Source organism: Pseudoalteromonas sp. JC3, assembly GCF_030291895.1.
In the GTDB taxonomy this organism is placed as follows: domain Bacteria; phylum Pseudomonadota; class Gammaproteobacteria; order Enterobacterales; family Alteromonadaceae; genus Pseudoalteromonas.
The window spans coordinates 288,358-519,043 of sequence record NZ_CP127856.1 but is presented as its reverse complement, the minus strand read 5'-3'; the positions used below and the strand labels follow the sequence as shown (position 1 = coordinate 519,043).

Annotated in this window: 188 protein-coding genes (2 of these 188 running past the window's edge); 102 read left to right on the top strand and 86 right to left on the bottom strand. The window is 42.4% G+C overall.

All coding sequences use genetic code 11. The annotated features are described in order from the left end of the window. The 5 genes from QSH61_RS21020 to QSH61_RS21000 all read left to right on the top strand — a co-directional run. Positions 1–1,236, top strand: the 3' portion of a protein-coding gene (locus tag QSH61_RS21020; RefSeq protein ID WP_174169160.1) for a lytic polysaccharide monooxygenase. It extends 192 nt beyond the left edge of the window; only the last 1,236 of its 1,428 coding nucleotides appear in the window; its start codon lies off the left edge, out of view; the stop codon is at positions 1,234–1,236. A gap of 52 nt (positions 1,237–1,288) precedes the next feature. Beyond that, positions 1,289–3,757: a glycosyl hydrolase family 18 protein gene (locus QSH61_RS21015; protein ID WP_010605519.1), complete on the top strand. Its 2,469-nt coding sequence runs from the start codon at positions 1,289–1,291 to the stop codon at positions 3,755–3,757. Between the two features lie 166 nt (positions 3,758–3,923). Next, a complete protein-coding gene (locus QSH61_RS21010) occupies positions 3,924–4,685 on the top strand; it encodes a substrate-binding periplasmic protein (RefSeq protein ID WP_010605518.1) in 762 nt (253 codons plus the stop codon). Next, on the top strand, positions 4,682–6,616 hold the full coding sequence (locus QSH61_RS21005) for a RecQ family ATP-dependent DNA helicase (RefSeq protein ID WP_174169162.1): 1,935 nt from the start codon (positions 4,682–4,684) through the stop codon (positions 6,614–6,616). Before QSH61_RS21010 ends, QSH61_RS21005 begins: the two co-directional genes overlap by 4 nt. Beyond that, positions 6,617–7,780 (top strand): anhydro-N-acetylmuramic acid kinase, encoded by a 1,164-nt coding sequence (locus tag QSH61_RS21000; RefSeq protein WP_174169163.1) that lies wholly within the window; start codon positions 6,617–6,619, stop codon positions 7,778–7,780. Between the two features lie 3 nt (positions 7,781–7,783). Here QSH61_RS21000 and QSH61_RS20995 read toward each other — a convergent pair whose 3' ends face one another. Beyond that, the gene (locus tag QSH61_RS20995; RefSeq protein WP_174169164.1) at positions 7,784–8,263 is read right to left on the bottom strand and encodes a hypothetical protein; all 480 of its coding nucleotides are present in this window, start codon (positions 8,261–8,263) and stop codon (positions 7,784–7,786) included. Between the two features lie 161 nt (positions 8,264–8,424). Next, complete coding sequence (locus QSH61_RS20990) at positions 8,425–9,564, bottom strand: Na/Pi symporter (RefSeq protein WP_069019181.1); 1,140 nt, start codon at positions 9,562–9,564, stop codon at positions 8,425–8,427. A gap of 329 nt (positions 9,565–9,893) precedes the next feature. Here QSH61_RS20990 and QSH61_RS20985 point away from each other — a divergent pair, with 329 nt between their 5' ends. Then, a complete protein-coding gene (locus QSH61_RS20985) occupies positions 9,894–11,804 on the top strand; it encodes a sensor histidine kinase (RefSeq protein WP_249122651.1) in 1,911 nt (636 codons plus the stop codon). Positions 11,805–11,827: 23 nt separating this feature from the next. Here QSH61_RS20985 and QSH61_RS20980 read toward each other — a convergent pair whose 3' ends face one another. Further along, complete coding sequence (locus QSH61_RS20980; protein ID WP_171040270.1) at positions 11,828–11,995, bottom strand: hypothetical protein; 168 nt, start codon at positions 11,993–11,995, stop codon at positions 11,828–11,830. Positions 11,996–12,050: 55 nt separating this feature from the next. Next, the gene (locus tag QSH61_RS20975; RefSeq protein ID WP_206471346.1) at positions 12,051–13,787 is read right to left on the bottom strand and encodes a sensor domain-containing diguanylate cyclase; all 1,737 of its coding nucleotides are present in this window, start codon (positions 13,785–13,787) and stop codon (positions 12,051–12,053) included. A gap of 242 nt (positions 13,788–14,029) precedes the next feature. Between QSH61_RS20975 and QSH61_RS20970 the strand changes: the two genes are divergently transcribed. Then, positions 14,030–14,524 carry a YcgN family cysteine cluster protein gene (locus QSH61_RS20970; RefSeq protein WP_102058122.1) on the top strand — a complete coding sequence of 165 codons (495 nt, stop codon included), beginning with the start codon at positions 14,030–14,032 and terminating at the stop codon, positions 14,522–14,524. Positions 14,525–14,586: 62 nt separating this feature from the next. Here QSH61_RS20970 and QSH61_RS20965 read toward each other — a convergent pair whose 3' ends face one another. Continuing rightward, positions 14,587–15,540, bottom strand: a complete 954-nt coding sequence (locus QSH61_RS20965; RefSeq protein ID WP_206471345.1) for a carbohydrate kinase family protein — start codon at positions 15,538–15,540, stop codon at positions 14,587–14,589. 1 nt (position 15,541) lies between these two features. Further along, on the bottom strand, positions 15,542–16,723 hold the full coding sequence (locus QSH61_RS20960) for an AGE family epimerase/isomerase (protein WP_206471344.1): 1,182 nt from the start codon (positions 16,721–16,723) through the stop codon (positions 15,542–15,544). 131 nt (positions 16,724–16,854) lie between these two features. Between QSH61_RS20960 and QSH61_RS20955 the strand changes: the two genes are divergently transcribed. The 13 genes from QSH61_RS20955 (at position 16,855) to asd (ending at position 34,962) form a co-directional block, all read left to right on the top strand. Further along, a complete protein-coding gene (locus QSH61_RS20955; RefSeq protein ID WP_010605507.1) occupies positions 16,855–18,129 on the top strand; it encodes a sugar MFS transporter in 1,275 nt (424 codons plus the stop codon). Positions 18,130–18,274: 145 nt separating this feature from the next. Continuing rightward, positions 18,275–20,629 carry a GH92 family glycosyl hydrolase gene (locus QSH61_RS20950; protein ID WP_206471343.1) on the top strand — a complete coding sequence of 785 codons (2,355 nt, stop codon included), beginning with the start codon at positions 18,275–18,277 and terminating at the stop codon, positions 20,627–20,629. After that, positions 20,629–21,396 (top strand): basic secretory protein-like protein, encoded by a 768-nt coding sequence (locus QSH61_RS20945; protein WP_206471342.1) that lies wholly within the window; start codon positions 20,629–20,631, stop codon positions 21,394–21,396. The genes QSH61_RS20950 and QSH61_RS20945 overlap by 1 nt, the downstream gene beginning before the upstream one ends. Positions 21,397–21,593: 197 nt before the next feature. After that, on the top strand, positions 21,594–23,483 hold the full coding sequence (locus QSH61_RS20940) for a methyl-accepting chemotaxis protein (RefSeq protein ID WP_102058117.1): 1,890 nt from the start codon (positions 21,594–21,596) through the stop codon (positions 23,481–23,483). A gap of 249 nt (positions 23,484–23,732) precedes the next feature. Next, the gene (locus tag QSH61_RS20935; RefSeq protein ID WP_010605503.1) at positions 23,733–24,482 is read left to right on the top strand and encodes a DUF3450 domain-containing protein; all 750 of its coding nucleotides are present in this window, start codon (positions 23,733–23,735) and stop codon (positions 24,480–24,482) included. Positions 24,483–24,496: 14 nt separating this feature from the next. Next, positions 24,497–25,864, top strand: a complete 1,368-nt coding sequence (locus QSH61_RS20930; protein WP_010605502.1) for a MotA/TolQ/ExbB proton channel family protein — start codon at positions 24,497–24,499, stop codon at positions 25,862–25,864. Between the two features lie 2 nt (positions 25,865–25,866). After that, positions 25,867–26,394 carry a MotA/TolQ/ExbB proton channel family protein gene (locus QSH61_RS20925; RefSeq protein ID WP_010378705.1) on the top strand — a complete coding sequence of 176 codons (528 nt, stop codon included), beginning with the start codon at positions 25,867–25,869 and terminating at the stop codon, positions 26,392–26,394. 22 nt (positions 26,395–26,416) lie between these two features. Continuing rightward, a complete protein-coding gene (locus tag QSH61_RS20920) occupies positions 26,417–26,827 on the top strand; it encodes an ExbD/TolR family protein (protein WP_010378708.1) in 411 nt (136 codons plus the stop codon). Between the two features lie 9 nt (positions 26,828–26,836). Continuing rightward, positions 26,837–27,442, top strand: coding sequence for an energy transducer TonB (locus QSH61_RS20915; protein WP_010605501.1), 606 nt, complete (start codon positions 26,837–26,839; stop codon positions 27,440–27,442). A 21-nt stretch (positions 27,443–27,463) separates the two neighbouring features. Further along, a complete protein-coding gene (locus QSH61_RS20910) occupies positions 27,464–28,774 on the top strand; it encodes a tetratricopeptide repeat protein (protein WP_010605500.1) in 1,311 nt (436 codons plus the stop codon). 192 nt (positions 28,775–28,966) lie between these two features. After that, positions 28,967–30,637, top strand: a complete 1,671-nt coding sequence (locus tag QSH61_RS20905) for a beta-helix domain-containing protein (RefSeq protein WP_010605499.1) — start codon at positions 28,967–28,969, stop codon at positions 30,635–30,637. Between the two features lie 77 nt (positions 30,638–30,714). Beyond that, entirely contained in the window at positions 30,715–33,402 is a 2,688-nt protein-coding gene (locus tag QSH61_RS20900; RefSeq protein ID WP_174169174.1) for a TonB-dependent receptor domain-containing protein, read from the top strand. 444 nt (positions 33,403–33,846) lie between these two features. Continuing rightward, positions 33,847–34,962: an aspartate-semialdehyde dehydrogenase gene (asd, locus tag QSH61_RS20895; RefSeq protein WP_102058111.1), complete on the top strand. Its 1,116-nt coding sequence runs from the start codon at positions 33,847–33,849 to the stop codon at positions 34,960–34,962. A 33-nt stretch (positions 34,963–34,995) separates the two neighbouring features. On the opposite strand, the gene QSH61_RS20890 is transcribed toward asd, so the two are convergent. Beyond that, positions 34,996–35,340, bottom strand: a complete 345-nt coding sequence (locus tag QSH61_RS20890) for a hypothetical protein (protein WP_174169175.1) — start codon at positions 35,338–35,340, stop codon at positions 34,996–34,998. A gap of 233 nt (positions 35,341–35,573) precedes the next feature. Between QSH61_RS20890 and QSH61_RS20885 the strand changes: the two genes are divergently transcribed. The 3 genes from QSH61_RS20885 to QSH61_RS20875 all read left to right on the top strand — a co-directional run bounded on the left by QSH61_RS20885 (position 35,574) and on the right by QSH61_RS20875 (position 38,669). Continuing rightward, entirely contained in the window at positions 35,574–37,568 is a 1,995-nt protein-coding gene (locus tag QSH61_RS20885) for a methyl-accepting chemotaxis protein (protein WP_206471341.1), read from the top strand. A gap of 6 nt (positions 37,569–37,574) precedes the next feature. Further along, entirely contained in the window at positions 37,575–38,024 is a 450-nt protein-coding gene (locus QSH61_RS20880; protein ID WP_174169177.1) for a GNAT family N-acetyltransferase, read from the top strand. Between the two features lie 390 nt (positions 38,025–38,414). Further along, the gene (locus tag QSH61_RS20875) at positions 38,415–38,669 is read left to right on the top strand and encodes a hypothetical protein (protein ID WP_069019196.1); all 255 of its coding nucleotides are present in this window, start codon (positions 38,415–38,417) and stop codon (positions 38,667–38,669) included. Positions 38,670–39,041: 372 nt separating this feature from the next. Here QSH61_RS20875 and QSH61_RS20870 read toward each other — a convergent pair whose 3' ends face one another. The 3 genes from QSH61_RS20870 to QSH61_RS20860 all read right to left on the bottom strand — a co-directional run bounded on the left by QSH61_RS20870 (position 39,042) and on the right by QSH61_RS20860 (position 41,915). Beyond that, the gene (locus QSH61_RS20870) at positions 39,042–39,542 is read right to left on the bottom strand and encodes a DUF4240 domain-containing protein (RefSeq protein ID WP_206471340.1); all 501 of its coding nucleotides are present in this window, start codon (positions 39,540–39,542) and stop codon (positions 39,042–39,044) included. Positions 39,543–39,696: 154 nt separating this feature from the next. After that, on the bottom strand, positions 39,697–40,194 hold the full coding sequence (gene ilvN / locus QSH61_RS20865) for an acetolactate synthase small subunit (protein ID WP_010377111.1): 498 nt from the start codon (positions 40,192–40,194) through the stop codon (positions 39,697–39,699). Beyond that, entirely contained in the window at positions 40,194–41,915 is a 1,722-nt protein-coding gene (locus QSH61_RS20860; RefSeq protein WP_010605491.1) for an acetolactate synthase 3 large subunit, read from the bottom strand. Before QSH61_RS20860 ends, ilvN begins: the two co-directional genes overlap by 1 nt. 366 nt (positions 41,916–42,281) lie before the next feature. On the opposite strand from QSH61_RS20860, the gene QSH61_RS20855 reads away from it, so the two are divergent. Continuing rightward, a complete protein-coding gene (locus QSH61_RS20855) occupies positions 42,282–45,254 on the top strand; it encodes an immune inhibitor A domain-containing protein (RefSeq protein WP_206471339.1) in 2,973 nt (990 codons plus the stop codon). A gap of 34 nt (positions 45,255–45,288) precedes the next feature. Here QSH61_RS20855 and QSH61_RS20850 read toward each other — a convergent pair whose 3' ends face one another. The 6 genes from QSH61_RS20850 to QSH61_RS20825 form a co-directional block, all read right to left on the bottom strand. After that, entirely contained in the window at positions 45,289–46,296 is a 1,008-nt protein-coding gene (locus QSH61_RS20850) for an isocitrate dehydrogenase (RefSeq protein WP_010377116.1), read from the bottom strand. A 196-nt stretch (positions 46,297–46,492) separates the two neighbouring features. Continuing rightward, on the bottom strand, positions 46,493–48,184 hold the full coding sequence (locus QSH61_RS20845; RefSeq protein ID WP_206471338.1) for a hypothetical protein: 1,692 nt from the start codon (positions 48,182–48,184) through the stop codon (positions 46,493–46,495). A gap of 167 nt (positions 48,185–48,351) precedes the next feature. Next, positions 48,352–48,735, bottom strand: a complete 384-nt coding sequence (locus tag QSH61_RS20840) for a DUF3192 domain-containing protein (protein ID WP_010605488.1) — start codon at positions 48,733–48,735, stop codon at positions 48,352–48,354. A gap of 139 nt (positions 48,736–48,874) precedes the next feature. Next, a complete protein-coding gene (xni, locus tag QSH61_RS20835) occupies positions 48,875–49,645 on the bottom strand; it encodes a flap endonuclease Xni (protein ID WP_206471337.1) in 771 nt (256 codons plus the stop codon). A gap of 5 nt (positions 49,646–49,650) precedes the next feature. Beyond that, positions 49,651–50,994: a nucleotide 5'-monophosphate nucleosidase PpnN gene (gene ppnN, locus QSH61_RS20830; RefSeq protein ID WP_206471336.1), complete on the bottom strand. Its 1,344-nt coding sequence runs from the start codon at positions 50,992–50,994 to the stop codon at positions 49,651–49,653. A gap of 103 nt (positions 50,995–51,097) precedes the next feature. Further along, positions 51,098–52,630 (bottom strand): GGDEF domain-containing protein, encoded by a 1,533-nt coding sequence (locus QSH61_RS20825; protein WP_102058101.1) that lies wholly within the window; start codon positions 52,628–52,630, stop codon positions 51,098–51,100. Positions 52,631–52,808: 178 nt separating this feature from the next. Here QSH61_RS20825 and QSH61_RS20820 point away from each other — a divergent pair, with 178 nt between their 5' ends. After that, positions 52,809–54,587: a M61 family metallopeptidase gene (locus tag QSH61_RS20820; protein WP_206471335.1), complete on the top strand. Its 1,779-nt coding sequence runs from the start codon at positions 52,809–52,811 to the stop codon at positions 54,585–54,587. A 91-nt stretch (positions 54,588–54,678) separates the two neighbouring features. Here QSH61_RS20820 and QSH61_RS20815 read toward each other — a convergent pair whose 3' ends face one another. The 12 genes from QSH61_RS20815 to hisG all read right to left on the bottom strand — a co-directional run bounded on the left by QSH61_RS20815 (position 54,679) and on the right by hisG (position 65,219). Beyond that, on the bottom strand, positions 54,679–55,227 hold the full coding sequence (locus tag QSH61_RS20815) for a YkvA family protein (protein WP_010605483.1): 549 nt from the start codon (positions 55,225–55,227) through the stop codon (positions 54,679–54,681). A 195-nt stretch (positions 55,228–55,422) separates the two neighbouring features. Further along, a complete protein-coding gene (locus tag QSH61_RS20810) occupies positions 55,423–56,184 on the bottom strand; it encodes a glycosyltransferase family 25 protein (RefSeq protein WP_206471334.1) in 762 nt (253 codons plus the stop codon). Between the two features lie 116 nt (positions 56,185–56,300). Beyond that, on the bottom strand, positions 56,301–57,092 hold the full coding sequence (locus tag QSH61_RS20805; protein ID WP_206471333.1) for a dermatopontin-like protein: 792 nt from the start codon (positions 57,090–57,092) through the stop codon (positions 56,301–56,303). A gap of 393 nt (positions 57,093–57,485) precedes the next feature. Then, positions 57,486–57,986 carry a hypothetical protein gene (locus QSH61_RS20800; RefSeq protein ID WP_206471332.1) on the bottom strand — a complete coding sequence of 167 codons (501 nt, stop codon included), beginning with the start codon at positions 57,984–57,986 and terminating at the stop codon, positions 57,486–57,488. Between the two features lie 219 nt (positions 57,987–58,205). Further along, positions 58,206–58,817, bottom strand: a complete 612-nt coding sequence (gene hisIE, locus QSH61_RS20795; RefSeq protein WP_174169182.1) for a bifunctional phosphoribosyl-AMP cyclohydrolase/phosphoribosyl-ATP diphosphatase HisIE — start codon at positions 58,815–58,817, stop codon at positions 58,206–58,208. After that, complete coding sequence (hisF, locus tag QSH61_RS20790) at positions 58,814–59,587, bottom strand: imidazole glycerol phosphate synthase subunit HisF (RefSeq protein ID WP_102058097.1); 774 nt, start codon at positions 59,585–59,587, stop codon at positions 58,814–58,816. Before hisF ends, hisIE begins: the two co-directional genes overlap by 4 nt. After that, complete coding sequence (locus QSH61_RS20785; protein ID WP_206471331.1) at positions 59,569–60,303, bottom strand: 1-(5-phosphoribosyl)-5-[(5-phosphoribosylamino)methylideneamino] imidazole-4-carboxamide isomerase; 735 nt, start codon at positions 60,301–60,303, stop codon at positions 59,569–59,571. The genes hisF and QSH61_RS20785 overlap by 19 nt, the downstream gene beginning before the upstream one ends. A gap of 11 nt (positions 60,304–60,314) precedes the next feature. After that, positions 60,315–60,905 carry an imidazole glycerol phosphate synthase subunit HisH gene (gene hisH / locus QSH61_RS20780; RefSeq protein WP_174169184.1) on the bottom strand — a complete coding sequence of 197 codons (591 nt, stop codon included), beginning with the start codon at positions 60,903–60,905 and terminating at the stop codon, positions 60,315–60,317. Beyond that, on the bottom strand, positions 60,902–61,963 hold the full coding sequence (hisB, locus tag QSH61_RS20775; protein ID WP_174169185.1) for a bifunctional histidinol-phosphatase/imidazoleglycerol-phosphate dehydratase HisB: 1,062 nt from the start codon (positions 61,961–61,963) through the stop codon (positions 60,902–60,904). Before hisB ends, hisH begins: the two co-directional genes overlap by 4 nt. Further along, positions 61,960–63,027 carry a histidinol-phosphate transaminase gene (gene hisC / locus QSH61_RS20770; RefSeq protein WP_206471330.1) on the bottom strand — a complete coding sequence of 356 codons (1,068 nt, stop codon included), beginning with the start codon at positions 63,025–63,027 and terminating at the stop codon, positions 61,960–61,962. Before hisC ends, hisB begins: the two co-directional genes overlap by 4 nt. Next, positions 63,020–64,315: a histidinol dehydrogenase gene (hisD, locus tag QSH61_RS20765; RefSeq protein WP_206471329.1), complete on the bottom strand. Its 1,296-nt coding sequence runs from the start codon at positions 64,313–64,315 to the stop codon at positions 63,020–63,022. The genes hisC and hisD overlap by 8 nt, the downstream gene beginning before the upstream one ends. 4 nt (positions 64,316–64,319) lie before the next feature. Beyond that, positions 64,320–65,219, bottom strand: a complete 900-nt coding sequence (gene hisG, locus QSH61_RS20760) for an ATP phosphoribosyltransferase (protein WP_206471328.1) — start codon at positions 65,217–65,219, stop codon at positions 64,320–64,322. Positions 65,220–65,555: 336 nt separating this feature from the next. Here hisG and QSH61_RS20755 point away from each other — a divergent pair, with 336 nt between their 5' ends. The 5 genes from QSH61_RS20755 to QSH61_RS20735 all read left to right on the top strand — a co-directional run bounded on the left by QSH61_RS20755 (position 65,556) and on the right by QSH61_RS20735 (position 70,152). Beyond that, complete coding sequence (locus tag QSH61_RS20755) at positions 65,556–65,801, top strand: hypothetical protein (RefSeq protein ID WP_010605471.1); 246 nt, start codon at positions 65,556–65,558, stop codon at positions 65,799–65,801. Positions 65,802–66,197: 396 nt separating this feature from the next. Continuing rightward, positions 66,198–66,749 (top strand): inclusion body family protein, encoded by a 552-nt coding sequence (locus QSH61_RS20750; protein ID WP_206471327.1) that lies wholly within the window; start codon positions 66,198–66,200, stop codon positions 66,747–66,749. A gap of 463 nt (positions 66,750–67,212) precedes the next feature. Next, the gene (gene yoaA, locus QSH61_RS20745) at positions 67,213–69,135 is read left to right on the top strand and encodes a DNA repair helicase YoaA (protein ID WP_206471326.1); all 1,923 of its coding nucleotides are present in this window, start codon (positions 67,213–67,215) and stop codon (positions 69,133–69,135) included. Further along, complete coding sequence (gene tsaB, locus QSH61_RS20740; RefSeq protein ID WP_174169192.1) at positions 69,125–69,811, top strand: tRNA (adenosine(37)-N6)-threonylcarbamoyltransferase complex dimerization subunit type 1 TsaB; 687 nt, start codon at positions 69,125–69,127, stop codon at positions 69,809–69,811. The genes yoaA and tsaB overlap by 11 nt, the downstream gene beginning before the upstream one ends. 44 nt (positions 69,812–69,855) lie before the next feature. Continuing rightward, complete coding sequence (locus QSH61_RS20735) at positions 69,856–70,152, top strand: hypothetical protein (RefSeq protein ID WP_174169193.1); 297 nt, start codon at positions 69,856–69,858, stop codon at positions 70,150–70,152. 288 nt (positions 70,153–70,440) lie between these two features. Here the strand turns inward: QSH61_RS20735 and QSH61_RS20730 are convergent, their stop codons facing one another. After that, on the bottom strand, positions 70,441–71,733 hold the full coding sequence (locus QSH61_RS20730; protein ID WP_174169194.1) for an alkaline phosphatase: 1,293 nt from the start codon (positions 71,731–71,733) through the stop codon (positions 70,441–70,443). A 187-nt stretch (positions 71,734–71,920) separates the two neighbouring features. Here QSH61_RS20730 and QSH61_RS20725 point away from each other — a divergent pair, with 187 nt between their 5' ends. The 3 genes from QSH61_RS20725 (at position 71,921) to rnd (ending at position 75,846) form a co-directional block, all read left to right on the top strand. Further along, positions 71,921–72,793 (top strand): alpha/beta fold hydrolase, encoded by an 873-nt coding sequence (locus tag QSH61_RS20725; RefSeq protein ID WP_174169195.1) that lies wholly within the window; start codon positions 71,921–71,923, stop codon positions 72,791–72,793. A gap of 192 nt (positions 72,794–72,985) precedes the next feature. Beyond that, complete coding sequence (fadD, locus tag QSH61_RS20720; protein WP_010605463.1) at positions 72,986–74,638, top strand: long-chain-fatty-acid--CoA ligase FadD; 1,653 nt, start codon at positions 72,986–72,988, stop codon at positions 74,636–74,638. 77 nt (positions 74,639–74,715) lie between these two features. Continuing rightward, the gene (gene rnd, locus QSH61_RS20715; RefSeq protein ID WP_102058084.1) at positions 74,716–75,846 is read left to right on the top strand and encodes a ribonuclease D; all 1,131 of its coding nucleotides are present in this window, start codon (positions 74,716–74,718) and stop codon (positions 75,844–75,846) included. 83 nt (positions 75,847–75,929) lie between these two features. Here the strand turns inward: rnd and QSH61_RS20710 are convergent, their stop codons facing one another. Together QSH61_RS20710 and QSH61_RS20705 are read right to left on the bottom strand one after the other, a co-directional pair. Beyond that, positions 75,930–78,995 (bottom strand): efflux RND transporter permease subunit, encoded by a 3,066-nt coding sequence (locus QSH61_RS20710; RefSeq protein ID WP_174169196.1) that lies wholly within the window; start codon positions 78,993–78,995, stop codon positions 75,930–75,932. Between the two features lies 1 nt (position 78,996). Beyond that, a complete protein-coding gene (locus QSH61_RS20705) occupies positions 78,997–80,076 on the bottom strand; it encodes an efflux RND transporter periplasmic adaptor subunit (RefSeq protein WP_174169197.1) in 1,080 nt (359 codons plus the stop codon). Positions 80,077–80,176: 100 nt separating this feature from the next. Between QSH61_RS20705 and QSH61_RS20700 the strand changes: the two genes are divergently transcribed. The 18 genes from QSH61_RS20700 to QSH61_RS20615 all read left to right on the top strand — a co-directional run bounded on the left by QSH61_RS20700 (position 80,177) and on the right by QSH61_RS20615 (position 95,038). Then, the gene (locus tag QSH61_RS20700; protein ID WP_010605459.1) at positions 80,177–81,091 is read left to right on the top strand and encodes a LysR family transcriptional regulator; all 915 of its coding nucleotides are present in this window, start codon (positions 80,177–80,179) and stop codon (positions 81,089–81,091) included. Continuing rightward, positions 81,057–81,377, top strand: coding sequence for an MGMT family protein (locus QSH61_RS20695; RefSeq protein WP_206472031.1), 321 nt, complete (start codon positions 81,057–81,059; stop codon positions 81,375–81,377). The genes QSH61_RS20700 and QSH61_RS20695 overlap by 35 nt, the downstream gene beginning before the upstream one ends. A gap of 80 nt (positions 81,378–81,457) precedes the next feature. Continuing rightward, a complete protein-coding gene (locus QSH61_RS20690) occupies positions 81,458–82,030 on the top strand; it encodes an LON peptidase substrate-binding domain-containing protein (protein ID WP_010605457.1) in 573 nt (190 codons plus the stop codon). 60 nt (positions 82,031–82,090) lie between these two features. Further along, entirely contained in the window at positions 82,091–82,711 is a 621-nt protein-coding gene (locus QSH61_RS20685; RefSeq protein ID WP_039495233.1) for a sigma-70 family RNA polymerase sigma factor, read from the top strand. After that, complete coding sequence (locus QSH61_RS20680) at positions 82,708–83,358, top strand: ChrR family anti-sigma-E factor (protein WP_206472029.1); 651 nt, start codon at positions 82,708–82,710, stop codon at positions 83,356–83,358. Before QSH61_RS20685 ends, QSH61_RS20680 begins: the two co-directional genes overlap by 4 nt. 15 nt (positions 83,359–83,373) lie before the next feature. Beyond that, a complete protein-coding gene (locus QSH61_RS20675; protein WP_206472027.1) occupies positions 83,374–84,333 on the top strand; it encodes a YbgA family protein in 960 nt (319 codons plus the stop codon). Between the two features lie 2 nt (positions 84,334–84,335). Continuing rightward, positions 84,336–85,715 (top strand): deoxyribodipyrimidine photo-lyase, encoded by a 1,380-nt coding sequence (gene phrB, locus QSH61_RS20670; protein WP_206472025.1) that lies wholly within the window; start codon positions 84,336–84,338, stop codon positions 85,713–85,715. Between the two features lie 18 nt (positions 85,716–85,733). Beyond that, positions 85,734–86,147 (top strand): nuclear transport factor 2 family protein, encoded by a 414-nt coding sequence (locus QSH61_RS20665; RefSeq protein WP_010605452.1) that lies wholly within the window; start codon positions 85,734–85,736, stop codon positions 86,145–86,147. Continuing rightward, positions 86,144–86,860: an SDR family NAD(P)-dependent oxidoreductase gene (locus tag QSH61_RS20660; protein ID WP_010605451.1), complete on the top strand. Its 717-nt coding sequence runs from the start codon at positions 86,144–86,146 to the stop codon at positions 86,858–86,860. The genes QSH61_RS20665 and QSH61_RS20660 overlap by 4 nt, the downstream gene beginning before the upstream one ends. Beyond that, a complete protein-coding gene (locus QSH61_RS20655; protein WP_174169202.1) occupies positions 86,853–88,106 on the top strand; it encodes an NAD(P)/FAD-dependent oxidoreductase in 1,254 nt (417 codons plus the stop codon). The genes QSH61_RS20660 and QSH61_RS20655 overlap by 8 nt, the downstream gene beginning before the upstream one ends. Next, positions 88,103–88,834: a DUF1365 domain-containing protein gene (locus QSH61_RS20650; RefSeq protein ID WP_102058073.1), complete on the top strand. Its 732-nt coding sequence runs from the start codon at positions 88,103–88,105 to the stop codon at positions 88,832–88,834. Before QSH61_RS20655 ends, QSH61_RS20650 begins: the two co-directional genes overlap by 4 nt. 1 nt (position 88,835) lies before the next feature. Next, on the top strand, positions 88,836–90,098 hold the full coding sequence (locus QSH61_RS20645; RefSeq protein ID WP_010605448.1) for an SAM-dependent methyltransferase: 1,263 nt from the start codon (positions 88,836–88,838) through the stop codon (positions 90,096–90,098). Further along, positions 90,070–90,594: a DUF2878 domain-containing protein gene (locus QSH61_RS20640; RefSeq protein WP_206472022.1), complete on the top strand. Its 525-nt coding sequence runs from the start codon at positions 90,070–90,072 to the stop codon at positions 90,592–90,594. Before QSH61_RS20645 ends, QSH61_RS20640 begins: the two co-directional genes overlap by 29 nt. 154 nt (positions 90,595–90,748) lie before the next feature. Next, complete coding sequence (locus QSH61_RS20635) at positions 90,749–91,024, top strand: HU family DNA-binding protein (RefSeq protein WP_010377204.1); 276 nt, start codon at positions 90,749–90,751, stop codon at positions 91,022–91,024. A gap of 144 nt (positions 91,025–91,168) precedes the next feature. Further along, a complete protein-coding gene (locus QSH61_RS20630; protein WP_206472020.1) occupies positions 91,169–91,645 on the top strand; it encodes a hypothetical protein in 477 nt (158 codons plus the stop codon). A gap of 117 nt (positions 91,646–91,762) precedes the next feature. Further along, on the top strand, positions 91,763–93,595 hold the full coding sequence (gene secD, locus QSH61_RS20625; RefSeq protein ID WP_174169206.1) for a protein translocase subunit SecD: 1,833 nt from the start codon (positions 91,763–91,765) through the stop codon (positions 93,593–93,595). Position 93,596: 1 nt separating this feature from the next. Next, positions 93,597–94,508: a protein translocase subunit SecF gene (secF, locus tag QSH61_RS20620; protein ID WP_206472019.1), complete on the top strand. Its 912-nt coding sequence runs from the start codon at positions 93,597–93,599 to the stop codon at positions 94,506–94,508. A gap of 101 nt (positions 94,509–94,609) precedes the next feature. Then, positions 94,610–95,038, top strand: coding sequence for a hypothetical protein (locus QSH61_RS20615; RefSeq protein WP_102058068.1), 429 nt, complete (start codon positions 94,610–94,612; stop codon positions 95,036–95,038). 52 nt (positions 95,039–95,090) lie between these two features. Here the strand turns inward: QSH61_RS20615 and QSH61_RS20610 are convergent, their stop codons facing one another. The 3 genes from QSH61_RS20610 to QSH61_RS20600 all read right to left on the bottom strand — a co-directional run bounded on the left by QSH61_RS20610 (position 95,091) and on the right by QSH61_RS20600 (position 99,958). Next, a complete protein-coding gene (locus QSH61_RS20610) occupies positions 95,091–95,459 on the bottom strand; it encodes an MliC family protein (RefSeq protein WP_010605442.1) in 369 nt (122 codons plus the stop codon). A gap of 147 nt (positions 95,460–95,606) precedes the next feature. After that, entirely contained in the window at positions 95,607–98,780 is a 3,174-nt protein-coding gene (locus QSH61_RS20605) for an efflux RND transporter permease subunit (protein WP_206472017.1), read from the bottom strand. Positions 98,781–98,782: 2 nt separating this feature from the next. Continuing rightward, positions 98,783–99,958 carry an efflux RND transporter periplasmic adaptor subunit gene (locus tag QSH61_RS20600; protein ID WP_174169209.1) on the bottom strand — a complete coding sequence of 392 codons (1,176 nt, stop codon included), beginning with the start codon at positions 99,956–99,958 and terminating at the stop codon, positions 98,783–98,785. A gap of 203 nt (positions 99,959–100,161) precedes the next feature. On the opposite strand from QSH61_RS20600, the gene QSH61_RS20595 reads away from it, so the two are divergent. Together QSH61_RS20595 and QSH61_RS20590 are read left to right on the top strand one after the other, a co-directional pair. Further along, the gene (locus QSH61_RS20595) at positions 100,162–101,085 is read left to right on the top strand and encodes a sensor domain-containing diguanylate cyclase (RefSeq protein ID WP_174169210.1); all 924 of its coding nucleotides are present in this window, start codon (positions 100,162–100,164) and stop codon (positions 101,083–101,085) included. A gap of 106 nt (positions 101,086–101,191) precedes the next feature. Continuing rightward, the gene (locus tag QSH61_RS20590; RefSeq protein WP_206472016.1) at positions 101,192–102,898 is read left to right on the top strand and encodes an alkaline phosphatase D family protein; all 1,707 of its coding nucleotides are present in this window, start codon (positions 101,192–101,194) and stop codon (positions 102,896–102,898) included. 62 nt (positions 102,899–102,960) lie between these two features. Here the strand turns inward: QSH61_RS20590 and QSH61_RS20585 are convergent, their stop codons facing one another. The 4 genes from QSH61_RS20585 to QSH61_RS20570 all read right to left on the bottom strand — a co-directional run bounded on the left by QSH61_RS20585 (position 102,961) and on the right by QSH61_RS20570 (position 108,465). Beyond that, a complete protein-coding gene (locus QSH61_RS20585) occupies positions 102,961–103,905 on the bottom strand; it encodes a hypothetical protein (RefSeq protein ID WP_206472015.1) in 945 nt (314 codons plus the stop codon). Positions 103,906–104,248: 343 nt separating this feature from the next. Beyond that, positions 104,249–106,144: an alpha/beta hydrolase family protein gene (locus QSH61_RS20580; protein ID WP_206472014.1), complete on the bottom strand. Its 1,896-nt coding sequence runs from the start codon at positions 106,142–106,144 to the stop codon at positions 104,249–104,251. 221 nt (positions 106,145–106,365) lie between these two features. Then, positions 106,366–107,475 carry an alkene reductase gene (locus QSH61_RS20575; protein WP_206472013.1) on the bottom strand — a complete coding sequence of 370 codons (1,110 nt, stop codon included), beginning with the start codon at positions 107,473–107,475 and terminating at the stop codon, positions 106,366–106,368. Positions 107,476–107,577: 102 nt separating this feature from the next. Then, positions 107,578–108,465 carry a LysR substrate-binding domain-containing protein gene (locus QSH61_RS20570; protein WP_010605434.1) on the bottom strand — a complete coding sequence of 296 codons (888 nt, stop codon included), beginning with the start codon at positions 108,463–108,465 and terminating at the stop codon, positions 107,578–107,580. A 114-nt stretch (positions 108,466–108,579) separates the two neighbouring features. On the opposite strand from QSH61_RS20570, the gene QSH61_RS20565 reads away from it, so the two are divergent. Beyond that, the gene (locus QSH61_RS20565; RefSeq protein ID WP_206472012.1) at positions 108,580–109,764 is read left to right on the top strand and encodes an MFS transporter; all 1,185 of its coding nucleotides are present in this window, start codon (positions 108,580–108,582) and stop codon (positions 109,762–109,764) included. Between the two features lie 595 nt (positions 109,765–110,359). Here QSH61_RS20565 and QSH61_RS20560 read toward each other — a convergent pair. Beyond that, positions 110,360–112,708, bottom strand: coding sequence for a hypothetical protein (locus QSH61_RS20560; RefSeq protein WP_206472010.1), 2,349 nt, complete (start codon positions 112,706–112,708; stop codon positions 110,360–110,362). Positions 112,709–112,816: 108 nt separating this feature from the next. Beyond that, positions 112,817–114,040 carry an alpha-xenorhabdolysin family binary toxin subunit A gene (locus QSH61_RS20555; RefSeq protein WP_206472007.1) on the bottom strand — a complete coding sequence of 408 codons (1,224 nt, stop codon included), beginning with the start codon at positions 114,038–114,040 and terminating at the stop codon, positions 112,817–112,819. Between the two features lie 759 nt (positions 114,041–114,799). On the opposite strand from QSH61_RS20555, the gene QSH61_RS20550 reads away from it, so the two are divergent. The 7 genes from QSH61_RS20550 (at position 114,800) to QSH61_RS20520 (ending at position 123,224) form a co-directional block, all read left to right on the top strand. After that, the gene (locus tag QSH61_RS20550; protein WP_010605430.1) at positions 114,800–115,687 is read left to right on the top strand and encodes a LysR family transcriptional regulator; all 888 of its coding nucleotides are present in this window, start codon (positions 114,800–114,802) and stop codon (positions 115,685–115,687) included. A gap of 126 nt (positions 115,688–115,813) precedes the next feature. Then, positions 115,814–116,800 carry a substrate-binding domain-containing protein gene (locus QSH61_RS20545; RefSeq protein WP_206472063.1) on the top strand — a complete coding sequence of 329 codons (987 nt, stop codon included), beginning with the start codon at positions 115,814–115,816 and terminating at the stop codon, positions 116,798–116,800. Between the two features lie 253 nt (positions 116,801–117,053). After that, positions 117,054–118,286, top strand: a complete 1,233-nt coding sequence (locus tag QSH61_RS20540) for a DUF642 domain-containing protein (protein WP_174169215.1) — start codon at positions 117,054–117,056, stop codon at positions 118,284–118,286. Positions 118,287–118,466: 180 nt separating this feature from the next. Next, positions 118,467–119,675, top strand: coding sequence for a tyrosine-type recombinase/integrase (locus QSH61_RS20535; protein ID WP_102058052.1), 1,209 nt, complete (start codon positions 118,467–118,469; stop codon positions 119,673–119,675). A 36-nt stretch (positions 119,676–119,711) separates the two neighbouring features. Continuing rightward, positions 119,712–120,416 carry a response regulator transcription factor gene (locus QSH61_RS20530; protein WP_174169221.1) on the top strand — a complete coding sequence of 235 codons (705 nt, stop codon included), beginning with the start codon at positions 119,712–119,714 and terminating at the stop codon, positions 120,414–120,416. Beyond that, positions 120,413–121,672, top strand: a complete 1,260-nt coding sequence (locus QSH61_RS20525; protein ID WP_206472002.1) for a sensor histidine kinase — start codon at positions 120,413–120,415, stop codon at positions 121,670–121,672. Before QSH61_RS20530 ends, QSH61_RS20525 begins: the two co-directional genes overlap by 4 nt. 85 nt (positions 121,673–121,757) lie before the next feature. After that, entirely contained in the window at positions 121,758–123,224 is a 1,467-nt protein-coding gene (locus QSH61_RS20520; RefSeq protein ID WP_286124306.1) for a S41 family peptidase, read from the top strand. Positions 123,225–123,324: 100 nt separating this feature from the next. Here the strand turns inward: QSH61_RS20520 and QSH61_RS20515 are convergent, their stop codons facing one another. Continuing rightward, the gene (locus QSH61_RS20515) at positions 123,325–124,878 is read right to left on the bottom strand and encodes a methyl-accepting chemotaxis protein (RefSeq protein WP_174169224.1); all 1,554 of its coding nucleotides are present in this window, start codon (positions 124,876–124,878) and stop codon (positions 123,325–123,327) included. A 236-nt stretch (positions 124,879–125,114) separates the two neighbouring features. Here QSH61_RS20515 and hemH point away from each other — a divergent pair, with 236 nt between their 5' ends. Continuing rightward, positions 125,115–126,134: a ferrochelatase gene (gene hemH, locus QSH61_RS20510; protein WP_174169225.1), complete on the top strand. Its 1,020-nt coding sequence runs from the start codon at positions 125,115–125,117 to the stop codon at positions 126,132–126,134. A gap of 55 nt (positions 126,135–126,189) precedes the next feature. On the opposite strand, the gene QSH61_RS20505 is transcribed toward hemH, so the two are convergent. From QSH61_RS20505 to QSH61_RS20490, 4 genes are all read right to left on the bottom strand, one after another. Beyond that, entirely contained in the window at positions 126,190–128,736 is a 2,547-nt protein-coding gene (locus QSH61_RS20505; RefSeq protein ID WP_102058048.1) for a putative bifunctional diguanylate cyclase/phosphodiesterase, read from the bottom strand. Positions 128,737–128,910: 174 nt separating this feature from the next. After that, positions 128,911–130,314, bottom strand: coding sequence for a YfcC family protein (locus tag QSH61_RS20500; protein ID WP_102058047.1), 1,404 nt, complete (start codon positions 130,312–130,314; stop codon positions 128,911–128,913). Between the two features lie 93 nt (positions 130,315–130,407). Beyond that, entirely contained in the window at positions 130,408–131,997 is a 1,590-nt protein-coding gene (locus QSH61_RS20495; RefSeq protein ID WP_206472001.1) for a sensor domain-containing diguanylate cyclase, read from the bottom strand. A 475-nt stretch (positions 131,998–132,472) separates the two neighbouring features. Then, positions 132,473–133,657, bottom strand: coding sequence for an alkaline phosphatase family protein (locus QSH61_RS20490; protein ID WP_010605405.1), 1,185 nt, complete (start codon positions 133,655–133,657; stop codon positions 132,473–132,475). Between the two features lie 249 nt (positions 133,658–133,906). Between QSH61_RS20490 and QSH61_RS20485 the strand changes: the two genes are divergently transcribed. Genes QSH61_RS20485 through QSH61_RS20475 form a run of 3 tightly spaced genes read left to right on the top strand, consistent with a single transcriptional unit; the run spans position 133,907 to position 136,805 of the window. Continuing rightward, positions 133,907–134,452 (top strand): GbsR/MarR family transcriptional regulator, encoded by a 546-nt coding sequence (locus QSH61_RS20485; RefSeq protein ID WP_010605404.1) that lies wholly within the window; start codon positions 133,907–133,909, stop codon positions 134,450–134,452. A 15-nt stretch (positions 134,453–134,467) separates the two neighbouring features. After that, complete coding sequence (locus QSH61_RS20480; protein ID WP_039495168.1) at positions 134,468–135,814, top strand: cytochrome ubiquinol oxidase subunit I; 1,347 nt, start codon at positions 134,468–134,470, stop codon at positions 135,812–135,814. Continuing rightward, on the top strand, positions 135,807–136,805 hold the full coding sequence (locus QSH61_RS20475; protein WP_010372949.1) for a cytochrome d ubiquinol oxidase subunit II: 999 nt from the start codon (positions 135,807–135,809) through the stop codon (positions 136,803–136,805). The genes QSH61_RS20480 and QSH61_RS20475 overlap by 8 nt, the downstream gene beginning before the upstream one ends. Positions 136,806–137,000: 195 nt before the next feature. On the opposite strand, the gene QSH61_RS20470 is transcribed toward QSH61_RS20475, so the two are convergent. Beyond that, entirely contained in the window at positions 137,001–138,017 is a 1,017-nt protein-coding gene (locus QSH61_RS20470; protein WP_206472000.1) for a lytic murein transglycosylase, read from the bottom strand. After that, positions 138,014–138,295 carry a YcgL domain-containing protein gene (locus QSH61_RS20465; RefSeq protein WP_010605401.1) on the bottom strand — a complete coding sequence of 94 codons (282 nt, stop codon included), beginning with the start codon at positions 138,293–138,295 and terminating at the stop codon, positions 138,014–138,016. The genes QSH61_RS20470 and QSH61_RS20465 overlap by 4 nt, the downstream gene beginning before the upstream one ends. Positions 138,296–138,430: 135 nt before the next feature. Here QSH61_RS20465 and minC point away from each other — a divergent pair, with 135 nt between their 5' ends. The 3 genes from minC to minE are packed head-to-tail and all read left to right on the top strand — an operon-like array spanning position 138,431 to position 140,212. Further along, on the top strand, positions 138,431–139,135 hold the full coding sequence (gene minC / locus QSH61_RS20460; RefSeq protein ID WP_010372958.1) for a septum site-determining protein MinC: 705 nt from the start codon (positions 138,431–138,433) through the stop codon (positions 139,133–139,135). A 5-nt stretch (positions 139,136–139,140) separates the two neighbouring features. Beyond that, positions 139,141–139,950, top strand: a complete 810-nt coding sequence (minD, locus tag QSH61_RS20455) for a septum site-determining protein MinD (RefSeq protein ID WP_010372960.1) — start codon at positions 139,141–139,143, stop codon at positions 139,948–139,950. A 1-nt stretch (position 139,951) separates the two neighbouring features. Beyond that, positions 139,952–140,212: a cell division topological specificity factor MinE gene (gene minE / locus QSH61_RS20450; protein ID WP_010372964.1), complete on the top strand. Its 261-nt coding sequence runs from the start codon at positions 139,952–139,954 to the stop codon at positions 140,210–140,212. Between the two features lie 124 nt (positions 140,213–140,336). Here minE and rluF read toward each other — a convergent pair whose 3' ends face one another. The 11 genes from rluF to QSH61_RS20395 form a co-directional block, all read right to left on the bottom strand. Beyond that, positions 140,337–141,323, bottom strand: coding sequence for a 23S rRNA pseudouridine(2604) synthase RluF (gene rluF / locus QSH61_RS20445; RefSeq protein WP_206472062.1), 987 nt, complete (start codon positions 141,321–141,323; stop codon positions 140,337–140,339). Between the two features lie 65 nt (positions 141,324–141,388). Beyond that, positions 141,389–142,462 carry an ABC transporter substrate-binding protein gene (locus QSH61_RS20440; RefSeq protein ID WP_174169229.1) on the bottom strand — a complete coding sequence of 358 codons (1,074 nt, stop codon included), beginning with the start codon at positions 142,460–142,462 and terminating at the stop codon, positions 141,389–141,391. After that, the gene (locus tag QSH61_RS20435; protein WP_227387912.1) at positions 142,455–143,552 is read right to left on the bottom strand and encodes a DUF418 domain-containing protein; all 1,098 of its coding nucleotides are present in this window, start codon (positions 143,550–143,552) and stop codon (positions 142,455–142,457) included. The genes QSH61_RS20440 and QSH61_RS20435 overlap by 8 nt, the downstream gene beginning before the upstream one ends. Then, positions 143,552–144,769 carry an EAL and HDOD domain-containing protein gene (locus tag QSH61_RS20430; RefSeq protein WP_174169230.1) on the bottom strand — a complete coding sequence of 406 codons (1,218 nt, stop codon included), beginning with the start codon at positions 144,767–144,769 and terminating at the stop codon, positions 143,552–143,554. Before QSH61_RS20430 ends, QSH61_RS20435 begins: the two co-directional genes overlap by 1 nt. A gap of 258 nt (positions 144,770–145,027) precedes the next feature. After that, positions 145,028–146,563: a glycogen synthase gene (locus QSH61_RS20425; RefSeq protein ID WP_206471999.1), complete on the bottom strand. Its 1,536-nt coding sequence runs from the start codon at positions 146,561–146,563 to the stop codon at positions 145,028–145,030. A 16-nt stretch (positions 146,564–146,579) separates the two neighbouring features. Beyond that, on the bottom strand, positions 146,580–147,854 hold the full coding sequence (gene glgC, locus QSH61_RS20420; RefSeq protein ID WP_010372983.1) for a glucose-1-phosphate adenylyltransferase: 1,275 nt from the start codon (positions 147,852–147,854) through the stop codon (positions 146,580–146,582). 32 nt (positions 147,855–147,886) lie between these two features. Continuing rightward, the gene (locus QSH61_RS20415; protein ID WP_010605395.1) at positions 147,887–150,370 is read right to left on the bottom strand and encodes a glycogen/starch/alpha-glucan phosphorylase; all 2,484 of its coding nucleotides are present in this window, start codon (positions 150,368–150,370) and stop codon (positions 147,887–147,889) included. Then, the gene (glgX, locus tag QSH61_RS20410; RefSeq protein WP_174169233.1) at positions 150,363–152,414 is read right to left on the bottom strand and encodes a glycogen debranching protein GlgX; all 2,052 of its coding nucleotides are present in this window, start codon (positions 152,412–152,414) and stop codon (positions 150,363–150,365) included. The genes QSH61_RS20415 and glgX overlap by 8 nt, the downstream gene beginning before the upstream one ends. Then, positions 152,408–154,648 carry a 1,4-alpha-glucan branching protein GlgB gene (glgB, locus tag QSH61_RS20405; protein WP_206471997.1) on the bottom strand — a complete coding sequence of 747 codons (2,241 nt, stop codon included), beginning with the start codon at positions 154,646–154,648 and terminating at the stop codon, positions 152,408–152,410. Before glgB ends, glgX begins: the two co-directional genes overlap by 7 nt. Beyond that, positions 154,649–156,628: a 4-alpha-glucanotransferase gene (gene malQ, locus QSH61_RS20400; protein ID WP_206471995.1), complete on the bottom strand. Its 1,980-nt coding sequence runs from the start codon at positions 156,626–156,628 to the stop codon at positions 154,649–154,651. Positions 156,629–156,636: 8 nt separating this feature from the next. Then, on the bottom strand, positions 156,637–156,936 hold the full coding sequence (locus QSH61_RS20395) for an isoamylase early set domain-containing protein (protein WP_010372991.1): 300 nt from the start codon (positions 156,934–156,936) through the stop codon (positions 156,637–156,639). Positions 156,937–157,492: 556 nt separating this feature from the next. Here QSH61_RS20395 and QSH61_RS20390 point away from each other — a divergent pair. Beyond that, positions 157,493–159,394: a putative bifunctional diguanylate cyclase/phosphodiesterase gene (locus QSH61_RS20390; protein ID WP_206471994.1), complete on the top strand. Its 1,902-nt coding sequence runs from the start codon at positions 157,493–157,495 to the stop codon at positions 159,392–159,394. 139 nt (positions 159,395–159,533) lie between these two features. Here the strand turns inward: QSH61_RS20390 and QSH61_RS20385 are convergent, their stop codons facing one another. Beyond that, positions 159,534–159,962, bottom strand: a complete 429-nt coding sequence (locus QSH61_RS20385; RefSeq protein ID WP_010372995.1) for an Lrp/AsnC family transcriptional regulator — start codon at positions 159,960–159,962, stop codon at positions 159,534–159,536. A gap of 184 nt (positions 159,963–160,146) precedes the next feature. Between QSH61_RS20385 and QSH61_RS20380 the strand changes: the two genes are divergently transcribed. The 3 genes from QSH61_RS20380 (at position 160,147) to QSH61_RS20370 (ending at position 163,288) form a co-directional block, all read left to right on the top strand. Continuing rightward, a complete protein-coding gene (locus tag QSH61_RS20380; RefSeq protein WP_174169237.1) occupies positions 160,147–161,352 on the top strand; it encodes an aspartate aminotransferase family protein in 1,206 nt (401 codons plus the stop codon). Between the two features lie 30 nt (positions 161,353–161,382). After that, positions 161,383–162,408, top strand: coding sequence for an arginine N-succinyltransferase (gene astA, locus QSH61_RS20375; protein ID WP_010605388.1), 1,026 nt, complete (start codon positions 161,383–161,385; stop codon positions 162,406–162,408). A gap of 76 nt (positions 162,409–162,484) precedes the next feature. Then, positions 162,485–163,288 carry a DUF1338 domain-containing protein gene (locus QSH61_RS20370; protein ID WP_206471991.1) on the top strand — a complete coding sequence of 268 codons (804 nt, stop codon included), beginning with the start codon at positions 162,485–162,487 and terminating at the stop codon, positions 163,286–163,288. Positions 163,289–163,367: 79 nt separating this feature from the next. Here the strand turns inward: QSH61_RS20370 and QSH61_RS20365 are convergent, their stop codons facing one another. Next, positions 163,368–164,258: a hypothetical protein gene (locus QSH61_RS20365; protein ID WP_206471989.1), complete on the bottom strand. Its 891-nt coding sequence runs from the start codon at positions 164,256–164,258 to the stop codon at positions 163,368–163,370. A 234-nt stretch (positions 164,259–164,492) separates the two neighbouring features. Between QSH61_RS20365 and QSH61_RS20360 the strand changes: the two genes are divergently transcribed. Continuing rightward, a complete protein-coding gene (locus tag QSH61_RS20360; RefSeq protein ID WP_206471988.1) occupies positions 164,493–164,852 on the top strand; it encodes a hypothetical protein in 360 nt (119 codons plus the stop codon). A 161-nt stretch (positions 164,853–165,013) separates the two neighbouring features. Here QSH61_RS20360 and QSH61_RS20355 read toward each other — a convergent pair whose 3' ends face one another. Beyond that, positions 165,014–165,556 carry a cysteine hydrolase family protein gene (locus QSH61_RS20355; protein ID WP_010605386.1) on the bottom strand — a complete coding sequence of 181 codons (543 nt, stop codon included), beginning with the start codon at positions 165,554–165,556 and terminating at the stop codon, positions 165,014–165,016. 228 nt (positions 165,557–165,784) lie between these two features. Between QSH61_RS20355 and QSH61_RS20350 the strand changes: the two genes are divergently transcribed. From QSH61_RS20350 to QSH61_RS20340, 3 genes are all read left to right on the top strand, one after another. Beyond that, entirely contained in the window at positions 165,785–166,675 is an 891-nt protein-coding gene (locus QSH61_RS20350; protein ID WP_211200886.1) for a formylglycine-generating enzyme family protein, read from the top strand. Positions 166,676–166,820: 145 nt separating this feature from the next. Then, entirely contained in the window at positions 166,821–167,762 is a 942-nt protein-coding gene (locus QSH61_RS20345) for a formylglycine-generating enzyme family protein (protein WP_206471978.1), read from the top strand. Positions 167,763–167,894: 132 nt separating this feature from the next. Beyond that, complete coding sequence (locus QSH61_RS20340; protein ID WP_206471969.1) at positions 167,895–168,833, top strand: formylglycine-generating enzyme family protein; 939 nt, start codon at positions 167,895–167,897, stop codon at positions 168,831–168,833. Between the two features lie 24 nt (positions 168,834–168,857). Here QSH61_RS20340 and QSH61_RS20335 read toward each other — a convergent pair whose 3' ends face one another. Beyond that, positions 168,858–171,761, bottom strand: a complete 2,904-nt coding sequence (locus QSH61_RS20335) for a hypothetical protein (RefSeq protein ID WP_206471964.1) — start codon at positions 171,759–171,761, stop codon at positions 168,858–168,860. Between the two features lie 371 nt (positions 171,762–172,132). On the opposite strand from QSH61_RS20335, the gene QSH61_RS20330 reads away from it, so the two are divergent. Next, on the top strand, positions 172,133–172,963 hold the full coding sequence (locus tag QSH61_RS20330; RefSeq protein WP_206471963.1) for a polyphosphate kinase 2 family protein: 831 nt from the start codon (positions 172,133–172,135) through the stop codon (positions 172,961–172,963). Between the two features lie 3 nt (positions 172,964–172,966). Beyond that, positions 172,967–174,280, top strand: coding sequence for a DUF2252 family protein (locus tag QSH61_RS20325; RefSeq protein ID WP_206471962.1), 1,314 nt, complete (start codon positions 172,967–172,969; stop codon positions 174,278–174,280). Here QSH61_RS20325 and QSH61_RS20320 read toward each other — a convergent pair. Beyond that, a complete protein-coding gene (locus QSH61_RS20320) occupies positions 174,277–175,230 on the bottom strand; it encodes a ribonuclease Z (RefSeq protein WP_206471961.1) in 954 nt (317 codons plus the stop codon). The genes QSH61_RS20325 and QSH61_RS20320 overlap by 4 nt on opposite strands. 103 nt (positions 175,231–175,333) lie before the next feature. On the opposite strand from QSH61_RS20320, the gene QSH61_RS20315 reads away from it, so the two are divergent. The 6 genes from QSH61_RS20315 to QSH61_RS20290 all read left to right on the top strand — a co-directional run bounded on the left by QSH61_RS20315 (position 175,334) and on the right by QSH61_RS20290 (position 180,543). Beyond that, positions 175,334–175,873 carry an isochorismatase family protein gene (locus QSH61_RS20315; RefSeq protein ID WP_226899315.1) on the top strand — a complete coding sequence of 180 codons (540 nt, stop codon included), beginning with the start codon at positions 175,334–175,336 and terminating at the stop codon, positions 175,871–175,873. Positions 175,874–175,917: 44 nt separating this feature from the next. Continuing rightward, complete coding sequence (locus QSH61_RS20310) at positions 175,918–176,181, top strand: DUF3081 family protein (protein WP_010373027.1); 264 nt, start codon at positions 175,918–175,920, stop codon at positions 176,179–176,181. Next, positions 176,174–176,503, top strand: coding sequence for a hypothetical protein (locus QSH61_RS20305; RefSeq protein ID WP_206471960.1), 330 nt, complete (start codon positions 176,174–176,176; stop codon positions 176,501–176,503). The genes QSH61_RS20310 and QSH61_RS20305 overlap by 8 nt, the downstream gene beginning before the upstream one ends. Beyond that, positions 176,496–177,974, top strand: coding sequence for an FAD-binding domain-containing protein (locus tag QSH61_RS20300; protein ID WP_206471959.1), 1,479 nt, complete (start codon positions 176,496–176,498; stop codon positions 177,972–177,974). The genes QSH61_RS20305 and QSH61_RS20300 overlap by 8 nt, the downstream gene beginning before the upstream one ends. Positions 177,975–178,098: 124 nt before the next feature. Further along, positions 178,099–179,703 carry an AbgT family transporter gene (locus QSH61_RS20295; RefSeq protein ID WP_248298689.1) on the top strand — a complete coding sequence of 535 codons (1,605 nt, stop codon included), beginning with the start codon at positions 178,099–178,101 and terminating at the stop codon, positions 179,701–179,703. A gap of 222 nt (positions 179,704–179,925) precedes the next feature. Further along, complete coding sequence (locus QSH61_RS20290) at positions 179,926–180,543, top strand: glutathione S-transferase family protein (protein ID WP_206471958.1); 618 nt, start codon at positions 179,926–179,928, stop codon at positions 180,541–180,543. On the opposite strand, the gene QSH61_RS20285 is transcribed toward QSH61_RS20290, so the two are convergent. From QSH61_RS20285 to QSH61_RS20275, 3 genes are all read right to left on the bottom strand, one after another. Further along, entirely contained in the window at positions 180,540–180,989 is a 450-nt protein-coding gene (locus QSH61_RS20285) for a DMT family transporter (protein ID WP_017216748.1), read from the bottom strand. The two genes, QSH61_RS20290 and QSH61_RS20285, sit on opposite strands and share 4 nt — an antisense overlap. A gap of 2 nt (positions 180,990–180,991) precedes the next feature. After that, positions 180,992–181,627 (bottom strand): nitroreductase family protein, encoded by a 636-nt coding sequence (locus QSH61_RS20280; protein WP_206471957.1) that lies wholly within the window; start codon positions 181,625–181,627, stop codon positions 180,992–180,994. Positions 181,628–181,688: 61 nt separating this feature from the next. Beyond that, on the bottom strand, positions 181,689–182,288 hold the full coding sequence (locus tag QSH61_RS20275; protein ID WP_206471956.1) for a Crp/Fnr family transcriptional regulator: 600 nt from the start codon (positions 182,286–182,288) through the stop codon (positions 181,689–181,691). 53 nt (positions 182,289–182,341) lie between these two features. On the opposite strand from QSH61_RS20275, the gene zapE reads away from it, so the two are divergent. The 3 genes from zapE to QSH61_RS20260 all read left to right on the top strand — a co-directional run bounded on the left by zapE (position 182,342) and on the right by QSH61_RS20260 (position 184,484). Beyond that, on the top strand, positions 182,342–183,424 hold the full coding sequence (gene zapE / locus QSH61_RS20270; protein ID WP_206471955.1) for a cell division protein ZapE: 1,083 nt from the start codon (positions 182,342–182,344) through the stop codon (positions 183,422–183,424). Positions 183,425–183,537: 113 nt separating this feature from the next. Then, the gene (locus QSH61_RS20265) at positions 183,538–184,026 is read left to right on the top strand and encodes a hypothetical protein (protein ID WP_174169251.1); all 489 of its coding nucleotides are present in this window, start codon (positions 183,538–183,540) and stop codon (positions 184,024–184,026) included. Between the two features lie 26 nt (positions 184,027–184,052). Then, positions 184,053–184,484: a nuclear transport factor 2 family protein gene (locus QSH61_RS20260; protein ID WP_206471954.1), complete on the top strand. Its 432-nt coding sequence runs from the start codon at positions 184,053–184,055 to the stop codon at positions 184,482–184,484. Positions 184,485–184,552: 68 nt separating this feature from the next. Here QSH61_RS20260 and QSH61_RS20255 read toward each other — a convergent pair whose 3' ends face one another. The 5 genes from QSH61_RS20255 to QSH61_RS20235 form a co-directional block, all read right to left on the bottom strand. Continuing rightward, a complete protein-coding gene (locus QSH61_RS20255) occupies positions 184,553–185,749 on the bottom strand; it encodes an alpha/beta hydrolase-fold protein (protein WP_206471953.1) in 1,197 nt (398 codons plus the stop codon). A gap of 238 nt (positions 185,750–185,987) precedes the next feature. Continuing rightward, positions 185,988–187,775, bottom strand: coding sequence for a CDC27 family protein (locus QSH61_RS20250; RefSeq protein WP_248298688.1), 1,788 nt, complete (start codon positions 187,773–187,775; stop codon positions 185,988–185,990). Between the two features lie 131 nt (positions 187,776–187,906). After that, positions 187,907–188,803 carry a helix-turn-helix domain-containing protein gene (locus QSH61_RS20245; RefSeq protein WP_206471952.1) on the bottom strand — a complete coding sequence of 299 codons (897 nt, stop codon included), beginning with the start codon at positions 188,801–188,803 and terminating at the stop codon, positions 187,907–187,909. 245 nt (positions 188,804–189,048) lie between these two features. Then, positions 189,049–190,332, bottom strand: coding sequence for a DEAD/DEAH box helicase (locus QSH61_RS20240; protein ID WP_010605367.1), 1,284 nt, complete (start codon positions 190,330–190,332; stop codon positions 189,049–189,051). A gap of 55 nt (positions 190,333–190,387) precedes the next feature. Further along, positions 190,388–191,302 carry a dihydrodipicolinate synthase family protein gene (locus QSH61_RS20235; RefSeq protein ID WP_174169255.1) on the bottom strand — a complete coding sequence of 305 codons (915 nt, stop codon included), beginning with the start codon at positions 191,300–191,302 and terminating at the stop codon, positions 190,388–190,390. A gap of 174 nt (positions 191,303–191,476) precedes the next feature. On the opposite strand from QSH61_RS20235, the gene QSH61_RS20230 reads away from it, so the two are divergent. Next, on the top strand, positions 191,477–192,130 hold the full coding sequence (locus QSH61_RS20230) for a DUF6058 family natural product biosynthesis protein (protein ID WP_029215798.1): 654 nt from the start codon (positions 191,477–191,479) through the stop codon (positions 192,128–192,130). 46 nt (positions 192,131–192,176) lie between these two features. On the opposite strand, the gene QSH61_RS20225 is transcribed toward QSH61_RS20230, so the two are convergent. Then, positions 192,177–192,431 (bottom strand): hypothetical protein, encoded by a 255-nt coding sequence (locus tag QSH61_RS20225; protein ID WP_010373062.1) that lies wholly within the window; start codon positions 192,429–192,431, stop codon positions 192,177–192,179. A 457-nt stretch (positions 192,432–192,888) separates the two neighbouring features. Here QSH61_RS20225 and QSH61_RS20220 point away from each other — a divergent pair, with 457 nt between their 5' ends. Together QSH61_RS20220 and ykgO are read left to right on the top strand one after the other, a co-directional pair. Then, positions 192,889–193,146: a type B 50S ribosomal protein L31 gene (locus QSH61_RS20220; protein ID WP_010373063.1), complete on the top strand. Its 258-nt coding sequence runs from the start codon at positions 192,889–192,891 to the stop codon at positions 193,144–193,146. Between the two features lie 5 nt (positions 193,147–193,151). Beyond that, entirely contained in the window at positions 193,152–193,292 is a 141-nt protein-coding gene (ykgO, locus tag QSH61_RS20215; RefSeq protein ID WP_010373066.1) for a type B 50S ribosomal protein L36, read from the top strand. A gap of 55 nt (positions 193,293–193,347) precedes the next feature. Here the strand turns inward: ykgO and QSH61_RS20210 are convergent, their stop codons facing one another. From QSH61_RS20210 to QSH61_RS20195, 4 genes are all read right to left on the bottom strand, one after another. Then, entirely contained in the window at positions 193,348–195,423 is a 2,076-nt protein-coding gene (locus QSH61_RS20210) for a basic secretory protein-like protein (protein ID WP_174169256.1), read from the bottom strand. A 17-nt stretch (positions 195,424–195,440) separates the two neighbouring features. After that, positions 195,441–198,269 carry a TonB-dependent receptor domain-containing protein gene (locus tag QSH61_RS20205; protein WP_174169257.1) on the bottom strand — a complete coding sequence of 943 codons (2,829 nt, stop codon included), beginning with the start codon at positions 198,267–198,269 and terminating at the stop codon, positions 195,441–195,443. Positions 198,270–198,463: 194 nt separating this feature from the next. Beyond that, positions 198,464–199,912, bottom strand: coding sequence for a basic secretory protein-like protein (locus tag QSH61_RS20200; protein WP_174169258.1), 1,449 nt, complete (start codon positions 199,910–199,912; stop codon positions 198,464–198,466). A gap of 281 nt (positions 199,913–200,193) precedes the next feature. Continuing rightward, entirely contained in the window at positions 200,194–200,586 is a 393-nt protein-coding gene (locus QSH61_RS20195) for a cytochrome b562 (protein WP_174169259.1), read from the bottom strand. A gap of 200 nt (positions 200,587–200,786) precedes the next feature. Between QSH61_RS20195 and QSH61_RS20190 the strand changes: the two genes are divergently transcribed. Both QSH61_RS20190 and QSH61_RS20185 read left to right on the top strand, forming a co-directional pair. Beyond that, positions 200,787–201,848: an ABC transporter substrate-binding protein gene (locus tag QSH61_RS20190; RefSeq protein WP_206471951.1), complete on the top strand. Its 1,062-nt coding sequence runs from the start codon at positions 200,787–200,789 to the stop codon at positions 201,846–201,848. Between the two features lie 142 nt (positions 201,849–201,990). Continuing rightward, positions 201,991–203,634, top strand: coding sequence for a S8 family serine peptidase (locus tag QSH61_RS20185; protein ID WP_206471950.1), 1,644 nt, complete (start codon positions 201,991–201,993; stop codon positions 203,632–203,634). 25 nt (positions 203,635–203,659) lie between these two features. Here QSH61_RS20185 and QSH61_RS20180 read toward each other — a convergent pair whose 3' ends face one another. The 6 genes from QSH61_RS20180 to dnaK form a co-directional block, all read right to left on the bottom strand. After that, complete coding sequence (locus QSH61_RS20180; RefSeq protein WP_206471949.1) at positions 203,660–204,490, bottom strand: EamA family transporter; 831 nt, start codon at positions 204,488–204,490, stop codon at positions 203,660–203,662. Between the two features lie 3 nt (positions 204,491–204,493). After that, positions 204,494–205,432, bottom strand: a complete 939-nt coding sequence (locus tag QSH61_RS20175) for a phosphotransferase (protein WP_174169263.1) — start codon at positions 205,430–205,432, stop codon at positions 204,494–204,496. Between the two features lie 448 nt (positions 205,433–205,880). Continuing rightward, positions 205,881–208,136, bottom strand: coding sequence for an acyl-CoA dehydrogenase (locus QSH61_RS20170; protein ID WP_206471948.1), 2,256 nt, complete (start codon positions 208,134–208,136; stop codon positions 205,881–205,883). 276 nt (positions 208,137–208,412) lie between these two features. After that, positions 208,413–208,871 carry a Cys-tRNA(Pro) deacylase gene (gene ybaK / locus QSH61_RS20165; RefSeq protein ID WP_102058007.1) on the bottom strand — a complete coding sequence of 153 codons (459 nt, stop codon included), beginning with the start codon at positions 208,869–208,871 and terminating at the stop codon, positions 208,413–208,415. Positions 208,872–209,009: 138 nt separating this feature from the next. Then, positions 209,010–210,146 (bottom strand): molecular chaperone DnaJ, encoded by a 1,137-nt coding sequence (dnaJ, locus tag QSH61_RS20160; RefSeq protein ID WP_138580617.1) that lies wholly within the window; start codon positions 210,144–210,146, stop codon positions 209,010–209,012. A gap of 153 nt (positions 210,147–210,299) precedes the next feature. Next, the gene (dnaK, locus tag QSH61_RS20155) at positions 210,300–212,222 is read right to left on the bottom strand and encodes a molecular chaperone DnaK (protein ID WP_102058005.1); all 1,923 of its coding nucleotides are present in this window, start codon (positions 212,220–212,222) and stop codon (positions 210,300–210,302) included. Between the two features lie 262 nt (positions 212,223–212,484). Between dnaK and QSH61_RS20150 the strand changes: the two genes are divergently transcribed. From QSH61_RS20150 to QSH61_RS20135, 4 genes are read left to right on the top strand one after another with little or no spacing between them, the layout of a single operon-like run. After that, on the top strand, positions 212,485–213,279 hold the full coding sequence (locus tag QSH61_RS20150) for an acyl-CoA thioesterase (protein WP_206471947.1): 795 nt from the start codon (positions 212,485–212,487) through the stop codon (positions 213,277–213,279). A gap of 60 nt (positions 213,280–213,339) precedes the next feature. Next, complete coding sequence (locus QSH61_RS20145; RefSeq protein WP_206471946.1) at positions 213,340–214,533, top strand: PqiA/YebS family transporter subunit; 1,194 nt, start codon at positions 213,340–213,342, stop codon at positions 214,531–214,533. Continuing rightward, complete coding sequence (gene pqiB / locus QSH61_RS20140; RefSeq protein ID WP_102058004.1) at positions 214,530–216,185, top strand: intermembrane transport protein PqiB; 1,656 nt, start codon at positions 214,530–214,532, stop codon at positions 216,183–216,185. The genes QSH61_RS20145 and pqiB overlap by 4 nt, the downstream gene beginning before the upstream one ends. Beyond that, a complete protein-coding gene (locus QSH61_RS20135; RefSeq protein ID WP_174169266.1) occupies positions 216,186–216,764 on the top strand; it encodes a PqiC family protein in 579 nt (192 codons plus the stop codon). It abuts the gene before it with no gap. On the opposite strand, the gene QSH61_RS20130 is transcribed toward QSH61_RS20135, so the two are convergent. Both QSH61_RS20130 and QSH61_RS20125 read right to left on the bottom strand, forming a co-directional pair. Continuing rightward, positions 216,759–217,268 (bottom strand): GNAT family N-acetyltransferase, encoded by a 510-nt coding sequence (locus tag QSH61_RS20130; RefSeq protein ID WP_206471945.1) that lies wholly within the window; start codon positions 217,266–217,268, stop codon positions 216,759–216,761. The two genes, QSH61_RS20135 and QSH61_RS20130, sit on opposite strands and share 6 nt — an antisense overlap. A 118-nt stretch (positions 217,269–217,386) precedes the next feature. Continuing rightward, positions 217,387–220,272 (bottom strand): insulinase family protein, encoded by a 2,886-nt coding sequence (locus QSH61_RS20125; RefSeq protein ID WP_174169268.1) that lies wholly within the window; start codon positions 220,270–220,272, stop codon positions 217,387–217,389. A gap of 117 nt (positions 220,273–220,389) precedes the next feature. On the opposite strand from QSH61_RS20125, the gene QSH61_RS20120 reads away from it, so the two are divergent. From QSH61_RS20120 to ushA, 3 genes are all read left to right on the top strand, one after another. After that, complete coding sequence (locus QSH61_RS20120) at positions 220,390–220,812, top strand: MAPEG family protein (protein ID WP_206471944.1); 423 nt, start codon at positions 220,390–220,392, stop codon at positions 220,810–220,812. Positions 220,813–220,914: 102 nt separating this feature from the next. Continuing rightward, the gene (locus tag QSH61_RS20115; protein ID WP_010605345.1) at positions 220,915–221,106 is read left to right on the top strand and encodes a hypothetical protein; all 192 of its coding nucleotides are present in this window, start codon (positions 220,915–220,917) and stop codon (positions 221,104–221,106) included. Between the two features lie 63 nt (positions 221,107–221,169). Continuing rightward, positions 221,170–222,759 carry a bifunctional UDP-sugar hydrolase/5'-nucleotidase UshA gene (ushA, locus tag QSH61_RS20110; protein WP_206471943.1) on the top strand — a complete coding sequence of 530 codons (1,590 nt, stop codon included), beginning with the start codon at positions 221,170–221,172 and terminating at the stop codon, positions 222,757–222,759. Positions 222,760–222,809: 50 nt separating this feature from the next. Here ushA and QSH61_RS20105 read toward each other — a convergent pair whose 3' ends face one another. Both QSH61_RS20105 and QSH61_RS20100 read right to left on the bottom strand, forming a co-directional pair. After that, the gene (locus QSH61_RS20105) at positions 222,810–223,736 is read right to left on the bottom strand and encodes a hypothetical protein (protein WP_206471942.1); all 927 of its coding nucleotides are present in this window, start codon (positions 223,734–223,736) and stop codon (positions 222,810–222,812) included. Continuing rightward, positions 223,726–224,463, bottom strand: coding sequence for a PhnD/SsuA/transferrin family substrate-binding protein (locus QSH61_RS20100; RefSeq protein WP_010605342.1), 738 nt, complete (start codon positions 224,461–224,463; stop codon positions 223,726–223,728). Before QSH61_RS20100 ends, QSH61_RS20105 begins: the two co-directional genes overlap by 11 nt. Positions 224,464–224,841: 378 nt before the next feature. Here QSH61_RS20100 and QSH61_RS20095 point away from each other — a divergent pair, with 378 nt between their 5' ends. From QSH61_RS20095 to QSH61_RS20085, 3 genes are all read left to right on the top strand, one after another. Beyond that, the gene (locus QSH61_RS20095) at positions 224,842–225,702 is read left to right on the top strand and encodes a S1/P1 nuclease (protein ID WP_010605341.1); all 861 of its coding nucleotides are present in this window, start codon (positions 224,842–224,844) and stop codon (positions 225,700–225,702) included. Positions 225,703–225,738: 36 nt separating this feature from the next. Further along, on the top strand, positions 225,739–228,861 hold the full coding sequence (locus QSH61_RS20090; protein ID WP_206471941.1) for a TonB-dependent receptor: 3,123 nt from the start codon (positions 225,739–225,741) through the stop codon (positions 228,859–228,861). 197 nt (positions 228,862–229,058) lie between these two features. Then, positions 229,059–230,686 carry the start of a TonB-dependent receptor gene (locus tag QSH61_RS20085; protein ID WP_206471940.1) on the top strand. The gene runs 1,651 nt beyond the window's last position, so 1,628 of the gene's 3,279 nt are visible here — the first part of the coding sequence; the start codon lies at positions 229,059–229,061; its stop codon lies beyond the right edge, outside the window.

Here is a 230,686-nt window from a genome sequence, read left to right as displayed (position 1 = left end):
CTAGACTCAGGCCATTTTCAGTTTGTGCAAGAGCATGAATTTTCGACCAATACCGCTGACTACAATAACTTAGAGGCAGTAAAAGCGAATATCCCCAATGGTACGCTTTGCTCAGCTGGTGACCCAAACAAAAGTGGCATGAGTGTTGTCTCACCACACTGGCAGCGTACAGTTGTAGAGCCAAACGCTCAAAATAAACTTGCCATTAGCTTTAGGGCGACAACACCTCATAATCCCAGTTTTTGGCAGTTTTTCCTGTCAAAGCCAAACTACGATGGCGATACATCTCCTCTAACTTGGAATGATTTAGAGCTTATTAATGAATTTGGCAATATTGATTTCGTTGTGGATCCAGAAGGTAAACGCTTCTATAAAATGGAAATAGATATACCGCAAGGCCGTGAGGGCGATGCAGTTTTATATACCCGTTGGCAGCGGTTTGATGTAGCAGGAGAGGGATTTTACAATTGCTCTGATATCACAATAACCTCAACAGGCACGCCACCAGAATGGGTGAGCAGCGGCTATTTCTTAAAGCAAGGGCAAGATGCTAAAGCCGGTGATAGCGTGTGGTTTAGGACGTTTGACCAATCTGGGAATGAATTAATTAGCCATAACTTGAATGTAACCTCCACTAATGCATCAACATGGCAAGCTGAGTTGGCTCTTTATCTTAATAGCAATTACGGAAATCAGGTCAACATTGGTGTTAAGCAACCGGATGGTTCAATTGCGTTTGATGCAAACGCCTTATTAGCAAACGAAGTCTTTTTGCCACATGCCGCTTACACCAGCAATCTTAGCGTTGTAAAAGGGGGTGACAACACCGCTCCTACGGTGAATCCAATTTCTAACCAAAGCATCGCAGAAAATAGCCAAGCGACAGTGCATGCTCATGCGTTTGACGACCAAAATGACCCACTGACATTCATTTGGAGTATTCCTGCACCGCTTAGCTTTAGTGGCGAAGGTGACACGATTTCCATCTCAACACCAGAAGTGACGGCTGATCAAACCTTTCAGGCTGAACTTAATGTCACCGATGGCAAAGCAAGCACGACCGTAAGTTTCTCAATTACCGTTCAAGATAGCACCAATAACCAATACCCAGCTTGGAATAGTACAACTACCTATGTTGCAGGCGACAGAGTTACGCATCAACAGAAAGTGTATGAAGCCAAGTGGTGGACGCAGGGAGAAGAGCCCGGCGCATCCGATGTTTGGAAAGCAATTTAAAGAAAACCCAAATTAATTGGGTACAACATGTAACTACAATAAGGTTGAAGATATGAAACTTAATAAAATAACCAGCTATATAGGACTTGCCTTACTGAGTGGCGGGGCACTTGCAGCCCCTTCTACACCAACATTAGATTGGCAGCCACAACAGTATTCGTTCGTTGAAGTTAACGTTGATGGGCTAGGTTCTTACAAGCAACTGGTAAAAGCCAAAGATGTTGTCGATATTAGCATCAAATGGAATGCTTGGAGTGGCTCTGGCGGTGACAACTATAAAGTATATTTTGATGATCTACTCGTAAACCAAGGTACGCTTGCAGCTGGTACTAAAAGCGGAGTAGTACAATTCCCCTACACTAAATCGGGTCGCCATCAGCTTTATTTAGAACTGTGTGAAGGTACCGTATGTGCAAGAAGCGCAGGGAAAGAAATCGTCATTGCCGACACTGACGGTGCACATCTAGCGCCACTTCCTATGAATGTAGATCCGAACAACCGTAATAACGGTACAATACCAGGCCGTGTAACCGGTGCATATTTCGTCGAATGGGGCATATATGGCCGTAATTACGACGTAACTAAGATCCCAGCTCATAACCTATCGCACATTTTATATGGCTTTATTCCGATTTGCGGACCTAACGAGTCGCTAAAATCCATCGAAAATGGTAATAGTTGGAGAGCGCTTCAAACTGCATGTGCTGACTCTCAAGATTATGAAGTCGTCATTCACGACCCTTGGGCTGCAGTGCAAAAGTCTATGCCAGGGGTGGATGCAAAAGATCCTATTCGCGGTGTATATTCTCAATTAATGGCGCTAAAACAACGTTATCCAGACCTTAAAATTCTGCCTTCAGTGGGTGGTTGGACGCTATCTGATCCATTCCATGGCTTTACAAATAAAGCAAACCGCGACACTTTCGTCGCGTCTGTAAAACAATTTCTTAAAACGTGGAAGTTTTATGACGGTGTAGATATCGACTGGGAATTCCCGGGTGGTGATGGTCCAAACCCAGACTTAGGCGACCCAATTAACGACGGTCCAGCCTATGTGGCGCTAATGCAAGAGCTGCGTGCAATGCTAGATGAGTTAGAAGCTGAAACCGGACGCCAATATGAACTCACTTCTGCAATAGGTGCAGGTTATGACAAGATTGAAGATGTAGATTACCAAGCTGCTCAGCAGTATATGGATTATATCTTTGCGATGACCTATGACTTCTATGGCGCTTGGAACAATGAAACGGGTCATCAAACCGGCATCTACTGTGGCTCTCATCTCAGCACAGACGAATGTAACGGTACAGGCGTTGACGACAATGGAGTGCCACGTAAAGGCCCGGCATATACTGGCGACCATGCAATTCAATTGTTACTTCAACAAGGTGTGCAGCCCTCTAAGCTCGTTATGGGCGTTGCAATGTACGGCCGCGGCTGGGAAGGAGTGCTAGATGCAAATGCCACAATCCCAGGTAACCCGATGACGGCGCCGGGCAATGGCCCGTTGACTGGCTCTACAAGTGAAGGTGTTTGGGAGCCTGGCATTATGGATTACAAGGCTATTGCAGCAAACGCTGTAGGCCAAGGTGGTTCAGGTGTTAATGGTTATGAAGTAGGCTACGATGAGCAAGCACAAGCAGCATATGTTTGGAACAGAAGTAACGGTAAACTCATCACTTACGATAGCCCACGCAGCGTTATCGCAAAAGGTCAGTATGCAAACACTCATCAACTGGCTGGTTTATTTGGTTGGGAAATTGACGCTGATAATGGCGACATTCTAAATGCAATGTATGATGGCCTTACAGCAGGTGAGATCCCTAATCGTGCCCCTTCTATCGGAGTTTCTGGACCAATCAATGTAACCTCAGGTCAGGTTGTGAATGTCGATGCGCAAGCAAGCGATTTAGACAATGATCCATTAACTTATTCATGGGTTGCTGCGCCTGGTTTGGCTTTATCTGCTAACAACACTTCAGCTGTGGCTGTAACTGCTCCTTCAGTCAGTCAACAGACAAGTTACGACTTGACTGTAACGGTCGATGACGGCGCGTTATCAACAACCAAAACAATCGTTGTTGTTGTAAACCCAGAAGGTGCAAATGCAGCGCCTGTCGTTACACCGGTTTCAGATATTGTGGTTAATGAAGGGGCCTCGGCTACAGTCAATGTGTCAGCAACTGACCCTGAAGGCGAAGCGCTTAGCTATAGCTGGAGTGCACCAGCCGAGCTAAGCGTAGCAGCAAATGGTAGCTCGGCGACTATTACTGCTGCAAATGTCACTGCCGACACAACCGTCCCAGTAACTGTTACCGTATCAGACGGGGTGAACGCTGTTGATACAACATTTAATGTTACGATTAAAGACGGTGGCGCCCAATACCCCACTTGGGATCGCTCAACAGTATATGTCGGTGGTGACCGAGTAATTCATAACGGTAATGTCTTTGAAGCAAAATGGTGGACTCAAGGTGAAGAACCAGGAACCGCTGATGTATGGAAGGCAGTAACTAACTAATCTAACCATCCCCAATTAATGAGCTTGCCAGTCAAGCTCATTTTTTATTCACATAAACATAAAGTTACCCATTATATGACTTTTATCACCAATTTCTTCTTTCTTTTTCTGCTTGGTCTTTCATAATGACATAATGAACTTCATAAAAGAGTCATAAGTTCTGGCAGTGCTTATTCGTCTATCCGTTTTATTATTCGTTTTAGTTTTTCCAAAAAGCTACGCTTCCGATTGCGCGGATCAATCATCGCTAAAAATCGGCATTGGCTCTAGCTGGCCGCCTTTTGTTATGTATGGCACTCGTCCTTATGGCATAGATGTAGATATCACTAGAGCAGTTTTTGAACGAGCAGGGTTTTGTATCGAGTTCATTCAACTTCCTTCATCGGCACGTGGGATCACCGAGCTTGAGAAGGGCTTAATTGATGTATTGCCATCGGCAAGTTTTAGCGTCGATAGAGCAAAAATCGCTTACTTCTCCTCGCCATATCGGCGTGAAAAAATGCGCTTGTTTGCTAACAAGGAAATAGATCTCGATAGCAACTTAATCGAGTTGTTTTCTGCAGGTTATACATTCACGGCTAATCCCGGAGCCTATTACGGTGAGGAAGTGAAACAAATAAAAAAAATCGATTGGTACGACAAGCGGCTGTTTGAAATCGCGAGCTTAGACAGACGAATAGAAATGGTGGCTAAAAACCGCGTCGATTTTCTGATTGAAGATGAAGACGCAGGCTACTACTATATCAACAAGCTAGGCTATCAAAGCATTCAGCTACACCCTTATGTAGTTAACGATAACGCTATACATTTTATGCTTGGACGTCATGCATTTAAGCGTAGTGACATTGAGCGCGTCAATGAAGCAATCACCAATTTAAATGGCACAATAGCGAATATCTCAGAAAAATATAGAAAAGATTCAGGATGACTCAACAGCAGCAACTCTTTCAAACACTACAAAGTACATTTGGACATACGACACTACGCCCGGGGCAATCGGAAGTCATTGAATCTATACTGCAAGGTCAAAGTGCAATCGCTATTTTTGCAACTGGTGCAGGCAAGTCGTTGTGTTATCAGTTACCAGCAATATTGAAGCAAGGGATGTGCTTAGTCGTTTCACCACTATTGGCACTAATGCACGAGCAACGAGATTACCTACAAAGTAAAGGCGTTGCGACTGCGTGTCTTGACAGTACTCAAAGCAAAGAGGAAACGTTGCGCATAGAAAATGCGGTGCGAGACAATGCACTTAAAGTCCTCTTTATATCAGTCGAGCGGCTTAATAGCCAAAAAGCACGTACCTTGTTATCACAAAGCAATATCTCTTTTCTTGTCATTGATGAGGCGCATTGTATTTCTGAATGGGGACATAATTTCAGGCCAGATTACCTAAAAGTGGCCAAATATCGCCATGAACTTGGTATCAACCAAGTGCTATTACTCACCGCGACAGCAACAAATAAAGTTGCACGCGATATGGCGGGTAAATTCGATGTATCCGATCAAAATATCATTAGAACGGGCTTTTACAGGAAGAATCTATTCTTAAGTGCGGCGCATATTAGCGAATCTCAAAAAGACGAATATTTACTCGCCTTTTTAAAAAAGGCAAAAGGCGCTGGTATCGTTTATGTCACGCAGCAAAAGCAAGCAGAAGAAGTAGCAAAAATGATAACTGCTTGTGGCTTTCCTGCAGAAGCTTTTCACGCATCATTGCAGAGCGAAAAAAAGGCGCAAATTCAAGCAGATTTTCTAGCGAAAGAAAATCTTATCGTTGTAGCTACCATTGCATTTGGTATGGGTGTAGACAAACCCGATGTTCGCTGGGTACTACATTATGATATGCCAAAATCTATTGAGGGATATAGCCAAGAAGTGGGTAGGGCAGGCAGAGATGGCGAGAATGCACATTGCGTTGCTTTAATTAATAATGAAAAAATTGCCACATTAGAGAACTTCGTTTACGCCAGTGCATTAGAGCGAGAGTCGTTAACGCTGCTTTTTGATGAACTTTTCGGTGATCCAGCTACAGATTATCACCTCAATGAATACGATCTTGCCTATAAAACCAATATTAATCAATTGGTGCTAAAAACACTTATTGTCCAGCTCGAACTGCAAGGATACTTACAAGTAAACTACAGCTATTTTGCGGAGCTAAGCATCGCATTCAGCCAAGACAAAGATAAAATATTAGCCAAGTACTCGCCTGAGCGGCAACTGTTTTTGACTCAGCTATTCTCGTGTTTTGAATTCAAAAAGAAGTGGGGATTACTTTCACATCAAGCATTAAGCGAGCAAAACATCCCACAGGCTAAAGCCCAAGAAGTCGTTGAGTATTTGCAAAACCAACAACTGATTGACGTAAAAGTCGCTAAATATACGTCGGTTTATTCAAAGCCTATCCAACAAGTTAACATTAATGAACTGGTTGAGTCTTTCTACCAGCAATCACAAATTAAAGAGCAAGGCGAACTTGCACGGCTAAGACATTTACTCAAATTTTTCCAGCTAACTTCATGCTATCACAAAGCGCTTGCCAGCTACTTCGGCGATATGCACGCACCAGAACAATGCGGTCACTGCGGGGTCTGCAGCGGTAAGCATTTGATCGTCAATGCACAAGAGAGCCGGGAATTAGATATTGAAACAACACGAAATATTTTAAGAGACGCTTCGCAATTTGCATCGCAACGCGGCGTAAATTTTTCTACTCACCTCAAAACGTTGTTTTTACTAGGCTTAAATTGCCCCTATTTTACTATATATAAATTCAGACAACTTGAAGGATTTGGCAGCTTGTCCGGCGTAAAGTATGAACAGGCAAAAGCATTGATCATGGAGCGCGCATTATAAATGAAAACAGATATTATTAAACTCGCCACGATCGCGGAAAAAAAGACCAAATATATACTCGGACTTATGAGCGGTACCTCATTGGATGGATTAGATATTGCGTTATGTAAAATTGAAGGTGCCGGGAAAAGAACACAGCTAACAGTCGAACAATTTACCACGATAGAATACGACTCTTCGCAAAAGCAGCTTCTCAGTGATCATGCGTCTAAATCACAGGTAAGTCTTAAGACGTTATGTCAATTAAATGCGTGGCTCGGCGAGTTGTACGCAAGTCTAATCAATAATGCTTTGAAAGAATGGCAAGTCGCAGCCGACACTGTTGATTTAATAGCGAGTCATGGACAAACACTTTACCATTGTCCAAAACAAGCCTTTGCAGACGTTGAAAAATTAAATAGCACATTGCAGATCGTTGACGGCGATATTATTGCGGCAAAAACGAACATCATCACCATCTCAGACTTTAGACAAAAGCATATCGCCAAAGGATATGAGGGAGCCCCTCTCGTGCAATATGGTGACTATTTGTTATATTCGGACACAAGTATCGATAGGGTTTTGCTCAATATTGGCGGTATTTCAAACCTTACTTATTTACCAAAAAATTGTGCACTAGCGCAGAGTATGAGTAGTGACATCGGTCCAGGAAACACATTAGTAGACCAATATTGTCGCCACGTATTAGGGCTACCATTCGATGAAAATGGTGAGATTGCGTCTAGTGGAAAAATTCAATTGCCTTTTCTCGAAGCATTACTGTCACACCAATTCTTTGATAAGCCACTTCCAAAATCAACTGGACAAGAGTTATTTAATCAAGCCTTCGTGCATCATGCGTTGGATGGAAAAGATTATAATCATGAAGATATCATCACGACACTGACCGAATTCACAGCTATCGCTGTCGCAAATGCGGTGAACGAGCTTGGTGCAACTGAATTAGAGCTATATGTTAGCGGAGGTGGAATTCATAATGTGTTTTTAATGGCGCGAATTGAAAGCCACTTGAATAACCGTGTTTTAATCAAGGATTTCTCACAACTGGGTATCAACCCTGATGCCAAAGAGGCCGCTTTATTTGCGCTACTTGCGAATGAAACCGTATCAGGTGGTAGCGATGTGCTGCCTTTTTCTATGGGTAAGATTTCATTACCAACATAGTCGCTAAAAAACGGATAATACAGCGCTGACCGCCGAGTTAAAAATACGTTTGAAGCCAGTAGTCTGAGTTGTAATCGCTTCAGATACTGGTTCGCTTACGATAATTCGCTCATTCAAAATGATATCAAACTCAGCCGCGTTCTTTAGGTAATCGTGGAGTCCCACTAGGTTCAATTGCATAAAGTAAGGACCTGCATCAAGCGATTGCTTTACTTTAATTTCGACAATCTTAGTGAGATACGACTCCGGATCAACCACCAAAGAGACCTCGCACTTCGCATTTCGCTCGCCGTGCTTTGTTAGTACAACGTTAACTCGGTCATCAATACGCGCATCCATTGGCAACTCTATCACCAAAGAAAGTCCTTGCTCACCTGGTTGCAGACTAAGTTTCTCATAGGGTTGAACAGCACGGTACTGTCCCCTCATAGAACTTGCGATCTGTGCTGCATTAAAACTAAAAATACCAGGTTTGCTACTCATTACTTTCTTTCGTTATTTACAAGACAATGTTAATTATCTCAAAGCTAGATTACAGAATTATGACTTACCAACCAAAGGCTAAAAAAGTCAAAGCTCGGCAATACCGAGCTTTAAATGCATTCTTTGTTCGTTTTATTTATCGTACTGCGAGCATGTTTTATTTATCGTACTGCGAGCATAATGAGTCCCGGAAATACAAAGAACGAACCTAATACGTAAGCCAAAGCTGCTGGTTTATTCTGCGCACCAATCTCAGCTAACTTCTCAGCTAGACGAAGCGGGATTTCTCTCAGCAGTGGTAACCCGTAAATAAGTGCTACCGCAAAAACGTTAAACATAACATGTACAAGTGCAATCGTTAATGCGACTTCTGCAGCAGGACCTGTAATAGATGTTGCAGCTAACAAAGCGGTAATTGTAGTGCCTATATTTGCACCTAAAGTGAACGGATATATCTGACGAGTGGTAAATACACCGCTGCCAGCAAGTGGGATCATCAAGCTTGTTGTTGTCGAAGACGATTGTACCATTACCGTAACTAAAGCGCCTGAGCTTATACCTACAACAGGGCCTCTGCCTATCGCACTATGTAATAACTCTTTCGCTTTACCTACCAACGCCTTTTTGAGTAATTTACCTAAGTAAGTCACAGCGAACAGGATCATCATGATACCGATAACAACCATGGCAATACCTGCTGCTGTAGAATCTAAAAAGCTAACACCATCTTTTACCACGCTAACCGCTGGTTTCACTAGTGGTTTGATAAAGTTGTAACTTTTTAACGATAAGTCAGCATCACCAACAAATACATGGGCAAGTCCTGACGCAAGTTTTTCTAACATGCCAAACATGATTTCCAAAGGCAGGAAAATAGCAACGGCTAATAAATTAAAGAAGTCATGTACGGTGGATGCGGCAAACGCTCTTCTAAACTCTTCTTTACTACGAATGTGGCCGATAGAAACGAGCGTGTTGGTAATAGTCGTACCAATATTTGCGCCCATCACCATAGGAATTGCGATACTAATAGGTAATCCGCCAGCAACGAGGCCAACAATAACAGAAGTCACCGTTGATGAGGACTGCACCAATGCAGTTGCCAAAGCCCCTAAGAGTAGGGCGACGATTGGATTGGTTGCGAATGCGAAGATTTCCTTCGCCCCTTCACTTCCACCTGAGGCCAACTTAAAACCGCCACTCACAGTGCCAACTGCGACTAAGACTAAGTAAACAAGTAATACGATTGACAGCCAGTTAAAAAGTTTAGCTGATGCTGAAGTCTGAGATTGATTAACCATAGTTTCGCTCTTAGAGTAAGTAATGTTCATTCATTACACTTTTATTTCAGCCGCGCATTTAACCACCCAATTGTTACAGTTATATTTCAGTTTTATGTAACTCGACACGTATGCTCATTTTCTCATCGCATTTTTTGAAACAGTGGTAACTAATAGTAGTAATATGCTGTTTTTACTGATTATTAGTTATGTGATTGCATTTACATTTGTTTACTTCTGCAAATTTGATCCACATTTGCTTCACTATTTAAAAGTAGGATTTAGCTATAATTATTGTGCCTTATATCACTATGTTAAGACTTTTCTCGTTAATTTTTATGCTTTTTTCTATGGCGGCTGGTGCAGTTGACTTTACGCCTAGTGCCGAGCATAGAGTAAGTGAACCATTAACAATCCACTTTGGAGAAGTCGATGCTGCGCAATTATCTTCAGTGCTCGGCATAGATGAGCGCGACAGCCAATCTATTGTTGAGGTACTTTCAAGCAAAGTGCCTGAGCTAAAGAATGAGCCTTATCAGTGGGCGTTGATCACCCCAAATATGCTTATATCCGAGGACAGAAATTACATCGCATTTGGCTTTGCCAGATTGCCTTGGCTAAGTGTTGCTTTGATTAACAACGGCGAGGTCTCATTTTTAACGCAGCACACCCTGAATACCGCGTTTAATATTAGGGAAGTAGAAGCACCGCAATTATATCTACCAATATCAAAAGAACACTTAGCAGGGGCAAGTCTTATTGTCCGCTATCAGACTTTTGCGAATGCCCCCGCTGACCTTAGGTTAATAAATGATAATGAGCTAAACAGTAATGTTCTTACCAGTACGGTTACCAATGCTGCACTAAGCGGGATCATAGCAGCCGTGTTTGTTATTGTATTGGTTAACTTCTACTTTAATGCCAATGCGACCAACGCTTACTATTGTCTTTGGACGCTATTGTTTTTGCTTATTGTGTTGGATATGTCAGGGTTCACATTTCAATATTTTTGGCCTTTACAAGGCAAATTTGCCGCCTTATTTTCAGCTTGTTTGATGACTTTTGTACCAGTGTTTCACCTTCTTTTCATCAAACAATTTCTGCAATTAAAGCATCGAAACGAAACCTTACATCTTTTATATAATGGATTTTTAGCGGCTTACCTACTACTTATCCCAGTGGCAATCTATTCAAAATCGGTTCACTACAATCTAGTATTAAGCTTGAGTATCATCCCGCTATTTCTTTATACCAGCTATTGGTCTTTGAAACAGAGTGCTCCTGGTTCTGTTACTTTTTCCCTCAGCCTGCTAAACCATGTCATTTTTGTAAATTTCATTGCTATTGGTGGGACTATGTATGCGGGTTTTATCAACGTTCATCATATATCAAGCGCGATTAAATTTGGCTACTTAATTGAGGTCATGTTATTTACGCTGGCACTTGCGCAACAAAATAAGTCAGCCCAAAATAATCTGCTATCAACGCTACAAACTCAGGTGAATGCACTCTCGAATACAGTACAAACAGAAAAGCAGTTCAACCGTCAAAATCAGCAGGCGTTAGAAAAGAAAGAACAACGTTTATTTACCGATCTCTCTCATGAGCTGCGTACACCACTTACCGTTATGAAGGTACAGGTTGAATCTCTACAATACAATATCGTTGAGAATGTTCAGGAGAGCTACGGCAAGCTCATGGATAAAATTGACGAGCTAAATCACTTTATTAATCAATTGATGCTAGTCACTGACAATGAAAAGTTAGCAACTATGCTTAATCTAAGAGACTTCACGATCTGCAAGCTGGTAAATCAAGTACATACTCAGGCCGCGGGCTTATTTAAGGATAATAAGGAGCAATTAGAGGTTAACTATCAAATATCTGGTACAGAAAAGATAACCATCGACCTAGATGCAATAACTAACTGCGTCCTTGAGATCTTAGGTAATGCGATTAAGCATGGTGGAGATAAGGTCCAAGTAAAGATGAGCTTCTTTAGCGTCGACAGCAATCTAATCATTCGCATTGAAGACTCTGGCACTCCCCTATCCTATGAGGCGCACCAACAGCTATTTGACCCGCTTTACAAATCACAATCAGCAAGAACCAATTCGGGAAAATCCAAGGGTATGGGCCTTGCGATGTGCAAAAAAGTGGTAGAAGCTCACAGTGGACAAATTGAATCCTTTAATAGCCTATTAGGCGGGTTGAACATGGAGATCAAGCTTCCGTTAACTAAAGTGCCTGCTTTTAGTTGATATACAACAGTATGTTTTCGCGCTTACGTTTTAATTTTTCGTCGCGGTATTAACTTAAGCCAAAATGCAATTTCAAGTGCCACACCCAATATCACAAAAATGAACATCCCAGTTTGGCTGCTATAGCTATAAGCTGCTATTGCACCAATGAGGAGCGCCAATAAAATAGCGATTCTGTAAAGTGTCTTCATTTTATATCCTTTTCTATGGTGACTTAGCTAATTCATTTACAGCCGAATACCAAATTTACAGCGCACCTGAGATTGCCACTTGATTACGACCATTACGCTTAGCAAAATAAAGTGCCTGATCTGCCGAGGCGAGCAATTCTTTACCGCTGTATGGTGGCTTAGTCTGAGTATGTAATCCTGCACTTAATGTCATCTCTATACAATAGCTTTCGCTTATCAATGGGCTAGTCTCACATGTCATTCTGATCTTCTCTGCAAGGTCAAAAGCCTGCGAGCTATCGGTTTGTGCAAGTACAATACAAAACTCTTCGCCGCCATACCGTGCGACAAAGTCTCCCGCTCTCGTAGCACAATTGGAAAGTATACGTCCGATGTGAATCAGACAATCGTCTCCCGCTTCGTGACCATAGGTATCGTTAACCTGCTTAAAAAAATCGATATCGATCATTATAACACTAAGAGCGTGTTCAAAACGCTTTGCTCTTAAGCATTCACTATGCAAGGCTTCGTCTAGCGCTCGCCTATTGGCAACACCAGTAAGCGCATCGGTGCGACTCGCAAGCTCCAGTCTATCGTTAGCTTCCTGTAGCGCTTGAGTTCGGATGGCGACAGTCTTCTCTAATTGAGAGTTTACTTTTTGGATTTCATTGAATGCCGTTAATTGCGCTTGAAAGCGCTTGTTTTTCTCGGTATTGAGTTTTTCACCTATTGCTATCGATAAACAGGCCACCTCAATGGCAGTACCTATTAATAGCGCATTTTCGGTAAACCAAGTTTGGCTGATTAAATCTAATTTATTTAGCGCAAGAATGATCCCGCCAATGAGCACTGAGCTCCAAGCAATCGAATAGAATGTCGCTAAGCGGCTTTTCCCAGCCAAACGTAAAATACGGCAGAATACGCCCCAGATACAAGCTGATACGGCATACGCTATGGTAAGTTTTATCATCACTGCATAGTCAAAAAACACAGAAGAAAATAAGAGTACCAACCCTAATCCCAAAATTAAGCGACAACCTAGATAAAGCCACTTGTCCGAAATACCAATCTCGAGCAATGTCATAACAAAGTAAGTGCCGGTTAACACCGAGCTGATAAGAAAAAATAAGATTGCTTGATCGTTCCACCAAAGACTATTTGGCCAAAGATATCGAAAGGCAAAACCTGACAAACAAGCAGAAAATAGCGCTAAACAAATAACGTATAAAACATAGTAAAATAATGTGGATTCGCGAATGGTAAAATAGAGGAGCACATTATAAGCTGCCATTATCCCCATCAAACCAAAGTAGATCCCCATCACGATACGAAAAACTTGGTCGTTTATCAAAAAGTCATGGTTTGTCCAAAGTACCACGGGAAGTTGCAGCGCACTGGATGAGCGTACTTTAATGTATAGTGCTACCTTACCATGCGTGCCGTTTGGGAGTGGTATAATAAAATGTTCATGCGCAAAAGGGCGGTCAACGAAAGGTTGTTTATCACCTAATTGCTGATGAACAAATATATTGCCTTCTTGTAGCATGTAAACATCAAGCTGATCCAGCACCGGATAGGCTATCTCAAGTAAATAAGGCCCTTCTTTTTCGTCAATATTTAACGACGTACGTACCCAGTAACTTAGGTTGGAATAACCTAAGTTCAACACTTTATCATCGGTAGTTTGCCAAAGGATACTTGGGTTATTTATGACGTCGACAATTTTAGCATTTGAAGCCACATACTCTAGTTGCAACGTCTCTTTGTCAGCAGCTACCACTTGACTACACAGAGACAACAGGAGTACAAACAATAAAAAGACGTACCTTTGCCTCAATCACCCACCCTCGCTACGTCCCATAATCACAGACAAATAGCGCTCTCGCCAAAGATTATGAAATAAAAATAGTACTTTAATCATAGTCAGCCATAAATAGTTCGCCAATTTTGAATTACGTTCAACTATCCTATAGAATGCGCCGCTTGTTTGATGTGATCGATTCCAACATCACAAATCAAATATGATGCAAAAAAGCGTAATGAAGGGGCAAAGTAATGAGCTTTTGGCAAGAAAAAACACTCGAAGAAATGACTAGAGATGAGTGGGAAGCGATTTGTGATGGCTGTGGCAAATGCTGTTTACACTCTTTTATCGACAGCGATGAGGAAGATGAATCATTTGAGAGCACCGACTTTTTACGCGAAGGTGAAGAGTTACTCTACACCGACGTTGTTTGCCAATATAACGATAAAAATAGCTGTGGTTGTAGCCGCTACAGCGAAAGGCAAGTTCTAGTTCCGTCTTGCGTACAGTTAACCAAAGAAAACCTCAAAGATATCTTTTTTATGCCAAACAGTTGTAGTTATCGACGACTTCATGAGGGCAGGGGACTGGCAAGCTGGCATCCTCTTAGAAATAATGGTTCCAAACAAGCCATGATAGATGCGGGGATCAGTATTTTTGGTAAGGCAACCTCAGAACTGGAAGTAGATTTAGAATCTGATTTTGAAGCGCATATAGTAGAGTGGCCCCACAAAGACTGCGAGTAAAAAACAGGGACTAGGATAAATGTTTTGCGGTAGAGCATGCACCTATCCTAGAAAAAAGACTACTATTCGCCAATATCAGCCTTTGACGGCAAAGCGGCAAATGCACCGTAGTGTTGAACGGCGAACGCACCACATTTTGCGGCATATGCGACTAAGCCTTTTGCCTCATTTAGTGTGATGGCAAACTCAGTATCTCGGGTAGGTTTAAACTTTCGAATGATCTCAGCAAGTAACCCCCCGACAAACGCATCTCCCGCAGCCGTGGTATCCACCGCGACAACAATTGGCGCAGCGACTTTAGCACTATCATTTTGTAGATAAATCTCAACGGGGTTTGCGCCGTCGGTTATTAATAACAATTGAGTTTGCTTATCCATAATTGCGGCTATGGTTTGCGCTTCGGTTTTACCCGCATGACTATTCGCGTTCAGGTATTCCAATTCTTCGCGTGAGAGTTTAACGACATCACTTAGCGCGATACAATGCCAAATTCTATCAAGAATATGCGCTGTCGAACTCCATAGGTTCAATCTCAGGTTCATATCAAAACTAACAAGCATGTTGTTTGCTCGTGCACGCTCAAGCGCATAAACCGTGGTTTTATAGATATTCTCTTCAGTAAGACTGTTACTGCATATATGTAATACAGAATGCTCTGTAAACATATCCTCAGAAAAATGTGTTTGCCTGAACAACAAATCCGCCGCTGGTGGCCGATAAAAACTAAAGCTTCTTTCACCTTGTTTATCTAAAGAGACAAATGCCAATGCCGTTTTGGCTTTATCTGTATACTCAAGGTAACAGGTATTTACGCCATTAGCCTGTAGCTCTTCAGCTAAAAACTGGCCGAACATGTCATTGCCTAACATGCCGCAAAAATACGCGTCAACGCCTTGCTTTGCCGCAGCTACTGCCACGTTTGCAGGCGCGCCGCCTGCATATTTAGTAAATGATTCTGGTGTTTTGCCATCCGATAAAAAATCAATCAACGCCTCACCAAAACAAACAAGTGCCATGTTATTCGCCTTTTAACTTCATTGAACGCAGGACTTCGTAACACGCGCCCATAGTGTGATAATCGGTCTTGCCCGCCGGGCTTTTTTCATCGCTGTACTTTTCGTTCTTGTTATTCAAAATACGATACCAAGCACCGTATTCATGGTCGACGAAGTTATCCCAAGCATATTGCCAAATTCTGTCGTACCACTGCCAATATTTTTCATCACCGGTTTCAAGTGCTAGTAGCGCAGCCGCAGCGAATGACTCAGCCTGAACCCAAAAGTACTTGTCATCATCACAAATCGACTTATCCGGCGCAAAACCGTAGCAAATTCCGCCGAATTCATTATCCCAAGCAGCTTTTAATGACTCATCAAACAAGTGCACGGCTTTTTCCACAAGCCATGACTTTGGCATATAGCGGTTAATCAGCAATAATAATTTTGACCACTCAGTTTGATGACCAGGCTGAACCCCCCAAGGTCTGAATAAGTGTTTGGGATCGTCTTTGTTATACTCAAGGTCGACTTGCCATTGACTATCATAGTGCTCCCAAATCAGCCCTTCTGCCTTAGCCGCTTGACGATTTACCATATTGTCAGCAAGCAAATATGCACGCTGTAAAAATTTTTCTTCCTGCGTTACTTCAAAGCAAGCAATTAGCGCTTCGCAGGTATGCATATTGGCATTTTGACCTCGGTACTTATCTGCCTGATTAAAGTCTGCATCGAATTCGTCTTTATAGAGTCCGAACTCAGGCTCAAAATATTTCTCTTCTAACAGCTGCCATACTCGCTCGATTGCAAACTTGCTGTCCGACAAACCAACCTTAAGCGCGCAGGCATGAGCCAATAAAACAAAGGCGAGGCCATAACAATGGTTAGTGCCATCTACAACATTTTCGCCTTCAAGCAACCACGCATAGCCGCCATTTTCCTGCCTATGGACAGTTTCTAAATATTCGATACCATGCTTAACCTTATCTAAGTCAGCTGGCTCTTTAAAATAGTCATAAGCCATAGCATAGTTAAAGACAAAACGGGTACTTGATACTAAGTGACGCGTGTTCGCATCATAAATCTCGCCATTATCCTTGAAGAAGTGATTAAAGCCACCACGCTCATCCACGCAATTTGGTGCGTAAAAGCTGAGCGTCTTTTTAATGTGTGCTTCTAAAAATTGCGTTGTTCTAAAATTCATCTAACTTTTAACCTACTGCTGAACATTTCCGTTACTTTAGCAGATAAAACATGGAACGATCCAACAAAACATTTGTGATTTTCATGTAACAGTGTGTAGAATCAAGGTGAAAACAGATTGGAGTATCACTTGTGAGCGAAATAAATACAAATCAAACCTTCGTCACAAGCGGGAATACCGAGAATAATAATTATCGACTTCCGCTTATTGCAATGACAACGCTTTTTTTCCTTTGGGGATTTATTACCGTTTTAAACGATGTCCTCATCCCACGTCTAAAAGGCGTATTTGACCTTAACTACACCGAAGCAATGCTGATCCAGTTTTGCTTTTTTAGTGCCTACTTTATTATTTCTTTACCTGCTGGGTATTTAGTTAAACGCTTTGGCTATAAAAATGGCGTACTAACGGGCTTAATCGTGGCATCCATTGGCTGCATCATGTTTTATCCCGCCGTTGTTGTTCACGAATATTGGATTTTTCTCTCAGCGCTTTTTGTGCTTGCATCTGGCATCACTGTTTTGCAAGTATCAGCGAATCCTTATGTAGCAGCACTCGGGCATCCTCGCACTGCGTCAAGTCGTTTAAACCTTGCGCAAGCGCTTAATTCACTGGGTACCACTATTGGTCCTATCGTGGGTGGCTTTTTATTGTTTGGTTCAGCCGGTACGCTAACCGTTGAAGCTGCGGCAAGCGCAGAGGGGGTAAAGGTACCTTATCTTATTTTGGCAGCTGCGCTACTAACAATCGCCGTTGTATTCGCGTTTTTAAAGTTACCCATTATTGCTGAGCATACTGAAGCCGTCGATTGTAAAGCGAAACACCATAACCTAATTGAAGCCCCACACTTAGTAATGGGTGTAGTAGCTATTTTCTGCTATGTCGGTGCAGAAGTTGCGATTGGGAGTTTCCTTGTAAATTACTTTGCAGAACCTGAAATCGCAGGACTTGAAGAGCACGCTGCAGCAAAACTTATCGGGTACTACTGGGGTGGTGCTATGGTAGGGCGCTTTATCGGCTCTGCTGCCTTAAAGACCATTGCACCTTCAAAAGCAGTGGCTTTCAACGCTGTCGTTATTATTTTATTACTGGCATTGACCATGAGTACCAGTGGCAACATTGCGATGATTGCCGTACTCGCGATTGGCTTGTTTAACTCCATTATGTTTCCGACAATCTTCTCAATGGCAATTGAAGGCTTGAGCTCACTAACCAGTAAAGGTTCTGGCTGGCTGTGTTTAGCCATTGTCGGTGGTGCTATTGTGCCGCTCATTCAAGGTGTGGTTGCGGATAAATTCCATATTCAGATCAGCTTTATTGTGCCATTGCTTTGTTATGTCTACATCGCATGGTACGGATTAAACGTGGTTAAGCTGTCGCAAAAGTGGCAAGCAAAACTGAATTAAGTTAACGAAAGTTTACAAGGCGAGCATAGCTCGCCTTTTTTATTGCATAATTTTTTCGTCGCAGAGTATTGAATACGTATTCATAAAGGGTATTATAAAATAAAATTGGAACGCTCCAATTCAAAACAAAAACTAGGAGAGAGTAATGCGAGCTAAAACTTGGGCGTTGGCAATCACACAAAGTGTGTTGTTAAGCGCAACAGTTCACGCCACTGAATCAAATACACAGTGGGTCGATACCTTCATTGGTACTGGCGGTGATGGCCACACCTTCCCTGGCGCAGTCGTGCCATTTGGTATGGTGCAATTAAGCCCAGATACAGATAACCCCATGCGCGGTGTTTCCCCTCAATCAGAAATCTATAAGCGCTGCGCAGGTTATCACTATGATGACCATACTATTGTTGGTTTCTCCCACACGCATTTCTCTGGTACTGGTCACTCAGATCTTGGCGACTTGCTGATCATGCCAATGACAGGCGAAGTAAAACTCGATGCTGGTACCGCTGAAAATCCAGACATAGGGTATCGCTCGCGCTTTTCTCACGACCAAGAATGGTCTGAACCTGGCTATTACGGTGTTGACTTACTCGACTATGGTGTGAAAGCCGAAGTCACCGCAACCACGCGAGTGGGTATGCATAAATACAGCTTCAATAAAGCAAAACAAGGTCATGTATTGCTTGATTTGACCTCAGCAATCTATAACTTTGAGAATAAAGTGATTTGGAGCGACATCCGCAAAATAAACGACACCACATTGGTTGCTTACCGCGCAACTAATGGCTGGGCGCGTAACCGCCAAATGTATTTTGCCATCGAGTTATCAAAACCTATCGCTGACTATCAGTTTTATAATCTAGACAACAACCGTTATCGTTGTATGAATTGCTTAGGAAAAGACAGCAAACACTCTACGATTGAGAATACCGCAGTAAAAATGACAGCAGGTAAAGCCGTTAAGTTTGTTGCAAGCTTTGATAATTTAGACGAAACGCCACTGTTGGTGAAAGTCGGACTTTCTGCAGTTAGCCGCAAAAACGCATTAGAGAATCTTAAAACTGAAGTACCAAGTTGGGATTTTGATAACGTTCGCGAAAATGCCAAGTCTCAGTGGGCAAATTATTTAGATAAAGTCGACGTTGAAGGCACCAAAGCGCAAAAACGTCAGTTTTACACTGCGCTTTACCATGCGCTACAAGCGCCTAATATCTACCAAGATGTCAATGGACAGTATCGAGGCGTTGACGGTGAAATTCATGACGGCAAAGGTTTCGAGCACTATACCTTATTCTCGTTGTGGGATACCTATCGTGCATTACATCCATTGCTCACTTATATCGACCCAGACCGCGTATCCGGCATGATCCAATCTATGCTGGTACATTATCAGCAAAGCTATGAAAAAATGTTACCTATTTGGTCGTTCCATGCCCACGAGACATGGACCATGATTGGTTATCATGCGGTTTCAGTCATTGCTGATGCATATCTAAAAGGGATCAGAGATTACGATATTGATTTAGCAGTAGAAGCAATTGAAAACACGGCTAACAACCCAGTGTACGATGCCATCCCTGAATACAAGAAATTTGGCTATGTACCAATGGACGTACTTCCTGAGTCTATTTCTATCACTCTTGAATATGCTTACGATGATTTTGCCATCGCAAGAATGTATGAAGCGATGGGCAATACCAGTAAAGCGAAAGACTATTACCAACGTGCGATGAGCTATAAAAATGTGTTCAATAAAGAAACCGGTTACATGCAAGGGTTAGATTCAAAAGGAAACTGGGATCCCGAATTTGACCCTTTTGAAGCAAAATACATGGGCCCATACACCGAAGGTAACGCGAAGCAATATAGCTTCTATGTACCGCATGATGTAGCTGGCCTGATTGAATTAATGGGTGGTGATGATGCATTTGAAGCGCGTCTAGATGCACTGTTTGATACCCACCTTTCTGAAGAGATGATCAAAGAGCACGAAGATATTGCAGGCCTGATTGGTAACTATGCCCATGGTAATGAGCCTAGCCATCATATTGCCTATTTATATAACTACGCGGGTAAACCGTGGAGAACCCAAGAGCGTATTCGTCAGATCATGGATACCTTAAGCTCAGACAAACCGGATGGCCTTGCAGGTAATGACGATGTAGGTCAGATGTCTGCTTGGTATATATTCTCTGCGATGGGCTTCTATCCTGTTGCGCCAGGCGACCTAAGCTACGCGATTGGTGCGCCTCAAGTGCCAGAAGTTACGTTGAAACTTGCAAACGGCAAAGCATTTAGAACTGTTGCGAAAGGTTTCAGTGACAAAAACAAATATATCAAGTCCATTAAATTAAATGGAAAACCGCTTAAGCGCAGCTACATCACACATAATGACATTATGAATGGTGGTACATTGGAGTATCAAATGTCTAGCAAGCCGAATAAAGCATGGGGTCAATCCAAGACGCAGAGACCGCCTTCGTTGTCGGAGTATAAGTAATGGTTAAAGCAGGAATATTTCTTGCGGCTATGACCACATTTGCAAGTGCGCCGTTCGCACTTGCAAATGACATCGATAATGCCGCAGCGCGATTAAAACCGATCGCGTTTCAGTCAGACTTAGCATGGCGTCAATTTCCTCTACCAGCCGTCTCGCTAAGCAAAACGACTAAAATTAACCATTTCGCATGGCAAGAAATTGATAACAAAGTAATAGAGCAGATAAGTTATAACGTGGCTAGATTACTTTATAAAGATATGACTAGCGCGCCTAAGCTACCAACCCTCCATATCGTCTTTGAAGACCTAAAAGGGGTTGCATATAAAGAGGGCGATTTTAACGGCGCAACAATCCATATCAGCGCAAACTACATGGAAAACTTTTCTACATCGCACAGTGAAAAAGAATCAGTCGACGAACTTATCGGTATTCTCTATCATGAAATTGCCCATGCTTATCAGCTAGATGATCATAACTACAAGGAAATAGGGCCAATCATTGAGGGAATAGCAGATGTTGTTAGACTAAAAGCTGGGTATATTCCTGATGATACCCAAAAGCCTGGTGGCAACTATAAAGACGGCTATAAAAATACAGCATTCTTTATCGATTGGTTATCGAAGCAAAGTAACCGAGACCTACTTCAGGAGATCAATGCTCAATTGGACCCACATGACGACATAAAGTGGGACTGGCAATACTTTGAGCAATCAGCAGGTGTTAAATTAGATACTGCTTGGCGACATTATCAAGCGTCGTTACTGTAACGCAAGGTGAGCGAAGTCTCACCTTTATTTAACATTCACTCTAAACCTCTCTCATTTCCTGCCGATAATCAAAGACAAACCTTTGAGTTTTTGATAAAAATAGTTACAAAGGAATCCAATTCCTAAATCTATTAATAATAATCGGCCAACAAGTGTATTGTTTGGCTGAAGAAAAGAACAAGTTCAACAGGATCATGATGTTTAAAGCGCTAAAGTTCACCACCAAAGTAACCGTAGCAGCCTCCCTTGTGTTAGTGATTGTGCTCGGCTTATTTACCGTAAACAACTTTCTTGTTATGCGAGACCAAACTCAAGCTCGACTTACCTTGGTTTTACAAGAGATTTCAAGCTCGGTTTCACAGAATATCGCCAATTGGCTCAATGACAGACTTGAAATCGTGGTCTCGATTGCTGATGGACATAGAGCTGATGACTCCACTGAACAGATAAGAAGACGGTTAAAAACCGCAGACACTGCGGGGGATTTCAAAAACGTTTTCATTGGCACGCCAGATGGAACATTTGTGTTGGACGATCCAAGTATCCAACTTCCTGCTGATTTTGATGCGACTAGCCGCCCTTGGTACAAGCTCGCTGAGCAAAAACAAGATACCGCATTTACCGCACCTTATATCGACGTTACCACCAACGAATTCACTATCTCAGCCGTTGTACCTGTAAAACAAGGAGGCCGTTTCGCAGGTGTGGCAGGGGGGGACATCGACATGTCAACCATCACAGAAATTATCAATGAAATTGACTTCTTAGGGTTTGGTTACGGTTTTTTACTTGATGAAAGCGGTAAAATACTCAGTCATCCAGATACTAAACTGAATGACAAGCCGATGTCAGAGCTGTTTGGTAAACGCCTGTCATTAAATCGGGATTTCACGGAGCTTGAAATTGATGGCACAGAAAAGCTCGTTTCATTTGTAAAAATGAAAGGCATTAAAAATGTCGACTGGTATCTTGGCGTTGTCATTAATAAAGAAATTGCCTATTCGTCCGTATCTTCTTTTAGAAATATGGCAGCTATCTATATGCTACTTGGCGTGATTGCGATTGTGGTGATGCTACAACTATTGCTCAAGTATCTGATGCGCCCGATGTACAATCTCAATGCAGCCATCAAAGACATCGCCCAAGGTGAAGGTGACCTTACTCGTAGGTTAATCGTAGAAAATCAAGATGAATTTGGCGAGTTATCCGATTATTTCAACCAATTTATCGACAAAATTCATGCTTCTATTACGCAGGTAAAAAATACTACAGTAACACTTGAAAACGTCGTAAATAGTTTGGTTGCGCAAACGCAAGATACCTTATCTATGTATACAGATCAGTCAAAGCGCACCGATAGCGTCGCGACAGCGATCAACGAGCTTTCTTCAAGTGCACAAGAGATCTCAAACAATGCAACCCATGCTTCAGAACTTGCCAGTAACGCCAACAAGCTTTCTGTTGAAAGCCAACATTCACTCACTCAAAATATCGAAGAAATCGCTTCACTGACACAAAAAATGTCTCAGGCACAAGACACGCTGGATGGATTGGATAAACTCTCAGGCAGCATAGGGCAAGTGCTTGAAGTGATCAAAGGAGTTAGCGAGCAGACCAATTTACTGGCGTTAAATGCTGCCATTGAAGCGGCTAGGGCAGGTGAGGCCGGACGTGGATTTGCCGTCGTTGCCGATGAAGTAAGGCAATTAGCACAGCGCACGCAAGAGTCAACGCAAGAAATCGAAAGCACTATTGCACAACTACAACAAGGTTCTGCTTCAGCTGTGGCCGTAATGAAAGCGAGTTTAGAAGACTCAGCAAGAAGCGCCGATAGAGCCAATGCTTCAGGTACTAAAATGCAAGAAGTGAGCAATTCGATTGATGCCATAGACGGCGTTAACCATGCAGTTGCCAGCGCCACCCACCAGCAAAACACCGTTATCCAAACATTAGATAGCGACATTCATCATATTAGTGACCTCAGCCTGCAAGGCAGCAATAACCTAACCGCAACCCTTGAAGAGTGTAAGTCATTGAAACTACAGTTCGACGAATTAGAACAAATGGTGCTCAAGTTTAGAGTCTAACGCCATCTCACTAGAGCTTAAAAGCCGCTTAACAAAAGCGGCTTTTTTGTGATCCTTTTATGACACAAAACACCTGCAACATCTCATTAACCAACAAAATCTCCTTAAAAACAATAAGTTAATTGATTAATGTAATTTCAATGACAGCTGTCATATTTGTGTATTAGTTGCGCAACATGGTTGTCATTTTTCGTAATTAGACTGCACCCAGTTTTTTAGCAACTAGCAATAATTTATAAGGTGTATGCGATGAAGTGCGTTAACCACTTGCTTATAGCAGGTATGCTAGCAACGGCCTCTGCCGGAGCAACAGAATTAAATCAAGCGATGGACAAAAGTGCAGCTATCAATGAATCTGCATTAAAGTCTCAAGGGAAAATCGATGGTATTGCAGACGATATGCAGTCTCGTTTGCAAAAGTTCAAGACGTTGAACAAAGAAATCGACGGCCTATCTGTTTACAACGCTCAATTAGAAAAACAAATCAAAAACCAACTTGAAGAAATGGCAGCCATTAACACCTCTATGGATCAGGTTTCGGTGATCGAGCGTCAAATCACACCTCTCATGATGCGCATGATCACAGGTCTGAAACAGTTTGTTGAATTAGATGTGCCTTTCCTTCCTAAAGAGCGTGCTGAGCGTATTACTCAGTTAACTAACTTGATGGACCGTGCTGATATTTCATCAAGCGAAAAGTTCCGCCGCGTACTTGAGGCTTACCAAGTCGAAGTTGACTACGGACGTACTATCGAAGCTTACACCTCATTACTTGACGTGAATGGACAAGAACGTGAAGTAGATTTCCTACGAATTGGTCGTCTTGAGCTGCTTTATGTTACAAAAGATGGCAGCCAAGCTGGTTTTTGGAACAAAGACAGTAATGCTTTTAACGCATTACCAGATACCAACATCAGCCAAATCAATAAAGGCATTCGCATCGCACGTAAGCAGTTAGCACCTGACATGTTAACGCTTCCAGTTCAGGCTGCAGAGTAATAGGTGAGACCACTATGAAATTCGTACAAAAATTCACTAAACACGCTATTTTCGCAACAACACTTGCGTTAACCGCATCTGCGCATGCTGAACAAGCATTAGATTTAGATTCACTACTTAAAACCTTAGAACAAGGGCAAACCGCACAAACAGCGCAAAACAAACAACGTGAAGCCGAGTTCAAAGCGCAGCAAAACAACCAAATCCAAATGTTGAATGCGTTAACGGGTGAACGTAACCAAGCGTTGGCTAAATCTGAACGTCTAGAAACTAATTTCGAAGAAAATGAAATTAAACTGGCCAACCTAAGTGACACGCTTAGCAAGCGTATGGGTACATTAAAAGAGCTATTCGGTGTGCTTCAACAAGTAGCTGGCGATAGTTCAAATAAGTTCGCAACGTCAGTTGTATCAGCTGAAATTAAAGGTCGTGATGATTACATGACTGAGCTTGCGAAAAAGATGGGCTCAACATCGCGTCTAGCATCAATCGAAGACATTGAAAAAGTCTGGTTTGAGATGCAACGTGAAATGACGGAACAAGGTAAAGTGTCACGCTTTAATACCGAAGTTATCGTAGCCGGTGGTGCCAAGCAAAACAAAGAAGTGCTTCGCGTCGGTGCGTTTAACTTAATCGCTGATGGTAAATACCTGACTTACAACAATGATACACAAACGCTTTCTGAACTGACTCGTCAGCCAGCGTCTCGTTTCACCTCAACAGCGGGTGAATTACAAAATGCGAAGACCGGTTCTGTCGATTTTGCCCTTGACCCAACAGGCGGCTCAATTCTCGGTCTACTAGTACAAGCGCCAAATACCGAAGAACAAGTACACCAAGGTGGCGCGGTAGGTTATGTGATCCTAGGTGTTGGTTTACTGGCACTACTTATTGCAATTGAGCGTTTTGTATCACTCATGTTGATGGGTTCTAAAATCAACCGTCAGCTTAAAGATAGTGTTGCCCGTGACGACAACCCGCTAGGTCGAGTGATGAAAGTGAAAGAGCAATACCCAGATGTGGCTTACGATACGCTAGAACTTAAGTTAAGCGAAGCAATCCTTCGTGAGATGCCAAAGATCACTCGTAACCTGACTTTAATCAAAATTATTTCAGTCGTAGCACCGCTACTTGGTCTACTTGGTACAGTGACCGGTATGATCAACACCTTCCAAGCAATTACTTTGTTTGGTACGGGAGACCCTAAACTGATGGCTGGTGGTATTTCTCAGGCCCTCGTAACCACCGTACTTGGTCTGGTTGTCGCTATCCCAACCGTATTCCTTTACACACTACTAAACACACGTTCTCGTAACTTGCTCCTTATTCTTCAAGAGCAGAGCGCGGGGATCATTGCTGAGCGTAGCGAGAAAGGAGCGTAATCGTGGTTTTATTGCTTGATGCAATTAACGCTTTACGTGAATTCCTTGATACAGGTGGCCAGGTTCTCCTGGTCATCGGCTTCGTAACCTTCGCCATGTGGCTACTTATTCTCGAGCGCTTCATGTTTGTGTTCGGTAAATACAGAGGCTACAAAAACGAAGTCCTACAAGCTTGGAACTCGCGAAATGAGCGTAACAGTTGGAACGCAGAGCAGATAAGACAAGCAACTATCTCTCGCGTGGGGATCAAACTCAACGCCAACTTACCATATATCAATGTCATGGTGGCACTGTGTCCTTTACTAGGACTCCTAGGCACGGTAACTGGCATGATTGAAGTATTTGATGTAATGGCGATCACCGGATCAGGCAGTGCACGCTCTATGGCATCTGGGGTATCAAAAGCAACTATCCCGACAATGGCAGGCATGGTTGGCGCGCTTTCGGGTGTATTTGCATCGACCTACCTTCAGCGTAAAGCCAAGCGTGAAGTTGAGTTGTTAGAAGATAAAATGCTACTAGACCATTAAGCGGTCGTGTGAGGAAAGAATTATGAGAGCACCACTTGCAAAAGTATTCCAAGAAGAAGAAGCAGAAGAAATCAACATGACGCCAATGCTGGACGTTGTATTTATCATGCTTATCTTCTTTATTGTAACGGCCTCTTTCGTTAAAGAAGCGGGTATTGATGTTAACCGCCCAGAAGCGGCCACTGCAGTTAAAAAGCAAAGAGCCAATATCCTGGTTGCAATTTCAGATACTGGTGAAATTTGGATTAACAAACGCCAAGTAGACATCCGTGCAGTTCAAGCAAATATTGAGCGTCTTAAAGCGGAGAATCCGCAGGGTAGTGTGGTTATTCAGGCTGATAAAAAGGCAACTACTGACACGCTAATTAAAGTAATGGATGCATCACGCGCAGCTGGCGCATTTGATGTTTCGATTGCAGCACAGGAGTCATAGGAACATACCATGCGTTACTTAATTGCTTTAGTAATTGCAGGCATAGTTACCTTTTTCCTTTTCTTGGGTATGCAAGCGCTTATCCAAGGAGGGGAAGGAGCAATGACAGATCCTGTAAAAGGACAAGTACTAGATTTCGTCCGTCTTAAAAAAGAAGAGACGGTGGAGAAAAAAGAGCGTAAGCCACAAAAGCCACCAACACCTAAAGAGCCGCCTCCACCAATGGATGCACCACAAACCCAGAACAACAATCTTGACGCAACAGGCGGCAACTTTGACTTTAGTGCCAATGTGGACGCTGACGTAGATTTGGCGAGTGGTTTAGCACTTGAGTCCAGTGATGGTGAATATCTGCCAATCGTTAAAGTTGCGCCGGTATATCCAAGACGTGCTTTATCACGCGGAATTGAGGGGTATGTGATTGTTGAGTTCATTGTAACTAAACAAGGCACTGTGAGAAACCCTGTTGTAGTAAGCGCCGAACCGGAATCAATCTTTGACCAAGCAGCGCTTGATGCGGCATTGAAATTTAAATACAAACCTCGCGTAGTAAACGGTGAACCGGTTGAAGTTGCGGGTGTTCAAAATAAGATTTCATTTCAAATTAATGGCTAACTGCCATTAAGGATTGCGATTATGAAAATGTTTAAAAAAATTACGTTAGTAAGTGCGTTATTTAGCACAGGTTTAATAGCGCCGAGTCTCATTTCAGTCATACCAAATGTTAATTTGGCAACGGCTTATGCTGACTCAGAAACTAAAACCAAGCGTGTGCCCGCGCTACGCGAAAAAGTGTATAGTCAACTGGCCCGCGCGCAAAAACTTGCAGACGACGGGCAAGTTGCAGAAGGCCTCGCCGCATTAGATTCGGTGAAAGAACGCGTTTCGAGTATGAATAGCTACGAAGTGGCAATGATGTATAACTTCTATGGCTTTATTTATTACAACGAAAACAAGCTCGACAAGGCCATCGAATCTTTCAAAGCAGTTATTGCGGAAGAATCTATTCCTGAGTCCCTGCGTCTTTCTACGACATTTAGCTTGGCTCAATTGGCCATGGCAAACAATGATTTTGAAAGTACATTATCATTCCTTGATCAGTGGAAAGAAGCTAATACCCAGGCCCCAAAAAGCAACTTTTATATTTTAAAAGCGCAAGCGCAATATCAACTAAAAAAATATAATGACGCGATAAGCAATATAAATACTGCGATTAATTTAGTTGAAGCCGAAGGTGAACTACCAAAAGAAAACTGGTTAGTTCTTCAACGAGCGATATATTACTCATTAAATCAGCCGAAAAAAGTGGCGGATGTTTTAGAGAAAATGGTTACCCTTTATGACAAACCACAATACTGGATCCAGCTTGGCGGTATGTACGGTGAAATAGGAGCCGAGAAAAAACAGCTTGCAACATTTGAAACTGCGAAGCAAAGGGGCTTTATAAAATCAAAATCTGATTATATGCAACTTGCTCAAGTCTATTTAATGAACGCCCTGCCTTTTAAAGCAGCGCAAGCACTCGATAACGGAATAAAAGCAGGTGTCGTTGAAGACAGCGCCAAAAACCTAACTTTTATCGCAGAAGCTTTCGTTCAAGCAAGAGAAGATAAAAAGTCACTACCTTTCTTCCTAGCAGCAACTGAAAAAGTTGAACATGGCAATTTAGATCAGAGACTTGCAGAGATCTACTTAAATCTTGAACAATATGATGAAGCCGCAGATCACGCCCGACTTGCTCTCAATAAAGGCGATTTAACGTTTGAGTCTAACGCCTATGTTGCACTTGGAATGGCACAGTTTAACCTGCAAAACTTTGATGCTTCTATATTGGCCTTCGAACAAGCTGAAAAGCACAAAAAATCAGCAAACCTCGCTAAGCAATGGATTAAATATGTGAAGCGGGAAAAAGTTCATGCTGAAACATTAAAACAAGCTTTATTATAATATTTTATAATCGCAACACCAAAGCCGCCTTCGGGCGGTTTTTTTTATTTTTAAAAGTTCCAATTTTTATTATGAAGATTTAATTACAATCATTTTGTGTAATCTTCGTGTAATAAAACCCCATTAATTTAGTCACATCATTTAAACACAGTAAAAAAATAATTTTTTAAAAGTCTACTATTGGAGTTAGCAATGGAACTAAAAAACCTCTTCAGAGTCTCTGCAATCGTCGCTGCTATGGCACTTACTGGTTGTGGTGGTGACATCGAAGTTACACCTACTGTAAACGATAACAGCACTAACAATTCAAACAATACAACAAACAATAGCGATTCAGGCGGTGATACAGGTGGCGATACTGGCACAACTAACCCCTGTACAACTCGCGCTGTAGGAAGCACTGAAGTTCAAGGTACGTTCCAAGCACCACACTGTGTATACGGCACTGACTTTGCTTCTAAATCGCTAGAAGTACAAGGTGATGTTACATTCAAAAAGCTTGAGAATGGCGGCGCTCACGTATTCAAAGGTGCACTTTTAATCGGTAAAGATTGTAACACATCAACAGGTTGTACAATCGAGGCGAACGGTCCAACACTAACTGTAGAGCCAGGTGCTGTAATGGCATTCACTTCTGGTGAGTCAGTGGTTCGTATCGCGCGTGGCGCGAAGATCAACGCAGTTGGTACTGCAGCCGAGCCAATTCGTTTCACTTCAGCAGCAGAATTTGACGCATTTAACCTAGCAGGTATCGGTCCACAGTTTGCTGACTGGGGTGGTATCATGGTTAACGGTTTTGGTATCACAAACGAATGTACCGATGCAGAGCGTGATGGCGACCTATGTAATGCAGATTCTGAAGGTGTAACAAGCTACTATGGCGGTAAAAACAACGCAGATAGCAGCGGTCAAATCAAATATGCGCACATTTGGTATGCAGGTTCTGGTCCTCGTGATGGCGGCCCTGGGGACGACTTAAATTCACTAACACTGAATGCTGTGGGTTCTGGTTCAAGCTTCGAATTCCTTCACATTCACCAAGGTTTTGACGATGGTATCGAATTCTTCGGTGGTGCTGCAAACATCAAAAATATCGTAGTAACGGATACTCAAGATGATGCTGTTGACGTTGATGCAGGATGGCAAGGTAAAGGCCAGTTTATCCTTGTTAAGCACGGTACAATTCAAACTAAGCGTGACGTTACTTATGCTGATGACAACGGCGACGCGGTACTAATTCCTGCGGGCACAGAAGGCTTCATGGGTAACAATGGTTTTGAAACCGATGGTGAAAAAGCAGCAGGCCCTGATTACAGCCAAGCACCAGCATCTACGCTTAATTTTGCAAACGTAACTGTGTTAACGACTGATGGTAACTCAATTCGTGATGATGACGAATCACAAGGTATGAAGTTTGACGATGCAATCCGTGGTATGTATTACAACGCATTAGTAGTTAAATCATCAGCTGCGAATGGCACTGAATGTTTAGAATTTAAAGATGATAAGGCTGCTGCAAACGCTGAAGCTGATACGCTTAACTATGTAAGCTCTGTACTTGCTTGTGCTGCAAACTTTAAAAATGGTTCTGACCCATTACCTGCAGGTGAAGGTAAAGAAGACTGGTTTGTTAACGCAGGCTCTAACCAAATTCTAAACGGTGCAGCTGACGTAATTGCAGCTGACGGCTTCTCAACAAATTCAAGCTCTACCGCTATCACTGTTGAAGCAAACGACCTAAGCAGCCTAAATGACAACTTCTTCACGACCGTTGATTACATTGGTGCGGTATCTGATAAAGATACATCTTCTGAATGGTATCAGTGGGTTAAGAAAGCAATTGAGGCTTCAAACGCTGACTAATTATCCGTAATGACCTTAGTTATTACAATTAAGGCGCAGTCATTGCGCCTTTTTTATGATTTTTGGCAGGATTGCATATGGATACTCAAATGAAATTTAAAAAAGTTGCTTTAGCCATCAGTACGGCACTCACAGTCGCAACTTCTCTACCAAGCGTTGCAGAAGAAGAACAGGCAATCGAAGAAGTTGTTGCGGTAGGTACTCGTTTGCAAGGTAGTGCTGCGGCGGTAATTGAAGAACGTAAAAACCAAGCCTTCGTTGCGGATATCTTAGGCGCAGAGCAGCTATCTAGAACAGGTGATAGTGATGCAGCATCCGCGCTACGTCGTGTTACCGGTCTCACGTTAGTTGACGGCAAGTTTATCTATGTTCGTGGCCTAGGTGAGCGTTACTCAAGTGCTCGCCTGAATGGTGCCGCAGTACCGAGCCCGGACTTAACTAGAAACGTTATTCCACTCGATATTTTTCCAGCAAGCATTATTGAAAGTCTAGCGGTACAAAAAGCTTATTCTCCATCAATGCCTGCTGCATTCGGTGGTGGTAACATCGATATCCGTACTAAGTCTGTACCATCGGAGTTCACCGCAGGTATTGAGGTAGGTATTGGCCAAAACTTTAATTCTGATAAAGGCTTTACCTACAGCGGTACCACGGAAGGTATACCTCAAGTACTACAAGATGCAGTTGTAAGATATCGTGGTAACTTTGACATCGGCGAAGTTGTAGACAAAAACGGTTTCAAAGATAAAGACGGGCTAACACGTGCGGATCAAGCAATTGACGTGATCAAAGGTTTTGTGTCATCACTTCCTCGCGATATTCAAGTCAAAGAAGAGTCCCTAGATCCAAACTTTGATGTAAAAGCCAACATTGGCAATAGTTTCCAAGAAGATTGGTTAGGCGGCACGGTAGGCTTTATGCTTGCGGGTTCCTATGACAACGATTGGAATTATAGCGACCGCACAACAGGTGTTATTGACGACACATTAGGTGAAAACTGTACTTCAAAACTAGAAACCGCAGAAGACACAGCCAATTCCTGTTATGTGACACTTAAAGAATCTAAAGTAACGACTGAAACTGAACGCCTAAATGGTGTATTCAATATCGGTTACCGCTTAGATCAGCATAGCATTACTTATTCTAAGATTTATCTAGAAGATAACGAAACCGAATCAGAGTTTTCCGTGTTACAAAGCCCTAACGGCAGTACCGTTAGAACAATTGCGGGAACGGGCGCGGCACAGCGTTCACATCAGTTTGATTACGAAGAACGCACGTTGGATATCGACCAAGTGATTGGTCAACACACGTTCCTCGATTACTGGGGGGTAGGCTTTGACTGGCAGTATACAGAGTCAAAAGCGCAAACCGATATTCCAACAGAAATCGACTTTAAGTTTATTGATAACTATAACGAAGACGGCTCTTATAAAAACTCCATCGTTACCGGTGATGATAACCGTATAACGTACGCCTTTACCGACATGGAAGACAACGTAAAGTCTTACAGCGGCAATGTCACCTTACCGTTAACCTTCGAGGGCATAGAAATTACCCTCAAAGGTGGTTATGACTTTATGGACAGAGCGCGTGTTTACAATACCAGTAACTTCGTTGTAAACAACAAAAGTGGTATATCCATCCCAGTAAACTTTGATGAGTCTGAGATCTATGGATTATCGGGTTATCTTGACGATGAGTTTTTGAACAACAACACTTTCTTGTTGACCTTCAACGAACCTCAGGCACCAGCGGCGGACGATTATATCGCAGCTCAAAAGATTGATGCGGGCTATGGTGAATTTGATATCTTCTTCGACAATACCTGGCGTATTAGTGGTGGTATTCGTTACGAAGACTTTAAACAAGTGTCACTTGCAACATCGAGTCTGATCTTCGACCGCATAACGATGGAAACGATTTACGATGAAGAGCGTATTTTAGCCGGTACAGTTAACGAAGATAACTTCTTTAACGCACTATCGCTAACGTATCTTTCAGACGGTAACTATCAAGTACGTTTTGGTTATGGTGAAACCACAGTACGCCCTGACTTACGTGAGTTAGTACCGGTTGCCTACTATGATCCACTAACCGATATCCGCACCTTCGGCGTAGCTGGCCTAAAGAGTAGCGACCTGAAAAACTATGACGCGCGCTTTGAGTACTATATGGATAATGGCGACAACTTCTCAGTTGCGGCATTCTATAAAGACATCACGGCACCAATAGAAACCATCTTACGGGTTGGTGATGAAGACTATACAGCAACCTTCGTAAATGGTGAGGAAGGCGAAGTATACGGTATCGAAGCCGAGTGGTTATATGACTTATCGAGTCTTGCGAGCGGCTTCTTTACGTCAGGTAACATCACCTTAAGTGATTCTGAAGTATCGATAGATCCTGCTCGTGCAGGTAACTTAACCAATCCAACAAAGCGTATGACGGGTCACTCAGAGTACGTAGTTAATATGCAATTAAACTATGATTCGGCTGATGGTCAACACAGTGGTTCATTAGTGTATAACGTCTTTGGAGAGCGTATTTTGGCTTCTGGGATTGGTGGTAGAGATGATGCTTATGAGCAACCATTTCATTCGCTTGACCTAGTATATACTTGGTATCCAGACTTTAACTCTAAAGTTAAATTTAAAGTCAAGAACTTGCTAAATGAAGATCAAGAAGTAACTCAATCTGACGTGGTAGTAAGACAAAAAGATGTTGGCACCTCAGTTAGCCTGAGCTACAGCTACGAGTTCTAAGGAACAACTAAGCTTAAACCAAAGCCAAGGCCCGCCTTGGCTTTTTTGATCTTTATCAATCTTTCTAAATTTTTTTATTTGTTATTCGTTATTTCATAGACTAAGTTCTGTAACTTTGTGTATAGTTGGTCTATATATAAAAATATATCTAAATACTTCAGTAAGTTACTAGCTTGTTAATATACTTGTCATATTTAACTAGTAACATTATTTAAGAGCTTTAAAAACAAAACCATAGCTCGTTTCGTACCGAGTTCTTGTTGACGCAAATGCGTTAAATTAGGACAACCTTTACATGTTGTATCCAAACCCCGCCATGCGGGGTTTTTTATTTTTTAAAATCCTGATTTCTAGCTAGTCCACTGCGTATTCTTTTGCTATGGTAGCCATCTAGACATACGACTCACGCAATGATCCGTATAATCAAGAATTAAGGCACATAACATGAAAAAAGTAGGACTCGTCGGCTGGCGTGGAATGGTTGGCTCCGTGCTGATGGAGCGTATGCAACAAGAAAATGACTTTGAGGTCATTGATGCACACTTCTTTACTACCTCGCAAGCGGGCCAACTTGGCCCCGTTGTGAAAGGCGGTGGAGAGCCAAAGCCGCTAAAAGATGCAAGCGAAATTCTATCGCTTAGCGAAATGGATATTATCATCTCTTGCCAAGGCGGAGATTACACCAAATCTGTATATCCTTCATTGCGTGAACAGGGCTGGGAAGGCTATTGGATAGATGCAGCTTCAGCACTGAGAATGGAAAAAGACAGTATTATTGTGCTTGATCCGGTCAACAAAGATGTCATCCAACAAGGTCTTGAGCAAGGTGTAAAAACCTTTGTTGGTGGTAACTGCACGGTTTCTCTTATGCTACTAGCGCTTGGTGGTTTATTCGAGCAAGACTTAATAGAGTGGGTGAGCCCAATGACCTATCAAGCGGCATCAGGTGCAGGCGCAAGAAATATGCGTGAACTCATCACTCAAATGGGTGAGATCCACAGCTCGGTTAAAGCACAACTCAACGACCCAAGTTCAGCCATCTTAGAAATCGATAAGCTAGTGGCAGAAAAAATCAAAGATGAATCTTTACCACAAGATCAATTTGGTGTGCCGTTAGCCGGCAGCTTAATTCCATGGATTGACGTTCCAATGCCGTCTGGGCAAAGTAAAGAAGAGTGGAAAGCACAAGTAGAAGCAAACAAAATCCTTGGCTCGTCAAAGCAGCCCATTCCTATTGACGGATTGTGTGTACGAATTGGCGCGATGCGCTGTCATTCACAAGCGCTCACCATCAAGTTACGTGAAAATCGAAGTGTCGAAGAAATAGAAGCGATTCTCGCTGCACATAATGAATGGGTTCGCGTCATTCCAAATGAGCGTGATATTACCGCAAAAGAGCTAACTCCGGTTAATGTTACCGGCACACTGAATATTCCGATAGGCAGGATAAGAAAGCTCACTATGGGTGAAAAATATATCAGTGCATTTACTGTTGGTGATCAACTTTTATGGGGGGCGGCAGAACCACTTCGTAGAATGTTAAGGATCATTACAGGTTAGTTTCTAAAGGCGCCGTCGGCGCCTTTTGTTTTTTTAATCGATGACTTTAGTAAGACCGATTAAGGCGTTTTCACTCTCACCATCGTGGCATCGAGTATCAGCACTATCTCTATTTTCAATGACTAAGCGATATACAGTGCGGTATTTTTCACCTTCACGGATAGCATCCAGTACAGGCCCTAACAGATAGTGCTGTTCTGGATAAATGATAACAGGCTCAAGGTCAACTCCGGACTCACGCTCAAACCTAACTTCGTAGCTATTATTACCATTTGAATAAAGGTCGTACACGATACCTTTACACGTAAATACAACCGCATATGACTTCAAAGAGATAAGCGCAAGGCTCACTAACATTAGTTTGATAAATCCTTTCATACATTCCTCTATTTAATTTTGACGCCAATACCATTATTAGCAACAAGAAGGTAGCAACACTGCATTACCATTTGTTTTCAGAAAAATTACTTTAAGTAACATTTATCATATCCTTACAGCCTCGAAACGCTAATTCAATTACGATGTTTGTTACAAAATATCTCACCTTAATTTTGTTGGGCTATAGTTACCTTGATTAAACAATAATCTACGCTCGCGCTACGGAGAGACGAATGGGTATTTTGAAAAAATTTTCGATTATGCAGCTCACGATGATAAGTTCTTTCTCACTGCTTGCATTTTTACTATTTTTAGTTGGCAAAAACGTTTTGAATAACTGGAGACAGTACAATGCGGCCGATCAAAATATCAACTATGTCGTTTTGCTCGACGCCATTGAGAAAGTAGCGCATCATCATGCGGTAGAGCGCGGCTTAACGGCTGGGTTCCTTGGTAATCCAAGTAGTGATAACAAACGAAAGGTCGACGCGCAACGTGAAATTGCCGACCAAACAATATCAACGCTTAAGAGTATTCACTCTTCACTGTTTCTTAAAGATAAAAATGTGCAAAAATGGTTACCTTATATTTTTGAAGTGGAAGCCAATAAGAACCGCGTAAGAGGTGAGGTCGACAGGAAAAATAGCAGTAATGCTTTTGCTTACTACAGCAAACTTAATCAAGTTTCATTAAACACAGCAGCAAAAATTCAAGCCTACGTATCAGATAGAACCTTGTCTTCTGAACTTTCTATTGCTTTCCTTATTGCCCAAAGCAAAGAGCGCCTTGGACAGATCCGTGGCAAAGTGAATGGTGTGCTTGCGAAAAAAGCAATGTCAGACACCCTCAAAGACGATATCAAGTACTATCGCCAACAGCTAGAGATGTCATTACATCAATTAGAAACCGCACTCGAAGGTACGGGCCAAAGCAACGTACAAACTATTTTATCTTCAAGCGAGGCAAAAGCATTCAATCAAATTCTTGATACTCTTGAAAGCCAAGGGCAAGTTGACTTTAGTCGCTTACCTTCAAGTGCCGAGTGGTTTTCTGCGGCGACAAGTCTAATAGGTAAGTTCAAGACCAAACTCGATTCAGTGTGGGAAATGACAATTAAAGATAGCCAAAAGCACAAATCAGATATCGCATTTGAAAGTATCTTAATGTTTGTGCTTTTTGTCGTCGTTCTCAGCTTTATCGCGCTCGTCAACTTTCATCTGATTCGCTCGTTACGCTCGGAGCTTTCACAATTAACGAGTATATTAAAACGCGTAGCTGAAGAGGGCGACTTAACTTTAGATATGCGCTTAAACACGCGCGATGAGCTTGGGCAAATCTCCGAGTCAATTTACAATACGATTTATGCGTTTAAAGACCTAATGGTTGGCTTAGCTAAGTCCGTTCAGGTAGGTACGAAACTAGGCGAAAAAATGCATTTAGCAGCCTCTAACGTCAATGAGGATGCACAAAAAACCCAAGGCATGGCATCTTCCATTGCGGTTGCAATAGAAGAAATGGCCGCAACCAGCCAAGAAATTGCAAAACTCGCGCAAGATACGCTGGATGCCAGCGACCAACTTAACATCGAATCACAGCAGTTACTTGCAGACAACCAAAAAAACTTAGACACCATGAAAACCCTCTCGACGAGTATGAACGCCGTCGACGAGATGGCCGCGAGTATGGAAAAGCAGGTATCTGAAATAAACACTATCTTGGATTCAATTCGCAGTGTTGCCGAACAAACTAACCTGCTAGCACTCAATGCCGCAATTGAAGCAGCCCGTGCAGGCGAGCATGGCCGCGGCTTTGCTGTTGTAGCCGACGAAGTGCGAGGACTTGCAAACAACAGTAAACAATCTTCAGAGCAAATTTCCACGCTGTTACTTAGCCTGTCAGAGATAAGCCAAAGCGTTGTGAAATCAATCAGAGAAAACACACTGCTCACACAAAATACCATGAACGAAGTAGAAGAAACGCGTAAAGTATCGCTCAGAGTAAACGAACACAGTTCGAATGTTGAAAAACTCACGACTTCGGTTGCCACAGCAGCTTGCGAACAGTCTGAAGTGGCCGCCGATATATCACAAAATACCGCTGCTGTACTTGACGCTGCAAACCATGAATTAGATACATCGAAAGCGTTAAATGAATTGTTTAAAGATATGAAACTAAATAGCGATACGCTACAACGCACAATGGATATATTTAAAATTGATAAGAGCTAGCACCCTATGAATATTCGAGAGTTCAGCGAGAACGATTATCCAAGAGTTTTGGAGATCTATTCAAAATCTAAGCTGGATGAGCTTCGTTTTGAGAAAAAGACATTTAAGCTCTTACCTCTAGAAGATGATGAAAAGAGACTATCTGCACTAAAGGAATCAAAGATATACGTTTTTGATGATGGGAATGTTCTTGGTTTTGGAGCAATATTTGGGTCAGAGATTAGAGCACTATTTGTTTGCCCTAGTGCTAGAGGAAACGGAATCGGAAGAAAAATACTTGAATTCCTTTTGTCACAAATATGCGGCAAGGCGAACCTTTTTGTCGCCAAGACAAATGAGCCTGCTAAGGAGTTATACAAGGCATACGGATTCGAAGTGTCTGATGAATTTCTCACTGAATATAATGGCGAGTCAGTGTATGCGAATGAAATGGTTCGTATAAAAGGGCAGTACTAGCAAGACGAAGTAATATGAACTTCAGATAGCTAGAACGTGTACTTGGCGTTTTTATCTGCCAAAGAATACCTGAGCCTATAGCTGTAATTTCATTCAGCCGTTAACGGGAATTGGTGACGCCTAGCACCATTTGCATCAATGCTGGGGGACTTTTGAAAGTGCGAATTATTGGTGTAAATATTTGATCTGTTTTTTGCGTGATTACCAAGGGATACTGACGGTATAAGTATCAGCTAATTTTTACCAGCGCATAAATGAGCTTACGATCAGTATCACTTATTGGGTTTAGAATTCACCTGCCAGACAGTTATAAGAGGACGGTGATGGTTTCAGCATTACAAGGTATATTAGTACCAATAACCTATGATACTCCAATAGAGAGCGGAAAATATGAAAACTTTAATCTACGTCGTAGGGTTAGCATTATTCTCATTTTTCACTGACTTTTCTTCTTCATCAGGGTTTGAAGGGATCTTTAGTCCCATTTTATCAGGCCTATTGCTAATCTTGTTGGTTGGTAAAGTTACTTCTTCCTTTGGAGGCTCTGGCAACTATACGGGCAGAACGAATGGTGATGGCGGAGGCTTTTTCGGCAATTCAGGAGGGGATGGTGGCTGCAATGGTGGAGATGGCGGAAGTTGTTAATGCCAGCAATCATATATGGCTATCAGCCAAGGAATTCATGTATAAGCTTTTTATTAATCGAAATACGGGCATAAAATCGCAACTTCAACTTAGGTGTTTTTCACTCAAAAAAATTAAGAAATGGACAGAGAGGCAGAAAAGAATCAATGTTTAAGTTCACTTTTCTTTTTATTCCCGAAATGGGTAATAAGCATAGTATTCCACTGCTTAAGGCTTAACAAGAGGTTGTGTTTTTAGCAAAGTCATTTTGGTTGGTTAGCGGGAAGGATTGGTAGGCATCTGGAGCGGCGACATCTTGCGATGGTAATAGTGAGTCTCAGCGTCTAACTCTAGAACAACTAAAACCCATCACATAAAACAATAAACTAAACCTTATCCAAGCCAATATTGACCAAAAAGTTGAGGTAGTTCAGCCTTTAACTGTTTTGGTTTATTTTTAAACTTTTTGCCTTGCGGCGGAAAGTTCACAACACTGTGATACGGGAGTTCGTCTTGATTTTTTTCTTCAAAAAGCAACCCTGCAACTAAATCTAATTCGTCAATAAATGGGTAGGGCAAGTCGTCTTTATTCGGAATAGCAAACTTATTAGCTAATTCGTCTGGTTCCGCTGTAAGTACACTTACCGCTTCAGGGCCGCGACTGATGATCCAATTACAAAAATCTAAGAAGTCATATTCGCTATTACAGCCTGCAATCACGTAGGCCACTTTCCAGTTATCCCAATGCCACAGTGCTCTTAGTTCTTTGGTATATAATGCATCGAACTGAGCAATTTCTTCTGAACTTAGCGGTGATAAACGCTTTTTTAAATAGTCATTATCGTTTGAATGATCGGGGGCGGTGACAAGCTGCCAGAAGCGTTCGAGTTCCATGTGCATAATCTAACTTGATAAAAACGAGATTATAGCCAGTAACCTAATGAGAGTAAATCGAAGCCGCCATGCAAATAACTGAAGCGGGTTGTACGTAATACTACGTGCTTACCCGCGCAAAAAGATAACAGTGACAGCTAAAAGGTAGGTGGTTTTATCCTTTCAGTGCTTTGTCACCTCGGCCAATACCTACCGCGCCAGAACGCACAAGTTCAATTATGTCGCTTTCGTGACGTAATAGATCCAAGAAAGACTCAAGACGGTCGGCTGAGCTTACCATCTGTAATATATAACTTTGCTTGCCCATATCTATAATGCTGGCTTGGAACACCTCAGCAACACGATTGATAGCAGCTCGTGTTACTTCATCTCTGGCATAGACTTTTACCAGTAGCAGCTCTCTTTCAATGTGCTGCATATCAGTTAGATCAATAACCTTAAGCACATCCACCAACTTATTAACTTGCTTGGTGATTTGTTCAACAATGCGGTCATCGCCTTGGGTCGTGATGGTAATACGAGATAGCGTTTTGTCTGCGGTTGTACCCACTGTTAAGCTGTCAATGTTGTACGCACGTTGAGAAAATAAACCCACAATACGAGAAAGAGAGCCAGGTTCATTCTCTAATAAAATCGATAGTATTCTTCTCATTATGCTTTTACTCCTTTTTTCAACCACATCTCGTCTATCGCACCTTGCTTAATTTGCATTGGATACACATGTTCAGACTCATCAACCAAAATATCTAAAAATACAAGTCGGTCTTTAATCGACATTGCTTTTTCCAGCGCCGCATCAAGTTGCTCAGGCTTATCAACCCGAATACCGATATGACCATAACTCTCGGCAAGCGCAACAAAATCAGGCAGTGATTCCATATAGGAGCTTGCGTGACGTCCCTCATACATCATGTCTTGCCATTGACGCACCATACCAAGCGAGCGGTTGTTTAACGAGATAACCTTGACAGCAAGGCCGTATTGCAAACAGGTTGAAAGCTCCTGAATATTCATTTGGATAGAGCCATCCCCAGTTACGCACAATACTTCACTTTGCGGGAATGCCATTTTTACGCCCATCGCCGCGGGCAAGCCAAACCCCATGGTGCCAAGTCCGCCTGAATTGATCCATTGACGAGGTGATTTGAACGGATAGTACTGCGCTGCAAACATCTGGTGTTGTCCTACGTCTGAGCAAACATACGCGTCACCACTGGTCATTTGGTATAGCTTTTCGATAACCGTTTGTGGTTTGATTTTTTCTACACCCGCAGTAAACGACAAGCATTTCTGAGCACGCCATGTGGTAATTGCTTGCCACCAATCTTCTTGTGCGGCTCGGTCGATGCGCTTCTCGCTTTTTTCGATACCGCGTAGCAATTGCTCCATCACCGTATCTAAGCAGCCCACAACTGGGATATGCGCTTGAATGGTCTTAGAAATTGAAGTTGGATCCACATCAACGTGAACAATTTTGGCATCCGGACAAAATTTCTTGACGTTATTGGTTACACGGTCATCAAAACGTGCACCTAACGCTAAGATAACATCGGCATTCGCCATCGCCTTATTCGCTTCAAGACTACCGTGCATCCCTAACATGCCAATAAAATTAGGATGTGTGCCGCTGATCCCGCCAAGACCCATTAGGGTATTGGTGATAGGCGCGTTTAGTTTCTCAACCAGCTCAGTTAGTTTTTCTGAGGTATTCGAAAGAATAATGCCACCGCCAGAATAGATAACCAAACGCTTCGCTTCAATAATGGCTTCAACCGCTTTGCGGATCTGCTTGGAATGCCCCTTTACACTCGGGTTGTAAGTACGCATATCAATTTGTTCAGGCATCTGATAATCGAATTTAAGCGCAGGATTCAAAATATCTTTTGGCAGCTCAACCACAACCGGTCCCGGTCTACCAGAGTTGGCTAGATAAAATGCCTTAGCTAACACTTCTGGGATTTTTGTCGCGTCGCGGCAGTTAAAACTGTGTTTAACGATAGGGCGAGAGCAACCAACTATATCCGTTTCTTGAAACGCATCATCGCCGATTAGGTTTGAAGGCACTTGCCCCGAGAGTACAACCATTGGGATTGAATCCATATAAGCCGTCGCGATCCCTGTAATGCAATTTGTAGCGCCTGGGCCACTGGTCGCAAGAACGACACCGACATCTCCCGTTGCTCTGGCATAACCGTCGGCCATGTGGGTCGCTGCTTGCTCATGTCTAACCAAGATATGCTCAATATCTGATTGCTGAAACAAGGCATCATATAGATCAAGAACCGATCCGCCAGGATAGCCAAATATGTATTTTACTTTTAATGCGCTCAATGCTTTTACTACTAGCTCGGAGCCGTTGTATTGCTCTGCCATTACCTCATTCCTCGTTGACTGTGCGTGCCTGTTATATTTATAAAATCAAAAAAAAACCCCGCTGGTTGCGGGGTTTGAGTATTTCTTTCAAGTAATAGCTCCCCGCTGAACTCTATGAAGAGACCAGTACCACCACGAGAACGATTAGTTGAAAGAAATTTGTCATTATTTTGCCTTTAAGTTGATGTCAAAGTTAGCCTACACAGTATTAGATATAAATTCCACCTTTCCACCTTTCAATTGTTGAAATATTACATTTCAATTTAAAATTCACCACCAATTGGATTTTTTATTTAGTAGAACTTATACGGGAACAAAACGATAAAAATGCTAAACTTAAAGCTCAATTGTACTAGGGAATCTTAGATGAATATTTTTAAACTAAGCGTATTGGTATCGGCCACACTGCTATCAAATGCAGCGTCAGCGCAGGTGCTCTATAAAGATCAAGTTATCTATTGGCAGGAGAAAAAGCTCGGCCGCACGCTGAGTGAATACGAGCGGAAAATTGCGCTTGAGCAATTCACCAAAACAAAGCCTATTGCCAGCCAAATAAAAACACCTTATGCAATTAAAAATGTGCACCTTGGCAATACTAAGTTAGGTAAACAATTTGCGGTGGGCACGGCGCAAACACTTAATGAAGCTAAAATCCTTGCTATTCTGGTCGATTTTCCCGACTTACCTAACGACCAGAACCGACTAAACCCGGGTGATACAGATATGTACTACTCGAGCTATCCCGCGTCTCACTACCAATCACTACTGTACTCAGATAGCGGATATAACGGCCCTAACAATGAATCGTTGCAATCCGCTACCCAGTTTTATCAAGCGGCCTCAGGGGGCAGCTTCAAGGTATCTGGCAATGCATTTGGTTGGGTAAGAGCCGCTCAAAATGCAGCCTACTATGGCGAACAAGAAGGCGATACCCGAGACTTAAGACCGGAAGAGTTGGTGTTCGAAGCAGTAAGCAAAGCTGTGACCCAATTTAATATCGACTTATCTGAGTACGATAAAACAGATTTGAACGACATAGATGGTGATGGCAACCGCCTTGAACCTGACGGCATAATTGACCATGTCATGTTATTTCATTCAAGTATTGGTCAAGAAGCAGGTGGCGGCGTATTAGATACTGACGCAATTTGGTCACATCGCTTCTTCGTATTTGATGAAAACAACCAACCTAAGGCAATTCCAGATACCAACTACAAGATTTATAACTACACCATTAATCCTATTGATGCTGCAATCGGTGTGGTTGTTCATGAGTTTGGTCATGACCTTGGGTTACCCGACGAATATGATTTAAATTCCAATGACATAGGCGAACCCGTTGCGCTGTGGTCAGTTATGTCTTCAGGCAGTTACTTAGGCCAATTAAGTGGCTCGCAGCCCACCCAGTTCTCCCCTAAAAGCCTTGAGTTTTTACAACAAAATTATGCAGGAAATTGGTTAAACCAAACAGAGTACACATTAGATGATTTGAGTACAGAACAAACGGTAACGCTCACGGATATTGGAATAAACAATGGTACTACGAATCAAATAAAGATCAATTTGCCTGCACAACTAGAGGAATTCATTACGCCTCTGGATGGAAATTACCACTATTACTCCGGACAAGACGACAAACTCAATAATCAAGCAAGTTTTACCTTAAGCTTACCTAACGCAAGCCAAATTTCATTATCCATGCTTGCAAATTATAGTATCGAGCTTAACTACGATATTTTCCAAGTGGCGGTAAATGGGCAGCCAATAGCAGGAAATACAACAAAATCAAACCATCCAAATTATGCCAATGTCACTCACTACATGGATGGCGAGTCATCTTCTTTTGGGGCTAACCCAATTACGCTAGATTTTGATATCTCAGCGTACCGAGGACAAACTGTCACCGTGACATTCGTTTATCAAACTGACGATTTTGAAACGCTTAAAGGTGTATTACTAGACAACATTAAGGTGACAGCGGATGGTTCGCAAATTTATACAAATACCGCAGAGCCAACTAACGACTTAGTCTACAGTGGATTTCGTAAGATTTCTGGCTATAGAGCTAAATCAGGTAACGCTTACTACGCCCATTTACGCTCATTTAGAGGGTTAGATGCTGGTTTGTCTTTGTCTGGTTATAATTCTGGTGTGCTGATGTGGTACAGCAACAATGAAGAGAGTAATAACTCGACTTCGCTACACCCCGGCTCTGGAGATATGTTAGTCATCGACCAAGATCAAAACCCTATTTTCAAAGCCGACGACACCACACCCGCAACGAGTATTATTCAGGTCAAAGATGCGACGCTTCGTTTGGATACGCAGAAAGCAGGTCTTGGCGATCAACATCTCACGCCAATCAGTACGTTTGATGATACTCAGGATTACACCTTCCCAATCCAAAAGGAGTCAGGTGTTAGTTTGCCGGGTTTTGGTGTTCAACTTAGATTGAATACCATAGAGGAAGATGCAAGTAGTGCGCAAGTCGGTATAATTTACCTCAGCGACCCTAAAATCACTCAAGTACAATCGCAAAACACCGTTAAGTTTAATGTCAAAGGCTTAGCATTAAACGAATCAGATAGCTTTTTGTGGAACTTTGGCGATGGTCAAACAAGTAACGCGCTTTCACCTACTCATAGCTATCAAGATATTGGCAACTATACGGTAATGTTCACACGAACCAAAGCTGACGGGAGCAGTTCAGCGTTGAGTTCAAATGTCAGCGTAGGCAACGTCGAGCCAATCCCGCTTACAGTCGGTGATATCAAAGCGACCTCAGTAGGGCAAGGCTTTGTCTTCAATGCTGAAATCATTGGTGGCAAAGCGCCTTATGAACTTGACTGGAACTTTGGTGATGGAGCAACAGCATCATCTAACTCAGTTGAACATATCTATGAGCTAAGCGGCACGTACACGGTAACGCTTAATGTGAAAGATGCCGAAGGTGAGGCGGTAACTAAATCAACCTCAGTGACTGTCGTAGTACCACTAAGCATTGAAGCCACAGCGACCACATCTAACTTACAGGCAAGCTTTGTCGCAACTGCTGCTGGTGGTGATGGTAACTATCAAGCTAGTTGGGATTTCGGTGATGGTACGCAAGGTTCTGGTTTGACTACAACGCATAGTTACGGTCAAGCGGGTACATATAATGTCGTGTTAACGCTATCGGATGGTGCAGATCAAAGCGCGAAAGGCACTGTTGAGATCACAGTGACGACCCCAACAACAACGCCGACGGACTCTGGTGATAGCGGATCGTCTGGCGGCAGTATCGGATGGTTTACGTTAATCTCTGGAATGCTAGTGGGATTAAGAAGAAGGTGGTGCTAACGCACCACCCAAGGATTAAATTGAGCGTTAAGAATTAAAGACGCTCAATTACCGCCTGTGTGAAATCGGTAGTGCCGTGGCTACCACCAAGATCGCGCGTAGTACGGTCACCGCTCTTAATAACGTCAGCTACTGCACTGCGGATTTTTTCCGCTTTATCAGCTTCGCCTAAATACTCAAGCATTTGAATTGAAGCTAAAATAACAGAAGTTGGGTTTGCAAGGTTTTTGCCTGCGATATCTGGTGCGCTACCGTGAACTGCTTCAAAGATTGCAGCATCAGTACCAATGTTTGCACCTGGTGCCATACCAAGACCACCGACAAGACCTGCACAAAGATCAGAAAGGATGTCACCGAATAGGTTTGTTGTTACGATCACATCAAACTCTTCAGGTGTCATTACTAGTTTCATACAAGTCGCATCAACGATCATTTCTGCTGATTCAATTTCAGGGTAACGCTCACCAACCTCACGAGCAACTTTAAGGAATAGACCTGAAGTTGATTTTAGGATGTTCGCTTTGTGAACCGCAGTTACTTTCTTACGACCTTCACGCTGTGCTAACTCATATGCGAAAGTTACGATCTTTTCAGCACCTTCGCGAGTGATCTTTGACATTGCTTCCGCTTCATTACCATCTTCAGAAACAACTTGACCAAGACCTGAGTACATACCTTGCGTGTTTTCACGTACGGTAATGATATCAATATCATCGTAACGTGCTTTAGTACCTTCAAATGACTTAACTGGACGAACGTTTGCGTAAAGGCCAAAATGCTTACGCAATGTCACGTTGATTGAAGTGAAACCTTCGCCAACAGGTGTAGTTAGTGGGCCCTTTAGCGTGATTTTGTTACGCTCAATTGCTTCTAGCGTTGCTGCTGGAAGTAATTCACCTGTTTTTTCTAAAGCAGCCAAACCTGCGTCTACGTACTCGTATTCATAGTCGCAACCTACGGCTTTTAAGATCTCGATTGCTGAATCGATGATGCTAGGGCCAATGCCGTCGCCACGGATAACTGTGATGGTTTGCTGTGCCATGTTTTTTCCTTTATCAAAAGTTGGAATACACCCAAGAAGAATTGCAGACTAAGTTTAGTAGAAATTAACAAAGGTGTACGTTCGCTTGTTTAAGCCGCGTTTTATAGCAATTAATTTGGTCTTATTCCAGTATGGAATGAAAAAATGACATACATATGATTTATGCTTGTTATTGATAGTATTTATAGAATAAATATCAGGCAATAGATGAGTAAAATCCGGCCTCTAGTAGCGCTACATCAAACTTTTGTGCGGTAACAAAACGACTTTCAGCTAATACGTCATCGACTAATTGTTTTTGCCATGCAGTTAACACGAAGGTGGGTGATATCACTTTAAGTGCAATAAGTTTAATAAAAATGAACAGTTTACACTGCGCATTGGTCTGAGACTTTTTTAACGTTTCGCTATCTAGCATTGCCTTATGAAGAATACTTTTTTCAAAGTACTGCAGATTAAAGTCTAGGTATTTATCTTTTGCTATCGCTCGGATCCCAAATAGGTTGGCAATTGATACTAGTTCCTCCGAATACTCACGAGAGTGGAGTGCAGTGGCATGTTGGATCTCTACCCCTTGTTTAGTCACTAAAAATACAATAACCGCTGCAAATGGCGACAATAAACGCTCAAATTGCTCACCATAACTTTCACCAACATATAAGGCGATAATTTGACTAATTACGCCATATTTGTGCACGATATCTTCTGTGAAAGGAAGCTTATGATTGGCTATGATCTGCTCAAGCAACACTCGCTGCGCCAGTAATCCAGCAGCATCAAGTCCTACCATGGCGAGAGAGTGCCTAACCGATGCGGCTTTTAGATTTTCACGGTTATACTGCTTTGCTGCGATCTGCAATGCACTTGACACTGAATCGAACTCGCAAATCAGCTTTTCAAGTGCACGAATACTTTGAAATTGACTGTGAGATAAGGCTTTTACTGTTTCTAGTAGATGTAAATGTTCAGAACCAAAAGGAAGTACTGCTGGTTCAGCAGCTCGGTCCCAAATATTGTAAAGTAACTTTGCATCTGTGGTTGCAGTCAAACCACAGTGAAACTGGAATTTACGGTTGGCCTTCGCCAGCTTTTTGGTTTGCCCATGTTCAACAACAGCAATTATTTTTTCACTGTTGCTTTGTATCACCAAAAAGCCCTCTTCGCCTTTAATCTCGCACAGCAACCCCGCAGGATGATTAACAAATGCCCCTGCAATTGCACTCAGCACTTTTAATGCAAAAGCATAACTGAGTTTGCAATAAAGAAGCTTAATCGCTCTGTCTAAAGCCACGCAATTTTGCTTGTGTGTTGGCGTTATTAAGCTTGCTAGTCGGTGAGCAATTGCAACAATCAAAGAAGCATGGTCATTAAAGCGCTGAGGGGTAGGAGCCACTAGCTTGCTGTCATAGTTTGAAAGGCGAGATAAAATTCGCAAACATTGCAAGTTAGGTGTTTGCCCATCACTCAGTATTTGTACAGCCAATTGATGGCGAACTTTCCAAAGCTTATCTTGCTGTGCGTCTAACTTTTTACCTGCTGCGAGTTGATCGCTTTCTCTCGCTACGCATAAATAGTCCGCAAAGCTTGCGAGCAATAGCTCTTCGGTTACTGCACGAGAAAACTTTAAGTGATGGCAAGCCATACAAACCAACACATTTTGATTCATGACCAGATTAGTGTTGTAACCCAAGTTTTGTGAATACAGTCCAAGCTGCCCATGCATGCTACTTGGCGAGGACTCATAACAGTCCATGTAAAGCTGTGCAAGTTTAACTAGGGTAGGGTAAATAGAGGACCACTTCTCTTTGTGATAATAAAGACGTAATACTTTGTGTGTACCTTGGGCTATCGCGAACAGCGTTTTACTAGTAACTATCCTTGCATCCATCTATCTTTACCAATTTTATTAAGTAAACGGTCTATTTTAAAACGGTAAAATAGCTTTCTTAGCAAGGCAAAAACATTGCTATTTAGTTGTTCTAAATGAGGCGTTGTTAACGAAGCTAATATGGTATTTTACCCTTCAAATTGGTTGGAAGATTAATCTAATTGGTATCACACTTTATCAAATGTGACCCGAGCACCTGGTCCCCAAAGCTTTAATATGCCATTTTCAAACAATAATCCGGTGCATTCATCTTCCGTAGTAATACCATCTGGTTTTACAAGCTGAGTGCGATAAAACACAATTTGTACAACCGTATTGTCTTGTTTTTTCTTTACATACGTTAGATCCGGGCTGCCCAAGGTATCCAATACTGTGTCTAACTCAGTCGGCTTTTCAAGGCTAAGATTACGAATGAAACGATTGTTAAACGCTTCTCGGTCCTGCCAAATCATCGCTTGCGGGTCATCTTTATAATAATTGATCACGAGAAACACCACAGTAACGTAAACCGCAAGGCCAAGAAATATGTACTGTAGTATTTTCCTAATCATCTAACTGCTCAATAAAGAATGGGTAAAACGGACCTTGTACCTGCAAAAACTGAGATACGCTTGTATGCAATATATCAAAGTCATCTACATTCGCCTAGCGCTTAGCGACGATGTAATACATTGCCAATCAAAAGTCCCTTCAAACCACTCGTATATCCTTCAAACTAAAGCCAATTTCAATATCTCTTCTTAGAGTCACTAGCGCAAGGCTGGTAACATAGTCGCTTGCTCCGGCCTCTAATTTTGCTTTTGCAGCAAGCTTTACTGTCTCATCTTTTAGCATACTTTCAAAGTCGTCATGCTTTGCGAGTAGCTCTTGCGCCGTCTTGATACCAACCCCAACAACACCTGGAATATCGTTCGTCTTGTCGCCACTTAACGCCCAAAACATTTCGAGCTTGCTTTGGGTGACAGAAAATCGACTTTTGATATCTTCGAGCGAAATTATCGACTTTTTAAAGTAGTCGTACACAGAGATAGCATCATTTATCAGGGGTAAGAAGCCTTTATCAGTCGATACTATCGTGCAGTTAACATTGGCAGCTGCGGCTTTACAGGCAAGCGTCGCTATCACATCGTCAGCTTCATCATGTTCGGGATTAAATGATTTAACACCAACACTTGCGAACGCTTGTGAAAACTTGTCGAGGTTCTGATTTAGAAATTCGGGCATAGGTTGACGGCTTATTTTATATTTTGGGTAAAAGTGATAACGCCAACTTTTATCACCATCAAAGACAGCAACTGCGTGTGTCGCCCCCGTTTTGCGTAACAAGCTACGAGTCGCTTGTTCTACACGAAGACAAGAGGCCTTTATATGGGCCTCTTGTTCTTTAGTACCTTTTGGTTCATTAACAGCATAGATGCGTCTGATAAGGTTAAGCGCATCTATTAGCAACAAATTATTCATTCACTCTAAGCTTTAATTTTATAACACGGTATATATTTGCTCCCAGGTAGCTTCATTCTCCCCTGAGCTACAAATGCACCCAACAGCTTATCCATATCGGCCATCAGTGATTTATCACCACTTAATTCATACGGACCATGCTGTTTAATTGCTGTAATACCTTCATCCTTCACGTTACCGGCAACAATACCAGAAAAAGCACGTCTTAAGTTAGCAGCCAGTAATTGTTTTGGTTGCTCTAGGTGTAAGTCTAAGCCCGACATATTTTCATGCGTTGGTGCAAATGGGTGCTGAAAATCATTTTCAATCTTTAAAGTCCAATTAAAGTAATAGGCATCACCTTCAGACTTACGATACTCGCGCACCGTTGCCATCGACTGTTTGAGCTTTTTGGCTACTAGCTCTGGATTGTCTACGATAATTTCAAACTTAGACAGAGCTTCTTTCCCGAGTGTTTTTTCAATGAAAGCACTGAGTTCTTCAAAATATGCCGCTGACTCTTTAGGGCCAGTTAAGATCACAGGTAAGCATTGCTTTTCATTTTCTGGATGTAACAAAATACCCAGTAAATAAAGCAGCTCTTCAGCTGTTCCAGCACCACCTGGGAAAATAATGATGCCATGCGCAATACGGATAAAAGCTTCAAGACGCTTTTCAATATCAGGCAAAATCACTAATTCATTAACAATTGGGTTAGGCGGTTCAGCGGCTATAATACTGGGTTCGGTAAGGCCTAAATAACGGTTATTCGAGATCCGTTGCTTAGCATGGCCAATTGTTGCCCCCTTCATCGGGCCTTTCATTGCACCCGGTCCACAACCAGTACAAATGTTTAGGCCGCGAAGACCGAGTTGATAACCCACTTCCTTGGTGTATTTGTATTCAACTTCATTAATTGAATGGCCGCCCCAACAGACAATCATGTTAGGGTCTTTATTCACTTCAAGCGCATCAGCGTTACGCAGCATGTCAAAAACCATATGGGTAATTTCTACCGGCGATTTATTTTCACCGTGATATTTTTGACAAATAAAAAGTATGTCGCGGATCACGGAAAATATGTGCTCATGGATACCGGTAATTATTTGACCATCAACAAAAGCTGACTCGGGGGGATTGCTTAACGCAATTTTTATTCCTCGCTCGCGTGCGAGTAGCTGAATATCAAAATCTTCGTATTTATCGTAGATTTCAGAGCTGGAATCGGTATGACTACCTACATTCAATACCGCCAATGCACAATTTCTAAAAAGCCTATATCTCTCACTTGTGGTTGACTGCTGAAGTAAATCGACTTCCAATCTTGATAATAAGTTAAGAACCCCAGTTGGGTTTAGCTCTACTTGCATAGGCTTACTCCTTGTTTGTAATGCGCAGCGAATTGGTATAACTGAACAAAGCAGGGACGAGTATAATGTCTCGCAACTCAGCTTTTACCCAAGTTAACTCTATTTACTTAAAACACAATCTATCTCGCCCGCTATTCTTCGCTTCATAAAGCGCTGCATCAGCTCGGTCAAAAGCACTCAACGCAGTGTCCCCTTTGACAAACTGAGTAGCACCGAGAGAAATCGTAATTTCGACTTCTTTTTCTTTAAATTTGAATGGTATAGATTTAATGACTTGCCTTACTTTTTCAAGCGGTTTTTGCGCATGAGTCAGCGGCATACCTGGCATTAGCAAAACAAATTCCTCACCGCCGTAGCGTGCGATAAAATCGCTTTTCCTAATAGACTTTTTAAGGGCTCGTGCGATCACTTGCAATGTTTTGTCGCCCGCACTATGACCATAACGGTCGTTGATAGATTTAAAGTGATCAACGTCGATAACAACCAGCGTCACATCTGAGTCGTTTATCTCAAATAGGTGCATTTCATGGGTTAGACGCTCATCGAAAGCAGCTCTATTTGGTAACTTAGTTAAGCTATCCAATAGGCTTTTGAACTTTTGTTCGCTGAGTCGTTTTTTATAATTTGAAACTTTGGACTCTAAGGTGTTAATACGATTATTAATTGCATCAAACGAGTCAAGCAGCGCCTCTCGTTCATTTTTTTCGAGCTTTTCACGCTCTATCAAATCAGCACTCAGTAGTTTCAACTCGTTGTCGACCAAGGCTTTAAGCTCAGTTATTGAGCTGGCGTTTTGGGTTTGCTGATTTAAGTTTTGAATTTTTAGTTCTATTTTATTGTTTAACGACTGTAGTTCTTTAGATGTTGATTTTGAACGCGCCGTTGTTTCAACAATAGAGCGATGTAGCTCTTCCAGTGTTTGATTCAGTGAAACCAAAAAACCTTGTGCGGATTGGCGCTCTTTGGCAATCGTTTGCGCAATAATTTTAATGATTTCTGTCGCTGCTGAATATAGATTATCTAAACTGTTGTTTTCCGCAACGCTTGCGCGGATCTCTTTAACCTTTTCTATTACTTCATCTTCGAAAATTAATTCGTTGATCAAAGCTTGAAGTTCAGCAGCTAGTTCTGGGTGGTGGCTATGAGATGTTTCTTCTGTAATTTCTACTTTTGATTGTAAAACCGTATGGTAGATAGAAACCAAAGACTCTAACGCGGGGATGTAAGCATTAGTAGAGTTGATATCTTCAAGTTCTACATCCAATAAATGACGCAACTTTCTGCGCGACTCATCTGGTAATCCCTTGAGCTTCTGCAGTAACTTTCCGCTTTGCTGAATTGCCGTTTGCAATGCTTTTTGATTATTTGAATTGGTCACTTCTTGTGACTTTAGCGGCTCGGAAATTCCATCGATAAAAGGCACAAGCAGCTCAAAATCGACGCCTTTATTAAGTGCAATACGAAATTTAGCTAACTGATTATCAAGTGAAACATCTTGCCCTTTGCAGGCTAAGGATAACTTTGCAGCAAACTGAGTAAGGAGTTCTACTTGTTGTTTTCTTGCATCCTCAAGCGTTTTTCTAGCCTCTATGGCTTGCTTTAATTTCTGCTCGAGCATTAAGGCATTGTCAGTCACAGATTTCCAATCATAAAATAATCTCTTAGTTACCAAGTCTACAACAAATTACGCTGTTATGCGCGGAAATTTAACGTGGTAATGTATCGGAGTTTGCTGTTTACTCATCGATATTACTTAGCGTGTAAGTCGCTGATTTGGTAAATTGATTTTATCTCGAATTACCGATACAAAAATAATGAAAAAAAGCCTTATTGCCTTAGCATGTGCAGCAACATTTAGTGCTTATGCTGACGTTGACTACCGTATTTCAATTACACAACCGCAGCATCACCTTGCGGAAGTAGAAGTTAAATTTCCAAAATCCTCACAATCAAGCATTGATGTACAACTTCCAGATTGGCGTACAGGTCGCTACGAGATATTGGATTTAGCCAACGGCGTACGCTTTTTTGACGCCAAATCTCAAAGCGGGCAATCACAAAAATGGGAAAAAATTGATAAAAACACATGGCGCGTACACCTTAGCGAGCCTACCGAGCTGACGGTTAACTATCAGGTTTATGCCAATGAGTTAGGTCTTCGAGCCAGACACATAGATGACACCCACGCGTTTATCGATGCATCTGGCTTTTTGATGTTTAGTGAATCTTTCAGATCACAGCCTGTTTCTGTTGAACTCAATGTACCTAAAGGCTGGCGCTCTGTCTCTGGTATGGACTTTGCCGATTCAAAACACAGTTTCAAAGCCGATAACTATGACATATTGTTAGATTCTCCTATTGAAACTGGTTTTAATCAGCTGCATAAATTTGAGGTAGATGGCCGCAAATATGAATTAGTTATTTGGGGCGAGGGCAACTATGACGTTGACCAAATGCTAGCCGATCTTAAAAAACTCGTTCAAACCGGCACGCTCATTTGGCACGATTATCCTTATGACCGTTATGTCTTTATGGTGCATGCAACCAGCGGTGCACGAGGGGCAACAGAGCACTTAAACTCGACGATTATTCAAAGACATAGAGACAGTTTTAAAGAAAGAGATGACTACATTGGTTTTATCTCTACAGCCGCACATGAATTCATCCACACGTGGAATGTCAAAAACTATCGTCCAGCAGGCATGGTTCCTTATGATTACGTCGCACCAAATTACACGGATTTGTTGTGGCTAGCTGAAGGCTCAACCAGCTACTTTGAGGATTATTTGCTGCTAAGTGCAGGGATCACCACCAATGACGAATATCTGAAAATGCTGACTAAGCGTGTTAATCGTCATTTGAAAACTCCTGGTCGTCATGTTCAGTCGGTTGCTGCAACGAGCTTTGATAAATGGATCAATCAAGGTGGCGATCATGGGATAAATTACAGCACCAATATCTATTCAGAAGGTGCGTTGGTGTCCATGGCACTTGATATCGATTTACTCGAGAAGTCAAACGGAAAAATTAGCTACCGTGACGTTCATAAAGCGCTTTACCAACAGCATAAATTGCCAAATAGCTTCACCAGTGAAGATGTTAAAAACATCCTAAAAGCGCTTACCGGTCAAGACTACAATACTTGGTGGAATGAATATGTTGATACACCAGCGAACATAGACTTTGACAAGTTATTCGACAAAGTCGGACTTGTTTATGATTATCCAGAGTCGGCTAAAATGATCGCAGGCTTAGATGGTATGGCAAGACAAAAGGGTGAATTACTGGAGCTGACGCATGTAGCTCGAGATGGAAATGCATGGCAAGCGGGGCTAACAGCAGGCGACCTTATCGTTGCATTTGATAAGCACCATGTTCGTAAAGATTTAAAAGCGAGCTTAGAAAACTTCAAGCCAGGTCAAACAATCACGGTAGATTTTATCCGTCGTGATAAGTTGATGAATACGAAAATCAAGCTTGACCGCGACCATGATAAGCCTAAAAAGATAACATTTACACCTAACCCATCAAGCGAGCAAGCGTTACTTTATAAAGCGTGGATGGGGGTTTCTCACCCAAATGAAATAAAATAATGGCAATCAAAAAGGGCTGATGATTATCAGCCCTTTTATAGTCCACAGCCCTAAGCTAAAAAGCAATTAGCTAAGCTTAGAGCTACTTAACTTACATAATGCGAGAAAAGAAGCGTGAACGGTTTTTAGAACGACTTCTACGCATAGAAGAACGGATCTGAGAGCGTGTGCCCGCAAGCCAGCTTTCACGATCGACCTTAGCATTATCACCACGTCTTGCTTCTTCAGTAGCTCTAAAGCCACAGAATTCACGGTATGCTTTTAAATCTAGCGACAGTTCTTGTAACACAAGTTCAATCATAATCGCATCATCGACATAGCCCAATACTGGGATATGATCTGGAACGATGTCTTCAGGCTCACTGAAGTAAGCAAGAGAAGCCATGATCTCACGCTTTTCATCTTCAGGCATTTGCCATTCTTCGTCTAACACTGCGTCAATTAGCGTTTGTAACGAAATTAGACGAGTGCTTACAAATTCAGGAAGGTTGGATTTTTCCATCGTTGCCACTAAATTACGCGCTTTAGCTATAATTTCGGCATCACTCACATCGCCACTTTTCTCAATAGCAGCTTTCATCATTCCACGGAAGTGTTCAAGATCTGAATCAGAGAGTTCAAAGTTGATTTCTATAGACACGTCTGTGCTCCCTCAACGTTGTTATTATTAATGGTTTAAGCAAAAAGTTAAACTTATTGCAATAATCTTAGATACTAGCACATCTTTTTCAGAAGTCTTCCCATAAATTACACTTTTAACACGAATTTTTCTCTATTCCGTACAAGTATAAAACCCATTGTTCAAAAGGCGTACAGCGGCTTTCGCATCATATAACTAGAAGTGTTGCTGATAGCGTTTGAGAACCAGCCCGCGATAAAACTTGTTTTTTATAAACTTATTTATCTGAAGCAATTGTTTACGCCAAAAATACCGCTTTGCTCCTGTAACACTTGGAGCTCTATCTATGGTACTCGCAAACTTTTCACCATGGCTAACAGGACAAGGGCTCATTACAAAAACACTGAGCTGTTTTTCCCAAAAATGTTGATAATCAATATCAATCGGTCTGCCGAAAGGAGTTGACTTAGATAATATTTTCTTCGCCCCCTCAAAACTTACAAGCTGAGCGACGGTTCCCGCGGGCACTTTATTTTGCATAAATAGCGATAACGATTTATTTAGCGGAAAGCTTGCAATCGGAGTGCGTTTGTTCTTCGGAGATTGGAATAGCTTGATCATATCCCAACCAAATGGCAATGAAGCAATCTGTTGGTCAATATGTGCTAAGTCGTCGTGGAGCTGAAAATCATCTTCAAAAATAAAGGCGTAGGGTAGTTTTAACTCAACAATTTTTTCAAGTGCTTTGATATGACTTAGATAACAACCTATTTCACCCAAGGTTAAAGGGCGAAAATATTGCTTAGCGTTTTTTAACTTACAATAGCTCGTATCTAAAACGTCTGCGCTCAGCTCTGCGCCTTTTACAGCGCTTATCCTTTCAAAGGGTAGTGAGAACTTATCAAACTGGAAAGTAGATTCCTTGAGTCTATCAGTGCAAGAATCTAAATTGATGAGAAAAATATTCGGTTTGGTCACGATAACTCTTAAATCCGCTAACTAATTACATTATGAGTGTGCGACTTTTGTATGACAATGAAATGACCAAATTCTGACATGAGAGTAGGGTATCAACCCTACTCTAAAGGAAGTTATTACCAATCACTCGCAGCTGAGCAGTAACTCACTGCAGTTTGACGGTCTTCCGTTCTGTTATCATGGCGACTTGACATGCCGATGATTGCACCATTACCACCTAATGTCCAAGGTTGGTCGTAGCCTGTGTATTGTGTTGTAATACATGATTCAGCGAATAGTGCAGCGCCTGCGCTAGAGGTTGCCATAGATGCGCAATTAAAGTTAAACAAACGGTCTTCTGTACCATTATCGTGACGACTTGACATTCCGACAAAGAATTGACCATTAGGACAAACAAAGTTAAACGCTTGGTCGTATGAATTTACGTAACCGCTCCACTTTGTCGTTTTACGATAAATGCGACTACCGCTATCCGTTGTAAATTTTGCACAGACTAAGCTAAAACGTCTGTCTTCTTGTTTATCTTGATGGTAGCTTGAAATTGATTTAATAAACATATTACTTGGACAAGTGTAAGTAAATGCTTGGTCAAAATCATTTAAATACCCCGTATTGAGTTCACTATAAACACGTAAGTTACCACCAGCTAGCGTTGAAAAATCACTGGCAATTTCAGTGCTCTCAGTTTTCGCTAATTTAGTCTCAGTAACGTCATAACCTGAAACATCGTTATTAGTTTCTATTAGCGCAATTATCTCATCTAAATTCTTAGCTTGAGAAGCGGGGATCACATATACACTGCCATTTACTGTATACTCGAATGGCTTAGCTTGTTCATTAGCAGAAGCAGGAGTGCTAAGCATAGCAACAGAGAAGGATAGAGCTGAAAGCTTTATTAATGTGTTCATCTTAATTCCTTTAAAAATAGTAGTTAATTTAGCGCCAACAACAAAAATAGCACCTGAATTAAACGCTACCTTTTCTTAATAAACAAGCTTTTTTATTAACACAAAAAACCAAAGAAATGCACAATCAGCATCAATTAAATACAGACTGTTGCAGATCCCAACTCCGCTCAAAATACATACAGCTTATTTTTTCTAAATTTGTATCGCGTTACACCACAATTACTATTCACTATTTTTATATAAAAGACGCCACGCGAAGCGACATTAGAATCGAGTAAAGCAACAATGAAAAATTTATTAACGCTTAAACAGACAAAGTCAAGGGGATTGCAAACGAGGAATCCTAGGGTGGGATAGGGCAGAAGAAGCACAACACTTCTCCGTATTTTGTATTTATTTTTCAGTCACATTAAACGAAACTATCCATGGCGAGACTTTATCGAGGCCTTTGCCCAGTTCAATTGCAATTTTGCTAGTAGAGCTCGGCGAAGTAATGTCCGTACGCATTAGCTGGCCACTCTTTTGGCTATCACCAGCCCAAGAGTGATCTAAACATTGCCTTACTACACTCTGTGCATAGTTATGGATTTTTACTGCGTTTTCGTACTCTTTGAACTGCTCAGAACAGGTATATTTTGATTTTCCACTAGCGCTTTCTATAATTTGGCATTTATTGCCAACTAAATGTGCCTTAGCCTGCCAAGAGTTAATTAACTTTGCGCCGACTTCAGCACCTTTAAGCGCTGAAAACCCTGTGGATGATGCACTTAGAAGCGTATTAAGTTTCTCGCAATTAGACATATCATCGAGCTTTTCTTGTTGCTCTGGGGTTAATGTTGAACATCCGGCGGCTGTCAATCCTGCCAGCATTAGACTAAGTAATCTTGTTTTCATAAACCGTTCCATACTGTTCGTAGTAGCACCATTAAAGTTAGACTAATATTTTGCCACTACATAGTTGTAAGACTATGAGAAGTTTACCTTATTTATATGAACAGGAGTTGATCTAATTACAGGTTTATCCCAATTTTACTAAGCTGGCTTGTTTCGGCACGATGTCTGGAACAAGCCAACGAAGGGATAGACGAAATGATTACTTACCCAAAGCGCAAATTACTTATGCCTATCTTTTAGCGTACTGACCACCTCACTGAGTGTAAGGCCTTGCCGCTGTAATAAAACAATAAGATGATACAGTAAGTCTGCGGACTCATTGAGCAACTCTTCGTTGTCGTTTTTCATCGCTGCTAGCGCCACTTCAACCCCTTCTTCTCCGACTTTTTGACAACTACGGCTTAAGTCTTTAGCAAATAAAGAGGCGGTATAGCTGCTTTCAGGTGATGCATTTTTCCTCTGGGCAATCACTCGCTCAAGCTTTCCTAAAAATGCTAGCTCTGGCATGGTTTCCGCAAAGCAGCTTTCGGTTCCAAGGTGGCAAGTTGGACCTTGTGGCTTTGCGTAAATCAGCAGGCTGTCTTTATCACAATCGGTATGCACTTCCACCAAGGTCAATACATTGTTTGAGGTTTCACCTTTGGTCCAAAGGCGCGATTTTGAACGCGAATAAAAAGTAACGAGTTGCTTTTCTAATGTCACTTCAAGGGCTTCTCTGTTCATAAAGCCTTGCATCAATACTACCCCGGTTAACACATCTTGTACGATAGCGGGAATGAGTGCTGATTTATCAAAATCTACTTTTGCTATGTTTTGTTTATTAATAATCATTGTCGTGCCGCCACATCATTATTTATTAAGAACTGTTTGAGCTTTGGAATGTCAATCACACCTTTATGGAACACACTTGCAGCCAAAGCACCATCGACATTAGTTTGTTTAAATACATCAACAAAGTCTTGCATACTACCCGCGCCGCCAGAAGCGATAAGTGGCACTTTACACAGCGCCCTAATCGCGCTGAGCTGCGCTATATCATAGCCATTACGCACGCCATCTTGATTCATACAATTAAGTACAATCTCTCCAGCGCCAAGGTCTTGAACTCGTTTGACCCATTCGTGCGTTTTGTATCGAGTACGACTTGCCGCATTCGGATCGCCAGTTAACTGGTATACTAAATATTCCTGAGTTTGCTTATCATAGAAGCTGTCTACGCCGACAACCACACATTGCTTACCAAATTCGTCATGTAACTCTTTAATGAGTTCAGGCCTTGCAATGGCAGGGCTGTTAATCGAGATCTTATCTGCGCCTTGCTCAAGCACTCGTGCCGCATCAGCCACTGATTTAATCCCACCAGCTACACAAAATGGTATATCGATATGTCTGGCAATTTCAGCTACCCAATTCACATCGAGTAAACGCTTTTCTACGCTGGCACTGATCTCATAAAACACCAGTTCATCAGCACCTGCCTCACTATAACGCTGGGCGAGGTCAAGAATATCACCGACGACTTCATGGCCTTGGAATTTAACACCTTTGACCACCTGACCGTCTTTTACGTCTAAACAAGGAATTATGCGTTTTGATAACATGCTAAAGCCTCCTCAACGCTAAATACACCTTCAAGTAGCGACTTGCCAAGTATCACTCCACCTACTTGTTGCTTTGCAAGCCGTGCAATATCGTCAAGAGAGCTCACGCCCCCTGATGCTTGTACTTTAATTGCACTGTTATGCTTAGTGATGTCTTCGTATAATGCAAACGATGGACCTGTCATCGTGCCATCCTTACTGATATCCGTACATAAGAAATCACTCACACCTTGCTCAACATAAAAATCTAACAGCTCGAATAGATCGCTTTTCGCATCATTTAGCCAGCCGTGAGTGGCAGGAGACCAGCCGCTTTCGGTTTTGTTCACATCAAGTGCAATCACGAATTTGTCGGCGCCACATGCTTTAATCCACGCAGCAACTTCTTGCTGTTTATCTACCGCCATTGAGCCAATCACCACTTGGGCAGCTCCGGCATCTAACCATTGCTTTACGTCGTCTATACTGCGAATACCTCCTCCTACCTGAAAGGGAACAGATAAAGCCTTAGTCGCCGCTTGGATAGTGCGCCACTGCTTTTTGCTCGGGTCACGAGCCCCTTCTAAATCCACCAAATGTAGCTTGGCTGCGCCTGCATTTTGGTATTCAAGTAAACGCTCAGCTAAATTAAATGGGTAAAACTGTGCGGTTTCGTACTTGCCTTGATACAAACGAACAATATTGTTCTCTAATACATCTAAAGCGGGAATAATCATTGTTCGTCCTTTTATAGCTGCCAATTAATAAAGTTTTGTAAAAGCTGCGCACCAACCTTGCCGCTGCGCTCAGGGTGAAATTGCATGCCGGCATAATTGTCGTTTGCGACAATCGCAGAGAACGCTTGACCGTACTCACCCGAAACCAATGTCGATTGATTGATGGTATGCGCAAAACTGTGTACAAAGTACACTTGGTCTTGTTCACTGAGCCCTGAAGTGAGCGCATGGGGCTTCACCACACGGAGATTATTCCAGCCCATATGCGGTGCAGTTAACTCGTTAGTCTCTAATAACTCAACCTTACCCGGAATACGACCTAAGCACGGAATATCCCCTTCTTCAGTCGACTCACAAAGCAGCTGCATCCCTAAACAAATCCCCATCAAAGGCCGTTGATAGTCAGCGACTGCGTCTGCCCAGCCTTGCTCATTTAACCGCTTCATTGCCACATTTGCGTGGCCTACACCGGGTAAAATGGCTCGTTCAAAGCGGGCTAGCTTCTCCGGTGCAGTGATCACTTCAGGCGTAACACCAAAGCGCTCAAATGCAAAACGCACTGAGTTAATATTGGCACAACCGGTATTAATAATTGCAATCATAAACACCCCTTAGAACTTGCCATTTGCTGTGACGCGTCTGTTGCAATAGCCATACGAATAGCACGAGAAAATGCTTTGAATAAACCCTCAACTTGGTGGTGGGCATTACCTTCGCTTACGCTCAAAATTAAACTCACTGCCGCATTATCCGCGAAGGATTTAAAGAAATGCTCAACCATTTGTACATCCAAGTCGCCCACTTTATCTCTTGTAAAGTCAGCGTTAAGTACAAAAGACGCGCGTCCAGATAAATCCAATTGACATTCTGCTTTACATTCGTCCATAGGCAGCGCAAAGCCATAACGTGCGATTTGTGATTTTGTGCCAAGCGCGGTCTTAAAAGCCTGACCAAGGGCAATACCGATGTCTTCTACGAGGTGGTGCTCGTCTATATGTAAGTCACCTTTCGCCTGAATATTCAGGCCAAGGTTAGCGTGAGTTCTGATCTGATCTAGCATGTGGTCGAAAAAACCAAGCCCTGTTGAAATCTCTCCATTTGCTTGTTGATCCAGATTTATCGCTACCGAAATCTGCGTTTCTTTGGTATTTCTGGCAATTTGTGCACTTCGGTTTAAGGTGGTTAACTGCGTCACAATAGCAGGCCAGTTATCTTTGTAGAGAATACCTTCAATGCAAAGGTTTTCTGCAAGCTGAATATCGGTTTGCCTATCGCCAATAACAAATGATTTGCTAAGGTTCACTTTACCTGAACGCATTAATTCAGTGAGTAATCCTGTTTTAGGTTTGCGACATTGGCAGTTGTCTTCGTCAAAGTGAGGACAGATCAGTACTTCTTCAAAACGGATCCCTTGGCTTGTTAAGATTTGCATCATTTTATCTTGAGGCGCATCAAAATCAGCTTTAGGGAAGCTATCTGTACCGAGACCATCTTGGTTAGATACCATCACTAGCTTATAACCAAACGACTGCAGTTGTAATAACGCTGGGATCACATTGGGTAATAGTGCCAATTTCTCTAGGCTATCCACTTGCTTATCGGTTATTGGCTCTTCGATAATAGTGCCATCGCGGTCGATGAATAAATAGGGGGCGCTCATGATACTTCCTCAGTCACTTGGCATTGTTTCAGCCAGTTTTCTACTTGTTTTAATTCCTGCTCGTTGCCGATAGAGATCCGCAACCAGTTGTCCTCGCCAAACAGCACAAATGGCCGCATGATTAACCCCTGGCGCATCGCTTGCTCCACAAGCTGTTTGTCGGTTAGCTGTAAAGTAACAAAGTTGCCTTCGCCGCATAACATTGCGCTTACGAACTCGCTGTCTTGTAGCCATTGTATAAGCTTCTTTTTTGCTAGGTTCAAAATAGAGACTTGCCGGCGCATCTGCGTTATCGCATCTGACGTTAACGCTGTTGCTGCTATTTGTGCCACGACTGTAGAAACAGGGTAGGGCGCAATCACTTTTCTCACCGGTGCCAATAGTGCTTCACTCGCTAACATAAAGCCAACGCGAAGTCCTGCCAGTGCAAACGCTTTAGATAACGTACGCAGCACAACAACGTTTGAGAATTCTTTGATAAGCTCGACACAGGTTTGTTCTTCACAAAACTCAATATAAGCTTCATCAACGACCACGATTGCACGGCCTTTAAGCTTATCAGCAAGTGCAGCGACTTTGCTGGCAGGTTGTATTGCGCCAGTTGGGTTATTTGGATTACACACAAATACCAATTTAGCGTCACCAATTGCACTGATGAGTGAACCCACATCGTCATTAGCAAGCTGCGCTTGGCTTAATTCATTAATAGCGATGTTGTGGGTGTCTGCCGTTACTTTGTACATACCATAGGTAGGGGTAAAGATTGCAATGCTATCTTTGGCCGGTTCACAATATGTGCGTACTAATAACTCAATGCCTTCATCGGCACCACGCGTCATCAGTACATTTGTTTGCTCGACCTTAGCGTAGCCTGCATAGGCATCAATTACCGCTTGTGGCTGCGGATCGGGGTAACGGTTTAAGTTATCAAAGCGCATTTCAAGCACACGCGCGTATGGACTTTCATTGGCATTGAGCCACGTGGTGCCTGTTAGCTTTGCACTTTTCGCAGAACTGTAGGCCTTAAGCTTTTCAATGTTATTTGGTAACGCAATATTAGTCATTATTATTCTCCAACCTCACTTTAACGGCGTTCGCATGTGCATCTAGGCCCTCAGCTTGTGCCAAAGGTAAAATGGCAGAGCGCAAACCACGAAGGCCTTCTTTTGTGATGGTTTGTACTGTGTAAGCCTTATAGAAATCCATCAGATTTAAACTTGAGTAGGTTTTTGAATAACCATAGGTTGGCAATACATGGTTGGTGCCAGACGCATAATCACCCGCTGATTCTGGCGTATAGTCACCAACAAACACTGAGCCTGCGTTTTTTACTAGCGGCAGGAAACGCTCTGCATCTCTTATCTGTAAGATAAGGTGTTCTGGCCCATACTCTGCTGAGATCTCAAATGCTTGCTCTATGCTCTCAACTAAAATCAGCGTGCTGTTTTTAAGCGCAGCTCTGGCAATATCAGCGCGACTAAGTTTGCTTAGTTGACGCTCGATTGCAGCTTCAGTTTCTTCGATTAGTTGACTGTCAGACGCCAATAATATGACTTGCGAGTCTTCACCATGCTCCGCTTGAGAAAGTAGATCGGCGGCGATAAATTCTGGATTAGCGCCCTTATCTGCAATCACTAACACCTCAGAAGGGCCAGCCGGCATATCAATCGCAAGTCCCGGCACTGACTGAGAAAGCAGCTGTTTTGCCATTGTGACAAAGCTATTGCCTGGACCAAAAATTTTGTTCACTTGTGGTACGCTGTTAGTACCTAGCGCCATGGCAGCAATTGCACCTGCACCACCACATTCAATCACATCGGTAACGCCACACAGTTTAGCCGCATACAAAATCGCAGGATGTATTTGGCTATCGCCTTTAACCGGCGTTGCCAACACGATTGTTTTTGCACCACTTAGCTGCGCACACACGCCTTGCATCAATACAGAAGAAGGCAGTGGCGCGCTACCACCTGGCACATATAAACCCACGGCTTCTATCGCTTGATATCTGAGCTCGCAGGTCACGCCTGGCTGAGTCTCAATTTTCTTGCTTTGTGGTAACTGCAACTGGTGAAACTTCTTAATGTTGCTATACGCTTGGTCAATAGCACTTTTAAGTTCAGGTGTTAACGCAAATTCGCTTTCAATAAGCTCTGATCCCGTTACCCGTATTCTTGGATTAATACGTGTGTCGAACTGCTCGGCATAACCAAGTAATGCGTTGTCGCCGTTGCGAGCGACGTTATCAATTATCTTTTCAACTGCTGCTTTTACCTTATCGCCCACTTTGACCGCAGGACGGCTCAAGCATTCGCTGCGTTGCTCGCTGGTGGCTTGCTGCCAATCAAACATGCTGTTACTCCATCATCTTTTCAATTGGCATGACGAGAATCGAGTTAGCACCAAGCGCTTTTAACTCTTCCATTGTCTCCCAAAATAGGGTTTCAGAGCTAACCATGTGAAGTGCAACATATTCATCGCTGCCAGCAAGTGCAAGTAAAGTTGGTTGGCCAGTGCCAGGAAGTAATGCACATACTTCATCTAACTTATTCTTTGGTGCATGCATCATGATGTACTTGCTTTCTTTTGCTTGTTTTACCCCTTTAAGGCGTGGCATTAGCTTATCGATCAGCGCAAGCTTACTTTGGTCAGTCAATGCTGCATTTTGAATGAGGCAAGCATTAGATTCTAAGATGGTATCGCCTTGCATAAGGCCATTAGCCTCAAGCGTTGCACCGGTTGATACTAAGTCACAAATGGCGTCAGCAAGGCCTGCTCGAGGTGCTACCTCTACCGAGCCTGTTAACATGACTACGCTGGCATCGATGTTCTCACGTTTTAGATATTGCTTTAAAATCTCAGGGTAGGTGGTTGCGATGCGTTTGCCGTTAAACCACGCCCTTTCTTGTTGACCTAGCTCTTGTGGCCACGCCAGCGCTAGGCGGCAAAAACCAAAGTCCAGTTTTGAAAGCTTTGTGACTTCAGCAAACTGCTCGTTGCGAACACGCTCAGCTTGCGCTTCTTCTAACACGTTTTCGCCTACAATGCCCAAATCACAAACGCCGTCCATTACAAGGCCAGGAATATCGTCATCACGTACTCTAAGTACATCAATAGGCATGTTAGTAGAGTGGGCGATTAAACGCTGTTCACGTAGATTTAGTTTTACACCAAGTTGTTTGAGTAGGGCTTGGCAATCCTTTGAAAGACGGCCTGATTTTTGGATTGCGATTCTTAAACGGTTGCTGTTGCTCATTATTTATTTCCTAATTCTTTAAACGAAAAACCCCGAGGCGGAACCTCGGGGCGAAATAAACTTTGACTATACTTTTTGCTTCGCCGGAGGTTCCTTTAAGGAATAACCCACCAGCGAAATACCTGACAGGTTATCCCGTATGATGATGGTGATGATGAATTGCTGTCAGTGTTATTAGCATGATGTTACCTTTGTAATATATCTGCTGTTCAAAAAGTTCATTTATAGATAAACATAATTTTGTTCTACTTGGCAATCATTTTTTAACGCAAATTAAAGAATAGCTTATAACAGCCGATAATAAGTAAGACCAACAGTAGGTTAGAGGGGGAACAGATGGATGCATTTAAACCTTTTTTAGGCCCAATCGTACGGCTAGATGTTACTCATAAGTCTGCATTTCATGTAGCTGGTGTACAGCACTATAAGATTGAAAAAGTTAAGAAAGATCTAAAAACCGAGATCGAACTTAAACGCCAAGCTGCTGAGCATGAAAAAATTAAAGAAAGCGAGGATGAAGAGGATGAGGAGGAAAAATCTCACGAAGAGCATAAGGGTGAGAATCTAGATACATGGGCGTGATCTAAAATTGCTTTATTGCATCAGCTAGAACAAAACTCGCTTCATCTCGATGCCATTCGATTTGCAAAAATAGGTAAAGATATTTTTGCCTTCACAATGCCGAAATCTTAGAAAAACGTGTTGAACACTCACCCAAAAAAGTTAGTAACCGCTACCACCATATAGCTTTTAATTATAAGATTTTGTTTATAAAGGTGTAATGACGTGTAATTCAAATTTTGCGTTTTCACGCCTATGTTTATAAACGAAATGGTGGCTAGGATAAAAATTCTAGGCCGTAAATCCATTTTAAGTTAAGTGAAAGAAAGTGATTCGATGATATGGTGAATGTGCAGGATGCCACAAGAGAGGGATCACTAATTTCTTGTAAATTTCATCCGATAGGAGAGGAATGTCATGTCAACATTAGAAGCATCTTCAGAAAGCATTAATGTGCTCATTGTTATTGATACAGAGTACGTGAAAGCGCATTACCCCCACCCAAGCCAAGACCAAAATAGTCCCACACCTATAGATCACAACAGTGAGTTTATGATTGCTTCAGATCCCAGAGGCATTGTTAGTGGCCAAGGTACTGCGGTACTAAACTTTAGAGCAAACGCTGGGGACAATGTTTCCTTTAGCGGCACGTCGATTTACGGCAACGCTGATGATGCCGTGATTATCTACGGGATCAAACAATTTGGTGGTACTCAAGTTTTTAATACGTTTGTGACTAACAGCGTAAATCGCACTGAAGCAGCAGTTCCAAATGTTAATTCCGGCAACAATAATGGTTTACCAGCGGCGCATGTAAGCACAAACTTTATGACGCTGGATTCTAAGGTGCGAAACTCAGGCACTGAAAACTTTCAAGTTCAGTTTGCGTTATATACGCTTAGTTCAGATGGTCAAAGCCAGTCGCTTTTAGGATATTATCAATGGGATCCAACCATCACTGTTAGCTGAGCAAAGTAACTGTTGACCAAAATAGACTTATTTTGTACATATTTAAGCCGTGTAGCTAACTAGCACGGCTTTTCCCTCAATCTTTATGCTCAACGAATTTCACTAGGGCCAGTAGCCACCACGTCAAGCCAAAGCAAATTTAACCTGACCGTTCACCATTTTACACTGGAGAAATAACATGCCGTATAAATCAGTAAAGAACCTTATAGGTTGATTCGTTGTAGGTCTGTCTGTGCTCGCGTTAGCCCCAGTGTTTTCCTAGTAGTATAGCTGTTTTAGCATTTTATTTAAGCCCTGCGCTTCTCCCCATTTGCTTGTTTACCATTTCTTCAGCTAATCACCGCAACTTTTAATTGAAGGCAATCATTGTTGGTGTCGGTACGCTGGTTTTGAATGATTACTTGCGATTTGGTGCTTAGCCACATACAATTTCGCGACCTGTCTGTTTGTAAACTACATTACTTTGGCTGTATCTACGACTTTCTCTTCTACGGGGCCTTTAGCCCAGCACTTCCCAGGCTATCAACCAAGGCAGCCCCAAATTGATATGGCTATTGCGGTAGAAGAAACCATACAAAATGGCGGACAATGCATCGCCGAAGCAGGAACAGGGACAGGTAAAACGTTTGCCTATCTCATTCCTGCCTTTCAGTCTAAAGGTAAGGTCATCGTCTCAACCGGCTCCAAGGCCTTGCAGGAGCAATTATTCCATCGTGACGTACCGACGCTAAAAAAGGTGCTTACCAGTGGTAAAAAAGTCACTTTGCTAAAGGGTAGAGCCAATTACCTTTGCCCTTATCGTTTATCACAGCATTTGAGCCATGTACCAACCGACGACCCAGATGTTATGCACCAACTTGCCATGGTTGCAAAGTTCGCTTCTGAAACACACAGTGGAGACTTAGCCGACTGTGTGGGTATCGAAGAAGACGCAAAGGTATTACCCTACGTTACCTCAACTGCAGATAACTGTTTAGGAAAAGAGTGCCCAGACTACGAAGACTGTTATATCCGAAAGGCAAGATTAAAGGCAGTCGATGCCGATGTTGTGGTTATCAACCATCATTTATTTTTTGCCGATATGGCCGTAAAAGATTTAGGCTTTGCGGAGCTAATGCCAACCGCGGATAGCTATATCTTCGATGAAGCACATCAATTACCAGAAATAGCCAGTGACTACTTTGGTGAGACTATCAGCACTAAAGCTTTGCAGGCGCTTATTAACGATTTAAGGGTGATCTACCGTTCTGATATTCCAGATATGTTGCAACTTGGCAAAACACTCAGTAAATTGGAAACCAGTGTCGCCGATTTGCGTTTGGTATTTGGTGGCGATGGTGCCCGCGGTGATTGGCGTGAGGCGCTGGCGAATAAACCAATTTGCGATGCCATGCATCGAGTGATAGCTAACTTAGACTTTCTCTATAAAGTGCTCAAACTTTGTCTGGATAGAAGTGAAAAAATAGAACACCCATTTGAAAAGGTCATGACCTTTAAAAATCAGTTTGAACGTGCCTTTGATACCAGTCAAACTGGATTTAGTTACTGGTTCGAAACCACAAGGCGCTTTTTATCTATTCATATCACGCCGCTTGATGTATCAAGTAAGTTTGCACAAATTGTCAAAACCACTGAGGCAAGCTTTGTATTTACCTCCGCTACCTTATCCGTTGATAATTCCCTTGAGCACTTTAGTCGTAGCTTAGGACTCAAACCGACCTCACAATTTATTGTTGATAGCCCATTTAACTATAAGCAGCAAGCCTTGCTTTGCCTGCCACGCTATTTGCCAGAAAGCCGTGACGACTTAATGCCACATGCGCTGGTAAAGCTTGCAAAACAAGTGATTGAAGCTGCAAAAGGGCGTACATTTTTACTCTTTACCAGTTATCGCGCGATGCATTTAGTGTACGAAGGGCTGAATACGGCACTGCAATACCCCATTTTTATGCAGGGTCAAGCATCGAAACGGATAATTTTAGAGCAATTTATTCGGCACGGTAACGCCGTACTACTTGGTACGGCCTCCTTTTGGGAGGGGGTGGATGTGAGAGGTGAGACTTTGAGTTGTGTTGTCATTGATAAGCTACCATTTGCTTCACCAGATGACCCTTTGTTGCAAGCGCGCATGCGAGACGCTGAAATGCGTGGATTAGAACCCTTTGATGCCATACAACTCCCCCAAGCTGTTATCGCGTTGAAACAAGGGGTTGGGCGGCTAATTCGTGATGCTAACGATAAAGGTGTACTGATTATTTGCGATAATCGCTTAGTTACGAGAAAATACGGCCAGACGTTTTTAAGTAGTTTGCCCGATATGTCTCGCACGAGAGACTTAAACAAGGCAATCCGATTTTTAGAGAATATTGATAAAAATGAAAAATAACCTGTTGGCCATAGACGCCTCCACCGAAGCACTCAGTATTGCATTGCACTATGAAGGCAAGTTTATTCGCCACTTCGAGGTTTGCCCACAGCAGCATAGCCAAAAGATACTTCCCTTAGTTGAACGTATTTTACGCGAAGCCGATATCACGCTTAGTGAGCTTGATGGCATTGTGTTTGGACGTGGGCCGGGCAGTTTTACTGGGGTTAGAATAAGTACAGCGGTTGCGCAAGGCTTAGCTTATTCTTCAGGTCTTAAGTTGGTTGGCGTTTCAACTTTGCAAGCGATGGCGCAACAGGCATACATGGAAGCAGGCAAGTCCAGCGTAGTGTCGGCAATAGATGCACGTATGGGTGAGATCTACTTATGCCAATACAATGGCGAAACTCGTGATGTTATTCAACCAAGCACCGAAGAAACAGTTATTAAACCTGAAAATATCGACTTTACATCAACTGGCGCGGCCGGTGTTGGTACAGGATGGCAAGCATTCTCAGAGCTTGCCACACAGCTTGAATGCGAAATCATTGACAATATCACGTTACCGGATGCTTATTACATGCTGTTTATAGCCGACGATAGTTTCACACAAGGCTTATCTGTGGATGCAGCTGACGCCCAGCCGCAATATGTAAGAGATACTGTGACGTGGAAAAAGTTGCCAGGTCGAGAATAAAGGCGTATTTTTATACAAGCACTTCGTATTTATTGAGCTAGAACGTGAAACTAAATTCAATCATTCAACAAGCAGGTACATATCAAGTAAAGCCACAGCCTAAAAAGGCGGTGAGCCCTGCTATTGAAGAAATGAGTACGGCTAAGCTCAATACCGCTCAGATCAAAACCAGTGAAAAGGGCATTGCGTTGGTGGAGCAGTTCCAATCGCAGCAACGTTCGACTATCTACGACCGCCCTAACTTTCGTACTGGACAAGCAATTAGTGAATACAAAGCAATTGCAACGGAAGCAAGACGAGATGAGATCAAAAGTATGATTGGCGTTTCTGTTTACGCGTAATACCAATTCGCTTAATTAAGTGGTCTATTTTGAGGCGAGAAAATCTTGTCGATAACACCGCTACCGCGTCCTGCTATCGCTAAGGTACCTGCATCCATGTAGGCAAGACGAAAATTTTGCTATTTAGTTGTTCTAAATGAGAAATTTTTAACGCCGTTAGCGTCAGATTTGCTCCTTAAAATTGAGCAAGTATTAAAGCTAATTGATATATTATCTCTTTCAAGATTCGATAACAAAGAAGGTCAGCAAATGCTGACCTTCTTTGTTTGAAATAATAGGTGAAGATTTTTACTTTTTAATAAATCCAATCAGTTTATCAGCAATTGCGGTATTGTTTTGCGAGCCGATAAACGCTTCTTTACCTTTACCATGGGCAAACACTTGTACATCGATAGCGGTGTGACCACCCGTTGTCCAACCGGTGAAAGATGCATCACTAATTGCCTCTTTAACGACAACACTAAGCGCCTTCGGACCTTGTGATAGTGCTTCTTTTACTTTTAGCTCAGTCGCACTGTCATACTCAAGACCTGTTAGCTCTTGCCATGTTGCTTTAATGTCTTTTGTCTTTGCAAGTGCTTTTGCTATCTCGCCCGCTGAACCTTTCACTTTAGCTACCACATCACGCTCCCAGCGATACTGACCGTTCGCACCAAGCGTTAATCCACCGGTAGAGTGATCTGCTGTGATCACCAAGATAGTGTCTGGGTTGTTATCAACAAAAGCCTTTGCCAGCTTAATTGACTCTGCAAAGTCGTCCATTTCATGCATAGCACAAGCGATATCATTAGCATGTCCACACCAGTCAATCTGACTACCTTCAATCATTAAGAAGAAGCCTTTATCATTCTGGTTTTCCAATAATGATAATGCCGTTTTAGTCATTTTAGTTAGGCGCTGAGGCTCTTCATCAATTGCGAATGGCAGACCTACTTCTGCGAACAGACCCATCGCAGGAATTTTATTTAGCGTATCAAGCTTAGATAAAGCATCGACGTATTGATAACCTGCGTCTTTAAATTCATTAACTAGGTTTCTATCTTCACGAATGAAGTATTTAGTGCCACCACCAAGCATAAGATCTACAGGTAATTTTCCTGCGATTTTATTGTCTATGTAATCATTGGCAATGTCGTCATAGTTACGACGTGATTCATTATGAGACGCGAAACTTGCAGGTGTTGCGTGGTTGATTTGCGATGTTGCAACAAGCGCGGTTGTTTTACCTTTTCTTTTCGCCAATTCGAGCATCGTTTCCAAATGTTCTTTATGGGTATCTACCGCAATTGCGCCATTATAGCTTTTCGTTCCTGTACTTAAGGCGGTTGCGCCCGCAGCACTGTCTGTTACAACCGTGTCGTCGTCTGGGTAGGTATGCGCCATACCAACCAAAATAGAGTCAAAAACCGTTGGGTCAACCACTTTCGTGGAAGGGTCATCTTTAAAATAACGGTAGCCCGTTGTGTAAGCCGGCCCCATACCGTCGCCAATCATGTAAATAATGTTTTTTGGAGCAGCCAGTGTCGGAGCCGCAAATACTAATCCAACAAATGAGGCCAAAAGGCTAGTTTTGAAATTCATTGTTATTCCCGTGTACTTATCGTGATGAAGGTTTGTGATTCTCTACTATTTGATCAATTTAAACGCATTCGTAATAAAATGGATGTTGGATAAAAATATTTTCAACAAATCAAAGTAGTAAGTTCAAATATGTCACGGTAAGATGATAAATCAATGATGGTACAATGAACACTAAAAGAATTCGTCGATGTCTCTATATGCGATAAAAGAACAAAAAATCGGGCCATTCTCCTACCAACACTGGGGAGAAGGAGAGCAAACCGTTATCTACCTTCACGGTTGGCAAGATAATAGCAACAGTTTTGTGCCGTTTGTGCCATTTTGCAATACACAATACACACATATAGCGCTTGACTTACCAGGTCATGGACATTCAGATTGGAAAAGTGCCGACGCCTTTTATTACTTTATCGACTATGTCTATGACTTAAAGTACTTTTTAGATTTAGCACAAATCAAAACGTGTCATATTGTTGGTCATTCTATGGGGGCGATGATAGCTAACTTGTTTGCAAGCTGCTATCCAACACGCTGTTTATCTTTGGTATTAATCGAGGGAATAGGAATTGTGAGTACCTCAGAGAGTGATACCAAAACCCAGCTCATTAATGCGTTTAATTCCCGAGATAAATTAAAACAATCTGAACCACGGGTTTATCCTGATATAAATACACTTACGCAACTGCGCAGTAAAATCAGTGATGTTTCCGTAGAAATAGCAGCGCTGCTTATGGCAAGAAATACCCTGCCGCACAGTGAAGGCGTGCAACTTACATTAGACCCTAGGCTAAAGCACCACTCTGGATTTAGGTATTCCATCTCGCAGGCAAAATCCGCGCTCAATGGGATTACCATTCCAACCTTACTGGTGTTAGCGGAACAAGGCTATAACATGATTGTCAGACAATATAGTCAATTTAAAGGCTGTTTCGACTCACTCAAGCTTGAGAAAATACCTGGCGGCCACCATTGCCATATGGAAAACCCGGAAATTTGCTATAAGCTAATTGAAGCACACCAAAACCGCGACAAAACCGCGTTTACAACTGAAGGAGCGTAAAGAATAAACTAATCATGGAAAGAAAAGTTCACAAAGAGCGCTAAAGCCCACGTTTCAACAGCATCTAGATTGTAAATCCTCAGATATTGTGGGAATATGGCGTTTTTAGAGTATTTGCTCAATTGTTAAAGTGCCTTACATCGTTTATGGTTTAGGGTGAATATAAAAATAACGAGAACACAGGAGCTAAGAGTGGAAAAAATCTGGCTTAAGCGCTACCCAGAAGGTATGCCTGAAACTATCGACCCAGAGCATTACAACTCATTGCTTGAATTATTTGAAAAAAGTTTTGCAGATTATGCTCAGTATCCAGCCTACACCAATATGGGTAAGACACTGACTTATCAGCAAGTTGATGAAAAGACCAAAGCAGTTGCTAGTTATATACAAAATGAATTGAAACTTGGCCGTGGCGATAAAGTTGCTGTCATGATGCCAAACTTGTTGCAAACCCCAGTTACTATTTTAGGTGTACTACGTGCTGGTTGTACCGTTGTAAACGTCAATCCGCTTTACACCGTGCGCGAATTAGAGCATCAGCTAAATGACTCCGAGTCAAAAGCTATCTTTATTCTTGCAAACTTTGCCCATACACTGGAGCAAGCCTTACCAAAAACCAGTGTGAAGCATGTAGTGCTGACAGAAATTGGTGACATGTTAGGTGGCTTCAAAAAGCATCTGGTGAACTTTGTTGTTAAGCACTTCAAAAAAATGGTGCCTGACTTTAGCCTGCCAAATACCATTCCTTTCAAACAAGTAATTGCAGCAGATCCTGCAAAATACAGTAAACCAGACGTGACGCTAAGTGACCTTGCCTTCTTGCAATACACTGGCGGTACAACTGGCGTATCTAAAGGCGCGATGCTTACTCATGGCAACATGGTAGCAAACCTTGAGCAAGTTTCTGGCTGTTTAGATACAGTATTAGTTAAAGGAAAAGAAGTCGTTATCACGGCGCTACCGCTATACCATATCTTTGCATTAACAGCGAACTGTTTGACCTTTATGAAGTACGGTGGTCACAATATCTTGATCACCAACCCGCGTGACATGCCTGCGTTTGTAAAAGAGCTGGCAAAGGTGCCATTTACCGCTATCACTGGTGTTAACACGTTATTTAATGGCCTGTTAAACACACCAGGGTTTGCCGACCTCGACTTTTCAACTCTGAAAATGTCTTTAGGTGGTGGTATGGCTGTACAACGCCCTGTCGCTGAGCGCTGGCAGAAGGTGACAAAGTCGAAGCTGATGGAAGGTTATGGCCTTACAGAATGTGCGCCGCTAGTTACTATCTGCCCACACGATCTTGAAGCCTACAACGGGTCTATTGGCTTACCTGCACCAAGCACTGACATCAAAATTGTTGATGACAATGGCAATGAAACACCTAAGGGTGAGCCCGGTGAGCTGTGTGTTAAAGGACCGCAGGTGATGGCTGGTTACTACAACCGTCCAGACGCAACCGCCGAATGTTTAAAAGACGGCTGGTTTGCAACGGGTGATATCGCCACTTATGATGATGACGGTTTCTTCTACATCGTTGATCGTAAAAAAGACATGATCTTAGTGTCTGGCTTTAACGTTTTCCCTAATGAAATCGAAGAAGTCGTTGCCATGCACGAAGGCGTGTTAGAAGTTGCAGCGGTTGGCGTGCCACATGAGGTTAGTGGTGAGCAAGTTAAAGTTTTTATTGTTAAAAAAGACCCATCTTTAACAGAAAAAGATATAATTGCACATTGCCGAGATAATCTAACGAACTATAAAGTACCAAAGCTAGTTGAGTTTAGAGATGAACTGCCAAAGACTAACGTTGGTAAAATACTGCGTAGAGCGTTAAAAGAATAACAAATAAAGCCGGCACTAGCCGGCTTTTTTATGACTAGCGTGATATCGCTAGTTATGTAAATTGCATGGGAGTAACAGTGCAGTATCAAGTTATTGAAAGCCAAACAGCACTAGATGAATTTGTCTTGTCTATTTCGAAAGCCAAAGTGCTCGCCGTCGACACCGAATTCATGCGTCGCCGCACCCTATACCCAGAAATTGCTCTGTTACAGATCTTTGATGGTAACCACCTTGCCCTTATCGATCCACTAGCCGATATGGATTTTAGTAGGCTGTGGACATTATTTTCAGATACTAGTGTTTTAAAAGTACTTCATTCTCCATCAGAAGATATCGAAGTATTTCTAAAGTTTGCAGGTTTTATCCCATCACCAATATTCGATACCCAGTTTGCTTTACAGTTGTTAGGTGAGGGTAGTTGTATTGGTTTTGCTAATATGGTGAAGCAACTTAGAGACGTAGACATTGACAAAAGTGAATCCAGAACAGATTGGTTACGCCGCCCTTTAACTCAAAGCCAATTAGATTACGCCGCCTCCGATGTATATCATTTACTGCCATGTTTTGAGACTATTCAAGCGCGAGTAAATGAAAAGCAGCTATTTAACATAGTGCTTCAAGAGAGTGAGTTGCTCGCCCAAAAGAGAAGCTTCCGTCAACCAGATGAAGTACTTTATCTCGATGTCAAGAACGTGTGGCAACTTAAGCCTAGAGATCTTGCTACTCTAAAAGAACTTGCGGCGTGGCGCAGAGCCAAGGCAGAGAAAAAGAACTTAGCGCTAAATTTTGTGCTTAAAGAACATAACATGGTCGAAATCGCCAAACGTCGTCCAAGCTCACTGGGCAGTTTACGTAATGTTCCAGGTGTTGAGCCAATGGAAGTTAATCGCTCTGGTAAAGAAATTCTCGCCTGTATAGAAAAAGCAAAAGAAGTAAGTGAACAAGATTGCCCACAACGCGTGAGAAGACTTATCGACTTTAAAGGTTACAAAGCAGCGTGCAAGGATATCAAACAGGTTATCGCCGAAGTCGCCAAAACTAACGATATTCCGGTTGATGTGTTTGCCTCGAAGAAACAAATCAATCAGGTGATCAGCTGGTCGTGGAAAAAGTCACCGGAAGAAAAGCAATTGCTGATGAAACCCGATCTTGCGTTAGGCTGGAGGGCTGAGCTTGTTGCAGATAAGTTAGACAGTTGGTGGCTGTAGCACTCCTGTCGATTTAAAGGTGAAAGATAAACAGCGAAAGCGATAATAACATCCACCTTCCGAAGAAGGTGGATGTCGCTCAACTAGTCTTTTGGTTGTTCGATACCAAAGTACACGCAATGTAACACAGGTAATACAATCAACGTCAGTATGGTCGCAAAACCAAGACCGAACATAATGGTGACCGCCATGGACTGGAAGAACACGTCAAATAATAGCGGGATCATACCCAGTATGGTTGTGATAGCAGCCATAGACACCGGCCTTACACGACTCACACCAGAATCAAATACCGCTTGGTAAGGGGACTTACCAGAGTCAATTTCGATATTTATTTGATCCATCAGTACAATACCATTTTTAATCAACATGCCGGATAAACTTAGCAAGCCTAGCAGCGCCATAAAGCTAAATGGTGCTTGTAGTAATACAAGGCCTGCCGTTACCCCAATAATAGCAAGCGGCACGGTTGACCAGATCACTAATGGCTTTTTCACCGAGTTAAAGAGCAATACAGTGATCATAAACATCGCTAAATAACCGATTGGTAATGAGCCAAAAATGGCTTTCTTCGCTTTGCTTGACGACTCATACTCGCCGCCCCATTGCATCTCGTACCCTTGGGGTAGCTCAATGGCTTCGATATCCGCCTTCACTCTTGCAAATAACTTAGCTGGGGTTTCATCACCTATCACGTCGTGATCAGCCATTACCGTGATGGTACGTTTACGGTCGCGGCGCATGATCAGGCTATCTTCCCAAGTGACACTAAAATCATCCACGATTTGTGAAACTGGTACGTAGACGCTAAGGACAGGGCTGAATATTTGTAAGTCACCAAGATTTTCAACATTGAGCCTCTCTTCCTCAGGAGAGCGCGCAATGATAGGCAACAGTTGTGTACCATCTCGATATAACCCTACTTTGTTACCTGACACCGAAGTCAGTAGCAACTGATCTAAGTCTGATTTACTGATCCCCAATCGACGCGCCTTCAATTCATTAAACTGTGGGCGCACCAGTTTGGTTCTTTGTCGCCAGTTGTCACGAATATTAAACGCTTTATCGTCTTGGCTGATAATACCTTTGGCTTCTTCAGCTAGTTGGCGTAACACAACAGGGTCTGGTCCCGAGAACCTAGCCTCGATTTTTGCATCAGTTGAAGGACCAATTTCCATACGCTTTATTTTGAGACGTCCGTCTAGCTCATTTTCAAGCTCATAATCGCGAAGCTTGGCAATCATAGCCACTACTGCTTCTCGGTCTTTTACACGTACAATTAACTGACCATAAGCGTCGTATTGTTTTTCAGGCGAATAGGTCAACATAAAACGAGGCGCGCCTTGCCCAATCGTTGCAGTTACTTCATTAACCATCGGATCGGCCAGTAAAAAGGATTCAATTTTCTCAACATTCTGCGCCGTGCTACGTATATCGGCACCTTGATAATGCCAGTAATCCACATAGAACATCGGTGTATTTGAAGCTGGGAAGAAAGACTGCTTAACCGATTTAAAGCCAACAACTGCAGCGACTAATAGTAGTACCATAGAAATAATAGTAATAGCACGATTTTTAAGGCAGAAGGTCAGCATGGATTTATACACGGTGAAGATCACACCTTTATAAGGGTCGTCTTCTCCGCTGGTATCTGATGACTTTTCTTTAGGCCCTTTAAACATCATATTGGCAAAAAATGGCGTCAGTGTAATAGCCGTTACCCAACTTAGCAGTAGTGAAATTAACAACACCCAAAATAGCGAGCCTGCAAACTCACCACTGGCGTCGGAGCTTAAGCCAATCGGTGCGAATGCGGTGATCCCGATAACGGTTGCGCCAAGAAGTGGCCATTTTGTCTGTTCAACAATGTTCACAGCAGCTTTTACTTTAGATTGACCCCGTTTAATATTAATCAAAATGCCTTCAGTCACTACAATGGCATTATCGACTAGCATCCCCAGTGCAATGATCAAAGCACCTAATGAAATACGTTGTAAATCAATGGCGAATATCTTCATAAAGATAAAGGTACCCAGCACGGTAATAAGCAAAATACCGCCGATTAAAATACCACTCTTTACACCCATAAAAATAAGCAAAACGATAATTACAATGGCAACGGCCTCTAAAAGGCTAACGATGAAACCATCAACCGAGGTTTCTACTTCTGTTGGTTGATTGTAAACCGTGTTGATCGTAATACCGTAAGGGCGCTGATATTCTAATTGCTGTAAGTGATGTTCGATTTCTTTACCCACCTCAACAACATTTACACCAGAAGTAAAAGAAACCCCAACCAGCAGTGCACGCTTTTGATCAAAACGTGTAATATGATTCGGCACTTCCGCATATTCGCGTGTCACTTTTGCCACGTCACCCAAATAAATAAGCTCTTTGGCACCGGGCTTTGAGATCAGTAATCCCTCTAGCTCAGCAACGTCTGTAAACTCACCAGTAGGGTGCAGGCGAATAGACTCATCTCCAACGCGTATTTTACCCGCATTAGATACTGTATTTTGAGCTTGTAGCAACGAGAAAATGTAACTAGGCGCAATGCCAAGTTGTGACAGTTTTTGTGTTGATATTTCGACGATCACTTGTGCTTGTTGCTCACCCGCAACAGTGACTTTACTTACACCTTCTACTAGCACTAATTCGCGCTTCAAAAAGTCAACGTAGTCTTTTAGCTCATCATACGAATAGCCTTCACCGGTGATCGCGTAGAGTTCACCGTAAACATCAGCAAAATCGTCGATAACGCTTGGCGTCATAACACCTGGCGGTAGCTTCGGCGAGAGATCATTTACTTTACGGCGCAGCTCATCCCAGATCTGTTGTAAGTCTTTCTTACGGTACTTACTCTTCATCTCAACAGTGATCTGCGACTTACCGGGAGAAGAAATTGAAGTAACATAATCAACATACGGCAGAGATTGAATCGCATTTTCAATCGGGAAGGTGACTTCCTCTTCCACTTGTTGTGGCGATGCACCAGGATACATGGTCACGACCATGGCTTTTTTTAGTGTGAATTCAGGATCTTCTAGCTGGCCTAGGCCCAAATAGGATACCGCCCCAGCAATAAGCAGGAGCAAGGCAAACATCCAACTGATAACCTTATTCTCAATTGACCACTTGGCTAAACTCATATTACAGACCTCTTTCTTTAGTCCAAGGTCTCACTTTTGCGCCTTCTTGCAAGTAATGCACGCCCGCAGCAACAATTTCTTCACCAGGTTCAAGACCCGACATTACCTCAATTCCGGTATGATTAAGTTGACCAACGGTGACTTCGCGTTTTGTTACCATCTGATTATCTCTTTGATATACCCATACGTAACTATTCCCCTCTGTGCCTTGCTTTTTATCTGAGAATACTGCTTGGTTAGGTACGATGATTGCTGTATTTTCACGGTTCGTAATTTTGCTTGGGTCGACGTAAACATGGCCTGTCATACCTGCGAACAAATTAAAGTCCTCAGGGATTGGAAGACTAAATACGACTTTGTAGGTTAAGGTTGCAGGGTCTGCCTGCGTATCCCATTCCTTAATCGTAAGCGGGTAAGACTTACTTGGGTAGCCATCAAAAACAACGGTCGGTTTGTAATCCGAATCTTTATCAACACGTGCAACGATGCGCTCAGGAACTTGAATAACCACATCCATCATATCGCGTGTTTCAAGGCGAAGGATATTTTGCTTTGCTACCACGTTTTCGTAATTTTTGACAAATACCTTAGCAACCGTGCCGCTAAATGGTGCTCTTAACTCACTATATTCAAGGTTTGTTTTAGCAATTTTAAATGCAGATTCCGCAACTTGCTTGTCTGCGTTTGCTTTATCAAACTCAGCTTTAGTCGCTATGCCTTTTTCAAATAACGGCTCAATTCTCGATAACTGCGATTTAGCGAGTTCAAATTGGGCTTTACGTTGTTCATATTGCAGATTGAAATCTTCAGGATCAAGCTTGGCTAGCAATTGCCCCTTTTGTACGTCTTGGCCTGCGAGAACTGGAAACTCGATAAGTTCACCATTCACACGAAAGGCAAGATAGGAGCCTTGATTTGCCACCACTTCAGCAGGGAAACTGCGAAGCGTGCTGCTATTGGGGTCCGAAACAGTGTGAATTTTAACTGGTCGGTTAGGGGCTTCTGTTGGGGCTTGTTCTGCTTGCTCTTGGCAACCCACTAATAAGGTAGCCAGCACAATTCCAGAAAACACTCTTAACATATTGTTCTCCATGACAACGTCAATTTTAATGCGTGCAGAATAATGGAATTACATATAAAATAAAAATTATAAAACATTCTATACTGCATAAGATTTATTTATGAAGATTTCGGACTTAGCAGCGTTTTGCACCGTTGTTGAAGCGCCTAGCCTTACCGAAGCGGCAAATAAGCTTCATAAGACACAGCCTGCGGTCTCTCAATCAATTAAAAGATTAGAACAATCTTTGGGATTTGCCCTTTTTGAGCGTGAGAAATATCGCAATGTGTTAACAGAGCAAGGTCGTCGGTTTTATTTTGAAGCCGAAAAATTACTTAATCATCATAGAGATTTGTCATTACTCGCGACTGAATTCGCGGCGGGTAATGAACCAAGCTTTAACATCTGTTACGAACCGATCGTATATCAAAACCAGATTGATCAAGTATTAGGCAATGCCTTCATTAAGTTTCCCGCAACTGAAATGAACATCTCAAGTGGTAAACGTTTTTTTGCGCTTGAGCAAGTCACACAGGGGATTGCAAACCTTGGCATTGGCCCTTGGTTTGACCTTTTTCATTCAACTGGCGATTTAGAATCAATGCCGATTGGACACGTAAAATTAGGCTTAGTCTCATTAACAGGCTATATGCCTCCAGAGCTGAGTTTTTCGGAGCTTGCGCAATACCCATCTCTTGCAATGAAAGAAAGTAAATTCAAGTTTGATAGTGAGCGCTTGGCATACAGAAATAGTAACAATGTCATGAAACTCGATGACGCACTGGCAATAAAAAGATATTTATTACAAGGAATGGGCTATGCCTTAATCGGCCTTGACCTTTGTAGAGAAGAATTAGAGTCTGGTGTTTTGCAACAAGTGAGGGTGTTTGATAGAAAAGACGAGTTTGAAGCTGAAATCCACGCGTATCGTTTGCATATTTCCCACCATGGCCCAGTAGCAAGATATTTTTGGGATAAATTAAAAGAGTTAAATATTCAATATGAAAAGCAGCAATCCTCAGCAAGAACTCGCTGAAAAAGTCTTCACCGTAATTGGTGGTATCCCATTTGGAAAAGTTGCGTCGTATGGGCAAATAGCGAGATTAGCTGGTTATCCAAAACATGCTCGAAAGGTTGGTCAATTGCTGAAAAACCTACCACAAGGTTCAACGTTACCTTGGTACAGAGTAGTAAATAGCCAACAACGTATTTCATTTCCTCAAGACAGTAGTAAATTTCAAGAGCAAAAATCGCGCTTGCAAGCTGAGGGCGTCACATTCTCAAATAGTAACGTGATAGTTAAACACTGTGTTTGGGAATAGTTATAAATTTAGCGTTAACTGATCCAGATAAATAGGGCCGTCGTAATTATCGTTAGTTTTTGTATATTTGAACGGGAATTATGAAACTCGCTTTATTTCCATTGCCAATATTCTTGCTTCCAGGCGGGTTCACCCGCTTGCGGATCTTTGAGCAGCGCTATCTATATATGGTAAAAGAAGCCGCGAAAACAGAGCAAGGTTTTGTGTTATGCCCATACCTCGCGGATACGCCGAACAATGTGTCAAAAGAAGGCGTGCACGTTAAAATTGTTGACTTTTCACAAGATGATGATGGTCAGCTGCTCATTGATGTTGAGGCACTATCGCGCGTCGCTATCAGTAATGTGGAAGTAGACTCACAATCTTTACGTTATGGCGATTGTGACATTATTGATGGGCCGCCATGGCAATGTAGTGAAGAAGCATTTAGTCTAGTTGACGAAACCCTTGCTCATAAACTTCAGAGCGTTTTTATCGCCAACCCAATCCTTGATGATTTGTACCGCGACAAGCATTTTACTCAGCCTCTTTGGGTTGCTTATCGTTGGCTAGAAATCTTACCCATCTCGATGACCCAAAAACTAAAAATAAAACAAGCACAAACATTTGAACAGGTGGCAGAGTTCTTACATACTGTATTAGATGAAAAATAGTGATCCATGCCAAGTTTTACAGCGTATTACAGCTTATAATTATAAATTGGAAGGTGAGCTATGTTAGGCCAACAGCAATCTATTGATTGCAACGTTCAGTCAGGAACTCGCAAAGCAGTGCAAGAAACTCCCTCTCAAGCGTTATCGGACGCTTTAGTTAAGGTTGCAGAAAAACGAGATCGCAAAGCTTTTGCCTTCTTGTTTGAGTACTTTGCGCCAAAAATCAGGCGCTTTGGTGTGAAACAATTTGGTAATGACGCCCAAGCGATGGAGCTCGTGCAAGATACGATGACGTCAGTGTGGCGTAAAGCCCACCTCTATCATCATGATAAAGGCGCAGCCACAACGTGGATCTATACCGTAATGCGTAACGCGTCATTCGATGCACTGCGTAAAATGAAGAGTAATAAAGAAGAACACATCAGCGAAGACATCTGGCCGATAATCCAAGATTCGCAGGCTGACGACGACGGTTTTCAAGATCACTTGCAAACGGCGCAAATTCAAAAATACATCAATAAGTTGCCGCCAGCACAACGAGACATAGTCAAAGGCGTGTACTTTCAAGAAATGTCTCAAGAACAATTGGCAGAGCATCTTAATATACCTGTCGGGACAGTTAAGTCACGTTTACGGCTTGCTTTACAAAAACTTCGCGCAGAAATGGGAGATCAAGCATGATAAAGCATCACCCTAATGATTCATTATTAAGCCAATTTGTTGAAGGTAATTTGCCTGCAAGTATCAGTGTCGCAATTGCAGCACATGTCGAAATGTGTCCATGTTGTCAGAAAAAGACTCAACAGCTTGAAGCGCAAGAAGCGAATATTCAGCTTGGAGGAGGCAGCGACTCTTCACTAAGCAGCGATTTCGAGGCGATGATGCAAGCGATAACACTGGATGACGAAATAGACGAAGTTAAAGAATATATCCAACCCTCATTTAACTATCAGGGCAGGGATGTTCAGTTACCTCGGGCTATTGCGAATATTGACCGCACCAAGTTTTCAGGTGTAGGCAAAATCGCTCGCTCTCGGTTATTGCTAGAAGACGGCGACTTACGCTCAAGTCTTTTACAAATTGGTGCGGAAGGCGAAATTCCAGAGCACACCCACACGGGCTTTGAGATAACCTTGTTGCTTGACGGCGATTTTGCAGATGAGGCTGGTGAATACGTACCGGGCGACTTTATTTGGCAAGACGGCAAACATAGTCATTCTCCGCGCACAAAAGAAGGCTGCCTGTGCTTTACCGTGGTAAGCAGTGCACTACACTTTAATAAAGGCTTAAGTAAGCTGTTAAACCCAATTGGTAAGTTGATTTATTAAAGGAATAGTTGCGAAATGAAATTTTCATCACCAATAAAAATTGGCATTAGCGCGTGTTTGGCTGGAGAAAAAGTGCGATTTGACTCAGGCCACAAGCGTTCAAACTTTTGTATGGATGAATTCGCCGAACATGTTGAGTATGTGCGCTTTTGCCCGGAAGTTGCGATAGGCATGCCAATTCCAAGACCAACTATCAGACAGATCCGCGTAGGCGACATTATCAAAGTTAGTCGCCCCGACGGTAAAGAAGATGTCGCACCAAAGCTTAAGGAGTTTGGTGAAAAGGTTGCAACCTCACAAACACAAAGCCTCTCCGGCTTTGTGTTTTGCGCCAAAAGCCCAAGCTGCGGAATGGAGCGTGTTAAGGTTTATAACGAAGCAGGAACAGGTAATACATCTGAGGGTATTGGCATTTTTGCTGAGCAAATTATAAAACACAATCCGCTTTTGCCTTGCGAGGAAAATGGCAGATTGAATGACATGCATCTCAGAGAAAACTTCGTAATGCGGGTATTTGTCTATAAAAGCTGGCAGGAACTAACTCAATCGGAAAACATCGGTCTACACGAGCTGACGAATTTCCACGCCAAGCACAAATATCTGTTGATGAGCCATAATTACCAAGCCTATAAAGATCTAGGGCGTCTACTCGGTGATGGCAAACAATTGGATATAGAGACGCTGAAACATAAATACATCAGTGGTTTGATGTCGGCACTGAGCAAGCCTGCCAATCGCAAAAATCAAGCAAACACGTTAACGCATCTACAGGGATATTTTAAGAACGAGCTTTCCAGTATCGAGAAGCAAGAGATGTGCGGCGCAATAGATCAATATCGCAAAGGTATTGTACCTTTATATGTACCGTTGACTTTGCTCAAGCATCATCTCACCGTGCATCCTAAAGCGTATTTGCAAAGCCAAGTGTACTTTGACCCATACCCCAACGAACTGCGTTTAAGATTCGGAATTTAATAATGAAAACAGCTTTTTGGTTTCGCCGTGATCTCAGGGTTTACGGCAACGAGGCTTTGATTGAAGCCGTGAATGAGGGCGCACGCGATGCGCTCTTTTTTTATTGCAAGCCACAGTGGCAGTCACACAACGTGGCCAGTATTCAGCTCGACCTACTTGAGCGCAGATTACTTGAGCTTGGCAGTCAGCTTAGTGAATTTGGCATTAGGCTACATATCATTGAAGCGAGCACATTCGCTGAGCTGCCGGCGCAGCTTCAAGTTGTTTGTGACGATAAAGGCATTGATTGCTTATATGCAAATAAAGAATATGAAGTAAATGAAGTGGCCCGCGATGAAGCATGTGAAACTGTGATCACGTTAAAATTATTCGATGGCGATCTCATTGCCAAACCAGGCTCTGTGCTTACGGGCTCCGGTGAGATGTTCAAGGTGTTTACCCCCTTTAAAAAAGCATGGTTAAAACGTTTTGTGGGGCAGCAATTTCACTTCACTAGCTGGCCATTAGATAAGCAACATGAGGCAAACTTCAAAAAGCCAACTTTCTTCGAGATGACCAATGGATCTGAAAAGTGGCCAGTGGATGATAATGCCGTTGTCACGATTGTAAATCGTTTTATTAAGGACAAACTAGCAGACTACCAAGATGACCGTGATTTCCCTTCAATCAAAGGAACTTCGGGGCTCAGCCCATATTTGGCATTAGGCATTGTGTCGCCCAAGCAGCTCATCGCAGAGATCCAACTTCATTACCCTGAAGTGCTTGAAAACCCAAGTAAGCCAGAGTTTTGTTGGGTAAACGAGCTCATTTGGCGTGAGTTTTATCGCCATCTTATCGTCGCTTTCCCGCGTTTATGTAAAGGTTTTAATTTCAACGATAAATATAACGCGGTTAGGTGGCGTGACGACAGCCAAGCATTTGAGCTCTGGTGTAATGGTCAAACTGGCTACCCGATTGTCGATGCGGCAATGCGTCAGCTCAATAAAACTGGCTGGATGCACAATCGGCTACGTATGATTGTTGCCAGCTTTTTAACCAAACACTTGCTCATCGACTGGCGTAAAGGTGAAGCCTATTTTATGTCAAAATTAATAGATGGCGACCTTGCCAGTAATAATGGAGGCTGGCAGTGGGCTGCAAGTACGGGGTGTGACGCGCAGCCTTATTTTCGTATTTTTAATCCCATCACGCAGAGCGAAAAGTTTGATCCCGATGGTTCCTTTATTCGTACATATGTGCCTGAATTGAAAAATGTTCCAGCAAAGCATATTCATTTTCCTCATGACTATTTAGCGGCATTTGGCGGAAAGGATGACTATGTAGAGCCGCTGGTTGATCATAAAGAAGCAAGAGCAAGAGCACTTGACGCATTTAAGGTTTAAATAGGTATGGATCACAGAATGCAGCGATTCGTGGCAATTTATAATGAAATAGACAAATACTGTCTCGGTAAATTGGCTTCAATTTACACTGAGGACATCAGTTTCGTAGACCCTTTACATAAAATTCAAGGACTTGATGCGCTAACGAGTTATTTTCAGGTGTTATATGAAAATGTCTCTGAAATCGAATTTCTTGTTACGAACGCCTATCAAGTTGATGACGTCAGCTTTATCTACTGGACTATGTCCTATCAACACCCCAAGCTAAATGGCGGTAAGGTCATAGAAGTCGATGGTCATAGTCGTTTAAGTTTTATTGGCGAAAAAGTGGCGCAACATCGGGATTACTTTGACAGTGCGCAAATGCTGTATCGCCACGTTCCACTACTCGGTGGTGTGATTCGTCTATTGGATAAAAGGATCACGGCATGAGCAACATCTTAATTACTGGCGCAACATCAGGGATAGGTAAAGGTCTTACGGAATTTTATGCAAAACAGTCACATCAAGTAACTGCTTGTGGCCGCAACCAAGAAGTGTTAGACAAATTAGAAAGCAGCGTAGGTGCAAAGAGCAAAGCATTTGATTTAACGAACCGCGAAGAGATAGAAGATAACTTCAAAGATATTGACGACTTGGATCTCGTGATCCTCAACGCAGGTGGTTGTGAGTATATCGATAATCCCAACCAATTTGACGGCTATTTGTTTGAGCGAGTAATGCATATCAACGTCATCTCAATCGGCCACTGCCTAGACGTTTTACTGCCAAAAATGAAAACAGGCGGGCAACTTTGCATCGTAAGTTCCAGCAGTGCATTTTTACCTTTGCCTCGCGCCGAAGCGTACGGTGCGTCGAAAGCGGCTGTCAGCTATTTAGCGCGCACCCTGACAGCAACATTAAAAGACATTGATGTAACCTTAGTTCACCCAGGATTTGTAGAAACGCCGTTGACAGATAAAAACGACTTTCCGATGCCATTTATTGTAAGTGTCGATGAGGCCGTGGGTTACATTAGCAAAGGAATAGAAAAGCGCAGCAAGGAAATACATTTCCCAAAAAGATTTACTCTATTTTTAAAACTTCTCAGGTTACTGCCGTTTTCGTTGTGGTTACCTCTCGCAAAAAGGATAGCCCGTGGCTAAGATTGCAATAATTGGAAGCGGTATTTCAGGTATGACCGCAGCATACCTGTTAAGTCGTCAACATGACGTGAAAGTCTTTGAAAAAAATGATTATATTGGCGGGCATACAGCAACTATTGATGTTGAATACCAAGGTGAAAAGCTCGCGGTTGATACCGGCTTTATCGTATTTAACGACAGAACCTATCCAAAGTTTGAAAAATTGCTGGCTGAAATTGGTGTTAGTCGCCAAGAAACCGAAATGAGCTTTAGTGTTCACAACAGTCAATCGAAGTTTGAGTACAATGGCCATTCACTCCGCACGCTATTCGCACAAAAACGTAACCTACTGAGGCCGACCTTCTGGCGATTGCTAAAGGATATTGTGCGTTTTAATGATCTTTGTAAATCATTATACGAAAAAGACGACTATCGAGGTGTTGAAACGCTTGGTAAACTGCTACAGCAACACCAATTTAATGAGTTTTTTAAGCTGCACTACATCTTGCCGATGGGCGCAGCTATCTGGTCAACCAGTATCAAAGAAATGCTCGACTTTGAAGCTAAATTCTTTGTCCAGTTTTTCTTCAACCATGGGCTCTTGGACATCACAAATCGCCCTCAATGGTATGTTATCCCAGGTGGTTCGAGGGAATACATTCAACCATTGGTGGCAGAATTTAAAGACAATATTGTGCTTAATGCCGACATCAAGACAGTAGTTCGTGATGACTCTGGTGTGACCATCGTCTTCAAAGATGGTAGTAATGAGTACTTCGATAAAGTGGTCTTTGCATGTCATAGCGATCAGGCTTTAGCGTTACTAAATACCCCATCGAGTGATGAACAAGCGATACTTGGTGCAATTCCTTATACTGCAAACTCAGTGGTGCTGCACACTGACACCCGTTTATTGCCAAAACGTCCGCTGGCGTGGGCCAGTTGGAACTATTTATTAAACGAAGCGACGGACAAAGCCGCTGTTGTCACCTACCAAATGAACATACTGCAAGGGTTTGACGCTAAACATCAATACTGTGTCACGTTAAATCATGATGAAGGGATAGCTGAAGACAAAGTGATCCGCCGCTTTGTCTATCATCATCCGGTATTCAATACCACCAGCATTGCGGCCCAAAAACGTAAAGCCGACATCGATGGTAAACACCATAGTTATTTTTGTGGTGCGTACTGGTTCAACGGCTTTCATGAAGATGGGGTGAGAAGTGCGGTAGATGTGGCCGAGCAATTGGGTATCTCATTTTGAACAGTGCAATACTGGTGGGAAAAGTTCGGCATCGGCGATTCGCTCATGCCAAGCATGCTTTTTCTTACCCCATGTATATGATGTGGCTAGATTTAAGTGAGCTCGACGCACTCAATAGTATTTCGTCAAAGTTTGGTACATCCGGCTTAAAACTGCTTAAATTCAATCAAGCTGACTATATCCTCACAGAAGGCGAAAGCTTAGTTGAGCGCGCACGTGCTAAGTCAAATTCGCTAGGCAAACCCGTTTCATCACAAACAAAAGTATATTTAATGGCGCAAATACGCTGTTTAGGCTTTTACTTCAGTCCGGTTAATTTCTACTTTTTTGAAGACGAGAAGGGGGCTGGTTTTAGCCATATGCTCGCTGAGGTCAGTAATACGCCTTGGAACGAGCGTCATTTTTATTTAGTTGAATTAAGTAAAGAAGTGAACTTTAAAAAGCAATTTCACGTATCACCTTTTATGAATTTGGATATGCACTACCACTGGAAAGTGAAGCCACCCGGTAGCAATACGCTAATCCATATTGAAAACAGAAAAGGTGACGAATTGCTATTTGATGCCACGATGACGCTCAAAAAGCAGGAGCTCAATGAAGCAAATATTAATCAATTGCTTAAGCGGTTTCCAGCAATGACATGGAGCATAGCTAAAGGCATCTACTGGCAAGCGTTGAAGTTATTTTTAAAAAAAGTGCCTTTTGTTGGGCACCCCGGAAGAGTATAAGATGGAAAATACCACGACAATATCCTCATCAATTTCGCTTTCTACATTCGATAGAGTGTATAAAAAGCTCGTCTTTGGCGCGTTGAATACCTTAGAAACCGGAAAAGTGGTACTTGTCGAAGGCGACCAAAAATACTGTTTTGGTGAGTCGGAAACAAGCCTAAGCGTTGATATTCATGTTCATTCAGCACAAATGTATAAGCTATTTGCACTCGGAGGCAGTGTCGGCGCAGGTGAATCTTACATTCTTGGTCACTGGAGTTGTTCGGATTTAACCAAACTGATTGAGATCTTCGTCCTAAACCAAGCTCAGCTGGATGCCTTTGAAAATAAGTTTGCATTTTTCTCCGGCATTGTGAATAAGATAAAGCATCTTAAAAATAAAAACTCGAAACAAGGCGCAAAGCGTAACATTGTCGCCCACTACGACCTTGGTAACGACCTTTATGAATCATTTTTAAGTGAAGAAATGCTGTACTCTAGTGCAGTGTATCCCTCAAAGGAAGCATCGCTTGAAGAAGCGCAGCAACATAAGTTAGCCGCAATCTGTGAGCGTTTGGATCTTCAGGCAGCTGACAAAGTTGTTGAGATTGGCACCGGGTGGGGCGCATTTGCGGTTTATGCTGCAAAAAACTACGGCTGCCATATAACCACAACAACTATTTCAGAAGAGCAGCATGCCTACGTAAAAGCACTGATTGAAAAAGAAGGGTTGCAGCAGCACATCACATTACTAAAACAAGATTACCGCGAATTGGACGGCCAGTACGACAAGCTGGTGTCTATCGAAATGATTGAGGCAGTTGGACATGCTTATTTATCGGGCTTTTTTGCCAAATGCAACGACTTGCTGAAACCGACTGGCGCGATGCTGATTCAAGCCATTACCATCGCCTGCCAACGTTATCAACATTACCTCAAGCAATCGGATTTCATTCAGCAGTATATTTTCCCTGGCGGTTGTCTTCCTTCCGTGAGTGAAATGAGCAAGCAAATCGTAAATTCCACCGATATGGTTGTCCACGAACTCCATGATATCGGTCTGCACTATGCCAGAACGCTATACGATTGGCGTGTTCGGTTTGAAAAAGCATGGCCTTCGCTTGATGGTAAACGTTTCGATGAACGCTTTTATCGCCTTTGGCAATTTTATTTATGCTACTGCGAAGGGGCGTTTAAACAAAGAGCAACCAGTGCCGTGCATTTAGTCGCCAGAAAACCAAGATACCAGTCCAATGTCTGTACTCAAACATTGGATTACTAACGCGCTACTCTTCCAAAGTATTTGGTTTGCTGCATTATTTTTTCAAGCAGACGCGCTTTGGTTGATGTTGCTAGGCTGTCTCGTTATGCTCGCAGGGCACCAAAATAAGCGTCTCAATTTGGTGCTTGCACTCATAGGTTCCGCCATAGGAATGAGCATTGAATTGATTGCGGTCAAAGCTCAGCTCATCAATTACCAAGGTAGTGAATTACTTCCGGTTTGGCTTTGGGTTTTGTGGATAGCATTGGTGCTGACAATAAATAATGCACTTTGCAAACTATTAACGCTCAAAGCGCCGATATTATTAGTGGTATTTTTGGTCTGCGCGCCACCTAGCTATCTCGGTGCAGCTAACTTTGATGTAGTTTCTATCTCAACACCTTGGTACATTTTTTGGCCAGTGTTTGGCGCACTGTGGAGTGTGGGGTTCTACCTGATAGTGAGTTTTAATCGCATTTTATGGGGTACAAAGCTTGCGCAGTTGCCAGCAAATTGATAGCGTTTGATTACAAACCCACAGGATCCGGGGCGAAACGCAATAAAATAATAAATATTTCGTCGAATTTCGCAATTTTGGGGTTGCACATAAACGCAAAATGCATAAACATAGGTTTTGCTTAGGCAAATTATAAAGTTATAGGAATCTAATAATGAATAAAGCTCAACTAGTTGAAAAGATGGCGGCAGACGCAGAGATTTCAAAAGCAGCGGCAACCCGTGCTTTAGAAGCGTTTACTGGCGCAGTAACTAACACACTAAAAGATGGCGGTTCTGTTGCTTTAGTTGGTTTTGGCACATTCTCAGTAAAAGAGCGCGCTGCGCGTACTGGTCGTAACCCACAAACTGGCGCTGAAATCCAAATCCCAGCTGCGAACATTCCTTCGTTCAAAGCAGGTAAAGGCCTAAAAGACCAAGTAAATCCTTAATCCACTCGCTGGACAAGAAAAACCTCCCAAGTTGGAGGTTTTTTTATGCCTCTCACATTCATTATAATTGATACCGCTATCTTGAATTTGCTACTATCGCCCCAATCTCGTAATTTTATCTAATAAGTTGTTTAATCAGTTTTCATGAAGCGTTTTAACCTTTTCGCCGTTATGCCATTACTCATGTTGTTATGGGTAGCTGCTGCGTGCGCGACAGGAACGCCTGATAATCACTTATCCCATACTTCTGATACGCACAGCACGAGCTTCGAAAACATCACCCAAAAGGGCCTCGCTGACTCCAATCAGTTACCCAGTAAGCCAAGCCCTACAAGTCCAATAAAGCTCAGTGGTGAAACCACGCATCACGAAAAGGGCTTATTGCCGGAACGCGAGCGTACTAGCCATCCTAGTTATTTTCTACATCCTAAACAACAAGCCGAATATGCGCTTGTATTTGAGCTTGCAGCAGAAAAATATATACCGGCCTCAGTCTATGACATCAATAGACCTAAGCCTGTGCCTTGGTATATGTGTGATACTCGGCCAAATAATGGCTTTATCGACAACTGTAAGCCGGCAAACTTAACCTTCAAAGGCAGTCTCAACTTCGCCTCTTAATCATTATCTATACCAATAAAGCACCCAAATAGTAGTTTTTGATACCAGTCCCCTAACGTCTATATGACCAGTATTCGTTAGCAAATCGGTATCGCTCAGATAGATAATGAGAAAAATATGAAAGATATAAATTCGCCAACGAGGCCATCAACCTCTCGTGGAGCAACCGCGCGTGCAAAACGCTTTTTTACTGCGCTTATTGTGTTCTTGTTGATCCTTTGTGCACTACCAAACTTGTATCCCAATAAGAATTTGATTCAAATTCAAGCAAGTAGTAACGAGGTAGTGTCTCTATCGCTGCCTGAGCTTAAATCTCAGCTAGAAGGAGAGGGATTCAAAGTCAAGCAAATCGAGTCTCATCAAGGTGGCTACTTAGTTGAACTTGAAAACCGCACGCTAACCGCCGAAGCGCGTGCTTATATGGCTGAGTCTCACTCCAAGCTAAGTGTTAAGGTTGTTAGTGCTTCAACGATGCCACAGTGGTTAGAAAGCACTGGACTCAAACCTATCAAGCTCGGACTAGACTTGGACGGCGGTGTGTTGTTCGTACTCAAGGTTGACACAGAGCAAGCGGCGCAAAATAAACTGCAGTCACTCGCAGACGAAGCCAATAGCCTACGGATCAAAAATCGTTATCGTAACCTATCTATTCCTCAAGTTATCAGTGGCGAGCAGGTTGAGGTCATAGCGAAAGCGCAAGGGCAAAATGAACTCGTAGCACTTACTGCGACACTGCGCGAACTCTATCCACAATTTACCAGTACAACTCATAAACAAGGCAGTTTAACGAGAGTTAATTTCCGTTTTGCCGAAGCGAAAAAAGCAGAGTTCGATAAGCAGTTAATGACCCAAGCGCTATCTACTTTACGTTCGCGTATTGAGGAACTCGGGATCACAGAAGCAGTTACGCAACGTCAAGGCACTAACTATATACGAATCGAATTACCTGGCGTGCAAGACCCAGAACAAGCCAAGCGTATTATCGGCGCCACAGCAAAGCTTTCATTTCATGCATTACAAGAAATGGGAGGTCAAAAATTAAAGGATAAATCTGGCGCTTTGGTTTCAGTCGACCCAGTTGCCATTTTTGGCGGGGATGAAATAGAGTCCGCAACAGCAGGAAGAGATGAATACGGAAAGCCTTTAGTGCAACTATTCTTATCTTCTCAAGGCGGTGAAAAGATAAACCGATTTTCTAGAAACAATGTTGGTAAACCAATGGCTACCGTATTCAGCGAATATTACGCGGATCCAAAAGGAGAGATTAAGCGCAAAACGGAGGTAATTTCAGTAGCCACTATTCAACAAGTATTAAATACCCGATTCAGTATTACCAATATGCAGTCAATGGAACGCGCGCAAGAGTTAGCATTATTGTTGCGGGCGGGTTCTCTTGACGCACCAATCACCATTGTGAAAGAGCAAACCATTGGTCCTTCATTGGGCGAAAAGAATATTGAAAGCGGCTTTAAAGCTTTGGCGTTAGGGCTAAGCCTAACTTTGCTGTTTATGGCAGTATGGTATCGCAAGCTAGGCGCAGTGGCCATTACCTCATTACTGGTAAACTTAGTTTGCCTGATTGGATTAATGTCGCTGCTTCCTGGTGTTGTGCTTACCTTACCCGGCATTGCGGGCCTAGTTTTGACTATCGGTATGGCCGTCGACACCAATGTGATTATTTTTGAGCGCGTTCGCGAATTAAGGCGTAAAGGCATTGGGATGGTTACTGCATTAAAGCAAGGTTATCAACAAGCCATGTCGAGTATTATCGATGCCAACTTAACCACGATGATAACTGCTCTTATCCTACTTGGTATCGGTTATGGACCAGTAAAAGGGTTCGCGATCACTTTGGCGCTGGGCATAGTAACCAGTATTTTCGCGGGTGTGGTCGTCTCCGGTATGTTATCAGAATCTCTTTATTCAAAATCACGTAAAGGCGCAAAGTAAAATGACAAGTAAAACGCAAAAGGCAAGATTCGTCGGGCTAATTTCTGGATTGTTACTTGTCCTTGCAAGTCTCATAGCCATCACTCAAAAAGGCATTGTATTAGGCCAAGACTTTACCGGCGGTTACGTTACGGTTATCGATTTACCCAAGCAAACGAGCCAAACAGAAATGCAAAACAAGCTAGCTGAGCTTGGTGTTCTAGATGCGCGAATCTCTCTACAAAACGATGGTAGCTGGAGAGTTTTCCAACCCCCTCAGTCCACCGATGAAACACACGTCAAACAGTGGATAGAAGGAATTGAAACACAATGGCAAGCAAGCGTATTAGACGCCAGTTATCTTGGTGCACAGGTGGGTAATGAGTTAATTGAGCAAGGTGGCCTTGCTGGTATATTCGCGTTACTTAGTGTATTGATTTACTTGGCGTTTAGATTTGAGTGGCGCTTAGCGGTCTCCGCAAGTATCGCACTTTTTCATGATGTGATTGTGACGCTAGGTTTGTTTGCAATAACGCAAGTAGAGTTTGACTTAACCGTGCTTGCAGCGCTGCTGGCGATTATTGGTTACTCACTCAACGATTCGATTGTGATTGGTGACAGAGTTAGAGAGCTTTTGTTCGAAGAGCAGTGGAAAAACAGTCCCGTGGGCAATACCATAGACCAAGCGATAAAGGATTCAATGAGCCGCACGCTTATCACCTCATTAACGACGCTCACAACAGTGTTAGCGATATGGTGGTTAGGCGGCGCGGGACTTAATAGTTTTGCCATGGCGTTGTGTTGTGGCATTCTCATTGGTACTTTGTCTTCCTTGGCAATTAGCGCTACTTTACCGCAGTTTTTAGGCTTGTCATTTAATAACTACCTAAAAGAAGAATCTGAGGCAGCGAAACAGCAACTCGCTGAGCCATAAGCATAATATGCGATTTAGGTTAAAAAAGTAGCAATTACTCTTTTTTAACCTTGTCGTGCTGATGTATAATCCGCACTTCGAAAGGAGCCGGATAAGGATTAATGTCAAAATATAGTTATCAAACTCGGTGCGGGAAAGTAACCCTCTGGGCCGAGCAAAATATCCTCTTTGCCTGTTTCGAAGGAAATATTAATGAGTCTATGATCCATTATTTTTCTAGGGCATTAGAGCAATGTCGAGCCGAGATCCATTCTTCGACATGGGGTTACGTGAGTTATTCCGAAAAGGCCATAGCTGCGACACCAGAAGCCTACAAGTTACTGGTAAATACAGCAAAGCGCTGTTTGCAGTTAGGCTGTGTTAGTGCTGCGTATGTGTTGAAGTCGGCAATTGCGAAAAGCCAGATTGAAAAAATGCGCAAAGAAATTGGCATGCCAGAGCCATTAGATCAAGTTTTATTTGCTAATGTAAGCGCTGCCATTGAGTTTGTAAAAAGTACTTTAGCTACACCTGAAAAGTTGTCGGTATAAGACATCCTAATTCTATATAAGTGACGTTGCCTATTGGGACGAGCATTTATAATCAGTTTGATTGCGCCTTCACTGTTAAGGCTTCATTGGGCCGCATCTCGCAACGTGCGATGATGCGGTTGTTTTTATCTTCTTCCTGTCTAAGCAACATACCTTCATCATTTTTTGTCCACCACACAAACCCATCACCTTGATATTTTGCACCGCTGGCTGAGCGTGCAATCTTCATCTTAACCACCTGTTCGTTAAAATGGACAGTTGCCTTATCACTGTCGTTGTAGTCAACTTTTATCACCGAATCATTATCACATTGATAACGGCTAAGTGTTTCACTAAGCTCAATTTTACGATTTGAGATGTCCTCGCCACATGCACTGAGAACAGCGCTAATTAAAACAGCAAAGGCAATTTGGGATTTCATAAACAGACTCCGGCGAGAAAAAGACGGTATCTGATAATTTAGCGTAAACGGATGAAGTTAAGGTGAATAGTGCGGTTACAAGGCAATAAAAAGCAGCATAAAAAAGGCCCAATGGGCCTTTAAACATGATTACAAGTTATTAATCTTTTACTGGAATGGTATTGGGGTACTCTGCGCTTCGCGTATTTTTGGCGTGTATAATCGCTTCGTCATCGCCATAAAGAAAATAGGCGTAAACAATAGACCAAATAAGGTAACCCCTATCATTCCTGAGAATACTGCAATCCCCATGGTTTCGCGCATTTCAGCACCCGCACCAGTTGCAAGTACCAGAGGTACAACCCCCGCGGTAAAGGCAATCGACGTCATCAGAATAGGACGTAAACGTAGTTTACATGCCTCAACAATTGACTCCAAATTAGTCTTGCCTTGCTCATACTCTTCTTTGGCAAATTCCACCATTAGGATTGCATTTTTACACGCCAAAGCAACCAAAACGATAAGAGCAATCTGGGTAAAGATATTATTATCGCCGCCTGTTAGCCACACCCCTACTAATGCTGACAGTATGGTCATTGGCACAATGAGGATGATTGCAAATGGTAGCTTTAGGCTTTCGTATTGCGATGCCAAAACCATAAACACCAAGAGTACAACCAGTGGGAAGATATACACCATCACGTTACCCGCGAGGATCTGCTGATAGGTGACTTCAGTCCACTCAAATGCCATGCCTTCGCTAAGCGTTTCGTTTAGCACCGCTTCAATTGCCATTTGCGCTTGATCCGAAGAATATCCGGGCGCAGGGCTGCCATTTAACTCGGCAGTAGGATACCCGTTATAGTGCATAACACGATCAGGCCCCGTTGTCGGCGTGACTTTGAGTACCGCGCCAAGTGGCACCATTTGACCGTAGTTGTTTCTTACTTTGTAAGACAGAATCTGTGCAGGATCTGCCCGAAAATTAGCGTCAGCCTGAGCGGTAACCTGATAAGTGCGACCAAATAAGTTAAAGTCATTGACGTACATTGAACCTAAATAGATCTGTAATGCATCAAACACTTCCTCGAGCGGTACGCCTTGTACCATTGCTTGCTCACGGTCGATATCAATGTCCATTTGTGGTACTTGGATCCTAAAGCTTGAGTACAGTCCCATTAGCTCCGGTTGCTGCTGCGCTTTTGCGATCACTGCTTGTAAGTCAGAGAATAGCTTCTCAAAGCCAAGGTTTGCTCTATCTTCAATTTGCAGTTTAAATCCACCTGTGGTGCCTAACCCTTGTATTGGTGGCGGTGGGAAAACCGCGACAAACGCTTCATCTATGATGGCAAACTTCTGATTAAGCTGCGCAGCGATTGAAGACGCATACAACTCTGGCGATGTGCGATTTTCAAATTTATCTAGGGCAACAAATACAATCCCGCTATTTGGGCTGTTTGTAAAACCATTTACTGAAAGCCCAGGGAAAGACACGGAATGTAAAACGCCTGGAGTCTGTAATGCAATTTGTTCCATCTCACGTACAACGGCTTCTGTTCTATCCAAACTCGCCGCGTCTGGCAGTTGGGCAATCGCAACAAGATACTGTTTGTCCTGTTGTGGAATAAAGCCACCAGGGATGGTGCTAAACAACTTAGTAGTAGCAAAAATTAACCCTAAATAAACCACCAGCACAATGGTGCTCAGTCTAATAAGTTTTTTTACTAGTCCAACATAGCCGTGAGCTGCCTTATCAAAAAAGCGATTAAACGGTTTGAATAGCCACTGACCAAACAATTTATCTAACACCACTGTGAGTTTGTCTGGTTTAGCACCGTGCGGCTTTAATAGTAGTGCAGCTAGCGCTGGTGATAATGTTAATGAGTTAAATGCCGAGATCAGCGTCGAAATTGTGATCGTGAGGGCAAACTGTTTGTAAAACTGGCCTGACAAGCCGGTAATAAAAGCAGTTGGAATAAACACCGCACAAAGCACCAATGCAATCGCTATAATAGGGCCTGTCACCTCTGACATCGCTTGTTTAGTGGCCTCGAAGGGCGCAAGGCCGTTTTCAATATTACGCTCAACGTTTTCAACCACGACAATGGCATCATCAACCACGATACCGATTGCGAGTACCAAACCAAACAACGACAAAGTATTGATAGAAACACCAAGCCACTGCATTGCAGCAAAGGTACCAACTAACGATACAGGCACCGCTACCAGCGGAATAATCGAAGCGCGCCATGTTTGCAAGAATAAGATAACGACTAATACCACAAGTACGATGGCTTCTAATAATGTTGAAATTACCGCATCGATTGAGCCACGAACAAAAATTGTCGGATCATAAACAATATCGTACTCAACCCCTTCAGGAAAACGTGTCGATAACTCTTTCATGGTTTCACGCACCTGATCCGACAGCTCTATCGCATTAGAACCAGGACGCTGGAAAATCGGCATTGCCACCGCTTCGTTTCCATCTAGCAAAGCTCTTAACGCGTAGTTATCTTGTCCAAGCTCAACTCGGCCAATGTCTTTGAGTCTAGTGATCGCGCCATCGCTCGATACGCTAACAATAATATTGTCAAATTCACTGGTATCTACCAAACGCCCTTTAACGTTTAACAGAATTTGGAATTGATTTTCATTCGTTGTGGGTTGAGCACCCAAAGAGCCAGCTGCTACTTGGCGGTTTTGTTGTTGGATTGCTCGAACCACATCGCTTGCGGTTAAGTTTCTTTCAGCCAATTGCTCGGGGTTTAGCCATATCCGCAAGGCGTATTTACCGCCGCCGAATAGCTTCACATCACCAACTCCCGGCAAGCGCGCTATCTGATCTTTGACATAAATATCGGCATAGTTAGAGAGGTAGCTTGTATCATGCGAGCCGCTTGGCGATACCAAGTGCACCACCATAGTGAGATCTGGTGACGCCTTCTCAGCAACAACCCCTAAACGTTGTACTTCTTGCGGTAATCTTGGAATAGCGCTATTTACACGGTTTTGTACTTGAACTTGGGCGCGGTCCAAGTCAGTACCAAGTGCAAAAGTCACGGTAAGCGTTAAACGACCATCACTGGTTGCTTGAGAAAACATATACAGCATGTTCTCAACACCATTGATCTCTTGCTCAAGTGGCGTTGCAACGGTTTCAGCAATGACTTTTGGGTTTGCACCGGGGTAAGTTGCAGATACCACAACCGTCGGCGGTACCACCTCTGGATACTCACTAACGGGAAGCTGAAAAAGGGAAATGGCTCCTGCGATTAATATCACAAGCGACATCATCGCCGCAAAAATAGGCCGTTTAATGAAAAAATGGGAAAATTTCATTATTAGTTTAATCCTTGTGAAGAATCGTTTGGCGTCATCGCAACCACTTCTGTGGCGATGTTATCTGGCAAGGTAAGCGTCACTGAGTTTGGGCTTATCGGCATGCCAGGGCCTACACGCGCAGGACCATTCACCGCGATACGCTCTCCTGCGGCTAAACCCGATTCAACTGCACGAAATTCGCCATAGCGATTACCGAGTGTGATCAGACGATATTCAAGCGTATTCGCGTCGTTGACGACAAGAACAAAGCGATTTTTAAGATCCGTACCCACTGCGCGGTCTGGAATTAATACTCGATCGTTTTGCTCACCGGATGAAAGACTCACTCGCGCAAACGAGCCAGGTCGTAATTGCCCACTATGGTTATCAAAAGAAGCGCGTACTTTTAGGGTTCCGGAGTGGTCATCGATGGCGTTGTCAATAAAGTCTAGCTCACCCATGACTGGCTGTGACTCACGGCCCAATAACTGTAATTTCACAGGAAGCGGCTCACCTTCCGTCACTGATGCAAACTGGCTATTCCAAGTTCGCTCGTCGATATCAAAATACGCATACATCTTATCGGTTGCGACTATCGTCGTAAGCAAGGTGTCGTTTGCTCTAATGGTGTTACCTTGAGTGACCTCAGCAAATGAAATTTTGCCGCTGATTGGTGCTGTGATCTTGCTAAACTCTAAGTTTAGTTGAGCTGCTTTAAATGAAGCGCGAAGCGCATCTAGTTCGGCTTCACGCTGTGCGGTAAGCGAAACACGGGCATCGACTTCTTCGGTTGAAATCGCTTTTTGCTTGCTTAATCGAAGCGCACGCGCTGACTCACTTTTTGCTTGCGAAAGGGCCGCTTCGGCACGTTTCACTTGTGCGGCAAGACTGGCAACCTCAGCCAAGAAAGTTCTATCGTCCAGCTCAAATAAAACATCGCCTTGGTGCACCGTATCTCCTTCTTTGAAGTTTACCGAGCCGATCACTCCTGTGACCCGAGCGCGAAGTGCGACTTCGTTTGGAGAAGAAAGGCGTGTTGTATAGGTGTGCCAATCAGCAATGCTAATTTGCGGTGTTGGTGCTACATCAATTGGTTGAAGAGGCGGAGCTTGACTGCTTGCCTGCTCAGCTTCGCCACATGCACTTAGCAATAGCAAAGCAGAAATAATCGTTGCGAGTTGCGTTGGTTTTAACATAGTTCCTCCTTTGTGTATGGAGGTAACTATACGTTTCATTTGTTGCATTAAACATAAGTGAAATGGAATATGATTGGTGCTAAATTAGAATCAATTGATGTAGATAACGAAATCAAAATGTCTTTTTTGTGTGATTTGCGCGAGATCTAAGATAAATCTTCCCGATTGATTTAGAATAACAAAAAGCCTAACGGAATTGAATTATGTCTAACGCTAACCATTTACAATCCCTACTGAGTGAAGTGCTCAATAAAAGTGACGATGCAGTTGCTATTGTTAGCAACAAGTCGGTTCTTGAATTTTGCAATAAAGCAATGGCGAAGCTAATTGGACAACCCTCGTCTCACATAACAGGACGCACACTGAGTAATATCTTCGACCCACAAACAGACGATACGTTTGATGATAGAATCGACGGGGATGAACTCACGGAATGGTTTTTAGGCTTAAGCAACGGCTGTGAATTAGACTATCCAGAAATTGAAATTGATACCTTAAGTGGTGAGTTCTTCAGATTACGATGTTTTTCGCTGCAGAATGATGCCTTTGTTATCTACGGAGATAACATTACCACAACAAAAGCGATGCATAGCGAACTCGATCACTTACGTAAAGAGCTCGATTTTATTACTAAAACTGACCCATTAACGGGCGTCGCCAGTCGTAGGCAGTTAAGCGATAAAATTGACAGTCAAATTAGGTTATATGAACGTTACAGAACACCATTTAGTGTGATACTGACCGACCTCGATAATTTCCGTGCAATTAACGAGCAATTTGGCCATGAAGCGGGAGACCTAGTGCTGGTTCACGTGAGCTCGCGACTCTCTGACATGTTACGAGACACGGATTTAATAGCTCGGCTAGGTGGAGAGGAATTTGCTCTGGTACTCCCTAATACCGGCTTAGAGGGAGCAATCTTAGTCGCCGAGCGGGCACGTATTATGATAGAGCAGGCATCATTTCAAATTGCGGTCGGTGAAGAGGTCGATATTACCAGTTCATTTGGGGTTGCAGAATTTGGCGCAGGTGAGTCTGGCGTTGAAAGCATTATTCGTCGTGCAGATACGATGTTACTAGAGGCCAAAAGCAGTGGCAGAAATCGCGTTGTTCCAAACCCGCACTAATTAAGACCAATCGTTAAATTGTAACAATGCTTAACTAAGCTAGTTCCTTCAAGTAGTAGATAAGTGCGCCCAATATGGCGCATTTTGCAGTTAAGGAACAATAATAATGGCAAGTTTTACCCGTCGAGATTTTATTAAAAGTGCATTAATGGGCGTTGGCGCAGCGACAATTAGCGTCTCGTTAGTAGGTTGTGGCAGCAGTGATAGTAAAGCGGTTGCAAGCAATGATTTTGCTGTCGCATTTAACCATGGTGTCGCAAGTGGCGATCCTTTGGCTGATAGCATTATATTATGGACGCGAGTCACTCCTGAAGGCACACCTAACAGTGTGGATGTCACTCTACAAGTATCAGAATCTGAAGATTTTGCTGTCTTACTACAAAGCCACCAGCTTGCCGCATTAGCAAAAAACGATTACACCGTTAAAGTAGATCTTAATGGCCTTGCTGCAAATAGCCGCTACTTTTATCGCTTCGTCACTAAGGAAACGCATTCACCCATAGGTAAATGCAAAACCTTGCCCCTCAACGATGTAACTCAGGTAAAACTTGCCGTCATGTCTTGTGCAAATTATCCGGCAGGTTACTTTCATGTTTATGCAGAGGCTGCAAAACGCAGCGATTTAGACGCGGTGTTACACTTAGGTGATTACATATACGAATATGGTATGGGTGGGTACGCCACTGAAAATGCCGACGCCATGGGGCGAGGGCTGGATGCAGATAATGCGAGCGAGATTATTACATTAAATGATTATCGTCGTCGCTATGCAAAATATCGTACGGACCTTGGTCTGCAAGCTCTCCACGCCAGTACGCCATTTATTGCGGTATGGGACGACCATGAAGTATGCAATGACTCATACATGGATGGCGCTGAAAACCATAACGAGGGAGAAGGGGAGTACGCTGCCCGCAAACTTGCTGCACTGCAAGCTTACTATGAATGGATGCCTGTGCGTCCGATGGTTAAGGATCAACTTGAGAGCCTCTATCGTAAATTTGAATTTGGCGACTTGTTATCACTTTATATGCTAGATACTCGTCACGAGAGCCGAGCTAAAGCACTCGACTATCAAAATTACATTGACCCCACGACAGGACAGGTGGATTTTGCCGGATTTCAGGCGGATCTCACCGCGCCTTCGCAACAGCTTTTAGGCGTAAACCAATTGACTTGGCTCACCGATAATTTGAAAAATTCAACAGCGAAATGGCAAGTTTTAGGGCAACAAGTATTGATGACTAAAATGATGATCCCAGTCGAGCTGCTCATGTCTCTTGCCAACCCTTCCGCACAAATGCCGACGCAATTAACAGAGCTTGCTCAAATAAAGGGCAGGCTGCTTGCTGGTGACTCAACATTGTCTGCACAAGAAAAAGCGCGAGTCACGTATACCGCACCATATAATTTGGATGCATGGGACGGCTACCCGATTGAACGTGAAGTAATTTTACAAACAGCAAAAGCGGCCAATAAAAACTTAGTAGTCGTTGCTGGAGATACGCACAACGCCTGGTCAGGTAAGCTCTGCGATGCAAGCGGAGCCGTTTGTGGTCAAGAATATGCGACAGCTTCAGTCAGCTCTCCAGGGCTTGAGTATTACTTGCAATTAGGCGATGAGCAGGCGCTACAATTCGCTGAGGCATTGCAATTACTAGTCGATGACCTTGAATATGCCAATATTCATCAGCGTGGTTATTTAACGCTTAATTTCACAAAAGAGAAGGTGGAAAGTGAGTGGCATTTTGTCAATACAGTCAAGCAAGAGCAGTTTGAAAGCCACAATAAACAGCGCGAGCTTTTACTGTAGTTACAGCAAGCTATTCGCGCTACGCTTCTTGTAAAGCGGCGTAAAAAGTGTGTAAAGGGGCTTTACAGCCCCTTGCATTTAGCTATTTTATCTTGCGAAAGAAGCGGTGTTGCCTTAAACGGCTTCTTTTTACCTCCCTTAACTTTAACCTTTGCAATATCTAAATATTGAAAGTCGCCAGGGGCGTTAAGACGCCATAAATTTTTTGACTGTTCAGAAAAGCAAAACTCTCCCGTATCTCCATGTATCAACAGCAACGGATAACTGAGTTGAGCTGCATACTCTGCAAGTGTCTCTCGATATAACTGATAACCATCGCACTTAGCTTTTGAGTTTTTATCACAACGTCCTGAATGCTTCTCTTTTTGATATAGGTCGGCTTGTAGAAATATCACCGCGGCTTTATGGTTTGGCGTCAACAAGCTGTCCAACCACTTAATATTCTCTACATCACGACGATGAGATTCTTCGTGCACTACTTTTTTATCGGATAATAAGATTTGTCTGCGACCGTTGTTGGTGCCTGGTACATGCAAAGTTAAAAACTGCACATCATCCACTATCCAAGATTGATTTTCTGGTACTGTTTGCTGGCGTTTAAAGGCCGGTAGCTCAGGTGTTTGCACCGCAAAGTGTTTACGGATGAAATCCAATCTCTCTAATTCATCAAACCTAGGGTTCAGGGTTTCACGGTCACAGTCAGTCCAATCATTGTCTCCGGGCGTGAATACAAAAGGTTGACTACTTACATTTGAGATCAGGGCATAATTATCTTTAAGCAGCTGGTCTGTACAGGGCTCAGCACCGGATTTCATATCACCTACGTGCACCATAAAATCATGCTGTATATCATTTACCTTTTCGTGCAGAGCACCATTTGGCATCAACATGCCTCTGTCTATCTCCGTATAGGGCATATCACCAAAGACTAAAAATGACGTTGCCGAGGCCTGAAATACACTGAGCATAGGCATCAATGCCATGGCGAATAATTTAACGAGCTGCACAATAATTCTCCTTTATGTTAGCCCCTATCATACATCAACTCTGTGACAGAAGAAGTCGCTCTCTCAATAAAAAGCGCCGCTAATTGCGGCGCTTTGCTACTTAACCTGAGCTGCGGATAATTAATGCCTTTCTAGCAGCCAGTTTTAACGCTAACTTCGTTGAATTCACTTCCAATAGCCAGCTATTGGTGCGTAAATTCGCCTTGCCTACAGGATGTAGGTACCTTAGCGAGAGCAGGACGCGGAAGCGGTGTTTTCCTTAAAACTTGCTGGCTAGACAAGGAAAAAACTAAGTTGTGGCTTAGCAACAATAAGTTGGAACATTCCTTATCCAAACCTCAGGTTACTTAAGATGTTTTTCGAAAAAAGCTAAAAACTCAGTAAGCGTCTTCACTCTATGTGCTTGATAACTCAGATGGTGGTTGCCATCCTCGAGCTCTATATATTTGAACTTCTTGTCATGATCTTCAAGTTCATCTGCCATGTCACGACTATGATTCACAGGCACGACTTTATCGTCATCACCATGAATAAGTAACACGGGGCGGCTAATCTGCTTAGCGTAGTTAACAGGAGATTGTGCTTTAAGTTTATCAATATCTTGTCCGAATTGGTCACGAACAAGCTCTTTGTTTGTGAAAAAGCGCGCACGACTGACTATCGATTCTAAGTCTGTAACACCGGCAAAACTTGCTGCACATTGAAACGTTTCAGGATGTTTTACCACAGCCATTAGTGCCGCATAGCCGCCGTAACTTGCACCACCTATACAAATTTTATTTTTGAGTGCATACTTTTCTGCAATCAACCAGTTTGCCGCATCTTGTAAGTCATCTTGCATCTTTCCTCCCCAACCTTGATTTGCTTCATTAAAGAAGTCAAAACCATAACCAAAAGAGCCTCTAAAGTTAGGTTGGAAAACCACAAAGCCTCTGCTTGCCAATAGTTCAGACCAGTAATCAAAGCCAGCGTAGTCGCGAGAGTATGGTCCACCGTGTGGAAAGATGATTGTTGGAGCAGCCGCATCGAATGCTTTAGGTAGGGTTAAGTAACCCTCAATTTCTAGGCCGTCACGCGCTTTAAACGATACCCTTTGTTTGCCCAAATAATTGTCACCGGTAATATCAGGATATAAACGTCCTAACCCCGCTAAAGAGCTGGTTTCTCTGTCACCAATCAGGTACGTACCAGAGTCTTGGTCAGAATCGCCGTACGCTATGTATTTTTTATTATCCGCGCTCATACTTATAACAACGGTGTCGTAGTTTGGTAATGCCGCTTTAAGTGAGCGTTGAAGGCGTTTGCGGTCTTCGTCCCAGTAAATTCTCGAGTTATCAAGGTTGGAATGGCTGAAGCCTATGGCTCTGCCGTCGTGTGAATAAATGATACTGCCATCAAAATCATAGTCCGGATCGGAGAAAATAAGCTGAGGTAAAAGCGGGCGTTTAGTAATATCTGCTTTAAACAGCGCATTTTTACCATTATGAAGTGCGGTGAGGTAAATAATATTTGGGTCTTTATCAAAGCCAAGAATATGGATAGCTTCCGGGCCACGAGCCTGAAAGGTATAGAAATCGGTTAAATCCTTCGTCTCATTATCATAGAGCATATAATAGGCAGTGATCCCTTCAAACCCATAACCCATTCTTACATTGCCTTGTTGATCGGCTATCCAGCTAGATATTTTTCTTCTTGCTCGAACAACTTTCTCGCGTCTATCTTTAGCTATATCTAAGATATAAACGCTCGGCTTGTTTGCCATATCAAAGTCAGTTTGAACCAATATCTTGTTTGGTTGTTCTGGCAGTATGCTAATCACGTCATCTTGAAATTGTGCCGAAATTTCATAGCGATAAGCACGGTTGATTTGAACTAATTCATCCGTAGGATTTTTTAAATCAAATTTAAATAAACGAGATGAGGTGTATTTTACACCTCGCTGCACTTTGGTGTAATTCGCACCAAATAAGAGCATGTCATCACTGGCCCAATCGTACCAACCAAGTGCTATCGTTTTATTATCAGTTTGCAGGATATAATTTTTTTTATGCGTTTTTAGGTCATGAACAGTAAGAACAAGGTTTCCTTCATAATTTTGTAAATACGCAACGGCCTTACCACTGGGTGAGAGTGAAACTTTACTCATATTAGGTAGTTGTCCGTAACTCTCTACGGGTAACTGGGCGTTAGCAGAGATGGTGCAGAGCAGTGCAGTGGCAAATAGAATTATATTTTTCATTTTCTGAAGTATAGTGTATTAAGTTCCTTTAATTTGCCAACATTATTATCTATTTTTAGACCAAACTCCAATCTATATACATTTACATAAACTATCATTAGCGGTAATTCAGGAGAAACAAGCACAAAAGTTAGCTACATTGTGCTCACCTTAAAATGGTCATTATTGGGGCTGCGTACGCATTAAATAATTCATACGCAGATTGAAAGCTAACTTTTAGCCTATTTTACGTTAATTGGATTTGAGGCGTGAATTTGATAATCAGTATAACCTTGTTCACCTCCACCAAATAATGTCTCAGACTGATGTTCATTTAAGAGCAAGTCATTTGCCAGCCTGTAGGGCAAATCAGGGTTTGAGATAAAAGGACGACCAAACCCAATCATATCAGCCCAACCTTCATTAAGAGCTTGTTGGGCGCGCGCTTTCGTATACTTTCCGGCATAGATCAACACGCCATTAAATGCCTCTCTAATTGCGTATTTAAAATTCAGAGGCATATCTGGCGCGTCTTCCCAATCCGCTTCTGCGATGTGTACGTAGCATACGTTGAGCGCAGTTAGCTGTTTAATTGCCGCGAGGTATGTCTGCTCAGGGTTTTCATCTACTGTACCATTTAAGGTAGTAAGCGGCGCAAGTCTAACACCCACTTTGTCACTGCCAATTTCTTCACTCACCGCCATCACGACCTCACGCAAAAAGCGAATGCGGTTATCAACAGAGCCACCATAGCCATCAGTCCTTTGATTTGAGTGAGAGTCTAAAAATTGATTAATCAAATAACCATTCGCTGCATGCAGTTCAATTCCATCAAATCCTGCTTGCATCGCGTTTCGTGCAGCGTGTCGATATTCGTTAATAACGTTATTGATGTCTGCTTGGGTCATTGCTCTAGGTGTTTGAGCTTGAATAAAATCAGGGGAGTCATTTTCATCGATGAAAACTTTCACACCCTGAGCTTGAATTGCTGAAGCTGAAATCGGCTGAAGCCCACCGGTATTACTTTGGTGCGATACTCGCCCAACATGCCAAAGCTGCGCAAACATAACACCGCCTGCATCATGCACTTGTTTTGTGACTTGTTTCCAGCCAGCAACTTGGGCGTCTGAATAGATCCCCGGTGTCCAAGCATACCCCTTACCGAGTTGCGATATTTGTGTCCCTTCACTAATAATTAAACCAGCCGTTGCACGTTGTGCGTAATAGGTTGCCATCAAACTGTTAGGGGTATCCCCGGGTTGACTTGCCCGCGAGCGGGTCATAGGCGGCATCACTATACGATTGCTCAGTGTTTTACCTGCTAAGTTAATCGACTCAAATAAATCAGCCATTTGGCCTCCTCAATGTTTATTTTCACTATGAGAAGCTTAACGATTTAAAATATTTTCATTAACAGCAATAAATACAAAATATATTTGTAAAAAATGAAAAAACTATAGCGTGAGCCTAGGCGCAATGTAGTCTAGAAATGCCGAAATCCGAGAGGATACACCACTATTTTGATAATACACGGCTTGTACTGCTTCTCTGCGATTTGGCGAAATAATTTGCTCGGTAAAAACTTCAACAAGTCTTCCGGCTTTTATATCTTGCCTCACCATAAAGTTAGATAGCAGTGCAATGCCATGGCCAGCAATACATAATTGCCTCACGGTCTCGCCACTGGATGCGCTAATAGAAAACTTGAGCTGTTGCGGATTTTGTAAAGGCCAGACGTTGAGATGTGGGGCATCGGTAAAACCTATCAAGTTATGATGTGGAAGATCAATCAGTGATTCATTACCTACAAATTTACTTAAGTAGTCAGGGCTTGCTACAAGATGAAGTTTACTGCGGCCTAGCAAACGCGCATGAAGATTAGAGTCAGCTAAGTCACCAATTCGTATTGCGATATCGGTTTTATGCTCTAGCAAATCGATGATGCTGTCATGACTTGTTATTTCCAAAGTAATATCGGGAAAGGCCTCATTAAAACCTTTTAATATAGGCGTAAGCTGGTGAAAAACGAAAGGACTTGCAGCATCCACTCTTAATTTACCAGCTGGCGAAAATCGTAACAGCTTTAACGCCTCTTCACCTTGCTCAATGGTATTGAGTGCCTGCCGCGCATAGCGTAAAAATAGCTCTCCTTCTTCGGTTAACTCTATCCGTCGAGTCGTTCGATTGAATAGGGTTACACACAGGGACTTTTCCAGTCGAGTTACTGCTCTTGAAACCTTTGCAACTTGTTCGTCCATCAGATTTGCTGCAGCGGAAAAACTCCCAGTATCGACAACACAGATAAAAGCTTCTAGATCTTCGGTTTTTGAGCTAACGGTCATGTGTATTCCTTTTCATTTTCTACAAAAGTATTTTGTCATTTTCGCTATTTTTTGCAAATAAAAAAGCTTTCACACTACACCAACTTATTGCTTATCACGTTAAAAAGGTTATTTATGCCGCTTGCATTACTGGCGCTGACATTAAGCGCATTTGCCATTGGTACCACCGAATTTGTCATTGTTGGTTTAGTACCGACCATTGCTTCCGATTTATCAGTTTCGCTGCCAAGTGCAGGTTTACTGGTGAGTTTATATGCCATTGGCGTTGCTGTTGGTGCGCCCGTTTTAACCGCACTGACAGGGCGATGGAATAGGAAATCTGTATTACTTAGTTTGATGGCACTATTTGTCTTTGGCAATCTGCTTGCGTGGCAAGCGCCAAGTTATGAAAGCCTCATTTTAGCGAGGATCATGACAGGACTCGCTCATGGTGTGTTCTTCTCGATTGGCTCTACGATTGCAACTAGCTTGGTCTCAAAAGACAAAGAGGCAAGTGCCATCGCCATTATGTTCACGGGACTGACCGTTGCGCTCGTAACAGGTGTCCCTTTGGGTACTTTGATTGGCCAACAGTTTGGCTGGCGAGCCACTTTTCTGGTAGTTTCTGCTTTAGGTGTTATCGCTCTCTTGGGAAGTGCATTATTAATTCCAAAGAACCTAAAGCAAAGCGCATCTGCCAGTCTATCTGAGCAGGCAAAAGTATTATTGCAACCCAGATTACTGCTCGTCTATCTTATGACCATACTCGGCTACGGTGGAACCTTTACGGCATTCACCTATCTTGCGCCAATTTTACAACAGAAAGCTGGTTTTAACGCCGCTACAGTCAGTATTATTATGCTGGTTTATGGTGTATCTGTTGCAGTTGGCAATATCTATGGCGGAAAATTAGCAGATAAAAAGGGGCCGATAAGCGCTCTGACCATCATCTTCGCGTTACTCTCGGTCATTTTGGCTGTGTTGACATTTACCATGCAGTCGAAAGTAGGCGTGGTGATCACAGTACTAGTGTGGGGAGCATTTGCTTTTGGAAATGTACCTGGTCTTCAGGTCTATGTTGTGCAGCTAGCCGAAAAGTTTACTCCAAAAGCGGTAGATGTCGCATCAGGATTGAATATCGCTGCCTTCAACATTGGAATTGCGCTCGGCTCTGTTTTAGGTGGCCAAATTGTTGAAAATATGTCGCTGCAGGACACCGCTTGGGTAGGGGCACTTATCAGTGCTGCAGCCTTATTAGCAACCCGTTTTAGTGGCTACCTAGATAACAGGTCTTTATTGCAGGCTCAAGTTGTAGAGTAGGTGGCGGCTCATCCGGAGGAATTTTGCTAAAAGATCGCCACGTGAAGTGGCTCCTACGAAAAAAAGCAATCTGGTTTAGCAAATATTCATGCCACACCAAAATAGCAGCAGGTTAATCCTGCGAGCTTTTGTTAAAGATCGCCAAGTGAAGTGGCTCCTACGAAAGGCAATCTGGTTTAGCAAATATTCAAACCCCAACAAAGTAGGAGCAGTTAATCCTGCGAGCTTTTGTTAAAGATAGCCACGTGAAGTGGCTCCTACGAACAGGCAATCTGGTTTAGCAAATATTTAAGTCTCACCAAAGTAGAAGCAGGTTAATCCTACGAGCTTTTGTTAAAGATCGCCACGTGAAGTGGCTCCTACGAAAAAAAAGCAATCTGGTTTAGCAAATATTCAAACCCCAACAAAGTAGGAGCAGTTAATCCTGCGAGCTTTTGTTAAAATATCGCCACGTAAAGTGGCTCCTACAAACAGGCAATCTGGTTTAGCAAATATTTAAGTCTCACCAAAGTAGGAGCAGGTTAATCCTGCGAGCTTTTGTTAAAGATCGCCACGTGAAGTGGCTCCTACTAGGCAGTCAAGTGCAAGTGCTACACTATTGTTTGGGGATCGCATTTCCTTTAAACGACACTCTGATATTCGTCACTTTACTTAAGTCATAAAGCTTTGGATTTTTCAGCTTAATTGACCAAGTGGTAAACGGAGTTGGTTTAAAGTAATTAATCGCATAATCGTTTGCGATTGCACCACTGGTGATTGGATCTATGCGCGTCGTTTCACTATCTAACAGCTCGTAACTTACCAATCGGTATAACGACTCTGCACTAAATTGATAGGGTTTCCCTTTAAACCTATCTTGATATGAACCACTAGATCTTACTTCGATATCATAGCGCTGGTTCTCATTTAACCCAGAACCTTCTATTACAACATTGACCTCGTCTAATCTAACTCGATCAAACTGGGAAAAATCAATATCTTCCAACGACAGCGTAAAACTCATTTCACCGTCTTGCGCAAAATCCAGCAATTGCTGCGGCGCATCTAACTCTTCTATGGTGAGCATAAAATCTTGAGGTCGAGGGTTAAAACGCAATAATGACGCGGCCTCTTGTTCACGTAGTAAAGCTAAGTCGTGACGGTATTCTTGATAACTTTGATTAAGGCTTGGTGTCACTATGGTGTCATCAAGAGACCAGTAGCTAAATGCCGCCTGATAGTTTGTTAATGCAACAAATATCGGACGTTTTAGATTATTCAGAGTCCGGAATAGCTGTTCCTCCATGTCCTGAATTTCATCTAGACTGTTTTGATTATTTTGTAAAAATGCATCTATACGATTGATCTGTTTAAGTTTTGCATCAGCGGTGATGCGCAAATCTATCTGTCTAGATTGCTCCTGGGCAATATCAATCTCTACAGCAACTATTGCCTTACCATGATTAATTAACTTTTCGATAGCAACAAGGTAGTCACTTGCACCATCAATGTCTTCATCTATGGCCTTTTTCATTTGTGCCTTAGCAGTTATCAAAAATTCGTCCCAAATTCGATTTGCCTCTTCTTTGGTCGGAATGAGTGAATTAAGGCGATTGAACTCTTGTGCAAGCTCACTACTAGAAAACGGATCAGCGGTTTTTTGTGATAACACGTTTAACTGGCCGCTAACCGTTTGTACTTTATCCATTAATGACGCGATATCATCAATTTTGGTTTTTAACTCATTGATCTCTTGGATTGTGGCGGGCAAGCTCGCAACCAAGTCTTTCAGACCGCTGGTGTCACCCCCAGCTGCACCCGCAAATGCAGTGCCCGCACTAATTACGGTTTCAAGTACTTTAAGCCCAATTTCAGTGATTTTATCTAGTTTGTAGTCCAAAATTCCTTGTTGAAACTCGACCCCTGAATAGAAGACATTATTTTCTTGTCCGCTGAATGATGCTTTTTGTTGATCAAGTGTTTTTACCAAGCTCGTCAGTTGCTCTACAGAGCGAGAGATAATTCGTTGCTCAGCAGATGCAACGTCGAATAGGTTATCCTGCATCAAAGTGAGATCTTGGCGCTTGTTTTCTAAACTTCGGCCTTGTTTCTGAAAATTATCGTAGCTATCCTGATATGCTTCCATCGCGTCAATATAAGCTTTAATCGTTAACTCATAAAAGTCGCGGGATAGGCTAGGCACATAGTTTTTGTTAAGTGTTGCGTACGACAAAAACTGTTTAAAGTTAGCAAGCTGCAAGTAAAAATTCTTTGCTTGAACGGAAGATTCTCTAACATCATGAGCTGCGTTTAAAATAGCTTCAGGCCAGCTCAACATCTCAATACTTAACGCTGGATTTTGATCATAGATAGAAGCCGCCATATCGAATGACTTTTCAAATGCATCTAAAAAGTACTCTTTATGCACAGAGATGAGCGACGTTAACGCTGGCGAAATAGGCGTTGCGAACTTATTGCCTTGTATAACTTGATATAGCGTACCAAATGAGTCTGGAGCAATACTAAAGCGTTCAATTTCACCATCGCTTGGCGAATGAGCTGTGATTATATTGATATTAGCCTCAACTTTATCAGCCATAAATACCAATGTTGATGCTTGCGCATTTTGGGTATCTAAATTGATACTCACCGTACCATTACCCATTATTTTACGTGCGACGATAAAAATTCGTTTGTTTGGCGCATCGAAAATCATGTTTCGGTCGATTTCTACCGTGTCAGCAGCAATGACGATAGTATTATGATCTCTTGCACTAGTAAGCACGTCATTCAAATTGACATGTAAGGCCGAGACCAAATAATTTTGTGTGTCTATCTGTTGTTGATTTGAAGTCGTAACGCTCGGTAGGTTTTGACTTAGCTCAAGATTATATAGCTCATTCCAAGTCGCAGCTTGGCTCGAAAAAGCGCAGCCAATCAACAGGCTGAGTAAAGTTGGTTTCATAGTAACTCCTTGTTGCAACATAAAACACCAACCTATTGAGCGCTCTATGAGAGTAGATCGCTCAATAGCTGTTGATTTATGATGCTAAAAATTCAAACTTATTGATGTTTACTGCTGTGATGTAGGCAGGTAGGCGTTTTGTAGAAACGTCCTTGCTTTGTCTGCAATGTCTTTCCATGAGTTGCTGGCATTGCTAGCAAGAGGTGAAGAAACGATCCCTGCAACAATCACATTGGCATTACGTAATGCATTTTCACTGTCTAATTGGGTCAATACATCTCGAAGAGATTGCATATCTCCATACAAAGACTGCCAGTGCACTTGAACTTTGCGTACATTACTCAGCGCAGTTTCAATTTTTTCATTCATGCCTTCCACTTGCCCTTTGGCAATTTGATAAGAGGCCGCAAGACTCATCGCGTGAGCGAGTTCTTTATTCGCCGTCTCAATTTGAGATTCTACTTTATTAATCTCGCTCTTTACTTCCTCTAACTGAGCACCTTGGATACTACCGCCAATGATTAGCCCAAGTATGCCGCCAAGACTACTTAAGCCAATACCTGTTTTTAAATCACTCTTTTCATCATTCAGATCGTTAAGTCGTCGTTGTAATGTGCTAATTCGGTCACGTATATTAGCTGGCTGGTCTTTGTTTAAAATGTCCTCAAAAGTGCCTTCTAGTGTATTTAATTGTCCAGAGTGTGTAGTTAAATCTCCTTGAAAGGAAACAAGTTGATCTACCACTGTTTGGGTTTTTGTTAGATTACCATCAACAAAATTCATGAAGGTGTTTAGAAATGAAATCGCTACTTGTCTGCTTTGCTCAGCAGCTTGCAAATTTCCGCTTAGCGACGCGTTATGTAGCTTTGTTAGTTCATCGATAAATGGTTGAATTAGCAATACATGCGTATCGGAGTAATTCGCTAATTTTGTCGCAAGGTCAATGATGCTAGGATAAAGCTTATGATTCCAATTCTGACCCGACGCATTGATTGATTCAAAGGTTGTCATTAGTGCAATGTAGTCGTTATTTAGAGGCGGATCTGCTGGATATCGCGTCGCACTTCTAAAGGCAGCTTCGTTATTAGGTAAGCTAACAGCTGACTCAGCAAAAACTTGAATTGTGTGCCATTGCTCCTGAGTAAGTAGGAAGTCATTCGAGCCAACATCTATAAACAACGGTGAACCTTCAATATCACCTTGAAGTGTATCGTACATAATTGGTGAGATTTCTGGGACGTCGGTATTCGCAGTTGCAAGCTGACTAAGCCCAAATAATTGGAGTGACGTTACGATAGCGATTGCGCTTTTCTTTAACTTAATTGATTTCATCTTTCATATTCCTTAATCAATCGGTGTTCTAACTGTTAAGTTGCACTAGACCTATTCTGGTTTCAAAAGGTGCAACTGAAGATAAAAGTGCATGTAGTTAAAATGTTAACCAAATGTACTTTTAATATTATTGATATAGGGACAATGAGAATGGAAGAACTTCTACACTTTCTAACAAATTGAGGAAATTAGTTGCATTTTCAATAACACCAAACACCGTGGTATACAATCTACAAAACAACAAATTAAGTAAATGAAAGTTAACAAAAACGAGCTGTAACTTGGCCATCCATAGCTATAGATGTAGGGGGTTTTGTTACAAACAGATAGTTAACAGCTTATTTTTATAGCCACTTTCGCTCAAAATTCAACCTTAATTAAACTGTTTCATAAAATCGAACTCAATGTTTCTGCCGCTATAAATGAGACGCGTGTTCTTTGTTGAAGAAATAAATTCAATCTATTGACAGCTATCTGATCTTGGCCAGAAAAATCAAAGTAACTACCCGTTAGTACAGCCACTTTAAGTTATATAAATGACTTAAAAATTCAAACAAGGTTAAACCTAAAACGATTAAGGAAATTATCAATAACCACTTTTAGCTAGGCAGGGGAAATAACACTGAATTTGGTATAGACCAAAACACATATTTCATTTATAACTGTTAAAAATAAATGTTTAATTTATGTAATATTTATGTAATTTTATTTGAGTGCGGCGGTCTTTATCTTATAAAGTAATGTGAAAAGAGAAGTTAAATGAACAAACTAAGAAGAATGATGATATTTAAGGGGGTGGTAGAGTCAGGATCACTGACCAAAGCCGCGGAGAAGTTATCTTTGTCTAAATCAGTGATCAGCCAACATCTCAAGAAACTAGAAGAAGAGATAGGAACACCACTACTATATAGAAACACACGAAGCCAATCATTGACCAACGTTGGTAAAGACTTCTATGCGTACTGCCTTGAAATCAGCCATTTATCAGAGTTAGCTTGGGAGAAAGCAAGATCTAAGCAATCAGTACTGGCAGGGCAGTTAACAGTGACAACATCCTATGCTTTGATGCAAACCATCGTTGCACCTGCACTATGTAAGCTGATTAAAACGCACCCTAAAATCCGCCTGAATTTAATTAATGAAGATCGCCATCTCAATCTAGTGGAGCGGGGGATAGATCTTGCTGTTAGAGTAGGTAAAAGCACAGATGTGGAGCAATCACAACAATATATTGGTTCATTTAGAGACGTGCTATATAAAGCAAAGGACAGTGAATTTAACGACACAACCGCTCCTTACATTGCAAACTCTTGGGAAAGCAAAGTCACAAATTATGAATTTATACATACAACACAAAATATCGTTAAACCGCTTTCATTCAAAGCACATCACAAAACCAATTCCGTTAGCGATACAATAGGGCTCATTGAAAGCGGTTTGGGTATTGGATTAGTGCCAGAAATCATCGCATTTAATAATCATAACTTGGAGCGAGTAGATCCCGAATTCGAGCTGGAAAAAGTGGAAGTATTTTGCATTCATAAAGGTAGTACTGATGTACCCGCGACGATACGAATTGCGCAAAGTGCTATTAAAAGCTATATGGATGCTCATCAATTTGTATTGAAAAATGCTGCGATGCACTAGTGAGCGCCAGATGGAATGCTGTCCTCATTTGCGTTACTAAAAATCTACGTTATGCTTGCAGTAGTTTAAGAAAATTATTTCACTCTAAACATGAAGTTAAAGGAAAATCTATTCTCCCGTTGTACCTTGGTATTTGGGCTAATATTGTTTGCGATACTGAGCCAAAGTACTCAAGCGGAAATAACCATCGCGGTTGTAGGCAAAACTAAAAATGACACCTTTTATGAACAATCGTATAAAGGGTGTGTAGACTTTGCGAAACAACATCCAAATGTAGAGTGTATCTACGATGGTGCAGACGACTATCAAGATTTTAGAACGCAAAGCCTAATCATTAATGAACTATTGAGTAAAAAGGTAGACGGGTTATTAATATCAACTACCGATTCAAACTATCTCGTGTCACGTTCACTCAAAAAGGCAAAGCAATTGAAGATACCAGTGATCACTTTTGACTCTGACCTTTTAACAGAGCATAAAGATTACCGTCTCGCCTATGTAGGAACCGATAACTTTGCATTTGGTGTTGCACTTGGAGAAGCCGCTAAACCTTATAAAAAGGCCGCGCTTCAATCGTTTTGTATTCAAACAGGTCATCACTCAACACCTAATTTGGATAAAAGAATCAATGGCATTAGATATGCACTCTCTACACATACAATAGACAACCTTACAAAAACAGAGAATGATCTCAAGCAAGGGTGGCAAGAGTACGAACGATGCCCACTTTACACAATGGGTAAACGCGAAGATGCGATAAGCCAACTATTGACCTTGCTAAGTTATGAAAATCCCCCGATTTTTATTGCTGTCGCTGGCTTCGCTCAATTTCACTCTAATTATATTGAACGCGTATTACCATACAAAGAGAAGATCAAAAATAACAATGCTGTGATCATTTCCGCAGATACAGAAGAGATGCAACTTAAAGCTTTGGAAAAGGGACTTTCAACAATCAATATTGGCCAAAACCCCTTCGAAATGGGCCGAAAAGGAGCGGAATTACTTTACAATACGATAGCTCTTGGCCAGTCACCTTCCAAGGACAACTACTACTTAGACTTTCATTACTGCAACCAAACAAACGCTCTTAAATGTACCGTTAACCATTAGCTTTAATGACTTTGTTATACGAAACCCTAGTCTCGGTCAAAATGACGGATAGGTTTCGACATCTATTTTCCACGCCAAGAAAACAATACTAAAGTACCAATTAAAAAGTCTATTTAGAGACGTAAAACATCATAAAATCTGGTTTTTCGGTTACTCATTGACCGCCGACCCAATAAATACGACAATGGTAGTATATTAAGTGATGTTATTGTAAACAAAAAATTTACATTAACTCTATTTTATTGGAGTGGCTATGAAACTTAACTTTACAACCTTAGCGTTAATATCAGTTGTTGGTACAGCAAGTGCTGCCGACAATTTAGTCGTTAACGGCTCGTTTGAAACATCAGGCAATATTTCTGGTGATTGGGCGTTATTTGACAACCTCCAAGGTTGGAATAGAGAAGGTGCCAGATTCGAAATTCAAAAGCAAAGCCTTGGTATTATCGTGCCTCAAAACGGCAATCAATACCTAGAGCTTGACTCAACTGCAAATTATACAATCTACCAGAATATCCCAACAACGGCTGGAAAAAAGTATAAAGTGAGTTTTTATTACTCGCCTCGAGTGGTAAACAATAACTCAACTAATCGTGCACGTGCATGGTTTGGTGACAACACACTAGTGACGATGAATGCAACGACCCGAGGCTGGACAAAGTACGAGTATACGGTTGAAGCGACTGGTAGTTCGACACAATTACGCTTTCAGGGGTTAGGCACTTCTGACTCATATGGTGCGTTACTAGACAACGTAGTCGTAACAGAAGAGGAAGACGTTACACCTCCAGAGCCTCCAGTAACTTGTAAAGTAGGCGTGTATGGCATCAATAACTTTGGTGAAGACAGCAATAGCTATGTTTATAAATTCGACATGGTTAATGGTACCTATGCATACGTTGATGGCGTCGCTAATACAGCTTCAAACATTGCTGCGCACAATGGTGCACTTTACTTTATGGAACAAAACGACAGTGCATCTAAAGCTTCATCACTTTGGAAGGTTTCACTAGATAGTGCAGAGCAGACTTTAGCTGCTAATGCAGTTTCATGGCCATTATACCGTTCAGCAGTAACGCCAGACGGTACTAAATTACTTGCAAGCAGCAAAACTTATCTTTATGAGTTTGATATGCAAACAGGCGCAAAAACAGTGCTTGGAAAACTAAGCTATGCAGGTGACGACTTCTCACACGGTGATATCGCTTATTCAGCAGATACTAACGTGATTTACGTACTAACAGGTAAAGCACTTTACACGCTAGATAAAGGCGACATGTCTTTAGATCTCGTTGGCGAGCATGGTGTAAATTGGGCATCGGGTTTAGCAGTAAGCTCAGACGGCACCTTATACGTATCTGGCCGTAACTCAGGTGAAGACGCGAAGATCTACACACTAGATCCAAACACTGCAGAAGCAACCTTTGTAATGGATGGCCCTGAGCACATCAACGACTTAACGTACGTAGCCAACTACTGCGAATAAATTAAGAAACAAGTAGACTGTAGACAAGGCGAGGGAAAACCCTCGCTTTTTTCGTTTTGGCGCTTTGACGCGACCTACCTATTTAACATAACGTAAATTATAGGCTTATCTACACAGTATTGCATAATATGTGCAGATGTCACTATAATATGTCCAATACTAACCAATATCGGACTTATCATGATTTTACCATTGGTCGACACCTTAAAGCAGCTTAGGTATCAAATCGCCCATCTTGAAGATGATACGCTTGGGCATGAATATCCAGAGCTGGAAAAATTCTTGGCTCGTCAAGGTAAATCAATACCGGTACATAGCGAGCTACAGTTCCTATTTCAGTTTTTGTATGTTTACGGTCGTAAGTCTGAAGCAACTTTTAACCGCTTTCGTAATGAGCTTGAGCGCTTTTATTTATGGTCGTGGCTGGTTGCTGAGAAGTCAGTGTTTGAGCTAAAACGCGAAGACATCGAGGCATATGTGGATTTTGTGGTAGAGCCAGATAACGCATGGACACAAACTTCTGTGCAGTGGCGTTATAAGCAAAACCAAGGTATCCGTCAGGTTAACGAAAATTGGCGGCCATTTGTTCTCAAAGAAAACGGTGCTAGCCAGCAAACGTTGGCAGCAATGTTTACCGCGCTCAATGTGTTTTACAAGTTTGCCATTTTAGAAGAAAAATCATTTGCTAACTTTGTTCCAGTGGTTAAGAAAAATAGCCCGTATTTAGTGGTTCAATCGCAAATCAACCTTCCTGATACGCTGAGTGATTTGCAATGGGAATATGTTTTTGGTGTAACACGTGATTTAAGTGAACAGCAGCCGGACCTAGAAAGAAATCTTTTCGTATTAGCTTGCTTAAAAGGCTTGTATTTACGCATTTCAGAGCTATCTGACCGCCCTCATTGGTCACCAGTAATGAGCCACTTTTGGCAAGATCAAGATGACTTTTGGTACCTAAGAATTATGGGTAAAGGCAATAAGCTAAGGGATGTAACGCTTAGCGAAGACTTTATCAGTTATTTAAAGCGTTACCGGCAGTACCGGGGGTTAAGCGCCCTACCTCGCGTTGATGAGCCCTACCCAATTGTTCATAAACTAAGGGGCCAAGGCGGTATGAATGTTCGTCAATTACGCCGTATTGTTCAGCAAAGTTTTGACTTAGCAGTGGCTAAACTAAAGGAAGATGGCTTTACAGAAGAGTCAGAGCAACTCGAAGCCGCAACTTCACACTGGCTAAGACATACAGGTGCAACGCATGATGCGCAACACCGCCCGCTAAAACACCTATCTGAAGATTTAGGTCACGCTAAAATCGCAACAACAGATCAAATTTATATTCAAACCAATATTAAAGAACGCGCCAAATCGGGTTTGAAACGGAAGATTTAGGCTCAGAGCGTTCGGTCTGGATTTTAAGGAGTATATATGAGCTCAAGATCATTGGTAATAATTGAAGATGACTTAGGCCTTGCGGAACTGCTTAGGCGCTTCTTTGAAAAACATGGTTTTATCGTGAGTATCCAAAATGATGGAGTGAGCGGATTGGCGCATGTCCTGCAACTTCAGCCGGATTTTGTATTGCTTGATTTGATGTTGCCAAATAAAGATGGTTTCGAGATCTGCAGGTCACTACAAAACAGGTACAATGGTAAATTGATTGTGTTAACCGCGAGTCACGATGATATAGACGAAATTACGCTATTAGAAATGGGGGCTGATGACTTTATTCATAAGCCAGTCAACCCACGAATTATCCTAGCGAGATTTCGAAAACTAGTTCGCCTAGCAGAAGAAAGTGAGAATAAACAGCAAAACGGGCACGTGATCCGTGTTGGCCCCTTCTCATTTAACTCATCGACAAGGCAAGCAAGCCAAGATGGTATACCGCTTGGTCTCTCAGACAGTGAATACACATTATTCCATTTTTTGGCGTCTAATGTTGACTCTATTCTAAGTCGCGACCAGATTTCAACTCAGCTGTACGGCCGCTCATTTGATGGTTTCGATCGTACAGTTGACAATAAAATCATGAAGATAAGAAAGATTATCGGTGATGAAATGCCCTATCAACACCTCATCACTGTAAGAGGGAAAGGATATATTTTTGTAAATAGCAAGGAAACTGAATGACAAGCATACGTTTTGCATTTGCAAGCTTACTCTTTGCTAGTTTGTTTTTAGTGATAAATCCCTTTTTGACTTCTCTAGCTACAAGTTATTTCTCAAAAGAGCTGAAAAAGGATGTAGAGCTTGATTATCTAGCCTATGTTTATGCTTTAGATGCAGCTCGCCCTGGCTTGGATGATGCTCAGTGGCAAGCTTTACTTGCCCAGATCTCAGAAAAAAGTAATCTAAAAGTACAGACACTAGATAGACCTGCATTTGAGCAAACGACTAAGTTAGTCATCGAAAACGTTTATGATGAGGAATTACAAACCGTAATCGCAAAAATACAAGGTAAAGAGTTAATAGCGTTTTCTGCGCTTGGAGTGCAAGGCTCTGCAGGGGCGATCCTCAATTTTATTCAGTATGGTTTACCCTTAGGACTAATCCTAGTCCTATTTTTGTTGCACTCACTTTGGTTGCAATTTCGACTTTCTAGGTTAGAACATGCTAGTAAATTAATTGCACAAGGATTGTTATCTAAACGTGCTGATACCGGACTTTTAGCAGTCGGACGTGTCAATTACGCCTTTAATCAAATGGCTGAAAAATTAGAGTTTGCCTTTGCACAGCAAAGGAATATGATCAGAGCCGTATCTCACGAGCTCAAAACGCCATTATTCCGACTTCAGCTCAAGCTTGAGTTGCTTGATGTTCCACCAAAGAACAAAAATCTGGTTCGAGAGTTATTTGAGGAATGTGAAGAGCTTGAAATGCTGGTGCATGAGATTTTGGAGTTCAGTAAAGTAGAACAGTTTTCCGCAAAGACCAGCGTTTCCAATTTTGATTTGAGTACACTAATTAATGAATACATCGTCACTTTAGAAAAGTATTGTAATCACCCTATAATTATAAATTGTCCAAACTCAGTATGGATAAGAGCCTGCCAAACAGATGTTAAACGCGTGCTTCATAACTTAATTGTTAATGCTGATAAATTTGCAGTCGAGCAGATCCGTGTTTCACTAAGTTTATGTAACGCTCAACTTCTCTTAACTGTGGAAGATGATGGCATTGGCATTGCAGAAGATAAACATGAGTTAGTCTTCCAAGCCTTTTTTACGGTAGATGAAAGTCGCTCAGGAAGAAGACGGGGTGCAGGCCTTGGCTTGACCATCGTAAAAGAAACTTTATTGAACTATGACGCTGAGGTCTCGGTAAGCAGAAGTGAACTCGGTGGCGCATGTCTAACTATCAATTTGTCCCCAATGTTGATCTATTAACTATGACAAACCCCTGACAAATCCGCGACAATCAAATCACTACTTACACTTTAAAATAACTTCATATTTTAATCGATAGGAAGTTATGATGAAAAAATTCAACTTAAGACCGATCACTTTAATCTTGTGTATCGGCCTTGCTGGTTGCCACTTTGACGAAAATAAAAGCAGCGTAGAGGTTGTTCAACAAACGCAAAGAAATGAGCTTTGGTATTCGGAACATTATGGTGAAATAAAACAAATAGTTGATGAGCGTCTAGTGACCTGGCAAGTAACAGGCTCCTCTTGCTATCCAATTCTGACATTAGACCCTCTTCCGTTATTTGATGCGTTTAGCGCCAAAAGTGCAGGCTTGCTTACCTATAAACGACCCTACGATTCTGGCCCTGTAAAATACACTGAAATATCCAGTCTCGATGAAGTCTGTAAAGACGGATTTATATCTACCTCAGATAAAAGTGACTATACCTTTGACGCACAGGCAATCTTTGAACTTTTTTGGCTGGATATGAAAAATCACTATGCATTTTTCTCTGAGCGTAATGTAGATTGGGACGCTGTTTATAACCAGTATGCTGGGCAGCTAAGTGATGCCAATGAGACAAACCTACTAGGCGTATTTCGTGAAATACTTGAACTACTAAATGATGGTCACACCAGGCTTTATTTTAGCCTTGAAGAAGAACCGATAAATTTTGAAGCTAAACCTACCCTATTCAAAAGGTTAGAACGAGAAGCAGTTGATCTAAACTTGACTGGTGAGCCTGCTGAAAAATATATTGAAACGCAAACGAATCAACTACAAATGACGATTGCACAATATCTGGATCAAGAGACAAAGCAAGACTTTATAATACGTAAACAGCAAAGTCCGAATGGCCCTAATTGGGGAGTGATTAACACTGGTGGTCAACATATTGGTTATTTGAAACTCTATCATTTTCAAAACTTTATTGATGTAGCAGGTATTGAGCGTCAAGATATTAGTTATGCCAATGCGGCTTTCAACGATTTACTGGATGAAATTTTCACAGACTTATCCCGTACTAATCAGCTGATTATTGATATTCGCGATAATGAAGGTGGCCATGACATACAAGCACTAGAATTAATCAAGCGCTTTATCTCACAAAATACGCTTGTTTGGGATATTAGTACATTTTATGATGGGGCGTTGCATCAGCTGACATCGGTTTATGCAGAGCCTGATAATGACAGGCCATATTATCTTAAAGATATTTATCTTCTAACCTCAAACGGTACTTTCAGTGCTGGCGAAACCTTTGCGTTGGCGATGTCTGCGCTCCCTCAAGTAACACTGGTAGGACGCGCTACAGCTGGTGCTACCTCTGATACTTTTCCACGGATGCTGCCTAATGGTTGGATTTATGAGCTTAGTAATGAGTACTATGAAAATAGTTTGGATTTGAATGTGGAAGTGCTAGGTGTTCCTGTTGACGTTGAAGTCGATCCCTTCGACATCACATTTAGAAAAGAGAACAAAGATGCGGCGATTGAAAAAGTATTGTCACTACTAAGCTATGAGCCTTAACTATGAAAAAAGGACATCCACCGATGTCCTTTTTATCATTTAAGGATTTTAGCAAAAAAACGATGGATTGAACTACTACATTTAACTCAACTAAATAGCATCACTTACGCTTAAAACGAACAATCAACTCGTGCATTTCTTTAGCAGTCGATTCTAGGTCTTTACTCTCTTGATGCACTTTGTCCGCGCTATCTAGGCTGTTGTTTGCAAGCTGTGCAATGTTTACGACTTGCTGATTAATGTCATCAGACACGGCCGCTTGTTGCTCAACCGAAGTTGCAATTTGCATCGACATATCACTAATTTGGATAACCGCTTGGGTGATTTGTTGTAGCATATCGGTGCTTTGATTCAGCTGTTCAATACCGTGAAGCGATTCTTCTTGGCCTTGCTGAGCAATGTCTACTGACGCTTGTGTGCTGCTGGTTAGTTCTTCAATAATTGCATGGATCTCTTTCGTCGACTCTTGTGTGCGCTGTGCTAGATGTCTAACTTCATCAGCAACTACTGCAAAGCCCCTACCTTGCTCACCAGCTCGCGCAGCTTCAATTGCTGCATTTAGTGCTAGCAAATTAGTTTGCTCAGCGATTTGTTCGATAATTTGTGCGGCTGCTGCAATTTTATCAGTTTGTTTAGAGACACCTTCAACAGAATTGCGGATGTCAGCAATGGTATTACTTAAATCACCAAAAGCAATTTTAGTTTTATTAGCGATCTGTTCTGTTTGAGAAGTCAAATCAAGGGAGTTCTGAGCATCTTTAGCACTCAGTTGCACGCTGTTAGAGACATCGTTGATGGTTGTTGTCATTTCATTCATTGCTGTGGCAACAAGCTCAGTCTCAGTTTGCTGCTTTTGTAAATCAGCATAGGTGGCTCGCGCTTCTTTACTCGCCGTATGCGCTCCTTTAGATACGTTTTGCGCCGCATGTTCAACACGCGTAAGAATTGTATCTAGGTGTGCCCTTTCGCTCTTTAAGCGGACTTGGATTGATGCCATAGTACCATCCCAAGTCGAATAAACTTGCTCAGATATCTCATCGCAAAAACTGTGCGCCAACTCAGATTCTAGTCTTCTCAGCTGTTCTTTATCGCGCCAAGTTGCATAGGCTGAATATGCCAGCATATTTGCCATCAACCAAAAAAATCCTGCAGACTCAGAAGCAAAATACCAAAGTGCCAGTGATGAGATGATGTTAAAGACTGGCCAAACCACGCGTAATTTGGGAAGACCGAAACTGCTTCCTTTATTAGTATTTACGTTTGTATAAAGTTGACTTGCCCGTTCAACCGTAGCCCTGTCTGGGCAGCTTCTAACCGACTCATAGCCAATGATTTTGCCATTTTCTGTTATTGGCGTTACATAGGCATCTACCCAGTAGTGATCACCATTTTTACAGCGGTTTTTTACGATCCCCATCCATGGCTTGCCTGTTTTAAGCTGCGTCCACATTGTTTGAAACGCCACAGGTGGCATATCTGGATGTCGTACTATATTATGAGGTTGACCAACTAACTCATCACGAGAAAATCCACTAACATCAACAAACGCTTGATTGCAGTCAATAATATTTCCTTTCAGATCAGTGACGGAGATGAGTTTTACATCGCGAGGAAAGGTTTTTTCTCTTTGGGTTACTGGGTGGTTGGTTCTCATTAGACAAGTCCAAAACTAACAAAAAATTGATTTTCCCTTAAATATTTGCAGAAAAATACGCCCTCAATCCATGAATAGCAATAGAGAAGGGATTAATTAACGATAATTACAACTATAGTGTGAGTTAATTTTAGGCGCAAATTGATTTATGCCAGTTTAGATCGAAATTAGGCTTACTCCCGTATAGCCTTTCTTGTAAAATAACCCTAATAAAATGATAATCTAAGGAGCGTTAAGTGTCTCGCTTTTCAGCCATTACAGATAATCCCCATGAAGGCCGATTTAATTCCAAAACGGGCATTCTTATTACGAATTTAGGTAGCCCGGATGCACCGACGGCTAAGGCACTTAGAGTTTATCTTGCGGAGTTTCTCTCCGATCCCCGTATAGTCGAAATTCCAAGGCTAATTTGGTTAATGATTTTACATGGCATAATTTTACGTGTTCGCCCTAAAAAGTCAGCACATGCCTATCAATCAATTTGGACCGATGAGGGCTCCCCGTTGATAACCATTAGTCGAGCGCAAACTGATAAAATAAAGAAGCAGTTACGCAGTGAAGGTTTTGAAAACATCGAAGTTGAACTCGCCATGCGCTATGGCAACCCGTCAATTGAATCAGGGCTTGAGAAATTAAGAGAAAAAGGCATCACAAGAATTATCATCGTGCCACTATATCCTCAATATTCCAGTGCAACGACAGGCTCAACCTTTGATCAGATCTCAAAGGTGCTAAGAGGTTGGCGCTGGGTACCAGAGCTACATTTTATTAATGGCTATCACAAACATCCGCTCTATGTCGAATCTTTAGCTAATTCCATTAGCGAAGATCTTGAGGCGAATGGGGAGCCGGATAAATTGGTATTTTCATATCATGGTACACCAAAGCTATTTTTAGATAGAGGCGACCCGTATCACTGTTTTTGTCAGCAAACGACTCGCTTAGTCGTTGAAAAACTTAATCTTGATAAAGAAAAAGTAATAACTACCTTTCAAAGTCGTTTTGGTAAAGCAGAATGGTTACAACCTTATACGGACAAAACACTTGAGAGTTTTCCCAGTCAAGGTATTAAAAACGTCGCTATTTTAAGTCCGGCTTTTAGTGCAGACTGCTTAGAAACACTCGAAGAGTTAGAAGTTGAAAACCGAGAGGTATTTGAGTCTGCTGGCGGCGAAAAGTATCGCTATATTCCCGCACTAAACGACCGTGATGATCACATTAAAGCGATCACAGCGCTGATAAAACCACTGCTGTAATAAAGACGCAGAAGCAATCTGCTATTTTTAGGTGTGATATCAAAATATCACACCTTTATTTTTCTAACGCACTTTGTGTTTGTTCAGCAAAAGCGTCTGTTGTGAGTAGCTCAAGACAGGCATCTATTGGTTTTGCGGGACTGTAAAAGAATCCTTGAATGTGATGACAACCGAGCTCTCGTAATTTTTCGAGTTGAGTAAACTGCTCTACCCCTTCGGCTATCACACCAATTCCCAACTTATCACTGAGCTTAATGAGGCAGTCAATCATTACTTGTTTGTTGTAATCAGACATCAGGCTGTCGACAAAGCTTTTGTCTATTTTTAGGTAATCCACCTGATTTTCTATCAAGTTACTTAATGATGAATAGCCAGTACAAAAATCATCAAGCGAAACCTTGATCCCATGTTCTCTCAGTTGATTAAGCGTTTTCCAAGTATAGCGATTTGTAGCAAGCGATTCGGTAACTTCAATGGTAATTGCTTCATACGGGATCTTTGCTTTTTCGATGGCACTGGTAATTAACTTCACCTGATTAATACTGGCTTTAAACTCACTAACGGAACGGTTAATAGAGATCCCAACCTCTGTAAAACCAGCTTGGTGGATCTTTGCTAAGTCTTGGCAACTACGCTCAAGTACAAACTGTCCAACTAAATGAATAAGACCAAATTCTTCAGCAATAGGAATGAAAGTACCTGGTGATACCATTCCGTATTCATCATCAAACCAACGTACTAGGGCTTCAAACTTTGTGATGTGGTTGGTATCAGCATTAACGATCGGTTGATAATAAACAGTAAGCGCTCCTTCTTTCAGTGCCTGCTTTAACTTGTCTTTAAGCTTTATTTTATTTAAATAGGCATTTTGAATTGCCGCATTGTGTAAGGCTACCTGTCCGCGCTCGGTCTTTTTCACGCTATTGAGTGCATGCGCTGCGTTTCTGAGTAAGTTAGCCGCGGTGATCCGAGAGCCAGCCTCGAGCTGTGCAATACCTGTAGAACAAGTGACTTCTATAGTAATTTCATTAAATACATAGGGCTGAGAAAGTTTCAGTGAAAGCTTTTGAGCAATTTTAAGCGCGCTTTCTACATCGCTATGAGTGAGCAATAGCGCAAATTCATCACCACCATATCTTGCGATAATATCATTTTGGCGAACTGCATTTTTTAATCGTTTAGCTACAGAAATAAGTACCTTATCGCCAATCTCCGGACCAAAAACATCGTTCACTTCTTTAAACCTGTCTAAGCCAATGAAAAGCAGTGAACAACTGGTATTGTTACTTCTAGAGCCCGATATTTGTTCTTCCAATCGCTGCATAAAACTGCGGCGATTTAATAATGCTGTTAATGGTTCATGGTTGGCGTAGAAGGTAAGTTGAGACTCGTTACGCTTCCATTCGGTAATATCTCTAAAAATGCCGACGTAGTTAGCAACTCGACCTTGCTCATCCTTCACCACACTCAGTGTTAATTCCTCAGGATAAATCTGACCGTTCTTGCGACGGTTGTGGATCTCTCCTTTCCAATGGCCAACCGTGCTCAATGATGCCCACATGGCTTCATAGAATGATTTATCTTGCTTACCAGATGATAACACCGCGGGGTCTTGGCCCAATAATTCGTAGCCGGTATAACCCGTTAGCCGCTCAAAAGCACGATTCACCATAATGATTTTATTTTCATTATTGGTGATCATAATGGCTTCTGTAGCATGCTCGAACACAACATTAGTGAGTTCGAGCTGTTTATTTAGCGATGAAATATAGCTAATATCTTGAATAGTCGCAGTGAATACAAACTCATCGCTATGCTGCTCATCAGACTCTACTTGCCCAATAATTCTTAATAACCCATGATTTTCCGTGCGAGCGGCCAATGAAACTTGCAAATCAGTATTGCGAACGGCACCTAACCTCACTTTTTCTAATGCAATCCGCAGCCTTTCACTATCTTCTATCGTGAGTTTATCGAGCAATAATGACAGCGACGGAGAATGAGCTTTTGTCTTAAGTAGATGATTTAGGTGGGGGGAAAAGTAGTGCTTATTTTGTTTAAGTTGCCATGTCCATGTGCATAGGTCCGCTATTTGCTCACCTTTTGCAAGTTGCTTTAGTAAAATACCTTGTTTAGTCAATTCTAAATTGTGGTTAAGCTCCGTTGAGATCAGGTGTCCTAACTCTTGAAACCACAATTTTTCTTCAAAGCTGACTTGTTTTTCTTTATTAAACAAACAGACCATTATTCCTATTGGTTTGTGATCTAAGGCCCTTAGCGTTACCCCTAAATACCCCTCTATACTAAGAACACGAAGAATTTCATCTTCTTCATAAAGTTGTTGCAAGCCACTGGTAACACTGCAAACTTCGTTACTTGCTTTAGCATCAAAACACGGCGTCCCTTCTAGGTCATAAATAATATTATCGACTTCTTTACCATCCGCCAGGTACATAACGGTCTTTACGCGCTTATCGTTATCGATAAACTTACCCACAAAACAATGATCCGCATCAAACCGTTCAAACAGCTGTTTCAATGCAAATTGATATCGCTGATTAGTGGATGTTAAATTGTAAAAATGGCTAAACGTTAAATTCATAGAAGTCTGTATGGCTAATTCTCGACCAAGATTTTTGTTTAATAAATAATAATAGCTTATTAAACTACATAGAATATAAATACAGATCAATAAATTTGCTTTTTGAAAAGAAATTGAGTCTAGTAAAAGCAAGATAGCGCCGATTGGCGCTATCTAAGAAGAAAATTTGTTTATCTACAGTTGTGGTTGCACGTCCAAGCCATAACCAAACATCACAGCGAGTACCAATACAGTTGCCGCTGCTACCATGAGTTTAGCCATTAACGGCATACAGAATCTAAACCAATGGGTATATGGGACGCCAGCCATGCCGAGTATCCCCATTAATACTGCATTGGTCGGTACTATCATGTTTGAGAAACCATCACCAAACTGATACGCAAGTACTGCAACTTGCCTTGGTACACCAACTAGGTCACCTACTGGAACCATCAATGGCATGGTAACATAAGCCTGACCAGAGCCCGAAGGTATGAACATATTTAAAAGCGTTTGGATAAGTAACATACCAACAGCTGAAACTTCCGCAGCGACATAAGAAAGTGGTGTTGAAAGACCATGTACAATCGTATGAAGAATTTGACCATCCTCTAGAATTAGTGCAATACCGCGAGCTACACCAATAAGCACTGCAGTAGTAACAAGATCTGAGACTCCTTCGATAAATCGGTTTGCGGCTTCATCAGCTGAAAGTTTACCAAGAATTGAAATAACGATACCCCAGGCGATAAATAAGCCACCTAGTTCGTAGAGATACCATCCTTGAGTCGCAATACCCCAAACCGCACAGACAAGCGTAACAATGAAGGTAAGTAGAATCGTTCTATGACGACCATTAAGCTGCGGATAGCTTGGCGCAGCCTGACCTGCCAGTGGGCAAGGCACGTCTTTCATCATAGAGTGCTCAGGGTTTTGCTGTACCTTTTTTGTATAGCTCCATACATGATGAAAGCCAATCAGTACAAATGGAACAAAAATAGCAAATCTCAACCATATGCCCGAATAGACTGGTACTTCAGCAATTTGCTGAGCAATTAATACCGTAAATGGGTTGAATGCCGAGACACCGTAACCAATACCATAGCCGGCAATGATCATACCAACAGCGGTCATGGCATCCAGCTTCATTGCTTTACAGAGTGCAACTAAAATCAGCACAAACGGGATGTATTCGCCTGCTGTACCAATAGCGCTTGACGCGATTGCAAAACAGAACACTACCATAAAAATGAGTTTTTGTGGTTTATCGCCATTTTTCTCAAGTAAACGACCGATCAACGCATCAACGGTGCCTGTTGCACGTGCGATTGCGAGTACACCACCAACAATCATAACGAAAAAGATTACGTCTTGCGCAGCAGCAAACGCACGAGGAATAGCTTTTAGCAGATCCCAAGGTGTAAGATGAACAGACTCTTCTGCAATATGGTAGGTACCAGCAAGCACAACCTGCCTGCCAGAGTCAGTAGTTGCAGTATCAAAAAAGCCTTGTGGAATAATCCAAGTCGACAGTAATGCAATTAGCATCATACCTAGTAGCAGGACTAGTGTATGAGGAACTTTCAATGTTTTTGCCATGGAAAGTACAGCTCCAAATTTGGTAACGGTAAAATTGCAACGCATCTTACCGATATTCGGAGCAAATTTCACTTTTTAATATCAAATTTCCAATTATGCTACATTGTGATTGGCTAAAACGGCATGTTCAACACGGTTCCTGCCGTTTGCTTTCGCCTGATATAGACTTCTGTCTGCAAGTTTAAGTGCATGATGCAAATCCTCAGAGCACAGCGGCCAGTGAGAGATACCAAGTGAAATCGTAATATGCCCAGCTTCACCAAACTCAGTTTCAGCGGTACATGCACGCAAGCGTTCTGCAATTATGTCTGCTTTATCAATGTCTACATATGGCAAAAACATTAAAAACTCTTCTCCACCGCTACGACATAAGTGATCTTGTTCACGTGCATTAGTGCGCATCAGCTCGGCGAGTTTTCTGATTACTACATCACCAACATCGTGGCCGTAAGTATCATTCACATGTTTGAAGTGATCGATATCGAGCGCAATAATACTAAACGGAGTTTGCTGCTCATAGGCAGTCTCCAGCCACTTTTCCATTCCTCGTCTATTGAATAAATGAGTAAGCTGATCTTGCTTTCTTTCATCGTCAAAGCGTTGGATCTGTGCTCCTAAGTTCTTAACACTGCTGTGCATTGCCTGATAAAGCCATGCGGCTTCATAATACCATGTAGATACATGTGGAAAATCTATGTTTCTACCATCTTGCACTTGCTCTGATAACTTAGCTAATCGCCATAGGGGCTTTGCTATTAAGGTTCCGAGTCCAAGTACACAAATTAACAAAAGTACAGTAAATGGAATGGTAGTTTTGAGTACGTGCCGCATAGTATTAGAAAGGTGCGACATGGTAACTTCTAACGGACGTTGTGCTACTACGCCCCAACCACTTGTGGGAACCAGAGCATAGCCCGCAAGCATCGCAACGCCTTGGGTATTTATCACTTGTGCTGACCCTGAAACTTTATTAAGCAGAGACCCAACAACTTCATTTTCAGTGACATCTTGTCCTATTCGATGATCGTCATGATGATAAATAAGTTTACCATTTGGCCCAGTAACAAAAATATAGGTTTTGTCCTTATGATGGTGGTTAGCAAGAAGCCGCCCTAAGATATTATCTCCTTTTAGATAAATCCCAGCTGCGATAAAGCCGACAAATTTACCTTCTCTATCAAACATTGGGTGTGTTGGGCTCACCATCAAATTTCCGGCGGGAGAGATAAATGGCCCTACAATGAAAGGTGCCTGTTTACGAAGTGGCGATGTTTCGGCTTCATTTATAAGCGTAGTCCCAACAACACCGAGTGAACTGGGTTGAGCACCGACAATTTCTCCATCGGCGTTGACTAGCACGATTGAATCAAAACTATGAGTTCGAGTAAGCATTTGCTTAAGTTCGTTATCGACCAACTCTGGGTTATCTAGCTCCGAGGCGATAGTTTCGCTCGACGCTTTTAATTGCATCAAAACTGATTGTAAAAAGAGATCAGTAACATCCGCGAGCTTAGTTGCATAAGCGCGATTTGCCTCCAAGGTATCTTTTACCATCACTTGCTTTTGAACTTGGTAGCTTGAGAACAGAGCGTTTAGCAACGAAGTAAATACGCATAATGTGGCAAGAATGAGTATGAGCTTTTTGAGGTCTAACCAATGTTTTGCTTTATTTATTTGTACCACTAAGAATTCTCTTTAATGTACTTCCATGACATTTTAGCTATTCGTTTGAATGAAACAGTTAATCTATATCAAACTTCTGGTCAGACCAATAACGAATAAGAACGTGCACATTCTGTGTGCCGGTATTATAACCACATAGCCAAAAATATTTAGTTTTTTGAACGGATTATTGGTATTGTCTCAGCTATCAGGTGTAAAATAATCTGAACATAAATACAGCGAAGTTCTAATGAAGAAAAAGACTACCAATCCACTAGTTGGCCACTTTACACTTGCTTGCCTTGCACTCGCGGCGATATGGATGTTCGTATCTGATAAAGATGCATTGCTTGTCCTTAATTCCTTGGTTCTTGTCTATATTGTCTTTGCTTTAGCAAAACGATTAATGAAGGCTTCCAATAAAAAGTAGCGCGCTTTACTGCTTTTGTTCAGAGCCTCGTTATTTATCGGCTCTGAACACAATAAATGGCCTGTTTTACTGCCTAACCAGCTTTAATAGGTTTTCCCCCCTACTATCAAGCTCATTAAGTGGCTTAAGCCCCATAATGTGTGTAAGTGTTGGGTAAACTTCTAAATTGCTAGCTTGTTCTATCGTTACACCCGATTTAAAGGCAGGGCCACTTGCGACAAAAAATGCGGCCATATCAGGTGTCACCTCATACCCATGCGTACCATAATAGCCTTGCTTGCCTTTTTGCATAAAGACAATAGGCGCTTTTGCTTGCAGGATAATGTCACCGATACGAGAAGACTCACCGCCATTTAATTGCAGTTTTCGCTCACGATTTAATACTTTATAACGACCATTCGCTTTTTTACGTAACTGCTGTATAAGCGTCTCTGTTTCAAGGACTTTATCACCTAACGCATAAAGTGACACCCTCGTTCCGCTATTTTTTATCGTCCAATCTTCAGGTATATCTAGCTCTTCGAGGATCACGGCTTTGCTTGGCTCTACGCTTGCCATACCGTGGTCAGAAACGAGTACTAAGTTCACTTTAATTTTGTCCCTTTTCAAAACAGCGACAAAATCTCCAATTAAGCCATCAACAAATTGTACCGCTTCTCTCGTTTTTTCATGATCTGGTCCGTATTCATGACCCATGGTATCCACTAGAGAAAAGTAGCTGGCGACAAACAATGGTTTTTCGCTTTTTGGTAATTTTAGCCAGTTGTGTATTTCATTTAGACGGTTCTTGTAATCAGCTTGTTTTGAATAGTGATAGTAATAGTCAGGCGTCATACCATTGATTCTAGCGTCTGATTCAGGCCAGAAATACGCGGCAGACTTATACCCGTGCATTTTTACAAGATTCCATAACGGAATACCACTTATCCACGAGCTATCCACTTTACCCATTCCCATCTTATAACACTCTTCACGCTTCTTATCACAAAAGTAATTATCGACAATGCCATGATTGATTGGTTTTAAACCCGTAACAATAGATAAGTGATTCGGAAATGTCTTAGTCGGATATTGAGGCCATAGCTTAGTCGCGCGGACGCCCTGCTTCGCAAGATTTGCAATATTCTTTGCATCGTGTTTTTCAATGTAATCCCATCTAAACCCATCAATGGAGATCAATATGGTTGTCGCGCGCTCAGCAAAAGCAGTGCAACTAAAGATAGATAAGGTGAAAAGGAGGATTCTTAACATGTATAAATTCCCGTGTCATGTGAGTACCGCTGCAAAAGTAGGAGGCTGTGCAGCATAATCCGTGTGATTGTGGCCGCATTAAATCACAATGATTTGAAATTTATATTGATTTGCGGTCAGTGGATGGCAATTATAGATATTCGGGGAAGGTTAACTTTCACTATGTTGTAGTTGAGCTTAATTAATGCTTGATCTAAGTCAAAGTGACCTTTATATTAAAGTTTCAATAATTACTGAAAGTTTAGAACAATGAACTTATCACCAAAAATAGAAAATTTTGTACTTCATTGCGGCGAAATGGGAAGCCGTTGGGGTTTCAACAGAACTATAGGACAAATGGTTGGTTTGTTGGTTATTAATGAAAAACCATTAACAGCGAACGAAATCGCCGATGCGTTAAAAATTTCACGCGGTAACGTGAGTATGGGAATAAAAGAATTGCAATCTTGGCAACTAGTTAAGGTGCATCATATTCCCGGCGACCGTAAAGAATACTACTCTCCAAACGGCTCTATTTGGGATCTCGCTAACCGCGTATTTGAAGAGAGAAGAAAAAGGGAAATCGACCCAACACTAACTCTACTTCGTGACCAAATCCTAGATAGCGCCAACTCACCAGAAGAAGTGTATGCACAGCAGCAAATGCAATCCATTCATGACCTACTTGAAACCGTCACTAAGTGGTCAGCGGAACTTCAACGCCTATCACCAGAGCAATTGCAATCGTTGATGAAGCTCGGTTCTTCTGTGAGTAAAGTAATAGATTTAAAGGATAAATTATTACGTAAGTCTTAAAGTGCGAGGTGCGTCATGCTTGATACGTTGTTGTTGTCGCGAATACAATTCGCAGCAAATATTAGTTTTCATATTCTCTTTCCCACGATAACCATCGCGTTAGCTTGGTTTCTGGCGTTTTTTAAACTCAAGTATGACCTAACCGAACACCCGGTTTGGTTAAGAGCTTATCGCTTTTGGGTCAAAATTTTTGCATTGACCTTTGCACTCGGTGTCGTAAGCGGCATTACTATGTCGTTTCAGTTTGGTACAAACTGGCCCGGTTTTATGGAGAAAGTCGGCAATATTGCAGGTCCCTTGCTCGGTTATGAAGTATTGACCGCATTTTTTATGGAAGCAACATTTTTAGGGATCATGTTGTTTGGCATGAAGCGCGTACCACCTAAAATACATACTTTAGCCACTTTTATCGTCGCCATTGGTACAACGCTTTCCGCATTTTGGATCCTGTCTTTGAATAGTTGGATGCAAACCCCGACGGGCTTTGAACTTAGAGACGGTATCGTATATCCCACGGACTGGTTTGAAGTTATTTTCAATCCTTCATTCGGTTATCGCTTCTTCCATATGCTACTAGCTAGTGCACTGACGGCTTCATTTTTGATAGCTGGTGTCAGTGCGTATCGGATGCTGAAAAACGACGAAAAACATGCCCCCAAAAAGGCGCTAACCGTTGCGTTAACAGTTGCGGCCCTGCTTACTCCATTGCAGGCTTTCGTTGGCGATTTGCATGGCCTAAATACGCTAAAACATCAACCACAAAAAATTGCAGCAATGGAAGGGGTTTGGGAAACAGAGAAAGGTGCACCACTACTATTATTCGCAATTCCGAATGAGGAAGAAAGACGCAACGACTTTGCGCTCGGTATTCCTAACATGGCAAGTTTTATTCTTACCCACGACGTTAACGGTGAAATTAAAGGGCTTAATGAATTTAAAGGTGAACACCCACCTGTTAAGCCCGTCTTTTTCGGTTTTAGAATCATGGTTGGGATGGGCATGCTGATGATCTTAGTTGCGTTTGTCACTCGTTTTACATTATGGAAAAAGGGCGAGTTACCGAAGTGGCAACTGAAAACGCTTGTTGCGATGACTTTCTCAGGCTGGGTGGCTACCCTCGCAGGCTGGTATGTCACAGAAATTGGCCGCCAACCTTATATCGTCAGTGGTATCTTAAGAGTTGAAGATGCAGTCACAACAATTGCCTCAGAAAACGTCTTATTTACACTCATTGGCTATCTGACGATATATGCAATCTTACTGTACGCTTATATTCGCACTTTGTTCCACACTGCTAGCAAGTCTGTAGAAGTGGAAGAGTACGACATGAAGGAATTTGCTGAGGAGGTGACTCGTGTTTAATCCGGAATATCTATCTCTCATCTATGCCGGTTTGATGGCACTCGCTGTGCTTGTTTATGCAATATTAGATGGTTACGACCTTGGCGTTGGCATGATGATCCCGCTGGACGATAAAGAAACCGCAGACACTATGATAGCCTCTATCGGTCCATTTTGGGATGCTAATGAAACGTGGTTAGTTTTAGCTGTAGGCCTCGCATTTATCGCATTTCCTCAAGCCCATAGTATGATCTTGCAGGCGCTCTACATTCCTGTTGTGTTTTTACTCTTTGGCTTAATTATGCGTGGTGTCGCTTTTGATTTCAGAGCAAAAGCGAGAGTTAAACGCCAAAGGCGCTGGGACAAAGTATTTAAATTTGGGTCACTACTCACATCATTTGCGCAAGGGTATATGCTGGGGCTTTATGTTATAGGCTTTGAAAATACCCCTCTAGCCCATGCATTTGCGGTCTTTAGTGGAATTGGCGTTGTCTGCGCGTATGGCTTGATTGGTTCTGCATGGCTAATTATGAAGTGTGAAGGGCAATTGCAGCAAGATGCGATTAGCTGGTGCAAAAAATTTGCGAGAGTAGCCTTTGTTGGGGTGTTGCTCGTTTCTATCATCAACCCAGCGATTAATGAGTGGATCTATGAGCGTTGGTTTGACCTCCCGATGGCCTTAGTCGTATTACCAGCCCCGATTATTTGCTTGTCGCTCTTTGTAATTTTAGAACTTGTGTTACAGAAACTACCAAAGTCGCCGGATAATGGTGCTTGGTTACCGTTCCTGATTTCAGCATTTATCTTTGTGCTTTGCTTCTTCGGCTTAGTTTATAGCTTTTACCCATTCGTAGTGCCAGGCAAGCTAACCATCTTCGAAGCGGTCGCTGACGCATCGGCTCTTACTTTCTTATTATATGGCGTAGTCATTGTGGTGCCGACCTTAATTGCATATACACTATTTTCGTACCGAGTCTTTTGGGGCAAGGTTCAACCTTTGTCCTACTATTGACACTTGCATACATTAGCCCAACCAAAAGGCAGCGAGTTGGACGCTGCCTTTTTTATTGCTTTATGAATACTACTCGTCTTTGCTATATGTCTTTTTTGTTTACTGCAAATCTAATGCCTGCGAAGCAAGCTTTATCATCCAATAAATAGGCATAAAAAATCCCGCTATTCGAGCGGGCTAAGTCTGACTTTGTGGCTAAATCTTTGGGTAACCTATTCTGTCAGATAAATATCCAACGCTTGAGGCAAAGTAATAAGATCTATTCCAATTCATTAAAGCCTTGTAATTGTCATAAGCCAAGTACATCCGGCCATTGGCGTCATCTGGCATCACTAAAGCGGCTGTGATATTCACTTTTGGCAAGTCAGTGCCATCCATCCTACGAAGACCAAGCGCTTGCCACTCCTGCAATGAACGCTCTGATTTACTCCACTCTTTTAACCATTCGCTGTGCGTTTTAGTACCACGCTTTAAAATGTAGCTATTGTCAAAACCTTCAGGTAGCTTAACTTGGCGACCCCAAGTGAGATCGTCGTTCCAGCCCACACTTTTCAGGTAATTGGCTATTGACGCAAAAGCATCTTCTTGTGTCGTCCAAATGTCCTTACGACCATCTTTATTATAATCGACAGCATAAGACGTAAATGAAGTTGGCATAAACTGAGTTTGACCCATTGCTCCTGCCCACGATCCTTTGAAATCATCCAGACCGATGTGACCATCTCTTAAAATATCCAGCGCAGCCCACAACTGACTTTTATACAAAGCTTCTCGACGACCATCAAAAGCAAGCGTCACTAACGCACTAATGACTGGATAGCCGCCTTGAATACGACCAAAGTTGCTTTCAAGGCCCCACAGGGCAACAATAAACCGTGCCTGTACGCCATATTCTTTTGCTATTTTTTCTAAAGATTCTTGGTGTTCTTTGTAGAGTTTGCGAGCCTGTTGGATTTTCCATTCAGGGACGCGCTTGGGTAAATAAGTTTCTAGTGTTTCGACAATTTCTGGCTGGGATTTATCAGCCTTAATCACCTTTTCCTTAAATACTGCTGTTGCAAAAGCCTCATCAACTAATTGTTGTGTATAGCCCTTGTCAATCGCTTCTTGTTTTAAGTTTTTGAGGTATTCATCAAACTTCGCTTGAGTATTAGCAAAGACTGATGTGGACAAGCAAACTGAGGCTACTAGTAGGGAAATTTTTTTTATCACGAATCTGTTACTCCGTTTTGCTTTCTAAATTCATCAAGCAAGCTTTCTGTATGCGGTGGAAGTTGCAAGTAAAACCCATCGTCAGTTAATTTTTGCTTAACCGTTTCAAGATCAGCAATTCCCAATTTTGTTCTTCTCGCAAGGTCAATAATCATGACATAGGTAGGAGTGCCGAAAGTTTCCATTAACGGTGCAGGGACATTGGAAAAATCATCTCTTTTAGTTACAAAAAGATAGGTATCCGCTTTTTTTGGACTTTTGTATATGGCAGTGAGCATTATAAGCCTATAAATTCTTGCTAATCATGGGCGGTCACTATACCATGCTATTAGTAAGTTGTGGAAAGTTTTACTACGCGCTAAAGTCAGCTAGATAAGGCTTTAGCGGCGGTTGTAACAGAAATTTGAGTACATATGGCAAATCAAACATTCGAACTAAAAGGAAATCTATTTACACTCTCTGTGCTGCAGTTGTTTTCTTTAGATCTGACCAAATTAAGGCAAGATCTTGATAGCAAAATTTCGCAAGCGCCTAAATTTTTTCAAGGTGCACCAATTGTCGTTAATTTAGCTGATGTTCAGGAGCAAACTGTAGAATTCAAAGAGTTAAAGCAAACACTGGTCGATTTACAGCTCAATCCAGTGGGTGTGTGTAGCGGTACTCAAAGTCAGCACGACTTAGCCAAAGAAGCCGGGTTTTCTGTACTAAACTATTCAAGGGATGTGCAACCGAGTACCCCATCACAATCTCAAGCAGCAGAAGTAGTAGAAAAACAAGTTTATCTTCCTGCTCAAATTGTGAACGGAACGGTACGTAGTGGTCAGCAAATTTATGCTAAAGACCGTGATCTGATCGTGCTAGGTGCTGTAAGTCATGGTGCAGAAGTTATCGCCGATGGTAACGTGCACATTTACGGTACTTTACGTGGTCGTGCAATCGCAGGTGCGCAAGGCCAAGAAGACACGAGTATATTCTGTCAGCGCTTAGAAGCTGAGCTGGTGTCTATAAACGGGAGTTATTGGATCAGTGATTCGCTGCAAGGTGAACACTGGGGTCAAGCTGCTCAAATAACACAACAAGACGAATCATTAAAAATTACAGCTTTGGTCAAAGGATAAATCAGATGGCAAAAATTATTGTCGTAACTTCAGGTAAAGGCGGTGTTGGTAAAACAACGTCAAGTGCAGCAATTGGTACTGGCTTAGCGCTAAAGGGTTATAAAACAGCCATTGTCGATTTTGATATTGGTCTTAGAAACCTCGACTTAATCATGGGATGCGAGCGTCGCGTTGTTTATGATTTTGTCAACGTTATCAACGGTGAAGCAAATTTAAATCAAGCATTGATTAAAGATAAGCGCGTTGAAAAACTTTATATTCTTCCAGCTTCTCAGACTCGTGATAAAGACGCCCTCACTCGAGAAGGGGTTGAGCGCGTGTTAAATGAGATGAAAGAAGAATTTGATTTCATCATTTGTGATTCCCCTGCAGGTATTGAGGCAGGCGCAATGATGGCATTGTACTTCGCAGATGAAGCCGTGGTAGCAACTAACCCTGAAGTTTCATCCGTTCGTGACTCAGACCGTATTTTAGGTATTCTACAAAGCAAGTCGAAGCGCGCTGAAATGGGCCTAGAGCCGGTTAAGGAACACCTATTGCTTACACGTTATAACCCAGAGCGGGTAGATAGCGGTGAAATGTTGTCGGTAGACGATGTAAAAGAAATTCTAGCGATTGACTTACTAGGTGTAATACCTGAATCAAAAGCAGTACTTAATGCGTCGAACTCAGGTCAACCGGTTATCTTAGACCAAGAGTCTGATGCAGGCCAAGCATACAGCGATGCAATTAACCGCTTATTAGGTGAAGTCGTTGATTTCCGCTTCTTACAAGTTGAGAAGAAAGGTATCTTCAAACGGATCTTTGGAGGGTAAGGTGTCATTACTAGATTATTTTCGTTCTGAGAAAAAAAATAGCGCATCATTAGCGAAAGAGCGACTGCAAATCATCGTTGCGCACGAACGCTCAAAGCGTGGTACACCTGACTACTTACCACAACTTAAGCAAGATATCCTCGATGTTATTCGTAAATATGTGAAAGTAGATTCGGATGCTGTCAACGTCCAGTTTGAACAAAACGAGGATGACTTAGCAGTATTAGAATTGAACGTTACTCTACCTGATGATGAAAAGTAACAGTTTGAGTAAATGTAATAAGGGCTATTTCTATAGCCCTTATTTATTTCGTTTTGCCCATTCTAATTAAGCTGTCAAGGGGCTTTACATTGCCCTACTCTTTGCTTAATTTCCGAACTTCAGGTCACTTATTCTTATTTAAGGACAAAGTACCTTTGACCCTTTTTGCAGGCTTAGCATTGGGCTTTGGGCTTGACTTACGTTTGTTGTGACTGTGATTTTGTTCACCATTTCGCGTTTTTGGCTTAGGCTTAACGCTATTTTGGTTGTCGAGTTCAGTTGTTCGATCTTTGCTGTTATGCGCTCGCCTATCTTGCTTTGGACGACCAACCTCACTAACTTCACTTCTAGGCTTATCATGCTGTTTTCCCGCACCAGCACCCGCTGATGCCTCTTGCGTTTTACTCGATGACTCTGTGGCGTGATTAATCGCTCGCATTTCGTCTTCGCTAAGGTGACGCCACTTACCAGAGCTAAGGCCAGTTAGATCGATATTCATTATCCGAATACGTTTAAGGTGTGTTACTTCAAATCCTAGATATTCACACATTCTGCGAATTTGACGATTTAAGCCTTGGGTCAATACAATGGTAAATGACTTAGCCCCGGTTTTACGAACTTTACAAGGCTTTGTGACAGTGCCAAGGATTGGAACACCTGAGGACATACGTTTTACAAAGCGCTCATCAATGGGCCTATCGACCACAACCTCATATTCTTTTTCATGGTTATTGCCGGCGCGAAGGATTTTATTGACCATATCGCCTTGGTTGGTCAAGAAAATTAATCCTTCGGATGGACGGTCTAAGCGACCAATAGGGAAAATACGCTCAGGATAGTTGATTGCACTGACAATATTGCTTCTGATTTTTCGCTCGGTGGTACAAGTTACACCAACAGGTTTATTATAAGCAATAAATACAGCCTTTGGCTTTGCTTTCAAAGGCTTACCATCAATGATGATAGTGTCAGCATCAGACACTTTGGTGCCCATTTCTGGTAGAATTCCATTTACTTTGACACGGCCTGAGGCGATTAAGTCATCAGCTTCTCGACGACTGCAGAATCCAGTTTCACTGATGTATTTATTGAGGCGCTTTTGCTCTGTCACGATACAACCACTTTGAGTAAAAACCCGTATTGTAATCGCTTCAACCACTTTACACTACTGCATTTCTACTTTTGCAAACTTTTTCTTAATAGCTCAGGAGAAAAATGATACTGCTCTTTAGGCTTTCCTCTAAGACTCATTGTCTTGTAATCGATAGATTGCCAGTTTTTCGCTGACTTTATCCAGTAATAGTCAGCTAGATTTTCCTTGGTGATCACAGTTAAATCAAACGCAAGTTCAGTGTTATCCTTCCAAAAAGGGTGCCCATAATAATGATCGTACACCGAAATCAACGCCCAAGCCCCCATCATAAAGTGTCCACCAACGGATGCTTGCATCTCATTGTGTTCAATAAGCTCAAAAGTGTCAGACAACCAATCAAATCCACCAAACACTATTTGTGAGGTGCTTGATGCTGCTGCGGTGATAGCTCCCATCGCCATCAAATCTGACGCACACCAAATAAGGTTTGTTTTTGGATAGCGGTGCAACAATTTCTTAGTCTTATCAAGCGCTTGTTCTTTTGACCAGCCGGCGTAGACAGTTTGCTGAACCACCACGCCAACTTCATCAAAAAAGCGCTTTGCACCGTTACTTCTAATATCTGACTCTGTGCCATAGTGACCATTGATAGCAATAGGGTAAATTGTCTCATGACCGTTAGTTTTAGCTTGTTGGTATAGCTGCTTTGCCAAATCGTAACCGGCTTGGTCATTATCGTGATGCACTTCCCCAAGCCAATACTTATAGTGTTCTTTTGGATTACCAATCGCTTGCCTTTCAGGGCCAGAAATCGTTTCTTCTAAAGTAATATGATTGATACCATATTTTTCTAAAAGCTTTAGGCTTTCCTCGGCACCACCAGGATAATTAATAAGGATGACATAATCGGGAGTAGCACGATAACTCAAATATTTTTTAAGCTCAGCAAGCTGTATAATTCGGTTTCCTTCTCCATAGATCACATCTAATCTAATATCGAATTGATCCGCTGCCGCTTCTGTAATGCCTTGGACGCGCTGCCAAAATGGTTCACCAGGCACAGAAGGATTAACAAACAAGACATTTAAAGACTGTTTAGCATCAACACTAAAACACACCATCCATAGCACTACCCCAATTAGTACTTTTTTAATCATAGCGGGCTCTTCGTATTACTAGCAACTTCAATAACTTCTCAAATGGGCCTTGCTTAAACAACTTAAAATAAATAGACGCAAGGGCTAATTGAATTATAGACGCAATTACAAATGCCGAGAAATAATCCACCCGCTCCCAAGTGCTGATAGCGTTCGGGTTTATAAAGTAAAAATAGCTTACAAACACAATTGACTGGAGAAGATAAAACGAAAGCGCTAGGCGCCCAACACATTGTAAACTCCAAAGTTGATGTTTTGCACCTCGCATTGCCGCCTTAATTACAACGACATAAAACAACGCAACGGGTATCGCAAGGATCCAATCTATTCCTTCAAAAAACTCGACGCCTAGCTTACGCTCAAGAACAAAGCCTACAAATGACAAAATAATGGCTACAACGGCAAACAAATTAATTTTATGAATAGGTTCAGTACGCTCTAAATCAAACATTCCACTTCGATATAAACGCATACCAAGTAGCATTAACCCGGCGGTATACCACAAAGTAATAACCGGGATAAGCAAACTAATAATGATAAAGTACAGGCTATTAAGGATGAGTAGTTCTAAGTAGCTTGCTGGAATTTGCTGCAAAAACTCGAGGTAGACTTCTGAAGTTCTATTTATTTGTGGTTCTGGATCAATTAATAGCAATAAGCTGATAGCAATAGAAGGGACTAAAATGAATCCAATCGCATAGCGGTTTAGCTTTTTGTCGCTCGCATCTATAAATCGTAGCGCTACAAATCCACTCAACGCATAATTAAATAAAATATCTCCAGGCCAAACCAACAGACCGTGTAACACACCGAAAACCATTAACCATGTTAGTCGATGTCTTGCAAGGCTCTGATCATCTGTCTTTGCTACCTGAATGCACAATGCCGCCCCAAATAACATGGCAAATAAGGTTCTGAATCGACCATCAAAGAAAATACTGTTAACCATTGCGAAGAACGGATCAAGATAGTGGGCAGTTTGAGCTGGTACATAACCCAACTCAAAATTGGCCATATGCACCATATTCATGGAAAGCAAGCCAAGCAGCGCGAACCCGCGGATCGCATCCATCGCAATAATTCTATTCATCAATACACACGGTTTTTATACATATCAGCCCAGTTTATCGCAGCGGCATGAAAATCAGGAAGGTTTTCGTCTTTATAGTTTAAATAACTGCACGCATCCTGCAGAGTCCACCAGCTTCCAGACTCATAGGCTCTAACGATATTTAAAATATAATATAGTGTGTTGGGTTTGCCTATCAAAGCATCATGGAGTTGCTCAGGAAAAGGTAGCTTGTTTACAACCTGCTCCATTGGCCTGTCAAGAATGGCATCAAGCAGAGAAAATAACCCTGTCATAAAGCTCATATTGGCAAGCCCTGGCGATATTTGCTGTGCGATAAGTTCACAAAACCGTGAACGAACGATAGAAAGGCGTGTTAATTCTGTCGGTTTTCCCTCGGCTACGTGGGCTGTCATAATTAAGTTTACAAACTTTTTTACACGCTCGTTTCCTAAATATACCAGGGCTTGCTTTAAAGATTCGATACGACTTTTGATCGGAAATACGCCGGAATTAATAAGCCTTAGCAGTTTATACGCAAGCGCAGTGTCCTGAGCAAACAACTCGGCTAATCGCGTAATACTCATATTCGGTTTGAGTGCTTCTTCATAAATGAGCATGACTATCACATAATTGATAGTAATGTCTTTTTGCTCAATCATTTTTGGTTTTGCAAAGAAGTAGCCTTGAAAGAACTGAAATCCCATCTTTTTAGCTTGCTCGAATTCTTCTTCGGTTTCGACTTTTTCCGCAAGTAGTTTAATGTTCTTTCGCTCTTTAATCATGTCAATCACTGGCACTATAGTGTCCAGCGGGTTTTCCATGACGTCGAACTTAATCAACCTTACGAGCTTTAAGAAAGGTTCCCATTCTTTTGAGTATTCAAAATCGTCTAACGCGAGTCTAAAGTTGCTGTGAAATAAGCCTCTTATCCGCTCATAATTTTGTTTTGTTGGCGGAATAGTCTCCAATAGTTCTAAGATCACATCACTTGCTGGGAGAAACTCACACAGCTCCTGACGTAATGAGTCTGGACCAATATTAATTAGCGCTTTCTTTCCCGAAGTGAGATATCGCATGCCGAGGTTAAGTTGATTATTCATTATCAGCTTGGCTGTCGCTGCATCATCTGCAATATTTGGAAAGCTATTTTTTACACCATCGCGAAACAACAATTCGTATGCAACAACTTGTTTTTTACGATTAAATATGGCTTGGCGGGCCACAAAAACCTTCAAACAAAAACTCCTTCGTACCTAAAGTGAACAATCGCACTTTTGGTTTAGCAATTTTTAGATTTTAACCCTTTATGATGATAAAGAAAATCAACCTAAGCTATTAAGAATCAAAATAATAGCTTAAAAGATAATGCAAAATGACAAAAAAGAAAGGCCAAAGCTATCTTTTGATACCTTTGACCTAGTTTTTTGTTTAGCAACTGAGCCAATTGCTAAATACTTAACACAGATGCGAAAATTTTTTTATCTACGTTTTTTCTATCTATATAATTGTTCGCAGTATTTTTGTGCAACATCAGACCAGTCAAAGCGCTGCATACGAGCTTGCAGCCTGAGTTGTTGATATTTTTCGCAATCTCCTATCAGATCAGCAAGTGCTAATTCAAAAATCGCAATAAACTGATTACCTTGCTCTGCGAGTGTTTCCCCTTCAAAGCAATAGCCTGTTTCATTGTGTTTTACCGTATCATATAGTCCACCCACTTTATGTACGATACAAGGTTGTCCAGCGCGCATCGCAAGCATTTGGCTGATACCACAAGGCTCAAAGGAGCTTGGCATTAAAAACAAATCACCTAATGGGTACAGTTGCTCGCCGAGTGCTTTACCATAACCATTTAAAAACAAGACATTGTTATGGCGTGCCATTACTTCGGTAAATAGCTGCTCAAGACTTGGGTCACCAGAGCCTACAATCACAATACGTGCTCCTTGGTGCTTGGCTATTTTTGCAATGTCATCGAGCACAATGCCTGATTGGGTAGGCTGTCTTAAAATAAGTGCTTTTTGATCGGTGAGACGACCAACACTTGTAATTAGCTTGCCGCTAAAGGCTTCGTCACGCCAAGCGAGTATGCGCTGATGAGCAATGTAAAACCGAGACAATACTTGGCTTGATTTTGCCATCCATTGAAACACATGCTGCTCAGCAAGCGCCAAATAGTCAGCAAAAATTAGATTCTCTTCGTCACCTGACTCATCATACACACAACCGTTTAAAATACCTGCTAACCGTCCTTCATGAGACGCATGCTGCATGTCACTTTCTAACCCTTCGCCACCAAAAAAACCAAGCTCAGGATGACTCGGGATCATCACTTCTTTGGCATAGTTAGGAGAAACAACATGCACTTTGTCTGAAAGATTAATAGCCGCTCGCATCGGATTAAAGCAGTGAGGATATTTAGGATCGCAAATACTGAGCCCATCATAGGTGAGTGTCGGAAACCAAGACTCAAGGCTAGAAAAGTCATGATTAAAAGGCCGGATCCCTTGAAGCGCAAGGTTATGCACAGTATAGACTGTCCTTAGCGCCTTTAAGCGTTTGAATCTTGGACTAAACTGACGAAGTACAGCAACGACAGCAGCGTGCCAGTCATGTAGGTGTACAACATCTATCTCAGCTATCAACTCATGTTCAATAAGTTCAGCAACTGCCGCACTAAAAAACGCAAATCGATTTGCATCTGTCGCAAAGGGCTGGTGAGGATCATTACAGTAAATAGCGCCGTGATGCTCACTAAACAATGAGTGTGAAATGACATACTGAGTGACATTGTCACTTTCTTCAACAGACCAAAGAGTCGCCGTTTCTAGGTGTTGACGAAAAGGGACGGCAATATCAGCGACTAAGTTTCGATTTAAAGCAGCTTGGCCATAATCGGGTGTGACTACCGATACTTTAATGCCAAGCTGCGCCAATGCATAAGGTACGTCGCGTATTACATCTGCGACGCCCCCCACCTTACAATTTGGCAACCGATCGTTTTCGGCTGCCACTAAAATTACATGCATAGTACCTCTACATGGATCATTTATTATTTTTTTCCGCAAGCTCTGCGAGCATATCTCGGGTCACCAATACGATCCCCTTATTCGACACTCTAAAGCCATTCTCTTTGTCTAGGTCAGTATCGTAACCAATTGTCATCCCCTCTGGTATTTGACAACTGCGGTCAATGATTGCGTTTTTGATTTTGCAGTTACGCCCGATTTTGGCACCAGGCAACACAACGGCTCCTTCAATTTCACAATACGAGTGAACATGCACATTGGAAAACAGCAATGAACGCTTAACTTTAGAACCAGAAATAATACAGCCACCAGAAACCGTCGAGTCTACGGCCATACCGCGTCTATCATCATCATCAAATATAAATTTAGCTGGTGGTAGCTGTTCCTGATAAGTCCAAATTGGCCAATGAGGATCATAGAGATCAAGTTGTGGTTCAGGAGAAACCAGCTCCATATTTGCTTCCCAGAATGAGTCAAGCGTCCCTACATCTCGCCAATACGGCTGCCCTTCATGTGATGGGTCGCAAAATGGATACGCATATACATTATGCTCTTCTATGATGGATGGGATAATATCATGACCAAAGTCACGACCAGACCCTTCTCGTTCCGCATCCTTTTTTAACTGCTCGAATAAAAACTCAGTGTTAAACACATAGTTCCCCATAGACGCCAAACATACACCTGGCTTTCCAGGGATTGACGTCGGATCTACCGGCTTTTCATCAAAGCGACGCACACGGTTGCTTTCATCCACAGTCATTACACCAAACGTTTTCGCTGCTTCTTCACAAGGCACTTCAATACAACATACGGTCATATCTGCACCTGTCTCAACGTGCTTTGCAAGTAAGCCACCGTAATCCATTCTGTAAACATGATCACCCGATAAGATCATAACGTATTTGGGAAGCTCATGACGAATAATATCCATATTCTGGAAAACTGCATCTGCTGTGCCGCAGTACCACTCATCACCATATCGCTGTGATGCTGGCAATATTTCTACAGATTCTCCAAGTTCCTTTTTAAAGTGTCCCCATGCGCGATTAACATGGCGAATAAGGGAGTGCGACTTATACTGCGTGGCAATACCAACCCGTCGGATCCCTGAGTTAATGCAGTTAGACAGTGGGAAATCGATAATTCGATGTTTGCCGCCAAAATAAACAGCGGGTTTCGCTCGCCAATTGGTGAGCTCGTGAAGGCGCGAACCTCTTCCACCCGCAAGTATTAAAGCATATGTTTCTCGAGTGAGGGTACTAATATAACGATTCGCATAATTAGGCATTATTTCTTCTCTCCATAACTTTTTTGCGGTGACTACTGCATTGGGCTCAAGCGCCAAATATCATCGCTGTAATCTTGAATTGTTCTATCGCTAGAAAATTTTCCACTTGCTGCGGTATTGAGAATACTCATGCGCAGCCAATGTTCCTTGTCTTTATATGCTTGAGCCGCATGCTCCTGGCTCTCAACATAGGAAGGAAAATCTTGTGCCACTAACCAAGGATCGGTACTACTCTTAATTGAGTTGATTACGTCATCAAAGATATTAGGCTCAAATAGGTTAAAGTGACCACTTTCGAGCAAAGCCATAACACGTTTAAGGTCATTGTTGCTTTCTATTATCTTAAGGGGCTGATAATTTTGGCGCACTTGCTGTGCTTGTTCAGCAGTTACACCAAATAAGTAAAAGTTGTCTGCACCAACGCATTCTCGTATTTCAATATTTGCACCATCTAAAGTACCTATGGTGATCGCGCCATTCATCATAAACTTCATGTTGCCTGTGCCAGACGCTTCTTTTCCAGCGGTTGAAATTTGCTCTGATAAGTCTGTTGCAGGACAAATCACTTCCATTTTTGAGACATTGTAATTGGGCATGAAAGCCACTCGAAGATAGGGCCTCGCCGCGGGGTCATTGTTGATAACATTGGCAACATTATTTATTAATTTAATGATCTTCTTCGCCATGTAATAACCGGGTGCAGCCTTACCTCCAAACAGTACGCAACGAGGAACAAGCTCTGCCACATCGCCACGACAGATCCGATCGTAAAGATGGATAACGTGCAATACGTTAAGCAACTGACGCTTGTATTCATGAATACGTTTGACCTGAACATCAAACATCATAGTTGGGTCAAACTCTACCTGACATTCATGAGCAATTAGCTCAGCAAGACGTTGTTTGTTGTTTTGTTTGACTGTTAACCATTGCTTTTGGAAGGCGTGGTTATCGTAAAAACGACGTAGTTCACTAATTTTAGAAAAATCAGCTTGCCACCCGTCGCCAATTTTATCGCTAATCAATCGTGCCAGTTCTGGATTACAATGCGATAACCAGCGCCTTGGCGTCACACCGTTGGTTTTATTATTAAACTTCTCTGGGCACAGTTGATAGAAATCGTTAAACAAGCCAGCTTTTAATAACTCGGTATGAAGTGCAGCAACACCATTGACAGAATAACTACCTACAATCGCAAGATACGCCATGCGAATTTGAGGATGGCTAGACTCCTCAATGAGTGACAGCGCGCGCTGCTTTTCGATATCACCGGGCCATTTAAGTGCAACTTCCGACAAAAAGCGGGCATTGATCTCATAGATAATTTCTAGCAACCTTGGTAACAAGCGCTCAAATAAACTCACAGACCAGCGCTCTAATGCTTCAGGCAATAAAGTATGATTGGTATATGCCATGGTTGATGTCGTTATCTTCCACGCGGCATCCCATTCCAGCTCGTAATCGTCTAATAAAATACGCATTAGCTCAGCTACGGCAATACTGGGATGGGTATCATTGAGTTGGAATACGTGATAATCCGCAAAATCACTGAAATCATCGCCATATTGCTCAACCCAAGTTGCAATCACGTCTTGCAAGCTCGCGCTGGATAAAAAGTACTGCTGCCTTAATCTCAGTTCTTTGCCATTTTCACTGGCATCATTGGGATACAGGACCATCGTTATCTGCTCAGCGAGATTCTTCTTCGCCACTGCTTCTGAATAACTACCGGCATTAAATTCGTTGAGGTCAAACTCATCGGTCGCCTCTGATTTCCATAGCCTTAATGTATTTACCACCTCATTACGATATCCAGGCACAGGAACGTCGTAAGGCACGGCGAGAATATCTTGCGTATCAAGCCATTCATGATGCTGCCTACCATTTTTGTCGGTATGTACTTCAACATGACCAAAAAACTTAACTCTGCGGGCTTGTTCTGGTGCGGCAAGCTCCCATGGATGGCCTTCACGGAGCCAGTTATCAGGCTGCTCTACTTGGTGACCCTGTTCACAGGTTTGGTTAAACATCCCAAATTCGTAACGTAAACCGTAACCAACAACAGGAAGGGCTAATGAAGCACAACTATCCAAAAAACAAGCTGCAAGGCGGCCTAAACCACCATTACCAAGACCTGCATCATGTTCAGCCTGCGCGACCTCTTCAAGCTCAGTACAGTATTCTTGTAATGCCGCTTGAACTTGTTCTTCTAAGTCTAGATTTAACACCGCATTAGACAGTGCTCTACCCATTAAAAATTCCAGCGAGAGATAAGCTGCTTTACGCGTCTTTTTACTCTTTATGTGCTCTTTGGTTGCTCGGCAACGGGCGACTAATCGGTCACGAATGGTCAAGGCTAATGCATGGTACAAATACAGTCGCGACTCTCCTACTTTGTCTCGACCTAAGGTGTAGTAAAAGTGACGAGTCAAATCATCACTCAAGGTGTTTTCATCTATCTTTGGTGCATCTTGCCAATGTTTTACCACGCATACTGGCGCACTTTTATTAGCCATGCTTTTCATCCCCTTTGATTGATGTAAATATCCATGCTGACTTAGCTGGAACCTGTAAATAAGAATCTAACTCTGGTCTTTGCGGCTCAACCGCGGTGGTGATTGCTTGCTGCCAATGAGATGAAAATGCACTAAATGGCAGCTTTATTTGCAATGCACTTTCACTGGCGTTCAATATTATCAATAAGCTTTGCCCTAACTGCTGATCAGTAATGGTGTAACTCAACCATTTGCGGCTCGGCTCTCGCCATTGTTCAGGCGATAACGGCTTTGCTTGTTCATTAAACCAATTCACCGCAAAACGACTGTCACTGTCATGGACATAAAATGAGTGAGAAAACGCGGCAAATTGCTTACGAAGCGCAAGTAAATCTTGGATAAAAAAAGTTAAAGTATGGTGTTGCTGGTGGTTTTTCCATGCCAGCCAGCTAGTGCAGTTGTCTTGGCAGTAAGCATTATTGTTGCCACTTTGCGTATGTGCCATTTCGGTTCCCGCACAAATCATCGGGATCCCTTTGGATAAAAACAAAGTGAGTAATGCATTTTTCTGCATACTGAGACGCAATTCATTGATTTGAGGATCGGCACTGAATCCTTCTACCCCACAATTAAATGAAAAGTTTTCACTGTGGCCGTCTCTATTTGCCTCACCGTTTGCTTCATTGTGTTTATGCTCGTAAGCCGTCCAATCAAACAATGAGAAGCCGTCATGACTGGTAAGAAAATTTATGGAGTTCAAAGGACCCCGTAAGTTATGTTCAAACAGATCACTGGAACCATGAATACGCATCGCAAGCTCTGGCAATACTCCCTCATCACCACGCCAGAAGCGCCTAACTGTATCTCGATATTTATCATTCCACTCACGCCACGGAGAAGGAAATTGTCCAAGTTGATACCCACCAGGACCAATATCCCAAGGCTCGGCAATCAGTTTTACTTTGCTAAGCACTGGGTCTTGATGGATCGCTTGCAAAAATGCATGTTGATTTGAAAATCCCGAGGCTTGACGAGCAAGGATCGTCGCCAAATCAAAGCGAAAACCGTCCACCCCCATGTATTCCACCCAATAGCGCAAGCTGTCCAAGACAAGTCTTAATACCACTGGATTCGAGATATTCATTGTGTTTCCACAGCCCGTGTCATTAATGTAGACATTGGGCTTACTCGGCAAGGTACTGTAATAAGTCAGGTTATCAAACCCTTTAAAGCTAATTGTCGGGCCATCCAAACCACCTTCCGCAGTATGGTTAAACACCACATCCAAAATAACCTCAATGCCGGCTTGATGGAGTCGCTCTACCATTACCTTAAATTCGTTGATGTCGTCGTTAACGAGATAACTTTTGTGTGGCGTAAAAAAGTTGAGGCTGTTATATCCCCAATAATTTTTTAGTCCTTTGGTCGTAAGAAATTGCTCGTTGATAAACGCATGCACAGGTAGCAGCTCAATCGCAGTAACACCAATATGCTTGAGGTGATCGATAAAGGTTTGTTCAGCAATCCCTAAATATTTTCCTTGGTGTTTAGTTGGAATATCTGGGTGCCTAACAGTTGCCCCTTTAACATGACATTCATAGATCACCGTTTTACTCCACGGAGTCTTCGGTCGCTTCCCTTGATACTTCTCAATCGCCGTCACTTTACTCTTTGGCATATCACAGGCGTTATCAGATGGGTTTAAATGGCCTACTGGCAAATGGCAAAAATGCCGTTCACTCCAAGTAAACTCACCGAAAAAGTCGCGACAATATGGGTCTAAGAGTAACTTATTAGCATTGAAAAGCAGCCCTTTTTCCGCACTATACTCTCCGTCTACACGATAGCCATATAAGTCTCCGACTTGTGCTCCCTCGATAAACAGTGACCAATTTCCGCCCTCATGCCGAAACATCCCTATCCGATTCACTTCGCTATGGCCGCTTTTGTCGAACAGACACAGGGTTACGCGTTTTGCTTTCGGTGCATAAACACAAAAGTTAACGCCTTTATCACTGGCCGTTGCACCCAATAATTGATGATCGCCGCGATAACTGGTTAGCATGTGCCACCAGAGATCAGTTGCAAATACACGGTTGCCAAAGGCGGAACGGTTATATCGATACTTTGCTCAAGGCCATGGCTTGCTATGCTTTTCGATTCAATGAGTTGTTGTTTATGTGCAACGACTCCAACGCCGCTCCCCCAAAATGCTTTGTCATCCGTGTTTAAGACAACTTGATACACACCCGCTGACGGCACGCCTAAGCGGAATTGAAAATGGGTTTGTGGCGTAAAGTTTGCTATCACCACCAGCGGTGTAACACCATCTCGTCCATAGCGTACAAAACTATATATGCTTTGCTCCGCATTCCCACCATCAATCCAATTAAATCCTGTTGATTTGTTATCGCACTCGAATAATTGCGGCGTTGATTTATAGGTCGTATTGAGCGCTTTGACACACTCATACACGCCTTGGTGCGCTTCACTTTCAAGCAATTTCCAGTTGAGTTGTTGGTTATGATCCCACTCCTCTCGGGGGGCAAGTTCAGCGCCCATGAACAGCAACTTTTTACCTGGGTGGGCAAACATAAAGCCATAGTAAGCACGTAAATTAGCGAATTGCTGCCAATCGTCTCCTGGCATTTTGCTCAGTAGCGCACCTTTGCCATGTACCACTTCATCGTGACTTAATGGCAATATGTAATTTTCAGAATAGGCATACACCATCGAAAAGGTCATTTCATGGTGATGGTACTTGCGATGAATTGGGTCTTTGGACATATAGTTTAGCGTGTCATTCATCCACCCCATATTCCACTTATAACCAAAACCCAAACCATCGTGTTCAACACTGCGGGTAACACCGGGCCAAGCTGTGGATTCTTCAGCGACCATCATTATACCTTCATCAACGCCATAACATTTGGTATTGACTGATTTGAGGCATTCTATTGCACCTAGATTTTCACGGCCACCATATTGATTTGGCACCCATTCCCCATGCTTACGGCTGTAATCCAAATAAAGCATCGATGCCACAGCATCCACCCTTAAGCCATCGATGGCGTATTCTTTTATCCAATACATCGCATTCGACAACAAAAAGCTTTTTACTTCAGCGCGGTCGTAGTTAAAAATATAGGTGTTCCAATCTGGATGAAACCCTTGCCGCTTATCAGCATGTTCGAATAGGTGTGTGCCATCAAATTTATGTAAACCATGGGGATCTGATGGGAAATGTCCCGGTACCCAGTCGATAAGTAATCCGAGCTCTTCACGATGACAGCACTCAACGAAGTAAGCAAAATCCTCAACGCCACCAAAGCGACTGGTTGGCGAGAATAACCCCACCGGTTGGTAACCCCAGGAGCCATCAAAAGGATATTCACTGATAGGCATCAGTTGCAAATGAGTAAACCCCAGTACCTTTACATAGGGGATAAGGTCGTCCGCTAACTCTCGATACGTAAGATAGCGATTACCTTCTTCCTCTCGGCGTTTCCAAGAGCCCAAATGCACCTCATAAATACTAATGGGTGCATTGATTTTATTACGCAGCGCCTTTTTATCATGATCTGCTTGGCTCAATGTGAAAGCGGCTGGTCGAGCCTGAGTTATACTCGCCGTGCCCGGTGCTTGTTCCATTTTAAATGCAAAGGGGTCGGCCTTTTCTATGCGCTCACCCTCAAATGTAGTAATTGCAAATTTATAGCAGCAGTCTACCTCCAGTGCCGGAATAAAAAGCTCCCATACACCACTGGCTGGGTGTAATCGCATTGGATGCTGCACGGCCTGCCAATGGTTAAACTCACCTATCACAGAAACAGACAACGCATTTGGCGCCCAAACACCAAAGCGAAACCCAATTACACCCTCTATTTCTACTTGATGTGCTCCTAAATGCACATAAGCTTGGGCTTGTGTTCCTTCATTGAATAAGTACAAGGCATCATCAGCCAAGCAACTTTCAAAACTATATACATCCCTCGCAGTGACGGTTTGCTCTGGGTAGTGCACTTCAAGCAGGTAATCTTTGCTGATGTCATCCGCTTTAAAATCTAATGTGAATAGCGCACTTTTGCGAAACCGTTCAAGCGCATAGCTGCTATCGCTGGTAAGCACCTTAACTTCTGTCGCACCTGGAATAAAACAGCGCACGACTGAGCGCTTCGCATCTAGCTGGTGTAACCCTAAGAAGGCAAATGGGTCGCGACACTTACCGGCTTCCAAAGCAGCTAGTTGACTGATGTAGTCATCTACTTGGGCGTCTTCTATTTTTGCTCTTGTATTCATCTATTCTTTCCTGCTGGTTACCGCATCTCGGATCAGCGGCCGAGAACTTGCAATAATTTCCGCTGATGTCTGATTAAGTCGCCTTCTCCAGTTTGGGTACTCTTGGTCAGTACCAGGAATATTCACTGGTAACTTCTGTTCGTCGAGGTCATCAAACTGAATTGTCAGCATTTTTGCAGGCGACTTGGCGAGCACATTGATAAGCGACTGATACACATCACGGGCTTCGCTCGCAAGGCTGACACTCACCTCACCATAGCGACTAAGCCAATGACAAAGCTTCTCTCGCTCGGATGTTCGCTCTTCATCCGATTTTGTTAGTTGGGGTTCGCTCAATAACTGATATTCACGCTTCAACCTAAGGTCATCATGGCTCCACCAGCCAAAAAATGGCGGGACGTCATGGTTAGCAACCATGAGTAACGCATTGTGCTTATAGTGCGTAGGTGCTAAAAACTGACCGTGATAATCCTTCTCGAAGTAAAAAAGAATATTGCTGTATATATGAGACTCAGACATTGCTTCTTTGATTTCGATTGGAACAACCCCTAAGTCTTCACCAATGATCATTACTTGATGTTTGACAGACTCAATTTTGAGGATCGCTAAAAGGTACTCAAATGGATAATATACATAGCAACCTGTTTGCTGCTGATCTTGATAAAAGCACCACCACAACCTTCTTAGGCCCATCACATGGTCAATTCTTAATGCCCCAACACCGGTGATGTTCGCTTGGATCAGCTGTTTAAAAAATGCAAAGCGCTGCGCTTTTAACTTAACGGGATTTAACGCTGGTAATCCCCAGTTTTGACCGAGCTCTGCCCAAGGGTCTGGAGGCGCGCCCACGCGAGCATGTGCGGCATACAAACTTTTATTGCTGTTGTATTCACTTGAGCCGTCAGCACAACCAACGGCTAAATCATTGATTAAACCTACAGCCATACCGGCATTCAGTGCCGAAGACTGGCATTGCGTTAATTGTTCAAACGCAAGCCATTGTAAAAATTTAGCGAAGTCATCGTCCTCAAATGCCTTAAGCTCTTGCTGCTTAACCTGGCAAAATCGAGTAAAGTCTGCACGCCACGCTCCAGTTTGTTCACACAATAACTGCCACGCAAAACGTAACGCGTTAAGCTTACTTTCCATACAGTGAGTCATATCAAGATATGTCGCGTTCAAGTTACTCTTTGAGACGTCTAGATAGTCGGCGAACACACTCACATCTAAGCCAAATTGTTCACACAAAAGCTCGATAGAAATGTAAAAAGGGTGCAGTAGGCGGCGGTCATTTGGGCTGTACGGGCTCGCTTTTTCTGGTTCTTCAACAAACAACAAATGCAGTGGGTTTAACAAAATGTAGTCAACCCCTTCAGCTGCGCTAGCCTCAACTAATTGCTTTAGCTCATAAAAATCCGCACTTAGCTTGCTGCCAGCAGGCTTTAACGAATATAGCTGAATAGACAATCCAAGGAGCTTTTTATGTTGTTCAATCGGGTCATAACACTCTCTAGGCGTCACCCAAAGTTCTGTCTCGAACCGCGCACCATTTAACATTACCTCAGCGCTATGATAACCGACTTCAATCGCGTTTATTGGCACTTCAAGTTGAACATAACGTGTATCTTGATAGCGGTAATCCCCAATCACTACTTGCTTGTTTGGATCGCAAACACAGCAATAACCCAATGCGGGGATCGACACAGTTAATTCGTTAATTTGCAGGCCGGCATCCACTCTTATCGTAATAGTTGGCATCTCTTTGCAAACCAAAGTAATGGCTTCAACTGGCGTTAACCACTTAGCAATATCCAACTCAAAGTTGAGCGTATTTATTTCATCTAGATTGCTGACATCAACACCGCACTCCTGCAATGCCTGTAGGCGAGTTTGGTGATCAAATACCACATGATCACCCGTGTATTTATGGTATTCATAACCAATACCATAGAGATAAAGAAGCTGAGCAATGTTGTCCATTTATAATGTTACGCTCTCGCTGTGGACACAACACTGTTGTCTTCTCCAAAGCCGTTGGGCACATAATCATCTGCTTGATGATCGTTGTCCCAGACTTCACCATCAATCAAATATCTGAAGTGGTAATCTTTGTCGGTTGGTAAACGGTGTTTGAGCTTAAACGCACTGTCTTTTTTGATGAATTTCATCGGCTCAGGTTGCCAATCATTAAAATCACCAGCAAGTTCCACCGTTTTCGCTTCTGGGTGTGAAAATGAAAATGTAATTTCTGCTTCGTCTTTTGTTTTGAAAAACCGTTTAGTGAGCATATAACCCCCGTTTACCTTTTGTGAGTCCTTATTTCACAGCGACGTACGCTAATACTGCAAACGACTGGTAACTGTGTACGATTTATGTCGAGCATATTGAAATTTAAGTGAAACTAGATGACAACTCACCGTTCGCTTTAAAAATCAACAACCCTAAGTACAGCAAACAAATATTGAGTTTGTATGACAGTACAAATTTGGTGCAATTTTGCACCGCTTTGGCGCAATCTAAATCAGATAAGCAGTGATTTCAGTTTGCTATGAGTTCCTTGCAATCACTGAGCCAATCACATTAAGAGTCAACAAGAAAGCTAGTTAAGAATGGTTATCATGTAAAGTGAATTTAACTAATAATTGATCCCGCTCATATAAAGCAGTCTGCAAAGTGAAATATTTGGTACTTTCACACGATGAAGTTTGCAACTGAATGCTAAAGTGTGTAAAAAACTAGGTTAGCAACTATAATTTCAGATTACATTTTTTGCGATGAAGATCGCATCTGCATATAATTACTCCGTAATATGCAAGAGTCTGAATTACTAAGGAAAGCCTATTCATGCCAAACGCGATAAGACTAACAAGTACCCTACTTCTGGGCACAATATTTGTTGTCATATTGCTGCATCTGTCTTTTAAGGCCCACGTGCTTGAGCTGATCGCTACAACCCCGATAAATGAGCACCTTACAGTATCAATGATATCACCTTGGTATTCCCCACTTCTGCACGGTTTGAGCTTTGCAGCAAGCGGAAACCACACTTATGTTGCAGTAGAATCAACTCTCGGAATACCCAAATATCTGGATGTAAGTACAGTTTGGTATGCCGTATTTACTTCTCCAATCACTCTCATTTCAATTGCAACTTTACTCGCGATTGTTGCGTATCTTTTTAAATCAGAGCGCCGCTACCGTAATCAAGATGAAGATATAAGCGAGGTGAATAAGGACGTTGGAGGAATATTGATGCGTTTAGAGGTTGATAGTGCGCCACTGCACCATAAGTCCTCTCTTGCCAAACTCAGCCATGCGATCCACGACTTGTCTAGCCATCTTGCACGCGTAAAACGCCATTCAGAGTCTCAAATTTTTCAAGACAAGCTCACAAAGCTTATAGATAGACATGCATATATTGACCATATTGAGGCAAAGTTAAAGCAAGCTGAGTTGGCGCAACAAAAATGTGGCCTGCTATTTATTGATTTGGACGGCTTTAAGCAGGTCAACGATTCCTTTGGCCACAGTTTTGGCGACGAAATTCTGATCCAAGTTGCTGCTCGGCTCTCAAAAGTGGTTCGCCAATATGGTTTAGAAGATTGCCACCCTATTCATGGCCTTGAACAAAACCTCTCAAGACTCGGCGGCGATGAATTTTCGCTATTTATTCCCAAATTAAGCAATCCAAGTTTGTGCACAGAAATCGCGCAGTCCATTCTTAGTGATATAGAGCGTGATTTCTTGCTTGGCAATAAGCTTGTCAAAATTGGAGCAAGTATCGGCATCGCGGTATACCCAGATAGTGCAGCAACACCAAACTCATTACTGCAGATGGCTGATGTTGCCATGTATAGAGCAAAAACGGATGGTCGTGGAATTTTTAAAGTTTATTCCCCCGAAATGGGGTCGAAAATGCGACGTTATCACTACCTCTTAGAAGAGTTACGACTCGCTATCTCTGCGCAAAGCTTTTATCTGTCATTCCAACCGATAGTGCATGTTGAAGATTGTGCTATCGACTATTTTGAGGCGCTTATTCGTTGGAACCACCCGATAGAAGGGCAGATTCCACCGGCCGAATTTATTCCAATTGCAGAAGAGTCAAATTTAATTTTAGAGCTTGGTGATTGGATCCTACTTGAGTCGTGTAGGCAAATGTGTGCATGGCATAATGCAGGGATGAAAAAGGTAAAAATCTCGGTCAATGTTTCTGGAATACAATTAAAGCACAGAAAAGTCTTTGAATGGGTAAATGCTGCCCTAGAAAAAACCGGTTTACCAGCTACTGCTTTGATGTTGGAAATCACAGAGTCCACTCTTATCAAGGCCAGCAATGAAACGATTTCACAATTACAACAATGCCGAGATGCAGGAATAAGTGTCGCGATTGATGACTTTGGCACAGGCTTTAGCTCGCTAAGCACCCTCGCCGATTTACCCATTGATGTGATAAAAATCGATAAACTGTTTATCACTCAAGCCAATAGCAACCCCAAGTACCGTAAGATCCTCAATTCCATCAGCGAACTTGGACAACAGTTAGAATTAAAGATTGTTGCCGAGGGCGTTGAACAAACCGAACAATTTGAGCTAGTTAAAAACTTAGGAATTAGCTGTGTACAGGGGTACTTAGTTAGCCGGCCTGAAAGCTCAAATAATGTGGGTAGCAAAGTGTTAAATGGCAATGTGAATCACATCGCAGCCACCGGCACCAGCATTTGGTTACCAGAGCAAGTTGGGTAGCTGCTGTTAATAGTTAAGCGAAAAAAGTTAGCTACATACAGCACCTTGCACGCTAGGAAACCTATTATGCTAAAAGTGGGGTGCTTGGCAAATCGTGATGAACGCCCACAGTATTTAATCTGAACCAAGGCAAGGTTATTTATCGCTTAAATTTGGTTTCTAGGATAACCGATGAATTGGTACGCTCAATCCCCTCTAAATTACCAATTTCATCTAGCAGATGGCTCAACTGCTCCAAACTCTGTGCTTCAACAATGGCAATCAAGTCATATTCCCCACTAATGGCATAAAGCGCAGAAACATTTGGCAACTGCTGCAATGCTAAATTCGCCTTTGTAGTGAGTTTTTGTTTTACCTTAATAGAAACGTGTGCAGATACTAAATCGTCCATATACTGCTCCGCGAACTCTACGCGATAGCCTTTAATTACGCCATTTTGCTCTAATTTTGCGATACGATTTTGTACTGTGGTTCTGGAAAGGTCTAACTTACGTGCCAACTCAGAGATGCTCTCTCGTGCATTATTACGCAACAGTGCAATGAGCTTTTCGTCTTGTGAACTAATCATTTTGCAATTTAATCATGTTAATTTGACATAAATGATAGCAAATATGTGAATTATTGCACTGCAAATTATTACAAAAGCGCGTAATAATGAAGAAATAGCAAGTTGGCTGCGAGCAGAACAACAAGTAATCAGCTTCTGCTCGACAGTAATACCGCACAATGATAACAATTTAGGAGAAAGCGTCATGCAAGCAAATCGCGAATTATTCGATGAAGTCATGGTTCCAAACTACAACCCGTCAGCCGTTATTCCAGTTAAAGGCCAAGGCTCTCGCGTATGGGATCAGACAGGTAGAGAGTTCATCGATTTTGCAGGCGGTATCGCCGTAAACTGTCTAGGCCATTGTCATCCAGCACTAGTCTCTGCACTTAAAGAGCAAGGCGAAAAGATTTGGCACTTATCAAATGTGATGACCAACGAGCCGGCGCTTCGCCTTGCCAAAAAGTTAACTGATGCAACATTCGCAGAAAAAGTCTATTTCGCAAACTCAGGCGCCGAAGCAAACGAGGCGGCACTTAAACTTGCGCGTCGTTGGGCACTGGATAAATTTGGTGCAGAAAAAACGCAAATTATCGCATTCAACAAAGGCTTTCATGGTCGTACTTTCTTCACGGTAACGGTTGGTGGTCAAGCAGCCTATTCAGATGGCTTTGGTCCAAAACCTGCTGATATCACTCATATCGACTATAACGATTTAGCTGCGTTTGAAAAAACAATCTCAGACAATACTTGCGCAGTTATGATGGAACCGCTTCAAGGTGAAGGCGGGATCATTTCTCCAAATGCTGAGTTTGTCCAAGCTGTGCGCGAACTATGTGATAAGCACAACGCGCTACTTATTTTTGATGAAGTACAAACGGGTGTTGGCCGAACTGGTGATCTATATGCTTATCAAGGACTGGGCGTAACACCTGATATCCTAACTAGCGCAAAAGCACTAGGTGGCGGTTTCCCGATTGGCGCGATGCTTACTACCACTGAAATTGCAGCTCACCTTAAAGTAGGCACCCATGGCTCAACTTATGGTGGTAATCCACTGGCCTGCGCAGTAGCGGAAGCTGCATTTGACACCGTAAATACAGAATCGGTGTTAGCTGGCGTAAAAGCCAAAGAACAACTATTCAGAGATGGCCTAAATGCTATTAACGACAAATACAATGTATTTTCTGAAGTGCGCGGTAAAGGTCTTCTTCTTGGTGCAGTGCTCAATGATAAATTTGAAGGCCGTGCACGCGACTTCCTAGTAGCAAGTGCAGAGCACGGTTTAATGTCATTAGTTGCTGGTACTAACGTAGTTCGTTTTACGCCTTCCCTTGTGATCACTGATGAAGAGATCCAAGAAGGTCTAGCACGCTTTGAACAAGCGGTTGCTGCAGTAGTAAACGGCTAAGGAGCTGGGGACCTCGGTCTCCTCTTTCTCATGTTAGTATTAAGACCAATACAAAAAACTGACTTCGACGCGCTAAAAACCATTGCGGTTGAATCTGGCCATGGGTTTACCTCACTGCCAGTAGATGACGAATTGTTGTCTAATAAAATTAACCGCTCGGTTGAAAGCTTTGCAAAGTCAGTATCAAAACCATACGACGAAGGCTATTTATTCGTTCTTGAAGACACACAAACGGGCGAAATTATAGGTACCACTGCGATTGAAGCCGCGGTCGGTATGTCAGTGCCTTTATATCACTATCATCTTGGTAAAACAGTACATCACTCAAGAACTTTGGGTGTCTATAATACCGTCGATATTCTGTCGATGTGTAACGACTACACTGGAAGCTCTGAGATCTGCACGCTATTTTTACGTGAAGGTCATCGTCAAGGCTTCGCTGGTCGCTTTCTTTCAAGAAGTCGTTTCTTATTTATGGCAGAACATGCAGAACGCTTTAGCGACACCGTTATTGCGGAAATGCGTGGTGTAAGTGACGAACATGGCCATTCGCCATTTTGGCAGTGGCTGCAAGAACACTTTTTTAGCATTGAATTTCCGCAAGCAGATCACTTGGTCGGTCTCGGGGACAAAGTGTTTATTTGTGAACTTATGCCCAAGTATCCCATCTATGCAAACCTACTAAGTCCAGAAGCACAAGCTGTGATAGGTAAAGTGCACGAGAAAACCAAGCCTGCTTTGCGTTTATTACAAAAAGAAGGGTTTGAACACCGTGGCTATGTTGACTTGTTCGACGCAGGTCCAACGGTAGAAGCCAAACTAGACAACATTAGAACGGTTAGAGAGTCGTTTAAAGGTGAGGTTGAAATAGTCGCTTCACTACCTGACAAGCTCCCTAATCTTGCTATTTCAAATGGTCGATTAGACGCGTTTAAAGCCACGTTTACCGATCAGGCTTATCTGTGCGAAGCGGAAGAAAAAATTCAGCTGACCGTAGAGGTAGCCAATGCGCTTGATGTCACTCAAGGTGAACTGATAAACGCATTTAAACTATAGATTTCAATGTCGTGCTGATACCAATTGGTATAAAGTTTAACAAGCTGTCACCAAGACAAAAAATTAGGAAACCATTATGCACAACAACGTAGATACACTATTTGAACGCCTGTGGGACAACTACCTAGAAGTAACACCTTCTGCAGTTAAAGTTCATGAACTACTCGGCTCAACGCAAAAAGACGACGTGATCAATGACCACATCGCATTGCGTACTTTTAATATTGAAAAAGTAGGTCTAGAAAAGCTCGCTGCACATTTTAAAGCAGTAGGTTACACAGAATGTGGCGAATACCACTTTGAAGCGAAAAAGCTATATGCCAAGCACTATGAACACCAAGATCCAACGAAACCAAAGGTGTTTATCTCTGAGCTGCTCGTTGAAAAATGTTCAGAAGAACTACAAGCTATCGTTAAAGACATGGTTGAGCAAATCGACGAGTCTGCAGTAACAGCTGAAAACTTCCTGTATTCTGGCACCCACTGGCGCGTTTCTCACGAGACATACAAAAAACTACTGGCTGAGAGCGAGTATGCCGCATGGATGTCTGCATGGGGTTACCGCGCTAACCACTTTACGGTAAGCATCAACTACCTGAAGAACTTCACCACAATTGAAGCTGTAAACCAAGCGCTCAAAGACAACGGTTTTGAACTAAACACCTCTGGCGGCGAGATCAAAGGCTCTCCAGAAGTGTTACTAGAACAATCTTCGACGCTTGCTGATCATCAAAACGTACAGTTTAACGATGGTGCATTTAGCATTCCAAGCTGCTTCTATGAGTTTGCTCTGCGTTATGCCAAGCCTGACGGCGAGATCTATACTGGTTTTGTTGCAGCTTCTGCTGACAAAATCTTTGAAAGTACTAACGCAAGATAATCGCGTTTAAAATCAGTGCTTGCCTAAGCACTCTGCCCAAATTGTAAAGCAGCCTTTATGGCTGCTTTTTTAGTTAATATTAGCCACAACTCCAATCAAACTCACGAGTTACCAAATCAAGCATACCTATCCCTCCGCCAAAGTTATGCCCACCTAAGATCTCTTCGAATTCGATGTAGTAAGGTGTAAGAAAATCAGGGATCCCTTGACCGTTTAAACTCGTCCCGCCTAAATGGTTTGGCGAAACACTCTCTAACCACTCAGGGTCGCCTTCGTACGGATCAATATAACCTGTATCTTCATATTCGCTGGGCATCTTGCCCGCATTAGGATCACTAGGGTTAGCAACAAGCGTAATTGCACGGTTAAAACTTACTGCTTCTGGGGGAATTCCACCAAGCTCGCGATATATTTGGTACTCTTCAGCTGGCAAACTGAGGTACTGGGAATAGTTCATTTTCCAAAAGCAACTCGCCCCACCCTCGACTAGCCATCCAGGGACGCAAACATCATCTTCAAAATGCCGTTCAATAATGGTTGGCGGTGAACAGAGCTCGCCGTAAAACTCAGCTTCACTAAGCAGGAGCGTTGCGTAATAACAATCTAGCGTATCCGCTGCAAACTTACAGCTAGGATGAACCGTTTGCATCGCCTGCCAAAAGGGTTTGAATAGCGGTTCATCTGGCGACTGCTCGGCAAATAACGCCTCTTCTAACCCTTCAATATATTCGGGCCCGCCATCATTGTGATCAACCGCGATTGCAAAAAAGCTAACCGCATACGCATTCTCATCAGTGCGATAACCCTCTGGCAATTTTAGTGTAAAGCTGTGTTTTAGCGGGTAGCCGGTATGTGGGTCCAGCGGCCATTGATTGGCTTTAATTCCGGGGGGCAAACCAAATACCCAGCCATCAAAGCGTGTTTTATCGTCAATGGATTGTTTCAATATTTCGATATTATAAGCATTCATTACTATCTCCTTATTAAATAACGTTGCTTACTCGTAAGTTAGGGCCTGTTTATCTTTCAAGTTTGTTTTTGCAGCAGCAAAGAACAACAGACCCTAGTATAAAAGTATTAACCCCACAATTGAAATAGGTACTTAGACTTTTTACAGTGTTTGAGACACTTAAAAATATTGTTTATATTCATTACCTGTTGTTGAAAAATCAGTAGTGAAGATGATTAGACAAGGATAATAGTTATGAATTATTTTGGAACGTTTGGTTCAACTGAAAAAGAGGCGCTTCGCCTTCTCATGCCAGTTGTCGACAATGCTTTGAAAGCGCATGAGAGAGGAAACTATCAAGCATATTTATCTGTAATAACCGCCGACTTAGCCAAAAAGGTTTCTGAGGAGGGATTTTTACGGGCATACCATGAAATCGCGCCGCAGCTTGGCCGCTTAAAATCCAAAACCTTGTTAGCGTCTCTTCGAAGAGGTCAGGATCCAATGCTGATATTTGCAGCGAAATACGAGAACACACAGGACGATATCGTAATTAATATCACATTTAAAAACGCGACTACCCCGCCTTTAATTGCATGGATGTGGATTGAATAGTCCTTTGGTTCAAAGACTTAGATCAAAACTTATAGGAGGACCATTTCCGGTTTGCTTCACACTTGTGTAATAACATGTATAACCCTTAACAGCCGGTTATTAGGACGAGTAAGTGAAAACAGTGACAGGAAATGGTAATCCCTCAACAAAATTAGACTGTATCAGTCACCTAAAGCAATAATTTTGGCAGTAGACACCGCGGATATTTTCACTCCAAAACTGGAGATACTTGGCAGTGTGGCATTATGATGTATTCTTATTTGTTCACCTGACATGTGCTTTTTGCAATGTGTGGTATGGGCATCCGCCACTAATGTAACTGCATAACCCAAACCCGCGGCTCGCCGACTCGTTGTATCAACACAAAACTCTGTAGCATAACCACAAACATAAATATGTTGAGCTCCATGTTCTTCAAGTATGTTAGACAGATTTGTGTTTAAAAATGAATCTGGGGTGGTTTTACGCACGAACTGATCATTGGCGTCAACTTGAAGTACTGATTGTAATTGCCAACCTTCACTACCATACTCAATCGCAGTACCGTTTTGCTCATGTTGAATATAGATAACTGGCATGCCTTGCTTTCGAGCCCAATCTGTCACTAAGTTAATTTGGCTTAACACCTCTTCACTTGCATACGGTTTGGGCTCTGGGTCGAATAAAAGACTCTGTACATCAATTACCAATACTGCAGATTTCATAGCATACTCTTTTTGGGCATAATCTTGCTTATAAATTAAAAAGCCGCCAACAGCTTGAACAGCATTCATTCTTTCAAGGGTTGTAGTGCCCAAGCAATATAAATCACAAGCGTTATATTGTCATTTTAATATTTATACATTGGTCTTACTGCCACATTGGCTATGTTTCAATACAGCTAAACAAGTTATGATAAATGTGTATGCAAAGACCTTGTGGATAGCACACTTATGGACAAGATTGATCACCAGATATTAACCCCTTTAACGGCATTACTATGCTTGGTCATAAGCGGTTGTGACGACCTAGGCCAACAAATAGACGCGCTTACTGGCGAGCAAGACAAACAAGTGCAAACACTAATTGAGCGCACTAAAGACCAAATGGTGTTTGTTGAAGGCGGCAGCTTTATGATGGGCGATGGTGGAGGTCCTAATAACTTGCCTTGGACCATAGCTCGCGATAATAAGCCCGCTCATAAGGTGACCCTTACCAGCTATTCGATGGGCGCTTATGAGGTAAGCTATGGCGATTTTGATTTATATACCGCAGTAAACGACCTACCAAAAACCATGTGGGAGGATTGGGGTAAAGGGGAAGTTTGGCGCGCACCTGAATTCCCTGCGGGAGTGAGTTGGTATGGTGCTAAGAACTATTGTTTATGGCTGGCGAAACTCACACAACTCCCCTTTGATTTACCAACAGAAGCACAATGGGAATTTGCAGCACGAAACCGTGGCGAAAATATTTTGTTTGCCACCAATACAGGTATGCTTGAACTCGGTGTAAATTACTCTCTCGCCGAAGAGCCAGAGCCGCATATTAGTGGCACCTATCCGCCTAACCCATTAGGATTTTATGACTTGAGCGGCAATATGATTGAATGGGTCAATGACTGGTGGGCTGAGGATTACTATCAACACTCCCCAGAGCAGGATCCTAAAGGGCCAAAAGAAGGCACAAAAAAGGTTATGCGAGGAGGAAGATTTTTAGAGTCTCCTCGCGGTAGTAATGTATATACACGGCAAGAGTCAGATGAGCTTGATGAAGCGTATCGTGCTAAAGGATTTCGCTGTGCGCTAAACCAAGCGAAGTCACTTTCTGTTCAATCAGTTAACTAGTGCATTGTCATCTCATTTATCACCGTAAAAGTCAGCGTTTATTCAAACTACTTACTTTATGCTGTTGCAGTTTTGATTTCGCCTGTACGCTTGGTATGCTTGAGCTGCACTAAGGATAAATAAGTAACATACGGAAAGTCACCATATGGAAAATAAACGGATACATTCACTCCCCCACTTTGCCAACATTAACCGTCGCAATATTATCACCAATAAATACACAACCGTTCCCAGCCTCGCAGTACTGTGTGTGGTAATGACTGGGTGCGACGACCTAGGCCAACAAATAGACGCGCTTACTGGCGAGCAAGACAAACAAGTGCAAGCACTAATTGAGCGCACAAAAGCCCAAATGGTGTTTGTTGAAGGCGGCAGCTTTATGATGGGCGATGGCGGTGGTCCAAATAACTTGCCTTGGACCATAGCTCGCGATAATAAGCCCGCTCATAAGGTGACCCTTACCAGCTATTCGATGGGCGCTTATGAGGTAAGCTATGGCGATTTTGATTTATATACCGCAGTAAACGACCTACCAAAAACCATGTGGGAGGATTGGGGTAAAGGGGAAGTTTGGCGCGCCCCTGAATTCCCTGCGGGAGTGAGTTGGTATGGTGCTAAGAACTATTGTTTATGGCTGGCAAAACTCACACAACTCCCAATTGATTTACCAACAGAAGCACAATGGGAATTTGCAGCACGAAACCGTGGCGAGAATATTCTTTTTGCCACAGATAACGGGCGGATAGAAGAAGGCCGGAATTATGAACTAAATACTGATTATGCGGAGCCTTCTGGCACATACCCCGCTAACCCATTAGGATTTTATGATTTAAGCGGCAATATGATTGAGTGGGTCAATGACTGGTGGGCTGAGGATTACTATCAACACTCCCCAGAACAGGATCCTAAAGGGCCAAAAGAAGGCACAAAAAAGGTCATGCGTGGCGGGATGTTTTTAGAGTCTCCCCGTGGCAGTAATGTATATACACGGCAAGAATCTGAGAAACTAAAAAAGGCATACAGGGCAACTGGATTTCGCTGCGTGCTTAATCAAGCTAAGCCAATTCCTGTTCAATCAGTTAACTAGTTCATTGTCATCGTAAAAGTCAGCGTTTATTCAAACTACTTACTTTATGCTGTTGCAGTTTTGATTTCGCCTGTACGCTTGGTATGCTTGAGCTGCACTAAGGATAAATAAGTAACATAGGAAAGTCACCATATGGAAAATAAACGGATACATTCACTCCCCCACTTTGCCAACATTAATCGCCGCAATATTATCACCAATAAATACACAACCGTTCCCAGCCTCGCAGTACTGTGTTTGGTAATGAGCGGGTGTGACGACCTTGGCCAACAAATAGACGCGCTTACTGGCGAGCAAGACAAACAAGTGCAAATACTGATTGAGCGCACAAAAGCCCAAATGGTGTTTGTTGAAGGCGGCAGTTTTATGATGGGCGATGGTGGAGGTCCTAATAACTTGCCTTGGACCATAGCCCGCGATAATAAACCCGCTCATAAGGTGACCCTTACCAGCTATTCGATGGGCGCTTATGAGGTAAGCTATGGCGATTTTGATTTACATACCGCAGTAAATGACCTACCAAAAACCGTGTGGGAAGAATGGGATAAAGATGAAATTTGGCGCGCCCCTGAATTCCCTGCTGGAGTAAGTTGGTATGGCGCAAAAAACTATTGTTTATGGCTGGCGAAACTCACACAACTCCCCTTTGATTTACCAACAGAAGCACAATGGGAATTTGCAGCACGAAACCGTGGCGAGAATATTCTTTTTGCCACAGATAACGGGCGGATAGAAGAAGGTCGGAATTATGAACTAAATACTGATTATGCGGAACCCTCCGGCACATACCCCGCTAACCCATTGGGATTTTATGACTTAAGTGGCAATATGATTGAATGGGTTAATGACTGGTGGGCTGAGGATTACTATCAAAACTCCCCAGAGCAGGATCCCAAAGGACCAAAAGAAGGCACAAAAAAGGTTATGCGAGGCGGAACTTTCATGGAGTCGCCACGTGGCAGCAATGTTTATACTCGGCAAGAGTCTAATGAACTGAACACTAGCTATAGGGACATCGGGTTTAGATGCGTACTAAATCAACCTACACCGCTAGATATGCAACCAAAGTAGCTAACTTTGGTTGCTATTACGCTGTTATGCAAGTGCTACAAATGGACTAATATTAAGCATCGCGACGGCAACCGAACCGGAGCGTGCTCGACTTGGTAGTTTGCGTCGCCATGCATCAAATTCATGCTGCTGAGCGCCTTCTAAAATACTATTAAGCTGAGATAATCCCTCTTCTCGGCTGCATTTTTCACCGCCCTCTCCCATATTCTGCAATACTTCGTCTAATTCCTCTGTGCAAAGAATATGCTTAAGTACAATAATAATCGCATTTTCACGTCGCTCATTTAAGCCGGACCAGCTGTATGCATCAGAGTCAATTAAATTCGCTAAATTTGGATTAGCAAGTAAATTTAGCATTGCTCCCTTAGCTTCAGGCACCGTAAATTTTAACATTTCGGGCTTTTGTAGAATATTATCCATCATATCTTTCGCGCGCTCATGGATTAAAACAGTTCCTCGCCACCATGTATCGACTTGACGAACACTAGAACCTACGAAATTAATAATTTCATCACCTGTTGCTATGTGCATAGATACTGCTTTGTATAATACTTTAAAAGCATCTTCTTGGATAAATTCAAGGTAATCATAATCATTATTTTTAAGCTGGTGATAAACAAATTGGGCAAGCGTGACAATTTCATCTACACCTATCTCACAGACTAATTCTCCACCAGCACCTACGCCCCAGATAAGTCCCAATTTCGCGCGAAGTATAAACCTTCCGTCTTCATAACCAATAAAACACCCGGCGTGTGCACCGGCGCCAAATGCGCCTTCTGCCTTTCCACCTAGTTTAGCTAAATCACAAAAACTAGATTTACCAGATTTTTCTGGGTTATCCCATTGCAAAGCACCTGTTAACTCACAGCCTGCGGATACCCCAGCAAATGCGCTCAGCTCGCCTTTTACAGGTTCAAACTTGCGATCGGCGCGGCTAAGTGCTTTTACTTGTTCAGGGGTTAATCCCTCAAGCATCATTTTACCTTGCTTTACTGTACAGCCTACATTTGCCGCCGCTTGTAATTTCGCTCCTGCATAGCCAAAAAGGGCAATGGTCGCATTTAATCGGATCGCGCCTAAGTTTATCTCACGCTCTTTGGTCGTATTTTTAAGTGGCATCATAAACTTAAATTCATACCCATTTTTATTAGGGTAGTAACCACTCATTGCAGCTTTTGCTTCACCGACTGCAAAATCGACTTTGGCATCAGCTTGAAATGAAAAGACACCATCCTTTGGGCTAAAGTTTGCAGCAATGCCTGCACCATGGGTATAGCGCATTAATCGCGCCTCTGCACTGGCATCAAAATAGTCGCTTTTTTCAAACCTTTTTATCTTTAGATCTTCATTTAGCTCCCTAGCCCATTCGCCCCATATGGTTGTATACGTGTCGACAAGCTTCTTATCATACTTAAAATTGACCTTTAGCTTGCTCAAATCATTTTTAAGCGCTTTGTTCAGTTTGCTACGGTCTAAGTTGCCATTCGCATCGCTAAAACGACGACCGTTTCGAATGTCCGTATCAATTTTATAGCGTCTAGTATGATTGGCGATTTTATCACTGCGCACATAGGTATACTTTCGGCCTTTAAAGCCAATGACTTCGGTAATTTTATTAGCGGTAGGGCCTGAAACAAGTGGTTTTAGGGTCTCGTTTAACGCCTTTTTTGCGTCAATTACTTTATCATCTTGCTTCGAGAGGTCTTGTTGTCCAGCCAGCGCTTGCTTTAGCTGCTCCATGGGAGGGTTAAGTACTTCCATTTCTTGCTCTAAAATATCGGCAAGTGACTGCGTGACCGCTATAAAGCTGTTATCTTCTGGAATATATATAAAATCAATAATTTCCTGTTGGTCTTCAGATTCTTCAACCGAAAAACTCACGGAGTGCGTCGCACCTCCGGCTTCAGCGGTTAATGTGTATTCCCCCGCCACAAGCGGTAGCGCCAACTCCCAATCATAACCTCTGTCTGGTATGTAGTTGCCATTCACTTGCTCCAATATGGCTGATTTTGAACCCGACGTTGGCCCTTTCCAGATTAGGTTAACGCTGTTGCTATTATAGAATTGTCCTTTAACTAGTACGTCAAAGCCGGTATTCACCCTGACTTTATCACCCGCTTTGGGAGGATTTTTTATAGTAAACTGAGGATGGTTGAAGCCATATATACGGCTTTCATTTGGTGTGCCAGTATACTGCTCGACAACACTCGCGGCAGTTTCTCCCGGCCCTAATACATGATTTGCAAAACGTCTTTTAGTGGCTTGGTTTTGCTCTAGTTTTACGATTTGCTTTGGATTAGGTTGACCAATAATGACAGATGGCGCAATAGTATCTATGGGTTGTGCTGTACTTTCTAGCTTAGTGGGTGTTTTTTGAATGCCAGCGTTACTCTTACCCATTGACAGGCGCGTTGTACCTGCTCCTTGGCTACTATTGAAGCCCACACCATCATTTTTTGAGTAATCGCTTGTAGCAGCATATTTAGCTGCGGCACCTAAATGTGCACCGTTTTGGCTTAACTCTCCCGCCCCACCCGAGAAGCCTTTACTGCCACCAGAACCGAACTGACCTTCCACTTTAGCCTCAAGCGCTGACTTTTTAATAAACGCAAAGATCTCCTTTATATTGCCTTGAGAAACCGTTTTGAGACGTTGTGCTTGGTTATTTGAAATAACAAGTAGTTGTCTATCGTCATGGTGATGAAGTCCACCATGCCAGTAACGAGCTTCTTTTGGGTCAATACGAATATAGTCGGTGTGATGGGGGTTAAGTGCTTTAAGAATGATGGTGGGCACTTTAGCCATCGGCAATCTGGTTGGTTGTGCCGAATTTTTTACGTCTGAATCTGACTGAAAAAGTGAATCATCGAATGTACCTTGCTGTGCGTCTTGCATAAGCGCAGGCCATTTGTCAAAAGGCTTCATGCCAATCCTTCCTTGTTTATTCCGGTTGTTCCTCATCAATGCAATTTGCTACTCATCAATGAGCGCGAGATATTATTCGGGGTAGATTTTATACTGATGGAGTCAGTTATTCAATCAAGGAAAAATTTTGCTATTTGCCTGTTCTAAATGATGAGAAGTTTTTAACGCCGTTAGCGCCCGATTAGCTCCCTCAAATTAAGGAAGTGTAAGACAAAATGGTATGACATATCATTGTCAAAAAGTCCCTGTAGAGTTTACTCTAGGTTACTCTAACACGCTCAAAAGTTAGTTGGTGCGGTAATATTTTCGCGTTGAACAGCACTTTGACAACAACGGGGCCAACTTAACCAAAGGCGATTAAAGGAGTTAGCATGACCAGTTATGTATCAGAAATAAAGGCGCTAAATCGCGGGCTAAGTGTTAAGCCTCCCATGACACATCCTGCTATTGATTCAAAAAAACACTACAAAAGCGAGTTAAAGTACTGGCAAACCCAGCTATTACATGTGCAACAAGCCTATTTTCATCAAGGGAAGCGCGCTATTTTAGTGTTTGAAGGCTGGGATGCGGCTGGTAAAGGAGGCGCTATTCGCCGCATGACAGAACAGCTCGATCCGCGCGGCGTTAAGGTCTACCCAATCGCAAAACCAACGCCTGAGGAACAAGGCCGGCATTACCTTTATCGGTTTCAAACTAAGCTACCTCCTCGGGGTACTATGACTATTTTTGACCGTTCATATTACGGCCGAGTGTTGGTAGAACGGGTTGAAGGGTTTGCTAGTGAGCAAGAGTGGCACCGCGCCTATCAAGAAATCAATGAATTTGAGCGTCTGCTAACAGATGATAACGTCCGCATTGTTAAGCTATTTTTACACATTAGCGAAGATGAACAGCTCAAGCGCTTTACAGAGCGTTTAAATAATCCGTATAAGCGCTGGAAACTAACGGAAGAAGATATTCGCAACCGCCAAAAGCGACAAGATTATGAGCAAGCAATTGATAATATGTTTGCTAAAACCGATACAAATTTAGCGGGATGGCATTTGATCCTCGCGGAACATAAATGGTATGCCCGCGTACAAGTGATGAAAACCATTGTCGAAGCACTAAGTAAGGGGGTTGATACTAGTCCCCCACCTATCGATAAAGCCGTTGTAAAACTGGCAAAATCTCAATTGGGTATTATTCAAAGGGAGGACTAATCCATGAATCGTCACGACTATCTTGCATCTTACTTTAATGAGCGTGAAGGCATTCACGTAAGCAATGAGTGCAGTAAATTCGACAAAATGAGACTCAGTCCATTTCGGTTCTTCCGTGGTAGTGCCGCGCTTATGTATAAGGACTTACTGGAGCAACAATTACAGTTACCTGAAGCGGCCACCAGCCTGCCACTCACCTACGTAATGGGCGATTGTCATACGGGCAATTTTGGCTTTCATAGTGAAGAAGGCAGCCACGGCGATACCCTAATTTTTGAACCTAATGACTTCGATGACGCCTGCGTCGGACACGCTGTATGGGACCTGTTTCGCTTTTTAGTGAGTTTACCGCTTACCCAACTAGAAGGTGGGCGTATTCAAGAGCAAGCTCAGGATATTAAAGACCGAAGTAAACCTTTGGTCAGTAAAGAGCTAGTTGCCCAAGCACAATTGGACTTTTTACACAGTTACCTAAAAGCCTGTCAGTTGTCGCTGGAGCATAAGGTCGATAGCAACACAGGCTTAACCGAATTTGATAATAATCATATACTGCATAAACGATGGCAAAAAGGGTTGCAAAGAATGGCGGGTGGCGCCGCGTTTACGATAAAAAGCACGCTCGCAAAGGAAATCGACCTCAGCATTAAGCCGCTACGTTTTCGCGAAGACAAACTGAAGTTTAAGCAACTTGACCCCGATTTAAAAGAAAACCTTATTCATCACTTCGCGCCCTATGTTGATGACGAAATTTTAGATTGTGTTGAGCGTATCGACCAAGGCACAGGCTCATTGCATCTGAGCAGATATTATTTGTTGGTTGGCCCAAACGTACAAAAGCCCACTAAAGATATTTTGCCGCTATGCCACATTGTGGAGGTAAAACAACAGCAACTCGCTTCGCCTCTTGCTTACTTTGCAAGTTTAAGCCCTGTGAATCGCTTAGATCCCGCACACTTAACCGTCAACAGTCAAAGAAAAATGCAGCGCCGTACCGATCTCATTTTAGATAATGCACTGTGGCAAGGCAGTCACTGGCTGGTACGCTCGCGCCATCATGCTCGCGTTGGTATAGACCCAGAAGACATCACCATCGGTAAACGTGCAGCGACTAAGTCGGGCTTTAGCCAATATGCAGAAGCTTGCGGTGAAGCACTTGCCCTTTCACATATGCGAGCAGATAGACGCTCCTTACAATTTCAAGAGGATGCCGTAGCCATTTTGCCTAGTCTCATCGATGAATTGGTCAAATCGGCCAGTCATTACAGCGAGCAAGTCGTAGCCGATTGGCGTTGGTTTTGCGAGCAATCCCAGAGCTAAGCTGTTACGCACTCAACTTGCTTTTGCTTTGGAATGTCTACAATCAGACCATCCTCTGCAATGATGAGTGCATTGCTAAAGTGCAACTTGGCCTCTTCAATAAGAGGCTGCAGCATGCCCTCGCCATGATAGCGCACGCTAAAATGAGTGAGCGCGAGCATCGGCACTTGATGTAATTGTGCAAATTGAGCGATGCGCTTGGCATCGCTATGTCCTGTATGAAAACCTACTTTATGAAGATCAGCAGCGGTAAAGGTAGCTTCATGAACAAGCAAATCGACCCCTTTTATCATCTGCGATAGCAAGCCGGGCTTTTCGTTATCACCACAAATTATTACAACTCGAGGTTGCCAACTATAAAAACTGTAGTCATCTGAGGTTAAAAGTCGGCCTTGGTATTCTACGTCTTGACCCTTTTGCAACAGGTTGTAGTGGCCGCCAGACGCAATGCCATCTTGCTGGAGTTGGTCTATTTTTAACTTGCGAGGAATGCACTTTTCCGTGAGCTTATAGCCAGCACTGGGCACTCTGTGTTGTAGCGCTATGGTTTCGATATCGCAACTTTCAAGCGGTAGCTTATCGTTTATTTCTTCAAGGGCGATGGTGATTAAGTCAAAACTTAGTCTCACCTCTGTCAGTGTAAAACAGCTTTGCACAAACTGAATAACGGCCCTCGGCGCAATTAATTTTAGCGGCGCTTTGCGAGAGTTTAATGCCATGGATGAAATGAGTCCGGGTAATCCATAGCAATGATCCCCATGAAGATGGGTAATACAAATCGCTTCGAGATGATATAGGGTTAACTCACTGTGCAGCAGCGCATGCTGGGTTGCTTCGGCGCAGTCAATTAGTACCCAGGCTTTGGTATTTTCAAAGCTTACTGCCGCTGCCGACATATTACGTTGTTTAGATGGGCTACCTGAAGAAGTGCCAAGAAAATGTACTTTCACGCCAAAACCGTTTACTTTTTAAGTGGGTATACCATTGTAACGAATAAATAACGTATTAGCGAAGCGCGCGTGCTCGCCTTGCAACGTAATCTCTAAGGAGAAGATGATGAATTTGATACCTTCGGACAGCATGATCTTAGTGATCGATATTCAAGAAAAATTTCGTCCTCATATTGAGGTATTTGGCGATATCGAGCGCCAAGTAACCACCCTACTACAAGCTGCAGAACATTTGACTGTTCCCGCACTGATTTTTGAGCAATATCCCAAAGGGCTTGGCCATACAGCACCGAGTTTACTTGAATTTAATCTCCCGGTTATCGAAAAAACCGCGTTTAGTGCTTACCACGTTGAATCATGCAAACAAGCTATTCAAGAATATAAACGCGACACCATCGTCGTGGTTGGCCTCGAAAGTCATATCTGTGTACAACAAACCGTCAATGACCTGCTGGCGGACAATTTCAACGTTGTAATAGTTGCCGATGGTATTTGCTCACGCAATCCAAAACACACTGATTGGGCGCTAATGCAGATGCAGGCAGATGGCGCACGCTTTTTGGCTTTAGAGTCTATTTTATTTCAGTGGCTAAAATCAGCCAAAAATGAGCAATTTAAGGCAATTTCAGCGTTAGTTAAGTGATCGGCTATCACAGTGAAAGCGTATTCCAAGTATCGAGGTGAACAATGAAAAATGAATTAGATAGCAAGTTCTTGTTAACGGTGTTCGAGCATATTCAAAAGCACGGTGAAGTAACCGAAGAAGGTAAACGCTATGAGGGCATAGTGGCCTATTCAGATCCAGATGGTTACACCATATACCTGCAAGGCAGTGGCGTGTTACTGCGCTCTGGGTTTCATAATACTTATCACTTGGATTATGAACAAGATAAGCACAAAGACGATTTTATTAAGAAGCTAGATTACATTTTTAAAGAGGCGAATGAGTAGCTTATATCCAAATACCAACCGAGGACGTCGCGTTAGACGTCCCCACCCTGAAAGCAAACAAACCCGCACATATGTAAGTAAGGTCGTCGAAGCGCTCAGGGAAAATCCAAGTAAACTCAAGATAATCAAACAGAACTGCGATGAATTTCGCCAGCAACGCTTTTTAAAACGTGGATTTTTGCTCGCCATTGAGCGCTTTGATTGGGTGTTTGCGGTGGACGATGATGTAGAGCGAATTTGCCAGCAGATCCTCGCCGACGACTACATAGGAAAACGCCTACGCCGCTACCCTTTATTGTTTAAGGGTGTGTTAGATGATTAACCTCGTTTGGCTCAAACGTGACTTAAGAGTGTCCGACCATAGACCACTTTACGAAGCGTGTAATAATGGCAGACCAACCCTGATATTGTATGTTATCGAACCTGAATACTGGCAGCTCCCCGATACCAGCGAAAGACAATTTCAATTTTTGAAGGAGTCGCTGCTAAGCCTTGCAGAGCAGCTGCAGCTTTTAGGTGGCACGCTGACGATTCGCCAGGGTGATATCATTGAAATACTTGAAAAGATCCATCAGCACATCGCGATCGCAACCCTTTATTGCCATCAAGAAACGGGGAATACATGGACATTTGAGCGCGATTTGCGTGTTATTGCCTGGTGCAAAGAACGACACGTATCGTATGAAGAATATCGCCAACAAGCCGTATTTAGGGGAAAAATTAATCGTGATAAGTGGCAACAGCAAGCCGAGGACTGGCTGCAAAGCGACTGCCTACCAACGCCTTCAAAAATCAATCCACTGCTGCAACAGCATAGTGGTATTGCACTTTTAAATGACTACCCTGGGAATGACAGCAACTCAGCCCCAAAGCCACAATTAGGTGGACTCAAAGCCGCGCAGCAAACCTTGAATAGCTTTTTTAATCATAGGATAGACAACTATTTATTTGGTATCTCAAGCCCGGTAAAAGCCGTAACCAGTAGCTCCAGACTCAGTCCGTATTTGGCCTATGGCGTGCTAAGCCTCAGGGATGTGTTACAACAAACTCTTGAATTAAATGTTGACTCAAAACGCAATAAGAGCGGTTTCTTATCACGGCTTTACTGGCATAGCCACTTTGTGCAAAAGCTCGAATCAGAACCGCTTTATGCTGAGCGCGCTGTGCATGCATCCTTAATTGATATGCGTGCGAGTGAATTTAATACGCAACGTTATGAACTTTGGGCTCACGGCAACACGGGCGTCCCCTTTATTGATGCCTGTATGCGAATGCTGATCGCCACAGGCTGGATAAACTTTCGCATGCGCGCAATGTTGATGGCGTTTTCAAGCTATCATCTATGGCTTGATTGGAAACAACCAGCAGCAAGACTTGCCACTCTATTTATAGATTATGAACCTGGGATCCACTATCCTCAGGTACAAATGCAGTCAGGCACTACTGGGATAAATCCGTTTCGCATCTATAACCCCATAACGCAGGGGCTAAAATATGATCCAGAAGGCCAATTTATTCGCCGCTACATTCCTGAGCTTAATCACGTTCCAACGCATTACTTGCATACACCTTGGTTTTATACCAGCTTAAAAGAAGACCAATATCAGCGCCCTGCTATATTACCCGATGACGCAGCAAAAATTGCCCGTGAAAAAATCTCCGCATTTTATAAGCAACATCTAGATAAAGATGAAACAGGCAGAGTGCTTCATACTCACGCTTCAAGGCGTCGCTCAAGTCGTGGACGCAAAAAACAAGCAAGTTCTGATAAAAATCAGCTTAAGCTATTCTAACTGATCCGTTTTTGCACAATGTTCCGCCTTTCACCCTAAAAAGAGGACAAATAGCCGCTTAAGCATGATCTCATGTAAAAAAAATGCTAAGGTTGCGCCATTTTTTGGAACTGAGAATTTAGCTATGTCAAATGCTGTAGAGACGCAAGCTGATAGTCAGGACCAACAGGGGCAAAAAGGGGGATTATTCAATCGCTTCTTGGCAACTGTTGAGTTCTTAGGGAATATGCTTCCCCACCCTATTACTTTGTTTGCAATGTTTTGTATCGCCATCGTGGTATTTAGTGGTATTGCCGATTGGATGGGGCTATCTGCCATCGATCCTCGCCCAGAAGGCTCCGCAGGTCGCGACCCCGACGGTGTCATTGAAGTCGTAAGCTTAATGAGTGCAGAGGGTTTGCAACGCATTGTGACTGGTCTTGTGACTAACTTTACTGGCTTTGCACCACTTGGCACCGTACTTGTTGCATTACTAGGGGTTAGTGTTGCAGAACACTCAGGCATGCTATCAGCTGCAATGCGCGGCATGGTAATGGGCGCTTCAAAACGCCTTGTTACGTTCATGGTTGTATTTGCTGCTATCTTGTCTAACACCGCATCAGAACTTGGCTACGTTGTACTTATTCCGCTTGCCGCAATGATTTTCCATAGCCTTGGTAGACATCCGCTTGCCGGTTTAGCCGCTGCATTTGCTGGCGTATCTGGTGGCTACAGCGCAAACCTATTGCTTGGCACAATCGATCCGCTATTAGCTGGTATTACGACGCCTGCTGCGCAGATGATTGACCCAACTTACCAAGTAGGACCTGAAGCGAACTGGTACTTCATGATGATTTCAGTATTCCTAATTGCCATCGTGGGAACCTTAGTCACTGAGAAAATCGTAGAGCCACGTTTAGGGAAATACGACCCTAAAGAAGCCAGCGTTGATTTAAGTGAAAACAATATCGAGAAGCTTTCTGCAAAAGAAAAGTCTGGCCTTAGATGGGCTGGTTTATCGCTACTCGTAGTGAGCATTCTGCTTGCATTAACCATAGTACCTGAAGATGGTATTTTACGTCATCCTGAAACAGGCGAAGTGGCGGGTTCACCATTTTTAAAAGGGATCGTGGTATTTATCTTCGTAACCTTTGCTATCCCGGGTTTTGTGTACGGCCGTGTGGTTGGCACCATGAAAAATGACCGCGACATTATTGATGCAATGAGTAAAAGCATGAGCTCTATGGGCATGTATATCGTGTTGGTATTCTTTGCCGCTCAGTTTGTTGCATTCTTTAAGTGGACAAACCTAGGTACAATCCTTGCAATAAATGGCGCAGCACTATTGCAGGCGCTAAACCTAACTGGCCCTGAAGTATTCGTACTGTTTATATTCATGTGTGCACTAGTTAACCTAAGCCTTGGTTCATCATCAGCTCAATGGGCTGTCACGGCACCGATATTCGTTCCAATGCTTATGCTTATCGGCTATGCGCCGGAAACCATTCAAGCAGCGTACCGTATTGGAGATTCAGTTACTAACCTTATCACTCCCATGATGAGCTACTTTGGTTTGATATTAGCGGTTGCGACGAAATACAAAAAAGACATGGGTATAGGTACATTAGTAGCGACTATGTTGCCGTACAGCATGTTCTTCTTTATAGGTTGGGTAGCACTATTCTACGTGTGGGTATTTGGCTTTGGTCTACCAGTTGGACCTAACTCTCCTATCTACTACAATCCGTAGCTAATACTTTAAAATTATCTAAATGCCAGCATTTGCTGGCATTTTTATTTGTGAAAACCTCAACCCTCACCTAAGGTTGAATAGGAGACAGCGAAGAAGGAGCCGATTTTGGATACCAATAACATTGCAATTATTACATTGGTATTAAACTAACTTCACGTGATCACTGTTATTTTATGCCCTGTTCCTGAGTGATACACGTGACCTAACATTAGGTGAATTATGTATACACTCTTTTACTATCCACAAAGTGCGAGCCTTGCGCCTCATATTTTATTAGAACTCATTGGTGAGCCTTATCAACTTGAACTGGTGGATATCAAAAAAAACGCCAACCGTAGTGCACAATACTTAAAACTAAGCCCTGCCGGACAAGTACCAGCCCTCGTTGACGACGACTTTACCTTATTTGAAAGCGCTGCAATTTCTCAGTACCTTGCTGAAAAGCACATCGACAAGCAGCTTATCCCAACTGAGCTAAAACTAAAATCACAGTGCCTGCAATGGATGCATTTTATGAGCGCTTCTATTCACAGCGACTTATTGATGTATACCTACCCAGAACGACACACCCAAAGTGCTTTAATGTATGACGACCTTATTCGCTCGCAGCAAGGTCGACTGGAAGAAGGGTTTGGTATTATTGATACCTTACTTGCAGACAATCATTACCTGTTTGCAAATCAATTTACGCTGTGCGACAGCTATTTATTTATGCTTTGTGAACGTGCGAAGACATTTTTAGAAAAAACGCCTTCGCTTAAGAATTTACGCCGCTATTATCGCCAAATTGCGGCAACACCAGCTATTAGCAAAGCTTTAGAAATGGCTGAGCTTTAGCCTGAACGATTAACGTTAATAAGTACAATACCGGTCAGCACAGCAATCACGCCCACGACTTTTTGCAGGTTAATAGGCGTATAAGGTACACCAAAGAGACCAAGCTGACCGATCACCATAGCTACCACCATTTGACCACACAAGTAATAAGCCATAAGGTTACCTATACCCATTTTAGGAATTAAAAAATAACAGAGTCCCACCCCTGTTGCACTTAGCACCCCACCTAAACACCACAAGTACCAAGGCACCGCTTTTAGCTCTGAGGTTGCTGGCAGCACGTTATCAGATACCCGAAAGGCAATAAAGGCATAGAATGCGCTGACGGTAAACGCCACTCCAGCTGCCAATATCGGACTTTTTAATAAGCCGCCAAGTTGTGCATTCATGCTTGCCTGCACCGCAATTGCACCACCTGCAAAAACGGCTAATATGGCAAAAATCATAGTCATACCTCAAGATGCAGCAAGTCTCTCGATTTCCTTACTTTGCTTGTATTCGCGTTCACATCCGTACTGTCACGAATGCCAATTGGCGCAATTAATACCGTGCGTAAGTTTAAGGATGAAAGACCCAATACGTCATCGTAGGCAACCTTATCGATACCGGTCATTGGGCAAACATCAATTTCCATACTGGCGGCTACCAGTAGTAATGTACCGAGGGCCAAGTGAGCCTGCTCAGAACACCAGCTATATTGAGACTCAAAGTCCATGGTGTGTAGCGCGTCTTTCATACCCAATTCCATCTGCGCATAGACAAGCTCATCAAGGTTTCGATTCTCCTTAAAGTCTTGAATGTAGCGCTCTACTTGGCTATCTAAAGGTGACATATCCGCAGCAAAAACTAATAGATGGCTATTATCAAGCACTTTTTGTTGCCCATACGAATGCGGTAGCAATGCTTTTTTCATCGATAGCTTGGATATTTGAATAATCTTATAAGGCTGTAAGCCAAATGCTGAAGCACTCAACCCCGTCAGTTCGATTAACTTATCTACTTTGTCCTGAGCAATGGTTTGCTCAGAAAATTTGCGGACGGCGTAACGCCAATTCAATAACGATTCTAGTTGCGTAGTATGCATAAGTTGCTCTCCATTATGTGTTGAGACAACTTTAACAAGGTGAAGAGCTTGGCTCATTTACCTATGTAAACGAACCTGAATTTTTTAACGATTTTCTTATTCGGCTTAACTGTGTAGGAGTGATCCCAAGATGGGACGCTAAATGGTATTGTGGTACACGCTCAGCAAGTTCTGGCTGCTCTTTTAAAAATGCGAGATAGCGCTCCGTGGCATCTAACTGCACCATATAAAGCTCTCGCTTATCCTTTTCTAACAACCAGTTCTTTTCAAGATACAGTATTTGAAATCGCATTAATTCCGGATTATCCATTAATAGTGCTCTAAACTGCTTGAAATTGATTAGGACTACCTGTGATGTTTCAAGCGCTTGGATCCCTTGATTGGCGGGCTCTTGGCGATGTAGAGCATGCATCACACCAGGAAACTCCCCCGCCACAAAAAAACGCTTATTGTATTCCTGCCCAGCAGTATTGGTGTTTACTAATCTAACTAACCCTTGATGTAAAAATGCAAAAGTAGTCAGATACTCTCCTTCTTTGTAAAGCCACTCATCTTTCGCAAGTAGTTTGATGCTGGTGATCGCAGCAATAGCGGACCAGGTGTCTTGAGAAAGCGGGTAATAGGCGTCTACTGCTTGTTTTAATCTTGTTAGTGCATCCATGAGTTATAGCTTTATGATATTATTCGGATTAACTATTCCTATTTGCAGTGTCTATGTCAATCTCTAGCCATTACCAAGCACAAATTGAATGTGGAAATCTTACTCCTGATGCAGCGCAGCAAGCTGCAATTTCAGCTTTAGATGCCCTTTCTCGTTCACTCGCTAGTGGTCACTCGAATAAAGGCATCTATTTCTATGGCCCTGTCGGGCGTGGCAAGACAATGCTGATGGATTGGTTTTATGAATTCACTGACGTCACAGACAAAACTCGCCTACACTTTCATCACTTTATGCAACAGGTGCATAAAGAGCTCAATCAAATTCAAGGTGTGAGAGATCCTTTAAAGCGCATCGCCCAAAATTGGGCAGAGCAAACATCGTTATTGTGTTTTGATGAATTTTTTGTCACCGATATTGGCGATGCCATTATTATGGCGAGATTGTTTGAAGCCCTTTTTGAAGATGGCGTGACCTTAGTTGCAACCTCCAATTGCCACCCAACCGAGTTATACAAAGATGGACTACATAGAGACCGTTTTGAGCCAACAATTGCGCTGCTTATAAGTCACTGCGATGTCATATCTGTATGTGGTGAGACGGACCATCGATTTAGCAAAGGTACAACGGCAAACCACTACTTCGTCAACGATAAACAAGCATTTTGGGACGCCTTTACTAATGTAGGTGGCATATTCAAACCGGGCATCCTTGAAATTAATCATCGTCTAATTAACGTGCTTGGCGCAAATGAAAGCGTCGTATGTTTTGATTTTATGGAGATCTGCTCAAGCCCACGCGCTACCAATGACTATATTGAGCTTGCACAGCAAGTTAGCTGTATTTTTATCTCTGAGTTACCGCTACTGGGTGTTACTCCAGAGAATAAAGATGTAGCGCAAGGAACTGAGGAAGGCTATATCCGCCCAAATAACTCAACGCAACCTAGGATTGGCGACGATGAGGCCAGACGCCTGATTGCGCTTATCGATGAATGTTACGAAGCCAAAGTACCGGTTGTTTTTTTGGCCGCTGCGCCCATATCGCAAATCTACCAAGGTGAGCAACTGGCATTTGCTTTCGCTCGCTGCATTAGTCGAGTGACAGAAATGCAAAGTTGGTATCTTAGCGCCTACTGAGCTTACAATTTTTATAATTGTATAAATTACAAACGAGTGCTAACCTGCTGCAAATAATAATAAAAAGTATGTTTCTATGAAAAAGTTTCCCTTGTCAGAGAGTACTGGCGACAGTGACTAATCAACAAAAACAAGCTCAGCCCTTTATTCCTGACTCTTTTATGCCACCAACGAGGGTTAGCACATCCCATTTTTCTTTTACCGTGCTCAATGAGAAAATTGCGATAGTAGATTATGAGCTGGTGATGGCTAATCAAGTACGCTTGCAAGGCATATTTGGTCCGAATTCAGACTGGCCGAAAGCTACTATGACTTATGAGGAAAACATTGCGAGTTTAGCCACCCACAAGGAAGAATTTATGTCGCGAGCGGCATTTGCCTATGCGGTTTACACCAGACACAGTGAAAAGTATATCGGTTGTGTCTATATCGATCCGCCACAATCTTCAGATTTTGATTGTGATGTCTATCTATGGATAGGAGCAGAAGATATCACATTGGATAACCTAGTCTATCAAACAATTACTCATTGGTTAAAAACGGCATGGCCATTTTCTAAACTTGCATTTCCCGGTCGAAACGTTGCATTCAATACAGAGTAAAAAACAATAATTTAAGGAAAATCATAATGAAAGTTCGATATGCACTGCTGCCACTCATGCTGGTTTCAAGTCTTTGCTCCGCAGAAGCACTGAGCAACAAGGTTAACGCTTACTTCGAGGCACAAAAAGCCGTTGAACACCAATATTCAAAAGAGTCTGATGTTACTCACCTACTTACGCTTTTAACGCCAGATGCCTCATTCGAGCACCCTCGCTTTAATGCCGTATTGTCAAAAGAAGAGTATAAGAAAGGCTTACTCAGCTATCTAGGCCAATACGGAAAATGCGATATCGAAGTCACAAACATCATTGAAGGCCTTAATGCGGTGACCGTTGAGTATCTACATCCTTGCGTTGATCAGCAAGGTAACACGGATGAAAAAGAAAATAAGCAAAAGCTTATGACAGTGTTTGAGTTTAGCGGCGAAAAAATAAAGCGTATTCGCCACTATTTTTAAGTGGCAATAAATACTCAAAAAATAGACCACATCGATTACCTAAGTGGCCTATTTACGCATTTTGATTATCACTCACCAAGTAATTTAGTTAGCCGCTCTTTACGAGCAACAAAGACATCGTAGCCACCATCACCCTTCGATGACAATGCCAGCGCTTTGTTTACTTGCTGTAAAGATGCTTGGTATTGTTTGTCGGTTTCATAGCCATATGCTAAGCCGTTGTAGGCATCTGCATTATTTGGATAGCGTGAAACGCCAAACTTAAACAACTTAATTGCTTCTTTCACGTTACCCATGCTTACGTGGTAATAGCCAAGCTCTCTGATCACTGCTTCCTGTGGCTCAAAAACCTCGCCATATTGAGCAGACAGTTGTTGATAATACTTAGTAATAGAGCTCAATTCACCGGTATACGCACGAGCAGGCATTTGAGTTGGCAAAAACAGCTTTTGATACGCGCTAAACATACCAGCTGCAGACACAAGTCCATGAGGAACATTGTCGTAAGCCTCACTGAAAAAGCGCAAATCATGTGGTTGATTTGCTGCTAGAAAGCGTGCCATATCATCGTATCTTTCGCGCATCACGCCACCTTCCTCACCAATTGTGATATATAGAAAGTTATTTAGTTGCTTCGTTTTGGAAATAAATGCTTTGGTACTCTTTGCTGTCGCGCCAAAGTTCCACCATACCGCTGGGCTATAAGCAATATGCGCTTGAAATAGCTCAGGCTTTGCCTGCAAAGCATAAAGCGCAAAAGTACCCGCTGCAGATGCACCTGCAATGACTTTAAAATCATGAGTGCGATAGGTCTGGTTCACATAAGGAATAAGTTCAGTCTCGATAAACTCTAAAAACTTAGGTGCCCCGCCGCCAATATCCATAGGTCCTGCAGGCTCTTTATTCTTAGTTGGATAAAGATCTCTTAACCTGTCTGTATTTTCGATTGCAACAATAATAACTTCAGGTGCGGCAGAAACGTTTGCTCCTTGCAAACGCTCAAGTACAGCGGTCATCAACGGAAGGTTGCCTTTACCATCAAGGCGATAAATCACAGGGTATTTTTTATTGGGGTTGGTGTGATAATTTTTGGGTAGTTGAATTGTAAAAGTTCTCTTTTCATCAAGTACTTTTGACATCAAGGTTTTTGTTTGTTGCTCATATTCTTGCTTTGTCTTTTCTTCGGACTCTGCCATCGCAGCTACCGAAAAGAAAGCCGCTAAAGTCACAGCAAACAAGCACTGAACTGCCTTACCAATTCTCATTATTATTATTCCATTTAGTTGATTTCACTAACAAAGCTAGCATAATGGTTCAGGAATTGATAGCACCCCATGTCCCTCTTGTTGCTAGCTTACTTTTTAGATAGTCAGCGCATACACTTAAACGGAGAAATACAGCAAGGCGGCAATCACAAAGAAAACAACAATAACGCTGCTGCAGTTACCATTTCTGCCACTTCCTTTTAAGATTTGGCCTAAAAAGCGTTCACTTACGCGATGGTTACTTAACTAAACCATCGACGTTTTTATCCAATACACTATAAATGGCTTTCATGGCGGGATCGACACCATTGAAGTAGCTTGCAGAGTCCGGCAATACCGGCATATGTGGAGCAATCCAAATACGGTGGTCTTCTGCGCGAGAAGTTTGGTGAAACTGCGACGAAACGAGTCCAAACACCCCACTGAACGGTAAACGGAACCTTCCAGCTTCACCAATATGATTTGGCCGAGAACCACTTGGCTCTCCAACCAATATGGCATTGGTAAAGCTATCAATATTGGTCAAGAGGTTTTGCGCTGCAGAAAAGGTATTACGTCCCATCACTACAAATAACTTGCCTTCTGGCTTTGCCGCTTCAAAATAAATAAGTGCCTTTAGTAATGGTGGTAAGATGGAGCCATTGCCACCACTATTATGTCGTAAATCCAGCACCAAGTGATTTACTTCACCGTCTTTTATTGTCTCTATCAACTCCGCACTAAATTGCGCTAGCGACTGCGTTTTCATCTGTGCAACGGCATTAAATTGCACGTACAAAACCTCATTGCTTTTATCCACTTCGTACCAATAAGGTTTATTGACGTTTTGCAGATATTGTGGGCTTTTTTGATGATTTTCTGGCAAAGTCGGAAAGCCGCGAAACTCGAATGATTGGCCACTAAGGCGAATGGTCTTTTGCGCGCTCTGCGCATTTTCTACCGTGATAGACACTTCATTTGACGCATCGATCAACTCTAGTCCAGCGAGTACTTCGGGCATGGCGAGATAATAAGGCGCAAGCCAAAGCTGCTGCATTTCATTATCTCGCGGATTAATCTCGGCAACTTTCGCCATTGCATCTGCGGTTGGTGTTTTCGCAAAGGCTGTAACTTTATAGCCGATTAAATCACTAAACTCAGCTTCAGCATCAACAATGTAAAGGCCATCGGTAAAGGCATAAAACTGCACTGGCAAACGAGTAAAATTCCCTTTTTCTCCGAAGGTCGGTACGATAAAGTTATGCCCGTTACCAAGCCTGCCTATCATTTGCATCATACCGAAGACAATTTGCTGATCAGTTAACTTGGGTATATCTGAGCGCAAATCATTTGCCAACGTAATTAAATCCGGGTTGTTACTTGCCTGTTCGTTAACATGCAACCGCTTAATTTCTGAGAGTAAGAAATCTAAATCTGCATTCCACTGCTGATCCCGAGTGAGCGAAGTGTCTTTATAGTTACCTGTAAGACGCTGAAATTGCATATTATCTTTGATGGAGTCGAAAACGCCTTTATTTGCTAAGCTACTGCGTTCGTCGTACCGCGCTGACAAAGACTTACTCAGCCACTGATTAGCTTCATCCACTTTACCTAGTGCAGCATACGCGCCTGCAATCTTTATCATAATGTCATTTGAGGGGCGCGAACCGGTAGGAATATTGGTTAGGTTTACACCCAGTGACAACGCCTTTTTCAGCGCAATGATAGCTTGCTCATAATGCGCTAATTGTATTTGCGTTAATCCCAATAGATACCAAGTGTCTCCGTCATCTTGATACGACTTAGTAAGCTTTTGCAGTTGTGGTAACGCCTGCTGCCAATTTTTGCTACGTACCAACGCTAGTGCGTTGATCCGTGTATTTAGGTAATCCACTGGGGATTTAACATCTAGTTGCTGTGCAACATGCACTTGTTCGCTCGTTGATGTCAGCACCCGAATAGGTTCAGCCTTTGCAGGCTGCGCGATAAACAAACTACTAAAAGTCAGGTAAGTGGCCACATGAGTGAGAAAACTTGAATACATCATCTTTATCCTTGTTATCGATTTAACTCCAGATTACCTATAACGACTTTATATAGCGTGCAATATCAGGATTTTGTACTTCCAGGACTTTTAAAAAACAGTCAGAATTAAGCATAAGCAATTGTTTAATATACTTATATTAATTTTGAAAATTGACTTGGAGTGTAACCCGTTTGCTTTTTAAAAACACTGTTAAACGAGGATTTTGAGTTAAACCCAGCATTCATTGCGAGCGCTAACAAGTTGGGCGTTGTTTGCTTTTCGCACTGTAGTTGCTGTTTTACCTCATCGACCCGCAGGCTATTGATATACTCATTAAAGTTGTAACCACCACAAGTATTGATGGCCCAAGAGATATCCTTTACCCCAAGTCCAATAACCTCAGCAACGTCGTGAATAGTCAGGCGTGGCTGTCGATATAAATAGTGCTGCATAATCGTGTTATGAATTGCATTGAATATCTCGGTTGGATCTTCTGACTGTTTGTCCACCTCATTGAACGTTATTTCTTGGGCTTGCGTTATAGAATCTTCGAGGTGTGGTTGATTGTGTACTTTGACAACTAGGTAAAGATTAATTGCAAGTAACCAAACTAAGTCAATAAAATACCAGAGTGCTTTAGTGCTGATGTCGTTGTATGTTTGCATATTGAGTCTAACCAAATCCACCAGAGCAAAGATCACAAACAAGACAACCGTTGTTCTTATCCATTGTAAATCGCACGTGTTGACGTCCGCTCTGATCTCCGCGGATGCTTGCTGGTAAAAGCCAACAAGTTGCACCGTAAAAGCAAAATAAATCAACTGACTGACAGTGCCAAACGCAATCACAAGCTGGGTGTATTCAGTAAATGGAAGCGCCAGCAAAACAGGTAAGAAATGTACTAATCTTCGCTCTTGCTTATCCCGATTAGCATGCAGTAGATTTTTAAACAGAAAATAGACTAAAGGCCCAGTAGCTAGGGTAAATACAGGCGTGATAAGTAAATAGCTTCTAGCCCCTAACGCTTCTTCAGCAAAATTGGTTGTCATCAGCACACATTGACATAACAAATAGATGACGAGCATTCTTGCGCGTGGTTGATTGGCAAAAATTAACATTGCGAGGAGATAAGCCCCAAGAGAGGCGAGTTGGATTACATTAACTGGAACAATGTGAAATGACTGAAGCACAAGCCGTATTTTTATAATTATTTTTCGCTATTGTACGCCACATTGGCTAAAAACAACAACGCCAGCGTGCTAGCTGGCGTTGTAAATAAAGCAAAAAAACAATTTTACTTCTTCTTTTGCTGCTTACGTACATTTGCAATACGAGAGCGGTTTTTTAATCTTGCTTCTGCACTTGCTTGATTCGAAGGCTTATTCACCCGCGCCTTACGACGTTGATGCGCGGGTTTCTTCTGGATAGTTTCAACCAGTCTTTCACGATTTGCCACTTCGTAGCCCGGCAGATAATAGCGTGAAATTTGCTGCTCAATTAACTGTTCAATATGAATAAGGTCAGATTCTTCTTCGCGGCTTACAAAGGTGATCGCATAACCAAACTGACCTGCACGACCAGTTCTTCCGATGCGGTGAACATAATCTTCGGCAAGATAAGGCACATCGTAGTTAACCACGCGTGGCAGGCCAACGATATCCAATCCGCGAGCTGCGACTTCGGTTGCAACCATAACGCGTACTTTGCCTTCGGTGAACTCTCTTAAAGCGCGACGACGAGCGCCTTGAGTTTTGTCGCCATGACATACATTTGCATCTATACCATCAAGCTTTAACTCTTCAACTAGCTTGTCCGCGGTTTCTTTCATATTGACGAACACCAGCACTTGTTGCCAGTTTTTGGTCCCGATCAGCTCAGATAGTAACTCGCGCTTACGTTCTTCTTTAACTGGATAAACAACGTGGCGAACCGTGTCGGCTGTACTATTTTCTGGCGTCGCTTGGATTAACTTAGGGTGTTCCAACACTTGTTTCGCGAACTGCTTCATTGCCGACGGGAAAGTTGCAGAAAACAACAATAGCTGCTTTTGCTTATCCACCAGCTCAATGATTTTTTGCATGTCGGTGATAAAGCCCATATCTAACATGCGGTCAGCTTCATCTAACACTAAGTGTTTAACGTTACTTAACGTGACATTACCTAGGCGGATATGATCTAACAAGCGTCCAGGGGTTGCCACTAAAATATCCACGCCCTGCTTTAAGCGCTCAGCCTGGCCATTGGCGTTAACTCCGCCAAACAGTGCCTGCACTTTTAAGTCTGTGTACTTAGCAAATGTCGCACAGTTGTTGGCGATTTGCTCGGCAAGCTCACGCGTTGGCGCCAAAATCAACGCTCTTGGCGTCGACTGTGCTTCAGCCTCAAGCAATTTTTGGATGATAGGTAATGCAAAAGCTGCGGTTTTCCCTGTTCCAGTTTGCGCTGTTGCGAGCACATCACTACCTTGACGGACAGCTGGGATAGCCGCCTGTTGAATTGGCGTTAATGTATGAAAATTGATGTCTTGCAGCGCATCTAAAAGAGGCTGTGCGAAACTAAATGAAGAAAACGTTGCCATAATAACCTACGACCGAGTCAAAAACGGTCGCAGATTATAAATGACAAACCGACTTTTAACAAAACTTAAGCAAGGTTTCGTCAATTAATTTTGGTGTCGAGCCAACAAAGTCACTTTCTTTTAACTGAGAAAGGAGTTCAATCCCCTCTTTTTGCTGTGCTGGCGACAGTGGCACATAAGGCAATCTAAATACCGGTTTGACTGCGCCAGTCATAATTAAAGCTGAATTGATAGCAATTGGATTTGGTTCGCAAAAGAGCCAGTTCATTAACGGTTGCAAAGACTGGTTAAGCGCTTGGTTAGGCGTGTCCATCAATTGCCTGAACAAGCCCGGAATAATGTTTGAAGCAACAGAAATAACGCCATGAGATTGGCTGTTATGACGGCTATCGTGGGCTTGATCATCGTTACCTGACCAACACGCAATGCCTTTCGCTTCATAGTGTGCGATACGCTCATCACCCGCACATTCTTTCATACCAACAAAATGCTTGTGGCTGGCCAGCGGCTCAATGATATCAGGCGTAATGTCTTGTCCCGTTCTGCCAGGCACGTTGTAAATAAAGCCAGGACCGATTTCCAAGACTTCTTTCAAGTGTGCCTTCACACCCGCAATTGAGGTTTTACCATAATACGGGTTTATTTGTAATGCACAGTGCATACCTGATGCAAACCCATATTCAGTCGCTTTTTTTGCTTCTCTGGTGTTATTGCTGCCAGTGTTACCAACAATCAGCAGTTTATCGCCAAACTTATTCGCAGAATGGGCAATGAGCATTAAGTGCTCTTCCCAATTCATCAGTTGGCCTTCACCCGTGGTGCCACCGACAACAATACCATCGACACCGCCGGCGATTTGCGCTTCGACTAGCTTGTCGTAAGTATCTAAGTCAATTTCACCCGCCATTGTGTAAGGGGTTTTAATAGCGGTAATTAAGCTTGCTTTTTTTATTGATTGGATCTGATGCATGGTCTTTCTATTACTCTTCCAGTTGACAGCCATTTTTACCATAAATCTGACTGAGATCCGACCCATAAACCTGAGTAAATCGGTTAAATCTAACGAAATTTAACTTTAGTGCTTGTTATTTGCGTAAAGATCCAGCAAAATCAAAAACACTGTATATTTATCCAGTTTAATTTTATGGGACTGACACATTTTCTAAATACGCACTTTTATACCACTTTGGAGCTGAGCAGCAGCTTAAAGATACCTGAAGAACAGCTCTTAGAATGGCAACAAATGAGCCTATTCCCAAATCCGAGTTATAGTATTCAAAATCAAATTAAGTGTAGTTCGTACTTTGGCCTGTACGAATGTGAAGAATATACTGATTTTTATGCCCGAGGCCTACTCAATTGGGGGCAACTGTTACTTAAACATAAAGTAGATCAATCAAGTAGTGCATTTGAGTTATTTCAACAGCGTTACTGTGAAGCACTTACGAAATGTATTGAAAAAGGCTTTTACACCGAAGATCCAAGCTTTAGTGATGACCTTACAGAGCATGTACAGCAAGTTTGGCAACAGTTCTTATGTGGCAAGTATGGGGTGATCAGCCAAAATGGTCTCGTAGAGGAAGCGCTTTATATTGACCTAGGCCGCGCGATTATCGACGACATTACAGAAGCAAGAACCGCCAGCAGCATTGCCCCAGAGCAACGTATTCAAGTACATAGCGCCATGAAGCTACTAAACAAAGCATTGGCAGCCAATACTCAAGCTGAGCAAACAGAATCGCTACGCACTCGATACATTGACCAATTGATTAGTAAGTACGACTTATCAATCAAATAATCTGCAGTCTGGCGCACAACCGTTTCGCCAGACAATCTATGCGTATTTATATTTGCTGTTCTATGTGCGCACGAATTATCTCAAATGCTTTTAAGACCTTTAACTGATCTTTACATAAGCTGTCGTACCAAGCATCGAACAGTTCATCATCTTGCTCACTGAGCGTTTGATACTGTGCCAGTAGTGTCACTATGTCACTATGTGTGCAAGAGAGTGTGTCTAATTCTTGCTGTAACGCGCTGTCATCGCTGCTGTGAAGCTTAGCCAAAATTGAGTTATCTAACTCAGCATGTTTATCCATAATAAATGCTCTATATCTGTATTGCGTTAGCGAACAAAGTACTTTCGCGAACGTACTAGGTTTTAATTATTTGCTAGACCTCTCTCATTTAGTGAAGGTTATTAACCGTTAAGCCAGCCTCAATTGGATCTCACTCTTTTATCTCATATCTATCAAACCAACAGGCTTACATCGATAGCTATATTCCAAAAAAGTCTATTCGCTACTATTCCGGTTAGGTGTCAACACCAATATGACTACTTGAGAAACTATCTAGAACTAGTTATATCAGGCAATTTTAAGGAAAGTAAGCCCCTTTTAATCAACTGCTCAAGATGCATTCAGTTTAGTTCCGCATGCGTCGACAAATTAGGCGTATCGCGCTAAATAGCGGCAACGACAAATTAGTTGTTGAGAATAGTTTTTATTTGATTTATATTGATACAATATAACAACACATTATTTAGGAGTCGTTGTCGTGAAACCCAATATCCACCCTGATTATCAACTTGTTGCCTTCCATGATACATCGGTTGATAAGTACTTTATTGTTGGTTCAACCATTAAATCAGACAGAACCGTTGAACTAGATGGTAAGACTTACCCTTACTTCCCAATTGACGTCTCTAGTGCATCTCACCCTTTCTACACTGGTAAACAGAAGTTGGTGGCAAGTGATGGTCGAGTTGCACAATTTAACCGTCGCTTTAAGAACCTTGCGACTAAAAAAGGATAAACCAGATGAAAGTACTGAGCTCACTCAAAAGCGCTAAAAATAGACCGGGGTGCCAAGTCGTAAAAAGACGCGGTCGGGTTTACGTAATTTGTAAATCTAATCCGCGATTTAAAGCGGTTCAAGGTAAAAAGAAGAAGAAACGTTAAAGGTCAAAATAAGTACGTTTTAAAGGTGGGCATTGCCCACCTTTAAACTAAAAGGCTAGTCTTTTGCTTCCCACAATGAGAATTCGCCTAGTTGAATTAGGCGTCCGCTAGCGCCGCCAATTCCACCGCCTTCACGGGTATGCTCAAGTTCCAAACGATACTGGGTATACGCATTTGGACTCTCGATAGCAAAGCTATAGTATTCCATCGTATTAGGTAGTTCGTTGAACTGTTGAGTATCTAGCGTAATCCAATTCGTACCGTCATTTGAGCCCTGTAGCTGCCACGCATTAGGAAAGCGATGAGGGTTGTCTCCCGCTGTCGCTAATGAGTAGTATTTTGCTGTTTTAGCGCTGTCAAACACATAGTTAACCTGGGCCTTATCAACCTGCTTTATCGGCAACAAGTCAGGTGCATATTGTGCAAGCCAAGCAGGGGCTTCCAACACCACATTAAATTTAGAGGTAATATTTCTATCATTAAGCTTGTCTGCCCCCTCATTAAAAGGCACAAGTGCAGTTCCGTTTGTTGTTACCTGAGTGCTAGTGGGTGCAAAGTTCTGATAGCCAAGTGGTACTGGTGGTAACTTACCGACGCTTGCAAGGTAGACTTGATACTCTTCAAATACTGCATCAATGCCACGTTGTTCACCAAATATAGACTTAAAAGCGGTGTCTAAACTCCACGCATCAAGCGTTTTTGCTGCCGCATTAAACTTACGGATAAAATCGGTGTTACGATGACTGTTTTCTACCCACTCAAAGAAGAATGCTGTTTGATCGTAAGCATCAACATTGTAGTGTTCCATCCAGCGAACTCCACCGCGTCTATGCTCTAAGTAACCAGCATCTATTCGAATAAAGTTAGCTAGCGCTTCAAGATAGGTGTGATAATCCGTGCCCGGACGATATTCTCCTTCAGCCGGAACGTTGTTGTAACCATGGGTCAGCTCATGCCACAGCACGCCAATAACTTCGTTACGGATAGCCTCATCTCCAAGACCCTCTAGGTTGGCGATGTGCTTAACATCAAACCTAAGCTCCATAAATTTGCCTTCACCGGCCTTTGAAGCCGGCGCATCAAAGTCTCCGGTAATAAAAGTAACGTGCTCAAAAACGTTGATTTCGGTTACATTATTAAACAAGCGCTTGGCAATCTTCAATGAGATCTCATGAATAAGGGCATTTAGGTCTGGTACTGCACGTTCAAGCGCCAGCTGTCCTGGGTGCTCTGGTAGTTCCTTTTTCACTTCGATTACAGGCTCTGGAAACCCAGCCCATGGCGAGGCTGGCTCCCACACACGGATAAAGTCTTGCTGAACTAATGTCGCTTCCCCTTTGTCGTTACTCGCAACCAGTGTAATGGTTTTTGGCCCTAAAGCTTCAAACTTAACCAATGGGCTTTGCTCTGTACTTGTCGCAGGAATACCACCTTCAAACGTCCACTGCCAGCTAGTCGGGTTAACCAACGACTCATCTCTAAAAACAATATACTCAGAGACTTCAGGAGTCGTGTTTGTCGCATTAAATGCGACGATAGGAATATCCGATACCGTTTTGATTTCGAGTTCCGCTAGTTGCGTAATATCAGCACCATAGCTATCTGTACCACCATGTACTAAATCAAATTTGAAGTAGCGATACTTTTCGCCGCTTTCGGCCAATTCAAAATTGCGAGTCAGTCCTCGAGCAGAGAATACTTCTCCCGCTCTTGAGTCCAGCTCAATCCACTCAGCTTTATCATTTGAGCCATATACGACCCACTGTTTTGGATCTCGGTTTGCTTCATCGTTTGCTGACGTAAAGCTATATTCTCTAAGTTCAATCTCTGTCGCGGCTTTAAACACTACAGTGACGTTTGACGCAAAAGCCAGGAATTTTGTACTCGTGTTAGCGTCGATAAGTTTGTCGACACTTTCACCTGCGGGCGAGGCTTGTACACCATCCGCTAAAATAGCCTCAATCTCAACCCCAGTATCTGAGGTGATATTACGCAATGCGCCAGAGTCTGGCTGCCCGGATGATTGAGTTTGCTCTGGCTTATCACGTTCAACAAATTCAGACCCATCATTACAGCCTATTAGTGTCGCAGCAACGGCCATTGCCACCGTTGATAGCATTAATTTTCTCATTTCGTTACCCTTTATTATTAAAATTGGTAGTTAACTTTTAGTAAGAACTCACGCCCATTCGTGTCATAATTACCCGCTTTATAAAATGGGTAACCTCTAAACGAGTCATCTTGAGGCGGCATCGCATTTAATAAGTTTTGAACCGTAAACATCACTCGCGTATTGTCATTGATGTAATGGCCAATGGTTAGGTTATGCTTTATCCATGCAGGTAACTTTTCTCTTTGACCAAAATCAGCACCGTTCCAATTTTTTCCTTTATAATTTACCTGCCATGAAATTGCGGTCTTTTCCAACTGCCAAGTCAGGTTAAACGATGCCATATCTTTGAAGTTATAGTTATCTTGACTGTCTAGCACATCCTCAAGCGGATCTTCGGGACGAAGCTTTTCTTTTTTCTTTAAAACATGGCTGTAATCAAGCTTATAAATAAACTCACCAAGCTCTGACTCAAACGTGCCCTTCACACCAAAGTTGACGCCGCCATGCTGCCTTTCCGCGGCGTTTATATAACCTTCTCTGATAATTGCTGCGGTGTACGGTAACCCTTTTTTCGTGTTCCCTAACCAGTCGGTTGCCAGACCATCTTGATCAAAACGCTGTACTCTGTCTTGCATATTGGCGCATTTAGCAGAAGATGAATCAATTAAGCCGTTTTCACACTTCCAGACATTATCAAGAATTTCGCCAGACCCAAGTCGAGTAATTTTGTCTTTTAAGACAATGTCATAAACATCAACATTGAATGACAGCTCAGGGGAGTACTCATACACAAGACCGAACGTTAATGAATGACCAGACTCTTCTTTTAAAGTTGGATCGCCTGCCGAGATTGTCTCAAAGTCAGCATCTAGCTTTGGCTCATTGCTATTTGTTGTGTCTAAGTCTGCACAGCTGATAGTTAATGCATCAGCATTATATTGAGCGGGATCCCCTGTGGTTTGAAAACGTAGACATGCATCTGCAATCACTCTGTCCGAGCCTCGTCCAAAGTTACCAGCAAACCCTTGATATACTGAGCTCATGCTAGGACCACGGAACGTTGTGCCATACGCACTTCTTAGCATCAGCGCGTCAGTAGGAGAATATTTAAAACCAACTTGATAAGTAAATGCCCCACCAACATCAGAAATATCATCATAGTGGTCATAACGCAGCGCTATTTCACTAGAGATCTGTTCAGTAATTGGGATCATAAATTCTGTCGCCGCAGCATAACGGTTACGTTCACCATCGGTGATAACGCCAGTTAGACCAACAAACTCTTTATTTAGAATTCTGCTATCGGGCGTCGCCCTCGTCCCTTCTTTCATCAGCTCAATATATGCGGCAAAAGACACAAATCCTGCTGGCAACTCAAATAAATCCCCGGACAGATCTGCGGTTAGGGTTTCATTGAACGATAAGCCATCGTAGGTTGCCCAATCAGCCATGTTATACATATTGTCTTGGGTCAGAGGTGCAAAAAAAGCTTGGTAATTTGGACGGTAGATTGGCATGCCATCAACCTCTCCCAACTTAGGGCCTTTTAGCCAGTTATTTCCTTCAACCGTGTGATGCAAGTACCTATCAGAGAAGTCGTATTGTGAACGGCTGAAGCCAACGGAGTAATAGTAATCTGCTACCTCCCCTTCAAGACCAAAACTAAATGAATAAGATTTATCATCGTATACTCGACCTAAGCCATCATTTGTATATTCTGAATCATTCACTATCCGCCACATATACTTAACTGGAGCGCCATAGCCACCAGCTTTATTTTTGATATCTGGATCCCAAAACATGGATCCGTGAATTGACTCTGCATGAGCAAAGAAGAATGGATTTCGTGCCCCTTTCTTTTCTTGATCGATATAAAATCCGTTAACAAAAAAACTGTGTTCGTCGTTGATGCTGTACACCGAGTTGATATACAAACTCATGGTTTCAACTTGGTTACGGAGCAAGTTGTTGCCGGTTTCATCCCACCCACAGCTTAGGCCGTAATCATTGCGGCTAATAAAGTGCTGAACCGCAGTCGGGTGTGGATTATCATCTGTATTACAGTACTGCGCTGAATATTGATTTTTGAACTCGGTATTCTCAGCCCATACGGTAATTGAACGATTGAGCTCTCGCTTGTTTGTTGGATCTGGATTATCCCAAACGCTGTCATGAAAAGGTCTGTCGGCACCAGTTAGCGCCTCTTCCGTCTTGTATTCTAGTGAGTAGTCAAACGTAAAGTCGTCTTGCTCAAAACCACCAACAAACGACAAGCCTTTTTTATCACCCGTACCATAAGTATCCTGGCCATAGAATGCTTCAACGACATGCTCGTCCATACCTTTTTTGGTGATAATATTGACTACCCCAGCCATCGCATCTGAACCGTAGATTGCAGAGCCTCCGCCGGATTGAATATCGATGCGCTCAACCATCGCCGTTGGCAACATATCGAGATTAACAAAATTGGTTTGGCCACCGTACGGCATTGGGTAATAAGCCAAGCGCTTACCATTAACGAGAATTAGTGTGTATTCAGGTCCAACACCTAACAGGTTTAACTCTTTGGCACCAGGTGTATAGGAGCCAGTTTCTACTTCACCGAGAACGGCACCACTGGCGGCTGAAATACTACTCAGTGCATCATACACTGTGTTAAAGCCACTTCTGACCATATCAGCGGAAGAGAGACTTTGGACATTGGTAACACCTTCAATGGCGATACGCTTGATACGAGATCCTGTCACCTCAACGCGTTCTATTTCTTCTGCTTGTTCTTCTGTTGCGGCTGTTACTGAGTTAGTTGCTACCGCTGCTAGGACAGCAGCAGCGATCAGGCTATGTTTATATATTATTGTTGTCATAAGACCCCCATAATTTAAAGGAACGTTCCAATTTTTATTAAAATTTCATTTCTCCCTTAGCAAAACCAACAAAGCTTCAGGCAGAAATCAAAAAGGGAACGTTCCAATTATGAGCAATAAAACAAACCTGTCAACAAATTATGTACATTTACAGCATAGTGATGACAAGTTGTAATCATCTAGTTCTTGCTAGTTCACTGCAATTTCTTGGCAGTTAGCACACTTTGATAGCGAGACCAGAGCTTATCAAGAGGCTCTCCAGTAACTGATTTTATTGCATCTTCAAATGACCAATCTTCTATTTCTACCGCAGTTTGATTAAAACGATAGGTAAAATCTGGATAAGACTCAGCGAGCCACGCAAGAAAAAACCCTGTATTTGTGTATCCACCAATCCAAGAATCCGACGGCTTAGGTGAACGGGTTTTATGGTATCCCGCTTGAATGCGAATGAGATCCGCCATTCCTTCAATAAATGCATGTACATCGGGCTCAGAATAACTTCTCTCTTTTGGAAATAGCTGATATCCATGTGTAAGTTCGTGCCAGAGCACACCAAGGAGTTCGTATTCCACTTGCTCATCTGGCTGCGCAGCGAGTTTTTCGGTGATGTACTTTGAACTAAACACGATTTCCATATTTGTTTCGTCTCCAGAACGATACGCTATTGTGTCCATCCACTTCAGCCTAAATGTGACTTGCTCAAACTCTGGTAACTCTGCAAAGTGTTTGTACAACCTTGGGGCCAGTTGGCGAGTTACGTCATCCACCGTAGTGGCTATATCAGGAAATAGCGCTTGCAGGCGTTTCGACCCTGCCGACTCAGTATCTTCAATAACTACTTTGACCTTTGGCGGCTCAAAGCCTTTCCATGGTTGAGTTGGATCGTAGATTTTTAAATAGTTCGCACGGGTTTTTAGGTCCGAACCATGCGCATTTTTAGTGACTAGAGTGACATCGTAGTTACCTGGCTTGTCATAAACTACTTCAACACTTTTTGCGTTTGGCAGCATCGCTTTGCCCTCAACCTTCCAATTCAGTGCTGTTGGTGAGTTTGCAGATATCGACTGCAGAGAAACTGGCTCATTAAGCTTGGCAACAGTTTTATCTGCAGTAAAATTTGCCAGCGGTAAGTTTGTTTCTGCATAGAGTGCCAGATCAGCGATTTGCAAAAAACGGTCACCCCACTGCGTTTTACCTTCCTGTGCCACAGTAAAGCGCACGTACCTTGCATCCGTTGTTTTGGGTAGGTCAAAAGCGAGTGTTTCACCTCGCCTTGAAAATACGATATCGTTGCGTTTATCAGCCACTTGCCACACCTTACCATCTTTAGATACGGCTACAGTCCAATGCTTTGGATCTCGCGCGGGGGCATCTTGGGCTGAAGTGAGACGATATTGTCTGAGCGCTTTTACGTCTTTCAAGTCAAATACAATCTCAGCGCTGGATTGCTTAGATAAGAATTTGCTTTTTAGCGACCTATCAACTAACTGCTCTATCCCCTCACCTTGGATTTGCTCCTTTACGTCACTCGTTACAGAGAATGCATCGCGTTCGGTGATGTCGTAGAGCGCATTGGCATTCGCTAATGAGGAGCCACAAAATGAAAGTAAAATTAGACTGGCTAATGAGGAGGTTTTCATTGAAATTTCCCAGATTAAAAACAAACATACTGGATCGTTCCAATTTATAATGCAACTTATTTTGAGTAGATTTTTACGTAATATTTAATAAGTGCAGAAAAGGATAACGCTATTTCATCGCTTTTGGATCTTATGGAAGACTAACGAGCCTGAGAGGTAAAGCCACGGCTCGCTAGTCTTTTTGCCATATTCAACTAAAGCCAAGACCGATAAGCAAAGCCGCTGTGATAGAACAAGGAATAACCACAGCGATAGGATAAGTTAACTATTCGAATCTCAGGTTAACTACCAAATAGTAACTCCCAAAAGCCCGGTGGCTCGTGTAGTTTGTGGTATTGCTTTCTCAGCTCATCAATTTTTAATAGCATTTCACGGGCTTTCTCGACTCTTCCCGAGTCTATTTCATGGCTCGCCTTAGTAATGGCTTCGAGTACTTTATCCAAGCCCTCAACTGACTCGGCAGACACCTCTTGCTTAAACTGAAATTGCTTACTTTCATTAACGAGTGTAGTCAGCTCGGTTAAGTGTGCTTGCATTTCTTGAGCAGATTGCGCTTTCATAGCCTGCTTATAAATATGGCCCATTTCCTTCATGGTTTTATTCAATTCGCTTGACTCATGCGCAACCCCTGACACCGAAAACAACAACACGAATATAAATACGATTTTTCTCATCAAAGTCCCCTTACTCTTTGCGCGCTAGTATAAAGCAATTAACGCATGAGCTAAATTCAATGCTATGAAAAATATGCTGGTTCCGAATAGCATTCAAAAAACAGGCAGATAGCGCAACGATTCTAGCGTAAACTATACTTATATTAATGACGTCGCGTATTTAGCAGCACACTTTTTGAATATCAAAAATGTAGAGACTTATGATCCGAAAATTGTTGTTCATCTTTTTATTTTTATCGCCGATGGCCGTGCTATCTGCACAACGATTCAACGTTCAATTTGTAAACCCCGGTTTTGCAACAAAAAACCCTACCGGAGACTTTTGGTATAACGTCAGCAACGTGATGACTGCGGCCGCTAATAACATGAATATTTCCCTCAAAATTAGTTATGCGCAGCGCAACCATATTTTGATGAAATCGCTCGTAGAGCAAGCCTTGAAAAGTGATGCTGATTACCTTGTGCTGGTTAACGAAAAATCGAGTGTCGTTCCCTATTTGTTAAACACCAAAGCCACCAAAATCAAGATTATTTTCTTGCTCAACGGACCGACTAAAACAGAGGAAGTAGCTCTGTTAAAGTCAGGACACCAAATTATTGGCACCATTGAGCCAGACAATTTCCAAGCCGGTTTTAAATTAATGCATCAACTTGCGCGAAAAGCACTTAGGTCCTCCAATCCATCGCAACATGTATTAGCTTTGCTAGGAGACGTGGCGACGACTGCGGCATTAGACCGACAAAAAGGCATGCGCGCTTATCTTGAGCACCATACAAAGCTAGAATTAATCGCAGAGGCAAATTGTCAATGGTCTCAGAATGAAGCTTATCGTCTCACTAAAGCGTGGTTACAGCGAGACTCCGCAATTACAACCGTTTGGGCTGCCAATGATCCTATTGCTTATGGCGCATTACTCGCTGCTAAAGAGTTAAGCCGTAAGATCGTCATAGGTGGGATTAATTGGGATGAAGGTATTGCGCCAAAGTTAGATGTTTCGATCGGAGGGCATGTGTTGCTTGGGGCCTATACTTTAGCTCGACTAGCACAATATCATAGAGACTTTACACCAATAGACAGCGTGACCTTGTCTATTTTCGAATCGCTGGATGACGCTCACTTACCTTTGTATCATGCCATACATGGAAACTTTCCTGAACACCTGGACTTTTTACGTTACATTAACGATCCAGCGCAATTTACCATTACAGAACTAACTCACTCACTTAATAAAAATAACCACAATAATAATGTGAAGAATTGAGAATTTAAGAACGATTAATTAATGCAATAAACAAAACCCAGAAAGATAATGCAATTTACACCTGTCTAATCTTTACACATTGACAGCGATGTCAACACCTGTTTTAGTAACAAACGTAAACAACATGTAAAACAGGTGAAATATGAAAAACAGTAATACGGTAGTAAAACTTCTTAAGCTTTCGACCCTTAGCGCTTGCGTTTGTGCAAGCCTTTCAGTTGCTCACGCAGATACACAGCGCGTTATTGTCACGTTAAAAGACAGCGCAACACCAAATGTTCTGCCAGTGCGCTTAAATCAAGCGGAAATGGCGCAGTTTAAAGCGCAGACTTTGTCTGAAGCTGCCTACTCCACCTTGGGTACTGCTGCAGTCAACACATTGCCAAGCATTAATGCATATGTCGCCGAAGTTTCTTCTACGCAAATGCAACAACTACAAGCAAGCGGTAATATTGCACACGTAGAAGTTGACCCTAAACGCTATTTGCCAAGTGTAAAAACTTCAGCAATTGATTTACTCGCTGAAACCACACCTTACGGCATTAATATGGTGCAGGCTAACCAAGTATCTGACGGCTACAGCGGCAACCGTAAAGTCTGTATTATGGATACAGGTTATACGCTAGGTCACCAAGATTTACCTAGCACAGGCATTACAGGTAATGATGGCTACGGTAACTACGATACAGGTGTGTGGAGTAACGATGGTAACGGCCACGGAACACACGTTGCCGGCACAATCGCCGCTTTAGGTGGTAATGGCACAGGTGTGGTCGGGGTGAATCCATCAGGGCAACTAGGTCTTCATATTGTTAAAGTGTTTAATGACCAAGGCCGCTGGGCATACGGTTCCGACCTCATTAAAGCAATTGAGCAGTGTGAGCAGGCTGGCGCCAATGTAACCAGCATGAGTTTAGGTGGCAGCGGCAGCTCTACGGCAGAACGAAGCGCATTTGAGCAGAGTTATCAGCGTGGCATGCTACATATCGCAGCCGCAGGCAACGCGGGTAATAGCTCGTTGAGCTACCCAGCATCGTATAATGCAGTTGTATCCGTGGCAGCAGTAGACAGTTCTGAGTCAAAAGCCTCTTTCTCTCAATACAACAGCCAAGTAGAAATTGCAGGCCCGGGTGTTGGTGTAAACTCAACCTGGAATAATGGCGCGTATCGCAGTATTAGTGGGACTTCAATGGCAACACCGCATGTCTCTGGTGTCGCAGCACTAGTGTGGAGCCACTTCCCGCAATGTACAGCTCAGCAAATTCGCCAAGTGTTGAATACAACAGCAAAAGACAAAGGCCAAGCAGGTCGTGATACTTCTTACGGCTATGGTATTGTGCAAGCAAAAGCGGCGGTTGATTATCTAACAAATAATGGTTGTGATACTTCAGGTGCAGTCAATGCAAACTTTAACTTCAGCGTGTCCGGCCTCACTGCGACATTTAACAACCAATCAACAGCAGGTAGTTATCAGTGGGAATTTGGTGACGGTGCAACAAGCTCACAAACCAACCCAGCACACACCTACGCAAGTGCTGGTACATACCAAGTGACACTCACTGTGACAGCTTCAAATAACAAAACTGCTTCTAAGACTCTAGCAGTTACCGTTAGTGATGCACCAGCTGGCTGCAATGGTATCCAAGAATGGAATACAACTAAGTTCTACAATACGGGCGACCGGGTTTCATTTAAAGGCTTTGAATACCGTGCTACGTACTGGTCACAAGGCGCAAGCCCAGAGATCTACTCAAACGTTTGGACTAAAGTCGCGCAATGTAAGTAATATCAATTAGTCATTTAAGTGGCGCTTAAGCGCCACTGTTTAATGCTAACATTGCACTACAGCACAGAATAACAGAGATCATAAGCCATTCTTTTGTTGAAATTGCCTCTTTAAAAAACCACATCCCAAGCATACTCGCGCTGATTATGCCAATGGCTCTTTTCAATCCTTCAACAAGCCCCGGCTGAATTTCGGTTAACGCCTGCATTTGGAAGATAACAGCGACAGCGAATACCACTGCAGAAATAGTCCAGAGCAACCAATGTGCGCGGAAATTTTGATTTTTAAACTGTGGTCGTAACAAGATTAGATTAACAAAAAATACCATAAAGGTTAGAAACCCAGCATGAAAAGAGAGCGAGCTGTATTGCAAAGCCTGTTTATCGAACACGATGCAAAGCCCCCAGCAAAAAGAGGTGATTGCAACTTGTTTTGCACCTGGCTCTTGAAAAGAGAATCTGCCTCCTTGCAATAAAAATGAAGCGAGAACAATCGCAGCGATTAGCACTGACTGCAGCGTGGTTAAAGGTTCTCCAAGTAGCAACCAAGCAAACACACCTGCAAGTGCTGGAGTGATAGATAACAGAGGCAGGATAACCGCCATTCGCCCAAGCGCAAGCGCCTGAATAAAGTTTACGCTACCAATTGCAGCCAACATTCCGCTAGCTATCGCAGGCGCTAAATAAGCAGAACTTGGGAGCTGTTTGTCAAAAACCAACCAATAGCCTACGTATGCAGGTAAGACTAGCAGACTAAATATCACCGACATTTGTGCGGCTGAATAATGACTTGCTAGCCTTTTTCGTAAAAAATCAAATACAGCCCAATTTAACGCACTGAATAAGGCTATGGCCATTTATTATCCCTGTTGTAATGCTATTTCCGTTTGAAATTTCATGTAATCATTGATTTTTACATGGTCCGGTTTCCAACCCAACAGAAAGCGATAAAAGTCAGCCCACACCACAGGCCACAACGACTCCCACTCAGAAAGGATCTGAGCGATATCAATAGAGGCTGCTTTGCCTAATAATTCTATTCTCAACATATCTAAATACAATTTGAGATACTCATCGGCATGCAGGAGCTGTTCTTTTTCGTCTAATACCGACGTAATAAACAGCATTAAGTCTGATACACCAATACCCTTTCCAACATACTGAAAATCGAATCCCAGTGCTTGATCGCCATTAAAGGCAAAGTTAGCAAGCTTAGCGTCGCCATGGATCCAAGTATGCCAATGGCTATTTTTGATACGATCTCGTAATCGAGGTGCCGCTTGTTTAATGCTACTGTGTTGCATTCGCTCAAGTTCATCCGGTCGTGTATCTAGGTGCCAATAATTTCCTTGCTCCCACACATGCTCTGCAGGGCTTTGTAAAAAGTGAGCATGGAATTTAGCTAACCACCCTATCACTGCTAATATTTGTGACTCGGATGGATTAGCGGTTTGCGAAAAACCTTGAGTTGAGAAGTCTCTAAAGACGATGTAGTCCATCCCTTCACTTACCCCTTCACCTAAATAACTCGGCGTATTACAGGGTGAGAGTAACTCGCATGCATGATGCTTGTAAAAGTGGCGTTCTACTTGATAAGACTTAGCTTTACGCGCAAGCGCTACTGAAGATTGTTCAATTCGCCGATGTGCAATGTCACTAGGCACTTTAGTGCGCTTAATTGCAAGCTTCCCAGCATCATGATTGATAAATAACATATCACCACAACCGCTCCATAATTGTTGCTCTTGCTGTGTTGACATAGGCGCAGAAATTACATCATTCGGAATACTTATTTTCACTGTGTTACACCTTTTTGTTATTTAACCTGAGAGCCGTTCAATAAATAGCCAAACTTCTTTATTGTATAACTCAGGTTACTTAAACACAGTACAACCCCTTACTTACTATTACGAATACCAATTTGCTTAATTAAGTGATCTATTTTGAGACGAGATAATCTTGTCGATAACTCCGCTACCGCATCCTGTTACCGCCAAGGTATCTACATCCATATAGACAAGGCAAAAATTTTGCTATTTAGTTGTTCTAAATAAAAATTTTAACGCTGTTAACGTCAGATATGCTCCTTCAAATTGAGCAAGTATTAACAAAAAATTGGTATAATAAGCAAACCGTTTTACAGTGCTTGATAATTATAGCTGGTGTTATTATCTTTACCCAACATGAAAAAGCCCTTAACCAATTGGTTAAGGGCTTTTACTTTTACAAAAAAGTTATTTGTTTAACTTACTCATTCACGGCTTGCTTGACTGTTTCTTTCGCACTTTGTTCATCTAACAAGTTTAAATCGAAGTCAAACTCATCCACTCGGATTGCTTTTTCACGCTTGCGATTGTAATCAACCAGTTTTGCATACTCTTCTTCGTTGATAAGGTTACCAACGAGCGCATTATCTAATGTTTGCTCGAAACGAACACCTGGTTGGATCTCGCGCTTGCGAACTGCCTTTTTAACTTTGGCAAGCAGGTCAAGGCAACCCATCTTAGCTTTATATGCTTGCTCATTGATATCATGACCATCACCTGCGGTAGGCTTCACAAGATGAGTAAGCTGCGCTTTGATTGGCGTATCCATTTGCGCCGCGGCGGCTAATTCTCTGATCATATCATCATTAATTTTAGGCATTTGTTTGCCACTAAACTGCATCGTGATCACACGCATAAATTTACGAGTACCACTTGCCGGGAAGTTATCTAAGAATTTATGTAGCGCTTCTTCTGCACTGATAAGTGCATGCCTTGTCGCATAATGGAAATAAGGTGCTGCTTGCTCACGCTCTGCTACTGCTACTTTTTGCTCATAGTATTTGATTGAAGCCATCGCTGCATACAAGTGACTCATTACATCACCAAGGCGTGCTGACAGCATTTCTGCTTGTTTCAGTTTTCCACCTAGTACGAGCAATGAAAAGTCTGCGTATACCGCAAGCTTAGCTGCTAATCTATGCGCGGCTTTTTCATACGCACGCACTTCAGGTAATGGTGATTTTGCATCAGCAGTAAATGGCATAAGACCATATTTGAAAGCACGTAAGCTGTTGGCAACACTATAGCTAACTGTTTTTGTCAAAATACCACGGAATTTACTGTCGGCGTCTTTCTCTTCGCTGTGAATAGATTCAACCATCGACTGTAGATATGGGTGACAGCGCATTACACCTTGACCAAAGATCATCAAGTTACGCGTTAGGATGTTTGCACCTTCTACGGTAATCGCTATTGGCTGGGCAACATAACCGCTTGCAAGGGTATTCTGAGGACCATTTTGAATAGCCTTACCTGCAAGAATATCCATTGCAGAGTCCAATACGTCACGACCAGTTTCAGTCATGTGGTATTTTGCAATTGCTGTTACTACAGATGGCTTAAGACCCATACCTAAACCTTCTGTTGTTAATACCCGCATCGCCTCTTGCATGTATGCTTTGCCTGCAATATCTGCAAGCTTTTCTTGAATACCTTCAAATTGACCGATCGAGAGACCAAATTGCTCACGTACCGCCGCATATTCAGATGCCGATTTCAGTGCGACTTGGCTAGTTGAAACACCTAGCGCCGGTAAAGAAATACCACGCCCTGCACCTAAGCAACTTACCAACATCTGCCAACCGCGACCGATATTCTTCTGGCCACCGATGATAAAGTCCATTGGGATAAAGACTTTTTCACCACGTGTCGTACCGTTATAGAAGCGTATTCCCATAGGGTCATGACGGTTACCAAGTTGTACACCTGGATGGTCATGTGGAATTAACGCACAGGTGATCCCTAGTTCTTTTTTACCGCCTAGTAATCCCTCAGGATCCAATACTTTAAAGGCTAAACCGAGTACCGTCGCAATCGGCGCAAGTGTGATATAGCGTTTGTCCCATGTTACTTCAAGACCAAGTACTTCTTCACCGTTATACATGCCGTTTTTAACAATACCTTGGTCCGGAATGCCACCGGCATCGGAACCAGCTTCAGGGCTTGTTAGCGCGAAACATGGAATATCACGACCGTTTGCTAAGCGAGGAAGGTAGTGCGCTTGCTGCTCTTTAGTGCCGTAATGAAGCAATAACTCACCCGGACCTAGTGAATTAGGAACCATCACCGTTACCGCTACCGCAGAGGATTTAGTCGCAATTGTACCCACTATCGTTGAGTTTGCGTAAGGGCTAAACTCTAGACCGCCGTATTCTTTTGGAATGATCAAAGAGAAAAATCTCTCTTTTTTCAAAAATTCAAGCACATGCTCTGGCAAGTGTTTGCCATTTTGAATTTCCGAGTCATCGATCATACCCATTAATTCTTTAACTGGACCTTCTAAAAAGGCTTGCTCTTCTGTGCTTAGCTTGGCTTCAGGTACAGCACGAAGCGCCGAAAAGTCAGGCTTACCTTGATAAATTGACCCTTCTAACCAAACATCACCGGCATCTAATGCTTCTTGTTCTGTGATTGAAATGCTTGGGAGGATCTTTCTTAAATTCGTTCTTAGGCTCATAATTAACTCATCCGACCAGATAGATATATCTACATTACGGCATAAAAATTCGTTTAGATCAATTACTCTACTTAATTTTTTAACGGCTTTTTTACTGAGTTATCGAGTGATTAATATAAATGACTGCTAAATTAATGGCTTACAGCTGTAAGTCAAAAAAAGTAAATTACTGTTCTTAGGGGGGAATAGGAGTAAAAGAGGGACTTTGACACCCTTAGCAGTTCTAGACTGACATTTTATCTATAATAAAGATGGTTTTTAAAACCAGCACTGCCATTAAAACAGTGCGATTTTTGCTTTGCATAGCTGCTCTACCGTAGCAGGTGAAACAACGACTTCAACTCCCCGCTTGCCCGCACTAACATAAATTTGCTCAAATGCTAAAGCACTCTCGTGAAGTAACGTGGGCAGCTGCTTTTTCTGCGCAAACGGGCTTATACCGCCAATTAAATAACCAGTTACCTTTTGCGCGTTTTGTTGATCTGCAAGCTGTGCTTTTTTCCCCATACACGCTTTAGCAAAGGCTTTTAAATCCACTTGTTGCGTGGCGGGAGAAACGGCTACATACAATTTACCATCAACGTCAATCAGCAGGGTTTTAAATACTTTTTCTCGGTCTAGGTTGAGCTTTTTCGCTGCTTCATTAGCAAAGTCGTGATCGTTAGGGTCGTGCTCAAATTGCAGCACTTGGAACGCCACTTTCGCCTTTTTAAGTAGGTTAATTGCCGGTGTCATTACAAACTCCTTTTAAGCAGATGTTGATTTCTGTTATACCAAGAAACAAACGCTTATGCTATCGCCTTACGATGAGACCCATCATCCGTCAAAACAAAAATGCCCGCTATCGCAGCGGGCATTTTCAATAAGCTTAAGTTACTTAGTTAAGTCATCAAAGAACTTCTTAACACCGTCAAAAAAGCCTTGTGCCTTAGGACGGTTCTTACCGTTGTTTTCACCCATAGACTCTTCAAACTCTTGCAGAAGCTCTTTTTGGCGCTCGTTTAAGTTTACTGGCGTCTCAAGGACAACTTTACAAATTAAGTCGCCTACTGCACCGCTACGCACAGATTTCACGCCTTTACCACGCATACGGAACATTTTGCCAGTTTGACTTTCCGATGGAATCTTCAGTTTTGCGCGGCCATCTAGGGTCGGCACTTCAATCTCACCACCGAGTGCTGCCGTTGTGAAGCTAATTGGCACTTCACAGTACAAATTGTTGCCGTCACGTACGAAGATTGGATGCTCTTTTACACTCACTTGTACGTACAGGTCGCCAGCTGGAGCACCATGCGCACCCGCTTCACCTTCGCCAGACAAACGTACTCTATCACCCGTATCAACCCCTGCTGGGATCTTAACGTTAAGTGTCTTCGTTTTCTCTACACGGCCTTGTCCGTGACAGCTGTTACATGGGTCTGAAATGATCTGACCTGTGCCCTGGCAAGTTGGACAAGTTTGCTGTACTGCAAAGAAGCCTTGGCGCATTTGTACTTGACCTGCACCATGACAGGTTGTACAAGTTTTAGGCTTAGAACCTGCTTTTGCACCACTGCCGTCACATGGTTTACAACTCACCCAAGTTGGTACTTGGATATCCACTTCCTTCCCACGTACAGCCTCTTCAAGACTTAACTCTAAGTTATATCTTAAATCTGCACCACGCTGTTGTCTTGATTGACGACGACCACCGCCACCACCAAAAATATCACCAAATACGTCCCCAAAAATATCGCCGAAGTCGCCAGCGCCGCCAAATCCACCATGACCAGCACCACCACCTTGTTCGAAAGCTGCATGGCCGTATTGATCATACATCTGGCGTTTTTGACTATCAGTCAATATCTCGTAAGCTTCTTTTACTTCTTTGAATTTCGCTTCGAGTTCAGCGTTACCAGCAGTACGATCAGGGTGATATTTCATTGCAAGGCGTTTATACGCCTTTTTAATGTCACGTTCACTGGCGTCTCTCGCAACACCTAATACTTCATAATAGTCAGGTTTAGACATTTTTATCACACTACTCTTTCTTGGCAACTTACATCGTTGCAAACTCTGCCGAGCCCTGTCACTCGCAAATTAATGCCAGACAACAGTCTAATTTATAAACACGTAGGGCGCGACAAGCCATACAGCCAGCGCGCCCTCACTCAAGACCTACAATTACTTGTCGTCTTTAACTTCTTCAAATTCAGCGTCAACTACGTCGTCGTCTTTTTTCGCTGAACCTTGTTGGGCACCTGCGTCACCGCCAGCTTGTTGAGCTTGCGCTTTTGCTTGAGCGATTTCCATAAGCTTTTGCGATTTCTCTGCTAGTGCTTGTGTCTTAGCATCAATTTCGTCTTTGCTATCACTCTTGATTGCTGCTTCTAGCTCGCCAAGTGCAGCTTCAATTGCTGTCTTGTCATCAGCTGGAAGGTCGTCACCCGCTTCTTCAACTTGCTTGCGTGTAGCATGAACAAGTGCATCAGCTTGGTTACGAGCGCCAACTAGTTCTTCAAACTTTTTATCTTCTTCTGCGTTTGCTTCTGCATCACGTACCATTTTTTCAACTTCATCGTCGCTTAGACCTGAAGAAGCTTGGATTGTGATCTTCTGCTCTTTACCTGTGTCCTTGTCTTTCGCAGACACATGTAAGATACCATCAGCATCCACATCAAAAGTAACTTCGATTTGTGGCACACCGCGCTGCGCTGGGCGAATACCTTCTAGGTTGAATTGACCTAGAGACTTGTTATCGCTTGAACGCTTACGCTCACCCTGTAGTACGTGAATTGTTACTGCAGACTGATTGTCTTCTGCTGTCGAGAAAGTTTGCGACTTCTTGGTTGGAATAGTCGTGTTTTTCTCAATTAACGCAGTCATTACCTGACCCATAGTCTCAATACCTAGAGACAGAGGACAAACGTCGAGTAGTAGTACGTCTTTCACGTCACCCGCAAGTACACCACCTTGAACCGCCGCACCAACGGCTACCGCTTCATCAGGGTTAACGTCTTTACGTGGCTCTTTGCCAAAGAATTCAGCTACTGTTTTCTGTACCAGTGGCATACGTGTTTGACCACCAACTAGGATGATGTCATTTACGTCGTTTACAGAAAGGTCTGCATCAGCAAGTGCACGTTTTAGTGGCTCGATTGATTGCGCAACTAAGTCTTCAACTAGTGACTCAAGTTTTGCACGAGTTAGCTTAACGTTCATGTGCTTAGGACCTGTTGCATCAGCAGTAACGTAAGGTAGATTTACCTCAGTTTGCTGTGCTGAAGACAACTCGATCTTCGCTTTCTCAGCCGCTTCCTTAACACGCTGCATCGCTAGCGGGTCGGTTTTTAGGTCGATGCCTTGGTCTTTCTTAAATTCTGCAACTAGGTAGTTGATAACGCGGTTATCAAAGTCTTCACCACCTAGGTGAGTGTCACCGTTAGTTGCTAGTACTTCAAAGGTGTGCTCGCCTTCAACTTCATCAATCTCGATGATTGAGATATCGAATGTACCACCACCTAAGTCGTATACTGCAACAACGTTGTCGCCTTGCTTCTTATCCATGCCGTAGGCAAGTGCTGCTGCTGTCGGCTCATTGATAATACGCTTAACTTCAAGACCTGCGATACGACCAGCATCTTTTGTTGCTTGACGCTGTGAATCGTTGAAATATGCAGGAACTGTAATAACTGCTTCAGTTACTGGCTCACCAAGGAAGTCTTCAGCTGTTTTCTTCATTTTCTTAAGAACTTCAGCTGAGATCTGAGGTGCAGCTCTTTTCTCCCCACGTACTTCAACCCAAGCGTCGCCGTTGTCCGCTTTTACGATGTTGAAAGGCATGATGCTAAGGTCACGCTGTACTTCTTCATCTTCAAAACGACGACCAATTAGACGCTTGATAGCATAAAGTGTATTTTTAGGGTTAGTCACGGCCTGGCGTTTTGCTGGCTGACCTACTAGTGTTTCACCATCATCTGTAAATGCAATAACAGAAGGAGTTGTGCGGTCGCCCTCAGCATTTTCAATAACGCGCGGCTTGTCACCATCAAGTACCGCTACGCAAGAGTTAGTAGTACCTAAATCGATTCCAATAATTTTACCCATGAATCATCTCCGACTTCAAAATTCGTTGTTCAGTTAGTTGCTTTGATAAATAGGGCCGCCAATTTGTAATTCAAGCGTCACAACTAAAAAAAAATGAAAAAATTTGAAATTTTTTTGCTTTTCGAACGTTTCGGTCAAAAAATCACCCTTAATTGCTTATTTTGAAACAAGTGAAGAAGAAAATACGCTGTATTTGACGCTTGATTACCTGGTTAGACCAGTTATGCTAAGTGCAACATAATAAATAATGAGAAATGACAACATGACATTTGATGAAATTATTCAGTCGGAGCATTTACAGCAAGCGCAAACACAAATGACGTTTCCTGCAAGTTGGTGTCAAGGCCGCACTGCGTTTGGCGGATTGTCTGCGGCAATCGCGGTGCAAAGCATGAAGCATCAACTGACAGAGCCTCGTCGACTGCTCTCTGTGAGCGTAAATTTTGTCGGACCACTGCTAGAAGGCGCACCATTTACCGTTGCAACAACCATTTTGCGTAGCGGCAAAAATGCAACCCAAATGCAAACTCAACTGATCCAGTCAGGCGAAGTTTGTCTTATTGCTATCGGGTGCTTTGGCAAGGATAGAGAATCTGCTATCCAAGTTGCAAATGCGGATAGCCCTACTCTTTCAGATGTCAATCCAAAGGCTGTTCTTCCATATCAAGAAGATGTGATGCCTGCATTTTTCCAACATGTCGCGCTCAATGCTCAGCAAGGCGCTTTGCCATTTTCCGGCGCACCATCTTCAAATCTGGGTGGCTGGATGCGATTTAAAGCACAAACTACATCGGTAAGCGAACTACATACACTGGCACTTGCTGACTCATGGCCGCCAACATTACTCCAGATGTGTAAAGCACCAAGCCCCGCCAGCAGTATGTCTTGGTACATAGAATTTTTGTGTGATATTTCACTCGACTCAGAGTCTTGGCTTGGCTTTGAAGCCGTGACTCACCATAGCCAAAATGGTTATGGTATTGAAGATGCAAAAATTTGGTCACAAAATGGCAAGCTGCTCGCCCTAAGTCGCCAAACCGTCGCGGTATTTGATTAACATTGATAAATTTGGGCGCATCAAGCAAACTAGCATAAAAGGAAATCAACGGATTTTTATGTGATTACAGCTTGCCCTGAATGCGATACGCTTGTTGAAATAGACTCTATCGAGTCCCAAAAGCGTGCGGTGTGCCCAAACTGTCGGTGCGTGTTGTGTCATGTACAAGGACACCAAAACCAATTAGTACAAGCCTTCAGCTTTTCTGCGTTACTATTTTTATTCGCAAGCTTATTTCCAGACTTTATCTCCTACACACAACACGGTATCACTCAAGTTGTAAGCCTCTGGCAAGCACTCATATTGTTAGCTGAGCATTACAGCTATTTTCTCGCTGGATTATTTGCCTTCACTATTTTAGTCATGCCTGTTGCCGTATGCTCATTGCTACTGCTTGCACACACCGAGTATTGGCAAATCATCAATGCGCACAATGCTCGGCATTTAGCAAAATTACTCTCAGCACTAAAACCGCTTAATCTCACCGATATATTTTTAGTAGCCGTGCTCGTAAGCGCTTTTAAATTAATGTCTTTCGCTGAATTGGAAATGGGCCTTGGATTTTGGGCCTATATTTTGTTCGTTTTGTGTTTTATTGAAGCCCTCTCACTTTTTGATCACGAGTATATGTGGCGTAATCAGACTCAATGTAATCGTCACTTGGCCGAACCAAAGAATTTATCTACCACGCTAAAACGTTGCAAGGTTTGTGGCTTTTTAGGTGAAGGCGAAAAGTGCCAGCGTTGCTACGCCAAACTAAAATACCGCAAATCTCAATCAACGCAAAAAAGCTTAGCTTGGATGCTCACCAGCGTCGTGCTACTTGTACCTGCTAATTTTCTGCCCATCATGGATACCATCAGTCTTGGGCTTCATACACCTGCAACGATTTTTTCCGGCGTTCAAGTGCTTTGGGAAGCCGGCTCTTATCCCGTAGCAACACTTATTTTTCTAGCAAGTATATGTATTCCTATCGCAAAAGCGTTACTATTGAGTTACTTACTAATACGAGTTAAGAAGCCCAAAGACCCAATCACAGCAACAAAAGTGTACCGCTTGCTCGAATTTATTGGTCGCTGGTCGATGATAGATGTGTTTGTGGTGATAATCTTAGTGTCTTTGGTACAACTTGGTACGGTGCTAAATGTCGAGCCGGAAATTGGTATCGTGTTTTTTACTTTGATGGTGCTTTGCCAAATTGCAGCCGTTAATAGTTTTGATCCGAGATTATTGTGGGATAAAAATAGTCAATGACTACTCAAGCCGATATAGAAGACAAACCAAAATTTTCAGTGATTTGGATTATTCCAATTATCGCGTTGCTCATCACAGGCTGGATGTTATATCAACATCAGGCAAATAAAGGCCACACTATTTTTATAAAAATGACTGACGCAGATGGCATAATTGCAGGCAAAACTGAGGTGAGAGTAAAAAGCGTTAAGGTCGGGTTAGTCGAGTCATTAAAGCTTGAATTAGCGCAAAATGCAGTGGTTGCGAAAGTTAGGATTTTACAGCCCTATCGTGATTTATTAGCTGAAGATTCATCGTTTTGGGTAGTTAAACCTCGAATTGACGAATCCGGAATATCAGGCATGAATACACTACTCTCTGGAGTGTATATAGAGCTATCCCCCGGTGAAGCGAAAGCACGTTCGAGCATATTCACCTTAATGGATGAACCTGCATTAATCGGCTCAGAAGTGCAAGGAAAACGCTATCAACTCGTGGCTTCAGATGCTGAAGTGTTAGACGTTGGCTCCAGTATATTTTTCCGCAACTATAAAGTGGGTCAGGTTGAGTCTGCACATTTTAGCGTCGAAAGCTTAAAAATGGAGTACGGTATTTTTATCTATTCTCCATACGATACGCTTATCACAGACAACGCTATTTTTTGGATTAGTTCCGGCATTGATTTTAAGCTGTCAACGGAAGGTGTTGAAGTGTCGACAGGATCTCTTGCCAAAATGGTTAAAGGCGGAATTTCTGTAGACTATCCACCAACCATGCCAAGTGGCAAAGAAGCACTCGAAAATAAAACCTTCGCCTTGCACAAAAATTTCGCAATGGCCTTAGAGCAACGCTTTGATCACTTCGATTATTATCTTATTGAGTTTGAGCAATCAATTCGAGGACTTCGAGCTGGTGCACCAATCGAATACCGCGGGATGCGGATTGGCACAATAGAGCAGGTACCAGCGACTGGTGTTAGCGATGATAGACCTTTATACTTTCAACAAAATAACACCTCTGTGCCTGTATTGGTTAAAATTGAGTACGGACGCATTTACGAAGATGCGCAACTTGCTCAAACATATTGGTCAGAAAACATAGACAAATGGATTAGTAACGGCCTTAGGGCGTCACTAAAAAGTGGCAATTTATTAACAGGTGCGGTATATATAGAGTTAGACTTTTATCCAAGTGCAGAAGTCGTTAGTTCAAACAAAACGACTATTTACCCGGTATTACCCAGCGTTCCGAGCGGTATTACAGCACTTTCTGAACAGGTCACAAGCTTACTGAACAAGTTAAATGGGTTACCTCTTGAAACAACTGTTAAGGAACTAGAAGGCGCCCTTCAGCAACACAGGTTACTAGCAATGGAAATGAATCAACTCGTAGAGTCTATCAATAACAACAAGATAACAGACAAGGTTGGCGGCAATTTAACGAACTTAAAAGATACATTAAGCCAGCTCACATCAAGCTTAAAGCAATTTGAACAAACTATGACGCAGTACCAAAAAGGCTCAGGTGTCATGGATCAACTTAGTAATACCCTTGAGGAGCTTGAAAGCCTGTCCAATCGCTTAAAGCCTATTTCTAAAGGGCTGAATGAGCAGCCGAATATGCTTATTTTTAATAAAGAAAGTGGCGCGGATCCGCTCCCAAGGAAAAAATAAATGAAGACTGGCTCTGTGATATTTTTGCTTCTATTTTGTTTAACAGGATGTATAACTAATCCATCCCAACCGGTTAGTTATTATCAGTTAGAAGCAAATAATGTCGCAGGCGAAAAGCAAGTTGAGCTCAATCGTGTACTACTGATTGATAAAGTGCAGTTAATCGAACTGTTTGATCAACAAGCCTTGGTGCAATTTCAGCGAGACAATAGAGTAAACATCGCTAATTTCCATTTTTGGGCCCAACCCCCCGCCGATATGTTGACATGGAACTTAGTAAACGCACTAAATGGAACCAACAAAGCTACTGCAATTAAAAGCGATAAATTTTATCGCAATGCGCAAGAGCACCAACGCCTCGTTGTAGAAATTAATGAGTTTGCAGGGCACTTTGAAAAAGGTGCTGTGATGAGCGGGACTTGGTACCTTTATCAATACACAAAAGGGAGCTATCAACTAACTCAAGTGCAACCATTCCAATTTGAAACAGCTCTTGATCAGGATGGCTTTAGCGCTCTGGTTGCGGCACATCAGAGAAACTTTACTCAACTAACGACACAAATAAGTCAACAATTATAATTGACAATCAAACACCACCACAGGTGTTAAATCGTTATCAATTATTATTTTACCAATACGACTAAATCCCACTTTGTAAAGCAGGCTTATGCTAGCTGCATTACTTTCTAGCGCGATAGCGCTCAGCTTAGGGTGATTCCCTTCTGATTTAACATATTGCATTAGCAATTTGGCAGCCTCGGAAGCATAACCCTTCCCAGTAAAATCATCTAAAAACGCGTAACCTAAGTCTGGAATATTAAAAAAAGGTCTTTGATATAAGCCACAGACTCCGATGCTCGTATTGCTACTAAGTTCAGCAACAACGTAAGGCGCTGGCGTACCGATTTGATAAGGAATTAGGTAAGCTTGCTCGATATGCTCCTCAGCTTGCTTTTGTGTTTTTATGCCTTTATCCCGAATGTTATCGATAAAACTTTTTTGATTCAAAAGCCTGAGTAAAAACCCCGCATCATTTAAATTTGCCTTTCTTAAAAAGATCTTTTCTCCCGTCACAATCACCATCTAGTCTCCGAAAATACTGTAATTAATTTCCGTTTATACTTTAGCATTTGCAAAAGCTAATAAAAAAGCTGGGAAACGAATTTTCCCAGCTTTTAATCATCACTGAAATACCGACTGATTATTGTTGGAATTTCACGTTTTTATACATCTGTTCAACTGAATCCAGCTTAGTTTGCTTCGGTAGATCTGCAAACGGTTCAGCTTGGAACTTGGCGCCACGTAATTGAATATTTAATCTAGCAGCATCGGTGTTCATTACAGTTTGCTGATAGTACGCTTTAATATCTTCTAATGTGACCGCTTCAACTGCAGCAATTAGCTTAGCTTCGGAGTCAAACGCCATATTTTCTTTGAACCAATCGCCCAATAACGGTTGTAGTTCTTCAGAAAGATTTTTTGGCTCTTCGGTTAATGAGACTAACACTGCATTTTTTAACTGCTCGAACGTTGCCTGATCTAACGCTGCTAAGTCTTTAGCATATTCATCTTTATACGCGTCAAAGCGAGCTTGCATACTCTTAGCATCTTTTACCGGTGTTTGAATATAGAAGCCTAGCGCTGAATATTCGTCAATAGCAACGCTGGTTGCACCAACCGCATACGCTAACTGCTCTTCGGTTCTCAGACGTTCAAATGCCGCTGTTCTTAAGTGCCCTTGAAGCACCATCGCCGCCGCCTTTTGTGCATAACCTTTGACTGGGTGCACTGCAAAATCGATTACGGCAACATCAGCAACGTCAATGTCTTGCTGCCATACGATTGTCTGCTTTTGCTCTGGCTGCCAATATTTAGCTCGCGCGTACTTGGTCACTTTTTGGCGTTTAGGCAACGCATTATCAAGCGTCTCTTTTACTGTTTGCAAGTCCGTTTTATCGTAGTTGCCATAAGCAAAAACGCGAACTTGGTTATTCGTTAAAATTTGATTTTGCACTTTATCTAGATCGGCCAAAGTCAAAGACTTAGCTGCTGATATCAATGCAGAATCATCATAGCTTCCTGAACGGATAAGTTTTTGATATACACCAAAAGCTTGTCTGAATGGGAATTCTTTTTCTTGGTTTTTAATGCCACGCACGTAACGATCAACAGCCTGATCAAATGCGCGTTTATTCGTTTCTACACGAACACCTGAGAGCGCATCTTTTAGCAATAATGCTTGTTTATCAGTAAAACCTGAAATATCTAGCATTACCCCATTTGCTGGGGTCAAGCCAAGGTGCATACCAGCGATACTCGCTTCCGTCATCAGTTTTGCTTTATCCAGCCGGTATAGATCGGCCCAAATCGACAGTGCAACCTCAGTTTTGATGTCTTTTAATGCACTTGGGTTATTCAAGTAGATTTTCAGACTGCCTTTAGGCTGCTGGTAGAAGCGCTCACTCGCGGCATGCCAAACCGTTACCCCATCAGTATCAATAACCTTCTGAACGCCCTTTTTCGCATCATCCGCAGATGTTTTCAGTGCGAAGTTTTCAGGTAGCAAGGTATTTACACTAGGAAGTGCTAAATCGAAATTTGCCTCTTCTTTCCATTTATCAAAATCGCTACGCTTTAAGTCTACGATCTGATATTCACCATCATAGAAGTGCAGTTTTGCGTCGGTAGGCTCACCTTTACTGATATACCATACCCGCATTTGCTCAGGTGTAAGTTGCTTCAATACAGCCTTAACTGCATCAGCATCAAACTGCGCGTAGTAGTAGCTTGCATTGATAGCATGGTTCATTGGGTAATGCTGCATGCTATCTGCAAGGTTACTAACGTAACCAAACTCATCGCCTTTTTCTAAAAACCTAAATTGATTATTTAGCGACGTTTGGATTTCCTTGAAGTAACGGCTATCGACTCCTTTATCACGGATCATATCGATATAATCCAGTACTGTACCTGTGATTAACTCACGTTGCTTTAGGCCTTCATCGGTTAGCTGAATATCAATCTGCAACGTCCCGTAGTTGCCATAACTATTTGGAGTCGCGAATGCACTTAACGATGAGATTAAACCTTTATCTTTTAGAACTTGAGCGGGGCTACCCGCCATTTCATTACTTAGCAGATAAGTAATGAAATAGTTCGGCTTAACCGCAAACGCATTGGCGTTGTTCTTGATAGTAAAATCAAGCTGTAGAGTCTTTACGTCTTCATTCGGTTTATAATGGACCAACTTTTGTCCAACATTATCGAAGTTAAGCGATTGCTTGACCTGTGGCTTCTCGATGTTCTTATTCTTAATTGTCGTAAAGTGCTTTTTCGCTTTTACCACCATCTGCTCAATCGGCTCATTAGAAATCATGGCTAACTTCATGATATTCGCAGAGTAGTACTTATCATAGAAAGCAACAGTCTCTTGATGTAGCTTGCTTCCTTCTTTATCCCCTAACGTTTCTAGATTACCTATAAGGAAACGGTTAGCAGGATGTTCTCCCATCATGTTTCGTGCAAGTTTAAATTGACCAAAAAAGTCCATTTCACGACGCATAGACCACTCAGCATTCACTGCATTTTTTTCTTTTTCCGTGTACTCAGGGTAGAGCTTTGGAGATTTAAAGAAATCGGAGAACCTGTCTAACGCCTCGTCATAGGCATCATTGTTCACTTTGAACATATAATTGGTAATATCCAACCAAGTGTAAGCATTGTGTGCCCCACCGTTTTTGGTCATGAACTCAGAATAACCTTTGCTGTCTGGATACTTTTCTGTGCCAAGGAACAACATATGTTCAAGATAATGCGCCATGCCCTGCTGTGACATCGGATCGTGTAGTAGACCAACGCCAACACTCAGCGCGGCCGCTGATTTCGATACAGATGGATCTGATACCAAAATAACTTCAATGCCATTTTCTAAGGTTAACGTTTGATATTGCCTATCATCATTAGGACTTACAACCAGTTGCTCTGAAAGAAGATTCTCAGTCGTGCCTGAATGATTAAGTGAAGAAGTTGTACCACATCCAGTCAAAACTGCTAAGGTAAGTGTGCTAATTGCGAATAGCTTTTTCATAAAACAATCCATTATTGTGATAATTACTTTTTGGAACCAGACTATCATCGTCATTCAACTAAGCTTTTGCAATATAGAAATTTTTTGTTTTGTAACACTTCGTAAACTGAGGAGCCTATGCCAACATCCACTTATTTACTGCTCGCCGCACTATTTTTACAAACTCTGCTGACCTTAGTCATCATGGTCATTATGGGTAAACGTCGATTTAAAGCGGCACGAGAAAAACAGATCCAGTTTGATCAGTTCAAAACCATGGCGCTCGACAATGCGCCTGAAAAAGTCATTCTGGCTTCCCGAAACTTTACCAATCAGTTCGAAATTCCCATGTTGTTTTTTGTTGTTTCTCTCGCCGCACTCGCAATGAAACTTGTCACCTGGTGGTTCAGCATTTTCGCCTTACTGTTTGTAATTAGCCGTATTGCACATGCCTATGTTCATATCGGCAGTAATCATATTAGAACGCGTTTTCGCCTCTACCTTGCTGGATGTGCGTTCATTGTGTTGCAGTGGATCACATTACTTTTAACACTTATATAACCAAAAACGATAAAAATGCCATCCGTTTTAACTAATTGTTCTTTAATCTCTGAGTCAATTTGTTAGCATGGCGATGGCAAAAAGAACAACAGGGGCACATAGATGAAACAGGATAATGATATCTGCGATTTTGGACTTCATGCTGGAGAACCGTACTCCACGCTGCCAGCTAGCTTTTTAAACTGGATGATAGAAACAGACCATGCAAAATGTGAGTTAGCAAAGTTTGAACTGGACAGAAGAGTATCTGCGGTGGCACAAAACGCCAGAAAATATAGCAATTTTGAGTGTTAGCACTATTAAAATAATTATAATGATCTAGAATACGCGCATAATTTATCAAATAGCTTCTAAATTATGCGCAACTTACTTATTCTTTCAACCGCTTTGCTATTATCAGCATGCCATTTTTCCTCTCCTAAGCAGTCGCAACAAGCAGAATACCTAACCGTATTACACACCAACGATAATCATGGTCGTTTTTGGCAAAATGAAAAAGGTGAATATGGTATGGCTGCCAGAAAAACCTTAATTGACCAATTAAAGAGCGATGCCGAAAAAGCAGGACATGCCGTTATATTGCTTTCTGGAGGCGATATAAACACCGGTGTACCAGAATCTGATTTACAGTTTGCCGAACCTGATTTTAAGGGAATGAGTAAACTCGGTTACGATGCCATGGCAATTGGTAACCATGAATTTGATAACACTCGAGATGTACTAGCCAAACAAATTGAGTGGGCAAGCTTCCCAGTACTGTCAGCAAATATTCTTGATAATACAAATCAAATGCCAGCATACGAGCCTTACACAATTATTGAACGTGCAGGATTGACCATTGCTGTCCTTGGGCTTACGACAATTGATACTGTTAAAATTGCCAATCCAAAACATGTTCATGGCCTTACTTTTATTGAGCCTTTAACAGCCACAGAAAACTGGGTTCCTAAGATCAAAGCCAAATATCACCCAGATGTGATGATTGCTGTCACACATATGGGCCACTATCACGGTGCTAATCATGGTATCAATGCGCCCGGTGATGTAACACTTGCGCGCCGACTTCCTAAAGGTATGCTTGATTTGATAGTCGGTGGACATTCTCAAGAACCTGTCTGTGTCGACGACAATGGTAACGAGGATACGTCATTCGCTCCTGGCAAAACATGTAAACCAGATAATCAAAATGGTGTTTGGATTATGCAAGCACATGAGTGGGGTAAGTATGTGGGTAAAGCCGTATTTAGAATTGATGGTGATACAAAAACCTTGATTAGCTATAACTTAATCCCTGTAAACTTAAAAGATAAAGCTGGCTTTGTGATTGGTGAAACGATTCAAGAAGATCCGCAAATGCTTGCTTTTTTGAAGCCTTTTCAAGAAAAAGGACAAGCGCAAATTGCTGGTGCAGTAGGATACGTTGATAGTTTTTTAGATGGTCGTCGCAGTACAGTGAGATTTAAGCAAAGCAACCTCGCAGATCTTATCATTAATGCGCAAATGGCAGCTGTCGAAGCTGACTTTGGCATTATCAGCGGCGGCGGGATCCGAGATAGCATAGAACAAGGTGATGTCAGCTACAAAGATGTACTGAAAGTTCACCCTTTTAAAAATCGTATTACTTACATAGACTGGAAGGCCAGAGATCTTATTAATTACTTAAACATTGTTGCTAAATTCCCGCCTGACTCTGGTGCTTACTTACAGTTCCACCATATTAAGTTTGATATCAAGAATGATAAGGTAACCAATATTAGCATTGCGGGCGAGCCATTAACCAACGATAAGACCTATCGTATGAGTGTGAATAGCTATAATGCATCTGGTGGTGATGGCTATCCAAAGATTAATCATCTTCCTGAATATACTGCTACAGATCTAACTGATGCACAGGTTCTAAAAGATTACTTCCAAAAGAATAGTCCAATAAAAGCTATCGATTTATAGAAAGACAATCCAGTAAAGCGGTGTGACTCACCGCTTTACTGACACCTGCTCTATTTACCAATAATATCAACATCAGACTTTTTCACTCCGCTCAGTCCATAACTATGTAATTTGGAACGAGACCCTTCTCCGTGTGCTTTTGGCGGATAAAACAGCACCTTTTTTTCTGGGAATGCGTCTAATACTTCGTCTAGTGCAGCTCTAATTTCACTTAGTGTTTTTTCTAAACTATTGGTGAAGTTTGGCCGTTTTCTTATAGTATGACCAAGCTCAACTAAACGATAAAAGTATTTATCCGCGAGATCCAATAACTCTTTTGGCATCTCTTTGTTTTGGTTGAGAATAGTGTCAGAGTTTACCTCGCAAAACTCAACAAGTGCCAAATAAAAGCATAATGGTTTATTGGCTAGTTGAACACTGACTAATTTGTTTCTATTCGTTGTTACTGTTTTTGAGTACAAATCAATAACAAGCTTAAATTCCGGCAACTTCTCTAGTGTTTGATTTGAACTTACTTTTGCATCAATACCTTTTCTTCTCACCCAGTTGAACACCGCAACGCCGATAAGCGCCATAATCAGAGGGAAAATATAGGTAAATTTCGGTTTGGAGTCGTCTAATGACACCGCTACATAGAAATTTCTGTGTGGCGCAGACAATGTTAGCACTTCACTTTTTTCACCTTCACCTGCCCCAGACGTATTAATGTCAAGAACAGTTAAACGGGCACCTTGAGCGCCTAGCGCAGCATTGAGTGAGTTTATATATTCTCTTAACTCAGTTTCATTACCTGCATAATGTAGAAAAGGATCTGCGACAGGTAAACGATTCATATCAATAGCAACGCGAAGCGCAACCGCTTCTTTTTGTTGCTTCAAAACCCGCTTAGTTTCAATACTTTGAGAAATGTAGAAAATGCCGCTAAACAATAACGCCAAAGCAATAAAAACGGATATATTGCGCTGGCTAACGTCCATCTGCTTCTCCGATAAAGCCATAAGGTGAGGCTTCACATTGCCAGTATCGATCTACCTTATCAAAGTAACTCGATGTTCTTAATTGAGCGACTTGGTTAATAATTCCCTGCATTGCACAAGCTAGATCAGTGTTATTGTTGTTCATCTTTAAATACCATTTACTGCCGCTAACATTATTTGCAATTGGCGTAATGTAATTCTTCGAAAACCGCAACTCGTCTTCTTCGGACCAATAGGAGGCAATAATATCAACTTCGCCAGCAGCTAGACGATCGCGGAGCGCTTGATGCGAGCTTAAATAGGTAATATCGAGCGCATTAATATCGATATCTAACTCTTTAAACGCACTTTTTGGTAATATGTGACCAGAGCGACTTGTTGGATAGTCTAGTAAGCCTATTTTTTTATCTAAGAAATAAGATTTAGATAATTTGGGTTTTTCTGTGTTTGAGATAAAAAAGGCGGAATAAGCCGGGTACCCTATAACAGGCTTATAACTATGCGTTGATTCAGCCATCAAAGCAGACATGATATTGTCTTTTGTTAAAATAAGATCGGCAATTCCCTTAGCTAAAAACTCTATTTGCTCAGCGAGGCTTCCTCCCCAATACACTTTCACCTGCCCATATTGTCTAGTGACCACTTCATCTTCACACGCTCTAACTAAAACGTCTAACGCGAGACTTTTAATCGGAACATGTATTTTTAAAGTGTTGATATTGGACACTGAACGCGTTTTGCAAGTATTTGAGTACTGAACAACGGGATCAAGAATAAGAGGCTTTGCCGATATTAATCGAGCCCCTAAAATCCAGCACAATAATGCGCTTATAAACAACAAAGATACAATTGTTGATTTACTAGTCAAAATGTTACTATGTATCACTAATTGGAATAACCTATCCTTTCTTGACCGCTATTAGATCAATTTTCTTTACTCATTGCAATAGGTAATTTTACTAATAAATCATAACGCCATGAATTTATTACTTTATTGACAGGAAATTATGAATCTTATTGAGTCCTTTTATTTTGTTGAAAAATACGGACAATTGGCCTCACTTTTCGGTTGGGAAGATTGTTCCCTTTTCTACAAGAGATACAAATGTTACGTAAAAGCTTGTCATTACTTTTCGCTGTAGGGATGACTATAACGACGTCAAGTGCACATGCCTGGGGTCAAAATGGTCATAGGATCATTGGCGAATTGGCGGAGGCGCATTTAACTGATCAGACTCGCGTTGCGATTCAACCGTTATTAGAAGGTGATTCTCTGGCTGAGATTTCAACTTGGGCAGATGAGATGCGTTCGGATCCAAGCACATTTTGGCGTAAACAATCTTCAAAGTGGCATTACATCAATATCGACAACCCAAAGGCAATGCACGAGCATGTTCATGCCGATTTGAATGACAAAGAAAAAGTAAAACACATCCTAGACGGTATCTACTACTCCATCAATACACTGAAGTCAGAATCTAAGTCAATCGATGAAAAGCGTTTTGCATTTCGTTTCCTAGTTCACCTTGTAGGTGACAGCCACCAACCATTTCACGCAGGTCGCGGTAAAGACCGTGGTGGTAACATGATTAAAGTAAAGTTTTTTGGCAGTGATTCAAACTTACACAGCACTTGGGACACCAAATTAATCGAAAATGAAAATCTTTCATTTACAGAATTCACACGTTTTATTCAAACCACAAATAATGAAATAATTGCTGAATACTTAGATAGCTCGCCAGCAGATTGGTTGCTTGAGTCAAATAATATTGCTGAAAAAGTTTATAACAGCAATGAAACTGAAATAAGTTACGGTTACATTTATAAATATATGCCAACAGTTAAATTTAGGCTGCAACAAGGTGGCATTAGATTAGCCGGCCTATTAAACCAAATTTTCGATAAGGACTCGCAGCCATTAAAAGAAGCATTAAAAAAGACTTCTAATACTGCGAATATAAAATAACTTTAGTAAGTTCTGAAATATACGGGAAACAACAAAATGAATACTCTTTTACGCAAAACTTCGCTGTCTCTTGCTATTGCAGCAAGTTTAGCTGCAAGCGGCTTTGCACACGCAAACGACACAGCTTCTAGCTTAAAAGGTCAAGTAGTAGGTCCTATGGGTAATCCTGCTGCTGGTACAAAAATAACAATTATTCATACCCCTTCAGGCTCCGTAAAAACAGCCACAGTGAATGAAAGCGGTGTATTCTCTGCAAAAGGCCTTCGCGTTGGTGGCCCATACCAAATTATAATTGACTCTGATAAATTTGAAGATACTAGAGTTGATGATGTTTATTTATCTTTAGGTAAAACATACCCAGTTTCAGTTCAACTGCAATCACTACAAGACATTGAGCAAATAGTGGTAACTGGCCGTCCTTTAACTGCACAGTCTGGTGGAACAGGCCCCGCATCTCACTTTTCTCTGGCTGAATTACAAAATAAGCCTGCAATTAACCGCGATTTGAAAGATATTGTACGTACTGACCCTCGAATCTACGTAGACGAAAGCAGTTCAGGTGCTATTTTATGTGCGGGAGGTAACCCTCGGTTCAACAGCTTAACTGTTGATGGTATGCGAATGAACGATAACTTTGGCTTAAATAGCAATGGTTACCCAACGGAGCGGATGCCTTTTTCTTTTGATTCTATTGATCAAGTTGCTGTAGAACTTGCCCCATTCGATGTTCAATACGGTGGCTTTACTTCGTGTAACATCAATGCCGTAACAAAATCAGGTACAAACACATTAACGGGCGGTCTATTTTTTGACTATACCAGTGATTCGCTATCTGGTGATAAAATTGATGGTCAAAAGCAAAATATCGGCGATTATGACGAGAAACGCTACGGTTTTAACGTTGGCCTACCGCTGATTAAAGACTCTCTGTTCCTATTTACCAGCTATGAAAAGTTGGAAGGATCAGAGATCTTCGAATACACACCATTTGCAAATGGAAAAATCAGTCAGGCGAGCATTGACCGTATTACTGCAATAACACAAGAAAAATATGGTTATGATGCAGGCGGTATGATCCCAAGTATGCCTGTAGAAGATGAAAAACTATTAGTAAAACTAGACTGGAACATCAACGACGATCATCGTGCAAGCTTCGTATATAACTATAACGATGGCTTTTCTTTGTCTCAATCTGATTCTGGTTCTGACAGGCTATCTCTATCGAACCACTTCTATGAACGTGGCGCAGAGCTCAACTCTTTTGTTACTTCAATCTATTCGGATTGGAGCGATGTGTTTTCGACCGAAGTCCGTATTGGTTATTCAGAGCTTGATAACAGTCAATTATCACTAGATCAAGCATCTGGTTTTGGTGAGTTTCAAGTAAATGTTGATGATGTCACTGTTTACTTAGGTCCGGACGACTCTCGTCAAGCAAACAAATTAAAGTACGATAACCTTTCTCTGAAACTTGCAGGTACCTATTACCTTGATGAGCATGAGCTATATTTTGGATATGAACGTGAAGAACTCGACGTATTCAATATGTTCGTGCAACACAACGAAGGTGAATATCGCTTTAGCAGCATTGAAGATCTCAGTAATGGCATTGCGCGCGTTTACTATGGCAATGCTTCATCACATAATCCTGAAGATGCAGCTGGTGAATTTAAGTACGCACTAAATACGTTGTACTTCCAAGATAAGTTCGACTTTATCGATTACGATATGACCATCACGGCAGGCGTTCGTTATGACTGGTATACCAGTGATGACGTACCAGCATATAATCCAAACTTTGAACAGCGCTTTGGCTTTTCAAACCAACAAAATCTGGATGGCGTTGACCTATTACAACCGCGTTTAGGTGTTAACTGGACTTACAATGACCAGCTAGAATTGCGTGGTGGTATAGGCCTTTACTCTGGTGGTAACCCAAATGTATGGATCTCAAACAGCTATTCAAACGATGGTATTCGTAACATCCAAACAGACAAGAAAAACCTTCAGTTGCTAGGCCCAAATGCAATTGCGTTCGTTGGCGACGGTAAAGCTGGTTTCGATATTCCTAAAGAATTATACGATACTATCTCTGCGGGTGGAGCTGATGATAGTACTAACGTAACTGACCCTGATTTTGAAATTCCTTCAGAGTGGAAGCTTTCACTAGGTGCAACTTATGTTACTGAATCTGATTATGTATTCAGTGTTGACTACTTATACACAGATAAACAAGATTCAGCAGTTATCAAGAATATCACATTGGCATCTGATGAAACTGCACCCGATGGCCGTCCAATTTACAACGATAATCTTCATTCTCGCGAATCAGACTTAATGCTAACCAATGTGTCCGGTGATGATGGTTATAGCCATGTTCTATCTTTTGGCATGAACAAGTCATTTGATAATGGTATAGATTTAGCGCTTTCTTATGCATACACCGTTGCAAAAGATGTGCATCCAATGGGTAGCTCTGTCGCGTTTTCGAACTATCACAGAATAGCAACTGCGGATCCGCAAAACCCAGAAGTCGCGACTTCAGATTACGAAGTACCACATCGCGCAACAATGTCTCTATCGTATAAAACTGAACTATTTGATGGCTTAGAAACTCGCTTTAGCCTATTCGGACAGGCAAGTATGACAAACCCTTATTCATACACGTTTGATAACACGGGTATGTTTGGTTACGCTGATGAGAAGCGTGATTTGCTTTATGTACCAACAGCTGATGACGCTCGTGTTGAATATGGCTCATTTGAAGACAAAGTAACTGGCGAAGTAATTCCATTTGATAAAAAGGCATTCGACAAATGGGTCGCTCAGGAAGGCCTAACACGTGGGCAGATCCAAGACCGTAACTCGCAAGACGGCGAGTGGTTTGTTACTTTCGATTTAAAAGTTGAACAAGAGTTTGGCGGTTTTGCTGATGGACATAAAGGTTCTGCATTCTTCGTAATAAAGAATGTTGGCAATCTACTTAACGATGACTGGGGCACTTTAGAGCGTGGTACCTCAATGCAAAACGCAGTGACAGCATCTATCAATGACAACGGTCAATATGTGTTTGAGAAGTTCAACAACCCTTCAGGCACTGACTTTGAAATTAAACCATCGTTATATGAAATCCGTTTTGGCGTTAAATATAACTTCTAGATGATAAGTCTTGGTTGAATTTATCACTTTTACGACACGGCTACCTTCTATAGAAGCTAGCCGTGCTACGTCGTAAACCAGCAGATGATTGTGCTTTATAAATTAATCAACATAGTTAGAGAACAGGAGTACTAGATGCTGTTTAAACACATCTAAAAATCTGACTCTCATAATCTACTTACACGGGAAATGAAACAATGAAAAACGTTCGCTTAACTAGAGTGGCCGGCGCACTTGCATTAGCTCTTGGGGTATCAGTCAGCGCATACGCTGCAGATACATCGTCTGCAATGCGTGGTAAGATCACCACCCCAACCGGTGAAGCAGCTGCAAATGTTAAAGTTACAGTTATTCACGAACCAACTGGTACTATAAGCACATTCACTACTAATGAATCTGGTGCTTTTATCGCAAAAGGTCTTCGCGTTGGCGGACCTTACAGAGTAGTACTTGACTCTGACAAATATTCAGATGCCCAACTTGACAATATCTATCTTGAGTTAGGCGACACTCACCGTATCAATAATCAACTTCAACCATTACAGCAAATCGAAAAAATTGAAGTTACAGGCTATAAGCTGGTACAACAAGCTGGTGGTTCAAGCAGCGTATTTGGTGCTGATACCATTGAAAATGCACCTAGTTTCAATAATGACATCAAAGACATTGCGCGCTTAAATCCGCTTGCCAGCATCAATGGAAATGGTGAACTCACGATTGCGGGTAATAACCCGAGAACGAATGGCTTAACCGTTGACGGTATCGGCCAAAATGATGACTTTGGCCTCAACTTTGGCGGTTACCCAACAGCACAACCACCTGTGGCACTTGATGCAATTGAGCAGATCTCAGTTGATACATCACCTTTTTCTGCTAAAAAAGGTAACTTTGGTGGTGGTACAATCAATGCGGTTACTAAGTCCGGCTCTAATGAATATACTTTCACAGGCTTCTATGAGACAAGTACACCAAGCCTTGCAGGTAAGTTAGATAATATTTCCGACGCCAAATATAAAGAAGATGTTAAAGACGCTGATGGTAATGTAATCCACCGTGCTGGCTCAAATATTCTTGATGAAGATGGTCACAAGACTTTCGAAGTGGCAAGCACAGATCCTATCATTACCGAAAAGCGTTTAGGCTTTAGTACCGGTGGCGCGATTATCAAAGACAAGTTATTCTACTTTGTTAACTATAACTCTTGGAAACAAGAGATGGACTTGGACTACGGTTTTGATGGTTCTGGCACCGCAAATGAGTTTGACGTTAGTGAATCTGACTATAACCGCTTTATTTCTGTACTAAATAATGTATATGGTATCGAAGATGAATTCGGTGGTGACCCTGAAGATACTAGTGATAGTGTCCTAATTAAGCTTAGCTGGAACATTTCCGATCTACATCGTGCTGACTTTACTTACCAATGGCAGGATGAAGAGGATGAGAAAGAATTCGCTACAGGTGGTGAAACTATATCTATGGCTTCAAGTCGTTATACTTATACGACTAAGTTCGATAACTTTGCCGCCAAGTTATACTCAGACTGGTCAGATGAATTCTCTACAGAGATAGGGCTTGCGTATAAAAATGTAACCAATGACAGTGTAACCAACTCAGATTTAGGTACTATTGAAGTTTACTTAAACGATGGTCGTGGTGCTGGTTTCCAATTTGGCCGTAACATCTATCGTCATGCCAATGAATCAGAAACCGAAACATTTGCGTTTACACTTGATGCAACTTATCTAATGGGCGACCATGAGATTAACTTTGGTGGTCAATATGAGAGCAAACGTCTTTACAACCTATTTGGCGAAGGTTCGAT

What these genes read in the sequence shown, in the direction of transcription:
- QSH61_RS21015 (WP_010605519.1), top strand. Translation starts at nt 1,289, where the DNA reads ATGAAACTTAATAAAATAACCAGCTATATAGGACTTGCCTTACTGAGT.
- QSH61_RS21005 (WP_174169162.1), top strand. Translation starts at nt 4,682, where the DNA reads ATGACTCAACAGCAGCAACTCTTTCAAACACTACAAAGTACATTTGGA.
- QSH61_RS21000 (WP_174169163.1), top strand. Translation starts at nt 6,617, where the DNA reads ATGAAAACAGATATTATTAAACTCGCCACGATCGCGGAAAAAAAGACC.
- QSH61_RS20995 (WP_174169164.1), bottom strand. Translation starts at nt 8,263, where the DNA reads ATGAGTAGCAAACCTGGTATTTTTAGTTTTAATGCAGCACAGATCGCA.
- QSH61_RS20990 (WP_069019181.1), bottom strand. Translation starts at nt 9,564, where the DNA reads ATGGTTAATCAATCTCAGACTTCAGCATCAGCTAAACTTTTTAACTGG.
- QSH61_RS20985 (WP_249122651.1), top strand. Translation starts at nt 9,894, where the DNA reads ATGGCGGCTGGTGCAGTTGACTTTACGCCTAGTGCCGAGCATAGAGTA.
- QSH61_RS20980 (WP_171040270.1), bottom strand. Translation starts at nt 11,995, where the DNA reads ATGAAGACACTTTACAGAATCGCTATTTTATTGGCGCTCCTCATTGGT.
- QSH61_RS20970 (WP_102058122.1), top strand. Translation starts at nt 14,030, where the DNA reads ATGAGCTTTTGGCAAGAAAAAACACTCGAAGAAATGACTAGAGATGAG.
- QSH61_RS20965 (WP_206471345.1), bottom strand. Translation starts at nt 15,540, where the DNA reads ATGGCACTTGTTTGTTTTGGTGAGGCGTTGATTGATTTTTTATCGGAT.
- QSH61_RS20960 (WP_206471344.1), bottom strand. Translation starts at nt 16,723, where the DNA reads ATGAATTTTAGAACAACGCAATTTTTAGAAGCACACATTAAAAAGACG.
- QSH61_RS20950 (WP_206471343.1), top strand. Translation starts at nt 18,275, where the DNA reads ATGCGAGCTAAAACTTGGGCGTTGGCAATCACACAAAGTGTGTTGTTA.
- QSH61_RS20945 (WP_206471342.1), top strand. Translation starts at nt 20,629, where the DNA reads ATGGTTAAAGCAGGAATATTTCTTGCGGCTATGACCACATTTGCAAGT.
- QSH61_RS20940 (WP_102058117.1), top strand. Translation starts at nt 21,594, where the DNA reads ATGTTTAAAGCGCTAAAGTTCACCACCAAAGTAACCGTAGCAGCCTCC.
- QSH61_RS20935 (WP_010605503.1), top strand. Translation starts at nt 23,733, where the DNA reads ATGAAGTGCGTTAACCACTTGCTTATAGCAGGTATGCTAGCAACGGCC.
- QSH61_RS20930 (WP_010605502.1), top strand. Translation starts at nt 24,497, where the DNA reads ATGAAATTCGTACAAAAATTCACTAAACACGCTATTTTCGCAACAACA.
- QSH61_RS20920 (WP_010378708.1), top strand. Translation starts at nt 26,417, where the DNA reads ATGAGAGCACCACTTGCAAAAGTATTCCAAGAAGAAGAAGCAGAAGAA.
- QSH61_RS20915 (WP_010605501.1), top strand. Translation starts at nt 26,837, where the DNA reads ATGCGTTACTTAATTGCTTTAGTAATTGCAGGCATAGTTACCTTTTTC.
- QSH61_RS20910 (WP_010605500.1), top strand. Translation starts at nt 27,464, where the DNA reads ATGAAAATGTTTAAAAAAATTACGTTAGTAAGTGCGTTATTTAGCACA.
- QSH61_RS20905 (WP_010605499.1), top strand. Translation starts at nt 28,967, where the DNA reads ATGGAACTAAAAAACCTCTTCAGAGTCTCTGCAATCGTCGCTGCTATG.
- QSH61_RS20900 (WP_174169174.1), top strand. Translation starts at nt 30,715, where the DNA reads ATGGATACTCAAATGAAATTTAAAAAAGTTGCTTTAGCCATCAGTACG.
- asd (WP_102058111.1), top strand. Translation starts at nt 33,847, where the DNA reads ATGAAAAAAGTAGGACTCGTCGGCTGGCGTGGAATGGTTGGCTCCGTG.
- QSH61_RS20890 (WP_174169175.1), bottom strand. Translation starts at nt 35,340, where the DNA reads ATGAAAGGATTTATCAAACTAATGTTAGTGAGCCTTGCGCTTATCTCT.
- QSH61_RS20885 (WP_206471341.1), top strand. Translation starts at nt 35,574, where the DNA reads ATGGGTATTTTGAAAAAATTTTCGATTATGCAGCTCACGATGATAAGT.
- QSH61_RS20880 (WP_174169177.1), top strand. Translation starts at nt 37,575, where the DNA reads ATGAATATTCGAGAGTTCAGCGAGAACGATTATCCAAGAGTTTTGGAG.
- QSH61_RS20875 (WP_069019196.1), top strand. Translation starts at nt 38,415, where the DNA reads ATGAAAACTTTAATCTACGTCGTAGGGTTAGCATTATTCTCATTTTTC.
- QSH61_RS20870 (WP_206471340.1), bottom strand. Translation starts at nt 39,542, where the DNA reads ATGGAACTCGAACGCTTCTGGCAGCTTGTCACCGCCCCCGATCATTCA.
- ilvN (WP_010377111.1), bottom strand. Translation starts at nt 40,194, where the DNA reads ATGAGAAGAATACTATCGATTTTATTAGAGAATGAACCTGGCTCTCTT.
- QSH61_RS20860 (WP_010605491.1), bottom strand. Translation starts at nt 41,915, where the DNA reads ATGGCAGAGCAATACAACGGCTCCGAGCTAGTAGTAAAAGCATTGAGC.
- QSH61_RS20855 (WP_206471339.1), top strand. Translation starts at nt 42,282, where the DNA reads ATGAATATTTTTAAACTAAGCGTATTGGTATCGGCCACACTGCTATCA.
- QSH61_RS20850 (WP_010377116.1), bottom strand. Translation starts at nt 46,296, where the DNA reads ATGGCACAGCAAACCATCACAGTTATCCGTGGCGACGGCATTGGCCCT.
- QSH61_RS20845 (WP_206471338.1), bottom strand. Translation starts at nt 48,184, where the DNA reads ATGGATGCAAGGATAGTTACTAGTAAAACGCTGTTCGCGATAGCCCAA.
- QSH61_RS20840 (WP_010605488.1), bottom strand. Translation starts at nt 48,735, where the DNA reads ATGATTAGGAAAATACTACAGTACATATTTCTTGGCCTTGCGGTTTAC.
- xni (WP_206471337.1), bottom strand. Translation starts at nt 49,645, where the DNA reads ATGAATAATTTGTTGCTAATAGATGCGCTTAACCTTATCAGACGCATC.
- ppnN (WP_206471336.1), bottom strand. Translation starts at nt 50,994, where the DNA reads ATGCAAGTAGAGCTAAACCCAACTGGGGTTCTTAACTTATTATCAAGA.
- QSH61_RS20820 (WP_206471335.1), top strand. Translation starts at nt 52,809, where the DNA reads ATGAAAAAAAGCCTTATTGCCTTAGCATGTGCAGCAACATTTAGTGCT.
- QSH61_RS20805 (WP_206471333.1), bottom strand. Translation starts at nt 57,092, where the DNA reads ATGAACACATTAATAAAGCTTTCAGCTCTATCCTTCTCTGTTGCTATG.
- QSH61_RS20800 (WP_206471332.1), bottom strand. Translation starts at nt 57,986, where the DNA reads ATGAAAACAAGATTACTTAGTCTAATGCTGGCAGGATTGACAGCCGCC.
- hisIE (WP_174169182.1), bottom strand. Translation starts at nt 58,817, where the DNA reads ATGATTATTAATAAACAAAACATAGCAAAAGTAGATTTTGATAAATCA.
- hisF (WP_102058097.1), bottom strand. Translation starts at nt 59,587, where the DNA reads ATGTTATCAAAACGCATAATTCCTTGTTTAGACGTAAAAGACGGTCAG.
- QSH61_RS20785 (WP_206471331.1), bottom strand. Translation starts at nt 60,303, where the DNA reads ATGATTATTCCCGCTTTAGATGTATTAGAGAACAATATTGTTCGTTTG.
- hisH (WP_174169184.1), bottom strand. Translation starts at nt 60,905, where the DNA reads ATGATTGCAATTATTAATACCGGTTGTGCCAATATTAACTCAGTGCGT.
- hisB (WP_174169185.1), bottom strand. Translation starts at nt 61,963, where the DNA reads ATGAGCGCCCCCTATTTATTCATCGACCGCGATGGCACTATTATCGAA.
- hisC (WP_206471330.1), bottom strand. Translation starts at nt 63,027, where the DNA reads ATGACTAATATTGCGTTACCAAATAACATTGAAAAGCTTAAGGCCTAC.
- hisD (WP_206471329.1), bottom strand. Translation starts at nt 64,315, where the DNA reads ATGTTTGATTGGCAGCAAGCCACCAGCGAGCAACGCAGCGAATGCTTG.
- hisG (WP_206471328.1), bottom strand. Translation starts at nt 65,219, where the DNA reads ATGAGCAACAGCAACCGTTTAAGAATCGCAATCCAAAAATCAGGCCGT.
- QSH61_RS20755 (WP_010605471.1), top strand. Translation starts at nt 65,556, where the DNA reads ATGGATGCATTTAAACCTTTTTTAGGCCCAATCGTACGGCTAGATGTT.
- QSH61_RS20750 (WP_206471327.1), top strand. Translation starts at nt 66,198, where the DNA reads ATGTCAACATTAGAAGCATCTTCAGAAAGCATTAATGTGCTCATTGTT.
- tsaB (WP_174169192.1), top strand. Translation starts at nt 69,125, where the DNA reads ATGAAAAATAACCTGTTGGCCATAGACGCCTCCACCGAAGCACTCAGT.
- QSH61_RS20730 (WP_174169194.1), bottom strand. Translation starts at nt 71,733, where the DNA reads ATGAATTTCAAAACTAGCCTTTTGGCCTCATTTGTTGGATTAGTATTT.
- QSH61_RS20725 (WP_174169195.1), top strand. Translation starts at nt 71,921, where the DNA reads ATGTCTCTATATGCGATAAAAGAACAAAAAATCGGGCCATTCTCCTAC.
- QSH61_RS20710 (WP_174169196.1), bottom strand. Translation starts at nt 78,995, where the DNA reads ATGAGTTTAGCCAAGTGGTCAATTGAGAATAAGGTTATCAGTTGGATG.
- QSH61_RS20705 (WP_174169197.1), bottom strand. Translation starts at nt 80,076, where the DNA reads ATGTTAAGAGTGTTTTCTGGAATTGTGCTGGCTACCTTATTAGTGGGT.
- QSH61_RS20700 (WP_010605459.1), top strand. Translation starts at nt 80,177, where the DNA reads ATGAAGATTTCGGACTTAGCAGCGTTTTGCACCGTTGTTGAAGCGCCT.
- QSH61_RS20695 (WP_206472031.1), top strand. Translation starts at nt 81,057, where the DNA reads ATGAAAAGCAGCAATCCTCAGCAAGAACTCGCTGAAAAAGTCTTCACC.
- QSH61_RS20690 (WP_010605457.1), top strand. Translation starts at nt 81,458, where the DNA reads ATGAAACTCGCTTTATTTCCATTGCCAATATTCTTGCTTCCAGGCGGG.
- QSH61_RS20685 (WP_039495233.1), top strand. Translation starts at nt 82,091, where the DNA reads ATGTTAGGCCAACAGCAATCTATTGATTGCAACGTTCAGTCAGGAACT.
- QSH61_RS20680 (WP_206472029.1), top strand. Translation starts at nt 82,708, where the DNA reads ATGATAAAGCATCACCCTAATGATTCATTATTAAGCCAATTTGTTGAA.
- QSH61_RS20675 (WP_206472027.1), top strand. Translation starts at nt 83,374, where the DNA reads ATGAAATTTTCATCACCAATAAAAATTGGCATTAGCGCGTGTTTGGCT.
- phrB (WP_206472025.1), top strand. Translation starts at nt 84,336, where the DNA reads ATGAAAACAGCTTTTTGGTTTCGCCGTGATCTCAGGGTTTACGGCAAC.
- QSH61_RS20665 (WP_010605452.1), top strand. Translation starts at nt 85,734, where the DNA reads ATGCAGCGATTCGTGGCAATTTATAATGAAATAGACAAATACTGTCTC.
- QSH61_RS20660 (WP_010605451.1), top strand. Translation starts at nt 86,144, where the DNA reads ATGAGCAACATCTTAATTACTGGCGCAACATCAGGGATAGGTAAAGGT.
- QSH61_RS20645 (WP_010605448.1), top strand. Translation starts at nt 88,836, where the DNA reads ATGGAAAATACCACGACAATATCCTCATCAATTTCGCTTTCTACATTC.
- QSH61_RS20640 (WP_206472022.1), top strand. Translation starts at nt 90,070, where the DNA reads ATGTCTGTACTCAAACATTGGATTACTAACGCGCTACTCTTCCAAAGT.
- QSH61_RS20635 (WP_010377204.1), top strand. Translation starts at nt 90,749, where the DNA reads ATGAATAAAGCTCAACTAGTTGAAAAGATGGCGGCAGACGCAGAGATT.
- QSH61_RS20630 (WP_206472020.1), top strand. Translation starts at nt 91,169, where the DNA reads ATGAAGCGTTTTAACCTTTTCGCCGTTATGCCATTACTCATGTTGTTA.
- secD (WP_174169206.1), top strand. Translation starts at nt 91,763, where the DNA reads ATGAAAGATATAAATTCGCCAACGAGGCCATCAACCTCTCGTGGAGCA.
- secF (WP_206472019.1), top strand. Translation starts at nt 93,597, where the DNA reads ATGACAAGTAAAACGCAAAAGGCAAGATTCGTCGGGCTAATTTCTGGA.
- QSH61_RS20615 (WP_102058068.1), top strand. Translation starts at nt 94,610, where the DNA reads ATGTCAAAATATAGTTATCAAACTCGGTGCGGGAAAGTAACCCTCTGG.
- QSH61_RS20610 (WP_010605442.1), bottom strand. Translation starts at nt 95,459, where the DNA reads ATGAAATCCCAAATTGCCTTTGCTGTTTTAATTAGCGCTGTTCTCAGT.
- QSH61_RS20605 (WP_206472017.1), bottom strand. Translation starts at nt 98,780, where the DNA reads ATGAAATTTTCCCATTTTTTCATTAAACGGCCTATTTTTGCGGCGATG.
- QSH61_RS20600 (WP_174169209.1), bottom strand. Translation starts at nt 99,958, where the DNA reads ATGTTAAAACCAACGCAACTCGCAACGATTATTTCTGCTTTGCTATTG.
- QSH61_RS20595 (WP_174169210.1), top strand. Translation starts at nt 100,162, where the DNA reads ATGTCTAACGCTAACCATTTACAATCCCTACTGAGTGAAGTGCTCAAT.
- QSH61_RS20590 (WP_206472016.1), top strand. Translation starts at nt 101,192, where the DNA reads ATGGCAAGTTTTACCCGTCGAGATTTTATTAAAAGTGCATTAATGGGC.
- QSH61_RS20580 (WP_206472014.1), bottom strand. Translation starts at nt 106,144, where the DNA reads ATGAAAAATATAATTCTATTTGCCACTGCACTGCTCTGCACCATCTCT.
- QSH61_RS20575 (WP_206472013.1), bottom strand. Translation starts at nt 107,475, where the DNA reads ATGGCTGATTTATTTGAGTCGATTAACTTAGCAGGTAAAACACTGAGC.
- QSH61_RS20570 (WP_010605434.1), bottom strand. Translation starts at nt 108,465, where the DNA reads ATGACCGTTAGCTCAAAAACCGAAGATCTAGAAGCTTTTATCTGTGTT.
- QSH61_RS20565 (WP_206472012.1), top strand. Translation starts at nt 108,580, where the DNA reads ATGCCGCTTGCATTACTGGCGCTGACATTAAGCGCATTTGCCATTGGT.
- QSH61_RS20560 (WP_206472010.1), bottom strand. Translation starts at nt 112,708, where the DNA reads ATGAAACCAACTTTACTCAGCCTGTTGATTGGCTGCGCTTTTTCGAGC.
- QSH61_RS20555 (WP_206472007.1), bottom strand. Translation starts at nt 114,040, where the DNA reads ATGAAATCAATTAAGTTAAAGAAAAGCGCAATCGCTATCGTAACGTCA.
- QSH61_RS20550 (WP_010605430.1), top strand. Translation starts at nt 114,800, where the DNA reads ATGAACAAACTAAGAAGAATGATGATATTTAAGGGGGTGGTAGAGTCA.
- QSH61_RS20540 (WP_174169215.1), top strand. Translation starts at nt 117,054, where the DNA reads ATGAAACTTAACTTTACAACCTTAGCGTTAATATCAGTTGTTGGTACA.
- QSH61_RS20535 (WP_102058052.1), top strand. Translation starts at nt 118,467, where the DNA reads ATGATTTTACCATTGGTCGACACCTTAAAGCAGCTTAGGTATCAAATC.
- QSH61_RS20530 (WP_174169221.1), top strand. Translation starts at nt 119,712, where the DNA reads ATGAGCTCAAGATCATTGGTAATAATTGAAGATGACTTAGGCCTTGCG.
- QSH61_RS20525 (WP_206472002.1), top strand. Translation starts at nt 120,413, where the DNA reads ATGACAAGCATACGTTTTGCATTTGCAAGCTTACTCTTTGCTAGTTTG.
- QSH61_RS20520 (WP_286124306.1), top strand. Translation starts at nt 121,758, where the DNA reads ATGATGAAAAAATTCAACTTAAGACCGATCACTTTAATCTTGTGTATC.
- QSH61_RS20515 (WP_174169224.1), bottom strand. Translation starts at nt 124,878, where the DNA reads ATGAGAACCAACCACCCAGTAACCCAAAGAGAAAAAACCTTTCCTCGC.
- QSH61_RS20505 (WP_102058048.1), bottom strand. Translation starts at nt 128,736, where the DNA reads ATGAATTTAACGTTTAGCCATTTTTACAATTTAACATCCACTAATCAG.
- QSH61_RS20500 (WP_102058047.1), bottom strand. Translation starts at nt 130,314, where the DNA reads ATGGCAAAAACATTGAAAGTTCCTCATACACTAGTCCTGCTACTAGGT.
- QSH61_RS20490 (WP_010605405.1), bottom strand. Translation starts at nt 133,657, where the DNA reads ATGTTAAGAATCCTCCTTTTCACCTTATCTATCTTTAGTTGCACTGCT.
- QSH61_RS20485 (WP_010605404.1), top strand. Translation starts at nt 133,907, where the DNA reads ATGAACTTATCACCAAAAATAGAAAATTTTGTACTTCATTGCGGCGAA.
- QSH61_RS20480 (WP_039495168.1), top strand. Translation starts at nt 134,468, where the DNA reads ATGCTTGATACGTTGTTGTTGTCGCGAATACAATTCGCAGCAAATATT.
- QSH61_RS20465 (WP_010605401.1), bottom strand. Translation starts at nt 138,295, where the DNA reads ATGCTCACTGCCATATACAAAAGTCCAAAAAAAGCGGATACCTATCTT.
- minC (WP_010372958.1), top strand. Translation starts at nt 138,431, where the DNA reads ATGGCAAATCAAACATTCGAACTAAAAGGAAATCTATTTACACTCTCT.
- minD (WP_010372960.1), top strand. Translation starts at nt 139,141, where the DNA reads ATGGCAAAAATTATTGTCGTAACTTCAGGTAAAGGCGGTGTTGGTAAA.
- QSH61_RS20440 (WP_174169229.1), bottom strand. Translation starts at nt 142,462, where the DNA reads ATGATTAAAAAAGTACTAATTGGGGTAGTGCTATGGATGGTGTGTTTT.
- QSH61_RS20435 (WP_227387912.1), bottom strand. Translation starts at nt 143,552, where the DNA reads ATGAATAGAATTATTGCGATGGATGCGATCCGCGGGTTCGCGCTGCTT.
- QSH61_RS20425 (WP_206471999.1), bottom strand. Translation starts at nt 146,563, where the DNA reads ATGCATGTAATTTTAGTGGCAGCCGAAAACGATCGGTTGCCAAATTGT.
- glgC (WP_010372983.1), bottom strand. Translation starts at nt 147,854, where the DNA reads ATGCCTAATTATGCGAATCGTTATATTAGTACCCTCACTCGAGAAACA.
- QSH61_RS20415 (WP_010605395.1), bottom strand. Translation starts at nt 150,370, where the DNA reads ATGGCTAATAAAAGTGCGCCAGTATGCGTGGTAAAACATTGGCAAGAT.
- glgX (WP_174169233.1), bottom strand. Translation starts at nt 152,414, where the DNA reads ATGCTAACCAGTTATCGCGGCGATCATCAATTATTGGGTGCAACGGCC.
- glgB (WP_206471997.1), bottom strand. Translation starts at nt 154,648, where the DNA reads ATGAATACAAGAGCAAAAATAGAAGACGCCCAAGTAGATGACTACATC.
- malQ (WP_206471995.1), bottom strand. Translation starts at nt 156,628, where the DNA reads ATGGACAACATTGCTCAGCTTCTTTATCTCTATGGTATTGGTTATGAA.
- QSH61_RS20395 (WP_010372991.1), bottom strand. Translation starts at nt 156,936, where the DNA reads ATGCTCACTAAACGGTTTTTCAAAACAAAAGACGAAGCAGAAATTACA.
- QSH61_RS20390 (WP_206471994.1), top strand. Translation starts at nt 157,493, where the DNA reads ATGCCAAACGCGATAAGACTAACAAGTACCCTACTTCTGGGCACAATA.
- QSH61_RS20385 (WP_010372995.1), bottom strand. Translation starts at nt 159,962, where the DNA reads ATGATTAGTTCACAAGACGAAAAGCTCATTGCACTGTTGCGTAATAAT.
- QSH61_RS20380 (WP_174169237.1), top strand. Translation starts at nt 160,147, where the DNA reads ATGCAAGCAAATCGCGAATTATTCGATGAAGTCATGGTTCCAAACTAC.
- astA (WP_010605388.1), top strand. Translation starts at nt 161,383, where the DNA reads ATGTTAGTATTAAGACCAATACAAAAAACTGACTTCGACGCGCTAAAA.
- QSH61_RS20370 (WP_206471991.1), top strand. Translation starts at nt 162,485, where the DNA reads ATGCACAACAACGTAGATACACTATTTGAACGCCTGTGGGACAACTAC.
- QSH61_RS20365 (WP_206471989.1), bottom strand. Translation starts at nt 164,258, where the DNA reads ATGAATGCTTATAATATCGAAATATTGAAACAATCCATTGACGATAAA.
- QSH61_RS20360 (WP_206471988.1), top strand. Translation starts at nt 164,493, where the DNA reads ATGAATTATTTTGGAACGTTTGGTTCAACTGAAAAAGAGGCGCTTCGC.
- QSH61_RS20355 (WP_010605386.1), bottom strand. Translation starts at nt 165,556, where the DNA reads ATGAAATCTGCAGTATTGGTAATTGATGTACAGAGTCTTTTATTCGAC.
- QSH61_RS20350 (WP_211200886.1), top strand. Translation starts at nt 165,785, where the DNA reads ATGGACAAGATTGATCACCAGATATTAACCCCTTTAACGGCATTACTA.
- QSH61_RS20345 (WP_206471978.1), top strand. Translation starts at nt 166,821, where the DNA reads ATGGAAAATAAACGGATACATTCACTCCCCCACTTTGCCAACATTAAC.
- QSH61_RS20340 (WP_206471969.1), top strand. Translation starts at nt 167,895, where the DNA reads ATGGAAAATAAACGGATACATTCACTCCCCCACTTTGCCAACATTAAT.
- QSH61_RS20335 (WP_206471964.1), bottom strand. Translation starts at nt 171,761, where the DNA reads ATGAAGCCTTTTGACAAATGGCCTGCGCTTATGCAAGACGCACAGCAA.
- QSH61_RS20330 (WP_206471963.1), top strand. Translation starts at nt 172,133, where the DNA reads ATGACCAGTTATGTATCAGAAATAAAGGCGCTAAATCGCGGGCTAAGT.
- QSH61_RS20325 (WP_206471962.1), top strand. Translation starts at nt 172,967, where the DNA reads ATGAATCGTCACGACTATCTTGCATCTTACTTTAATGAGCGTGAAGGC.
- QSH61_RS20315 (WP_226899315.1), top strand. Translation starts at nt 175,334, where the DNA reads ATGATGAATTTGATACCTTCGGACAGCATGATCTTAGTGATCGATATT.
- QSH61_RS20310 (WP_010373027.1), top strand. Translation starts at nt 175,918, where the DNA reads ATGAAAAATGAATTAGATAGCAAGTTCTTGTTAACGGTGTTCGAGCAT.
- QSH61_RS20305 (WP_206471960.1), top strand. Translation starts at nt 176,174, where the DNA reads ATGAGTAGCTTATATCCAAATACCAACCGAGGACGTCGCGTTAGACGT.
- QSH61_RS20300 (WP_206471959.1), top strand. Translation starts at nt 176,496, where the DNA reads ATGATTAACCTCGTTTGGCTCAAACGTGACTTAAGAGTGTCCGACCAT.
- QSH61_RS20295 (WP_248298689.1), top strand. Translation starts at nt 178,099, where the DNA reads ATGTCAAATGCTGTAGAGACGCAAGCTGATAGTCAGGACCAACAGGGG.
- QSH61_RS20290 (WP_206471958.1), top strand. Translation starts at nt 179,926, where the DNA reads ATGTATACACTCTTTTACTATCCACAAAGTGCGAGCCTTGCGCCTCAT.
- QSH61_RS20285 (WP_017216748.1), bottom strand. Translation starts at nt 180,989, where the DNA reads ATGATTTTTGCCATATTAGCCGTTTTTGCAGGTGGTGCAATTGCGGTG.
- QSH61_RS20280 (WP_206471957.1), bottom strand. Translation starts at nt 181,627, where the DNA reads ATGCATACTACGCAACTAGAATCGTTATTGAATTGGCGTTACGCCGTC.
- QSH61_RS20275 (WP_206471956.1), bottom strand. Translation starts at nt 182,288, where the DNA reads ATGGATGCACTAACAAGATTAAAACAAGCAGTAGACGCCTATTACCCG.
- zapE (WP_206471955.1), top strand. Translation starts at nt 182,342, where the DNA reads ATGTCAATCTCTAGCCATTACCAAGCACAAATTGAATGTGGAAATCTT.
- QSH61_RS20260 (WP_206471954.1), top strand. Translation starts at nt 184,053, where the DNA reads ATGAAAGTTCGATATGCACTGCTGCCACTCATGCTGGTTTCAAGTCTT.
- QSH61_RS20255 (WP_206471953.1), bottom strand. Translation starts at nt 185,749, where the DNA reads ATGAGAATTGGTAAGGCAGTTCAGTGCTTGTTTGCTGTGACTTTAGCG.
- QSH61_RS20250 (WP_248298688.1), bottom strand. Translation starts at nt 187,775, where the DNA reads ATGATGTATTCAAGTTTTCTCACTCATGTGGCCACTTACCTGACTTTT.
- QSH61_RS20245 (WP_206471952.1), bottom strand. Translation starts at nt 188,803, where the DNA reads ATGACAACCAATTTTGCTGAAGAAGCGTTAGGGGCTAGAAGCTATTTA.
- QSH61_RS20240 (WP_010605367.1), bottom strand. Translation starts at nt 190,332, where the DNA reads ATGGCAACGTTTTCTTCATTTAGTTTCGCACAGCCTCTTTTAGATGCG.
- QSH61_RS20235 (WP_174169255.1), bottom strand. Translation starts at nt 191,302, where the DNA reads ATGCATCAGATCCAATCAATAAAAAAAGCAAGCTTAATTACCGCTATT.
- QSH61_RS20230 (WP_029215798.1), top strand. Translation starts at nt 191,477, where the DNA reads ATGGGACTGACACATTTTCTAAATACGCACTTTTATACCACTTTGGAG.
- QSH61_RS20225 (WP_010373062.1), bottom strand. Translation starts at nt 192,431, where the DNA reads ATGGATAAACATGCTGAGTTAGATAACTCAATTTTGGCTAAGCTTCAC.
- ykgO (WP_010373066.1), top strand. Translation starts at nt 193,152, where the DNA reads ATGAAAGTACTGAGCTCACTCAAAAGCGCTAAAAATAGACCGGGGTGC.
- QSH61_RS20210 (WP_174169256.1), bottom strand. Translation starts at nt 195,423, where the DNA reads ATGAGAAAATTAATGCTATCAACGGTGGCAATGGCCGTTGCTGCGACA.
- QSH61_RS20205 (WP_174169257.1), bottom strand. Translation starts at nt 198,269, where the DNA reads ATGACAACAATAATATATAAACATAGCCTGATCGCTGCTGCTGTCCTA.
- QSH61_RS20200 (WP_174169258.1), bottom strand. Translation starts at nt 199,912, where the DNA reads ATGAAAACCTCCTCATTAGCCAGTCTAATTTTACTTTCATTTTGTGGC.
- QSH61_RS20195 (WP_174169259.1), bottom strand. Translation starts at nt 200,586, where the DNA reads ATGAGAAAAATCGTATTTATATTCGTGTTGTTGTTTTCGGTGTCAGGG.
- QSH61_RS20190 (WP_206471951.1), top strand. Translation starts at nt 200,787, where the DNA reads ATGATCCGAAAATTGTTGTTCATCTTTTTATTTTTATCGCCGATGGCC.
- QSH61_RS20185 (WP_206471950.1), top strand. Translation starts at nt 201,991, where the DNA reads ATGAAAAACAGTAATACGGTAGTAAAACTTCTTAAGCTTTCGACCCTT.
- QSH61_RS20180 (WP_206471949.1), bottom strand. Translation starts at nt 204,490, where the DNA reads ATGGCCATAGCCTTATTCAGTGCGTTAAATTGGGCTGTATTTGATTTT.
- QSH61_RS20170 (WP_206471948.1), bottom strand. Translation starts at nt 208,136, where the DNA reads ATGAGCCTAAGAACGAATTTAAGAAAGATCCTCCCAAGCATTTCAATC.
- ybaK (WP_102058007.1), bottom strand. Translation starts at nt 208,871, where the DNA reads ATGACACCGGCAATTAACCTACTTAAAAAGGCGAAAGTGGCGTTCCAA.
- dnaJ (WP_138580617.1), bottom strand. Translation starts at nt 210,146, where the DNA reads ATGTCTAAACCTGACTATTATGAAGTATTAGGTGTTGCGAGAGACGCC.
- dnaK (WP_102058005.1), bottom strand. Translation starts at nt 212,222, where the DNA reads ATGGGTAAAATTATTGGAATCGATTTAGGTACTACTAACTCTTGCGTA.
- QSH61_RS20150 (WP_206471947.1), top strand. Translation starts at nt 212,485, where the DNA reads ATGACATTTGATGAAATTATTCAGTCGGAGCATTTACAGCAAGCGCAA.
- pqiB (WP_102058004.1), top strand. Translation starts at nt 214,530, where the DNA reads ATGACTACTCAAGCCGATATAGAAGACAAACCAAAATTTTCAGTGATT.
- QSH61_RS20135 (WP_174169266.1), top strand. Translation starts at nt 216,186, where the DNA reads ATGAAGACTGGCTCTGTGATATTTTTGCTTCTATTTTGTTTAACAGGA.
- QSH61_RS20130 (WP_206471945.1), bottom strand. Translation starts at nt 217,268, where the DNA reads ATGGTGATTGTGACGGGAGAAAAGATCTTTTTAAGAAAGGCAAATTTA.
- QSH61_RS20125 (WP_174169268.1), bottom strand. Translation starts at nt 220,272, where the DNA reads ATGAAAAAGCTATTCGCAATTAGCACACTTACCTTAGCAGTTTTGACT.
- QSH61_RS20120 (WP_206471944.1), top strand. Translation starts at nt 220,390, where the DNA reads ATGCCAACATCCACTTATTTACTGCTCGCCGCACTATTTTTACAAACT.
- QSH61_RS20115 (WP_010605345.1), top strand. Translation starts at nt 220,915, where the DNA reads ATGAAACAGGATAATGATATCTGCGATTTTGGACTTCATGCTGGAGAA.
- ushA (WP_206471943.1), top strand. Translation starts at nt 221,170, where the DNA reads ATGCGCAACTTACTTATTCTTTCAACCGCTTTGCTATTATCAGCATGC.
- QSH61_RS20105 (WP_206471942.1), bottom strand. Translation starts at nt 223,736, where the DNA reads ATGGACGTTAGCCAGCGCAATATATCCGTTTTTATTGCTTTGGCGTTA.
- QSH61_RS20095 (WP_010605341.1), top strand. Translation starts at nt 224,842, where the DNA reads ATGTTACGTAAAAGCTTGTCATTACTTTTCGCTGTAGGGATGACTATA.
- QSH61_RS20090 (WP_206471941.1), top strand. Translation starts at nt 225,739, where the DNA reads ATGAATACTCTTTTACGCAAAACTTCGCTGTCTCTTGCTATTGCAGCA.